Origin of the sequence: Actinoplanes sp. NPDC049802 (assembly GCF_040656595.1) — a bacterium.
Lineage (GTDB): Bacteria > Actinomycetota > Actinomycetes > Mycobacteriales > Micromonosporaceae > Actinoplanes.
Genome location: NZ_JBFAMR010000003.1, coordinates 31521 through 261381 on the forward strand (window position 1 = coordinate 31521; position 229861 = coordinate 261381).

Sequence of the window (229861 nt, forward strand, 5' to 3'; positions counted from 1 at the left end):
GTCATGATCGACTGCACCGAGCGGCAGCAACGGCGAGCGGCTCACCACGCCGCAGGCGAGGGCCAGGAGAGCATGACGAAGCCAGCACAGTCATGATCGACTGCACCGAGCGGCAGCAACGGCGAGCGGCTCACCACGCCGCAGGCGAGGGCCAGGAGAGCATGACGAAGCCAGCACAGTCATGACCGGTCCTCGGTGTACGGCTTCAAGAACTCCCGCTCCGCGTCGGACAGCCGCCGCGGATGGCCCTTGACCAGGTTGTACGGCACGCACACGGATTTCGCGCGGCTGGCCAGCACCCCGTCGTCGAACAGCTCGTAGGACACCGTGAACGCCGCCGCCCGCAACTCGGAGATCCACATCTCGATGCGGACCGGGTCACCGAAGTCGATGGGCCGCACGTAGTCGATCTCGTGGCGGGCGATCACGATGCCCTCCTCGAAGGAGCCCAGGCCGTGCGCCTTGGCCCCGACGAAGAACATCGCCACCCGCGCCTCCTCGTAGAGGGTGAGGAAGCGAGCGTTGTTGACGTGCCCGTACGCGTCCATGTCGGACCAGCGCACGGGCACGTCATAAGTGAAACGCATCAGCCGACCGGATCAGTCACGGGTAAGCTTGCGGTAGGTCACCCGGTGCGGCCGGGCCGCCTCGGCGCCCAGCCGTTCGATCTTGTTCTTCTCGTACGCCTCGAAGTTGCCCTCGAACCAGAACCACTTGTCCGGGTCCTCGTCGGTGCCCTCCCACGCCAGCATGTGGGTGGTGACCCGGTCCAGGAACATCCGGTCGTGGGAGATGACCACGGCGCAACCGGGGAACTCGAGCAGCGCGTTCTCCAGGCTGGAGAGCGTCTCCACGTCCAGGTCGTTGGTCGGCTCGTCGAGCAGGATCACGTTGCCGCCGATCTTCAGCGTCATCGCGAGGTTGAGCCGGTTCCGCTCGCCGCCGGACAGCACCTTGACCGGTTTCTGCTGGTCCGGGCCCTTGAAGCCGAAGGCGGCGACGTAGGCGCGGGACGGCATCTCGACCTTGCCGACCATCATGTAGTCGAGACCGTCGGAGACGACCTCCCAGACGGTCTTGCTGCCGTCCAGGCCGGCCCGGTTCTGGTCGACGTAGGACAGCTTGACCGTCTCGCCGACCCGCACCGAGCCGGCGTCCGGCTGCTCCAGCCCGACGATGGTCTTGAACAGGGTGGTCTTGCCGACGCCGTTCGGGCCGATGATGCCGACGATGCCGTTACGTGGCAGCGAGAACGACAGGTGGTCGATCAGCACACGGCCGTCGAAGCCCTTGACCAGGTCCTGTGCCTCGATGACGGTGCTGCCCAGACGCGGGCCCGGCGGGATCTGGATCTCCTCGAAGTCCAGTTTCCGGGTCTTCTCCGCCTCGGTGGCCATCTCCTCGTACCGCTCGAGACGGGCCTTGCTCTTGGTCTGCCGGGCCTTGGCGTTGGACCGGACCCACTCGAGCTCCTCGGTGAGGCGCTTCTGCAGCTTCTGGTCCTTGCGGCCCTGCACCGCGAGACGGGCGGCCTTCTTGTCCAGGTAGGTGGAGTAGTTGCCCTCGTACGGGTACGCGCGGCCGCGGTCCAGCTCGAGGATCCAGGTGGCCACGTTGTCCAGGAAGTACCGGTCGTGGGTGATCGCGATGACCGTGCCGGCGTACTTGGACAGGTGCTGCTCCAGCCAGTTCACACTCTCGGCGTCGAGGTGGTTGGTCGGCTCGTCGAGCAGCAGCAGGTCGGGCGCTTCGAGCAGCAGCTTGCACAGCGCCACCCGGCGGCGCTCACCACCGGAGAGCTGGGTGACGTCGGCGTCCGGCGGCGGGCAGCGCAGCGCGTCCATCGCCAGCTCGAGCTGGGCGTCGATGTCCCACGCGTTGGAGTGGTCCAGCTCCTCCTGGAGCTTGCCCATCTCCTCCATCAGCTCGTCGGTGTAGTCCGTCGCCATCTGCTCGGCGATCTTGTTGAACCGCTCGAGCTTGGCCTTGGTCTCGGCGACCGCTTCCTCGATGTTGCCGAGGACGGTCTTCTCCTCGTTGAGCGGCGGCTCCTGCGCGAGCATGCCGACGGTGTAACCGGGCATGAGCCGGGCCTCGCCGTTGCTCGGCGTGTCCAGGCCCGCCATGATTTTCAGCAGACTGGACTTACCGGCGCCGTTCGGGCCGACCACACCGATCTTGACGCCTGGCAGGAAGTTCAGCGTCACGTTGTCGAGCACGACCTTGTCGCCGTGCGCCTTGCGCGCCTTTTCCAGGACGTAGATGAACTGGGCCACGGGGTGCCCTACCTCCGAGATCGTGATTGTCAGGCTTTCAGTCCGCTCATGGGCGGCGGGTGCGGTGGTTGGATGGCGGTGCCGGGATCAAAGGACAATCTTTCCACCTGCCCCCGCGCGGCGAACGACAACCCCGGGGCTGTCACTCCGCGACGACCTTCTGCTCCTCGACCCGGCCGTCCACGTGCGTGATCACCAGACGGTCGCCGTTGACCGTGAAGGTCGAGCCGTCGGCGGCCACCGCCTGGAACTCGCGGCCCGTCCCGTCGTGTGTGACGCCGGTCAGGAACAGCGCCGTCTTGTTCTCCACCCATTTGGCCTCACCGCCACCCTTGTTGGCGTGGTAGTAGAGGTTGGCCTGCCGGTCCTGGCAGATCCACACGACCGTACGGCTCTCGGTCCGGACCCGCAGCACCTGGCGCAACTCGCCGTCGGCGCCCGCCTTCTGCCCCATCACCTGCGTCTCCGGGCGGCACAACTGCTCGACCGGCAGCAGGACCGACCCCTGCGTGACCGGCTCCGGCTCGCGATCCCGCGACAGCAGATACCCGGTGACCAGGCCGCCTACCGTGAGCACCGCCGTGGTGATCACCACAGGTAGGAACAACGGCCGCGGTCGCTGGGAATGATCATCGAGCGGGGTCACGGGCACAGGATGACACCCGGTCCCCTGCGGGTCCATCACGCATCGGTCCAGGCGGCCGTGCGGAGGTGGTGAGAAAGCGGGAGCTTACACACAGTAGGCTCACGATGGGAACAGAAACCACTCGGAGGTGTACTCAGCGTGGCCCAACGAAGTTCCTTCGTCGTCGTCGCCAACCGTCTGCCCGTGGACGAGGTAACTACGCCGGACGGTGAGAAGCAGTGGCGGCCCAGTCCGGGCGGCCTGGTCACAGCCCTGCACCCGGTCCTCATGGAGCATCGCGGCACCTGGATCGGCTGGGCCGGCGGGACAGGCGAAGCGCCTGAGCCGTTCGACCTGGAGGGCATCCACATCCACCCGGTTCCACTCAGCGACGAGGAACTGGAACGCTATTACGAGGGCCAGTCGAACGCGACGATCTGGCCGCTCTACCACGACGCGGTGGAGACACCCGTCTACAAACGGCGCTGGCGGGAGACGTACCGGGTGGTCAATCACCGGTTCGCGCAGGCCGCCGCGGAGGTCGCCGAGGAGGGCGCCACCGTCTGGGTGCAGGACTACCAGTTGCAGCTGGTTCCGTCCATGCTCCGGGAGATGCGCCCGGACCTGCGGATCGGGTTCTTCCTGCACATCCCGTTCCCGCCGATCGAGCTGTTCATGCAGATGCCGTTCCGGGCCGAGATCCTGCGCGGCCTGCTCGGCGCCGACCTGGTCGGCTTCCAGCAGCGGCTGGCCGCGCAGAACTTCGTCCGGCTGGCCCGGCACCTGCTCGGCCTGCGCTACACCGGCCAGTCGATCCAGGTGGACGGGCGCGAGGTCAAAGCCGGCGCCTTCCCGATCAGCATCGACACCGCCGACATGGAGCGGCTCGCCGCCGATCCGGCGGTGCAGGCGCGGGCCAAACAGATCCGCGCCGAACTGGGCGATCCGAAGACGATCGTGCTCGGCGTCGACCGGCTGGACTACACCAAGGGCATCGAGCTGCGTCTCAAGGCGTTCCGCGAGTTGCTCGCCGACGGCAAGCTCAACGTCGGTGACGCGGTGATGGTGCAGGTCGCCACGCCGAGCCGGGAACGGGTCGAGCACTACCAGACGCTGCGGGTTCGGGTCGAGCGCGAGGTCGGCCGGATCAACGGCGAGTTCGGCCGGGTCGGCACGCCGGCCGTGCACTACCTGCACCAGTCGGTCAGCAAGCAGGAGCTGGCCGCGATGTACGCGGCGGCCGACGTGATGATGGTGACCCCGCTGCGCGACGGCATGAATCTCGTCGCCAAGGAGTACGTGGCCTGCCGCGGCGACACCGGTGGCGCGCTGGTGCTCAGCGAGTTCGCGGGGGCGGCCACCGAGCTGCGCCAGGCGTTCCTGTGCAACCCGCACGACCCGGACGGGGTGAAGGACACGCTGCTGCGTGCGGTCGGCGCCGAACAGCCGGAGCTCAAACGCCGGATGCGGGTCATGCAGCGCCATCTGCGGACCCATGACGTGGCCCGGTGGGCCAAGTCGTTCCTCGACGAGCTCGGCGTCGGGGAGCAGAAGACAGAGGAGTGAGATCGGGCGCCGGGCCGTTTCGGCCCGGCGTCCCTTTCCCGGTACGGGTGACGCGCGCTGTCCGCCGGCGACTGCCGTTCAGCCGGCGACTGCCGTTCAGCCGGCGACTGCCGTTCAGCCGGCGGCTGCCGTTCAGCCGGCGGCCGGGGTGAAGCCTTCCGCCACCGCCACGACCTCGCCGATCACGACCACCGCCGGCGGGCGGATCCCGGCGGCCGTGGTCTCCCCGGCCACCGCGCCGAGCGTGCTGGTCAGGGACCTCTGGTGGGCCGTCGATCCCTCCTGCACGACCGCGACCGGGGTCTGCGCCGAGCGTCCCTCGGCGATCAACCGCTCCGCGATCCTCGGCAGGTTCTTCAGGCCCATCATCACCACCACGGTGCCGCGCATCCGGGCCAGCGCCGCCCAGTCGACGAGCGTGTCCGGGTGATCCGGCGGGATGTGCCCGGAGATGACGGTGAACTCGTGCGCCACCCCGCGGTGGGTGACCGGGATACCGGCCAGCGCGGGCGCGGCGATCGAGCTGGTCACACCGGGAACCACCTGCACCGGCACGCCGGCCAGGGCACAGGCGAGGGCCTCCTCGCCGCCGCGGCCGAAGACGAAGTTGTCGCCGCCCTTGAGCCGGACCACGAACCTTCCCTGGGAGGCCCGGTCGACCAGGATCCGGTTGATCTCCTCCTGGGCGGCCTGCGGACCGTACGGGATCTTGGCGGCGTCGATCAGCTCCACCTCAGGGCGCAGCTCGCCGAGGAGCACGCCGGGGACCAGCCGGTCGGCGACCACCACGTCCGCGGCGGCCAGCAGGCGGCGTCCCTTCACGGTGATCAGCTCCGGGTCGCCCGGGCCCGCGCCGACCAGGGCCACACCCTTGAGCTCCGGGGTGGCCGGCGGGGTCGCCTCCAGGACGGTGGCCACCATGTCGCGCACCGCCATGGCGCGGCGACGGTCGCCGCCGTCGGTCACCGCCACGGTCACCTGGCCGTGCCGGGTGACGGCCGGGGTCCAGGCGGTGGCTGCTTCGCGGTCGTCCGCCCGTACGCAGAAGATCCGTTGCTCCTCGGCCGCCAGGCTGACCCGGGCCGCCGCCTCCGGATCGTCGATCGCGACATGGACCAGCCACGCGCCCTCGACGTCGCCGGGCGCGAAGCGCCGCGGTGTCCAGACGGCCCGGCCGGCGTCGACGTGTCCCCGCAGCGTGGGGGTCAGCTCCGGCGCCACGATCTCGACCCGGGCGCCCGCCGCGATGAGCGCCGGCACCCGGCGGGTGGCGACCGTGCCCCCGCCGACCACCAGCACGCGGCGGCCCTCCAGCCGCAGGCCCAACGGATAGATGCTCACTTCTCGGACACTCCCGCGGAATCGAACGTCGCCACCTCGTGCAGCACGCGCACGGCGGCCGACACGACGGGCAGGGCGAGCACCGCGCCGCTGCCCTCGCCCAGGCGCATGCCCAGGTCGAGAAGCGGTTCCAGGCCGAGGTGCGCGAGCGCCACGGTGGCGCCCGGCTCGGCGGAGCGGTGCCCGGCGACCATCGCGGCCACCGAGTCCGGGGCGAAGGCCGCCGCCGCGACCGCGGCCGACGCAGCGATCACACCGTCGACGATGACCGGCACACGGCGCGCGGCGGCGCCCAGGATGAACCCGGTCAGCGCGGCGTGCTCCAGGCCGCCGACCGCGGCGAGGACACCCAGCGGGTCGGCGGGGTCGGGCGTGTGCCGCTGGAGGGCGGCCGCCACCACCGAGATCTTGTGGGAATACGTCTCGTCGTCGACGCCGGTGCCCCGCCCGGTCGCCGCCGCGGCCGACGTGCCGGTGAACGCGGCGATGAGCGCGGCGGCCGGCGTCGTGTTGGCGATGCCCATGTCACCGGTGAGCAGCGCGCGGGCGCCCTGGTCGACGAGCGTCCCGGCGACCTGGATGCCGACTTCGACGGCGGCCAGCGCCTCCTCGCGGGTCAGCGCCGGCCCGGTCGTCATGTCCCGGGTGCCGCGCCGCACGTTCGCGTCCAGCAGGGTCGGCCCGCCGTGCAGCGGGATGGCGACACCGACGTCGATCACCATGACGTCCGCGCCGACCTGCCGGGCGAACGCGTTGACCACCGCCCCACCGGCGACGAAGTTCGCCACCATCTGCGCGGTGACCTCCTGCGGCCACGGTGTCACCCGCTGGGCGTGCACCCCGTGGTCACCGGCGAAGACCGCGACGGTCGCCGGCGCCGGCAGCGGCGGCGGGCACACACCGGCCAGGCCGGCCAGGCGCACCGACAACTCCTCCAGCAAGCCCAGCGACCCGGCCGGCTTGGTCAGCCGCGCCTGCAACTCGCGGGCGGCGGTCATCGCCCCGTCATCGGCGGGCCGGATGGCCTTCAGGGTCGTCTCCAGCGTCACAGTCGCTCCTCGATCACGTCGGTCAGAGTGTGCACGAATCCGTCAGTGGTGGCAGTGTCGCGCACCGCGATCCGGAGCCAGTCGAGGCCCAGTCCCGGGAAGGTGTCGCCACGGCGCACCGCGTAGCCACGTCGGCGCAGCTCAGTACGTATCTGATCGGCGGCGGGGAGGCGTACCGGAACGAAAGCGGAGGCCGGGTCGCCGGGAACCGTGACGCTCGGCACTCGCCGCAACCGTTCCACCAGATGGGCACGCTCGGCGGCGAGCGCCGCCGCGATCTCCCGCTCGGCCGCGACAGCGACCGGCGAGGCGCAGGCGGTCGCCGCGGCCAGCGCCGGCGTGGAGACCGCCCACAACGGCTGCGCGGCGGCCAGACGCCGCAGCAGATCGGCCGGCCCGAGCAGGTAGCCGATGCGCAGCCCGGCCAGGCCCCAGGTCTTGGTGAGGCTGCGCAGCACCACCAGGCCGGGCAGGTCGCCGCGGTCGGCCAGTGACTCCGGCTCGCCCGGCACGCCCGGCCGGAAGGTGGTGTCGGCGAACGCCTCGTCGACCACCAGCACCCGGCCCGGACGGGCCAGTTTCGCCACGTCCGCGGCCCCGTGCAGGACCGAGGTGGGGTTGGTCGGGTTGCCGACGAAGACCAGGTCGGAGTCCTCCGGAACCAGGCCCGGGTCGAGCCGGAAGCCGTCCGGCTCACGCAGGATCACCCGCTCCACCCGGTGACCGGCGTTGCGCAGCGCCGCCTCCGGCTCGGTGAACTGCGGATGCACCACCACCGGCCGCCGGGCCCCGCGCAACGCCTGCGCCAGCAGCACGAAGCCCTGGGCGGCGCCCGCCGTGAGCAGCACCTCGCCCGGGTCCCGGCGGTGCCGGGCCGCGACGGCCGCGGTGGCCTTCCGCTCGTCCGGGTACGCCGACAGTGTGCCCAGCGACTCGGCGATCGGCCCGGCCAGCCAGCCGGGCATGGTCTGATGCCGCACGTTGACCGCGAGATCGATCAGGCCCGCCCCCACCTCGACGTCGCCGTGATGATCGAGATCGAACGTCATGGGGCCAGCATGCCTGACGGCCTTCGAGGCCACACTTCGGCCGTTCCGGGCGAACATGAGGCCGTTTGTCTTACCTTCGAAGAGTGACGAGCCGACGCCTAACCGTAGCCGGAAGAGTCGCCCTCCTGATCCGGGCCGGCCTCATCGCGGGCCTGGTCCTCGCCGGGCTCTCCTACCCCTTCGCCGCGCTGGCCGGGATGGGGGTCAAAGCCGGCTCCGAAGCCCTGGAGAACATGCCCGAACAGCTCACCGAGGCGCCCCCGGCCCAGACCACCTACGTCTACGCGGCCGACGGCAAGACGCTGCTCACCATGTTCTACGAGGAACACCGCAAGCACACGGCGCTCGCCGACATGTCGCCATACATGATCAAGGCGATCGTGGCATCCGAGGACGCCCGCTTCTACGAGCACAACGGCGTCGACCCGAAAGGTGTGGCCCGCGCGTTCGTCGCCAACCAGAAGGCCGGCGGCGTCTCCCAGGGCGCGTCCACGCTCACCATGCAATACGTCCGGATGGCGCTGCGGGACAGCGCCAAGACGCCCAGCGAGGCGCTCGAGGCCACCGAACAGACCGCCACCCGCAAACTGCGTGAGATGCGCCTCGCCGTCGAGGTCGAACAACGGCTCAGCAAGGACGAGATCCTCGAGCGGTATCTGAACGCCGCCTACTACGGCCACCGCGCCTACGGCATCTTCGCCGCCTCCCAGGTCTTCTTCTCCAAGGCGCCACGCGACCTCAGCCTCACCGAGGCGGCCCTGCTCGCCGGGCTCGTCAAGGCGCCCTCCGCCTACGATCCGGCCACCAAGGACCGGCGCGCCGCCCTGGAACGCCGCAACTACGTCATCGATCAGATGCTCAAGATGAACGCGATCACCGCCGAGCAGGCCGCCACCGCCCACCGAACGAAGATCAAACTCAAGCTGAGCACCCCGCCCAACGACTGCGTCTCCGTGTCCCCGAAACACAACGACTGGGGCTTCTTCTGCGACTACTTCAAGAGCTGGTGGCGGGAACAACCGGCCTTCGGCCGCACCCCCCAGGAACGCGAGGCCGAGCTGCGCCGCGGCGGCTACCGGGTGGTCACCTCCATCGACCCCAAGATCCAGCGGTACGCGATGCGCCACGTCCTGGAGAAGGAAGGACGCCGCAGCCCCTTCGCCCACGGGCAGGTCGTCGTCCAGCCCGGCACCGGCCGGGTGCTGAGCATGGCCGTCAACCGGACCTACTCCCTCGACCAGGAGAAGAACGGCCGGCACAGCGACCGGCGGCAGGACGACGACGTGAAAGGCAACTACCCCAACACGGTCAACCCGCTGCTCGGCGGCGGTGACATGGCCGGTTACCAGGCCGGATCCACCTTCAAGATCTTCACCATGCTGGCCGCCCTGGAAGCCGGGCTGCCGCTGTCCACCTCCTTCTACTCGCCGCAACGGTTCGTCTCCCGTTACATCACCGCGCCCGGGCCGGCCACCTGCGGCATCCACTGGTGCCCGAAGAACTCCAGCGAATCGATGACCGGCACACAGAACATGTGGAGCGGATTCGGCAAATCGGTCAACACCTACTTCGTGCAGCTGGAACAACGCGTCGGCGCGGACAAGGCGGTACGCATGGCGGAACGTCTCGGGCTGCGCTGGCGGACCGCCGTCGACAAGAGACTCGCCACCAAGGAACACGCCTCCGGTTGGGGCGCCTTCACCCTCGGTGTCAGCGACGCCACCCCGGTCGAGATCGCGAACGTCTTCGCCACCCTGGCCGCGGAAGGCCGCTACTGCGAGCCGCTGCCGGTGATCAGCATCCGCGACCCCGACGGCTCCCACGCCGTCCACGGCGAACGGCTGATCGCCGAGCCCCGCTGCCACCAGGCCGTCAAGACCAACGTGGCCCGCGCGGCCACCGATGCGGCCCGCTGTGTGACCGGCTACGGGGCGGCCCGCGGCGGCTGCGGCTGGGGCACCTCCGAGATGGTGTACGGCGTCCTGCAACGCCCGGTCGCCGGCAAGAGCGGCACGACCGACGGCAACAAGACCGCCTGGTTCAGCGGCTACACCCCCCAGCTGGCGGCATCGGCCTTCGTCGCGGACCCGGACAACCCGGAGCATCTGGTCGGCTCGGGCCGCTCGACGATGTCGAAATACACGGTTGCCCAGACGCTGCGGGACGCCCTCGAGGACGAACCCGAACTCAGATTCACACCCCCGTCCGACAAGCTCGTCTGGTGGTGACCCGCGGCGTGGTGCGTGACACCCATCGCCGGCGGCGTTCACCAGACGGCCGGGCGCCGGTCGCCGGTCGACGTTCACCCGGCGGTCGCCGGTCGTGTTCACCCGACGGCCCGCGTCGTCAGTCGAGGGCCGGGACGGCTGGTCGGGGAGCGTGAGCCGGGTGGCGGCGGGGTGGGCGCCAAGCCGGGTCGCGACCGGCCAGACCGACCGCCTGGGCGAGCAGGTCCTCCTCCGGATCGACCGGAACGCGGGGGCCGAACCGGTCAGGACTGCCCTCGGCGGGGCCTTGACCGAGGAACTCGATCAAGTGCTCCAGGGTGCGCGGGTCGGCCGCATAGTCCTGGCCGGTGGCGCGAGCCAGATCCCAACCATGCATGACCAGCTCATTCATCGCGACGGCACCCATCGCGGTGGCGGGCAACGTGACGCCACCCGCCTGGGCTGTGCCGCTCCAGGCGGCCGGATCCTTCCAAGCGATGGACAGCTCGGCCAGCAGCACCGGGAGGCGGCTGCGCCAGTGGCGTGACAGATGTGCGGCGGACGGCTCAGGTGGTGGGCCGTCGACGCCCGGCCCACCCGAACGTTTCCGGGCGGTCAGGGTGAAGGCGTGCGCCAGACCCATCAGATGATCGAGCAGCGCGGCCACCGGCCAGCCCGGGCAGGGCGTCGGCGCGGTCAGGTCACGGTCGTCGACGCCCAACAGCAGGGCTCGGATCTGACGAACCGGCGGGTCGAAATCCAGCGGCACACGATCGGCCACGATCCACCTCCTTCGGTTCTCGTAGCCTCACGGTACGAGGGGGGTGCGACAACTTCGCAGGCTGTGATCCGGCCTTTCGCACGCTGGGTCGCTTCCTGCGGCGAAACCCGTACCGCCGCCGCTCCGACCGCCGCGGACGGGCCGGGCTCAACCGCCTCGGCCGGGCGGCGGCACGTGCCACCGCCCGGAGGACCCACTCTCCGGGCGGGAACTCGCCACTACCGGCCCCGCTGCCGCCAGGCGCCCGCCGAGGCTCGCCGGAACCAGCCGCCACAACCCACGCCCGGCAGACGGCCGCCGAAGGCCGGCCGCCGCAACCTGCTCCGCCGGATGACCGTTGCGGCCGGCAGGAACAGTCTTGTCAGGACCGCTCGGGGAAATCGGGGGCGGGGTGGTCGTCCGGGTGTGAACTGCCCGGGCCCGGCGGCATCCCGTGGTCCGGGCCCGGCATGTCGGGGCCGGATGATCTGCCGTTGCCCGGGTGGCCCGCCGGCGGCAGCACCTGTCCCTGCAGCACGATCGGGCTGGAGGACGGGGGCATGCCCTGGCCGGGCGGGAAAGCGGGGCCGGGACTGGTCGGCATCCCCTGACCGGGAATGCCGGGGCGAGGCCCGAACCCACCCGGGGCGGACGGGCCGGGGCCGGAAGGGCCGGGCCCCGAACGCCCCGGTCCGCCGGGAACCCCAGTGCCGGCGTGGTCCGGTCCGGGACCGCGGAGGCCGGGATGTCCCGGCCCCGAAACACCCTGGCCGGGCACGTCAGAGCCGGGGAACTCCGGACCGAACATGCCCGGGCCGGGGAAGTCCTGTCCCGGCCTGCCCGGACCGGGGAAGTCCTGTACCGGCCTGCCCGGGCCAGGGAGGTCTCGGCCGAACCCGTCCGGGCCGGCGAAATCCGGGCCCGGCCTGCCCGGTCCCGGGAAGTCACGACCGAACATCTCCGGGCCCGTGTTGCCGTGGCCGGGCAGGCCCGGGGCGGGGAAGTCCTGGCCGAACACGTCCGGGCCGCCGTTGCCGTGGCCCGGGCCGTACATCTCCGCCGTGGAACCGGCCTGACCCGCACCGGAAGCGTTGTGAGATGGGTGCATCATGCTTTGCGGCGCACCCGCCGGAAGCGGGCCCGGGGCGGTCAGCACGACCGTTTCCGGGGCGCCTTGGGCGGGCGGGCCGCTCGGGCCCGCTCCGGGCGGAGAACCCTGGACCGGCGGAAGGCCGGCGCCGGCCGGCACCATGCCCGGGTGACCGGCGGGAGACATTCCCGGCGGGCCGGACGGAACACCCGAGGGCATGCCGTGCGAGGAGCCGATCGTCATACCCTGCGGCGGGCCGGACGGCACCCCGGGCGGTGGGGCAACGGGCTGGCCCGGCGACGCGGCGCCTTGCGGGCCGGCGTGCGCGGCGGCGACGAGACGGCGGGCGATCTCCGGGGCGGCGGCCCAGTGCAGGCCCAACTGGGAGGCGTGCACCTGGCGCCAGACGAAGCCTTCCGGGTTGCCGCCGGACCAGGTCCAGGCCGGGTTCGCGCCGGACCGCGGGGCGACGACCGCGCGGTGCTGCTTGTAACCGGTGATCCGGGCGCCCGCGGGGGCCAGCACCGACGTGCCGGGGGCGGTCGCCTCGCGGTAGCCGGCGACGGTCTGCTCCCCGGTGGTGGCGGTGGCGTCGAGGACCCCGCACATGGGGCGCCCGTCGAGTTCCCGGCCGAGCCACGGCAGGGCGACACCCTCGGCCACCACCGGCCAGCCGTCGCGGGCGAACTGGGCGACCGCCGAGCAGAGGCGGCGATTGGCGGAGAGCTCTTCCGCGTACCCCTCCGGGAGGCCCGCGCCCACCACCAGGCCGCGCGTGCCCGGAGGCAGCGCCTCGTCGCGCAGCGGGTCGACGACCGCGACGTCGGCGCCGGCGGCGGTGAGCAACTCCACAGTCTCGACATAGGTGTAAGGGGCGCCCTGGCCGCCGGCCAGGGCGATCAGGGGCCGCTGATCGAACTGGACGTCCCCGGCTGCCTCGGCCGGGGACCACAGTGGGCCCGGTATCGGCGGCGCGGACGCGGCCAGCGCCATCAGCCGGTCCATGTCGAGGGCGCTCGACACCGCCTCGCCGAGGCGGCGCACGGCGCGGCCTGCCTCGACGGTCCGGTGCGCGACCGGGACGAGCCCGTGCGACCGGGCGGGCAACACGTTGGGAAGGTCACCGCGGTGCAAGGCGCCGAGCACCGGCATGCCGATGTCGTCCATCGCGCTGCGCAGCATCTGCTCGTGCCGTTCGGAGGCGACCCGGTTCAGGATGACGCCGCCCAGATGCACCATCTCGTCGAACATCCGGAAGCCGTGCACGAGGGCAGCCAGCGAATGACCCATCGCGGCGACGTCCACCACGAGCACGACCGGGGCGCGCAGGGCGGCCGCGACCGATGCGGTGCCGTCGACCTCCGGCTGGCCGGTGAGGCTGTCGAACAGGCCCATCGCGCCCTCGATGACGGTGACCTGGGCACCCGACGCGCCGTGCGCGAAGAGAGGCGCGACACGCTGCGCGCCGACCAGACGTGGGTCGAGGTTGCGGCCGGGCCGTCCGGCCGCCAATCCGAGGTACGCCGCATCGGTGTGATCCGGGCCGACCTTGAAGCCCGCGGTCGGGATGCCCCGTCCGCTGAGCGCGGCGAGCAGTCCCACGGCGATCGCCGTCTTGCCGTGGCCGGACGACGGCGCGCTCACGACCAGACGAGGCTGGGCGGTGATCAATGTCTCCCCCGAGGATTCCGCAGGCTGCCGCCACATCTCGTCGACTGCCGGATCTCGCAGACTACCTGGCTGCGGCAGGGTCCACCGCCTCGCCGGGTAGCCTCAGGGGGTGTACCGGTTCCTGCTGACCCCCCGCTGGCTGGCCGCGGCCGCGCTCACCGTCGTCGCCTCGATGGTGATGGTCGTGCTCGGCAACTGGCAGTTGCACCGGTATCAGGAACGCACTGCCATCAACGAGCGGATCGACGCGGCGAACGCCGTCGATCCCGTCGCATTGACGTCGGTCCTTGCCGCGCCGACCGCCGCGGGCACACCGGGCGCGGCCCCCGGAGAGGCGCTGGCCTGGACAAAGGTGACCCTCAGCGGCCGCTACGACCCGGCCAACGAGATCCAGGCGCGGGGTCGCACGGTGGGCAGCAAGGTCGGTTTCGAGATCCTCACGCCGCTCGTCCTGGAGGACGGCACGGCGGTTCTGGTGGACCGCGGCTGGGTGCCGGCGCCGCCGGGCGGTGCGCTCGCCGCACCTGAGGTCCCGGCCGCCCCGACCGGGCAGGTGACGGTCGTCGGGCAGATTCACCTGTCGGAAAGCCGACCCGCGCCGGTTGACCGCCGGGACGGCCGCCTGGACACCCGGCGGATCAACGTGCCGCGCCTCGCCACCGAGCTTCCCTTCCCGGTGTACGGGGCGTATGTCCTTCTGACGGAGCAGACCCCGGCCGCCGATCCGGCGTTCGTCGCGATCCCGATCCCGCACGAGGACTCCTGGCAGAACGGTGGTTACGCCGTCCAGTGGTGGATCTTCGCCGGGATGGTCTACGTCCTGTTCGGCTGGCAGGCCCGCCGCGAGGCCCAGGAGTCGGTGGGTGGTTCCGGTGGCCCGGCAGGCGCCCGGCCCGCGAAGAAGACCCACCGGCCCCGCGACCGGGTCGAAGAAGCCGACCAGCGGGCCGCCTCACGCGACCGGGTCGAAGAAGCCGACCAGCGGGCCGCCTCACGCGACCGGGTCGAAGAAGCCGACCAGCGGGCCGCTTCGCGGGCCACGACCGCGACCGCGGACCGGCCGGAGAGCGACTAGCGTCCCGGCCGCGCCCGGAACGCCGGCGAATCGCCGGATCGAGGTAGGAGGGTGACAGGCACCCCGAGCGCCGCCTCGCGGCGATCGGGGAGGGCGAATAGGCTGACGGCATGACCTTCCCGCCTGGTGATCCGTGGGGCGCGCCCGCTCCCTCGCCGGAGCCGGAGAGTCCGGCGCTTCCGGCACCCACCGGCCCGGTCATCGTGGAGATCGCTGAGATTCACGTCACGTCGACGCTGGTCCGGACGCCGGTGGGTGATCTGCCGCTCGCCGGTTCCCGATGGCATGTCACCGATCACTGGCTTTCCCAGCGGCGTACACCGATGTGGGCGAAGGTCGCGGCTTTCGTCGCGATCTGCCCGACCGGCGGCCTCAGCCTGCTGCTCCTGCTGGTCAAGGAGACGGTTCCGAAGGGCACGGTGCACGTCACCGTGACCAGCGGCGCCCATCAGTATGTGGCCCGCGTCCCGGTCGGTCGCGAAGGCGACGTGGCGTCGATCAACCAGCAGGTCAACTACGTCCGCAGCCTGGCGGCGATCTAGGACCGGGCCCACCCGTCCCGGTGGCGGCGACCCGTGCCGGCCCCCGCGATGTCGGCCCCGCGAATCTCGCCTTTCGCTGACACGAACCCGGCAGCCCTCGAACCCGGCAGCCCACGAGAACCCGACAGGGCACGAACCCGGCAGGGCACGAACCCGGCAGGCCGTTGTCGCAGTCGCCGTGAGTCTCAGACGCCGGTGGCGGCGGCTCCGGGGTGCAGTGCCCGCACCATGTCGATGGTGTCGGCTTCGGCGGCGGTCTTGTCGTCGCGGTAGCGGAGTACCCGGGCGAATCGCAGGGCGACCCCGCCCGGGTAGCGGGGTGACGTCTGAACGCCGTCGAAGGCGATCTCCACGACCTGTTCCGGCCGGACCCGGACCACCCAGCCGTCGTCGGAGACGGCCAATTCCTTGAATCGCTCGGTCTGCCAGCGCAGCAGCTCGTCGGTGAGCCCCTTGAACGTCTTGCCGAGCATCACGAACCCGCCGGTCTCCGGGTCACGCGCTCCGAGGTGCAGGTTGGAGAGCCGGCCGCGCCGGCGGCCGCTGCCCCACTCGACGGCGAGGACGACCAGGTCGAGGGTGTGGCGTGGTTTCACCTTGACCCAGGCGGCGCCCCGGCGGCCCACGTCGTAGGGCGCGTCAGGTGCCTTGATCACGACGCCTTCCTGCCCGGCGGCGAGGGCGGCGGCGAACGCGGCGGCGGCCTGTTCCCCGGTCCGGGCTTCGGTGCGGCCGACGATGAGGGGGTCCGGCAGCGTGTCGGCCAGGGCCGCCCATCTCACCCGGCCGGGTTGGTCTAGCAGGTCGGCGCCGTCGAGGTGCAGCAGATCGAAGAAGTACGGCCGGAGACCGCTCGCCGGGGCGCCCCGCGTCGCCGCGCGGCTCGACGTCTCCTGGAACGGGCGGGGCCGCCCGGTCTCGTCGAGCGCCATGGCCTCGCCGTCGAGAATCGCCTCGCGCAGCGGCAGCTCACGAACCGCGGCGACCACCTCGGGCAGCCGGGCGGTGATGTCGTCGAGGCTGCGGGTGTAGACGGCCACCTCTTCGCCGGATCGGTGCACCTGGATGCGGATGCCGTCGAGTTTCGTGTCGACCACTGCCGGGGCGCCGGTGGCGACGAGGGCGGCCGCAACGTCGGGCGCGCTGCTGGCCAGCATCGGGCTGAGCGGGGTGCCGACCCGCAGCTGTATCCCGGCGAGCGCGGCCGCGCCACCGCCGAGCGCGGCCGCGGCCACCGTCTTGATGTCGCCGCAGAGCAGCAGGGCCCGGCGGACCGCGGTGGCGGGCACCTCGGCCGCCAGGGCGACCGCCTCGGCCAGCAGCCCGGTCTGAGCGCCCTGGCGCAGCTCACCGCTGAACAGGCCGACGAGCAGCCGCTGCTCCTCGCCTGTGGCGGCGGCGAAGAGGGCGCCGAGCAGTTGCTTGCGGCGGGCCTGCGAACCGGCCCCGGCGACGGTCGAGATCTCCTGGATCGCGGCGTCGACCCCGGCGACGGTGAGGGTCGCCTCCGCGGCGGCGGGTGGCCGCTCACGCAGCGACGCATAACCCACACCGGTCTGCCGCTGCCGCAGCTCACCTGCCAGGTAGGCGGCCCCGGCGACGATCTCGCCCGGGTCCAGGCGCCGCAGCGCCCCGGCAACCAGCTCGATCTTGGCTTTCCGTCCCGATGTCGCGGTGACGGCCGCCGAGGTGGCCGCTATGTCGATGAACCGCACGATTCCCATCCTGACAGCCGGTCACGTCTTTCGTGTCCCCTCACGCACGGGGATGCTTCGCCGACGCCTTTGCGCCGGACACGCGGGCCGACGCGCCAGACCTCCGGCCGGCGCCGGGAGGCTCCCGGCCCGCTCACCGGCGCCCGGCCCGCGGGTGGGTGCTTCGCCCGAACATCCGGGAGGGGCCGCGACGACGGCGTGGCGGTAGGACGGAGTCTGGACTGTCATGCGGCCCTGGGCTCCTCGATGCGGAAGCCGCGGGCGCGGACCGCGTCGGCGACCCGGGCCAGCTCGAAGTCGAGCGTGCACAGCACCCGGGAGAGGTCGTCGAGGTGATCGGTGAGAGTGGCGTCGTCCCACCCGGAGACGTCGACGTCTCCGAGCGCGTGGGCGGCGGCGCGGAGCCGGGCGATCGACTCGATCCGCTCCCGGGTGCGGAGACGGTCGAGCGGGGCGCGCGACCCGGAGGTCACCCGGGTGGCGCGGCCGGCCAGCGCGGCCGACATGCATTGCGCGGCGGAGAGCCGCTGGGCGGTCGGAACGGGCCGCGTGGCCGACGTGGGTTGTGCGGCCGGAATGCTCGGTGCAGGCGATGCAGTCGAACGCATGTTCGAATCCTAACAGGATTGATCGCCTCCGCCACCCGGTGATCCACCCTGTGGACAACCGGGTCTCACCTGGCCATGGCGTGCCGGAACAGGGTGTCGGCCTCGGCCGGCTCGGCCCGCGCCGCGACGAAGCCATCCGGTCTGACCAGGTAGAACAGCCCCGGCCGCAGCACGGTGGCGGGTGCCGGGGCAAAGATGTGCACCGGCACGCCCAGGTCGGGCGCGTCAGCCGCGGTGACCCCGCCGTACGCGTGAATCTGCCAGCAGGCGGCGCGCAGAGCCGCATGGTTGCCGTCGGCCCACGGCAACCGCCGGCCGACCACCGGATCCCGGCGACGGCCGGTGGACGCACCCGGGTCGAGGCGATAGTGGATCCGGATCTGAGACACGTACTGAAAGAGCCGTGACCCACCGGAGGAACCGGGCAGCGCGCGCACCGCGACCGGCGCGACCAGCGGCACGGCGATCCGCCGCAGGACGCGCAGCGGCATCCGGTTGGAGGTGACGGCCCCGAAGACCCGGTCGGTGGTGGCGACGAGTTTCCGGGCGACCGGGCGGCGTTCGGCCTCGTAGCGGTCCAGCCAGCCGTCCTTGCGGGTACCGCGCAGCACGTCGGCGAGTTTGAAGGCGAGGTTGTGGGCGTCCTGCAGCCCCGTGTTCATGCCCTGGCCGCCGACCGGCGAATGCACGTGGGCGGCGTCTCCGGCCAGCAGGAACGGCCCGTCCCGGAAGGCGGCGGCGACCCGATGATGCACCCGGTACGTGGCGAACCAGCGGGACCGCCCGTAGGTGACCCCGAACGTCCGCCGCATCCGGGCGCGCGCGTCCTCCTCGTCCAGCGTGCCGTCACCGTCCTCGTCGCGGACCAGGCCGATCAACCGCCAGCTGCCCTCGCCGCGCATCGGGAAGGCGAGCAGGAAATCGTCCCGGTACGGGCGGACGTTGATCGCGTCCGGCTGGAGCCCTGCGGCGCCTGTCGCATCGAGCACGAAGAACCGGTGCGGGTTGGTGACACCCTCGAAGTCGATCCGCCGCGCCTTCCGGACGATCGAGTTGGCGCCGTCGCAGCCGACACAGAACCGGGCCCGGACGGTGTGGTTGCCGACCTTGGCCTCCACACCGTCCTCGGTCTGCACGACGGCGGTGACCGGCGACTCCCAGAGCACCTCACCGCCGAGCTTCTGCAGATTCTCGTAGAGGATCTCCTCGTTACGGCTCTGCTCGAGCACCTCGATGTACGGAAAAGGAGTGACCGTCCCGCCGAGGGGCCCGAGCGGGATCCGCCCGAAACTGCGCGCACCGAAACCGGGCGAGAGCGCCTCCGCCCGGTGTGCGGCCTCCAGCACCTGATCGCCGATGCCGAGCTGGTCGTAGATCTCCAGACTGCGCGCCTGCACCACCAGTGCCCGGGACTCGATCGTCGGGCCGTCCTTGCCGTCCGCGACGATCACCTGAACCCCGAGCCTGGTCAGCCAGTTGGCGAGCATCAGCCCGGTGGGGCCGGCGCCAACCACCAGGACCTCGCACGACAGCTCGGCCATCAGCCACCCCGATCTACCTCGTCATGGTCTCCGCGACGTTCTTGAGCAGCAGCGCCTCGGCGGCGCAGACACGCTCGAACTCGCCGAGGTGCAGGCTCTCGTCCGGCCCGTGCGCGCTCGAGTACGGGTCCTCCACACCGGTCACCAGGATCGCGGCGTCTGGGAACAGCTCCTGGAAGGTGGCGATGAACGGGATCGACCCGCCGATGCCCATGTCGACCGGCTCGGTGCCGTCCCACGCGGCACGGAAGGCGGCGCGGGCCGCGTCATACACCGGGCCGGTCGCGTCGATCACGCACGGCTGGCCGTCGCTCTCCAGCGTGACCTCGAGCTGAGCGCCCCAGGGAACGTTCTTCTCCAGGTGGGCGCGCACCGCGTCGTACGCCGACCGAGGGTCCTCGCCCGGCGCCAGCCGGACGCTGATCTTCGCCTTCGCGGTGGGCTGGAGCGCGTTCGCCGCCTCGAGCGTGCCGGGAGCGTCGATGCCGAGCACGGAGATGGACGGCTTCGTCCAGATGCGGTCGGTGATCGTGCCGCGGCCGATCAGGTCGACGCCGTCGAGGATGCCAGCCTCGTGCCGGAACCGGTCCGCCGGATAGTCGACGCTCGCGCCCTCCCTGCCCACCAGACCGGACACCGCCACCTCGCCGTCGTCGTCGTGCAGCGTCGACAGCAGACGGGACAGGGTGATCAGCGCGTCCGGCACAGGACCGCCGAACATGCCACTGTGCACGGCGTTCTTCAGCACCCTGACCTCGGCGAACATGTTGACCAGGCCGCGCAGCGACGTGGTCAGCGCGGGACGGCCGACCTCCCAGTTACCGGAATCGGCGATCACGATGACATCGGACCGCAGCTCCTCCAGATGCTCCTGGATGATCGTGTCCAGGGAGTCGGAGCCGTACTCCTCCTCGCCCTCGACGAAGACGACCACACCCACCGGCAGCCGGTCACCGAACGCGCGCAACGCCGCGACGTGGGCCATCACGCCCGCCTTGTCGTCGGCGGCGCCGCGGCCGTAGAGCCGCCCGTCCCGCTCGACCGGCTCGAACGGATCACTGGTCCACAACGCGGGGTCACCGGCGGGCTGAACGTCGTGGTGGGCATAGAGCAGTACGGTGGGCGCGCCCGCCGGCGCCGCCTTCCGCCCGATCACGGCGGGCTGGCCGCCGTGCCGGACGATCTCGGTGTCGAGCCCGCACCCGCGCAGCAACTCGGCGACCGCCACGGCGGAACGCTCGACATGCGAGTGGTCGAAACCCTCGAAGGCGATGCCCGGGATACGCACCAGCCGCTCCAGGTCAGCGCGGACACCAGGCATCTCGCGCCGGATCGCGGCGCGCAGATCGGATTCACTCAGGCTCATGCCGCCGATCGTAAGCCGGATGTCTGACATCCTCCGGCCCACCCGGATCGGCGGCGTGCGGATCATGCGTCCGGCGTACCCTCACCGCCGTTGTCCCCGCGCCCTCGCCGGGCCGCGTCGCTGGCCCAGTTGTACGCCTTCCCGGCGGCCGATCCGGCCAGATCGGCGGCACCGCCGCCGAACCGCCGCACCAGGCCGACCAGCGGATCCTGCGAGTTGGCAAAATCCTCACGGTACGCCTTGGCGGCGGCCTTCACATCCTCCGACACCGACGCGTTGCCGTCGTCGTCACGGCGCGGGTAGTCGCCGCCGAGAATCCGCGAATACTCCCCCGAGTCGACCCATTTCCGTAGCTCAGAAGCACGGGCGACGGGAACCGGATGACTGTTCCACGCGGTCAGGCCGATCTTGTGAACGCTGTCGCGCAGATCGCCGCCGCCCTCGTACTCCGCGGCCTGCTCCAGGAACGCGGCCGTGTCGATCTGCGACAGGTCCCCGCCGCCGGCCAGTTTCATCAGCAGCCGCAGCGAGGCGGACGGGTCCTGACCGGCGAGCAGGCCGGCCCGGTCGGCGGAAAGCTCCGCCTTGCGCCACCACTCCAGCATCGCCGCGATGATCCCGCGCAACGCGATCGCGCCCACCGGCAGCCAGCTCAGATTGGCCGCCCAACTGGTCAGGATCGTCATGATGGTCTTGTAGACGGCGTGCCCGCTGCGCACGTGGCCCAGCTCGTGCCCGAGCAGGGCACGCAACTCGTCGTCGTCGAGCTTCTCCACAGCGCCCGTGGTCAGCGCGATGAACGGCCGGTCCAGACCGATCGCCTGACCGTTGATCCGCGAATCCTGCGTCACATACAGCTCCGGCAGGTTCGGTACGTCGAGCGCCGCCGCCGCCTCGGTGAAACGCTGGTAGACCCGCGGGTACTGCCGGTGGTCGACACGGATCGCCCCGGCCAGGAACATGAGACGGAACCCGCGCTCGTTCCACATGCCGAAGAACGTCTTCACCACGTCGTCGAAGCCGCGCAGCTCACGCAGAGCGGAGAGCGCGCCCTTGTCGGCCGGATGCTCCCAGGCACGCGAGCTGATCCCGGTCAGGGTCACACGGCGTCGCACCGGCCGGTTCTCGTCCTCGGTCGTCATAGGTCTCACCCCGTCCTCGCCGCTGCCGCGGCGCAGGGCCGCGCTTCCGGGCCCAACGTACGCCCGCGACGCAACGCGTGTCCCGTGCCCGCGACCCGGAGAAGACCCGGAGAACGCTCCTCAGGGAGCGCCCGGAGGGATGAACGGCAACCCGGGCGGCGCACCCTTCTCGAGCAGTCGCCACAGCGCCCCGGTGTCCAGGTTCTCCTCCACGAGGTCACCGAGGACGTCCAGCGCGCGCTCCCGGACCGCGGCGAACCGGGTGTCCGGTGCGACCGTGAAACCGTGCCGGCCGGCCTGCCGCGCCACCTCGGTCAGGAACCGGCGGCGGAACCCGTCCGACTCGAACGCGCCGTGCCAGTGCGTGCCGTACACGTTGCCGGCGACCGCACCCTCCGGACGGCCGTCCTGGTAGCGCAACAGCGGATCGGGGGCGCCCGCGGAGACGTACCCGTGATGGATCTCGTAGCCGCGCACCGGCGCACCCAGACCGCTTCCCACCGGTCTGGACAGGGTCTTGCGAGCCGCGAACGTGATGCCGACCGGCAGCAGGCCCAGGCCCGGCACCGTTCCGTGGCCGCTCTCCACCTCGTCGTGGATGGTCTCGGCCAGCATCTGGAAACCGCCGCAGATGCCGAGCAGCGGACGGCCCGCGGCGGCGTGGCCCCTGATCGCGTCGGCCAGGCCCGTCTCCCGAAGCCACGCGAGGTCGCTCACGGTCGCCTTCGAACCGGGCAGCACGACCAGGTCGGCGTCGGCGATCTCACCCGGCTCGATCGTCAACCGCACCTGTACGCCCGGTTCGGCGGCGAGTGCCTCCGCGTCGGTCGCGTTCGAGATCCGCGGCAGGCGGATCACCGCGACACGCAGCCACTCGGTCCCGCGCGGCGCTCCGGGGCGGCCCAGGATCCTGCCGTACGCGAGAGAGTCCTCGGCGTCTAGCCAGACGTCCAGGTGAAACGGCAGGACGCCGTGCACCGGGCGCCCGGTCGCCGCGGTGATCATGTCGAGGCCCGGGCGCAGGAGGCCGAGATCACCGCGGAACTTGTTGATCACGAAGCCGGCGACCAGCTCCTGATCCTCGGGCGCGAGCAGGGCCAGCGTGCCGAAGAACGCGGCGAACACGCCGCCCCGGTCGATGTCGCCGACCACCACCGTCGGCAGCCCGAAACGGCGGGCCAGGCCCATGTTGACGAAATCACCGTCGCGAAGATTGATCTCCGTGGGGCTTCCTGCGCCTTCACAGATCAGTACGTCGTACTCGGAGCGCAATTCGGAGAACGCCGCGAAGGCGGTCTCGGCCAGGCGTGGGCGCAACGTGCGGTAGTTACCTGCGGTGACCGTGTCGACCGCCTCACCCAGCAGGACGACCTGACTGGAGCGGTCGCTGCCCGGCTTCAACAGGACCGGGTTGAAGCGCAGGTCGGGGGCTATGCCACAGGCGGCGGCCTGCATGGCCTGGGCTCGGCCCAGTTCGCCGCCGCGGCCGTCGGCGGTGAGCACCACGGCGGAGTTGTTCGACATGTTCTGGGATTTGAACGGGGCTACGCGTACGCCGTTGCGGTGCAGCCAGCGGCAGATTCCGGCGGTGAGGATGCTCTTGCCGGCGTCGGAGGTGGTGCCGGCCACCAGGAGGGCGCCGGTCATCGGAGGAGGCTCCGGTGTCGGGGGGTCGGCGGTGGTTCCGGCCCTTCGGGCCCCGCCCCGCCCCCGCCGCCACCACCGGCCGTGATCAATCCTCGTGCCGCCGCCAGAGCCGCCGCCATCCCCAGCGCCACCAGGCCCACGGCCCCCGAGATCCGCGCGGCCCGCCGCAGATGCCCAGCCGAGGGCCGCGGCCCGTCTCCCAGGAACGGCCGCACCTCAGTGCGTCCGAAATAGACGTTTCGCCCACCGAGCCGAACCCCGAGCGCCCCGGCCATGGCGGATTCGCATTGTCCCGCGTTGGGTGACGGATGATCCCTTCGGTCGCGCCGCCACACCCGCAGGGTCTCCCGGACGGATCCGCCCGCGACCGGCGCCACGATCGCCGTGACGACCCCGGTGATCCTCGATGGCGCCAGGTTGAGCAGGTCGTCCAGCCGCGCGGACGGCGTCCCGAATCGCGCATACCGCTCGGATCGATGCCCGACCATGGCGTCGAGGGTGTTGGCCGCCCGATATCCGAGGAGCCCTGCCGGGCCGAGCAGCGCCCCCCAGAGGAGGGGGGCGACGACGGCGTCGGATGTGTTCTCGGCGACGGATTCCACGGTGGCGCGGGCGAGTTCCGGTTCGTCGAGCGTTGACGGGTCCCGCCCGCACAGGTGCCCGAGCCGTTCTCGTGCCGCCGCGAGATCCCCGGCTTCGAGGTGTCCGGCCATGGTCCGGGCTTCGCGCCGGAGGGTGCGTCCTCCGAGCACCGTCCATGTGGCCGCCGCGGTGACGGCGGCCCGGGCGACGGGCCGGTCGCGGGTCGCTCGTGCGGCGGCGAGCCCGGCGAGGACGGGCACACCGACGGCGATGGCGGTGTACGCCGCCCCCGCGCGCCGGTGCGGCCGGTAGAGCCGTTGTTCGAGGGCTCCGGCGGCGGTGCCGTAGCCGGCTACCGGGTGCAGTCGACGTGGGTCGCCGAGCGCCGCGTCGAGGAGGTATCCGGCGATGAGGCCGGCCGCGTCGGCGGTCCGTCGTGCTGTCACTCTCAGCGGCCGAACGGGGTGAGGTCGTATGCCCAGACGGCGAGCGCGGGTGGTTCGTAGTTGTCGGGGTAGGGCACTGGTTCGAGTTCTCCCCAGGCGATGGAGCCTGGTGCCCGGTCTTCGAGGAATTCGGCGACGATGCCCCGGAGATCTTCGGTGACCTGGTAGGCGTCGGCGAACGGGAGGTCGCTGGGTTTGCGGGTGCCGGCGGAGCAGCGGAGCTGCCCGGCGACGGTGTCGTGCCAGACGTAGAAGGTGGCGGTGCCCCGGTGGCCGGTGCCGGCCACCTGGTCCCGTAGTAGGGCCGCGGTCTCCTCGAATGCGGTGACGACCTCGTCCGCGGACAGGCCCAGGCGTTCGTGGGGTGGCGCGCCGAACCAGTTGGTGTTGGTGTCTTCGGCCGTCTGGTCCTCCGGCGATAGCACCATCTGCTCGGTCACGATGGCGCGGATGTCCTTCAGCAGCACGGGTTCAGTCTGCCCCGTTGTCGGGTCCGGGGCCTAGCCGGGCCGCTCCGACTGGTGGCCTGTTGCGCCGGCACGATCGGCCTATCCCGATCGACGGAATCGGTGGGTGTCTACCGAGCGGATTGTTGTACCCGTTCGGGTGACGTCCGCAGACCGCGTTTTCAGTGGCGCCTCGCGGTGGCCCGGCCGGGTGACGTTCCCGGCCGGGCCACCGGGCGCCGCGCGCCCCGGAGATCCGCAGGGTGATCGATTTCCGGGTGGCGGCGGTGGGAAAGGTCTCAGGCGGCGACGGGTTCGCGCCGGTTGTCGCGGTGGACGCGGCGGGTCTCCGGGTCGTCGGGCTCGTCGCCGGGCTCGGCGGTCTGGTCGGTGATGCCGGCGACGACTTCGAGGAAGGTGGGTCCTTCGTCGTCGGGGTCGCGCTCGGGCAGTCCGTCGCCGAAGGTCACGGGAATCTCGTCGTCGGGGAGTGTTTCGGAGGGGCGGCCGCCGATGATGGCGTCGGTGTCGGGTCCTTCGATGGTGCTGTTGGCGGGGACGGGTTTGCTGCGGTAGAAGCGGGAGCGGCCGCGGGCGAGGTCGTGGCCGATGGCGAAGGCCTCGACCTCGTATGAGACGCGGTTGTTGTTGTCGTCGTCGACCCAGTCGCGGGTGTAGATGCGGCCGAAGACGACGACGGGGTCGCCGACGGTGATGGAGGAGGCGACGCCTTCGGCGAGGCGGCGCCAGGCGGTGACCCGTACCCGGAGGCTGTTGCCGTCGGTCCAGCGGCCGGTTTCCCGGTCGTAGCGGCGGGCGGTGGAGGCGAGCCGGAAGTGGGTGACGAGTTTGTTGTCGTCGCCGACGCGCCGCCATTCGGGTGCGGTGAGCACGTTGCCGACGACGACGATGTTGGTTTCGAACACGGCGTTCTCTCCCTGGTGGGGTGCGGTGTGTTTCGGTCGTCGCCGAGTTTGGCGGGGGTGCCGGGGTGGGCGGGTTCGTGGCTGTGGACGGCGGCGGATTGTGGATGGCGGGCCGGGGTGGGTGCGATTTTGATATGGCGCGCCGGGTGGTACTCATGGGTAACCTGTGGGCGTGGAGACCGATGTCCTCGGATGGCCGTATGAGCGGCACACCATCGAGTTGGGCAGTGACGATGAGGGTCCGGTGGTGGCCACGCTGGTGCGCCGCCGGGCGGAGTCGCCGACGCGGCGGGCGGTGCTGCATGTCCATGGGTTCGTGGACTATTTCTTCCAGACGCATCTGGCGGATTTCTTCGTCGAGCGGGGCTGGGATTTCTACGCGCTGGACCTGCGGAAGTACGGGCGGAGTCTGTTGCCGCATCAGACGCCGAACTTCGCCCGGAGCATGACGGACTACTTTCCGGAGCTGGATGAGGCGGCGCGGATCATCCGGGAGCAGGACGGTCATGATCAGCTGTTGGTGAGCGCGCATTCGACGGGTGGTCTGATCACGTCGTTGTGGGCGCACTGCCGTCGTCAGCGGGGGACGATCGACGGTCTGTTTCTGAACAGTCCGTTCTTCGATTTCAATCTGCCGTGGCTGGTGCGGCGGCCGTTGATGTCGGCGGTGCTGGCGGTGACGGGCCGTCGGCCGTACCGGAAGTTGCCGATGGCCTCGCTGGGCTTGTATGGCAAGAGTCTGCATGCGGACCATCACGGCGAGTGGAGCTATGACCTGGAGTGGAAGCCGATTCTGGGTTTCCCGGTGCGGTTGGGCTGGCTGGAGGCGATTCGCCGGGGTCAGCGCAAGCTGCGGTCGGGTCTGGCGATCGATGTGCCTGTTCTGGTGGCGTGTTCGACGCGGACGTTCCGGGGCAGGCAGTGGCATGACGATGTGCGGGTGACCGATTCGGTGCTGGATGTGGAGCACATCGCCCGGTGGGCTCCGGGTCTGGGCCGGCAGGTGACGATCGCCCGGTTCGACGGCGGCATGCATGATTTGACGTTGTCCGGCAAGCAGGTGCGGGCCGAGGTGTTCCGCGAGTTGGGACGCTGGGTGGACGCGTTTCTGCCGGCTCCGGGGACGCCGGAGGCGGATATTCCGCCCGCGCCGGAGGATCAAGCGGGCATAGCTACCGTTCTCGAGGCGGCGGAGGCGGCGGTGGAGGAGGGCTCCGTCGAAGAGGCGGACGACAAGTCCGGCACGACCGCCTAGTATGTGCTGGCCAGCGCTCGTAGCTCAGCGGATAGAGCAACGGACTTCTAATCCGTGGGTCGCAGGTTCGAATCCTGCCGGGCGCGCTTGTCTTCCCTCTACCAGGGCGGTTGACTTCTCCGAGGGGTCACACCCTCCGGGTGCGGTCCGCCGAGCGGGTCGCATTCGGTGACCGGCGGACAGCGTCCGCCGTCGGACGCCCATCACTGTCCGCTCGGATGCTCGGACAGCCACTCGTGATACCGGTGCCGAAGAGCGTCGCGTTCGGTCGCGGACGGCAGGATCACGTCCATGCCACCGTCGTAAGGGTGGTATAGCCATCGCAGGTCAGGATCGGCGATCACGACGTTGGCGACGACTTCGTCGACGACGTGACGCAGCAATGTGTCCAGGCAGCCCGGCGTCCAGCGCTCCCGGCTGACGTGCAGGTGCATCCAGCTCTCAAGATCTGGCTCGTCGTCCATGCAGACGCTTGTCCAATACACGGCGTCCGGGTGTACGGCGAGGGTCTGCGGCGACCGGCTCTCGTACGAATCACGGGAGTCGGAGTAGCTGACGGTGACCACGAGTATCGCCGAGTCGTTCGCCAGGTCGGCCAGGACGGTGTTGTGCCTCGCCAGCACGATCTTGTATTGGGCTTCGGTCTCCGGGTAGCGCTTGGATCGCGGCAGGCTGTGGAACCGTACCCAGCGGTCCGGGATGCTTCGGAGTTCATAGGGCAGCTTCGAGCGACCCGGCCACCGCTCATCCCACAACGCCGACAGCAGGACCGGGTCGACGGCGCATGTGGGCTCCCCGTCGTCAGAGGTCCGCATGATCAACCCACTCGATCGTGGCGGACAGATCGCTGTGCGGGTCGACCTGCGCGGCCTCGATCAACGCGGCTTCTCCCGCTGCGTCCACGACGTCCGGCCACGGCATGCCGAGGTTCAGGGGCTGGTCGAGTCGCTCGTGGCTGTTCCAGTAGGTGTTGCCGGCGGGATCACCGAGGTGTTCGAACACCTCGGCCGCGGACAGTTGGCCGTAGCGGTCCAACGACCGCACGGCGGCGGTCAATGGTGGCAGGACTTCGCCGCCGATCGACATCAGCCCGGTCTTCGCATCCTCAGCGATGCCGGTCGACTCGTCGTCCAGCGATCCGATCAGCCGCGTGATCTCGTCCGTCACGAGGCGCAGTCTGCCCCACCCTGTTCACCGTCTTCCAGCGATATCGGGCCGAACCCACGGGGCCGGGCCGTCACCGGCGTCTTGTCGCCGGCATCGTTGCCACCACCCTGGGATGATGTTGATCCGGGCTGAGGTCGCTGTCGTCTCGGAGTCTCTCGACGGCTGAACATGATCGTCGGCGATGCGCCTCTTCTCCTCCCGGTTCAGTAGATCGCCGGGCACCGGTTGACGTGTTGATCTATCTTCACTGTCGCGGTCGACGCGGTTTCGCGGGCTGTTCCGGGTAAGGGTGAGGCAGGAGTTCTGATCTCGTTGTTCGTCTTCGGCGTTCTTCTCGCCGCGGTCGCTTTGTTCGCACTGGCCACCGTGGTGTTCGGTAAGGCTGATCGGGTGCGCCGTGGGGCGTGGGCCACGTTCGCCGTCGGGTTGTTCCTGTCGTTGGCGTTCGTCGTGGGGTCGTGCGTCTCGGTGGTGCCGACACGGAACGTGGGCATCGTCACGAGCTGGGGTAAGCCGACGGGCCGGACGACGGGTGCCGGCTTGCAGTGGACGGCGCCGTGGCAGGACATCGACGAGTGGGACGCGTCGGGTCAGACGTATGCGCATTTGGGTGATCACTGTGTGTGGGTGACGATCGCGGCGCAGCGGCGGGCGTGTATTCCGGTGCAGATCGAGTGGTCGGCGAAGTCGGAGAAGGCGCCGGAGAATTGGGCGGCCTACCGTGAGGTGGGCGACAAGACCCGGTTCGAGGTGTTCGTGGAGCGCCGGGTGAATCCGCAGATCAACGGGTCTTTGACGTCGATCTTCGCGGCGTTCGATCCGCTGGGTTCGGTGGATGTGACGAGTGGGGATGCTCCGGCGCCGGATTTGAACAAGACGTACAAGGAGCCGTTGGTCAAGGCCCTGAACACCGCGTTGGGTGACGAGATCGTGGTGAAGTCGGTGGCGTTCGAGTCGCCGCGGTATGACGAGCCGACGACGCAGGCGATCGCCGCGTACGGTCAGAAGATTCTGGAGGCCCGGAATCTGGAGATCGACAAGGCGAACGCGAAGACCCGGGCGGAGATCACCCGGACGGATGCGAGCGTCGATCAGGTGGCGCGTTGTCTGCAGATCGCGGAGAAGCTGGGCAAGGAGCCGGGTCTGTGCATGGGTGGTTCGGTGTCGCTGACCCGCCCGGTCCAGGCGGACTGAGCGGGCCGCGAAACCATCGCGAGGATCGGGAGCGGGCCGGGTTCGTGTCAGCCGGTGGCGAGCGCTTCGGTCGGCGCCAGGCGGGCGGCGCGGACGGCGGGGTAGAGGCCGGCGACGGCGCCGATGACGAGGGTGGCGCCGAGCCCGCCGGCGACCGCCCACGGCGGCACCATGGTGGGCCAGTTCTGGGCGCCGGCGTAGACGGTGGTGACCACGTAGCCGCCGCCGACGCCGCCGACGCCGCCGAGCAGTGCGAGCAGCAGCGCTTCGGAGACGAACTGGGTGCGGATCTGCCCGCGGGTGGCGCCGAGGGAGCGGCGCAGCCCGATCTCGGCACGGCGTTCCAGCACCGAGATGACCATGGTGTTGGCGACGCCGATGCCGCCGACGAGCAGGGCGACGGCGCCGAGCCCGAGGAGCAGGGCGGTGAAGCTGGCGTTGGCGGCCCGTTTCGCGGTGAGCACGTCGGAGGGGCGGGAGACGTCGACCTCGTCGGGGTTCTCCGGGTTGGCGGTTCGCCCGAGGACCGCTTTGACCGCTTCGACCTGGGATTCGACGGCCCGGGTGTAGACGGTGGTGAAGTGCCCGTCGAAGCCGAGGTACGCCTTGGCGGCGTCCCAGCCGATGAGGACGGCGTTGTCGAGTTCGGGGGCGAGGGCGACGGCGCCGAGGACGCCGATCACGGTGTACCAACGCCCGTCGATGTAGACGGTGGGGATGTCGCCGAGGCGGCGTGCCGCGCCGGCGCCGAGCACGACGGCCGGGTATCTGGCGGTTGCCGCGTTGAGCCAGGTGCCGTCGGCCATGTTCGCGCCGACCGTCTCGAGCAGGTCGAGTTGCGCGGCGACGACGGACAGGCCGCCGGTCTCCTGTTCGGGGATCCGGTCGCTGCGGTAGACGGATGTGTCGCTGACGCTTCCGGTGGCGGTGGCGGAGAGGACCGGCCCCACCCTTTTGATCATGGAGAGGGAGTCGTCGGGCAGGGTGGCTTCGTCGCCCATCATGGTCTGGCCGGGTGAGACGCGCAGCATGTTGGTGCCGAGGGCGGCGAGTTTGCGGTCCAGGTCGGCCTGGCTGGACGAGGAGATGCCGACGACGGCGACCATCGCGGCGATGCCGATGGCGATGCCGAGAGCGGAGAGCACCGCACGCAGCGGCCGGGAGCGGAGGCCGTAGCCGCCGAGGCGCAGCAGGTCGGAGGGGCGGAGCCGGGCCGGGCGCGGGACGGCCATCTCAGATCACCCGCCCGTCGCGCATCGGCACCTGCCGGGGCAGGGAGCCGGCGATGTCGTGGTCGTGGGTGATGACCAGGACGGTGGTTCCGGCCGTGTTGAGTTCCCGCAGCAGGTCCATGACGCCGTGGCCGGAGGCGGTGTCCAGGTTGCCGGTGGGTTCGTCGGCGAGGAGCACTGCGGGGTCGCCGGCGACGGCACGGGCGACGGCGACCCGCTGTCGTTCGCCACCGGACAGTTGGTGGGGACGGTGCCCGAGCCGGTCACCGAGACCGACCCGGACGAGGGCGGCTTTCGCCCGCCGCTCGCGTTCTCTTTTCGGCAGGCCGGTGTAGAGCAGGCCGTCGGCGACGTTGGTGACCGCGTCGCGGCCGGTGGCGAGGTGGAACGACTGGAAGACGAAGCCGATCCGGCCGGCCCGCAGGGCGGAGAGCTGCCGGTCGGTGAGGCCGGCCACGTCGTGTCCGTCGATGCGTACGGTGCCGGCGGTGGGCCGGTCGAGGGTGCCGATGAGGTGGAGCATGGTGGATTTGCCGGAGCCGGACGGGCCGACGATGGCGATCAGCTCACCGTGTTCGACGGTGAGGTCGACACTGCGGAGCGCGTGGACTCCGCCGGGGTAGCTCTTGGTGACGTCGGTCAGTTCGATGATCGGGCTCATGCGGGGACGCCCACTTTCATGCCCGCGGTGAGGCCGTCGCTGGTGATCTCGACGCGGCCGTCGGCGAACAGGCCGGTCTCGACCGCGACGATGCGTGTGGTGGCGCCCTCGACGATCTGCAACCCATATCCGCCTTCGGCGAGCGCGAGCAGGGCGTTGACCGGCACGGTCAGGACGTTCTCGCGCTGAGAGGCGACGAACTGTACGCCCACCGAAGCCTCTTCCAGGCCGTGTGGGGTCGTGCCGAACCCGATCGTCACGGTGAGCGTGGTGGTGTCGTCCTCGCCGGGGTTGGAGGCCTCGTCGATGACGGTGGCCACGTTGATGATCTTTCCGGTGACCGTCTTGCCGTCGGGCAGGGTCACGTCGACCTCGGCGCCTTTCTTGGCGAGCCGCTGGTCGCTCATCTCCAGATCGACCGTGGCGACCCGGCCGGTGCCGGTGGTGGAGAGCAGTTGGGTGCCGGGCTGCGCGCCGGCGCCGAGGTCGACGGACCGGTCGGCGACCCGGATGGGGCCGGTGGCGTAGACGATCCGGCCCAGCTCGACGGTTCCGGTCTCGTCCGTGCCGAGGTCCTCCTGCCATTGCTGGACCGCGTCCGCCGTCGCCGAGGTGTACTCGTCGTCCACGGTGAAGCCGCGGTGGCCGAGCGCCCACAGGTTCTTCTCGAACAGTTCGACGTCCGGGCCGTCGAGTCCGGGGGAAAGGGTGCGGTAGGCGGGCAGTGCGCCGTACAGCAGCACCACCGGATCGTTGTCGATCTTGTAGAGCGGTTTGCCCCGTTTGATGGTCGCGCCCTCGGTGGGCAGCCAGGTGACCGTGCCGGACAGCCGGGTCCTGAGCGCGGCGGTGTCGCCGTAGCCGAGCGAGCCGTCGTGGCGTTCCTTGTCGACGAGCGTCGTCCGGGTGATCTCCCCGGTCGGTGTGGTCGGCGCGCCGCCTGCCCGCGCGCTGTCGCCCTCGTTCTCCGGCAGGCCGCCGACCAGCAGGAAGGCGGTCGCACCACCGGCGGCCAGGGTTCCGATGACGGCGATCATCGACCTTCTCATGTCGTCTCGCCCGGCTTGTTCTCGTTCGTGACCGGTCCCCCGCGCTGGTACTGCGCGCAGGCCTTGTCAGCGGCGTCGAAGAGAGGCTCGCCGGGGCCGGTGCCGAGTTTGCCGCGTTCGATGGCGATCTCGCCGTTCGCGTTCGGGTCGGGGAAGCCGGTCACGCCGTTGTCACGCATGCACTGGGCGTACTTTCTGTCCCGCTCGATGTCCTCGGCCGATCGCTGCGGCGGCTCACCGCCGTTGGGCAGGTACTTCTTGCAGACCTTGTCGGCCTTGTCCATGGTGTCCTTGTCGACGCCCTGCGGGACGGCGACCTCCATCCGGCCGTCCGCCTTCGGGTCCGGGAACCACTCCAGACCCTGCTCCCGCATGCATTCGGCGTATTTGAGCGACGCGTCCGGGTCGGGACCGCTGTCGGTGCCGGTGCTGGTCACGGTGCCGGGCTTGCCGCCGCCCGCGGTGGCCACTCCCGGATCCTTCTCTCCACCGGCCGTGCATCCCGCTGTCGTCACCGCCAGCAGGACGCCGATCGCGAGCACCGTCCTGTTCCTCATCTCGTCTCCTCTGCCGGCGGCCGGTCGGCCGCCACACATCGGAGTAGAGCGGCGAGCGTGTATCCCGGCCGTCACGGAAAACGATGACGCCGAGTTGACAGCCGCCCGGTTCAAGATGGAAGGCATGCGGATCCTGGTGGTGGAAGACGAGCCCCTGCTCGCCGACGCGGTGGCTCAGGGTCTGCGGAGGGAGGCCCACGCGGTCGACGTCGTCCACGACGGTGGATCCGCACTGGAACGGATCGACGTCAACGACTACGACGTGGTGGTGCTCGACCGGGACGTGCCGGTCGTGCACGGCGACAAGGTGTGCATGGTCCTCGCCGAGCGCAAGGCCGGCATCCGGGTGCTGATGCTGACCGCCGCCGCCGGGATCGACGACCGGGTGTCCGGGCTGGCCCTCGGCGCCGACGACTATCTGCCGAAGCCGTTCGCCTTCCGGGAGCTGTCGGCGCGGGTCGCGGCGCTCGGGCGGCGGGCTCGTCCGGCCGCGCCGCCGGTGCTGCGCCGGGCCGGTATCAGCCTCGACCCGTACCGCCGGGAGGTTCATCGCGACGGCCGGTACGTGCCGTTGTCCCGCAAGGAGTTCGCCGTGCTGGCCGAGCTGCTGCGCGCCGACGGCACCGCGGTGTCCGCCGAGACGCTGCTGGAGAAGGCGTGGGACGAGAACGCCGACCCGTTCACCCACGCCGTACGCATGACGATCCTCAAACTGCGCCGCAAACTGGGCGATCCGCCGGTGGTGCTGACCGAGCCGGGAGTGGGGTACAGGATCCGATGAGACTCACCGTGCGCGGCCGTCTCACCCTCGTCTACGGCGGCCTGTTCGTGGCTGCCGGGCTGGTGCTGCTGGCGGTCATCTACATCCTGATCGACCGGCGGGCGCCCCTGCTGTTCGAGCGTGACTTCGCCGGGGAGCAGGTCGGGGCGGAGGCGGGGGTGGGCGCCGTGCCGGGCGACGCGGTCGTACGGCAGACCGTCGAGGGCTTTCAGGCCGGCACCCTTTACACCCTGCTCACCCAGGGAGCGATCGCCCTGGTCGTGGTGAGCGCGGCGACGATCGCGCTGGGCTGGCTGATCGCCGGCCGGATGCTGCACCCGCTGCACACCATCACCGAGACGGCCCGGCGTATAGCCGAGTCCCCGATCGCCGACCGTGGCCTGCACGAGCGGATCGCCTTGGCGGGTCCGAACGACGAGCTGAAGCAGCTGGCCGACACGTTCGACCTGATGCTGTCCCGGCTGGACCGGTCCCTCGACGGGCAGCGCCGGTTCATCGCGAACGCCTCTCACGAGCTGCGCACCCCGCTCACCCTGAACCGGACCCTGCTCGAGGTGGCGCTGGAACCGGAGACCGTCTCCCCCGAGGTGCGGCAGCTCGGCGTCACCCTGCTGGCCGTCAACGAACGGCACGGCCGGCTCATCGACGGGCTGCTGCTGCTGGCCCGCTCCGAACGCGAGGTGACCGAGCGTTCCTACGTGGATCTGGCCGACATCGTCGACCACGTGGCCGTGTCGGACGCCGTCAAGGTGATCGCCGAGCCCGGCGAGGCCGCCGTTCTCGGCGACCCGGTGCTCCTGGAACGCCTCGTGCAGAACCTGGTGGAGAACGGCGTCCGGCACAACGTGCCGGAGAACGGCTGGGTGCGGGTGTCCACCCGCACCCGCACCGACGGATGGGTGGAGCTGCGGGTCTCCAACTCGGGCCCGGTGGTGCCCCGTTACGAGGTGCCCGGCCTCTTCCAGCCGTTCCACCGCTACAACCGGGACCGTCTTGCCGGGTCCGGCGCCGGCCTGGGCCTCTCCATCGTGCAGTCGGTCGTGAACGCCCATCTCGGCCGGATCCACGCCGACGCCCGCGAGGAGGGTGGCCTGCTCGTCACGGTCCTTCTCCCGCGGGCCCGCTGACCGGCTCCGGGACCGGGGCCCCGGCCGACGCGGCGGACCGCCGGGCCAGCCCCACCACACCCCAGCCCATGATCAGCGCCGCGGCGGCCACGGCGACCAGCCCGGCCGCCCCGAACCGCACGCCCTCGTCGAAGAGGACCACCCCGGCGAACGCGGCGACCAGCGGATTGGTCACGCTCACCGTGGCCAGCGGCGCGGCCAGCCCGGCCCCGCGATAGGACAGCTGCCCGATCACGTAGCCGGTGACCGCGAACGCCCCGACCAGCGTCGCCGCTGTCACCGACACCGCGCCGGGCCCGCCCGTCGTGAAGGCCGCCAGCACCGCTTTGGACAGCACCGACGCGATCCCGAAGGCCGCCCCGGCCGCCGCGGCCAGCAGCACCGCCCGCAGCCGTGGACCGGATCGCCAGCCGGCGAACGAGCAGACGAACACGACCCCGGCGGTGATCGTCGCGACCGCTTCGACCGACGAGTCGGTGAGCAGTGGCGGCGCCTCCGACTCGACCGACAGCGCCAGGATGAGGGCCAGCCCGGCCACCGTGAGGGCCGCTTCCAGCCAGGCCGCCCGGCTGAGCCGGGTGTGATAGCGGATCACCTCGATGGGCAGCGCGAACAGCAGCGTGAGCGTGCCGAGGGCCTGCACCACGGCGACGGTGCCGAAATTCAGCGCCAGCAGGTGCAGGGCCACCCCGGCGCCGGTGAGCAGCAGTGCGACCGCCCACCGGGACCAGCCGCGATGCCCGCGCTCGGCCAGTCTCTCCTGCGCCACCGCGGCGACCGCGTAACTGGCCGCGGACAGCAGGGAGAACACGACGGCCCACCCCAGCGATCCCATCGCCCCACCTCGATGCCGCGGCCACCCGAGAACGGTTCCTCCATCGACGATACCGAGCGGCCACCGCACCGGATCGCCCCGAAACGGCGGAATCCACCCGAACCCCCGGCGTTGTCCACAGGGCGGCGAGAACCTGCCGCCACGAACCTTCCGGTACGAGGTGACGGCTGCCTGATCCTGGTCGGCCGGCCGTGGGTTCGCGCCGGTCCGGCCCGCCCGGCGGTGATCCGGGCCGGTTCCGGCGTCGCCTCGTTGAAACCGGACTGAACCACACCCGGAGCCCGTCCGTAACAGTTACGGGGTTGACCGGTAGATGGGACTCCAAGCACACCGCACCGGGCCCGGCATGCCGGGAGACTAGGCTGGATGCCTCGAACTGGGCTTCGGCGTGGCGGCCCGGGCGCCCAACCGAAACATGGAACGGAAGATGATGATCGACCAGCCCAAGGTGCGTGTCCTGCTTCTCGAGAGCATCCACCCCGACGCCGTTTCCCGGCTCGAGGAGGACGGTTTCCAGGTCGAGTCCCTGCGCAACGCGCTCGACGAGGTCGAGCTGATCGACCGCATCTCCGGAGTTCAGCTGCTCGGTGTCCGCTCCAAGAGCCAGGTGACGGCGAAGGTGCTCGAGGCGGCCGACAGCCTGGTCGCGATCGGCGCGTTCTGCATCGGCACGGACCAGATCGACCTGGCGGCGGCGACCGCCGGTGGCGTCGCGGTCTTCAACGCCCCGTTCTCGAACACTCGTTCCGTGGTGGAGCTGGCGATCGCCGAGATCATCGCGCTGACCCGGCGGCTCACCGAGAAGAACACGCTGATGCACTCCGGCGTCTGGGACAAGTCGGCGGACGGCGCCCACGAGATCCGCGGCCGCCGCCTCGGCATCGTCGGCTACGGCAACATCGGCACCCAGCTGTCGGTGCTCGCGGAGAACCTGGGCATGTCGGTCTCCTTCTACGACACCGCCGACAAGCTGGCGCTGAGCAACGCGCACCGCTGCGCGAGCATGGACGAGCTGTTGGAGTCCAGCGACATCGTCACCCTGCACGTGGACGGCCGGCCCGGCAACGCCGGCTTCTTCGGCGCCGAACAGTTCGCCAAGATGCGCCCGGGCGGGCTGTTCCTCAACCTGTCCCGCGGCATCGTGGTCGACCATCTGGCGCTGCGTGACGCGCTGAAGAGCGGCCACCTGGCCGGCGCCGCGGTCGACGTGTTCCCGCAGGAGCCGAAGGGGCGTGGCGACGAGTTCCTGTCGGAGTTGCGTGGCCTGCCGAACGTGATTCTCACCCCGCACATCGGCGGTTCGACCGAGGAGGCGCAGTCCGACATCGGCGGCTTCGTGGCGAACAAGCTGGCCAAGTTCGTGACCGAGGGCAACACCACCCTGAGTGTGAACCTGCCCGGCGTCACCCTGCCCGAGCTGCCCGGCATGCACCGCATCGTGCACATGCACAAGAACACGCCCGGTGTGCTGGCGCAGGTGAACCGGATTCTCGCCGAGCACGGGGTGAACGTCGAGGGCCAGATGCTCAGCACCCGTGGCGAGTTCGGTTACCTCATCACCGACATCGCCCTCGGCTACAGCGACGAGGTTCTCGACCAGCTGCGCTCCATGGAGCAGACCGTCCGTCTGCGGGTCCTCAACTGACGATGCGGGACCGCCTGACCCGGGAAGGTCAGGCGGTCTCGACCGTCAGCAGGGTGACCGGCGCGACGGCGTCCACGTCGTAGCGGTCGCCGCTGGCCCAGCCTTTCGGAGTGAGCGTGGACCCGGGTGCCACGTCTTTCAGCGTCCGCGAGCCGGCCGTCACCGTTCCCGCGCCCCCGCCGACCTTGATCCGCACCGGGCTGCCGCTGGGCGCCCGCAGGATCAGCTCCTCGATCCCGCCGGTGATCTTCATGGGTACCGTGCCGGAGGCGTCGGCCAGCGTCATCTCGGCGCGCCGGGTGCCGCCGACGAGTTCGATGCCGCGGATCCGTCCCTCGCTGAGGTTGACGATCCGCTCGGCCGAGTAGCCGGAGAACCGGATGGTCCACCGCACCTTCGCGGACAGCACGACCTCCACCTCGCCTCCGGTGCCGGCCGTGTCCCGGGCCACGTCCACTCGCAGGCGGTCGTCACGGAATTCGGCGCTGGGCCGGATGCCGGCTCCCTCGGGCGCGCTGATCCGGTACATGTCGGAGCCCAGGTCGGCGATGCTCAACCGGACCCGGTCGGTGGCGGCCAGCATCTCGAACGTGGCGAGGGTCCGGGCTTCCAGGGGGCCGGTCACCACCCGCTGGTCGTCGCCTCCGAGCTGCAGCATGTCGCTGATCTGGTTGTTCTCGCCGGTGTAGTAGACGACGCCGGTGAGCGCCACGACGGCCAGCGCCACCACACCCAAAAACGTCATGCCGGCGGTGACGAGCCGGGACTGCCGGGGCCGGGTGGCCGCGGCCGGCGCCGCGGGGGCGTCGCCCCACACGACCGGCTGGTCCGCGCCGGGGGCCCGCTGATCACGCGCCCCACTCCAGAACGACTCCCCGGCCGGGCTCCCGATCGGCCCCCACACGGGCTCGGGGGACGGCCCCGGCGCCGCACCGGGCGAGGACGGCGAGACGGCGGCGGACGGCGGCGTCTCGACCGGAGCGGCCGGGAACAGCGGCGCACCGGTGGACGACAACCCGTCCATCCCGGACGGCGCCGGATCCGCCGTCCACTCTATGGGCGGTTCCCCGGAGTCCTCCGCCGGCCGGGACCGGCCCCTCCGGCGCAGCGGCGGCCGGTCCGGAATCGGCAGTGCCCCCGCAGCCGCGGCGAGCGTTCCCATGACGCCGCCGGCGGGTGGAACGACCGGCTGGTTCGCGGTGCCGTCCTCACCGGGCGCACGCCCCGTTCGGGATCGCCCGATCGGCCCGTCACTGAATCCGAACGACGTGCGCCCGGGCCCGGCCGGTGACGCCGGCCCGAAGGCCGGTGGCGACGACACGGAACGCGACGGGCCGGACGACGGGTCAGACGGCGACGGGCCGGACGACAGGACGGGCGGCGACAGGTCGGACAGCGGCAGGTCAGACGACGACGGGCCGGACAGCGGCAGGTCAGACGACGACGGGCCGGACGGCGAACCGCCGAACCACGAGACCGGCTGCCCCTCCGGTTCGAGCGCCGGTTTCTTGGGCCGCCGCAATGGCAGCCCGGAAGCCGTACGCTCCTCCCCCTCCCCGGCTCCGGCCGAGTCGGGCGATGAGCCGACGGCGGCGGTACGGTCCACGCGATTCCTCCCTGCAGCGCACCCTCGGGTGTGTCCCCCGATGGAAGTACGTATGGAATCGCCTATCGGATGAGTGACAGCAATGTTTACCGTGGGTCAGATCGCAGGAGTCCTCGTCTGGTGGCGATGGCGACCGCCTCCAGTTGGCTGTGTGCGCCGAGTTTGGCGAGCACGGCTTTCTGATATCCGCGGCAGGTGTGCACGCTGATGCCCAGCCGGCGGGCCGCCGAGCGAGCGTCCAAACCGGCCGCCATCAGCTGCAACACCTCGTTCTCCCGGACTGTGAGCCCGCCGTTGGCGACGGCGCCGCGCGTGGCGGTGGCCGGGTCGGTGCTGCGCAGCAGCCGGGCGAGGATGTCGGTGGAGACGGTCATGCTGCCCCGGTGGGCGGTGCGCAACGCGTTCAGCACGTCACCGAGCGCACCGTTCTTGGAGAGGAATCCGGCCGCTCCGGCGGTCGTGGCTCGCCGTACGAGGCTCTGCTCCTCGCTCGCAGTGAGGATCACCACACGTGAATCGGGTTGCCGGACCCGGATGAGCTCGGCGATGGCGATCCCGTCGGCATCGGACAGTTCCGGATCGAGCACGATCACATCGGGTCGCAACTCGGCCGCGAGACGTATCGCCTCGGCCCCGGTTCTGGCGTGCCCCACCCAGCGCAGATCGGGCTGACCTGCCAAGGCATGCCCGAGCAGCTCGGCGAAGGTCTGGTGGCCATCGACGACGAGCACAGTGATCGCCCCGCCGCTGTCCATACGTCACCTTCCTCAGTCCGCCCCGTCGGGCTCCGCGCAGTCTAAGGATTACCCGATGGACATCCCGACCTACCAACAGGCTGCCCCCCGGTACGGCCGACGCCCGGTTGCCTCCGAGCGGTCCGGATGCCCCGTCGTTCGGCCGACTCACCCCCTCGCTTTGGGGCTTGCCGCCGTACCGCCCGGCAAGCAGAGTTCTGGATCATGTTCGACATCCAGCTCTTCGGCCCGCTAGAGGTCCGGACCCGGGGCATCGTCCTGTCCGGGGACGACTTCGGCGGCGCCCGGCCTCGTCACCTGCTCGCCCTGCTGGCGCTGCGGGGCGGCTGGTCGCTTGTGGAGCTGGCCGGCACGCTGGGCGTCACCACGGCTACGGTCAAGTCCGATCTGGCGGTGTTGCGGGACAGGTTGGAGCCGGGCGTCCGGGACCGTGACTCGGTGGTCGTCGGCCGCCGCGGGGTGTTCCGTCTGGACCCTGATCGGGTGCATGTCGACGCCGCCACCTTCGATCAGTTGCTCGCCGTTGCGGCCGGCCGTCCGCAGGCCCGGGCCGCCCGCCCGCTGGCCGCCGCCGGTGTGCTGGCCTCGCGCCCGCTGCTGGAGGACGAGGACGCGCCCTGGGCCGCCGAGGCCCGCGCCGAGTACCGCGCCAAGATGATCATGGCGAGCGCCCCGCAGCCGATCCGGTAGGACCAGCAGAATCACAGGGTGCTGCCCACCACCCTGACGCCGGTGCCGCTGGCCCCGGAGATCTCACTGTTCCTGGTGAACCGCCCGGTCGGCCTGTTCGATCTGACCGGCGGCGAGTTCCACAGCGATCAGCCTCCCCCGTTCTGGGCGTTCGCCTGGGCCGGGGGCCAGGCGCTGGCCCGTTTCCTGCTGGATCACCCGGAGGAGGTGTACGGCCGCCGCGTTCTCGATGTGGCCACCGGTTCCGGGGTGGCCGCGATCGCCGCCGCCTACTGCGGTGCCGCCGCGGTCGCCTGCACCGACATCGACCCGGCGGCCGTGGAGGCCGCCCACCGCAACGCGTCGGCGAACGGCCTGTCCCTGGTGGGCCACCTCGACGATCCGCAGGTGGTGCTGGCCGGGGACGTCTTCTACAGCCCCACGGTCACGCCGAAGATGGTCGGCTCGCTGCGCACGGCCCGGCGTGCCGGCGCGACGGTGCTGGTCGGCGACCCGGGTCGCGGCTTCTTCCCGGGTCATCTGTTCGATCTGGTCACCGAGTACGCCGTACCGGTCCCCGCCGCCCTGGAGGACACCGAGTCCTTGACGACCGGAGTCTGGCGGCTCAAATGAGGCCCGAAAAGATGTAGGCTACATGCATCTTCCCTCCGGAGGTGCCGTGCACGAAGAATCCACCCGCCTCGCCGACGAGATCGCCCGCTTGGTCCGGATGGGCCCGCGATTCCGAGGCATGCTCAGACCCGGGGATCTCGGCGCCGAGTTCTCCGCGCTGATGCTGTTGCCGCCGTTGCTCGCGATGGGCCCGATGCGGGTCACCGATCTCGCCGAGTTCAAGCAGGCCGATCCCTCGACGATCAGCCGCCAGGCCGCCCAGTTGGTGAAGGCCGGCCTGGCCCGCCGGGAGGCGGATCCGGCGGACGGCCGCGCCTCGCGGCTGGCCGTCACCGAGGCCGGTGTGCAGGCCTGTGCGCGGGTCCGTGAGGCCCGCGCGGCCATGCTCGAGCGGGCGCTGGCCGACTGGCCCGCCGAGCGGATCGCCGCCTTCACCGACCTGTTCGCGGAGTTCAACCACGCGGTCGAGGCGCTGCTGCGCACCGACCCGACAACACCCCCACGGGAGCCTGCGTGACTCACGCCGAACCGGTGGAGTTCACCCACCGCCAGATCCTCACGGTCCTCGGCGGGCTGATGATGGGCATGTTCCTCGCCGCGCTCGATCAGACGATCATGGCGACGGCGACCCGGACCATCGCCGACGACCTGCGGGGCTTCGACCTGCAGGCGTGGGCCACCACCGCCTTCCTGATCACCTCGACGATCTCCACACCGCTGTACGGCAAGCTCTCCGACATCTACGGCCGCCGCCCGTTCTTCTTGCTCGCGATCGGCATCTTCGTCGTCGGCTCGTTCCTGTGCGGCCTCTCCGGCGACATGTGGCAGCTGGCCGCCTTCCGGGCCATCCAGGGCCTCGGCGCCGGCGGCCTGATGTCGCTCTCGCTGTCGATCATCGGCGACATCGTCCCGCCTCGCGAACGCGCCAAGTACCAGGGCTTCTTCCTGGCCGTCTTCGGCACCGCGAGCGTGCTGGGCCCGATCCTGGGCGGCTTCTTCGCGGGCGCCGACACCATCCTCGGCACCGACGGCTGGCGCTGGGTGTTCTACATCAACGTGCCGGTCGGCCTGGCCGCCATGGCGGTCGTCGCGCGGGTGCTGCACCTGCCGCACCACCGGGTCGAGCACCGGATCGACTGGCCCGGCGCGCTCACCCTGATCATCGGCCTGGTGCCGCTGCTGACCGTCGCCGAGCAGGGCCGGGACTGGGGCTGGGACTCCGGGCGCTCGATCCTCTGCTACGTGATCGGCGCGGTCGGCCTGACCGGCTTCGTGCTCGCCGAGCGGGCGTACAAGGACGAGGCCCTGCTGCCCCTGGCCCTGCTGGGCAAGCGCACGGTCGCGGTCGGCGTCACCGCCAGCACCATCCTGGGCATGGCCATGTTCGGCGGCCTGATGACCGTTCCGCTCTACCTCCAGATCGTGAAGGGCTCGTCGGCCACGCTGGCCGGCCTGCAGATGATCCCGTTCGTCGTCGGCATCATGGGTGGCTCGATCATCTCCGGCCAGCTGATCTCGAAGACCGGCCGCTACCGGATCTTCCCGATCGTCGGCAGCGTGTTCATGGTGATCTCGCTGTTCCTGTTCTCGCTGATCGGCGCGGACACCCCGCTCTGGCGGACCATGCTGGTCATGGTGCTGATGGGCCTCGGCCTGGGCAGCAACATGCAGCCGATGATCACCGCCGTGCAGAACGCGGTCTCCCCCCGCGAGATCGGCACCGCCACCGGTGCGGTCACCTTCTTCCGCTCGATGGGCGGCACGCTGGGCACCGCGATCTTCCTGTCGGTGCTGTTCAACGTGCTGCCCGGCAACATCCGCGACGCCTACGCCTCGGCGCGGGTGACGCCCGAGTTCCAGCAGGCGCTGGCCGCCGATCCGGCGCAGGCCGAGCTGCTGAAGACCGCGACGGGCGGTGCCGGGCTGGCCGACACCTCGTTCCTGAACCAGCTGACCGACGTGATCGCCCACCCCTTCAAGGTCGGCTTCGCCGAGAGCGTGCACGTCGTCTACCTGATCGCGTTCTTCGTGATGCTCCTCGGCCTGATCGTGGTGTTCTTCCTCCCGGAACTGCCACTGTCGCAGCGCTCCGCGCAGCAGGCCCGAGCCGAGGACGCGCTCCAGGCCACCGGCGACGGTCCCGCCTAAATCCAAGATCAAATCCCGGGGGTACGGGCGACAAGCACCCGCCCGCACCCCCGGCCTCCACCGCCTTCTCAGGCAGGCGCAGTAGCGTGACCACATGGCTGTTGTGAAGATCAACGCGATCGAGGTCCCCGAAGGCGCCGGCCCCGAACTGGAGAAGCGGTTCGCCGCCCGGCACGGCGCGGTCGAGAACTCCCCCGGATTCCTCGGCTTCGAACTGCTGCGCCCCGTCTCCGGCGAGAACCGCTACTTCGTCTACACCCGCTGGGAGTCCGAGGAAGCCTTCCAGAACTGGGCGAACGGCGACGCCAAGGCCGCACACGCCGGCGAGCGCTCCCGCCCGGTGGCCACCGGCGCCTCCCTCCTGGAATTCGAGGTAGTCCAGCACGTCGAGAAAAGCTGAGCTGGGCTGGCTGGCTTCGCTTCGCTCCGCGGCAAAAAGCCTTGTTCACCGGTGTCGAGGCAGCTTTTTGCGGAGGACGTCGAGTACACCGCCGTAGGGGTGAGGCGGGCCGTTTCCTGGGTGGGTCGGGTGGACGACCACGCGATCCGGGTGCGGATTGGTGCCGTTGCGCGGGGAACGGTGGGAGGTTCACTCCCGGACTGGCGGCGCGCTCCGCGGGTGGGTGGGGTGCCGGTGGGCCGTTCCTTGGCGCGTGACGGTTGTCAGGCCCGGTTGCGGGCTGCGGCTGCGGCGACCAGGCGGCCGGCGACGGTGGATCGGTCCAGGCCGAGACGCTGGGCGCTCTCCTGGAGGACGGCGTAGGCCTCCTGCACGCCGCAGCCGCGCTGCGCGATGATCACACCGACCGCGCGGTCCACCTCGGCGCCCTCGGTGAGCGCTTCGCGCCGGTGCAGCTCGCCGAGCAGCACCTCGGCCTGCCCGGCCAGCGCCATGGCGGTGACCAGCACCTCCGGGTTCACCTCGCCGGCCCGGTCCGGGTAGACGCTGAGCGCTCCGACCGCGGTGCGCCGCACGTCGAGCGGGACCGCCGCGACGGCGGGCAGCCCGTCGGCCCGGGCCGCGGCGTGCAGTTGCGGCCATCGTCCGTCGGCCGGCAGGTCCGCGGAGGTCACCACGGAACGCGTGCGGGCCGCCTCGAGTCCCGGTCCGGCGCTTCCCGCGTACTGGAGATGATCGAAGGTCTCGCCCGCGGTGCCGGAGGCGGCCCCGGTGAGTGGCCCGCCCTCGCCGATCAGCGCGACCGAGCAGCGGACCACGCCGGGCAGCGCCCCGGCCGCGAAGGCGGCGAGCCGGTCGAGCGCCTGGGTGAGCGAGTCGGCGGAGAGCAACCGCACGGTCACCTCGTGCAGCAGCCCGGCCAGCTCGACCGGATGCGGGCCGTGGGACGGCGTGCCGGAGAACGGTGACGAGCGCCGGGCGATACCCCGGCGCGCCGGCGTGAGCATGCGGTCAGCGGGGGTACGCCGGGTCAGCCGGGCGCCACGCTGCGCGGCCGGGACACGTCGTTTGGGGGCAGACACCCGAGGGATATTGCCACGTCTATCCGCAAACATGTGCCACGAGGTGCCCCTAATGGGGGGTGTTGCCGGATTAAACGGTCTCGTCGGAACGACGATGTTCGAGAAACGAGTCAGGAGCCGCCTCGGGGTCGTCCTCACGTTCGTCGGATTCGGCCAGCACCGCTTCGGCCTGGGCCCGCGGGTCGGCGCTGCCCGTCGTCGTCTCTTCCGGAAGCAGGTTCGCGGCGCGCCGCCCGATGCGTTCGTCGGTCATGTGCGGGCGGATACCCGCAGCGGGGCCCGGAAAACCGCGACGCCCTCCCGGTGGGACCGGGAGGGCGGACGCGGAGGCCGGTGTGCAGGTCGCCTCGCGGCGAGTGGCTCAACACGGCTCCAGCCGAACCGGTCGGACCCCACATGCGTGGGGACGACCGCTCGCGGTATTCCGTGCAGGCGATGGGTGAGGCCCGGGGACACTGGGCACACCGGCATCCGTTCACAACCGTCGGCACCGGCACCTGATTCCGTAAGGGTATGTGACCTGGATTACACCGGCGGTGTTTGGCCGGGGCGGGCCCGGGTAGTCCTCCCGCCGTGACCGATGACATCCGAGAGCTGGACGCCTTCCTGGACGCCGCCTACGACGCCCAGGAGCGGCTGACCAGCGGAGACCTGCAACGGCGGGCGATCGCCGCGGACCTTCCGGCGGCCGCGCTGACCCGGATCGACGCCCTGCCCGAGGGCGAGTACGCCCAGGACGAGGCCGCCGAGGCCCTGCGCGCCATCCACGTCTGATCCACCTCAGCCCTCGGCCTTCTCCTTGGCGATCGAGTACGCGAGCTGCAGGAAGTCCGAGACGGCCGTGGCGGTCAGCGCGGTGGCCGCCAGCCGGGTCAGCCGGGGCGCCAGCACCAGCCCGCCGGTCAGCCCGGTGGCCACCCAGACGGCCAGGCAGAACGGACAGGTGATCAGCTCACCGATCCCGTGCCGTACCGAGCCGCCCTCGTCCCGTACCTCCTCGTTGAGCTCGGCCGCGCCGGCCGGCTCGGCGTACCGGGTGAACGGGGCACGCAGCGGGCTGGTCACCGAGTCCTTGGCGACCAGCCGGCTGAGCTTGTGGGTGGCGATGGAGAGCAGCGCCACGTCGGCCATGGCGGGCCGCTCCGGCACCGGGCGGCCGCTGAGCTTGACGGCCGCCGCCAGGAACCCGGTCATCGCCCCGAAGGCGCCCATCGCCACCACGTAGCCGTCCAGCGGCCGGTGTTCGTGCGGCGCGTACCGCTGAGCGATCCGGGTCATCCGATCGCGCAGAACCGTCATCAGAAGTCCTGCGTGAGCCGGCCCGGGTCGACCTCCCGGCCCGGGTAGCGGGCCATGTACTCGGTCTCCAGCTCGGCGGTTCGCTTGAAGTGGTTCTCCAGCGCCGCGTCCGGGCCGTGCCGCAGGGTCTGCAACCTCGTCCGGTAGAGGCTGGCCAGCTCCCGGAAAAGGTCGTCGTCGGCCAGGCCCGCCGGGTCGATACCGGTGTCGAAGGTCACCGTCGCCCCGTCCTCGAACCGTGCTTCCATCATCATCCGTCTCCGTTCGCATCGTGATCCCTCGCCGGACGGGTTCCCGGGCGGGCGTTCACCAAACCCGCCGGTACGCTCGGGGCATGAAAGGGCTGTGGACTCCGGCGTGGATGGCCCGGCATCTGCTCGCGCTCGTCCTGACCGTGGGCTGCCTGGCCCTCGGCTGGTGGCAGTACAGCCGCGCCGCCGACGGCAACTCGATCAGCTGGGGCTACATGTTCCAGTGGCCGGTCTTCGGTGGCTTCGTCGTCTTCATCTGGATCCGGGAGATTCAGGTGGCCCGCCGCAAGGCCTCCGGTGAGCCGCCGATCGCCGTCGAGGAGCCGCCGGCCGCGCCGAGCACCCCTGGTTCCCCGGTCGTTCCGGGCCGCCCGGTCCGGGTCGGCGCCCGCCCGGCGGCGCCGGTCGAGGTGGCCGATCCGGAGCTGGACGCCTACAACGACTACCTGGCCTGGCTCGCCGCGAACCCGGGCGCCCGCCCCGCCGACTACCCCGGCCGCATTCCCCAGTAGAGATCGATGAAGGAGTCACCCGCCGTGCAGGGAGCCCTCACCCGTTACCGGATCATCGCCTGGATCGTCGGCGTGGTCCTGATCACCCTCGTCGTGGTCGGCATGCCGCTCAAGTACGGCCCGGCCGAAAACCCGATCGTGGTCGAGACGGTGGGCCCGTTCCACGGCTTCCTCTACATGGTCTATCTGGTCTGCAGCTTCGACCTGGCCCGCCGTGCGAAGTGGCCGTTCAGCCGGATGGTCCTCGTCATGCTGGCCGGCACCATCCCGTTCTTCTCGTTCTGGGCCGAGCGTCAGGTGACTCGTCACTGGGTTCCGGCGCCCGAGCCCGCCCTGAGCGAATAGTCCGTTCATCGCGCCGAAATAACGCTGAGCGGCGATCAAATAACAGCCCGTTATCGGGATTAATCGCGCATGCCCGGCTATTGGTAAATTTCACTCGCTCAGGCCTTGATTTCTTTTCTTCCGTCGATAGGTTAATGCGGTTGGTCCGGTCCGCAGCCACAAACCCTCGGGTGGCGCCGGCCAACGCCGCCGAATGACGCGCGGCGATCCGGTGTCCCTCACCCCAGGGCGCCGGCCGTCGCGAACCGGGCCGGGACTCACGCGGACAGGGCCTCTCTTCCAGCCCTCGCTTCCCGCCGACCCGGTGGGCGGCCAAGCGGAAGAAAGGCCCCTGACCAGTGCCACACCCCCGAACCCGGCTCCGGGCGCTCGTGGTCGCGCTGACGGCGTTCGCGATCACCACGTCCGGAGGGACGGCCGCACACGCCGCCCCGTCCGCGAACGAGCTGAAGAAGAAGATCGACGCAGCGTCGGCGAAGCTCGAGGACGTCACCGAGTCGTACAACAAGATGCGGCTCGACCTGAAGAAGACGAAGGCCGACGCCGCGAAGCTGGAGGCCTCGCTCAAGCCCGCTCAGGCGGCGCTGGCCGAGGCCACCGACAAGGTGCAGACCATCGCCGCCACCACGTACATCCAGGGCCGTGTCGGCCCGATGACCGTGCTGGTGAGTGGCGATCAGAGCCACCTGCTGGAACGGATGACGTTCCTGGAGCAGATCACCCGGTCGAACCAGCTGGACATCGACACGTTCACGGAGACCACTCAGGGCTTCGCCGACCGCAAGGCGGCCCTGGCGTCGACCCAGGCCAAGCAGACCGCACAGGTCAAAGAGCTGGCGGCGCGCAAGGAGAAGATCGAGGACGACCTCCAGGACCTGTACGACATGCGCGAGGCCGCCTTCGGCAGCGCCACTGAGGACAGCGGCTCCTACACCGGCAAGATCCCGGACATCCCGGGTTCGGCCGGCAAGGCGGTCACGTTCGCGTTCAACCAGATCGGCAAGCCGTACGGCTACGGCGACGCCGGCCCGAACTCGTACGACTGCTCGGGTCTCACCTCGGCGGCCTGGGCGGCGGCGGGCAAGTCCCTGCCGCACAACGCCGCCGCGCAGTACAGCGCCACCGCCCGGATCAGCCGATCCGACCTGGAACCCGGCGATCTGGTGTTCTACCGCAGCAACGGCCACGTCGCGATCTACGTGGGCGGCGGGAAGATCATCGACGCGCCGTCCGCCGGCCGGGACGTGCTGCACCGCTCGATCGACATCATGAGCCCGAACGGCTACGGCCGCGTCAAGTAGCACCGCACGACGGCGAAGGCCGGTGCCCCCTCCACGGGGGCACCGGCCTTCGATCGTTTCAGGGGACCGCGGTGGTCAGGCGGCCTGCAGGCCCTCGGCCCGGGCCAGTTCGCGCAGCCGGCCGAGCGCCTGGATCTCCAGTTGGCGGATCCGCTCGCGGCTGAGCGAGAAGCGGGACGCCACCTCGGTCAGGGAGTGCTCGCGGCCGTCCTCCAGGCCGTACCGCGCCCGCATGATGCCGGCCGACCGGTCGTCCAGGTGGTTCAGCAGGCCCTCGATGCGCTGCCGCTCGAGCGCGTTGAGGACGATCTCCTCGGGGCTCGGGGCGTCGCTGTCGGCCACCAGGTCGCCGAGGTTGGTGTCGCCGTCGTCGCCGACCGGGGTGTCCAGGGAGACGGTGTCCTGCGCCCAGCGGGTGAGCTCGTTGACCCGCTCCACGGTCACGCCCAGGGCTGCCGCGATCTGCTCGGGCTCCGGGTCGCCGCCCAGCTCACGGACGAGCTGACGGGTCACGTTGCGCATCCGGTTGACGTCCTCGACCAGATGCACGGGGAGACGGACGGTCCGCTCCTGCTGGGCGATGGCCCGGCTGATCGCCTGGCGCACCCACCACGTCGCGTACGTCGAGAATTTGTAGCCGCGCACGTAGTCGAACTTCTCGACGGCGCGGACCAGGCCGGTGTTGCCCTCCTGGATCAGGTCGAGCATCGGCATGCCGGAACGCACATAGCGGCGGGCGATGGAGACGACCAGCCGAAGGTTGGCCCGGATGAACAGGTCTTTCGCGCGTTGGCCCTCGGTGACGAGGCGCTCCAGCTCTTCCCGGCTGACACCGCGACGGTCCTCGCCCGTTTCGAGCAGGTGCCCGGCGTAAAGGCCCGCCTCGATCGCCTTGGAGAGTTCGACCTCTCGTTCGGCATCCAACAACGGCGTCCGGGAGATCTCGTGCAGGTAGACTCCGACGAGGTCGCGCTCTTCGGCGACCTGATCGGTACGCATCACGGTGCTCTTCTCCACGTTGCCCACGGTCCCCTCATTGCCGTCACTAACCCTGTTACGGGCATTACCTGCGTCCATCAGCCCTCTCCCGTAACGTCCGCAGCTCGTGCATTGCGGTTGCTGACACATCTACACAACAAATTGCTGGCCGCGCTCATTTCCGGTTGGTGGGTCGAAAGTGTCACGAATGCCTGGGTGATAGCTGAGAGCCCAGTGCGCGGAACCTGAGTGCGGCATCCTCACGGCCACCGTGCAGACGTTCGGATACCCTTCGCGCGTTCCTCATAACACCATCGGCCTCTCATCGTCACAGCGACGGGCATCACCCTGGGCTTCGCGATGCTCGTCACCCCCGAGTACGGGTTTCACGCCCGCGGGGTTCATGTGCACTGTCGGCCGGGTCAAGACGGGCCTGAAACAAACGGCCCTACGAAAGATCCGGGTTCTCCGGGGCCCGACGGGACCACCGGTCACAATGCGCCTCACCACGCCACAGTTCACTCGCCCACACGGGTGACGCTCGGCGAGCGCGAAACATTCCCAGGTCGGGGGCAGGTCGGCCGGCGAGTGAGGAAAAGCACACGCCCGACGGTGTGACAAGCTGCTCCCCATGACGGTGACGCGTACGGCTCTGGTGACCGGCGGCACAGGCGGGCTGGGGTCCGCCACCATCACGGCGTTCCTGGCCGACGGCTGGCGCGTGGTGGCGCCGGTCCGTCCCGGGACGGCCGGCCGCCTGCCGTCGGGCGTGATCGGCGTCGAGGCGGACCTCACCGTCGAGGCGGACGCACGGCAGGCCGCCGCGGTGGCAGCCGGGGACCCGGAGGCGCCGCTGCGGGCGGTGGTGAACACCGTCGGCGGGTACGCGGGCGGCGGCCTGATCGCCGGCACCCCGGTCGAGGAGTTCGAGGGCATGCTCACGGTCAACCTGCGGCCCACCTACCTGACCACGGCGGCGGCCCTGCCGCATCTGGTCGCGGCCGGCGGCGGCTCGGTGGTGTGCGTCTCGTCACGGGCCGCGGTGTCCCCGTTCCCGGGCGCGGCCGGTTACGTGACCGCCAAGGCCGCCGTGCTGGCCTTCGCCGGGGCGGTCGCCGTCGAGTACCGCAAACAGAACGTCCGCTGCAACACGGTGCTGCCCAGCGTCATCGACACCCCGGCCAACCGGGCCGCCCAGCCGGACGCCGACCACGGTCGCTGGGTCAGCCCCGCGGAGATCGCCGCGGTGATCCTCTTCCTGGCCTCGGACGCGTCCGCCCCGGCCAGTGGCGGGCAGATCCCCGTCTACGGTCAGGCCTGATCGAGCCCGATCTCGGTGCGCAGCGCCTTGAGGACCTGCTCGGGCGTGCCGTTGGCGTCGATCACGACGAACCTCGGGTACTCCGGCAGCGACAGGTAGGCGTCGGTCGCGGCCTGGAGGTACTCGATCGACTCGTGGTCGTAGCCGCGGCGCTCGACCCGTTCCTGCGCCACCTCCGGATCGACGGCCAGGAAGAACGTCACGTCCGGGCGCGGGAAGAGCCGGTAGGCCAACCGGGCGAACCGCTCGGCGGACGGGCGGGCGCCGTGTGCCCGGAGACTGGCGAACTGACAGACCGCGTAACGGTCCATCACCGCGATCTCCCGGCGCAGGGCGCGGCGCAGCAGGGTACGGGCGATGGCCAGCCAGCGCAGCGCCGACTCGACGGCGAGCGTGCCGCGGCGGCCGAACAGGTCCTCGGCGTCAGCGCGCCCGAGGAGTACCGCGATCCGGCCGAACCAGTGCCGGCCCCCGGCGTTCTGCCGGTAGGCGGCCGGGTGCCCGGCCGCGAGCAGGCCGGCGGCCAGCGCACGGGCCTGCGTGGTCTTACCGGAGCCGTCTATACCGACCAGCGCGATGGTGCGCGGCGGCCGTGCGGCGCCGCGGGCGGGAAGCGCCGCCGGCGTGGACTGCGCGGGGAGAGCCATACCGACCCACGGTAGCCGGGTGCCGCACGTTCTGTTCCACACCGCGAGACCGGCCCGGTCCCTCAGAATGTTCGCAAGGGTTCAAGGTGCCGCGACTCCGGGTAGTCGTTCACCCATTGGGAACGTACAGGAGGTCGCCATGCCACACCGTGTGGACGAGGGTTTGGCCATCACCCTCAAGCGCGTCGCCTCGACGCTCAAGAGCGCGGACATACCCTTCGCCCTGGGCGGGAGCTTCGCGGTGTACGCCAGAGGCGGCTATTCCAGTGATCACGACGTCGATTTCCTGATCCGTGAACAGGACAAGGACCGGGCGTTGCAGGAGCTGTCCGCGGTCGGCTGCCGTACCGAGCAGCCTCCGGAGGACTGGCTGGTCAAGGTGTACGACGAGGGGCGGATGGTGGATCTCATCTTCCGCCCGGTGGAGTCGCCGGTGGACGACGAGACGTTGCACGACACCGATCAGATCTCCGTCGAGGCGATCTACATGCCGGTGCTCTCCGCGACCCGGCTCATGGTGCACAAGCTGCTCAGCTACAGCCAGCACTACTGCGACTTCGCGACCGGGCTGCCGGTCGCCCGCTCGCTGCGGGAGCAGATCGACTGGGAACGGGTCCGCAAGGAGACCCTCGACTCGCCGTACGCCGAGGCGTTTCTGGTGCTTCTCGACCGGCTGGACGTCGTCGCGTTCCCCGGTGAGCGCGAATTTAGGGTGGGGGGATGAGATGACGATGCAGATCGACCTCGAAGCGGAGATCCAGCGTCTGCTCACCGAGCACGACCGGGTCGCCGAGCAGGGGATCACCGTGCACCGCCGGGAGAACGGTGTGGTGCTCTGCGGGGAGGTGGAGAGCGCGAACCGGCGCGACGAGATCTGCCGGCAGGTGACCTCGCACTTCCCCGAGGTCGAGATCACCTGTGACATCGGCATCACCCGCGCGCAGGCGCCGAGCGAGGTGGAGGAGATTTCATGATCCGGATCGCCGCGGTAGGCGACGTTCACGTGGACAAGGACGTGCTGGGCCGCTACCGGCCCGCCCTCGAGCAACTGCCCGGCCGGGCCGACGCCCTGCTCGTCGCCGGCGACCTGACCCGGCACGGGACGGTCGACGAGGCGAGGTGTTTCGCCACCGAGTTCGGTGGGCTGGGCGTGCCGGTGGTCGCGGTGCTCGGCAACCACGACCACCAGAGCGACCAGGAGAAGCTGGTCACCGAGGTGCTGACCGACGCCGGGATCACGGTTCTGGAGTGTGCCGCCACGGTGCTGGAGATCCGTGGGCACCGGCTCGGCATCGCCGGCGCGAAGGGTTTCGGCGGGGGGTTCGCCGGGGCCTGCGCCAGCAACTTCGGCGAACGGGAGATGAAGTCGTTCGTCGGCGCCACCGAGGAGATCTCGGCCCGGCTCGGTGAGGCGCTGCGGTCGGTCCGGTGTGACGCGCTGGTGGCGCTGACCCACTACTCGCCGGTGCCGGACACCCTGGTCGGCGAGCCGCTGGAGATCTACCCGTTCCTGGGCTGCTACCAGCTCGGTCAGGCCGTCGACTCGGCGCCGACCGCGCTGGCCCTGCACGGGCACGCCCACCACGGATCGGAGCGCGGCCGTACCCCCGGCGGCGTGCCGGTCCGCAACGTCGCCCACCCGGTCATCAAGCAGGCGTACAACGTGTATCAGCTGTTGTCCGAATCGGTGGACGCGAAACTCGTGCCCGCCTGATATCAGGTTTCCGATTTCGGCGGTCCGGGTAATCGACCGGACATGGACCTACTGCTCTGGATTCTCGCCGTAATCCTCGTGGTCGCCGGCATCCTCGCGCTGTTCCGGCGGCAGATCCTGTGGGGCGTTGTGCTGATCATCGTCGGTCTCCTGGTGGGTCCCGGCGGCGTCAGCATCTTCACCTGATCACCTCGTCATCCCCCCTACCGTCGACCTGAACCGGGGTCGCCGCGGCTTTGTCCGAAACGGATACGGCCCCGGTGACCCCGGTTCTCTTTGGTGCGCCCCCGCACACCGGGTGCGATGTACGGCCGCTGATTTCTGACTCAATCCCGGCGTGGCCGACGTCCATCACTTCACCTACGGCGTGTTCAATCCGATAGCCGCGTACCTGCTGGCGTTCCTCGGCTCCTTCCTCGGACTTCTCTGCACCGCACGGGCCCGGGACGCGCGCAACCGTGGCCGGCGCAACCGATGGCTGGTGATCGCGGCGTTCGCGATCGGCGGCGGCGGGATCTGGCTCATGCACTTCTCGGCGATGCTCGGTTTCGACGTGCCCGAGAGCCCGGTCCGCTACGACCTGTCGATGACCCTGCTGAGCCTGGCCTTCGCGGTGCTGACGGTCGGCATCGGCCTGCTCGTGGTCGGGCACGGCGCGCGCAGCGCCGGCAAGACGGTGGCGGCCGGGACACTCACCGGCACCGGCGTGATCGCCATGCACTACACCGGCATGGAGGGCATCCGGCTCTCCGCCACCGTCCACTACTCGCCGCTGCTGGTGGTCGCCTCGGCCCTGATCGCGATCGCGGCCAGCACAGTCGCGCTGTGGTTCGCCGTCTCGGTACGCGGCTGGGCCAAGGTCACCGGAGCGGCCGCGGTGATGGCCGTCGCGGTCTGCGGCATGCACTACACCGGCATGGCGGCCATGCAGATCGAGTTGCGGCCGGGCGCTCCGGCGGCCGGCGGGATCCGCCCGCTCACCATGCTGGTGCCGATCATCCTGATCACCACGGCCACCATCGTCGGCGTGGCGCTGAGCGCTCTCCAGGCGATGACCGAGGAGGAGTTCACCGACGGGGCCGGCACCCCGAAGCGGGGTGTGCACGCCGAGTCCCCGCAGCCGTGGTCGCTCAAGCAGGCGTCGATGGGCGCCGTGCGGCTCACCCCGGCGGCGCGTGCCGTCGTCGGCAACCGGACCGCCGGCGCCGCCCGTCCCTCTCCCGGGCCACGGCCGTCACCCCGGCCCACCGCGCCGCCGTCGCCGGCCGTGCCACCGGCCACATCCGGCAGCTGATCGACGCCCGTCGCCGCCCCTGATCCGGTATATCTGAACGGCATGGCGCCAAGGATGCTGCTCTCGATGCCACTGCACGCCATCACGGAGGTGTACGGAGAAGCCGGCTTGCGGGACCGTTTCGCCCTGGAACTGGAGTCCTTCCCGACCGAAGACCGCAAGACGCTCACCGAGGCGCTGGAACTGGCCTCCGACCTGCACGCGTCCGACCGCCGCGTCCGCGAGCCGTACCTGAACCATCTGCTGCGGGTGGTCATCCGGATCATCCGCTACTACGGGGTGCGGGACGTCGACGTGCTGGTCGCGGCGCTGCTGCACGACGCCGTCGAGGACCATCCGGCCGAGCTGGGCGGTGTCGAGCCGGGCGCCTCGCATGCCGAGCTCACCGCGGCCGCCCTGACCGAGCTGTCCCGCCGCTTCAATCCGCGGGTCGCCGAGCTGGTCGAGTCGGTCACCAACCCGGAGTACGACCCGGATCGGGACAAGCACGAGCAGTACCGTGCCCACGTGGCGGAGAACCTGGAGCGCGATCCGTGGGCGCGGGTCATCAAGATCTCCGACTTCACCGACAACGGGGTCGGCGTGATCCACACCACGATGGACAAGGCGTACCGGTCGGCCACGAAGTACCGGCCGCTCGTGCCCACGCTGCGTGAGCTGGTGGGACGCCCGGACACGCCGCTCTCCACGCAAGCCAAGGAGCACATCCTGGATCAGCTGGATCTGGCCGAGGAACGATTCGCGGCCATCCTGGACGAGTGAGGACGGGGCCCGACCTATGGTGGGGCCATGCCTACTGACGCCTGGTGGCGGGACGCGGTCATCTACCAGATCTATCCCCGGTCGTTCGCCGACGCCGACGGTGACGGCATGGGTGACCTGCCCGGCATCACGGCGCGCCTGCCGGAGCTGCGGCGGCTCGGCGTCGACGCGATCTGGCTGTCCCCGTTCTATCCCAGCCCGCAGCACGACGCCGGCTACGACGTGGCCGACTACCGTGGCGTCGACCCGCGCTTCGGCTCGCTCGGCGACGCCGACAAGCTGATCGACACCGCGCACGAGCTCGGTCTGCGGGTGATCGTGGATCTGGTGCCGAACCACACGTCCAGCGAGCACGCCTGGTTCCGGGCCGCCGTGGCCGCCGGGCCGGGCAGCCCGGAGCGGGCGCGTTACATCTTCCGGGACGGTGCGGAGCCGCCCAACTCGTGGCAGAGCGTCTTCGGCGGCCCGGCCTGGGAGCGGTTGCCGGACGGGCAGTGGTATCTGCATCTGTTCGACGTCTCGCAGCCCGACCTCAACTGGGACCACCCGGAGGTGCGCGCCGAGTTCCTGGACATCCTGCGGTTCTGGCTGGACCGGGGTGTGGACGGGTTCCGGGTGGACGTGGCCCACGGCCTGATCAAGGACGCCGAGCTGTCCGACTGGACCGCGCCGTCGGTGATCCTCGGCGGGCTGGAGCCGGCCGGTCCGCCGCCGCCGATGTGGGACCAGGAGGGCGTGCACGAGATCTACCGGCAGTGGCGGGCCGTCCTGGACGAGTACCCGGGCGGCCGCATCCTGGTCGCCGAGGCGTGGGTGCAGCCGGAGGAGCGGCTGGCCCGTTACGTGCGGCCGGACGAGATGCATCAGGCGTTCAACTTCCCCTACCTGGAGGCGCCCTGGTCCCCGGACGAGCTGCGCGAGATCATCGACGCGTCGCTGGCCGCCAACGACGCCGTCGGCGCGACCACCACCTGGGTGCTCTCCAACCACGACGTGGTGCGGCACGCGTCCCGGCTGGGCTTCCCGCCCGGTGAGGGCCGTAAGCCCGGCATCGGCGCCGGCGACCCGCAGCCGGACATCGGGCTGGGCCTGCGCCGGGCCCGGGCGGCCACCCTGCTGATGCTGGCGCTGCCCGGTTCGGCCTACCTCTACCAGGGCGAGGAGCTGGGGTTGCCGGAGCACACCACGCTGCCGGACGAGGTGCGCCAGGATCCGGCGTGGGAGCGGTCCGGGCACGCCGAGCGGGGCCGGGACGGCTGCCGGGTGCCGATCCCGTGGGAGGCGGACGCCCCGTCCTTCGGGTTCGGCCCGGGTGACGCGAGCTGGCTGCCGCAGCCTGCGATCTGGGCGGAGTACGCCCTGGACCGCCAGGTGGACGTGCCCGGCTCGACCTACGAGCTGTACCGGTCGGCGCTGCGGGTGCGGCGTGCCCACGAACTGGGCTCCGGCGAGCTGGCGTGGCTGGCGGCCGATCCGGCGGCGCTGGCGTTCCGCAACGGCGACGTCGTGGTGGTCACCAACTTCGGTGCCGGGCCGGTGGCGCTACCGGGTGGGGCCCGGATCCTGCTGAGCAGCGAGCCGCTGGACGCCGACGGCCTCGTCCCCACCGACGTGACCGTCTGGGCGATGCTCTGAGGCGACGGCCAGCAGGGTGGTGTGCGTCTCGGCCATGTCCTTCGCCACCGTCCTGCTGGCCAGCCAGTACATGATCCCGGTCGGGATGAAGAAGAACTGGAAGGCGGCCAGCCCGACCGCGTAGTTCAGCGGTGGCGGGAAGGCGCCGGCGAGGTTCGCGAAGGCGACCGCCACCAGCACGTTGCCGCCCGCCCGGCCGGCCCCGTTGATCAGGTTGCCGAGGCTGTAGACGGTGCCCCGGTGCTGCGGCGGGTTCACGTCGGCGATCATGGCGAACCAGTTCGGTGAGTTCGCCGAGGTCAGCATCACCGCCACCACGGCCACGGCGAGGCAGATGCCGACGGTCGGTTCGGTCAGCACGTTGGTCAGCACGCCACCGATCACCGCGCCGGTGCCCGCGCCGTCCGGAACGGTGATCTTCATGGGCACGAAGAACAGCACCACATAGAGGGGTACGGCGGCGAGCACCCCGAACGACGCGACGAGCGCCCGGCCCCGGGGCGTACGCCGTTGCAGCCGGTCGCCGGCCAGCCCGCCGAGGATCGACAGCGCCGCCCCGAGCTGGAAGACGGTCGCGAAGACGCTGCCGATGAGCACCGCGGTGCCGGCGGTGTAGCCCTGGTCCTCGGCCCGGGCCCGGAACAGCACCGGCAGCCACACCATCGAGCCGAACGCGATCTGCGCCGTGCCGCCCTGGAGGATCAGCCAGACGTTGGTCCGCCGTTTCAGGATGACCGGCAGATCCTCGTGGTGGATGCGCTCCTCGTAGTCGACGCCGGCCAGTTCGGGCTGGCTGTCGCCGCGGGGCACGCTGTAGGTGAACAGGTAGGCCAGCATGGCGGCCACCCCGGCGGCGGCCGCGAACAGGAACGGGCGCCGCCAGTCGGTGTGGCCCAGGATGCCGCCGACCAGGGTGCCGGCCAGCGTGCCGACGCCCTGTGACAGGCCCCAGAAGCTCATCACGAGGCCCCGGCGGCGTGGCGAGATGAGGTCGCTGACCACCGAGAAGCTGACCGAGGCGACGCCGCCGAGCCCGAACGCGGCGACCACCTGGGAGGCCAGGAACTGCCCGTAGTCGCCGGCCAGCCCGGACCAGGCGGTCCCGGCCACCCAGATGACGGTGCCGGCGATCAGCACCGGCTTGCGGTCGGTGCGGTCGCCGACGTACGCGAAGATGATGGCCGCGACCGCACTGATCAGGAACATGACCGTGGTGGCCAGCGCGATGTGGCCCTCGCTCACCCCGAGGTCGGCGCCGATGCTGCCGTAGAGCGGGGGGACCAGGCCGATCGCCACGTTGTCCAGCGCGGCCAGGATCACGAAGACCACCACGCTGTACGCGCGGTGCACGCTCCCGCCCCTGCTCATCACCCGGTAGAGGCTATCCGCTGGGCCGGGGCCGGGCCTGCCGCACACCCTCGTCGCCGCCGGGCGCGGGCGGCCGGCGTGGTCCGGGCCGGACGCGAGGAGGCGGCGCCACCCCTGGGCGGCGCCGCCTCCTCCTCACCCGGTGATGGTCAGTTGCCGATGTCGGCCTGCGGTCCGGCGTACTTCGCCAGCAGCGCGGGAACGTCCGCCGCGGCGTCGAGGGTGTACGGGTAGAAGCTCTTCGGGTCGAAGGCCGAGCCGTTGGTCTGCTGCTTGCCCGAGGAGTTCTTGACGATGCTGCCCGACTGCTTGAGCTGGGCGGCCGACGTGTCGTTGTAGTACGGGTTCACGACGTTGTCGAAGTAGCTGTTCTCCAGAACCATCCTGGTGCCACCGCGCGACAGGTTGCCGTACGAGGTGATGTTCTGCATGTGGTTGTTGTAGAGATGTGCGTAGAGAACGTTGTCGGTGCTGGGGTTGCGCTGCACGGTGTTCTTGATCCAGTTGTGGTGGATCGTCATCCGGGACGTCACGTTCTCGGTCCAGCCGATGCCGAACGCCTTGTTGCCGGTGTCCAGCACGTTCCAGGACACGGTCAGGTAGGTGGTGTCCTTACGGCTGTCGATCATGCCGTCGTTCATCCGGGTGATCTTGCAGTGGTCGATCCAGATGTGGTCCGCGGTGTCCATCTGGATGCCGTCGTAGTCGTAGGTCTTGTCGTCCGGGTCGTCCTCGGTCATCTGGGTGTCCCGGATGGTGAGGTTCCGGATGATGACGTTCTTGACTCCGGCGCCGAGGAAGAAGCCGCCGCCGACGATCTCGCCGGTGGTGCCGACGCCCACGATGGTCTTGTTCGACTGCACCTTGAGCTCGGTGCCCTTGGGCGTGATCGTGATGGCGCCGGCCACCTTGATCACGTACGGCTGGGTCGCGGTGACGTACTTGGTCAGGTCCGCCAGGGTCTTGACGGTGACCGTCGTGCCCGCCGCGCCGCCGGTGGTGCCGCCGCCGGTGGACGCGAACCCGTCCGGGGTGGACGCCCAGGTGCGGCCGGACGCGGTGGGCGTGGGCGTGGCGGTCCCGCTGACCGGGGTGAACGAGAACTGCTTGTTCGAGTTGGCGGTGCAGGTCTCCTGGATGATCGACGCGCCGTTCGCGGTCGAGGCGCCCTGGTCGGAGACGCACAGACCGTTGCCCACGTTGACGATCTGGTACGTGTCGGTGCCCGACGCGACCAGCTTCCACTGCTGGTTGGTCTGCGAGCCGACACAGCCCCACTGCTGGAGCCGGGTGCCCGAGGTCGTCGTGGCGGCGGGCACGTCGATGCACTTGCCGCTATTGATGTTCTGAATCAGGAAGTTGCTGCCCGAGGCGACCAGCTTGAACTGCTGCCACGCCGAGTCGGCGGTGCAACTCCACTGCTGGAGCAGCGCGCCGCTGTCCGTGGAGGCGGCCGGCACGTCGATGCACTTGCCGCTCTTCTTGACGATCAGCTGGTAGGTGCCGCCCGCGGCTGGGGCGGCCGCCGCGTTCGACGGCATGATCGACCAGCCGACGACGGCGGCCGGAACAGTGATAACCATGGCGAGGAGCGCGGCGCGCTTCTTGGAAAGAGACATGATCATCCCACCGGGTTCCAGTTGTCGGTGCCCGCGAGGTACCTCTGCGGGGTGTAGCCGGCCGCCGTCGACGTGCTCATCTGCGGGCGGTTGCTGTTCGTGCCGGCGCCGGAGCCGGTGTTCGCGTACTCGAAGAACCGGGCGTTCTTCCACGAGTTCGAGGACATGTCGATCCACGGCTGGGCGGTCTTGATGGTGGCGCTCAGGCTGGACTCGCGGAACAGCACCTGCGCGGTCGGGCCCCACGGGCGGCCGAGCTGCGTCACGTTGTTCGCCGCGCCGGTCACCGTGGCCTTGTAGAAGAGGAAGCCGTAGGCGTTGGCCGCGTCCGTCCTGGCCGCGGTGATCGGGCCGCCGCTGGTCCGCTTCTGGTAGATCTTCGTGCCGTTGAACACCGCGGTGCCGGAACCGAAGATGAAGTCGACGGTGCCCTCGACGTAACCGCCCTTGACGTAGGAGCGGCCGCTGTTGACCAGCAGGGTGTCCTGCGCGCCGAGGAACCGGACGTTGTCGAAGACGAGCTTGTCGGCGTTCAGGTTCGCGGCCACCGCCTGCGAGCCTTCGCCGTAGTCGTTGGAGATCGTCAGGTTGGTGGCGCTGAACTCCTTGCCGTTGGCGAAGAGCGTGGCGCTGCCCGACGTGCCGTAACCGCCGGCGTTGCTGCGGTTGTTGACGATCACCACGTCGTCGCTGGAGTCGCCGCCGCCCTTGAGCGTGACGTACGGCTTGTTCGACGGGATGGTCACGATCTCCCGGTAGGTACCCGGCTTGATGGTGATCGTCTGACGGCTGGTGTTGCCGGCGGCGACCGCGTCGATCGCGGCCTGAACCGTCCTGTACCTGCCGGTGCCGTCGGCCGCCACGGTGAACGCGCCGGTGGTGGCCGTCGCGGTCGGCGCGGTGGTGGCGCCGCCGGACACCGGGGTGAAGGTGAACTGCTTGTTGGAGTTGGCGGTGCAGGTCTCCTGGATGATCGACGCGCCCGAGGCGGTCGACGCGCCCTGGTCGGAGACGCACAGACCGTTGCCGACGTTGATGATCTGGTACGTGCCGGTGCCCGAGGCGGCGAACCTCCACTGCTGGTTGGTCTGGCCGCTCGCGCAGCCCCACTGCTGCAGCCGCTGACCCGACGTGGTCGAGGCGCCGGGCACGTCGACACACTTACCGCTGTTCACGTTCTGGAGCAGGAAGTTCGAACCGGCGGCCACCAGCTTGAACTGCTGCCACGCCGCACCCGCCGAACAACCCCACTGCTGCAACAGCGCACCGTTGTCCTTCGACGCCGACGGCACGTCGATGCACATGCCGCTCTTCTTCACGGCCAGCGTGTAGGTGTTACCGGCGGCCGGAGCGGTCGCCGCGCTCGACGGCATGATCGACCAACTGATGAGCCCGGTCGGCACGACCAGTGCGGCCGCGACGCCGAGCAGTGCCCGTTTGCGGGACTTTCTCTCTGCCACTGCGGTCCTTCCTAACGTGCGGGGATGACGGCCGGTCGGGGAGGCCGGCCGGTGTTCCTGTGCACGTAGATGCCGCGTCGGCAGAGCGACAACAAAAATCTCGAATCTTTTCCGGGTACGCCGGACCGGCGCCGGAAACGGGTCCGGCTCCCACGGTTCCCCGGATGGGCCGGGAACCGTGGGAGCCGGGTCGGGGCAGGTCAGCGGGTGCGGTCGAGAACCGCCTGCTGGGCTGCCGCGTACTGTTCACGGATCAACGGGACGCTGTCGTCCTCGTACACCGCTGGGGTTGCCGCCGACCACGCGGGCGGAACGTCGCCGCCCAGAGCGACCCACGCGGCCTGGCGAGCCGCGCCGTCGGCGACGTACTCGCCGGGCGGCGGCACGACGACCGGCCGGCCGAAGAGCGCCGGCGCGATGCGGCGGACCGCCTCGCTGCGCGCCCCGCCACCGACCAGGACGATCCGGTCGGCCACGCCGCCGGTCGCGACCAGCGCGTCCAGACCGTCGGCGAGGGCGCAGAGCATCCCCTCGACGGCGGCCCGGGCCAGATGCGCCGGGGTCGACGTCTTGAGGGTGAGCCCGTGGATCGCGCCGGTGGCGTCCGGCCGGTTCGGGGTCCGCTCACCCTCCAGGTAGGGCACCAGGACCAGCCCGTCGGCTCCGGCCGGAGCCGACAGGGCGAGCCGGGACAGCTCGTCGTGGTCGACGTTCAGCAGTTTGGCGGCCGCGTCGAGGACCCGGGCCGCGTTGAGCGTCACCACGATCGGCAGGAACCGCCCGGTGGTGTCGGCGAACCCGGCCACCGTGCCGGTCGGGTCGTTCGGCGCCACCTCGGAGGAGGCGAAGACCGTGCCGGACGTGCCGATCGACACGATCACGTCGCCGGGCAGCGCGCCGGTGCCGAGGGCGGCCGCCGCGTTGTCCCCGGCGCCCGGGCCCAGCGGCGCGCCGTTGGGCAGGTGACCGGCGATCCCGGTCGGGCCGAGCACCTCGGGCACCCGCAGCGACCGGCCGAACCCGAGTTCCAGCAGGTCGTGGCGGTACTCGCCGGTCCGGGCCGACCAGTAGAGGGTGCCGCTGGCGTCGCTGCGGTCGGTGTACAGACCGGCTTTTCCGCCCAGCTTCCAGGTGAGCCAGTCGTGCGGCAGGCAGACCGTCTGGACACGGGCGGCGTTCTCCGGCTCGTTGCGGGCCAGCCAGCGCAGCTTGGTCAGGGTGAAGCTGGCGACCGGCACGATGCCGACCGCGTCCGCCCACTTGTCCCCGCCGCCGAGCTCCTCGATCAGGTCGGCGGCCGCACCGGCGCTGCGGGTGTCGTTCCACAGCAGCGCCGGCCGGACCACCTCGCCGTTCTCGTCCAGCACGACCATGCCGTGCTGCTGCCCGGCGACCGAGGCGGCGGCCACGTCGTCCAGGCCGCCGGCCTCCTCGATCGCCTGCTGGAGCGCGGCCCACCAGGCGTCCGGGTGCACCTCGGTGCCGTCCGGGTGCGCCGCCCGGCCCTGCCGGACCAGCTCGCCGGTCTCGGCGTCGCGGATCACGACCTTGCAGGACTGGGTGGAGCTGTCGATTCCGGCTACCAGCGCCATGACTGAACCTCCCGCGGCATGCCCGGCCGCCACTCGGTGCGATCGTTCATGCCTACCGGGCCCCGAGCAGGTGCTCGATGGCGAGCTGGTTCAGCTTGACGAAGTGGTAGCCCTGCGCGCCCGCCGCGTCGGGGTCGAAGTCCTCGAACGCGCTGCGGTCGGCGAGCAGCTCGGTGTAGCTCTCGCCCTGGTTGAGGGTCGGCTTGCCCAGCTCGGCGACCTTGGCGGCGGCGAGCGCCTCCTGGACCTCCGGGTCGGCGCGGAACGCCTTGGCCCGCTCCTTGAGCAGCAGGTACATCCGGATGTTGGCGCGGGCCGACTCCCAGACGCCGGTGAAGTCCTCGGTGCGGGACGGCTTGTAGTCGAAGTGCCGCGGGCCGTCGTAGGCGGGGGCGCCGTCGACACCACCGTTCTCCAGCAGGTCGACCAGGGAGAACGCGCTCAGCAGGTCGCCGTGGCCGAAGACCAGGTCCTGGTCGTACTTCGGGCCGTGCTGCCCGTTCAGGTCGATGTGGAACAGCTTGCCGTGCCACAGCGCCTGGGCGATGCCCTGGGTGAAGTTGAGCCCGGCCATCTGCTCGTGGCCCACCTCGGGGTTGATGCCGAACAGCTCGGGCCGGTCGAGCTCCTGGGTGAACGCGATGGCGTGGCCGGCGGTCGGGAGCAGGATGTCGCCACGGGGCTCGTTCGGCTTCGGCTCGATGGCGAAGCGCAAGCCGTAACCACGGTCCTCGGAGTACTGCGCGAGCAGGTTGAGGGCTTCACGGTAGCGGTCGAGGGCGGCCTGCACGTCCTTGGCCGAGTCGTACTCGGAACCCTCACGGCCGCCCCAGAGGACGAGCGTCTTGGCACCCAGCTCGGCGCCGAGGTCCATCTGGCGCAGCACCTTGCGCAGCGCGTAACGGCGGACCGAGCGGTCGTTGCTGGTGAAGCCGCCGTCCTTGAACACCGGGTGGGTGAACAGGTTGGTGGTGATCATCGGGACGATCAGGCCGGTCTCGTCGAGCGCCTTCTTGAAGCCCGCGATGATGCCGTCGCGGGTCTGGGCGTCGGCGCCGAACGGCACCAGGTCGTCGTCGTGGAACGTGATGCCGTAGGCACCCACCTCAGCGAGCTTGTGCACCGCCTCGACCGGGTCGAGCGCGGGCCGGGTCGCGTCGCCGAACGGGTCGCGGGCCTGCCAGCCGACGGTCCAGAGACCGAAGGAGAACTTGTCGTCACGTGTGGCCTGAACGGACACGGGTTACCTCCCCGAAATTGTTTAGTGGTTGAATTATTTGGCCGCGGTATGGCACTGTCAAGGGCGTGTTGAGCCCCTCCACGACACCGGTTCGCCAAGCCAGCGTGCGGGCCCATAATCTCGCGCTGGTGCTGCGAACTGTGGCGAACAGCGCAAATCGGCCATCCCGAGCGGCGGTGGCCGCGGCCACCGGGCTCACCCGCGCGACCGTTTCCGCCCTTGTCGACGATCTGGTGGCGGGCGGCCTGCTGGTCGAGGTCGACCCTCCGCCGCGGACCGGCGCGGGCCGTCCCGCCCTCGGGCTCGCCCTCACCTCGACCGGTCCCGCCGCGCTCGGGCTGGAGATCAACGTCGACTATCTGGCCGCCTGCGTGGTCGACCTGACCGGCACGGTGCGCCAGCGATTCGCCGAGCACGCCGACCAGCGCCTCACCGACCCCGCACGGTCGCTGGCCGCCCTGGGCGCGCTGGCCGCCCGTGCCCGGCTCGCCGCCGAGTCCGACGGGCTGACCGTCGCCGGCGCGGCGCTCGCCGTGCCCGGCCTGGTCGCCGGTGACGGACTGGTCCGCGTGGCGCCCAACCTGGGCTGGCAGAACATCGACGCGATCGCCGCGCTGCACCGGGTGCCGGAGCTGGCCGGCCTGCCGATCACCGTGGACAACGAGGCCAACCTGGCCGCCCTCGGCGAACTACGGGTGGCCGGCGGCGACCCGGCTGTGAACCGTTCTCAACCCGGCATCGAGCCGGGAGGTTCCGGGCCGTCCGGCGGCGCCGGTGCCGTTCGGCCCGGCCACGTCGAAAGAAGCTCATTCCTCTACATCTCCGGCGAGATCGGCATCGGCGCCGGGCTGGTCCTCGACGGCGAGCTCTACCGGGGCGTGCGCGGCTGGAGCGGCGAGATCGGGCACGTCACCGTCTACCCCGACGGTCGGCCGTGCCGCTGCGGCTCACGGGGCTGCCTGGAGCAGTACGCCGGACAGGAGGCCCTGGAGGCCGGTGAGCCACTCGCCGCGGCGGCGCTCGGGATCGCCCTCTCGGCGGTGGTCAACCTGCTCGATGTGCCGGTGATCGTGCTCGGTGGGGCGTACGCCCCGATCTTCGAGAGTCTGCGGGAGGGCATCGAGGCCGAGCTGCGGCAGCGGGTCCTCACCTCGGGCCTGGCGCCGGTCGAGCTGCGCCCGGCGGCGCTCGGCGCCGACGCGGCCATGCGCGGCGCGGCGGACGCGATCATCCGGGCGGTCCGGGAGGATCCCGCGGCCTGGCTCCGCCGGCTCTCCTAGCGGTGGCGCGAAAGAGCGGCCGCCCTCGCCGGGACGGCCGCTCCTCTGCGGTGAGACCTGGTGTTACTTGACTCCGGTACGGCTGCCGATCGCCTGCGCGAAGATGCTGGTGATCTTGGTGGGGTCCTCGGCGGGGAACACGCCGCTGCCCTTCACCGCGTCGCTGATCTCCGTGAGCTCGTCCAGGTTGACGTCCGGGCCGACGGCGATGAGCACCAGCCGGATCGGGGTCTTCGGGTCCTGAGCCTTCTTGAGGGCGGCCAGCAGCTGCGGCCGGGTGATGCCGTCCGGGTTCTGGTTCGCGCCGTCGGTGAAGAGGATGACGGAGTTGGACTTGCCCTCCGCGTAATTCGCCTTCACGTGGTTGTAGGCGTCCAGGATCGTGTCGTAGAGACCGGTGTCGCCGTTGGTCGGGTCCAGCCGGCCGATCGAGTTCTGCAGCTCGTCACGCGAGGTGGCCAGCGACTTGATCGGCACCAGCTGCTCCCACGGCCTCGTGCCCTGCAGCCGGGTGGAGAAGCGCCACACGCCCACCGACCACTTGTTGCTGAACAGCGACAGACCCACCGTCGCCGCGGCCTGGGTGACCTCGGCGCGGGACTTGCCACCGGCGGTCGGCACCGGGTCGGCCATCGAGCCGGACACGTCGAAGACGGTGAGGGCCTGGCCGGGCTTGGTGAGGGCGATCCAGCTGCCGACCACCTGGCTCAGCTCGGCACCGGTGACGCCGCCCGCGGCGGCGCCACCGTCCGCGGACCTGCCGGTGCCGGCGGTGACCGCCGGCGAGGCTTGCGGGGCGCCCATCGGGGCTTTGAAGGCCGCGCCGTAGGTGCCGTCCGGTGCCCGCAGCCCGGCCGCCGCCAGCGCGTCCTTGGCGTCGGCGGCGACGAGCTGCGCACGCAGCCCCTCGGCGGCGGCCGATTTCTGCGGGTCCACCACCTGCGGCATGATCGTGTACGGGTAGTCGAGCGGCGCCGGCGCCGGGTCGAGGTAGATGGCGCTGAGCGGCACGGCCGGGCGCTCCGCGTTGTACGCGACCACGTCCTCCTCGGAGAGCGGCGCGATGGCCACCGAGTCGGGGTTGGTGAGGTCCGCCGCCGACTTCGGGAACTTCGCCAGCAGCTCATCACGCAGCTTGAACTTGTTCTGCGAGACGGCGGTCAGCGCCCGGGTCTTGGCCTGCACCGCGGCGGGCGACGCCGTTCCGGTCGCCTGGTTCATCGCCACGAGACTGGTCAGGCCGGACGCGTCCACGGTCGGGTCCATGATCCCGACCGAGAGCGGCTCGTCGGCGCTGAAGTTCTCGACCAGCTGGGTCCAGCCGATCTTTCGGTCCGGCCAGCCCAGCTTCTTGGCGATCGGCTCCGGCGCGGCGAGCACGAGGGGGCTCTGCGCGACCGAGGTGATCTTGCTCGGCAGGAAGCCGGCGGCCTCCTGCTGCAGGCGCATCAGCCAGGCGGACGAGTCGGGGAGCCAGACGTCCGGGACCTGGACCGCGTCCGGAGCGGGGTCCAGACCCGGGAGCGGCGCGGCGTGGTCGCGGGAGACGGCGCCCGCGATGGTCGACGCGACCTCCTCGGTGACGGTCACCCGCACGCAGGCGCCGTCCACCTCGGCGCCCGCGGCGCTCCACTCCTTGGCGACCTGGTCGACGGCTGGGGCGATCTCAGGGGTGGCGGCAACGGTGAGATCGACTGCACCGGTGCACTCGGAGTCGGCGACCTGCTGATAGCCGATCCACGTCCCGGCGATTACGACGACTATCGCCATCGCACCTCCGACGACGCCTGCTCCCTTGGAGTTGAAGTTTCTACGATGGCGACCAGACACGCGCTCAATAGTGCGCATGTCCGAAGCTGAATGCCATATACGTTCGGACGAAAATTACTCAGATTGGCGCTTCCCGATCTAGAAACCACGGAACGTGATGATGCCGTTCCGATGGGTGCCGGGATCGACGCGCAGCGTGCCGGTTTTGTCCCATGGAGTCACCGACACGCCGCAATGCCTGATGTAACTTATGACCTGATCAATCCGGGATTCCAGCGAAGCAGGCAAGTGGGCGTCGGTTCACCGGTCGGTTCACCTTGGACACCGGGAATTCCGGAGTCCGGATCGATGCGGAAAACGGTCACGTTCTGTGAACGTTGATTGGTTACGTAGAGGTGATCACCGAGCAGAATCATGTGCCGCGGCCACACCCCTTCGGTGGGCACCTCGGCGATCAGCGTGGCCTCTTCCCCGTCCCAGGCGAAAACCGAAACGGTGTCCGGTCCCCGGTTCGCCACATAGACGAACCTGCCGTCCCGGCCCATCGTGATCTCCGACGGATAGACCGGCCCGGGTGACGTGCTCGTCGCCGTCTCGCCCCGCGCCTCGAGCGTGGGCCCACCCGCCGGGCGGTACCAGGCGAGAGTCCCGGTCAACTCGCCGACCACCAGCAGAGCGCCGTCGGCCGAGTGGACCATGTGCCGCGGCCCGGTGCCCGGCTTCGCCTCCACGGCCGGATCCGGCAGGGCGAGCCGGCCCGAATTCGGATCCAGCCGGGACCGCCACACCCGGTCCGAGCCCAGGTCGGAGATCAGCACGTCGGCGCCGTTGCGCTCCGGCACCACCTGGTGCGCGTGCGGTCCGGCCTGACGCTCCGCGTCCGGACCGCCACCGGTCAAGGTGAGCAGGTCGGCGCGCTCTCCGGGAGCGCCTTCGGCGTCCAGCGGATGTACGGACACCGAGCCGCTCGCGTAGTTCGCCACCACCAGGTGCCGGCCGTCCGCGGTGACCGCCAGGTGACAGGGGTCCGAACCGCCGGTCGGACGGACCGCCAGCGGGGCCAGCGAGCAGTCCGGCGCCACCGTGAAGGCCGAGACGGTGCCCTGGTCGAGCTCGTTCACGGCGTACAGGACCGGGAGTGTGGGGTGCTGTGCCAGGAAGGAGGGCGACGGGGTGCGCGCGGCCAGCCCGAGCCGGGTCAGATCCCCGGTCGCCGGGTCACGGCGCAGCAGCGTGATGCCGTCACCCTCGCCTCCCTTGTCACCGGTGTAGCACCCGACGAAGACGTATTCATCGCTGGAACCCATACCCCGATCCCACCACAGAATCGTGGGATCGCACGGCAGCACACCGCCGCCGGTGGCGCGGACCCCCGTTTGTCGCCCGCGCCGCCGACGGCGGTGTCCCGGTGCCGACCCGCAGGTCAGCCGTTCAGCATGTCGTAGACGTCGGCCGGGGCGGCCACCCCGTCGGCCGGCGCGGCCGGCACCGCCGCCGTGCCGTACTGGTCGTAGACGACCTCGTAGGTGGCGGCCCCGGCCTTGCCCGCCGCCGGGATCCTCACCAGCGCCCGGGTGATCCGGCCCTCGGCGTCCAGGGCCATCTCCAGGGGCACGGCCTTGGCCTTCTCGCCGAGCGCGGCCAGAGTGTCCGCCTCGACGATCTCGGCCTCGGTGGACTGGGTCAGGTCGGTGGTGCCGGCGTAGGCGCCCTCGCCCGTCTCCTTGAGGTCCGCGGCGGCCCGCAGCAGGTCGCTGACGTAGCCGGGGTCGGTCTCACCCTGGTAGGTGAAGTCCTCCCCGGAGTCGGCGGAGAGCTTCTTCTGGTCGAGCTTCATCCACTTCTTCGGCAGCTTCGGCAGACCGGAGTCCGCCCCCGCGCCCTTGAAGGCGATCTTGGTCCAGGCCTGGTCGTCGATGACCAGGAACTTCATGCTCAGGGTGATGCTCGTGTCCGGGATCTTCTCCACGGCCTCGGTGGTGAGAGCCTTGCGGGGCGCGTCCAGCACACCGGAGAGCGGCTGGAGGCCGCCCTTGATGGCGTAGTGGAACGCCGGCGTCTCGGCGGTCGGAACACCGTCGGCCAGGGTGGTGGCCGCGGAGACCTGCGCGACCGTCTCCTCGACGGCCTCGCCCACGCCGCAGCCGGTCAGCGTCACGCCGACGATCAACAGGGTGCTCGCTGTCCTGGTGAGAACGTTCATCGCTTCGTCTTTCCTCGAACGTGCGGGGTTGATGGGACGAAGCCTCCGCAAGACGGCTGCCGATGCGCTGCGGCTATGCTGCTGCCGGCTGCGGTTCCGCTGCCGTGGAGGGAAACTGCTGCTCAACAGGGGGGTGCTGGGGTGACGATCCACCCGGCGACCGACCCGCTGCGCTTCGAGATCCTGGGCGCCGTCCGCGCGCTCCGGAACGGCACGCCGCTCGATCTGGGGCCGGCGAAGCAGCGCGCGGTCCTCGCCGTCCTGCTGCTGAGCCCCGGCAAGCCGGTGCCGGTGCACCGCATCGTGGACGCGGTCTGGGGCGACGACCCCCCGGAGAACGGCACCAACGTGGTGCAGAAGTACGTGGCCGGACTGCGCCGCGTCCTCGACCCGGACCGAACGCCCCGCACCCCCGGCGAGCTGATCTCCCTGACCGACGGTGGGTACGTGCTGCGCGTCAGCGTCCTGGACACCGAGGACTTCCGGTCCGGGATGGCCCGGGCCGAGGCGGAACGGCGCGGCGGTGACCTCGAGGAGGCCGCCCGCCGGGCCCGCGCCGCCCTCGACCTGTGGCGGGGCGACCCGCTCAGCGGTCTCACCGGCGGCGTCTTCGACGCGGCCCGCATCCGGCTCAGCGAGGAACGGGCCAGCGCCTGGGAGCTGTGGGCCGAGATCGAGCTGTCCCGCGGCGGCTTCGCCGGACTGGTCTCCGAACTGTCCCGGCTGGTGAGCGAGTTCCCGCTGCGCGAGGGCCTGCGGGCCCAGCTGATGATCGCGTTGTACCGCAGCGGGCGGCAGGCCGAGGCGCTGGCCGTGTTCCGCGACGCCCGGGAGTTCTTCCTGGACGAGCTGGGCGCCGAACCCGGCGAACGGCTCCAGGAGACACACCGGCGGATCCTGCGCAACGAGCCGTTCTACGCCGAGCCGGTCGACCCGTGGGCGGACAAGGCCGAGCCCACCCCGCCGCCGCCGTCGCCGGTCCCGCCACCACCGCCACCGCCACCACCGGATCCGGTCTCGCCGCAGCCGTACCAGCCGTCTGTCATCCCTCATCAGCCGATGAGCCCGGTGTGGCCGCCGCCCGCCATGCTGCCGGGGGATCTGCTGTCCGCGCGCCGCACCGGCATCAACGTGATCGAGGCGGTGGTGGCCGGGATCCTGCCGGTGGTGACCTGCGGGCTCGCCAGCTGGGTCTACTTCGCCTACGCGGCGTTCCAGCGGCGCACCCTGCGGGACGTCCTCACGGCGGTGTTCTACGCGACCGCGGTCCTCACCATGCTCATCCTGCTGGGCATCGACCCGAGCGACGTGGACTCCGAGACCACCACCGCGGCCGAGGACGCCGGATTCTCGCTGATGTTCCTGCTCTTCCCGGTCGCCGCGATACACGGCGCGATCCTCGCCTGCCACCCCGGCGACACCCGGAGCGCCCGCACCCGGCGGCAGCTCGCCCGGCAGTTCGCCGCGGTCCACCCCGACGGCGCCCGCCAGGCCGGGATCGGGCGACCCGACCTGCTGCGCTCCTTCGACGACGGCGGGCTGGTCGACATCAACCACGCGCCCGCGCAGGAGATCGCCCGGCTGCGCGGCATCAGCCCGATCGAGGCGCACCGGATCGCCCTCGACCGGTACGAGCACGGGCCTTACCGCAGCCCCGAAGACCTGGGCCACCGCGGCCTGCTGACCGACCGGGCACTGCGCCGGCTCCGGCCCTGGCTGATCTGTGTGCCGCCGGGGCAGGTCGCCCTGCCCCCGACGGTCCGTTAGATCCAGCGGCGCCGGCCGCTAGCGGCGGCCGGCCGCCGTCAACTGGCGGCGGGCCACGTACTCCACCAGCTCGATCAGCACGTTACGGGCGGCCACCTGGTCACGGGCGTCGAAGAGGACCACCGGGACGCCCGGGTCCAGGTCGAGCGCGCGGGCCACCGCCTCCGGCGCGAACCGGTGCTGCTCGTCGAAGCAGTTCACCGCCACCACGAACGGGGTGCCGCGCTGCTCGAAGTAGTCGATCGACGGGAAGCAGTCGGCCAGCCGCCGGGTGTCGGCCAGCACCACGGCGCCGAGCGCCCCCTGGGACAGCTCGTCCCACAGGAACCAGAACCGGTCCTGACCGGGCGTGCCGAACAGGTAGAGCTGGAGGTCATCGGTGATGGTGATCCGGCCGAAGTCCATGGTGACCGTGGTGGTGGTCTTGCCCTCCACACCGGAGACGTCGTCCGCACCCTCCGCCCCGGTGAGGATCTCCTCGGTCTGCAGCGGGCGGATCTCGCTGACCGAGCCGACCATGGTGGTCTTGCCGGCGCCGAAGCCGCCGGCGATCAGGATCTTGAGTGCGACGGGAATGCGCGACGAGCCGTTGCGGTCAGAGCGCACGGAGTCCATTGACAACCGCCTTGAGTACGTCGACGTCATGCGGCTGCGACGCAGCCGGGGGTTCGTACAGCGAGATGAGGCCCGCTGAGCGTAGATCACCGAGCAGCACCCGGACCACGCCGAGCGCCAGGTCGAGCTGGGAAGCCAGCTCGACCACGGAGATCGGCTCCCAGGCCGCGGCCACGATGGCGTGATGCTCCGGCTGCAGATGCTGACCGGGTGGCATGTCGGGCACGGTCGCCACGACGAATGCCACCAGGTCGAAATCACAGTCGGCCGGGGCGACGCGTCCCTGGGTCATCGCATAGGGACGCACCACCGGACCCGCGTCGTTGTCCAGCCAGTCGTGAGTCACACGCGGCCGCTCAGAGGACGTCGGACGGCGTCAGGACCGACCGCTCCGGGGCGGCCATCGTCTGGCCCACCCGGGTCACCAGCATCGCCATCTCGTAGGCGATCAGGCCGAGGTCGGCGTCGGCGGAGGCCAGCACGGCCAGGCAGGCGCCCTGCCCCGCGGCCGTGACGAAGAGGAAGGCCTCCTCCATCTCCACCACCGTCTGCCGGACCTGACCGGCACGGAAATGCCGGCTCGCTCCCTTGGCCAAGCTCTGGAACCCGGCCGCCATGGCCGACAGGTGTTCGGCGTCCTCGCGGCTCATCGCCGCGGAGGCTCCGAGCATCAGCCCGTCGGCCGACAGCACCACCGCCTGCTGCGCGGTTGGCACCCGCTCGACCAGATCGTCGAGGAGCCAGGTGAGATTCGCGCTCTGCTTCGTCTGTGCCACTTATGCGTCCTTCTCCAGCAAGGGGTTCTCCCCGGGACCTTCGGCGTGATCGCCGTGCACGCCGGCCTCCGACCCGGATGGTGCGTTGTCCCCGGCCGCGGGGACGGCCGGGAGATTGACGGTAGCCGCATCGCCGGGCGTCGCATCGCTGGGAGCCTCGGCGTGTTCGGCGGCAGATTCGACGCGGGCCGCGTCGACGCGGCCCCGGGCGGTGCCGAGCTGCAATGCGCTCATGAGCGTACGGACCTGCTCGGGGCTGCGAGCCGGCGCCGTGGACGGCGGATCCTCGGCCGGTTGCCGGCGCAACTGCGGCGCCAGGCTCGCCTGCCGGACCCGGCGGGGCAGGCCGTCCTCGCCCACGTCGGACGGCGCCGGCGAGACCTGCGCGATCGGCAGCGCCATCGTGGTCTCCGCATCGTCGGCGGCCGGCGCCCCGAGCTCCGGCATCCCGGGCGTGTCGAGCTCCGGCGCACCGGGCGCCTGGAGTTCCGGTGCCCCCGGCGTGTCGAGCTCCGGGGCGCTGAGTGAATCGAGTTCCGGCGTCCCGGGCGTGTCGACGGCCGGTGACGCCGAGTTGCGGGGCACCGACCGGGGCGCGGTCGGCAGGCCGGCGGCCAGCTCGTCCAGCACCGACAGGTCGATCGTCTGGTCCGCCACGTCGGTCGGCGGGGTGACGGGCGGCGGGGTGGCCGATTTCCGGGTACGTCTGCGCTGCACCAGGCCCTCGGCGCTCAGCTCGGACGCGACCGTGCTCGGGGCCGGCCCGGTGAACTCGGCGCCCTCCGGGTGGTGACCGTTCACCGAGGCGCCGTCCCGGGACGGCGCGTCCTCCAAGGCGGCCCGGCGGCCGGACGTGGTGATCTGCTTCAGCTCGCCGCTGCCCTGCCACTGGAGCGCCGCGAGCGACCGGGACGGGTCCTCGGCGCCGGTGCCGACCAGAGGGCCGGTGGTGGAGCCACCGGGCGAACGGCCGCCGGACGGTCCGCCGGTCACCAGATCACCCGGGATCAGCGCCACGGCGGTCACCCCGCCGTACGCCGACGCGCGCAGCGAGACCCGGATGCCGTGCCGGTGGGCGAGCTGCGCCACCACGAACAGGCCGAGCCGGGCGCTGTCCGCCGGGTCGAACTCCGGCGGCTCGGCAAGGCGGCGGTTGGTCTGTTCCAGCGCCTCGGCGGACATGCCCAGGCCCCGGTCCTCGATCTCGACGGCGTACCCGTTCGGCAGCACCTGGCCGACGACCTGGACCCGGGTGTGCGGCGGGGAGTAGGAGGTGGCGTTCTCGATCAGCTCGGCGAGCAGGTGGATCACGTCGCCGACCGCCCGTCCGACCAGTGCGGACGTGACGATCGAGCGGATGTCGACCCGCTTGTAGTCCTCCACCTCACTGATCGCGCCACGGACCACGTCGATCACCGGAACCGGGTTGCGCCAGCCCCGGCCGGGGGCCGCACCGGCCAGGATGACCAGGTCCTCGGCGTGCCGCCGCATCCGGGTGGCGAGGTGGTCGACCCGGTAGAGGTCCTCCAGCTCCTGCGGGTCGGTCTCCCGGCGTTCCATCCGGTCGAGCAGCGACAGCTGGCGGTGCAGCAGGGTCTGCGAGCGCCGGGCGATGTTGAGGAACACCTCGTTGATGCCGCGCCGGACGTTCGCCTCGTCGACCGCGGACTGCACGGCCGTACGCTGAACGTCGTTGAACGCGTGCCCGAGCTGGCCGATCTCGTCGCGCCCGTACTCCAGCGGCGGCGTCTCCACCTCGACGTCGACGGTCTCGCCGCGCTGCAATCGCCGGACCACCGAGGGCAGGCGCTCGGAGGCGAGTTCGAGAGCGTCCCGGCGCAGCCGGATCAGGCGGCTGACGATGGACCGGCCGAGCCGTACCGAGACGTAGATGGACAGGCCCAGCGCGATCAGGCCGAGAAGGGCGGTGACCACCATCTTGCCGATGATGTCGATGGCGAGCGGGGTGGCGTCCGCGGCCACGTCGTCGACCACCCGGGTGGTGAAGTCGCGCATTTCCTGGGCCACGTAGTCGTACTCGGCCTGCCAGGTGACGCCACTCACCGGGGGCGGGCCGCCGGCGTAACGCTCGGCGAGCAGCGCGTGGGTCAGCTCGTCCAGTTTGACGAAGCTGGGGTGGGTGATCAGCCGGGAGTAGTCGCCCTTGGCCCGCTCGGGCATGTCCGCGACACCGGCGTTGATCAGGTAGCGGGAGGTCCCGACGTACAGGATCAGGGTTTCCCGGGTCTTGGCGTCGATCCGCCCCTGGGCGTTCGAGCCGGCCAGCAGGGCGTCGATCCGGCTCAGGTACTCCAGGCCGCGGAAGGCGCTGATCAGTCCACGGACCTCGCGGTCGACCCGCTCGTGGAAGAAGACGGCCGCCGACCGGGAGACCTCGAACGCGGCGTCGATGATCCGGTCGAAGTCCTGGGCGGTGTAGAAGTAGCTGGTCTTCCGGTCGTCGACCTCCTGGCGGATCTCGCCGAGTTTGTCCAGCTCGCCGAGGAGGGCGTCGACGCGGGTGGTGACCTCCTCGCCGGCGTCGGCCTCGGCGGCGGCCGAGCGCAGTTCGGTGACGATCCGGTCGGTCATCACCCGTTCCTGGGCCAGTTCGGGTTTGGCGGGACGGGTGGTGGCCTGGTAGATGGCGGAGTAGTGGCGCTCGCGCTGCAACTGGCCGATCAGCCGCATCCCGGGGTCGCCGAGCTTGAGGACCGTCTCGCGGGCGTCGAGCAGATGACTGGCGGGCCCGGCCGTCACCGCGGTCGCGAAGATCCAGAGGGCCAGCACCGCGGACAGCGGCACGGCGACCATAGCGATGATCTTCGAACGGATCGACCAGTTACGGCTTCTCATCAGGCTCCGCCCGAGGGGTTCGGCAAGGCAACGACCAGCGCGCCACCCGGGCGCCGGCCGTTCGTCAGGGGATCGGCCGGCAGAGTCATGGCTCGCGCTTGCGGAAGAATACGTAATGACGTCCGTCTCAGCTAGTTCCCGGAACCGCCGGGCCGGCCGTCTTCCTCCTGTTTGTCCAGCCAGAACGGCTCCCGATCTTTTTCGCTAGATCGTCGGCCTTACGACAGTGCGGGCCCGATTCCGTCCCGCGCATCCCTTATTCGGCACAGTGGGATTGGCGCGTGGTACGGGATGGGAATACATGCGCTGGAAGAAGGAGGAACCTGATGTCCGCCATCGCCACCATCGTCCTGATCGTCGTCGTCCTACTGGTGCTGGCCGCGCTCGTGGTCGGTGTCCAGGTCGCGCGCCGCCGACGGCTGCGGCAGACCTTCGGCCCCGAGTACGACCGGATGGTCGCCGACACCGGCAACCGCTCGGAGGCGGAGAAGGAGCTGCTCGAGCGCACCAAGCGGCACGCGCGTCTCGAACTCAAGCCCCTGTCCCCCGAGTCCCGTACGAAGTACGCCGCCGCCTGGGAAGAGGTCCAGATCCGTTTCGTGGACAGTCCGAAGGAGGCGGTCGCGACCGCCGACGAGCTGGTCACGCGCCTGATCGCCGAGCGGGGCTACCCGACCGGCGACTACGACGAGCGGCTCGCCGACCTGTCCGTGGAACACGCCGCCACCCTGCAGCACTACCGCTCGGCCCACGAGATCAGCGTCCGCAGCCGGGACGACCAGGCCGAGACCGAGGACCTGCGGCAGGCCCTGGTCCACTACCGCGCCCTCTTCGCCGACCTGCTCGGTGAGGACCCGGTCCGGCACGCCACCCCCGCGCCGCGGCCGGCCGCCGACGACGTGAACCGCGCCGACCCCACCCCCGAACCCGACGCCACCAGCCGCTGAGGAGTCCCCACGATGCGTTTCTTCTCCAACGAGGCGAACGAGACCGACGAGACCGACAAGACCGGCGAGACCGGCGAGGCCGGCGAGGCCCGGGAGCACGACAGCGGGACCGGCACCGCCGCCCGGCCGGTGCCCCAGCAGCGGGCCGGCTCGCCGTGGCAGCACGACCCGGCCGGGCCGGCCGGCCCGGACCGGCAGCCCGTGGCGGTGGGCTCCTCCGCGGTCGGCGACGACCCGGATCGCACCGACCGGATCCCCACCACCGGCGGTCCGGGGGCGGACGCCGACCGTACCGTCGCTTTGCCCGACGGGCGGGAACGAGACGGCCTGGACGGTGACGCCGGGGCGGCGCCCGCGGTCAAGGCCGACGCCGCGGAGGCGAAGGCGGACGCCGCGGTGGCGAAGGCGGACGCCGCGGTGGCGAAGGCCGACGCGGCCGAGGTCGAGGCCGGCGCCCACGAGGACCACGACCGCACGGGTGACGCCCGCAAGGACGACGCCCCGGCGGTGGACACCGCGCTCGAGGACCGGGGCACCTTCGACGACCCGCACCTGACGCGGGAGATCCGGTCCGGTGTGGACGACGAGCCGCGGCACACCGCGGACGACCCGGCCGGCATCGTGCCGGCGCCGGCCGCGGCCACCGCTTCCAGCGGCCCGGTGGCGTTCTTCCCGGGCGGTGACGTCGAGTCGCTGCGCGAGCGGTGGCGTGACATCCAGCTGCGTTTCGTCGACGACCCGAAGGCTGCCACCGGCGAGGCGGCCGGGCTGGTGGACGAGGCGGTCGACAAGCTGACCGCGGCGCTGCGGGACCATCGCGGCTCGCTGTCCACCGGCACCGACGACACCGAGTCGCTGCGTGTCGAGCTGCGGGGTTACCGCGACATCCTGGACCGCCTGCTGGGGATCTGAGCCCGGGCGCCGATGAGGGGGAGCCGTGCACGGCTCCCCCTCATCGGGTCGACGGCTCCGGATCGGGACTGCCGGCGACCGGCTCGGAGACCTCGGGCGACGACGGCGACGGGGGCGCCGGTTCGTCGCTGGGCGGCGGGCCGGACGGTGAGAGCGACGGAGCGAGCGACGGTGAGAGCGACGGCGATGCCGAGGGCGAGACCGGCGACGGCGACGGCGCCTGCCGCACCGGATCGCGGGTCGCGGCCTTGGTCTTCCGCTTGGCGGGCGCCGCCGGACTGTGCGGCGTCAGCGGATGGGTGGACATCGGGTCGACGGCCGGATCGCCCGCGCCGGAGCCACCGAAGTCCATGTCGACGCCGGGGAACTGCTCGTTGACCGGGGCCGGCCGCTGGCCGGGGGCGAGATCGACCGCCCCGAGCTGCGCGCCCAGCCACAGGGCCGGGCCCAGGCCCACCGCCACGATCGCCCCGAAGAGTGCCAACGGACCTCGTTCCATGACGGCCCCTCCCCCGCGTCCCAGACGATCGTCGCGCCTCGCTCCGGCACCTGCTACCCGATTCGGACGTCGGCCAAGCGAACAATCGCCGAGGTTATTGTGACCCAAAGTGACGTAACGATTGCTGATTCGTCGGACAGGCGACTCGGGTCAGCGGGTTCGCGCCAGGAAGGTGACCGCCTCGTCCCAGGCGGCCCAGCCGCCGGGCAGCTCGTCGGCGTCCAGGGACGGTTTCAGGGTCAGGCCGCCGCCGTCCCGCAGGCCGAGCATCCAGCCTTTGCGCCGTCCGGGTAGGACGGTCACCCCGGCGACGTCGGCGAACGGCACGAAACGGCGCTCCGCGGACGTCTCGGCGGCGGCCGGCACCCCGTCGGCCGCGATCCGGGTCAACCGGCGTTTCGCCTCGGCGCCGCGGCCGCGCGGCAGGCCCGGGACCAGCAGCAGGCCCAGATCGGTGACGAGCAGGTCGGTGCGGGCGCCGTCCGCCGACAGGTTGACCAGTCCGCCGAGCACCCGGGCGCGCGCCGCGGCCCGCTCGTCCGGCGGGGCGGCCAGATCGACGCCGGCCTCGGTCAGATAGGCACGGACCGCCTCGGTGGTCTCCGGGTCGGCGGCCGCCGCGGCCAGCTCGGCGAGGTTCAGGTTGGTGCCGTCGACGGCGATCACCTCGGCCGCGCCGGTCCAGCTGTGCCGCCAGCGGGCCACCCCGCTGCGCAGGGCGGCCAGGGCCAGCATGAGCCCGAGCAGATCGACGATCCGGGCGGTGATCTCCTCCGGTGGCGCGTCCGGGAAGACGGCGCCGGCGGCGGCCCGCAGCCGGCCGTCCGCGACGAGGGTGAGCAGGTGCGCGGCATCCGGCACGGGCGCGTCCGAGGCGCGTGAGATCGCCGCGAGCGCGGCTTCCGCTTCGCGTTCCATCTCCGTGGTACGGGCGACACTGAGGCATTCGTCCCAGCTCACCACGCTGCGCCCGCGTGGCGGGAAGGCCACCGCCTGGAGCGCCCGGCCCAGCGCCGGCAGGTCCGGCACCAGCTCCTCGTCCGGGTCCCCGGCCTTCTCCGGCGGCTCGTCCCCGCCCGGCTCACCGGTGGCCTCCGGTGCCGGTGGGTCCTCCGGCGACGAGGGGGCCGAACCTGAGACCGAGGCCTGCCCCGGAGCCGAAACCGGAGCGGCCGGCGTGGAAGGGGACGGCGCGAGCGCGGCCACTCGTTCGGTGAGCGGCGGGTGGGTGTCCCACGGCCCGCTCGGCTCGGGTGCGGTGGCCCGCAGCATGGTCATCTCGGTGGAGCGGGCGGCCAGCACCCGCAGCAGCCCGCCGAACACGTCGTCCGGCACGTAGCCGGCCTGCCAGCCGGGTCCGACGTACTCGGCGTGGAACAGCCGCTGCATCCCGGCGAGGGCGGGCAGGTCGCGCAGCGCGGCCACGGTGTCGGCGACGCCCGCGTGCTCGGCCGCGATCCGGTCGGCGGCCAGCTCCTGGGCGCGGCTGAACGGCGCGTCGATCCGCCGGTAGAACCCGGCGTAGGCGCGCAGGACCACTCCGGCCGGGTCGCGCCGGGAGATCCGCGGCACCATCCGGCCGACCGCGATCCGGCCGCGGTAGGCGAGCGGCGCCCACCGGCCGAGCCCCGGCGAGCCGTGTGCCAGCTCGTGCGCGACGACGGCTCTGAGCCGGCCGGGCGGCAGTGCCTGGAGCAGCGGCAGTCCCAGGTACAGGTCGCGGCGCCCGCCGAGCAGGCCGAGCATCCGGGTGTGCTCGCCGAGGACGGCGGTGGCGTCGGCGACGACGGTGACCCCGTCCGGTGGGGTGACACCGGCGGCCGCGGCGGCGCCGTCGACGAGTTCCCACAGCCTGGGGGCCTGTTCGCGGGTGACGGCCACCCCGGCCGGGGTGCGGCGGCGGGTGTGCAGGGCACGCCAGGTGGCGTAGCCGAGCGCGCCGACGGTGGCGATGCTCAGCGGCGCGCCGGCCCGCAGCGCGACGGCGCTGGGCAGCACCGACAGCACCGCCCAGAGGATCAGCAGCACGACCGCGAGCTGTAGGCCCGCGACGGCGAAGAATCCGGCCAGCGCGACGGCCGACCGGGCCGCCCCCGATGGCGTATTCCTACTCAAGTCGCACTCCTCCCGCCGGTCGGCCACCCAGCGTAGGGCCAAAACCGTACGTAACCGTTTCGTGTCCGGGCAGCGGGATATACGAACGGCATGGCTGACCTCGATCAGACACTGGCCGTCGCCCTGAAGGGGTACGCGTGGCTGCCGGATCTCCGCCGCAGGGCGGGCGGCGGCCCGGCACGGACCCGGGTTCTGGGCAGACCGGCCGTCGGTATCTGCGGCCCGTCCGCGGCGCAGTTCTTCTACGGTCCCGGCAACCTGGAGCGGCACTCGGCGCTGCCGGAGCTCGTGACGCAGACCCTGTTCGGCGCCGGCGGGGTGCAGACCCTGGACGGCGCGGCGCACCGGCACCGGAAGGCGCTGTTCACGTCACTGCTGATGGACGACGGGATCGACCGTCTGGCCGAGTTGGCCGGGGAGACGTTCGACTCGGCCGCCGAGCGGTGGCGGGGCGGTCCGCCGGTGCGGTTGTTCGACGAGTCGGCGCGGATCATCGCGTCGGCGGTGGCGCGCTGGTGCGGCGTACCCCTGGACGGGCGTGAGCGAAACGCCCTGGCCAGGCATTGTCTGTCGATGGTCGACGGGTTCGCGACGGTCGGTCCGCGCACCGCGCGGGCGTTCGCCGCCCGCCGCCTGGAGGAGCACCGGCTTTCGAAGATCATTTCTTCGGTACGGGCTGAGCCGCGCTCAGCGACCCCCCTGTCCGCCGTGGCGCACCACGTCGAGGACGGCGCCGAGCTGGATCCGCGGGTGGCCGCGGTGGAGCTGCTGAACATCATCCGCCCGACGATCGCGGTGGCCTGGCTGGTGGCGTTCGCGGCGCACGCCATGGACATGTGGCCGCGTCACCAGGCCCGGATCCGTTCCGGCGACGACGAGTACACCGAGGCGTTCGTGCACGAGGTGCGGCGGTTCTACCCGTTCACCCCGTTCCTCGGCGGCCGGGCGGTCCGGGACGGCTTCTTCCAGGGCGAGCCGATCCCGGCCGGGACGCTGGTGCTGCTCGACGTCTACGGGCAGAACCACGATCCGGAGGTGTGGCCGGAGCCGTACGCGTTCTCGCCGGAGCGGTTCCTGGGCCGCGACATCGGCGACTTCGACCTGATCGCGCAGGGTGGCGGGGATCCGCGGACCGGGCACCGCTGCCCGGGCGAGCGGCTCACCGTGGCGCTGCTCGGCACGATGGTGCGGCGGCTCGCGGAGCTGGACCACTACCTGCCGCCGCAGGACACCGGGATCGACCTGTCCCGGGTCCCGGCGCTGCCCCGGGACCGGATCCAGCTGGTCGTCCCGGAGCACGCGGTGACCCACCCGCTCAGTGCCAGTCGATCTCGGGCGCTCGATGGAAGTTGATGCCGGCGGCGGTCCAGCGGGGCCCGAAGGCGGCCAGCCGCTCCCGGAACGACGCCCAGTCCCGGCTGCCGCGCGGTGACCAGGCCACCTCGGCCACCGCGGGCAGCCGGGGGAAGGTGAGATAACGCACGTCGTCGACGCTGCGCAGGGTTTCCGACCAGAGCGGCGCCTCGACGCCGAGGATCGCCTCCTCGCCGACGCCCGGGAGCCGCTCGGCCGGGTCCCAGTCGTAGGCCCGCTCGACCGTCAGGTACCCGGCCCAGTCCAGCCCGAGTGGGGTGCCGGCGTCGTACTTCATGTCGAGGTAGGTGCGGTCGGCCGGGGAGACGATGACGCGCCGCCCGGACGCCGCGGCCCGGGCCACCGCCTCGTCGGACTCCTCGATCCGCCAGAACTGGACGATCGCCGTCTCCGGCAGGTCGACGGCGGCGATCTCGTGCCAGCCGATGACGTTCTTGCCGTGGGCGGCCGGGATCGGCAGCACCCGCTCCAGGAAGGCGCGGTAGTCGCCGGGCGGCGTGGCCATGCACTCGTCGCCGCCGATGTGCAGGTAGGGGCCGGGGGTCAGGTCGGCGACCGTCTTCAGCACGGCCTCGACGAACGCGTACGTCTCCTCCTTGCCCGCCACCAGGGAGCTGTAGCCGACCTCGGCGTCGGTGCGCGGCGCGACCGGCTGCCCGTCGGCGGCGAGCTCGGGGTAGGCGACCTGCACCGCGTTCACGTGGCCGGGCATGTCGATCTCGGGCACCACGGTGACGAACCGCTCGGCCGCGTAGGCGACCAGGCCGGTGTACTCGGCGCAGGTCAAGAAGCCCGGTCCGGCCCCGTCCACGCCGGTGCCCGGGCCGCCGCCGACCTCGGTGAGCCGGGGCCAGCCGGGGATCTCCAGGCGCCAGCCCTGGTCGTCGGTGAGGTGCAGGTGCAGATGATTGATCTTGAACTGGACGAGCAGGTCGACGTGTGCCCTCACCTCGTCCGGGGTGAAGAAGTGCCGGGCCAGATCCAGCATGGCGCCGCGGTACGCGTACCGCGGACGGTCCTCGACGACGCCGCCGGGCAGCACCGGGCCGAGCTGGCGCAGCGTCTGGACGCCCCAGAAGACGCCCGCCGGGGTCCCGCCGGCGAGGGTGACGCCGTCGGTGGTGATCTCCAGCCGGTAACCCTCGGCGGGCAGCTCCGGGTCCAGGCTCAGGCGGATCGCGCCGTCCGGGGACAGCGGCAGCCCGAGGTGGGCCGCGACGTTCTCCAACCCCGGCGGCGCGCTGACGGCCGTACCGGAAACGATCGGAAACGTCGCGTCCGTGACGGGCCGCACCGAGGCCGGCCGAGGGATAACATCGCCGAGTTGCACCGTCCGCTCGCTCACTCTGAAGATTGTAAACAGTTTCTCCATGACGATCACCACACGCTTCGCCACCACGGGTGACGAGCAGTCGCTGCACGAGCTGGCCGCTCACACCTTCGGCCTGGCGTGCCCGCCCGGCACGGCGCCGGCCGACATCGACGCGTTCGTCGCGGCGCACCTGTCGGTGGAGTGCTTCGCCCGCTATCTGGCCGACCCGGACCGGACCCTGCTGGTGGTGTCCGCCGGTGATCATCCGGTGGGCTATTCGATGCTGGTCCGCGGCCCGATCGCCGACCCGGACGTGGCGGCCGTCGTGGACGCGTCGACAAGCATCGAGCTGAGCAAGTTCTACGTGGCGCCGGAGCGGCACGGCGGCGGCACGGCGGCCGAGCTGATGACCGGCACCCTGGCCGCCGCCGCGAAGACCGGCGCCGCGACCTGCTGGCTCGGCGTCAACCAGCAGAACGCGCGGGCCGCCCGGTTCTACGCCAAACACGGCTTCGAGATCGTCGGGGTGAAACGCTTCCGGGTGGGCTCCGAGTGGCACGACGACCACATCCGGCAACGGGACCTATCCTCCGTCCATGGCTGAGGTGCGTGCGGCGACCGACTCGGACGTGGCGGCGATCCGCGACATCTGCACGCGGGGCTACCGGACCACCTACCCGGACCTGCTGTCGCAAGAGTTCATCGAGCGGATGCTCGCCGAGTTCTACCACGCCGAGCGGGTGGCCAAGGAGATCGCGGCCGCGCCGCCGGGCTGGCTCGGCTACCAGGTGGCCGAGGAGGACGGCCGGGTGGTCGGTGCGGCCGGCGGCGGGCTCACCGCGCCCGGCGTGGGTGAGCTTTTCGTGCTCTACCTGGACCCGGACGAGCGCGGCCGGGGCCTCGGCACGCTGCTGCTGGACCGGATCACCACCCAGTTGCGGGAGCTGGGCGCCACCGAGATGTGGGTGGCCGCGCTGGAGGGCAACGAGCTCGGCATCCCGTTCTACGAGGCGCGCGGGTTCCACAAGCGGGAGCGGCGCCGCACGTACGGCTCCACCGAGGCCGACAACGCCTGGTCCTGGCGCTTCTCCCGGCCCATCTGAAAATTTTGTGAACCCGTTTCGGACCTGCGGGCATCAACGGGTGTGACCGACCTACGCTCGCAAGCGATGCAGATCGCCGACGACGTGCTGATCCGGGAATCGGTGCGGGAGCCGGAACAATTCGGGCCGCTCTTCGACCGGCATGCCGAGGCGATCCATCGCTACCTGGCCCGCCGGATCGGAGCGCACGCCGATGACCTGCTCGCCGAGACCTTCCTGATCGCCTTCCGCAGGCGCGAGTCCTACCAGCCGCTCGGGCTGGAGGTCCGGGCCTGGCTCTACGGCATCGCCACCAACGTGCTGCACCACCATGTCCGGCAGGAGGAGCGGCGTTACCGGGCGCTGGCCCGCGCCGCCGCCGAAGAGCCGCGCACGCACGCCGACGACTCGGTGGACGACCGGGTGGACGCCACGGCCCTGCGCGCCGACCTCGCCGCGGCGCTGGCGAAACTCAAGGCCCGTGATCGCGACGCGCTGCTGCTCCTGGCCTATGCACAACTTTCGTACGCGGAGATCGCCGCGACTTTGGACATCCCGGTGGGGACGGTCCGCTCCCGGATCAACCGGGCCCGCAAGGTGACCCGCGCCGCCCTCGGCTCCCTCGCCTCGGAGGTGGAGAAATGAACGACATCGAGCTGATCGACGAGTACGGCCCGGCCGCGACCGAGCTCTCCGATGAAGCGTGGCGCGCTGCCCGTACCCGACTGGTCTCGGAGATCGAGGGGCCGGTGGCCGCACCCGCGCGCAATCGCCGGTGGGGTCTGCTCCCTCGCATCGCGATCGTCGGCCTGGCCGGCATCGCCGCCGTGGCGGCGGCCGTGGCCGTCCTGCCCGGACCGCACCCGAGCTTCCGCTCGCCGGACGTCACCGCCCAGCAGCCGCGGGCCCGGCTCTCCTTCGGGCCGGTCCGCCTGGTGTCGGTGTCCGCCCCGCAATTCCCGTTCGGCCTGCCGGGCCTCGGCGAGCCGTCGTTCACCGCGGATCCCGGCGGCCCCGTCATGGGTGTCTTCGGGGACACGGTGAACGACTCCGTGGTTCTCGTCCCGGAACCGTCCGCACCGCAGGGCGGCGCCAACGGGGAGCGGACGATCGAGGTGGACGACCGGCCGGCCACGATCCTCTCGATCCCGGACGGCTCGGGCACGACCGCCTCGGTCCAGCTCACCTGGGAACGCCGCGCCGGTCAGTGGGTGACGATCGTCGGCAACGGAAGGTACGCCTCCGAGGAGGAGGTCCTGCGCCTGGCCCGCACGGTGGTCGACCAGCCGAGGCCGGTGAAGTTCAAGGTCACCCTGGGCCTGGCGCCGGAGGGCTGGACGCTCGGCGGGTTCAAGAGCGACGAGAGCAGCATCGCGATCCAGTCCTACCAAGAGCGCGGCAGTGACCGTGAGGTGCACGTGGTCTGGTATTCGGCACCGCAGGACCTCGGTGAGGCCGAGGGCTTCGAGGCGCGGAGCGAAGTCACGGTCGCCGGCCGGCCCGCCACGCTGACTCGGGCCACCGAGCGCTGGATTCTGGACGGTACTTTTCCCGACGGATCCGCATACCACTTGATGGTGCCGCGCGACTTCACCGAAGCCCAGGTTATCGAGCTGGGAGAATCACTGCGAGTGCACTGACCGCGACCAAAACAATCCGCCGGAAACAGCAGAATCCGCTAGAGGCGAACTCTAGTTGATCTTGCGCATTCATCGCAACTCCCGACCCTTCCGAGGGCCATGATCCATCCCACAGCAGAGGACACACGAGTTATATCGGATGCCCCTGTCGGGGCCACTACAGCCACTGCTACATTCCCATGGCTGGATTCAGGACCGATTAACGGAACTGCGTCATGCAACCATTTTGGGATGGCTGCAACGCTGCAACGCTGCAGCCATCAGTGTCCTCTACCCCAAGAAGGAGTCCTCGTGAGGACGGGAGAAATCGTACCTCTGCGCGCTCGCGTAGCGCGCATCGCGATGGCCGGCGTCGCCGGCCTGAGCATGCTCGCCATGGCGCCCACGGCCGCGCAGGCCGCGGACGCCGGCGATGGCAACCTCGCCTGCAACGTCGGTGAGATCTGCCTGAAGAAGAACTGGGACACCAAGTACACCACCGCCATCAAGCACTTCTGGTACAGCCAGCGGCACGACGACTTCAGCTGGGGCGGTGGCGGCAGCGGCACCGTGCAGTACGCCGCCTCGATGTGGGTCAGCCGTGACACCAGCTGCACGATCTACGTCGTGGACGGTTACGGCGGCGAGACGAAGATGGACACCGGCTCCAGCTACGCGCGTCTCTACCTCTGGAACGACGGCAACTACGCGCACTCGCGTTGCAGCGTCCACCAGCGGTGGGGCACGTGATCTGAAGAAATCCGCTGCGGGAACGCTTTCCGGCGTTCCCGCAGCGCCTTCCCTGTCATTGAGTGATTACGAGGATTCCAGAAGTGAAAAAAGCCCGCTGGAGTTCGGCCATTGTTCTGGCCATGGCCCTAGGCGCCTGCTCGGATTCCACCGATTCCAGCCAGTCGACCGAATCCGCCGCCTCCTCGAATGAGGGCGGTCGCCCCGCAGCCGTTTCAGGAAAGAGTTTCGACCTCATCCAGGGCGAAAAAATCGACCTCCTGGAATACGCGGTGCGGAAGTTGACCGGCAGCTGCTTGAAGGACGCCGGCTATCCCCAGATGGCGAATGTGGGAGTGCAGCGCCAGAACGGCACGGAAATGATGTTCGTTCTCGACGGCGGGCGGTTCCGCGGCTTCACCAGCGAGAAGCAGGCCCGGGAGCGCGGCTTCGGGAGCGTCTACCCGGCGGAGCCCGCACGTCTCGTCAGCTACGACAAGAACTTCGACAAGAAGTTGGAGGAGTGCACGGACGAGGCGAACGAGAAGCTCGGAGAGGACTCCCGCAAGACCATCGAGGCCTACAACGAGGTCGCCAACCAGGTCGCCGGCGAATTCGCCGTATTCCTGCGCAAACGTGTTCCGTCCGACATTCCGGCGCTCGCCGACTGCCTGGAGAAGGAGGGGTTCCCGCTGCGCGACCGGGAGGCCTTCCTGAAGATGTGGGACGTCAAGCACTTCGGAATCAAGCTCGGCGCCAACAAGAAGATCGACCAGTGGGCGCCGAGCCCGGCCAAGGGCGGTGTGCAGATCGGCCCGCCGGTGGCTGAGCGCCCCTACACGCCCAGCCCTCAGGAAGCCGAGCTGGCCGCGGCCTGGTACCGCTGCGACGCGGCGTCGGGCCGGGTGGAGAAACTCCTCAAGGACGCGAACGCCACAGCGGCGGAGATCACCGCTCGCAACGAGGACAAGCTGGCGGAGCTCAACCCCAAGATCGAGGACCTGGCCAAGAAGGCCGCGGATCTGGTCGGCTCGGCATGATGGGGTCCCGGCGAGCGCGTGTCGCGGCCATCACGGTGAGCTGCGCCTTCGTGTTGGTCGGCGGATCCATCGTGCTCGGCCCCAATCTGCGGTCCCCGCAGCAGGCGGCGGCGGAGGCGGCGCCTCCGTCGCCGTCGCTGGTCACCACGAAGGCCGAGGTGCGGGTCCTGGCGGAGGACGTCACTCTGCGGGGACAGATCCTTCCCGGCCCCAGCGTCCCGCTGGCCGCGCCGGCCGGGCTCATCGGCGCGGACGCCGTGGTCACCCGGGTGCGCATCCGTAAGGGCGACGTGCTCGGCGAGGGCCAGGCCATCGCCGAGGTCGCCGACCAGCCGCTGATGACGCTCAAACTGCCGTTCCCGCTCTATCGGGACATCGCCGGAGGCGCCAAGGGCCGGGACGTGACCGAGGTGCAACGGGCGCTGCGGCGGCTCGGCTACGACGTCCGGCTCACCGGCATCTTCGACGCCGTGACACAGGCGGCGTTCAGCCGTTGGTACGACGACGAGGGCTACACCGCCCCGCGCGGCGACCAGGCTCCGCTGGCCGAGGCCAAGCAGAACGTCGCCGCCACCAGAGCCGCGTACCGCGAGGCTGTCGCCGCCAAGCTGGGCGTTGCCGCGGCAAAGAAGGCGCTGACCGACGCCCTGGAGACGCTGGCCGAGGCGAAGCAGACCGCGGGCCCGCGTCTGCTGCGCTCCTACCTGGTGCGCCTGGCCCGGTCCGGTCAGAAGATCACCACAGTACGGATCAAGACCGGTTCCGTGCTGTCCTCGCCGGACCGGGCGGTCGTCGCCGAACTCGACGGATCCGCCCCGCAGGTGGTCCTCACTGTCTCCACCGAGCAGGTCGGCCTGCTGGCCGTCGGGCAGCGGGCCACCGTGCTGGACGAGACGTCGGGCTCCGAGACGACAGCGACCGTCAAGTCCATCGGCGCCGAGGTCGTCGAGGACCCGGCATCCGGCAGCACCGGCTTCCCGGTTCGCCTGACCTTCACCGGCACGGCCATCAACGCACCGAACCGCAGCGTCCGGGTCGACGTGACAGCGTCAGAGGACCGGGAGCCCAAGCTGGCGGTGCCGGTGACCGCGGTCTACTCCCGGCCCGACGGCTCACTCTTCGTCACCGTGGTGACCGAGGACGGCACCGAGGACGTCACGGTTCGCGACGGGCAGAGCGGCGGCGGCTGGGTGGCGATCGAGGCCGAGCCGGCCGGAGCCGTGGCGGAGGGCACCCAGGTCGTGGTGGGTAGTGACTGACCCGGTACTGAGCCTGACCGGGGTGTCCCGGACCTACAACGACGGGCACCCCGTCATGGCGTTGCGCCCGACCGATCTGGGCCTGGCCCAGGGAGACCACGTCACCATCTCCGGGCCCTCCGGCGCGGGGAAGTCGACCCTGCTGAACATCCTCGGCCTGCTGGACGCCCCGACCGAGGGCAGCTACCGCATCAACGGGGTCGAGACACGCACGCTCGGGGAGGCCACCCGCGGCGCCGTACGCGGTCAGATCTTCGGATTCGTCTTCCAGGCCTTCCATCTGCTGGCCGGGCGCAGCGCGCTGGAGAACGTGGAGTTGGGAATGCTGTACGGCCCGCACTCGCCGCGCCGGCGTCGGCAACTCGCCCGCACCGCGCTGGAACGGATGCGTCTGGGTCATCGTGCGCACGCCGACCCTCGCCAACTGTCCGGCGGTGAGAAGCAACGGGTCGCCGTGGCTCGCGCGATCGCCTGCGAGCCACGGGTGCTCTTCTGCGACGAGCCGACCGGCAACCTCGACTCCGAGAACACCGCAGGCGTGCTGGATCTCCTGGACGAACTGCACCGGGACGGCCTCACCGTGGTCGTGGTCACCCATGATCACGAGATTGCCGCCCGCGGCCGCCGCCGCCTGCGGGTCGTCGACGGCGTGGTGAGCGCGTGGTGAGCAACGACCGCCAGGCCCGCGCACTGCTGGGCATCGAACCTCCCCGGTTCCGGCTGCGCGACACGGTCCGGGAGTCGTCGCTCTCGATGTGGCGGCATCCGGGCCGTTCCCTGCTGACCGCCGTTGGCACGGTGCTGGGGGCCGCCGCCTTCGTCGCCACCCTCGGCATCAGCTCCACCATGGGGCAGCTCGTCAGCGAGTCGTTCGACGTCCGCCGGGCGACGGAGGTACGGGTGGTCGCGACGGACGCCGACGGGCCGGCCGGCTGGCAGTCGCCCGAACGCCTGCGGGCACTGCGTGATCTCAACGGGGTGACCGCGGCCGGCCGCCGGCTGGTCGTCGGGGAGACACCGGTCCGGCGCACCATGGGCGGTGAGCCGGAATCCGTCAAGATCCTGGGCGCCGACGGTGGCGCACTCGCCGCCATGGAGCCGCGCGTGGTCTCCGGCCGGTTGTACGACGACTTCCACGAACGCCGCGCCTCCCCGGTCGCGCTGCTGCCGCTCCCACTGGCCGAGCGGCTCGACATCACCCGGACCGGCGTCGCCGTCTTCATCGGCGATCGCGCCTACACCGTCATCGGCATCTTCGACGACGTGGCCCGGCGGCCGGAGGCGCTGCTCTCCGTGGTGATCCCGACCAGCCTCGCCACCGAGATGGTGGGTGAGGGCGGGGAGGGCGAACAGGACGTGCTCATCGCCACCGTCCCGGGCGCGGCCCAACTGATCGGCCGGCAGGCACCGCTGGCGCTGTGGCCGGAGGAGCCGTCGGCGGTGCGATCGATCGCCCCGCCGGATCCCCGGACGCTGCGGCGCGAGGTGGAGGGCAACGTGACTCGGTCCAGCCTGTGGGTCAGCCTGATCGCTCTGATCATCGGCGGGATCTCGATCGCGAACGCGGCGGTCGCCGGGATCGGCGCCAGGGTGCCCGAGATCGGGCTGCGCCGGGCCATCGGTGGCCGGCCCGCGCACATCTTCCTGCAACTGTTGTCGGAGACGACCGTGCTCGGGGCGGTGGGTGGTCTGGTGGGGGTCATGCTGGGCGCCTGCGTCACGTCACTGACCGCGCTGTTCAACGGTTGGACGCCGGTGCTGGACTGGCGCGCCGCCCTGCTCGCCGCAGCGGGGAGCGCGGCCTGCGGGCTGTTGGCGGGTCTGTGGCCGGCCGCCCGCGCCATGCGGATCACCCCGGTGGCGGCTCTCCAGCGCTGACGGGAAGTCCATGCTCGCGACGTGGCGGAGACGACCTCCGCCACGTCGCGACATTTCTATAAGCACATACTTAATTGTCTCGGAGAATTGTCAGACCCTGCCGCTAGGTTCCTCAGTGCGGACCGGCGCCACGGGGGCGTCGGTCCGTCCACAGTGCTCAGCCTGCGTGCCGCAACAGGTTCTGCCCCGTCCGGCGGACCTGTTCCTGCAGCTCCGCCGGTGACTCCACGGTGAAAGGCGCGTTCAGCACGCCGAGCACCATCACCGGCCAGCCCAGATCGTCGATGTTCATCCGCAGACGGCAGCCGCCCTCCGGCAGTTCCTCCACCTCACCCCAGTTGCCGACGAAGCCGCGAATCGTGGCCACGTCGGTCCGCACCACGACCGACACGCGGTACCGATTGGGGATGGTCCGCATCCGGGTGCGCAGCCACTCCACCGGGTCGCCGCCGGGCAGCTCCCGCGGCCGGAATCGGGCGCCGGTCGGCTGCGGGGCCGTCAGCCGGTCCACCCGGAAACTGCGCCAGTCGCCGCGCTCCAGGTCCCAGGCGATCAGATACCACCGCCGGCCCAGCGAGACGAGGCGGTGCGGCTCCACGTGGCGGCGGGCGGCCTCGCCCTCCCGGGGTGTGTAGTCGAAACGCAGCCGCTCCTCGCCCCGGCAGGCCATCGCGAGGGTGGTCAGGGTGAGCGCGTCGAGGACCGGGCCGCCGCCGAACACACCGGGGGTGGTGACCGCCTGGAGCGCGTCGATGCGGCGCCTCAGCCGGGGCGGGAGCAGCTGGATCACCTTCGCCAGCGCCCGTACCGAAGTCTCCTCGAAACCGGCCACCGAGCCGGCGGCGGCGCTGCGCAGCCCGACCGCGATGGCGACCGCCTCCTCGTCGTCGAGCAGCAGGGGCGGCATGGCCGCCCCGGCCTGCAACTGGTAGCCGCCGGCCACTCCACGTGAGGCGTCCACCGGATAGCCCAGCTCGCGCAGCCGGTCGACGTCGCGGCGCAGCGTGCGGGCGCTGACCTCGAGCCGTTCGGCGAGCTCCGAGCCGGGCCAGTAGCGATGGGTCTGCAGCAGCGACAGGAGCCGCAGCATCCGTGCACTCGTATTCGCCATGGCACCAGACTCCATCGGATTGCGGTCAGGAAGTGGCCGCAGTGAACTCTACCGTCGAGGCATGATTGAGACGCGAGAGCTGACGAAGCACTTCAAGGAAGTCCGCGCGGTCGACGGCGTCAATCTGACGGTGGCGCGGGGCGAACTGGTCGCGATGCTCGGGCCGAACGGCGCCGGCAAGTCGACCACCCTGCGGATGCTCACCACCCTCATCCCCCCGACCAGCGGCAGCGCCGAGGTCGCCGGCTTCGACGTGGTGCGCCGGCAGCGTGAGGTGCGGCTCCGGATCGGGTACATCGGCCAGGGCAACGGCGCCGGGCACAGCCAGCGCGGCCGGGACGAGCTGATCAGCCAGGGCCGGGCGTACGGGATGGGCGTCCGTGCCGCCCGGGCCCGCGCCGACGAGCTCATCGAGTCGCTCGGTCTCGCCGAGGTGGCGAACCGCACCGTCTCCACCCTCTCCGGCGGCCAGCGGCGCCGGCTGGACATCGCGATGGGCCTCATCCACGCGCCCGAGCTGCTCTTCCTCGACGAGCCGTCCACCGGGCTGGACCCGCAGAACCGGGCCAACCTCCAGGAGCACATCGTGCGGCTGCGCGCCGAGCACGGCACGACGATCGTGCTGACCACCCACTACCTGGAGGAGGCCGACTCGATGGCCGAACGGGTCATCGTGATCGACCACGGCCGGATCATCGCCGACGACACGCCCCGGCAGCTCAAGGCCAAGCACGTCGGCGACCGGGTGATCCTGGGCTTCGCGTGCGCCGCCGAGGCGGGCGAGGCGGCCCGCTCCACCGGCGGCGAGCAGCACGGCGCCCAGGTGCGGATCACCAGCGACGAGGGCCCGCGCCTGGCCGCCCGGCTGGCGTCCCTCGGCCCGATCTCGATCGAGGTCATCCGGCCCACCCTGGACGACGTCTTCCTCACCCTCACCGGCCGCAGCCTGCGCGAGGACGCCAGCGCGCCGGAGTCCGAACTCGTGGAGGCCTGATCATGACTTCGCTCGTCGGCGACACCCGCGTCGTCTTCAGCCGGGAGCTGCGGCCGGTCGTCCGCGACCCGTTCTCGGTGATCTTCTCGATGATCCAGCCGCTGTTCTTCCTCGGCCTCTTCGCGCCGCTGCTGCCCGACTCACCGGACGGCGGCTCGTCGCTGCAGTGGTTCGTGCCCGGGATCATCGTGATGTCGTGCCTCTTCGGCTCCTCGATGACCGGCTCCAACCTGCTCTACGAGATGCAGACCGGCTCGCACGAGCGGATGCTCGTCACCCCGCTGCGGCGGCCCGCGCTGCTGATCGGGCGGGCGCTCAAGGAGATCGTGCCGATGATCGCGCAGGCCGCCCTGATCGTGGCCGTCTGCATTCCGTTCGGCTTCGAGCTGCATCTCGGCGGGGCGCTGCTCGGGGTGCTCATCCTGGCCGGCTTCTGCGTCGGGCTGGGCGCGCTGTCGTACACCCTGGCACTCGCCTCCAAGAGCAAGGAGTGGCTGTTCTGGACGGTCCAGCAGACCCTGCTCTTCCCGCTGCTCCTGCTGGCCGGCGTGCTGCTCCCGATCGAGGCCGGGCCGGGCTGGTTGCAGGCCCTCTCCAAGGCCAACCCGATGACGTACGTGGTGAACGCCGAACGGGCGCTGTTCAGCGGCGACGTCCTGTCCCGCAGCACGGTCGAGGGGCTGGTCGCGGCCGTGCTGGTGTGCCTGCTCGGCCTGGCCGTCGGGGTCCGCGCCATGCAGCGCTCCGACTGAGAGCCGCCTGCCACCCTCCGGACAGCGCCGATCCGGCCCGGCCCGCTACCTTTTCCACGCAGCCGAACGCATGCGGGAAGGTGGCGGGCCGATGCTCGGTCGGGGCGGCGACTCAGCCGGGCGGCGACGCCTGCTCCGGAGACCGGTGGTGCGGCCACCCCGTCTCGGGGATCTGCCGCACGCGATCGGCCGTCTCCTGGACAGCATCGCCCGGCCGGTTCCGGTGACCGGCCCCGCCCCACGGGCCGGCAACCCGGACGCGGTGGTCGACTGCGCGGTCTACACCGGCGGGCTGCGGCACGGCGGCGCGGCCCCGATCCCCTATCCGGAGGCGGCCCGGCAGGCCCGGCGCCGCCGCGGCGCCTTCCTCTGGCTCGGCCTGCACGAGCCGGACCTGGCCACGATGGGCCCGGTGGCCGAGGTGTTCGGCCTGCACGAGTTGCTCGTCGAGCAGGCCGTGTCGGGCGGGCACCGGCCGGGCGTGCAGACCCTCGGCGACGTGACCCGGCTGGTCCTGCGTACCGCGCGCTATGTCGAGCACGATCAGCTGACCGAGACGTCCGAGGTGGTGGAGACCGGCGACGTGACCATCCTGATCGGGTCCTGGTTCGCGATCACCGTGCGGCACGGCCCGGTCGGCCCCCTCTGGGCGGTGCGCAAGGAGCTGGAGTCCCGTCCCGACGTGCTGCGCCAGGGCCCGTGGTCGGTGGCGTACGCGGTGGGCAGCCGGATGGTCGACAGCTACCTGGACGTGGCCGAGCACGTCGAACGGGATCTGGAGCGCATCGAGGAGGAGACCTTCGCGTCGGTGCGCACCTCCGAGTTCGCCCACATCTACCAGCTGAAACGGGAGATGGTGGAGTTCAAGCGGGCGGTGCTGCCGCTGGGCGACCCGCTGGCCCGGCTGCTGGACTCGCAGGCTCTGCCGACCGGGCTGCGACCGTACCTGGAGGACGTCCGGGGACGGCTGGCCCGGGCCGCGGACCGGGTGGCCGGCTTCGACGACCTGGTGAACTCGATCCTCCAGGCCCGGCTGGCGCAGGTGTCGGTCGATCAGAACCACGACATGCGCAAGATCGCCGCGTGGGCCGCGATCGCCGCGGTGCCGACCGTGATCGCCGGGATCTTCGGGATGAACTTCGAGGTGCTGCCGGGGACCGGTTCGCCGTACGGCTTCTACGCCGCGATCGGGTCCATGCTGTTGATCGGCGGTGGCGTCTACCACCGTCTCAAGAAGTCCGGCTGGCTGTGATCAACGCCATCACTCACAGTCACAGAGATGAAAATCACAAGGCTTGGCGCGGCCCGGGTCGGGTTCGAATCCCGCCGCAACGACCCCCAACATGGTGTGGTCATTCCGCCTAAAGGGGCGTGTCAACCACCGATACGGCTAGTTCCCGCACCGGATGGTCGGCGAAGCTTGGGCATCCCGCCCTAGCCCACAAATACGGCGAGTTACTAGTTTTCTGACTGCGTCGATCTTTGGGGGGATATCAGAGTGACGGCAACCCACGCCGCACCGCATGACACCGGGCCGGAACCGACGGGCAGACGCGGCATCTTCTCAGCCCTCCGGGGCCACGTCGACCTGTTCCTGAACGCCGGCTCGCTCATGGCGACGACGCTCATCACCTCGGTCTTCGGGTTCGCGTACTGGTGGGTTGCGGCTCACCTCGCCCCGCAGGCCGCGGTCGGCCAGGCCTCCGCCGCCGTGTCGGCGATGACGCTGATCGGCACCATCGGCATGTTCGGCATGGGCACCATGCTCATCTCCGAGTTGCCCAGCATCACCCGGGGCAAGTGGGATCTGATCTCCACCTGCCTGCTCACGGCCGGATCGGCGGCCACCGTCGGCGGCCTGATCTACGTGCTCGTGGCGAACCTCTGGATCCCCAGCCTCCAGGAAGCGCTCGGCGGCGGGTTCGGCACCGTGCTGCTGGTCGTCGGCATCGCGCTGAACTCCATGACACTGGTTCTCGACGAGGCCATGGTCGGTCTCCTCCAGGGCCCGCTCCAGTTGATGCGCAACGCCTGGTTCTCGCTGCTCAAGCTGGTGCTGCTCGGCGTGGTCGCGGTGATCCCGGGCCTCGCGCTGACCGGCCCGGTGCTGCTGCTCACCTGGGTGGCCGGCATCGTGGCGTCGACCGCGATCCTGTTCCGGGTGCTGCGCCGGCGCGGCATGATCGACTCGCTCCACCCGCGGCCCTCGCTGATGCGCGGCCGTGGCCGGGCGACGTTCGACCACAACCTGCTCAACCTGGCCACCTACCTGCCCCGGGCCGCGCTGCCGCTGATCGTCACGGCGACCCTGTCCGCCGAGGCGAACGCGGCCTTCTACACCGCGTTCATGGTGCTGTCCTTCATGGCCATGGTTCCCGGCAACGTGGCGCTCACCCTCTTCGCGGTGACCGCCGGCGACAAGGGCGCGCTGCGCAGCAAGGTGCGGGTCGGCCTGCTGATCTGCCTGGGTGGCGGGTTCCCGGCGTCGCTGGTCGTGCTGTTCCTGGCCGAGCCGATCATGGGCCTGTTCGGCGCGGAGTACGCGAAGACCGCCGGCCAGGCGCTGGCCATCCTGGCCCTGACCTACGTCCCGTTCGTCTTCCACCACTTCTTCCTGGCCATCTCCCGCGTGCAGGGCAAACTGCGCGGCGCGGGAATCTTCTCGGTCTTCGCAGGCCTGGCCGAGTTGCTGGCCGCCTGGTGGGCCGGCACCCACGGCGACCTGAACGACCTGGTCACCGCCGTGGCGATCGTGATGGCGATCGAAACGGTGCTGGTCGCCCCGACCGTGCTGAAGGTCGTCTTCGCCCCGGTCGTCGACATGTCCGCGGTAGCAGAGGGAGTAAACGTCATGTCCACCACCAGCCTGACCCTGCGCGAGCGCGCATGGCTGCCGCTGGAGTACATCCGCACCGTCGGCCCGCTCACCGGGGTCGACGCCGAGCGGGTGCGCGACGCGCTGATCGGCCTGCACACCGCCGACCCGACGCACCGGGCCGTCTCCCGCCTGGACCGTTCCGGCGCCAACTGGCAGCACATGGACGGCCCCTCGTTCGCCCGGTACGTGCAGGACGCGGTCACCGACCTCGGCCCCGGCCCGGTGGACTTCGACGACATGACCCGGCAGCTCCAGTCCGAGCAGCGCGCCCACCACCCGGTGCGGATCCTGGTCGGCGGCGGCTACTTCGCGCTGAAGGTGGCGCACGCGTACGGCGACGCCGGCCCGGTGAACACGCTGGTCCGGGAGATCGTGCTGGCCGCGTACGAGCAGCGGGCGGCCCGCATCGCCCCCGCCAAGCGGCACAAGACCGCACTGCCGAAGGCCTGGTGGAAGCAGTTCGGCCTGAAGCCGGGCCGCTGGAAGGAAGGCCTGAGCTTCGCCCGCCCGCCGCACATCGAGGAGGGCCCGACCCGTGCGTGGCAGGCCGCCCTCACCGTGCGGACCGCGCGCTCGGCGTCGGTGCTCGGTCAGATGCGCACGTGGCGCGACCAGCACGCCCCCGGCGTCACCACCTCGGCGATCACCTTCGCGGCGTTCACCGCGGCGCTCATCGAGCTCGGTCTCAAGCCCGACCTGCGGGGCGGCACGTTCCTCGCGGACGCCCGCCGCTACCTGGACAAGGGCGTCAGCATCGACAGCAACTTCTGCATGGGCCCGTTCCTGACTCCGGCCAGCCTCACCGACCCGATGGCGATCCACACGACGCTGAAGGCGGAGCTGGCCACCGGCCGGATCCTGACCATGATGCTGCTGCGCGAGGGCAAGATCATGCTGACCGGGGCGCCCGGCATGCCGGACCCGTACCCGGCCGAGGTGGCGATCGAGCCGCAGCCGCGACTGACGTTCAGCAACCAGGGCCGGCACGACATGCTCAGCGACCTGCCGTGGGCCGTCGAGCCGGCGGGCCGGGTCAACCAGAGCGTACCCACGCTCAACGGCCCCGAGGGCATCACCCTGACCACCAGCGAGATGAACGGCGTCCTGCACCTGGAGGCGACGTTCCACGGCACCACCTACGACCCGGCGGTCATCGACCGAGCCCTGTACCTGGTCTGCAGCGACCCGGCCGGGCTCATCATGGCGAACCGCTGATCAAACAGGGCGTCCGGCCGGTGTGCCCCCCGGATCGGCCGGGCGCCCACTTCTTCCGGCAACCGATTTCGGTACGCCGTGAGCAATGCGATGCCCGGCCGGATTCGATCCGGCCGGGCATCGCATTTCTGTTCCATTAGTGACGTGTACCACTGCCGGCCACCGGCGATTCCGCCGCCCGGAACTTCGGGCTCCGCCCTGGTCACCACCGGGGGCGTGGTGACCAGGGCCGCCCTGACCCGGACCGACGCGCCCCGGAGCGCCGAGGCCGTCCTGATCCGGCCCGCCCGGGTGACGGTGCCCGGGGCCGCCCGGACCGTCGTGGCCACCCGGCCGGCCGTCTGACAAATCGGACAATATTGGAGTCGGCTCCCCAGCGCGCGACTTCAAGTGCGTTTCATAGCGAAAAACCGGAAACGGTACAAAATGTTTAGAACTGGCTCGGCCGAAAAGATGATGTTGGCCTTGGGAGGCTGAATCGCGGTGCCGCCGGGTAAACCGACCGCATGACGCAGAACAGGGAAACCGCGCCCGAAGATCTCGGCGCACCGGTCTCGTACCTGGTTCTCACCGACGGCACACCGGTCTACGACCGGTCCGGGGACCCGGTCGGCACGGTCGATCACGTGCTCGCCGACGAGCGCGAGGACGTCTTCCACGGTCTGCTGATCGCGACCCCGGTCGGCCCGCGTTTCGCCGGCGGGGACCAGGTCGACGGACTCTTCGAGCACGGCGTGATCGTCGCCGAGCCGGCCGTCCGGCTCGCCGAACCGAGCGCCGACACACCCGCCGGCATGGCCGAGAGCCACGCCACCGGTCTGCGCCGCGCCTGGGACTGGCTGATCCAGCCCAAGTGACGCGCCAGCGCCGAGCTGTACCGGCGATCTCAGCCCGGCGGTGGCGTCACGGGCGTGCCCGGGCAGCGGATCGCCGGCTGCCCCGGGCGGCGCACGTAGGCGTACCCCTCAATGACCCCATCGCAGTAGGCAGGAACCCATCGACATGCCGCCGCCGAACCCGGCGAGAAGGACCAGCTCGCCGTCGCGCAGCGACCCGTTGCGGGAGGCGTCGTCGAGGGTGACCGGGAGCGAGGCGCTGCCCACGTTGCCGTACCACGGCAGGGTGAGGTGGGTGTGCGCGTTCCGGAAGCCGGCCGACTCGACCAACTCCTGCAGCATGATGCCGTTGGCCTGGTGCGGGACGAAGTGATCGACGTCCTCGGCCTTGAGCTCGTTGCGGCGCAGCAGCGCGTCGAGCGCCGGCGGGACCGCGGTGGCGACGAAGTCACGGACCCCGCGGCCGTCCATCCGGAAGTAGTGGTCGCCGTCGGCGACCGTCTGCGCGGAGGCCGGCAGGCGGCTGCCACCGCCCTTCACGTAGATCAGATCGTTGGCGTCGCCGCGGGACGTCAGCTCGAGGTCGATGATGCCGTGGCCCTCGGGCACCCGGCCGACCACCGCGGCGCCGGCGCCGTCACCGAAGAGCACGGAGGTCCGCCGGTCGCCGAAGTCGAGGATGCGCGAGTAGATGTCCGACGCGATGACCAGCACCAGCGCGCCGGGGTTGGTGGCGATCAGCCCGTTCGCCACGCCGAGGGCGAAGATGAAGCCCGCGCAGACCGCGTTGACGTCCATGCACGCGGCACTGGTGGCGCCGATCGCGTGCTGCACCAGATTGGACGTCGGCGGCTGTGGGGAGTCGCCGGTCGAGGTGGACAGAACGATGTAGTCGATTTCGGCCGCGGCGACCCCGGCCCGTTCGAGGGCCGCGCGGGCCGCGTGCGCCGCGAGGTCGGAGGCGGCCTCGTCCGGGGCGGCGAACCGGCGCGCCTCGATCATGGTCTTCCGGGACACCCACTCCGGATCCGCGTCGGGCACCAGTGACAGTAGGTCCACATTGGTTACGACCCTTTTCGGTAGATAGGAGCCGGTCCCGAGAATCCCTACTGCCACGCTTCTCCCCCAGGTCTTGCCATCAGCGCTTTTTCACGTTTCACGTTCCCGCCCTGCAAACCCTATCCATGCGGGGCGGGAACGTGCGGACCGAACCGTTGACGGTTCGGCTGATAAATGCCGGACAGTCCGTCAGGCGGTCATCGGCCACGAGTCGGGCTACTGGCGCCCACGGTCCCGGTAGGTCCATGAGGCATCACCCAGCGTGCCGCGACCGGTGGAGCGGTTCGGCGGTTGCTGACCGGCGGGCGGCCCACCGAACGGAACCGCGGCCGGCGCGGCCGGCGCGGCGGCGCGGTTCTCGATGCGCCGGCGAAGGTACTCCGCCGCGTCACGATCCTCCTCTGTGGGGGCGGAGACCAGGGCGTAGGCCATACCGACGATGGCGAAGACGACCGCCCCGCCGACCGGGACGAGCAGGTTGGCGGCGGTGGCGCCCTCGACGGAGCCGAACGCCGTGCCCTTCGGCGTCACGGACATGGCGAGCATGCCGGTGAAGTGCATGCCGTTGACCGCGACACCCATCAGCAGGGCCGAGCCGAAGATGGCGATCGGCTTGCTGACGACCAGGGTGAGCCAGAGCGCGACGGTCGCGGCGACCACGGCGATGGCGATCGAGGCGACCACCTCGCGGCCGGAGTAGTGGATCTCACCACGCAGCCGCATGGCGGCCATGCCGGTGTAGTGCATCGCGCCGACACCGAGACCGGCGAGGACACCGCCGATCAGGATCCGGGTCCGCGGCGCGGATCTGCCGAGCAAGGCGATCGCCAGGCCGACGCCGACCGACGCGAGGGCGATGATCGCGCTCGCCACGGTCAGGCCGATGTCGTAACGGATCGGCGTGCCGTCCACATCGAAGCCGAGCATCGCCACGAAGTGCATGCTCCAGATGCCGGTGGCACCGATGGCCACCGCTGCCAGGGCCAACCACCAGAAACGCTCACCGTTGCTGCGCGACGAGCGGAGACGCACCGCGCTGGTGAGTCCGAGTAGTGACCCGAGCACGGAGAGGATGTAACTGACCGTGGGGGTTAGCGCCCCGTACTCGAAGTGATGGATCTGCGCCATCTCGCGCTGTTCCTCTCGTTCACGAATCCGCCGGGCTGAATCCTGCCCTCACCCCCGCCATGGGCGTGACTGATTGTGACGCAGGTTGCGTTACGAGAGAACGAGCAGCGTGTCTCGATTTGGATCTACTGACGTATTTGAGCGGTCCAAATTCGGGATATACCGGTACAGACGTACCGGACAGCGATCACAAACAGGCAAAGGCACCTATATAACGTTAAGTAACAATCATTGAGCGCCAGTGCTATCCGACTCGAGACAGCAGGACCAACGCCTCCGCACGCTGAGAATGCAGAATCTGCACGGTGTCCTCGGTGCACGTGCCCGGCGTCTCATCCATCACGCAGAGGGTTCCGACGACGTGGCCCCCGGCCGAGTGCAACGGCACGCTGGCATACGACCGGACACCGCTGACCGAGAACAGCGGGGAGGTCGCGTACTCCTCGTCGGCGGTGCTGTCGCCGATCAGCACCGGGACGTCCTCGGCCACCACGATGGTGTCCGGTGACCACTCGACCGGCACCCCGCCGGCCTCCCGGACCCAGCGCGGCATGCCGTGCGAGCCGGCCACCACCACACTGTCGTTGAGCACCAGCGTGATCGCCGCCGCCGGCACCCCGGTCAGCTCGGTGAGCCGTTCGGCGAAGGCGTCCAGGGAGCCGGCCCCGGACGGGCGGTGCAGGAAGTCCGAGACGGCCAGCAGCCGCTCCACATCGACCAGTTGATGCGCGGCGTCGTGGTGCTCGGGATGTTCCCCGGCGCTGCGGGCGGCCAGCAGCTCGTTCGCCGCCTCGACGACATGCTTCGGGCGCACCGGTTTGGAGATGGTCACGTCGCACAGCCCGCGGGCGGCCGCCGGCGCGGCGGCGGACAACATGATCAACGGAATTCCGGCGGTGGCCGGCTCCTCGCGCAAGCGGCCGGCCACGTCGAGGCCGCTCATCCCGGGCATGTGGTGATCCAGGATGATCAGATCCGGCCCGGCCTCGGTGATCAGATCGAGGGCCGCCGGACCGTTGGGCGCGGTCCGCACGCTGTGACCCTCGTTGCTCAGCACGGTGGCGAGCAGTTGGGCGATGTCGGTGTCGTCCTCCGCGAGCACGATCGACGCCATGCCAGTCTCCCTCGCTCGGTCGGCGGGTCGCCCGACTGTAACCCGCGCGGCCTGGGTCAGGGCCGTGAACAGGGAATACAGCCACGATCACGGCGGACGTAGGGTGAGCTGATGCGGGAACGTCTGACGAATTGGGCCGGCAACATCACCTTCGGGGCGCGGCGGCTGCGGTGCCCGGGTTCGATGGACGAGCTACGGGCGGTGATCGCCGAGGGCGGCCGGCTGCGGGTGCTCGGCAGCGGGCACTCGTTCAACCGGCTCGCCGACACCGACGGGCAACTGGTCTCGCTGGCCGGCCTGCCCCGGATGACGGAGATCGCGCCGGACCGCCGCAGCGTGCGGATCGACGGCGGTGTCCGCTACGGCGAACTGGCCGCCCACCTCGCCGCCGAGGGCCTGGCCGTGCACAACATGGCGTCGTTGCCGCACATCTCGGTGGCCGGCGCGGTGGCCACCGCGACCCACGGCTCCGGCGTGCGCAACGGCAACCTGGCGACGGCCGTCTCCGGGCTGGAGATCCTCCGTGCCGACGGCTCGCTGTCCGTCCTGGACCGCGCCCACCCGGACTTCGCCGGCGCCGTGGTCGGCCTCGGCGCGCTGGGCGTGGTCACCGCCCTCACCCTGGACGTCGTGCCCGCCTTCGAGCTGCGGCAGTACGTCTACGAGAACCTGCCCGCCGCCGCCCTGGACGAGCATCTCGGCGAGATCCTGGCGGCGGGCTACAGCGTCAGCCTGTTCACCCACTGGACCGGCGAGGACATCGACCAGGTGTGGCTGAAACGGGCCGAGCCGTTGGCGGGCGACCTGTTCGGCGCCCGCCCGGCCGACGGGCCGCGCCATCCGGTGCCCGGCATGCCGGCCGGGAACTGCACCGGGCAGGGTGGCGTCCCCGGCCCGTGGCATGAGCGGCTGCCGCACTTCCGGATGGAGTTCACCCCGAGCAGCGGCGAGGAGCTCCAGTCCGAGTGGCACGTGCCGCGGGCGGCCGCCCGGGCCGCGATCGAGGCGGTGGCCGGTCTGCGGGAGCGGGTCGCGGCCGTCCTCCAGGTCTGCGAGATCCGGACGATCGCCGCCGACGACCTGTGGCTGAGCCCCAACCACGAGCGGGACAGCCTGGCCCTGCACTTCACCTGGATCGCCGACACGGACGCGGTGCTGCCGGTGGTGGCGGACCTGGAGAAGGCCCTGTCCCCCCACGGCGCCCGTCCGCACTGGGGCAAGATCTTCACGACGGCCCCGTCCGAGGTGCGCGCCGCCTACCCGCGTTTCGGCGACTTCGCGGCGCTGGTGGGCCGCTTCGATCCGCGGGGGACGTTCCGCAACCCCTGGCTGGACGCCCTGCTGGATTAGGGCTTCGCCTTCCTTCGACGGTACGCGCGACCCCGCCCCGTCCCTTCCGGGCAGTTCCGCCCGGCCACGCGATCTCGCTGCCACTCCGGCCCGTGCCGCGCCCGCCGGGCTGAGATCGGGCTACCCGCAGCCGCAACCGGCCGCCACCGGAGCGGTCAGGTCGTCGACCGGGCGGCTGGCGCGGCCGTCCGGGCCGTCGGTGGGGAAGCCCTCCCGGACCCAGTACTCGTAGCCGCCGATCATCTCCTTGACCGCGTAACCCAGCTTGGCGAACTCGAGCGCCGCCCGGGTCGCGCCGTTGCAGCCGGGGCCCCAGCAGTAGGTGACCACCGCGCTGCCCGGGGGGACCAGTGCGGCGGCGCGGGCCGCGATCTCCCGGGTCGGCAGGTGGACGGCGCCGGGGATGTGGCCCTGGTCCCAGGACTCGGTGCCGCGGGAGTCGATCACCACGAGGCCGGGGGCGCCGGCCTCCAGGTCGTGGTGGACGTCGCTCACGTCGGTCTCGAAGCGGAGCCGGTTCTGGAAGTGCTCGATCGCGCTGGTCATGGCATCGATCGTGCCGTCCGCGAGAGGCCCGGCCCAGTGGCGTGCACGACGCCGGCCGCTAAGATCCCGCCATGCGTACGGTGGCGGCTCTGGCGTTCGACGGGATGTCGGTCTTCGAACTGGGCATCGTCAGTGAGGTCTTCGGGTTGCCCCGGCCGGAGTTCGACCGGCCGTGGTACGAGTTGACCATCTGCGCCGAGAAGCCCGGCCCGGTTCGGGTCGTCGGCGGCGCGACCCTGCACACCGAGCACGGACTGGACGTGTTCGCGGCCGCCTCGACGGTGATCGTGCCGGGGGTGCCCGGCGTCCGGTCGGTCACGTCGCCGGAGCTGATCGCCGCGCTGCGGGCCGCCCACGCCGGGGGCGCGCGGATCATGTCCATCTGTTCGGGCGCCTTCGCTCTGGCCGCCGCCGGGCTGCTGGACGGCCGCCGGGCCACCACCCACTGGCGGTACGCGGACGCCCTCCGGGAGCGCCACCCGGCCGTGGAGGTTGACGCCGACGTCCTCTACATCGACGACGGCGACGTGCTGACCAGCGCGGGCAGCGCCGCCGGCCTGGATCTGTGCCTGCACGTGGTCCGCCTCGATCACGGCCCGTCGATCGCCAACGCGGTGGCCCGCCGCCTGGTCGTCCAGCCGCACCGGGACGGCGGCCAGGCCCAGTTCGTGGAGACGCCGGTGGCGGCCGACCCGGAGGACGCCCGGGTGGCCCGCAGCATGGACTGGGCCCTGGGCAACCTGACCGAGCCGATCACGGTGGCGACGCTGGCCCGGCACGCGCACATGTCGGAGCGCACCTACCTGCGGCATTTCGCCCGGGCCACCGGCACCACGCCGATCCGCTGGCTGATCGACCGGCGGGTGCACGCCAGCCTGCCGCTGCTGGAGACGACCCGGACGCCGATCGAGGCGGTCGCCACGGCGGTCGGCTTCGAGACCGCCGTGACCTACCGCCACCATTTCGGCCAGGCCATGCGCACCTCACCCTCCGCCTACCGCCGGGCCTTCCAGCAAGCGTGTTGATTTCGGCCCCGCACCGCACCCGAAACCCACACACCCAGCGTGTTGAATTCAGCCCCGCACCGCACCCGAAATCAACACGCGGTTACCGCCACGCCGCCGGCGGGGAGGACGGTCGGGCCGACCCGGGCCGGGGTGGTCCCGTGGTTGAACAGGAAGACCCGTTCGCCCCGGCGAACCGCCTCCACCTGGGCGGGCAGATCGGGCAGCACCGGCTCGACACCGGCGTCGGCGGTCACCCGCCGCAACAGCCCGGTCAGGGCGTCGTCGCCGAGGGCGGTGGACAGGTACCAGGCGCTGCCCCGCCCGTACCGGTGGCGGGTGACGGCGGGCGCACCGGCCAGGGGGCCGTCCGCGTAGCGGCTGATCGTCTCGGCGCCGGCCGTCTCGACCCGCTCGATCCAGCGGCTCACCGGCGTGCCGTCGTCCAGGGCGAAGGTCGTGCCGGCGGGTTGCGGATGCCATTCGACGACCCGTACGCCGAGAATGTCGCGGAACGCACCCGGATAACCGCCGAGCCGGATCCGGGTGTCGGGTTCGGCGATCCCGCTGAGGTAGGTCACCACCAGGTGCCCGCCGGACGCGACGAAGTCGCGGAAGGCGGCCGCCGCCTCGTCCGAGACGAGGTAGAGGTGCGGCGCCACGACGACCCGGTAGCCGCCGAGGTCGGTGGAGACTCCCGGGAACACGAAGTCGGTCTGGATCTTCGCGTGGAACAGCGCCCGGTGTGCCTGCCGGACCGCCCCGGGGTAGTCGATGTCCGCGGACGGCAGGGCCGGCGCCTGCAGTGCCCACCAGGACGGCGCGTCCCAGGTGAGGGCCACCTGGGCGGCGGGCGGGGCGGCCGAGGCGACCGGCGCCAGGTTTTCGAGGGTCCGCCCGAGCCGGACCGCCTCGCGGAAGACCGGGCTGTCCGGGCCGGCGTGCGGGACCAGGGCCGAGTGGAACAGTTCCGCTCCGCCGCGCGGCTGCCGCCATTGGAAGTACATGGCCCCGCGGGAGCCCCGGGCCACGTAGCCGAGACTGTGCCGGGTGAGCCGGCCGGGTTCCTTGGCGTGCATCCGGCCGCGTGTGTAGATGAGGTTGGGCGCGGTCTCCATGAGCAGCCAGGATCCGCCGCCCCAGCCGCGGGCCAGGTCCCCGGCGAAGGCTGTCTCCTCCTCGGCGCCCGGTCCGGCGTCGTCCGGGTAGTGGTCGACCGCCACCACGTCCACCTCGGCGGCCCAGCGGGCGTGGTCGACGCTCACCCAGCCGCCCTGCACGAAGTTGGTGGTGACGGGCACGTCCGGGTTGGCGGCGCGCAGCAGGTCGCGCTGTTCCACGTACGCCCCGAGCAGTTCGTCGGAGAGGAACCGGCGGTAGTCGAGCACCTGGGCCGGGTTCGGCAGGTACTGGGTGGCGCGCGGCGGCATGATCTGTGCCCAGTCGGAGTAGCGCTGGCTCCAGAACGCCGTGGTCCAGGCCTCGTTGAGGGTGTCGAGGTCGCCGTGCTTCTTCTCCAGCCAGGTCCGGAAGGCGGCGGCCGTGGTGTCGCAGCGGCAGTCGGTGCCGTACTCGTTGTGCACGTGCCACATGGCCAGCGCCGGGTGGTGGGCGTACCGCTCGGCCATCCGCCGCGCGATGTCGCGGGCCGCGGCGCGGTAGGGGGGCGCCGACACGCAGTAGGTGTCGCGGCTGCCGTGGGTGAGCCGGACCCCGTCTGCGGTCACCGGCATGGCCTCCGGGTGGGCCAGCGTGAACCAGGGCGGCGGCGACGCGGTCGGGGTGGCGAGCGCGACCCGGATGCCGCCGTCGTGCAGCCGGTCGAGCACCCGGTCGAGCCAGCCGAATTCGTAGCGGCCCGGCTCGGGCTCCAGGTTCGACCAGGCGAAGACGCCGACCGTGGCGATGTTGACCCCGGCCTGCCGCATCAGCGTGACGTCCTCCGCCTGGACCTGCTCCGGCCACTGCTCCGGGTTGTAGTCGCCGCCGAAGAAGAGCATCGCACCACCCTTGACATTAGTTTGTCCTCTAAACAAAGTATTCACTCGTGAAGAGCCAAGTCAATCCGTCCTTCCGCGACGACACGTGCACCGAGGACTGGGAACGCGCGCTGATCAGCGGCAACGGCAGGCAGGGCGCGCTCTGCTACGGCTCCCCGGCCGCGTTGCGATTCACCCTCGCCCACGAGGACCTCTTCCAGCCGGTCACCGAGCCGCTTCCGGCGCCTCCCACCGCCGCCGCCCTGCCACGGCTGCGCGAGCTTCTCGACACCGGCCGCTTCGGGGACGCGGCGCGAGCCGTCTGCGACCTCGCCGTTCAAGATCATCCGGGGTACGCCGGGACGCGCTGGATCGACCCACTGATCGGCGCCGCCACGATCACGTTCACCCCCGACCGCCCCGGCGACGGCTGGAGCCGGGGCACCGACTTCACCACCGGCGTGGTCCGGCAGGAGTGGTCCGGGGTGGTGGCCGACGCGTTCGTCTCCCGGGCGGCGGACGTGCTGGCGGTGCGGGTCACCGGCGCCGGCGGGACGGTCCGGATCGCCCCGGTCGACGGGACGCCGGAGAGCCCCGTCGCGTTCACCGTCGACCACCGCGACGACGATCTGGTGCTCACCGGACGGTTCACCGGCGACCTGTGGGACGGGGCGCCGGACGGCTGGACCGTGGCGGTGCGCGTACGGCGTACCCCCGGATCGGTCTTGATCGTGGCCCGGGTGACGCCCGGCCTGCGCCCGCCCGCCGAGGCCCTCGCCGCGCTGCCCGAGGGCGGCTTCGGCGAACTGCTCGAGGAGCACGCCGAGATCCACCGTGACCTGTTCGGCCGGGTCCGTCTGGATCTGGGCGGGCATCCGGCGCAGCGGCTCTTCGACGCCGGCCGGTACGCGATCATCAGCAGCACCGGCGCCCGCCCGCCCACGCTCCAGGGCGTCTGGAGCGGTACCTGGTCGCCGCCGTGGCGCAGCGGCTGGACCATCGACGGCAATCTCCAGGCCGCCCTGCTGGCGGTCCACTCCACCGGCGTGCCCGAGTTGATGCCGCCGCTGTTCGACCTGCTCGACACGCTGCGCGACGACTTCCGGGAGAACGCGCGCCGTCTCTACGGCCTGCCCGGCCTGTACGCCCCCGCCCACCTCGGCACGCACGGCCGGCAGAACCATTTCGGGCCGGTCTGGTGCCTCACGTTCTGGACCGCCGGCGCCGCCTGGCTGGCCCGCCTCTACCTGGAGCACTGGCAGCACACCGGCGACCGCGAGTTCCTGGCCACCCGGGCGCTGCCGTTCCTGCGCGAGGTCGCCGAGTTCCATCTGGGGTTCGCCGAGATCGTCGACGGGCGGGCCCGGTTCAGCCCGTCCTACTCGCCGGAGAACGATCCCGGACACGGTCGTCATCAGGCGTCGGTGGACGCCACCCTGGACGTGCAGGCGGTGTCCGGCCTGCTCCGCGGCCTGCTGGCGATCACCGAGACGCTGGGCGTGCGGGATCCGGACGAGGGCCGGTGGCGCGGTCTGCTCGCCGCGCTGCCGCCGTACCGGGTCAACGACGCCGGGGAGCTGGCCGAATGGATCGATCCCCGTTTTCCGGACAACCACGAGCACCGGCACTGCAGCCACCTGTTCCCGTTCTTCTACGGCGGCGACCCTGCGTTCGAGGAGGATCCGGCGCTGCGCGCCGCCGCGGTGCGGGCCGTGCGGTCCCGGTTGCGGTGGTGGCTGAGCGAGGCCTCCGACGAGATGGGGTACGGGCTCGCGCTGCTCGGTGTCGCGGCGGCACACCTGGGGCTGGGCGAGGAGGCGTACGCGGCCCTGGAACGGATCTCGGAGGCGTACTGGCGGCCCAACCTGGTGCCCACCCACAACCGGGACCACATGTTCAACGTCGACCTGGCTGGCGGTCTCCCGGCGCTGGTGGTGGCGATGCTCCTGCGCAGCCGCGACGCCGGCCCGGACGGTGTGGCCCACATCGGCCTGCTCCCCGCGCTGCCGTCCGCCTGGCCGTCCGGCAGCGTTCGCGGCCTGGTCGCCCGCGGCCCGGTCACGGTCGACCTGACCTGGTCGCCCGCCGGCCTGGAAGCCGTCCTGACCTCGCCGGCCGACCGCACCGTCGAGCTCACCCACCCGAGCGGCTCGCTCGTCGTGCGGTTGTCCGCCGGGGCACCGGCCACAGTGCACCTTCCTTGATCAGGTTCGGCCGTTCGGGCGTTTGCAACGTGAGAACGGCTCCGTATCATCGTCGGATGCCGATCATCGGGATCGGACTGTCGATCGATAGGGAATCAACGTGAGCGTTTCCCGGCGCGGCCTCACCGCGCTCGCCATCACCGCCGCCGCCGTCGCGGCCGGAACGGCGATGGCGACCCCCGCGTACGCCGCCGGAGTCCACGGCACGGCGAAGGTATCCGGCGCCTCCGTGGTCTTCGTCTCCGCGACCGGCAAGGCCAACATGATCTTCTTCACCCGTTCCGGGCGGACCGTCACCATCGACAGCCGGGACGGCTGGGCGATCCGGGCGGGCGCCGGCTGCAAGGCCGTCAGTGGCGACAAGACCAAGGTCAGGTGCACCACCAAGAAGACCACGAAGTCACTCAAGGTCACCTTCAGCGCCAAGGACGACTACGTCTACAACCAGACCTCGCTGCCGCTGACCGCCTCCGGCGGCGCGGGCAGCGACCACCTGCAGAGCAAGGGCGCCGCCGACCTGTTGTCCGGCGGCGACGGCGACGACTTCCTGATGGGCGGCAACGGCGCGAACCGGCTGTACGGCGGGCCCGGCGCCGACCACCTGTCCGGCGGCTCCGGCGCCGACCGGTTGTGGGGCGGACCCGGCAACGACGGGCTGCAGGGCCTCGGCGGCAACGACGTCCTGTCCGACGAGTCCGGCTCGAACTACTTCGACGGCGGCCCCGGTAACGACATCCTCTTCGGCGGCTCCGGCCCCGACACCATGCGTGGCCGCGCCGGAAACGACACCGCCCACGGCGGGGCCGGTGTCGACCACCTGTTCGGCGACGAGGGTGACGACCGGCTCTACTCGACGCCGTCGAGCGCCGACTCGTTCCGCGAGCGCGTGTACGGCGGCGGCAACGTCACCGCGTCGCCGGGCGACATCTGCACGGCGGCGGAGACGGTGATCGGCTGCGAGACGCTCGTCTGACCCGGCGGCAGGTGCCGCTGTCCCGGTTCGGCCGGGACAGCGGCACGTGCCGTCTCAGCCCTTGACGGCGCCGATGATCACGCCCTTGGTGAAGTGGCGCTGGACGAACGGGTAGACGACCAGGGCCGGCAGGATCGTCACGACCACGACGGCCATCTTGATCGCCAGGCTGGGCGGCACCGACGAGCCGAGCCCCGGGATGGCGATCGCCGCTCCCGAGGTGGACGGCGAGTGCCCGGCCAGGATGAACTGCTGGAGCACCCGCTGGACCGGCTGGAGATCGTTGCGGTCGATGTAGAGGATCGCGTTGAAGAACGCGTTCCAGTAGCCGACGGCGTAGAACAGGCCGACCACGGCGGTGACCGCCTTGGAGAGCGGGAGCACGATCCGCCACAGGATGCGCAGTTCCCCGGCGCCGTCGATGCGGGCGCTGTCGTACAGCTCGCCGGGGATGCTCATGAAGAAGGCCCGCAGCACCACCAGGTTGAAGGCGCTGATCGCGGTGGGCAGGATCAGGGCGAGCAGGTTGTCCTTCAGGCCGAGGCCGGTGACGACCAGGTAGCTCGGGATCATGCCCGGGTAGATCAGGAACGTCAGCAGGAAGTAGAACAGGATCGACCGGTGCCCGAGGGTGCCGGGCCGGGACAGACCGTAGGCGGCGAAGATCGTGACGATCAGGCTGAGCGCCGTGCCGACGATCGTGACGAACGTGCTGACCAGGATCGCGTCGGTCACCTGCCCGCCGGAGAAGATCACCACGTACGCCGACGGGTTGAACTCACGCGGGATGAAGACGTAGCCGCCGGCCTCGTTGATCGTCTTCTCGGACGAGAGGCTGGTGATGACGACCGTCCAGAGCGGCACCAGCACGATCGCCAGCACCACGGCGATGACGGTGCCCTTGCCGAACTGGCCGACCAGCGTGGGCTTCTCCTCCCACGCCGGGCGGAGCGACTTGCGACGGGGCCGGATCGCGGTTTCTGCGCTCATGATTTCGAGTAGATCCCTTGCTCGCCGAACCTGTGTGCCAGCTTGTTGGCGCCCACGATCAGGAGGATCCCGATCAGCGCCTTGAACAGCCCGGCTGCCGCGCCGACGCCCCACTGCTGGACCGCGATGCCCTGGTAGTAGACGTAGGTGTCGACCACCTCGGCGGCTTCCCGCCCGACCATCTCCCGTTGCAGCACGAACTGCTCGAATCCCACGTTGAGCGCGTCACCCAGGCGCAGGATCAGCAGCAGGATGATGACCGACCGCAGACCGGGCAGGGTGATGTGCCACATCCGCCGCCACCGGTTGGCGCCGTCGGCCGCGGCCGCCTCGTACAGCGAGGTGTCGATGGCCGCGAGCGCCGCCAGGAAGACGATCATGCCCCAGCCGGCGTCCTTCCAGACCGCCTGCGAGGTGATCAGGAACATGAACGTGTCCGGGTTGGTCATCATGTCCGGCGGCGTGTAACCGGCCTGGCGCAGCGTCTGCGCGAGCAGGCCGGCGCCACCGATCATCATCTGGAACAGCGAGACCACCAGCACCCAGCTGAAGAAGTGCGGCAGGTAGACGACGCTCTGCACCAGCGACCGGACACGCGGCGACATGATGCTGTTCAGCAGGATCGCCAGGAAGATCGGGATCGGGAAGTAGAACACCAGCTGGAACGCGGTGATCGACAGGGTGTTGACCACCGAGTCCCAGAACGCCGGGTTCTTGAACAGGTACTCGAAGTTCCCGAACCCGATCCACTCGCTGTAGAGGAAGGCCTCGAACGGGTCGTCCCCGACGAACGGGTTGTAGTCCTGGAAGGCGATGACGTTGCCGAGCGCCGGAATGTAGTGGAAGACCAGCAGCAACAGCATCGCCGGGAGGCACATGAGCAGCAGCGGCCAGTCCCGCCGCAGCCGCTGCCCGAAGGACAGCCGCTGCTGCGAGACCGACTTGGCCCTCTTCTTCGCCCGCTTCGCCGCGACCTGCGACTCGGAGGCGACCGGTGGCGCGCTCATGCCGGCCGATTCGCTCACAAGCTCGCTCATCGCCCGTTGTCAGCCAGGACCTTGGCGTAGAAGTCGCGTCCGGCGTCCCCACCGGCGGCCCGCCACTCGGAGACGATCTTGTCGAGCTCGCTCACCGGGGTACGGCCACGCATGATGTCGGTGATCTTGTCCTCGGTCGGCTGCGCGAGGGCCGCCAGCTGGGTCGGCGTCTCCACCTTGATGCCGTCCCAGGGGTTCTTCTCCAGGTACTTCGTGGCGTCGTTGCCCCAGTTCACGAAGTCGGCAGCGTAGGTCGGGATGTCCGGGCCGCCGACCACGACCGGGGGACGCCCGCCGAGGAAGATGAACTGGTTCGCGAACTCCTTGACCCACAGGTCGTTGGTGACCGGGGTGCCACTGGCGTCCCGCTTGAAGTGGGTGCCCTCGACCCCGAAGTTCTGCAGCTCCCACTCCTTGGTGCCGAACGGCGCCGCGGTGTAGTTGAGCACGCGCAGCAGCTCCTGGGTGCGCTCCTGGCCCAGGCCCTTCTTGATGAAGGTCCAGATGATCCCCGAGCGGGTCTGCCAGCGGACCGGCGGAGTGCCCTTGTCCGCGCCGAACACCTTCACGGCCTGCATGTTGAACTTCGGGTTGACCTGGACGGCCGGGCGCCACGTCTCCTTCCAGGAGCCGCCGCCGGTGCCGTACATGAACATCTTGCCGCCCTTGAAGAGGGCCTGGGTGTCGCCGCCCTTGCTGGAGGCCACGTCCGGGTGGACCAGCTTCTCGGCGTAGATCTTGGCCATGAACTCGACGGCCCGCTTGTACTCCGGCAGCTCCATCCGGTGCACGACCTTGCCGTCGGCGGCCTTCAGCCAGCCGTTCTCCGAGCCGCCGGCGCCGCAGATCTGCTGCACCTCGAGCCAGATGTCGCCGAACGCCCATTCGCCCTTGTCGGCGTTGGTGAACTTCTTGCCGAACTCGTAGAGCTCGTCCAGCGTGGTGGGCGCCGCGATGCCGCGCTCGTCGGCGACGTCCTTGCGGTAGAACAGCACCGACGGGAACGGCGCGTCGGTCGGGAACGGCACACCCATCAGCTTGCCGCCCCACACCGAGTCCTGCCAGGCGCGGGTGTCCAGGCCGGCGAGCAGCGGGTAGGCGTTGACCTTGTCGCCCGCCAGGTACGGCGTGAGGTCCTCGAACAGGGCGTGCACACCGTCGCTGAACCGGGCCAGCTTGTTGATCTCCCAGCCCGGGATGCAGGTCAGGTCCGGCACGTCGCGGGCGCCCAGCATGGTGTTGAGCTTGTCGCCGTACGTGTTGCCGTCCTGGATGCTGAAGTTGATGGTGCCGCCCATGTCGGCGCCGACCGCCTCGACCAGCTTGTTGGCGGTCGGCGGCGCGGGGCCCCACCAGGGGGTGGTGGCGGTGACCGGCTTGCCGCTGGTGATCGCCTTGTCGGCGACCGCGTCGGCCAGCGAGGTCGGGTACTTCATGTAACCGTCGGCCATCGGCCGGATGCCCTTGACGTCCGGCGGGACCAGGGTGGACTCCTTGAAGGTGGGGACCACGCCGGCAGCCTGCTCGGCGGTGGTCGCCGAACCCTTCGCGCTCGGATCCTTGCTGCAGCCCGCGAGCGTCCCGCCGCCGGCCAGCGACGCCGCGCCGAGGCCGACCAGCCCCAGGAAGTTCCGCCTGTTCGTCGAGGCGCCCTCAAGTGATCTCCGCACGGCGCACCACCCTTCCGTTATGGGTTTAGTTTGGTTAGCGTCTAAACTAAGTACACCGAAGACAAGCTAACCGACGCGGTGTCCGCACGACAAGAACCAAATGGGAGCGCGCCCACGCGGCGGGCACCGATCAGGGGAGACGACGAACCGCGGTGATGCGGCAAGATGACCAGGCGGACAGCACGCGCCCGGCTGAGAGCGGAGCTTGATTTGACTTCCTCCCCGCCCTGATGGACGGGGATTCCCTTCGGCCTTGCGGCCGAACCGGCTTACGCCGGACGCCTCGCGGTGTGGGGTTCCTGCTTCACAGCCGACCGCAGAAGGGAGGACCCTTGCTGTCTGACATCAGCTCCACAGGCTTCGCCGGGGTTGTGCCCGGCTACGGCTTGTCCAGCCGCAAGGATGTTCTTGGCCGCGTTGACGTCCCGGTCGTGCCGGGTGCGGCAGGCGGGGCACGTCCAGTGCCGGGTGGCCAGGTCCAGCTTGGGCAGCAGGTGCCCACAGTTCGAGCAGATCTTCGAGCTGGGATACCAGCGATCGATGACGACCAGGGTCCGTCCGGCGCGGGCGGCCTTGTATTGCAGCATCGCGCGGAACTCGGCCCAGCCCGCGTCGGAGATCGACTTGTTCAGCCCGGCTTTCGCGGCGGCCCCGTTGGGGGCGTACGTGCCGTCACGGCGCGGGACGGGTTTCGGCCGGCGGGTCATGTTCGCGACGGCGAGGTCTTCGACCACGATGGTGTCGGCAGCATGGATCAGCATGGTGCTGGTCTTGTGCAGAAAGTCGCGGCGGGCGTTACGCACTTTGCGGTGCGCGACCGCCACCCGGATTCTCGCCTTGCGCCGGTTCGCCGAGCCTTTCTCGCAGCGGGCCAGCCTGCGCTGGTAGCGGGCCAGGTTACGGGCTTTGCGTTGCAGGTGGCGGGGGTTGGCGATCCGGTCACCGTCGCTGGTCACGGCGAAGTCGGTGAGGCCGAGGTCGATACCGATCTCGCGGCCGATCTGCGGCAGCGGGGCGGGCTGGTCGACGTCCATGGCGAAGCTGACGAACCAGCGGCCGTCGGATTCCCGGGAGACGATCACCATGGTCGGGTCCAGCGTGGCGAAGTCCACCTCGGGGAACGACCACGCGACCCGCAGACCGCCGCCGGTTTTCGCGACCCGCAGCTCGCCGTCCTTGATCCGGAACGCCGACCGGGTGTAGTGCGCCGTCTGGCGGCCGGTGCGGGACTTGAACCGCGGATAGCGGGCGCGTTTGGCGAAGAAGCCGGCGAACGCGGTGTGCTGGTGGCGCAGCGTCTGCTGCAACGGCACCGAGGACACCTCGGACAGGAACGCCAGCTCTTCGGTCTTCTTCCAGCCGGTCAGCGCCGCGTCGGTCTGCTGGTAGGTGGTGCGCTCGCCGCGCTGGGAGAACGCCGCCCGCCGGTCGGCGAGGGTCTTGTTCCAGACCAGGCGCACACACCCGAAGGTGCGGTTCAACACCGCAGCCTGTTCCGGGGTCGGGTAGGCCCGACACTTGTACGCCGTACGCATGTTCGACAGCTTACCGAGAGGATGTCATGAGTCAAGTGTACGCGGGTTTGCTTCCAGACTGCGTCCGCAGACCGTCCCGGCTGCGCCGGGCCGCTCCTGACGGAGCCGCCATTCCTCCCCGCCCTGAAGGACGGGGCATCCTGGCGGACTTCCGGTGAAGACCACCCGGGCCGACCCACAACCGGCCGACTTCACCGACGTACGCGCCACCAACCTGGCCGTGGTGTTGCGGCACCTGCGCGCCCACGGGCCGAGTTCGCGCGCTGCGATCGCCGCGTCGACCGGGCTCAACAAGGCCACCGTGTCCAGCCTGACCGGTGACCTGATCCAGCAGCGGCTGCTGCGCGAGACGGGCCTGAGCGGCAACCGCATCGGCCGTCCGGGGACGGCGCTGGCGCTCGACGGCTCGGCGTACGCGGCGATCGGCCTCCAGGTCGCCGCCGACCGGCTCACCGCGCTGGCCGTCGACTTCGCCGGCGACCAGCTGCTGCTCTGGCACCGGGCGTTCGACGGCGAGCCGGCCACCACCGGGGCGGGCCGCGCGGTCAGCGCGATCGCCGCGCTGGCCCAGCGCGCCGCGACCCGGGTGCGCCAGCAGGGCCGTCAGGTGCTCGGCCTGACCGTGGCGGTGCCCGGCCTGGTCGAGGCGGGCGGCACGGTCCGGCTGTCGCCGTCACTCGGCTGGTCCGACGTGGATCTGCGCGGTCTGCTCTCCGGCTCGCTGCGCCAGCCGGGGCTGGACGTCGCGGTGGCCAACCACGCCGGCCTGGCCGCGGTCGCCGAGTTGCGCTACGGCGGGCACCAGGTCGAGCTCGACCTCACCTATGTCACCGGAGCGGCCGGGGTCGAGGCCGGCATCGTGGTCGACGGCCGCCTGCTGCACGGCTCCCGCGGCTTCACCGGCCAGATCGGCCGTTTCGCGCTCGGCGCGGCCGGCTCGCCCACCCTCCAGGACCTGGCCGGCGTCGAGCCGCTGGTCCGGCGTGCGCTGCCCGGCTTCGACCCGGAGTCGCTGACCGACCTGGCCCCCGCCGTGGAACAGGTGGCCACGCTGGCCCGCTCCGGCGACCCGGCCACGCTGGCCGCCCTGGCCGACACCGGCCGCCATCTCGGGCAGGGTCTGGCGCTCGTGGCGAACCTGGTGAATCCCGAGGTCATCGTGCTCGGTGACCACTACGCGGCGCTGGCCGAGTGGCTGATCCCGGCGGCCGAGGCCGAACTGGCCCGCAACACTCTGGCGCCGGGCGCGGGCGGGGTCCGGCTGACCGCCTCCACTCTGGGCCTGCACGCCGCCGCCCTGGGTGGCGCGGTGTCCCATCTGGACCGGGTGGACACCGGCAGCCTGCCACCGAAGCCCTGATCCGATCCGCCCGGAAGCGGCCCCGGGCGGATCGGACGTAACAATCGATGACCAAACATGCCCCGCGCGCCTTGACCGAGGCGTAACTGTGGTGCGAGCCTCAGGGAACTCCGTCCGAAACATTCGCGAAACCACTCGCGGAGGCTTCTTTCGCCGCGCAGTCGAAGCGCTTCGACGACCGGCTTGGCCCGAAGGAACACGTTGTGACCGAATCCCCCTCTCGCATCGTCTTTCGCGACCCGCAGCAGAAGCTCGCCGCGCGGGTGTCCGACCTTCTGGGGCGGCTCGACCTGGCGGAGAAGATCGCCCTACTGCACCAGCACCAGGCCGCCGTGCCCCGGCTCGGCGTCGCCTCCTTCCGTACCGGGACCGAGGCGCTGCACGGCGTCGCCTGGCTCGGCGTGGCCACCGCCTTCCCCCAGGCGGTCGGTCTCGCCAGCAGCTGGAACCCGGACCTGCTGCGCCGCGTCGGCGCCGCCGTCGGCACCGAGGTCCGCGCCATGCACCACCGCGATCCGGAGAACGTCGGACTCAACGTCTGGGCGCCGGTGGTCAACCTGCTGCGCGACCCCCGCTGGGGACGCAACGAGGAGGGGTACGCCGAGGACCCCTGGCTCACCGGGGTGCTGAGCACCGCGTACTCGAACGGGCTGCGCGGCGACGACCCCCGCTGGCTGCGCACCGCCCCCACACTCAAGCATTTCCTGGCCTACAACAACGAGACCGACCGCTGCCTGACCTCCAGCAACCTGCCGCCACGGGTGCTGCACGAGTATGAACTGCCCGCCTTCCGCCCGGCCCTCGCCGCGGGCGCCGCGGTCGCCGTGATGGCCTCCTACAACCTCATCAACGGGCGGCCCACCCACCTCAGCCCGCTCATCAACGACGTGCTGCGCGGCTGGGCCGAGGACGACGTGATGGTCGTCGGCGACGCGTACGCGGTACAGAACCTCGCCGGCGACCAGAACCTGTTCGAGGACCATCCGGCCGGGTTCGCGGCCGCGCTGCGCTCCGGCATCGACTGCGTGACCGAACCCGGGCCGCTGTCCGAGGAGTCGTTCACCACGGCCCTGCGGCGGGGCCTGATCACCGAGTCCGATGTCGACGACGCGGTCCGGCACATCCTTTCGGTACGCGTACGGCTCGGCGAGTTCAACCCGGAGGAGGACCCGTACCGGGAGACCGGCCCCGAGGTGATCGACTGCCCGGAGCACCGCGCCCTGGCCCGGGAGGCGGCCCGCGCCTCGGTGGTGCTGCTCGCCAACGACGGGCTGCTCCCCCTCGACCCGGCGGCCACCGGACGGATCGCGGTGATCGGCCCACTCGGCGACACCACCCTCGACGACTGGTACAGCGGCACCCCGCCGTACCGCCGGACCCTGCGCGACGCCCTGGCCGAGCGGGCCGGCGCGGACGCCGTGGTCTTCCACGAGGGCGCCGACCGGGTGGCGCTGCGCTGCGCGGCCGGCCTGCTGTCGGCGGACCCGGAGGGCGGCCCGCTCCGGATCGGCGGCGACGAGGACACCGGCCTGTTCGACGTGCTCGACTGGGGCGAGGAGACGTTCTCGCTGCGCGCCGTCGTCAACGGCCGCAGCGTCGGCGCCGACGGGCTCGGCCCCGAACCGCACCTGCTGATCAACGACCGGCCCGGCCCGAACGGGTGGGAGGTCCGGGAGACGTTCCGCCTCGAGCCGGCCGGCGACGGTGTGGCGCTGTTCCACGTGCAGAGCGGACGGTACCTGCTGGCCGGCGAGGACGGTCTGGTCCGGACCGCCGCCGCCCGGGCTCAGGACGCCACCGTCTTCACCGTCGACCTGCTCGTCGACGGGGTCGCGGCGGCCGCCACGGTGGCCGCGGGGGCCGACGTGGTGGTGCTGGGGCTCGGCAACCATCCGCTGGTCGCCGGCCGGGAGACCGCCGACCGCCGGGACCTGGCCCTGCCCGGCACCCAGGACGATCTCCTGCGCGCCGTCCAGGCCGCCAACCCGCGGACGGTGCTGGCTTTGAGCAGCAGTTACCCGTACGCGATCGGTCATGCTCTTGATCTGTTGCCGGCGATCGTGTGGTCGGCGCACGGCGGCCAGGAACACGGGGCCGCCCTCGCCGACGTGCTCTTCGGCAGCGACCCGTCGGGCACCGTCGTCGACCCCGCCGGCCGGCTCACCCAGACCTGGTACACCGACGCCGGTGACCTGCCGGACCTGCTCGACTACGACATCATCGCCACCGACGCCACCTACCTCTACTACCGGGGCACGCCGCTGTTCCCGTTCGGGCACGGGCTGTCGTACACGTCGTTCCGCTACGAGAACCTGCGCGTCAGCGCTGCGGCGATCGGCCTGGAGGGCGAGGTGACGGTCACCGTCGACGTGGTCAACATCGGTCACCGCCCCGGTGTCGAGACGGTCCAGCTCTACACCCGGCAGCAGCGTTCCCGGGTCAAGCAGCCCCTGCGCCGCCTGCGCGGCCACCGGCAGGTGAGCCTGAAACCCGGCGAACGGTCCACGGTGGAGTTCACACTGCCCGCCGCCGAGCTGGCGTTCTGGGACGTGACCCGCTCCCGCTGGGTGATCGAGGAAGCCACCCACACCATCGCGGTGGGCCGGTCCAGCACCGACTGGCGCCTGACCACGACCCTGCGCGTCGACGGCGAACGCATCCCGGCCCGCTCACCCTTCTCGCCACTCCATCTGATCGACAACGATGGGTACGCGGAAACGACTCCCGTCGCGGTGCCGGACCACCCCGGCGAGGCCCTGCGTGGCGACCGCTCCGGCGCGTGGGCGGTCTTCGACCAGGTCGACTTCGGAGCCGGCGCCTCCCGGGTCCGCGCCGTCCTCTCCACTCCCGGCGAGATCGTCCTCCGCCTCGACGATCCGCTCTCCGGCCCGATCCTGGCCACCCTCGGCACGCCTGCCGCGACCCCGGTCCCCCCGGCCACCGGCGTCCACGACCTGTTCGTCCTCTACTCGACCCCGGACACCACGGTCACCACCATCACCTTCGACCGCTGACCCGTCGACGCGGGTGTGTCGGTTCCACAGACGGCAACACGCTTTGGTCGATCTCGCCCGGCCGGTCGTGGGCGCTGTCTCCGAGCACCCGGGACAACACCACGACCAGCCAGGACCACACAACTGGCGCTGAGCGCTGCCCCGGAGCACCCCAGACAGCGCCCACAACCAGCCAGGACCACACAACTGGCGCTGAGCGCTGCCCCGGAGCACCCCAGACAGCGCCCACAACCAGCCAGGACCACTCGGCTGGCGCTGAGCGCTGACCCTGCTGGCCAATTCGCCCGCCCCGCCCACCCGCCTGCACGCCCGCCGGGCGGGCGGGCGGGCGAGGGCGCACAGCGCACCGACGGTGCGCCCCGAGCACCGTTGTGACACTCGTGAGCGACTGCGCAGGGCCCTGCGTGGTCGCCGAATCGCTCGGCCCCGTCTGCCCGCCGGGCGGGCACACACAGCGCACCGACGGTACGCCCCGCCGCCCCGGACCCCGGCACCCCGGCACCCTGTCGTCCGGCGGTCGGAGGACCGGCGTGCAGGGCGATGTGTGCTCGGAGAACACGACACCCGTAGCGGGTGTGAGAACACCCGTTGCGGGTGTCACGTCTGCCGAACACAGACAGCCGAAATCCGTGTCCCGCCTCCCCGGACGGGGACTCGTCCCCGCGTCCGCTGCCAGCCGGTGAACGTGGCGGTGGTTCCGAGTGGCGGCTGGCCGATGCCACGCGCTGGAGTCCAGGGGACACCGTCAGCAGCGATCGCCGAGGAGCCATCACCAGCCGGCCGGGTCGCTTCGCCGGCCTTGCCCAGCGACGAGCACACCGTCCACGCAACGCCGTCCACATGCGCAACCACCGCAACGGACGGATCTTCACCGGTCGCCGGTCGCCGATCACCGGTCGCCGATCACCGGTCGCCGTCGCCGTCGCCGTCGCCGTCGCCGGTCATCGAATCCCTGATCCAGGTCCGGTTTCCGCTACCCGGCACCCGCGTCGTGCGGCCTGGCAAAGCGGGGCCGGACCGGACATGCGCTGGTAGCGAGCCTCTATTGATAAGCCGGCAGGGTCAGGGCTGCCTCAACGCGCGTGAGACAGCCCTGACCCTGCCGGCAGAATCGCTCGCCCTCGCCCCGCCCGCGCCGGCCAGGTGGGCGCGCCCAGCGCACCGATCGTGTGCCCGGACCACCGCTACGACACCCGTGAACGACCACGCAGAGCCCTATGTGCACGCCGGCCGGCACGGACGGAGCGGGAAGGGCACGGAGAACAATTGGCCATCAGCATCAGCGCTGCCTCGGAGTGCTCCGAATACCGGTTCTCGTCGACTCCCACATTCACATTCTTCTCTAACGCCGGCCGGCGGCCGGCGTTTTCGGCGCCGGGCGGCACGACGGTGGCCCGACCATCGCGCCGCCCGGCGGTCTCTCACCCGGCGAGCGTTCCGTTCACCGCGGTTCCGGTACGGGTGACCTGGTACGTGACGGTCTCCCCGCTCCAGAAGTAGAACCTCAGGTCCACGGTGGCGCCGTCGGTGACCTCGGCGAAGAAGTCCGGGGTCAGCTTGATCACGCCGGCCGTGTGGTCGGGCGAGAAGGCCCGGTCGAACTCCTTGTACGGCGTCCAGCCGTGCGGGCCGGCGTTGCTGCCGTCCGCGTAGGTGGCCGTCATGGTGGCGAGCCGGTCACCGTGGAACGTGGTGGGGATCGCGAACGCCGTCGTCTCCCCCGTCGCCGCGGCCAGTCGCGGGGTGTCGAAGCTGACCACGTCGAGTCGCCACGGGACACCGCGGGAGAACCGCAGGGACAGCGACGCCTTCACCCCGTACCCCTCGGTCCTGGTCAGTCGCTGGAGCAACCCGGCGGTGAGGGTGAGCTGGTCGCCGGAGACCTGGTAGTCGGGGCCGCGGCGCAGTGTGGTCTCGCCGAGCCGGACGTGGGTGAAGCCGAGGCCGTTGAGGTTGAGGGTGACGGTCTGCGCCGTGACCGGCGCGGAGCGCCGCACGAACACCAGGTCGCTCGCCGCGGTGCCGGATCGGGTGCGCCAGCTCGACGAGATCTGGCCGAACAACTCGGCGTCGCGCCACACCCCGGCCGTACGGTCGAAGTGCTGGCCGTTGTCCCAGAGCATCGTGGTGACCCCGGAGACGCGGGCCTGCTGTCCGAAGAGCTCGAAGAACTTGAGTTTCTCGCCCTGTTCGATGGTGCCGGTGTGGCGGTCGAAGCCGAGCAGGCCGTATTCGCCGAGGATGACCGGGATGCCCTTGCTGATCAGGCTGTCGCGGAGCCGTTGGAAGGTGCCGAGCAGATCCTGCTGCGCGGTCGCGTCGAAGCGGTAGCCGCCGGCCACGTTGACGCTGAACGGCCAGTATCCGTAGTAGTGCACGGTGGCGATCAGGTTCGGGTCGTTCAGCGCGGTGAACTCGGCGGCCAGCGCGTCGAGGCGGCCCTGATCGGCGTTGGTGTGCAGGGTCGGCAGGACCAGGAAACGCTCGGCGTTGCCGCCGCCGGTGCCGCGCACGATCCGGTGGAAGGACGTGTTCAGCTCGGCGAGCAGCGCGTAGTTCTCGGCGTCGCCGGAGCTGCCCCAGAACTGCGGCTCGTTGACGCTCTCCAGGACCAGCTTCGGCGAGGCGTCCCGGAAGGCGCCGGCCACCTGCGTCCAGATCGCGTTGTAGCGGGCCAGCACGTTGTCGTGGTCGGTGGGCATGGTGGCGATCCACTGCCACGAGTCGTGATGAATATTGATCATCACGTAGAAGCCCTCGTCGAGCGCCCAGCCCACCACCTCCCGTACGCGGTCCAGGTAGGCGGGATCGATGGTGTAGTCCGGCGCCGGGCCCTGGTGCCGGCCCCAGGTGACCGGGACGCGGATGCTCTTGAAGCCCTGAGCGCGGATGTTCTTCAGCAGCTCACGGGTGACGCGCGGGTTGCCCCACGAGGTTTCGTCGGCTCCGGTGGCGTCGAGGGTGTTGCCGAGGTTCCAGCCGGGCTGCATGGCTTTCGTGATCGTGGCCGCGGTGGGCGCCGCCTGAGCAGGGCTCGCCCACGTCATCCCGCCGAGGATCAGGACGAGCGCGAGCAGCCTGCCGAGTAGTCGCGTCATGACGCTCCTAGCTTCTTGGCTTCGTAGCGAGGACGGCGGGAGGGTTGGGAGCGCTCCCGCTCTGATCTCGGCAGACTATGTATGGACTCCAAACTATGTCAATCGATGCGCGCACATGACTGCGGACCACCCGGGGCGAGCGGGGGATGCGCTCCTCGCCCAGCGGTGGCCCGCAGACTCGCCGGAGACGCCCCGCCGCGTCGTCGAAGGGGGTCCCGGTGGCAAGGCGTCAACAAGACGCCAATCGCACGGAGGCTAGTACTCGGTGTATTCCACAGAAAGGACGACTCACGGAATCATGCACTTTCATCTACCGATTACCGCGGCTTCCGCAAGAAATGCCAACCAGAACTCCAGCGGGGCTGCCCAGCGCTGCTACCTGCAACTTTTGCAAGTTGCACATGATCATTCAATAACATCCCTCCAATCTGGAATTGGCACGTTGAATCTTCGGCAACGCATTGTCGTGACCCTATTGCTCTTCGTACTCTGACGGTCAACTGCAATCGACCTTCGTAAGTACGATGCAGCGGGCCGGCTGTCACGGGGCCCGGAGGGAGCAGCCATGCTTGTCAAAGTGCTCGACCAGATCACCGACGACGACATGCACAAAGCCGCCTGGGAGCTCTACGAGCGCGCTCTCGGTGAGATGCGGTCGTTGGCAGTGCAGCGTCACCTCATGTACCAGTCGGAGTTCGACGACGTCATGTCGGACCCAAGAGTGGAGAAATACGTCTGCTTCGACGAAGAGGGCAACCTCTGCGGCCTCGCAACGTTCAGCAACGATCTCTACGCGATGCCGCTGATCTCCCCGGAGTACTTCGAACGGCAGTGGCCGGAGCTGTACCGGCAACGCCGAATCTGGTACGCCGGGTTCGTCGCGGTTGATCGCGCTTCCCGCTCATCCCGGACACTGCTGGAGCTCATGGAGGCGATGTTCAACACCGCCGCCGCTCAGAACGGCATCATCGCCCTCGACTTCTGCCGGTACAACGACGTCAAGCGCAACATGGGCCGCGCCACCGAGCGGATTCTGAACCGGTTCGCGGGCGGCACGATGCGTGCCAAACGCATGGACGAGGAGCAGTTCTGGGCTTATGAGTTCCCAGCGGCCGCATGATCCGGTCACCTCGGTCAAGCCATAGGCTCCCTCCACATCGCCCAGAGCGGCGGTCCGTCGGGTAGCTCGATCACGGACCGGACCTGGTATCCGTGCCGGAGGTAGAGGTCACGGTTCCGGGAGTCATTCGCCTCCAGGTAGGCGGGTATCCCGGCTCGATCCAACCTGGCGTGGTGCCGGTCGAGCAGGGCGCTACCGACGCCCCGGTTCTGCCGACTCGGCCGCACGGCCAGGAAGGCAAGATAGTGGTGCGGCTCCAGCGGATGGTCGGCGTCGAGCGCGGCGTCCAGTTGGTGAACCCGGTCGGTCGCCTCCTCCGCGGCCTCCTTCACCCGCCGGTCATAGTCGGCCGGCGGAGGGATCATCGAGGTCAGCGGGAACCAGAGAGCGACGCCGTCCATCCGCCCGGTCTCGTCGGCGGTGCCGTACACCTCGCCGTACTGCACCGCGTGTTCGACGAAGATCTCGAAGTAGCGGGGGGCGTTTCTGCGGCGTGCCATCGGATCCGGGTGGAGCCAACGCGCGACTGGACCGTCCCACATGGCGTCCGCCACGAGCTCGGTGATCTCTGCGGTGTCCAGCGGTGAAACGTGCCGGACCACGAGTTCCTGAATGGCATAGGTCATGACCGTTTCCCTACCTGATCGACTGCATGTGACTGTTGCCGCCGGCGAGCGCGTGGGAGTGCGGCCGGTTGAGGTCCGGTAGATCGAGAACGGACCGTCCAGCGCCACCGCGCCCGATCATGGCGTAGGAGTGCGGGCGCCACCGGCGCATCATCAGTGCCCAGAAGATTCCGAGCACCGCGCAGATGAGATAGGCGACCGGGAAGATCCACCGGAACGGCGACCCCTCGGGCACCTGCAGGATGTCCCCCAGTCCGATGACGGTGGCATCGAGGACGACGCTGAGGAGGAAGAACGCGAGGATCGGCGCGACCATCGAGCGCCAGACGTTCTCCCGGCCCGGATTTCGCAGGAAGAACGCGACCACCGCCGCCGATGCGCTCCACATCAGGATCAGCACACCGAGCCCGCCGACCGTGGTCAGCCAGGCGAACAGGTACACCAGCGGATCCGCCCCGAGGAACGAGTAGAGGATGATCACGCCGAGCGCGAGGATGCTCTGCGCGACCGAGCCGACCACCGGCGCACCGGTCCGCGGATGCGTGTATCCCCACATGCTCGGTAGCACTCCTTCCCGGCCGAGAGCGAACTGGTAGCGCGCTACCGCGGCATGGAAGGCGAGCAGCGCCGCGAAGATGCTGGTCATGAAGAGCAGATAGCCGATGCTGACCAGAATCTCCGGCACGTGTGGCGCCACCAGTGTGAAGACCAGGTCGGTCTTCTCCTCCTGGGCGACCGCCACGATGCGCCCCGGTCCGGTGCTGACCGACATGGCCCAGGCAGAGGCGCCGAGGAGCAGGCCGGCCACGATCACTGAGAAGTGGGTGGCCCGGGCCACCGTCCGTTTCGGGTCCTTCGCCTCCTCGGAGAGAACCACGGTTGCTTCGAAGCCGACGAATCCAGCGATGGCCAGCACCATCATGGCCGCCACCTCGGGGGTGAGCAGCTGGACCGGATCGAGGGTGGCGAAGCTGACCTCACCGCCGGCCGGGTTGGCCACCATGATCAGGTCGTAGACCAGAACCACGGCGATCTCTGCGGCGAGCAGCACGCCGAGGACCTTGCCGCTGAGATCGACCCAGAGGATGCCGAGCACCGCGACGAGCGCCCATGCGACCAGGGCGCAGACCACCCAGGACGCTTGCAGGCCGAACGCCTCCAGCACCCCTGAGGCAACCACGCCGAAGAGCCCGAATAGACCGATCTGCATCATGGCGTAGGCGGGTAGAGCCACGAATGCCGCGGACACTCCCAGCTCACGCCCGAAACCGTGGCTGATGTAGGAGTAGAAGGCCCCGGAGTTCACGATGTGCCGGCTCATCGCCACGAAACCGACCGTGAAGATCGACAGGATCGCCGCCACCACCAGGTAGACCACCGGAGCCGCCGTCTGCCCGATCACCGCGTAGACCGTCGAGATACCACCGATGACCACGGTCAGCGGAGCCGCGCCCGCCACACCGAAGAAGACGACCGAAGGCACACCAAGCCGGTTACTGGCGAGCGCACGCGAGATCAGGTCCGGTTCGGATGCCCGTCTGCGTTCCATCAACACCCGTTCGGCCCACATGTCGGCGTTGTCACGCCGGCGTTGATGGCGGCCGGCCGGACTCACCGCCGGCCGACCGTGAGGGCGGAGCCCACCGAGGACTCGGTGCACTCCACGATCTCGCGGAGATCGCTGGGGAGAGAAGCGATCATGCTCGGCAAGGCGTGATAGATGTGCGGGTAGTTCTCGAAGCCGTACATGACATGGCGGGTGAGTCCGGTCGCCACCACGAGGCCGACCAGCATGCGGTCGGGGAGGTTGAGATCCAGCCCGCGGACCAGCATGTTGGCGACCCGCGTCGAGGCCCAGGCCGCGGCGTTGCGCTGGCGGGCGGTGTTGGGCATGTAGAGGGTTTGCGTACTGCCGAGCATCCGGCGCCGAGTCACGAGCTCGACCGCACCGACCCGCATGAGCCGCTCCGCCACGCGCAGCCCGGCGTCTTGTGAGAGGAAAGCGAGCCAGGTGCGCATGTCACGGTATTGTGGCTGAGCATTGAGCAGGTCCAGAATGTCGTGATTCAGCGCGTCTCGAGGCGGTCGCCGGTCCAGCACGAGCAGATCCCCGTCATTGACGCCGATGCGGCCTTCGAGCACCAGCTCCGCCAGTAAAGCGGCAGCCAGCCCCAGGCCGGTCGCGCGAGGATGCAGGCGCGATCGCCCCGTTCGATCCTCGTGTGCGATCAGGTAATACTGGTCAGCCAACACTCCGCCCACGCCCCTTAGACGCAAGTTCCAATGATCTTTTACCTATGTAGGAAACAAGACAGAACTCGATGTCCGGAGCATCATGTACCCAACACCAAGGTCAATACAAGAAGTACTAGACTTCTTATTCAGGCCCCGCTGCCGAGGCCCTCTTTATTGATCTTTCGATTAAAGCGATCATGAATGGGTTACTGGATCGTGAGGAAGCGGTCGTAATATCGACTCCATCAGGACCGTAGGGAGTCCCAGGTGTCCGATATCGAGGGTCCGACGCTGCGTCGCCGCCGGCTGGGGGCGGAGCTGAAACGATGCCGGGAGGCCGCGGGCCTCACTCAGCAGGATGTGTCGCGCCACTTCGAGTGGCATTCGGCCAAGGTGACCCGCATCGAGACCGCCCGGGTGGCGGTCACTCCGCGGGACGTGCGTGACCTGCTCACTCTCTACAACGTGCGCGATCAGGACTATCGCGAGGCGCTGGTGGAGCTGGCCCGGCAGTCGCGGGAGCGGACCTGGTGGACCGACTACCGGGACATCATGCGGCCGGGGAACTTCGTGGGCCTGGAGGCCGCGGCCTCGGCGATGCGGGCCTGGGAGCCGGTGCTCGTGCCCGGTCTGCTGCAGACTCCCGCGTACATGCGGTCACTGATGAGAAGCGGACGCCCGACCGATCCCGAGGAGCACATCGACCGGCGGATCACGCTGCGGCTCACCCGTCAGGGGCGGTTGACCAGCGAGCGTCCGCTGGAGTTGTCGGCGTTCATGGATGAGGGCGTCCTGCACCGGATGATCGGCGGCGCCGAGGTCATGGAGGAGCAGCTCCGCCATTTAATCGAGATAGCTAAATTGCCGAATGTTTTCCTGCAGATACTGCCCTTCAGCGCTGGTGGGCACCCGTTCCTGAGCGGGCCGGCGGCGTTATTGGAGTTCCGGGAGACCACCCATTTGGATGTTGTTTATATGGAAGGTCTTGCGGGAGACTTGTACGAGGAACAACCAGACATGGTTGACTGGTATCGGCAGGAGTTCGAGCGATTGAGCGTCATGGCGCTCGACCATCGCACGACCATCAAGATGATCGAGAGTCTGCTCGTCGCTTAGCACTCCCGACGAACGATCACATCGAAGGGAGGTGCTTGAGTTGCTTGCGCACCAAATCGACGGGGCCGTCTGGAAGAAGGGCAGCCGTAGTAACGGTACCGGCGGCAGCAACTGCGTCGAGGTCGCATTCCTCGACGGGGGAATTGCCGTCCGTGACAGCAAGGACCGGATGGGACCGGCCCTCATGTTCACACCAGCGGAGTGGACCGCCTTCGTGGACTCTGCCAAGGACGGCGAATTCGACATCGTTTCGTGAGAGCCTACCGATAGGTGCGTGGCGATGGAAGACCTGCGCCAAGGTCGACTTTCGCGATCTGCACCTTGAGGGATGCCGCGGCGACCCGCCCTCGCGGGCGCCGCGGCATCGGCGCAGCCCTGCCACTTTCCGTGGCAGGGCCATCACTATTCTCGGAGCATTCCGCGGGCAATTCCGAAGGATTCTCCGATTGATGATGAAGATCGGCCAGAATCGCTGACACCGGGTTGATCGCACACCACCGAGCGTGAGCGGCGGATCAGGCCGCCTGCGCGAACGCCGAACGCCGCCACTGCCCGGCCCGCTCCGGGGCGGCCACGGCGGCACGGGCCGTGGCGTTCGCGGCCTCCCGCACCAGGCTGTCCCGGCTCCGGCGGGCCAACTGGACGTCGTGCCAGGCCGCCCGCTCGGCCGCCACCGCCTCCCGGTAGACCCGCGCCAGATGCGCCGCCGACGCCCGGGACACCGCCACCTCCTGCTCCACCGGGTGCAGCCAGGCGTCCCAGCCGCCACCACCGGTCAGCGCGTCCACCACGGCGGTGGCCGGCAACTCGCCCCGGTCGGCCGCGGTGCGGACGGCGTCGTGCAGGAATCGCTCGCGGCACGCGTACTCCGAAGGGCTTTGCGGGGTCCAGGGCGCGCCGAAGGCCGCCGTCGCCCGGCAGCGGGTCCAGCGCGCGTCGGCGGCCTGCCACGCCGCGAAGGCCGCGTCCATCCGGTCGGCGGCCGTCTGCCAGTGCCCCTGCCAGCGGTCGACCGCCTCGCCGGCCTGTGTCGCCGCCACCCGCACCTCCCCGGCGAACCGGACCGCGTGCGCCACCTCGGCCGCCCGCCGTGCCCGCCGCGCTTCCCGGCGCTGCCGCCACCCGCACACGAACGCGGCCGTCTCCACCAGCACGAATCCCGGATTGCGCACCCCGTCGGGACTGGCCAGGACGATCAGAGCGGGCAGGGCGAGCAGCATCAGGACGGCCCAGACGGCGATCGGGGCGGGCTCGGCCAGCAGCATTTCGGCAAGGAGGTTCACAGGGTTCCGTTCGGTTCGGCGTACGGCGGGCGGGCAAGAAGGGTCAGGGGGCATCCGGGCAGGTGGCGTGACGGCGGTGATCTGGCCGGAAACGATCAAAGGACGGTGGAGCGCACGGCGAGCCGTCCGCCGAGGCGTACACCGCGGGCCGCGAGAGGACGCGGGGCACTGATCGCGGAGATCAATCGCCGGGAAGGTGGACCGGCCGACGGCCGCCGCGTCTCAGATCGCGGGAGGGGCGCGCGGGCCGAAGATCCCGGCGGCGTGCTGCGTGGCCAGCGTGCCGGTCCGGTCCGGCAGGCGGCGGGCCGGGCATCCTTCAGCGGTACGCCGTACGAGCCCCGCCTCGGCGCAAGAGGCGTCTACGTCTGAGGGCGACGCGAACCCGGTCCCCGCGCTCGGATGCGCGTCGGGGGCTTGACCGGCGGCGGAGTCGAGGTCCGCACCGATACCGGTCGCCGGAGCCGGCGGGGCGGTGTGAACCGCGTGGTGGGATGAGGCGCCCGCGAACCCGCCGGCCCCGAGGCCGACCGCCGCGACGAGCGTGAGCAACAGCGGCAGCAGGAAGGACGACAGCCGGCGCAGCGCGCCGCGACCCATCGTCTCCATGCCCAGAAAAGTACCTGGATATACCGTTAAGTCCGTTTCGGCACGCCAGTCCCGCGGCCGCCAGGCCCCCGTCAGGGTGAGCGGATGGCGGCGAAGGGGCGGCAGGACCTGAGCCGGCACCGCGGGAGCGCCCTGTTCCACGCGGTCCGCCCGCTTGAACCCGATCGGAGGTTCGCTCACGTCGGCCCGGGTCCGGCCGATGGACTGGATCGACCGGATGCCGTCCGGTGCTGTCAGCGACGGGAGCCCTCATGCCGAAGCGATCATTCGGTGATCCGGCCCTGGTCGCGCTGGTGGCGCTCGGTGTGCTGCTGGTGCCCTGGTTCCTGCGTCTCGGCGAGCAACGAGCCACGTCGTGGGCGCTGCAGACCGGGCTCGACGTGGCGAACACGTACTTCGCCTGGCGCCTGGCCGGCCAGCCGGGGTTGCCGGCGGCCGGTCGCCGGTTCTGGCGGGCCGTGACGATCGCGTGTGCCTGCTCCATGGCCGGTGACGGCTATCAGACCGCCCTGGTGCTGGCCGACCCGTCGCTCACCACGATCAGCAGCGTGCAGACGGCGCTGGTGGTCTGCGGCATGTCGGTGGCGGTGGGGGCGATGTTGCGGCATCCGCTCGGCGGCGCCGGGCGGCAGCGGCTGCGGCTCTGGTTCGACGCGGCCACGGTGCTCACCGGCGTGGCGGTCTTCCTGTGGTACTTCGTGCTGGCGACGGATCTGAGCGGGCGGCGAACCGCCGACCGCTGGGGCGCCGCGGCGACGGCCGTGGTGATGTTGCTGATCACGTTCGGGCTGCTCAAGCTGATCATGAGTGGCACCGCCCCGTTCACCCGGTCGGCCGGGGTGGCGGCCAGCCTCGGGGTGGCCGGCACCGCGTTCGCCGCGCCGATCACCTCGGGCCTGATCGGCGACCCGGGTCCCGGCGGCATGATGGTCGTGCAGCTGCTCCCGTGTGTGATCACCTCGGCGAGCCTGCGTCTGCAGCAGCTGCGCGGGGCACGTCTCACCGAGAATCGGCCGGCCGGTCCGGGGGCCCGGCCGAGCCGGCTGCCCTATCTGGCGGTGGTCGCCACCCAGGTGCTGCTGGTGGCGTCGCTCGCGGTGGGCACGGTCGACCTGCGGGTGTGGGGGGTGGCGATCGGCGCGGTGGCGATCACGGCGCTCGTGCTGGGGCGGCAGGTGGCGGCGCTGCGGGACAACGAGCGGCTGCTCACCGAGCTGGATGGGCAGGCGGAGCGGTTCCGCGCGCTGGTCCAGCACACCTCGGATCTGACACTGGTGCTGGACTACGACGGGACGATCGGGTACGCCAGTCCGGCCGCGCTGCGCGTGCTCGGCCTGACACCGGAGGAGCTGGTGGGCACGTCGCTGCACGAGCGCACCCACACCGACGACGTGCCGGTGGTGGCCGACCTGGCCCGGAAGCTGGCCGACGAGCCGGGAACCGGGATCACCACCCAGGTGCGGTGGCGGCACGCCGACTCGTCGTACCGGTGGCTGGACGTGATCACCACCGATCTGACGCACAACCCGAACGTCGGCGGCGTGGTGCTGAACGCGCGGGACGCCACCGAGGCCCGGGCGCTGCACGACGAGTTGCAGCGGCAGGTCACCCACGACGCGCTGACCGGGCTGGGGAACCGGGTGCTGCTGCGCCGGCGGCTGGCCGAGCCGGCCGAGTCGGTGAGCATCCTGCTGATCGATCTGGACGGGTTCAAGGAGATCAACGACCGGCACGGGCACCACACCGGCGACCAGGTGCTGCAGGAGGTCGCGGGGCGGCTCACCGGGCTGCTGGGCGCCGGTGAGCTGGCCGCACGGCTGGGTGGGGACGAGTTCGCGGTGCTGCTGCCGGGGATCCCGGCGGCCGAGGCGGCACGGCTGGCCGAGCGGATCACGGTGCTCCTGGCCGAGCCGATGCCGATCGGCGGCCTGCTGCTCACCGTGGGCGCCAGTGTGGGCGTCTCGGCCGGCACCCCGGGCGACGGCCTGCTGCGGCAGGCCGACGCCGCGATGTACGAGCACAAGCGCGCCCGCAAGGAGCAGTCTCAGGGGGCGGTCCAGCCGGCCGGCAGGTAGCCGATGCGTACGCGCTGCGGATGGTCGCCGACCGGCACCGAGGCGACGGCCTGTCCGGTGGCGAAGCTGATCGCGGTGACCCGGTCGGCGCCGGCTTCGGAGATCACGCAGTCACGGCCGTCGGCGCTCACCGTGGCCCAGTACGGCTTGCTCGCGGTGACGAGCGGCCCCGGGGTGAGCGTGGCCCGGTCGACGACGGTGGCGTAGTCGTCCATGGTTCCGGCGACGCAGAGTCTGGCGCCGTCCCGGCTGATCGACAGGCCGTGGTGGCGGGAGTCGTTGACCCAGGTGGTGCGGTCGGGGTCGGTGGCCGGGTTCTGCGGCAGGTCCTTGATCCGGGTGATCCGGTCGGTGGCCACGTCGTACTCGACGAGGCCGGCGAAGAACGACACCTGGAAGTAGAGCTTCGACTCGTCCGGGGTGAACACGGCGGGACGGACCGCGTCGGAGAGGTCCTTGCGGCCGGCGGCGTCCAGGCGGGTGCGCATGTCGATGGTGCGGACCACCTTGAAGGTGGCGGTGTCGGCGACGGTGATCTTCCGGTCGCCCTTGGTGAAGTCCAGCCAGGGGTCGTCGAGGGCGGTGTTGACCTCGCCGATCGACATGTTCCACAGGTGCCGGCCGCCGCCGGTGTAGACGTTCTCGTGCGGTTTGTCGCCGGTCGCGAAGGAGCCGAGCTGCCGACCGGTGACGATGTCGAGCACGTGGACGGTGTTGCCGGTGGAGGCGGAGACGGCGACCGAGCGGCCGTCCGGGGAGACCGCCATGTGGTCGGAGCGGAAGCCGCTGACCGGGAACCGCCAGCGCAGCTTCCCGGTGGCCAGGTCGATCGAGACCACGTCGGCGAAGCTGGGCCGGGAGATGACCAGGGCGTCGCCGGCCGGGGTGGTGTACATGTCGTCGGCGAGCTGGTCGTGTCCCTCCCCCGGTCCCTGCTGGATGCCGAGGTAGAAGGCCAGCCGGATCGGGTTGAGGTAGATCTCGGCGAGCCGCTGGGCGCGGTCCGGGACCACGTTGAGCCGGCCGATGCGGGTGTAGGCGCCGCCGGCTTCGATCACGTCGACGGTGCCGTCCCAGTTGTTGCCGACGAACATCACCTGGCGCGGGGCGGGCGCGGCGGCCGCCTGCCCGGGCGCGACGGCCGCGCCGGCGGCGAGCACGAGGCCGAGAGCGAGGGGTACGAGATGAGCCTTCATGTGATTCCCATCGATATCGTGGCCTGTTACTTTGCGGTAACACCATGGGAACAAGAGGAAGACTCACATCGATAGGTTGTGAGGACCAATGCGGACGCCCCCGGTTGTCGCCCGTACACAACCCGGCCCTCTCGCCACGCTGGTGCACGGGCTGGCCGAGGACGCCCAACTGGTCGACGACGTGGTGGCCGCCGCCCGGGCGCAGTCGCCGGAGGCCGCCCGGCTGCCCAAGGCGGAGAGCCGCCGCTACGTCGCCGCGCTGATCCGGGCCGGATGCGCCACCTTCCTGCGGCCCGGCGAGCCGGACGGCGGCGACTTCGCCGAGGCGGCCCGGTTCGGGGCGGAGGGCGCGGCGCTCGGCGTACCGATGGCGGCTCTGCTCTCCGGGGTGCACGCCGGCCGCAGCCGGATCCTGGAGATCGCGATCGCCCGCGGCCGGGCCGCCGGCCTGCCCGACGACGTGCTGCTGCAGGGGCTGCTGCGCCTCGACCGGTACGGCAACGCGCTGGAACGGCACGTCCTGGACGGCTACCGGACCGCGGAACGGCAGCTCGACAGCGACCGGCGGGCCGCCCGCGTCCGGGTGCTGCGCCACCTGCTGCTCGGCGAGGACAGCGACGGTGTGGATCCGGCGCGGTTCGGGCTCACCCCCGGCGGCCGGTACCACTGCGCCGTGTCGGACCTGGCCGAGCCGGCCCGGGTGCGGGAACTGGAGCGCGGGTTCGCCCGGTGCGGCGGGATCCTCGGCCCGGTGCGGGGCCGGCTGTGCGGGCTCACCCCGCGGCTTCCCGATCTGACCGCGGTCGCGCCGGCCGTACTGGTGACGACTCCGCCCGTACCGCTGGAGAAGGCGACGGAGGCGCACCGCCTCGCCCGCCTGGCGCTGCACGCGGCTCGCGATCGCGGGGTGACCGGGCCGCACGAGGTGACCGGGCTGGCCGCGGAGACGGCGCTGGCGGCGCAGCCGATGCTGGCCGGCTTTCTGCGGCACGGGCTGCTCGCGGCGCTGGATCCGGCCGACGAGTTCCATCGGGAACTGGCCGGCACGGCGCTGTCCTTTCTGGATCACGGGCAGCGGCTGGACCTCACGGCGAGCGCCCTGCACCTGCATCCGAACACGGTCCGTTACCGGCTGCGGCGGCTGCGGGAGCTGACCGGCTTCGGCGAGCGACTCACCGTGCTGGAGACCGTCCGCTGGTGGTGGGCGCTGCACACGTGGCGGGGCCCGGTGTGATGGGCGGTCACACCGGGCCGGGTCACGCTCTGGCGCTCAGTTCACCATCTGCGGTAGTCGGTCTGGGTCTGTGGGTTGAACTGCCACGTCCGCTCCCGTTCCGCACGATCGATGCGGCGGTCGCTGACCTCCAGGACGTCGAAGCCCTTCTGGATGTCGTTGGAGTAGATGTAGCCGTTGTACCAGTAGGCCGACCAGGAACCGCCGACGATCAGCCGGTCGAGGCTGAGCGGGCCGCGCTCCCAGTAGGCGATCTCCACCGGCTTGCGGGAGTTGGTGAAGTCCCAGATCGAGATGCCACCCTGATACCACGCCTGGACCATGATGTCGCGGCCCTTGACCGGGATCAGCGAGCCGTTGTGGGCCACGCAGTTCTCGGTCGGAGCGTTGTCCCGCGGGATCTTGAAGTAGCTGCGGAACTCGAGCTTCAGGTTCTTTCCCTTGCCCGTGATGTCGTAGATCGCATTCGCGCCCTTGTTCGCGCCGATGGACGGCAGACACTCCGCGCCGCCACCGCCGCCGAGCTCGTCGGTGAAGACGACCTTGGTGGCGTCGTTGTCGAACGTCGCCGAGTGCCAGAACGCGAAGTTCTCCGCGTCACGCGCCGTGGTGATCACCTTGGGCGACGCCGGACGGGAGATGTCGAGCAGGACGCCGTCACCCATGCAGGCGCCGGCCGCGATGTCCTTGGCCGGGTAGGCGGTGATGTCGTGGCAGCCGGTCGTCCGGCGGCTGTCGGCGTCACCCGGGAAGCCACCGTCCGGGAAGAGCACCGGCGCGGCGATCAGGCTCGCCGCCTGCGGCTTCTTCAACGGCACCTTGATGATCGAGATCTTGTCGTGCGGCAGCGCGCAGTTCGGCAGGTCGACGACGTCCAGGTTGTACGAGGAGACGTAGACGTAGACCGAACGGTCGTGCCCCTTGCCCGGAACGAGCGTCAGGGTGTGTGAGCCACAGTCGGTCTTGACCGCCGTGACGTACTCGGGATTACGCGGGTCGCTGATGTCGAAGACCTTGACGCCTTCCCAGCGCGGCACAGTGGACGGTTCCGAGCTGGGCACCGGGGCGCTCTCGCACGAGTCGTCACTGCGGATCGAGTCGGTGGCGAGGAACAGCAGATCGCCCCAGACCGAGATGTCGTTCTGCGAGCCCGGGCAGAGCAGCTGGGTGATCGCCACCGGGGCGCTCGGCTTGCTGATGTCGTAGACGGTGAAGCCGTTGTAGTTGCCGGCGTACGCGTACTTCCCCTGGAAGGCCAGGTCGCTGTTCAGCGCGTTCTCCGGCGCGAACGGGCCCTGCTTGGGCACGTTGGCGATCTGCTTGATGTTGGGGCTGCTGACGATCTGGTCCACGCCCGGGATCACGGCTGGGTCGGCCTGAGCCGGCGCCACCAGGAACAATGTGGACAGGATGGCCGCGGCCCCGATACAGGACAGGCGCTTGAGCCGCCCTTGTGGGGCAGGATGCTTCATGAAGCTCCCTCCATGACGTACGGCGAGTTGTGTCGCCCGTACGATCTGTGACAGCGATGTCGGTCGTTACGATAACCGTCGCGGCACGCTCGTGGGGGCCGCCTGCCGGAAAGGAAAAACATGCAACAGCGCCGCGCATGGGCCCTGACCGCCGCAACTCTGGTCCTTCTCGGCACGGTGGGCGCCGTGCTGGCCGCGCGGTCGTCCGGATCGGACGAACCGGTGAGCGCGCCGTCCGCCTCGTCGTCACCGATCCGCGTCGTGGTGCCGGGCAAACCCGGGGAGTCCGCGAAGGTGACCGACTCCGATCACGTGCAGCCGCCCGCCGCCTCCACCTACAACAAGGCCGACGTCTCGTACGCGCAGATGATGATCGTCCACCACGCGCAGGCCCTGCAGATGGCCGATCTGGTGCCCGACCGGGCCACGGATCAGGGCGTGAAGAACATCGCGAGCCGGATCACGGCGGCGCAGGGCCCGGAGATCGCGGTGCTGCGGACCTGGCTGGCCGACCGGGGGCAGCCCGAGTCCGATCCGGCCCACGATCACGCCACGATGCCCGGCATGCAGTCCGCGGCGGCTCTCAGCGAACTGGCCGCGGCCCGGGGCGCCGACTTCGACCGGCGGTTCGTGACGATGATGACCGCACATCACCAGGGCGCCACGAAGATGGTGGGCGACCTGCTGCGTACCGGGTCGGAGGAGCGGCTCGCCAAGATGGCGAAGGAGACCGCGATCGAGCAGAGCGTCGAGATCCAGCGGATGGCCGACCTGGGCGTGCTCTGAGTCAGGCGCCCGGCAGCGCCGCCTTGATCTGGGCCGCGCCGGCGGCCAGGGTGCTGAAGGCGGAGCGGCTGATGTCGTCGTCCTTGCGCAGTTCGGCGAGCTTCTTGGCGAACTCGTCGATCTTGCGGGACGCCTCCTTGGGCTTGCCCCGCTCCAGCCGCCTCGCGGCGTCCCGCAGACGGCGGTTCAGTGCGTCGGCGCCGTCGTCGTCGATCTGGTCCTGGTCCTCCAGCGAGTCGACCACGGCCCGCAGCGCGGCGATCATCTGGCCCGGCCGGGCCGGGCGCACCGTCACGACGGCCGTCGACACGGTCGCCGGCGGGGTGGTCGTGGCCTCCTCGGCGGGATCCCCCGTGGGTTCGGCGGACGCCGTCGAGGTCGTCACCGCCGGGGGCGCGGCCACCGGCGGCGGGGGTGCTTCGTCGTCGCCGGAGAAGAGCCGGACCACGAGCGCCAGCAACACGACCGCGGCGGCCGCGGCGGCGAGCAGCACGGTCCGGTGGTGGTTGGCGGCCCGGTAGACGCCGCGCTGCTCCACCACCGGCATCACGGCCGTCGGCTGGTGGAGGTCATGAGGATCCGGCACGGCGGCCATCATGCCAGGAGCTTCGTCGGAGGTGGACCGGGCCGGTGCGGCGCGGGTGGGCGGGCACGAGGCGGGTACGGTGAGATCGATCACTTCGCCGCTCCAGCACGCCGGAACCGGATCCCGGCGATCCGTGTCGATGGATTCCGGCGCCGGCACGAACGGTCAGACGACGGGCCTGCGGGGCACCCGCGGCGTACGGGGCGGGCGAATGGGCAGATGAGGGCGGCGGGCGGTCGGTCGCCGCAGGCGGCGCGGTCGCGGTTCCGGGGACGCCACCACGACGACGTACGCCCGGTGCGGTTCGGTGGTACTGGCCACTGGTACGGATCACCTCCTGGGAAGGTGTCCACTATCCGCCCGCACAGCGGCCGAATCCGGGCCGTTCAGGCTTTCTTAAAGATCATCTGCGAAAGAGGTAAGCAACCACCGCAAGACCGCCGGCCGGTCGCCGATTACCCTCCTGGGGACCTCTCATAGATGGAGAAGCCGCGCCACCATGTCGTTCCGCACTCTCGGCGTTCTCGCCGCCGTCTCGTCGTTACTGGCCGCGGCTGGATGCGGCAGTCCCGCCGCCCCGTCAGGCGCGCTCTCCGTCGCTCACCCGGAGTCGTCGTCGACGTCCACCGGGTCCCCGGCGACGCCCGCCTTCACCACGGGCGACCCCACGGAGAGCACAAGCACACCGGTCCGGCCGAACATCGTCTTCGTGCTGGTCGACGACCTGTCGATGAACCTCGTGCAGTACATGCCCAACGTGCGGAAGCTCCAACGGGACGGCACCACGTTCACCAACTACACGGTCACCGACTCGCTGTGCTGCCCGTCGCGTGCCTCGATCCTGAAGGGTCAGTACCCGCACAACACCGGCATCGTCAAGAACCACGGATCGGACGGCGGGTTCAACCTCTTCCACAGCCGGGGCAGCGAGAAATCCACGTTCGCCACCGACCTCCAGACGGCCGGGTACCGTACCGCGTTCCTCGGCAAGTACCTCAACGAGTACTTCCCGAAGAAGACCATGGGAACCGGCAAGCCGTACGTGCCGCCGGGCTGGGATCAGTGGTTCGGCGGCGGCAACGCGTACGACAACTTCGGCTATGACCTGAACGAGAACGGTCAGATCAAGAGGTACGGCAACAAGCCGCAGGACTACCTGACCGACGTGATCGCGGGCAAGGCGGCGAACTTCATCAGCACCACGGCCGCGACCGGGCAGCCGTTCATGGTCGAGGTGTCCACCTACGCGCCGCACAGCCCGTACACTCCGGCGCCGCGGGACGCGCAGTCGTTCCCCGGCCTGAAGGCGCCCCGGACCGCGGCCTGGGACCGGATCCCGGAGAACTCGGCCTGGCTGTCCACCAAGCCCAAGCTCACCAAGGAGCAGAAGCTCCGGCTGGACGTGGAGTTCCGCAAGCGGGTGCAGTCCGTGCAGTCGGTGGACCGGATGGTCGGCGCGCTGCGCAACACCCTGGCCCGGTCCGGAGTGGCCGACCGGACCGTGGTGATCTTCAGCTCCGACAACGGCTACCACACGGGCGAGTACACGCTGCCCTCCGGCAAGCAGACCGCCTTCGAAACCGACGTCAACGTGCCGCTGATCGTCGCCGGTCACGGGGTCGGCGCCGGCCGCAGCGTCGACGCGATGGTGGCCAACATCGACCTGCGGCCCACCTTCGCCGACCTGGCCGGTGTGGCGGCGCCCGCCGACTGCGACGGCCGCAGCTTCGAACCGATGCTGAACGGCGAGATCCCGGCGGACTGGCCGCGGTCCACGGTGATCGAGCACCACGACCCCGCCACCGATCCGAAAGACCCCGACTACCAGCAGGACAGCGCCAACATCCCGCCGTCCTACGACGCGCTGCGCACACCCACGTTCACCTACATCGAGTACGTGGACGGCAGCCGCGAGTACTTCGACCGCAAGACCGACCCGTACATGCTGCGCAACATCGTCGGCACGCTGGAGCCGGAACGGCTCGCCGAACTGAGCACCGCGCTGCGCGGCATGACCACCTGCGTGGGCGCCGACGCCTGCGGCCGGGCCGCCCGGGCGATCAGCTGAGCCCCTCCGGCCAGACGAACGGACGCCCGGTCGGCGCCTGGTTCGGCACGATCGGGTAGACGCTGGAGTGCGCCTGCCACGACGGCTGCGGGCGGGGCCGGGAGTCGGCGAGGACCCGGGCCAGCGCCTGGAGCATGTCCTGCAGAGCGACGTGCAGGCGGCCGTCGGCGACGATGCCGGTGCCGTCGATCGAGGCCATCTCCAGCGGGATGCGGACACACGCCGGCCGCAACAGCCGGGCGCCCGCGTGGTCGAGCACCGACTCCAGGCCGGCCCGGGCGCCGTCGTCCAGGCCGGGCCGCACCACGGACAGCCAGGCGGCCGGTTTGCCGCCCAGGTCGCCGCCGTCGACCAGCCAGTCGAGCAGGTTCTTCAGACTGCCGGGCAGGGAGCCCGCGTACTCCGGGGTGCAGAACAGCACGGCGTCGGCGGCGTCGACCATGGAACGCAGCTCGGCGACCGGGCCCATGGGCGCCTCGCCGGGGACGAAGGCGGGCAGGTCGCGCAAGTCCTCGTACAGGGTGGTGGCGATCTCCGGCGGCGCGAACCGGGCCGCCGTCCGCAGCGCCGCGGTGTGCAGGGAACCCTCCCGGGTGCTTCCCGGAATCAACAGGACACGGGTCATGCCGCGACGATACGGCGCGCGGGGCCCCGGCCCGGACGCCCGAAAGGGTTGTGAGTCGTGAAAAGCACTGAGGCCCCACCTGAATCAGGTGGGGCCTCAGTCCGGTCGTGCGCCGCGTAGGACTCGAACCTACAACCCGCGGATTAAGAGTCCGCTGCTCTGCCAGTTGAGCTAGCAGCGCCTTTCGACGGGAGGAAGACTAACACACCTCCGGGGAGCCCCCGGTCGCCCGGGGGGTGGCCGCGGGCGCCGGGGAGCGCCCGCGGCCGTGGGGAACGGGTCAGGTCGCGGTGCAGGTCAGCGACGGCCAGGCCCAGTTGCCGCCGTGCTGGACGGTGAAGCCGAAGGTGTTGCCGCTGCCGTTCGGCCGGGCGGTCATCACGTTGCCGGTGGAGTCCCAGCTGACCGTGGCGTTCCAGGTCGCGATGATCTTCTGCGGGGAGCGGACGGTGACGGTGACCGTCCAGTTGTTCGTCCCACTGACCGCCACCTGGCCGTTGAAGCGGTCACTCCACTTCTGGCCCTCGGAGTAGGTGGCGGTGCAGGCGCCACCGCCGGGCGGGGTGGTCGGCGGGGTGGTCGGCGGCGTGCCACCGGAGGGCGCCACGGCCCGGCCGGTGGTGGGCGAGATCATCCCGGCGCACAGGCCACGGGCGCGCAGGTCGGCGGCGATCTGCGGGACGGCGGCGAGGGTGGCGGCGTACTGGTCGTGCATCAGGATGATCTGGCCGTTGGTGAGGGTGCCGGCCCGCTGCACGATCTGGGCCGTGGTGGCGCCGTTCCAGTCCTGGGAGTCGACGTCCCAGAGGATCGTGCGCATGCCCAGGGCGGAGGCGGCGGACTCCAGGGTGGCGTTCGTCTCGCCGTACGGCGGCCGGAACAGCACCGGGGTGCCGCCGCCGGCGGACTGGATGGCGCTCTGCGTGCGGGACAGCTCCGAGGTCATCTGCGCCTGGGACAGGGTGAGCATGTGCGGGTGGGTGTAGCTGTGGTTGGCGACCCACATGCCGGCGTCCACCTGGGCCCGGACCAGGGCGGGGTTGGCCGCCGCGTTCTGGCCGGTGTTGAACATGGTGGCGCGCAGCCCGTTCTGCCGCAGCGCGTTGAGCAGGTTGGTGGTGTTGCCGGCGTTCGGCCCGTCGTCGTAGGTGAGCCCGACGTAGCCGTTGCGGCAGTCGGTGGCCGGTGTGGTGGTGGGCGGCGTGGTCGGGGTCGTCGGCCCGGCCGCGTTGAGGGCGTCGAGCGTCGACGTGTACGCCGCCTTCTTGTTGCCGCTGCCGTCGAAGAGCAGCGGGGTGTCGCTCGCCCGCCAGGAGTCGCTGTCCCGGACGCCCCAGACCGTCACGCCGGTGCATCGCGCCACCGCCAGGCAGGCGCCCACCACGGTCCGGTACTTGTTGGCCTGGTCGGTGCCGGAACCCTGGATGTCCAGCTCGGTGATCTGCACGTCGACGCCGAGGGCGGCGAAGCTCGACACGGTGGTGGAGAAGTTGGCGGGCACCGGGTTGCCGCTGTTGAAGTGCGCCTGCAGGCCCACGCAGTCGATCGGCACGCCGCGGGACTTGAAGTCACGGACCATGTTGTAGACGGCCTGCGTCTTGGCGTGGCTCCAGTTGTCGATGTTGTAGTCGTTGTAGCAGAGCTTGGCCCCGGAGTCGGCGGCCCGGGCGGCGCGGAAGGCGGCCTCGATCCAGTCGTTGCCGGTGCGCTGGAGGTTGGAGTCGCGCCGGGCGCCGTCGCCGTTGTCGGAGAACGCCTCGTTCACCACGTCCCAGGCGTAGATCTTGCCCCGGTAGTAGGTGGCGACCTGGGTGACGTGGTTGAGCATGGCGTTGCGCAGCGCGGTGCCGCTCATGCTCTGCATCCAGCCGGGCTGCTGGGAGTGCCAGGCGAGGGTGTGCCCGCGCACCCGCTTGCCGTTGCTGCGGGCCCAGTTCACGATCCGGTCGGCGTTCGCGTAGCTGAACTGGTTCTGGTTCGGCTCGGTCGCGTCGATCTTCATCTCGTTCTCGGCGGTGATCATGTCGAACTCGCGGTTCGCGATCGTCGTGTACGCCGAGTCGGACAGCTTGCCGGCGGCGATCGCGGTGCCGAAGTAGCGACCGCTCTGCGCGGCCGCGGCGCCCAGGGTGGTGGCGGCCTCGGCGGCGGGGGCCAGTACGACGGCGCCGGCCGCGGCGAGCACGCCGGCCACTCCGCAGAGCACGGCTCTGAGCTTGCGCATGGGGGATCCACCTTCAGGTCGGGAACGGAAGGGATCGACGGCCGTCGCTGATTCATTGTTCGGAGCCATCCGGGTCACGTCAACCGTTAAATGCCGGTAAATTTCCGAAACTTTCGGAGGCTGGGAGCAGTAGTTAGGCGTCGGATCACGCTTGAGCAGGCCGCAACTATCGAGCTCTTCCCGGAAACCCGGCCCGGGGGCACGAAAAAGCCCCAACCGATCAGGCTGGGGCTTCGTGTGCGTGGAGAGTGCGTCGCGTAGGACTCGAACCTACAACCCGCGGATTAAGAGTCCGCTGCTCTGCCAGTTGAGCTAGCGACGCTCGCCGTACAACGGGGAAAACGTTAGCACGGCCTCGGAAGATCCTTGAAATCGGCCACAAGCCACCTGAAGGGGGACCCGCGACTTGCGTCCATGCGTCAGGATGTCAGCGCTGAGAACTCCAGAACGGGGCCCGACGATGGTTCACCTCCGCCGCTCCCTGGCGGCGATCACGGCGATCGGCCTGATCGCCACCCTCGCCGCCTGTGGCGACGAAGACGCCAAACCGGCTTTCGCCGAACCCGCCACCACCGCGAGCGCCTCCGCCGCGCCGGTGACCGAGAACACCACCGCGGCCGGTGGCCCGGTCACCCTGAGCATCACGCCTGCCGCCGACAAGAAGAACGTGCCGGTGAGCACGGAGATCGGGCTCGAGGTCAGCGGCGGCGAGGTCACCTCGGTCACGCTGACCGACGCCAAGGGCAAGGCCGTCGCGGGCAAGCTGCGCGAGGACGGCTCGGCCTGGGTGCCCGCCAAACCCCTCAAGGCCAAGCAGCGGTACGCCGCCAAGGTCGTCGCCACCGGAAGTGACGGGCAGACCACCACGGCCGACACCACCTTCACCACGATGGGCGCGCCGGCCCGGGAGACGGGCACCGGGCTCTACCTGTTCGACGGCAACACCTACGGCGTGGCGATGCCGGTGGTCGTCGAGTTCAACCCGGGCATCAAGAAGGCCGACCGCGCCGCCGTGCAGAAGCGGATGTTCGTGGAGACCTCGCCGGCGCAGCCGGGCACCTGGTCGTGGACGTCGACCGGCACCCAGGCCTACTACCGGGCGCCCGACTACTGGCAGACCGGCACCGAGCTCACCGTGCGGATCGCGGTCGGCGGGCTGCCCACCGGCGGTGGCCGCTACGGCGACCAGGACCGTTCGGCCAAGGTCAAGATCGGCCGCAAGTTCGAGATGAAGGTCGACAACGCCTCGAAGAAGATGACCGTGCTCCGGGACGGCCAGGTCGTCAAGACCATCCCGGTGAGCCTCGGCAAGAAGAGCACGCCGTCGTCCAGCGGCCACATGGTGGTCATGGAGAAGAAGGCGGCGACCGTCTTCGACACCACCGACACCGACGGCGCCGACGGCTACCGCACCAACATCCAGTACGCGCAGCGCCTCACCTGGAGCGGGCAGTACATCCACTCGGCCCCGTGGTCGACCGGCGCACAGGGCCGGACGAACGTGTCCCACGGGTGCGTCAACGTGTCCCCGTCGAACGCCCGCTGGCTGTTCGACAAGAGCCTGATCGGCGACCCGGTCACGGTGAAGGGCACCGGCGACGAGCTGGAATACGGCAACGGCTGGACGCCGTGGGACGTGAGCTGGGAGAAGTTCAAAGAGGGCAGCGCCCTGTAGCCACCCGTGTGGTTTCTTCTCACCACCGGGGTACATCGATGGCGTTGCACCGGTCACGGCACGAAACCGGGATTGGTGCAACGCTTGATCCCGGGGCACTATTGGGCGCCGGGGAGAACGACGCCGTGAGGGGACCATGGAAATGGATGTGAATCGGTCAGCCGAGCGGACCGTTCCGGCCGGCCGCACCGGCCGTGGCCGGTTACGCCTGGCCCTGGCCGCGATGCTCGCCGGCACCCTGCTGCTGACCGCCGCGTGCAGCGGCGGCAAGGACGAGCCCTCCTGGCAGGGCGGCGGAAACGGGGCCGCCGGAGCGTCGCAGGGCGCTTCCCCCGGGCCCACCCTGAGCACCGTCGCGGTGACCTCTCCCGAGCCGGACGCGAAGAGTGTCGAGCTGTGGTCCGAGGTGAAGTACGACAGCGAGGACCCGGCCAACACCGAGGTCAAGGTCACCAACGCCAAGGGCAAGGAGATCGAGGGCACCCTCGTCAAGGACGAGGGCGTGTGGCGTCCCACCGAGGCGCTGGCCTGGGGCACGAAGTACACCGTGACCCTCACCACCCCGGCCGCCGACGGCAAGAACAACACCGCCACCAGTTCCTTCACCACGATGAAGGAGCCGGCGAACCTGGTTCGGGTGACCAGCTTCATGGGTGACGGGCAGACCGTCGGCGTCGGCATGCCGCTGATCATGAAGTTCGGGCGGGCCATCCCGGAGAAGTACCGGGGCGAGGTCGAGCGCCGGATGAAGGTCACCGCCTCCCCCGCGCAGGAGGGCACCTGGCGCTGGATCAGCTCCACCGAGGTGCACTACCGCCCCAAGACGTATTGGAAGGCCGGCTCCAAGGTCTTCTACAGCGTCCAGCTCAAGGGCGTGAAACTCGGCGACGGGTGGTATGGGCGGTCCGACCTCACGGTGGACCTGAAGATCGGCCGGGAGATGATCCTGACGGTCTCCAACAAGACCAAGAAGATGACCGTCAAGCAGGACGGCAAGGTCATCAAGACGATCCCGGTGAGCCTGGGCAAGCCGAGCACCCCCTCCTCCAGCGGGACCATGGTGATCATGGACAAGGCGGCGCACACCGTCTTCGACACCACCGACGAGGACCCGGTGAACGGTTACAAGACACCGATCGACTGGGCGCAGCGGATCACCTACAGCGGCCAGTTCATCCACGCCGCCCCGTGGTCGGAGGGTGTGCAGGGTCGCCGCAACGTGTCGCACGGCTGTGTCAACGTCTCCGAGGCGCTCGGCGAGTGGCTGTTCAAGCGCACCATGATGGGTGACGTGATCACGGTCTCCGGCACCGAGGAGAAGCTGAAGAACGGCAACGGCTGGACCGACTGGAACATGAGCTACGCCGAGTACAAGAAGGGCAGCTACCTCAACTGAGACACCAGCGTGTGGGTTTCGGGCGCGGATCGCACCCGAAACCAACACGCTGTTCTGCTAGCCGGGCGGGAACGCTCCGGTCACCGCCGCCTTCCTGGTCCCGGCGCCGGCGACCGCGCCGTAGTTGTCGCCGCCCGGGTCCCGTTCGCCCTCGTGCAGGTACTGCGCCGCGAAGACGTAGCTGCCCGGGGCCAGGGTGCCGCCCGGCTTGAGCGTGAAGCGGTAGTACAGCACGTCCTTCTCCCCGGTCACGGCCATGGAGATCATCGACTCCGGGATCGACGTCCACTTCCCGGCCTCCCGGACGCCGCCGGTCCGGGCCACGCCGATCACCACGTCCAGCTCGGTCACCGGTTCGGTGGTGGTGAGGGTGACGTTGCCCTGCGCCCAGGTACCGACCGAATGCCCGTCGATCACGGCGCTGGAGCTGAGGAAGCCGTCGACCGGTTTCCACACCGGGGCCACCGGCGTCGTACCGGAGCCGGCGGGGGCGCCACGCTCCACCTTGCGGGTGGGGCCGGCCGACTTCTCCCGCGAGGTACGGCTGGGCGACGGGGACGGGGACGGCGGGGACGCGCCCTCGGTGGCGGCCGGCGCGGGGACGGGCCGGTCGCCGGCCAGCTTGATCCCGGTGAACCCGACCACGATGGTCGCCACCACCGACGCCGCGGCGGCCACCGGGCGCAGCGAGAACGCCCACCGGTCGCGGACCGGCTCGGCACGGCGCCGGGCGATCCGGTTCAGCATCGCGGTCCGGTCCGGGGTGTGCCGCTCGGCCTCCCGGCGCAGCGCCGCGCCCAGCTCGGGCTGGAGGAGGCGCTCAGCCATGGTGGCCTCCCATCGTCAGCGGCATCCCGCGCAGGAAGCCGCTCAACTGGGCGGCGCCCCGCGAGGTGTGACTCTTCACCGCGCCGACCGAGATGCCGAGGATGGTGGCGACCTCCCGTTCCGGCACGTCGAACGCGTACCGGAGGATGACGCACTCGCGACGCCGTTGCGGAAGGCGCTGCAGCGCCGCTCGCACGTCGAGGACCGCGGGGGTGTCGCTCTCGGCCCGGTCGCGGCGCAGCAGACCGAGCCGCAGCAGACCGGACCGCTCCCGGCTCTGCTTCTTGATCCACTGACGGGCCAGGTTGGTCACGATGCCGCGAGCGTACGCGACCGGGCTGTCCGCCGCCTGGACACGCTCCCAGTGCCGCCACACCTCCACGAACGCGTCGGCCGCCAGGTCATCGGCGGCCTGCGAGTCGCCGGTCACCAGATAGGCGAGCCGGGACAGGTCGGTGTGATGGTCGTCGAAGAATTGCCGGAAGGCGTGTTCGGCACGGGGGTCGGACAAGTGACCGTTCCTGACCGTCAGGGGATACGGGGCGACATCCGGAGCGACCGAGATCAACCGATCGACACGGAGTAGGCGGTGGTGTCCAGGCGGCCGCTGCCGGTGAAGATCTCGGTGCCGGACTGGACGCTCGACAGGTACTTGGTCTTGGCGAGCCAGCCCCGCGACACCAGGTCGTTCGTGAAGTCGGTCAGATTCAGGTCGGCCGCGGACGTGTTCGACGTCCGGACGAAGGAGTAGACCTCCCAGCCGATGTTGCCGCGGTACAGGTCCCAGGTGGTGCCGGCGATCGTGACGGTCGCCTGCTTGGTGCCGACCGGGCCCGCCCCACCGGAGCGGTACAGCCACACCATGACCTCGTCGGTCGGGTTGTTCTGCCAGTCCGGTTGGGCCATGTCGTGCAGCCACAGGTCGTAGGCGACGTTCATCACGTTGCTGGTCGTCTGGGTGACCTTGAAGTTCCAGTTGGCCCGGACCGCCTTGCCGGCGCTCAGCCGGACCGGCAGCCCGGTTCCGGAGGGCACCTTCCAGCCCCAGTGCCAGCCGAGGACCGAGCTGGCGTACGACTTGACCTTGGTGTTGTCGCCGGCCCACGTCCAGCTGGTCCCCCAGCTCAGGCTGTCACCGCTCAGGCCGTTCTCCCACACACACTGCGAGCCGGTGCCGTCGGCCTTGCCCCAGACGTTGTTGTTCACCCAGTACTTGCCGCGTACCAGGGCCGCGTAGTCGGTGCAGTTCTCGGCGCCCTTCGTGGTGGTGGCCGTCGGCGTGGCGGTCGCGGTGGCGGTCCTGGTCGCCGTTGCGGCCGGGGTGGCCGTCGCCGTCCGGGTGGCCGTCGCGGTCGCCGTGGGGCTCGCCGTGGCGGTCCTCGAAGCCGACCGGGACGGCGTCGCCGACGTGGTCGCCGCGACACCGCCGCAGGTCACGCCGTTGACCGTGAACGTGCCGGGGACCGCGTTGCCACCGCTCCAGGCGCCGTTGAAACCGAGCGCCACCTGGCCGCCGGGGGCGACCGACCTGTTCCAGCCGGCGTCGGTCACGGTCACCGCGGTTCCGCTCTGCGTCCAGGTGCCGTTCCAGCCGCCCGCCAGCTTCTGCCCGGACGGGAAGGTGAACCCGAGCTTCCAGCCATCGTAGGTCGTACCCCCGGTGTTCTTGATCTTGATCTCGCCGTTGAAGCCGGTGTTCCACTGGCTGGCGACGGTGTAGGTGACCGAGCAGGCGGCGGCCTCCGCGGCGTCGGCGTTCAGAACGCCGACGACGGCGGCCGCGCTGCCGAGGGTCAGCACCGAGAGCGGTACGACGATGCGCTTGGCGAGCATGAGGGGGACTCCTGGGGGACGACGAATGATCCACACCCCTGTGGTCCGGCGAGCCCGAAAGGTTGCGCGCTCCCACGAGAAATCTTCCGGTGTCCCGAAAAAGGCGGAAAACGAAGAAGGCCCCGTCTCGCGACGAGGCCTTTCGCATGGGGTGATCGACGGGATTCGAACCCGCGACACCCGGGACCACAACCCGGTGCTCTACCGACTGAGCTACGACCACCATGCCTGACTACTGCATTGGCCGCGTAACGTTCCCGCGGCGCTGGACAATCATAGCCACACGCCCCGGGAGGCCGTCGAGCGGGTTACCTACAGCCCGGCGGCGACGGCCTTGGCCGCCTCCACGTCCGGGCCCGGCAGCGGGACGAAGATGGTGCGGCGGTAGTACTCCAGCTCGCGGATGCTCTCCCGGATGTCGGCGAGTGCCCGGTGGGAGAGGCCCTTGGCGGGCTGACCGAAATACACCCGCGGGTACCACCGGCGGCACAGCTCCTTGATCGAGGAGACGTCGATCATCCGGTAGTGCAGGTGGGCGTCGAGCGCCGGCATGTCCCGCGCCAGGAAGCCGCGGTCGGTGGCGATCGAGTTGCCGCAGAGCGGCGCGGTCCGCGGGTTCGGCACGTACTCCTTGATGTACGCCAGCACCGCCTCCTCCGCCTCGGCCATGGTGATGGCCGAACGACGGACCTCGTCGGTCAGCCCGGACTTGGCATGCATGTCGCGCACCACCGGGGGCATCGCGTCCAGCGCCGCGTCGTCGGCGTGGATGACCAGATCGACGCCCTCACCCAACACGTTCAGCTCCGGATCGGTGACCAGCGCCGCGACCTCGATGAGCTTGTCCTTGCCCAGGTCGAGACCGGTCATCTCACAGTCGATCCACACCAGAAGATCCGCCACGCCGACAGCCTACGCCGGGCGGCGAGCCGCCGTTCGGGGCCGCACCTCATGAACGGGCCGTTTGTCCGGTTTGCTGCCCGGACTTCCCACTTAGCCGGTTGCGGGGTAAAGTGAACTTAACGGACGAAGCCCCCCTTCGGTTACTCCGTTCCCCCCGGTAAAGGGCCCTCCGTGTCGGCAGCACGGAGGGCCCTTTCATGCCCAGCGCACGTCGTGCGCCTCCCCCGGCGCCGCGAAGTCGAGAACCCGCGCCGCCTCCGCCTCCACCGCCGCCCGGTCCGCCGGCGCCAGCGGCCGGAACGGCTCCACCGTCACCGTCCCGCCCAGACGAGACCACGTCGCCGCCACGAAACCGTCGACCAGAACGGTCGGGCGCACGATGGACCACCCCGGCGTCACCGACGGCCGGTCACCCGGGTGGATGATCCGCGCTCGGTCGGCATGCCCCAGCACCGCGTTGTCGAACTCCGGCAGGAACACCACCGGCGCCGCGTCGTCCGGGCCGGCGATCGGGGCGTCCGGCAGGTCGAACAACTCGGCTCCCGCCTCGTCCCGGAAAACCCGCAGCCGCGGCCGCAACTCCCTCAGAACCGCCGCCAGCCGGGTCAGCCCCGACCACACCTGCAGATCCTTCGCCGACGCCGGGCCGAACGCCGCCAGATAACGCCACACCAGCGTCTCCACGGCCGGACCGCCCGCGAGCGGGCGCCCCAGATAGTCGTCCGCCGGCACACACGCCACCCGGCCCCGATACCCCCACGTCCCGGCCGGCGGCGGATGCAACAGCGCCAGCCGCAAATGCGCCACCAGGGTCAACTCGCCCAACTCCGCCGCCGGGAACCGGACCGCCAGCCGCCGGGCGATCTCCGGCCGGGTCAGCGGTCCCTCCGCGAGAACCTCCCGCGCCGCCGCGGCGAACGCCACCGGATCATCGACCCGGCTCGCGCGCCCCGCCATCCGGTCCAGCATCGGCTGCAACGTCGGCCGCAGCCAGCCGAAGTCGTCGCCGGTGCTCAGATGCTGGGTGCCCCGCAACGTGGCGCCACGCACCACGGTCCGGTCCAGCAGCAGAGCGGTCAGATCGTCCCGCCGGAAACTCGAGGACCGCGCCCACAGGCCCAGGTAAGGCGAGTCCGACTCCTGGCCCTGCACGGCCACGAGATGCCGGACGATGTCGGCGGCCGGGCGGGGGCGGCGCTCGGCCAGCAACTGTCGTCGCAGGTAGGTCCGGTTCAGCACGCGCGTGGGGAGAACTCGCATGGGTACGACGCTAGGCCGCGAAGCGGTCACATTCCGGCCGCTATTGCTACGAAAGAGCGGGCCGTCCCGCCTGGGATGGCCCGCTCCATGCTGTCCAGCCGAATCACCCGTGGTCGGCGCTCTTCCCGGTCGGCGCGGCCTCGCCAGCCGGGGCGCTCCTCTCACTCGGCGCGGCCTCGCCGGCCGGGGCGCTCCTCTCACTCGGCGCGGCCTCGCCAGCCGGGGCGCTCCTCTCACTCGGCGCGGCCTCGCCAGCCGGGGCGCTCTTCCTGGTCGGGGTCGCCGCTTCGTCGGCTGGGCGGGTGCGTCCCGCCACGGTCCTGCGACGGGGTCGCCGTTCCGAACTACCGGCCAGCAGCTCGGCGGCCTCCTCGCGGTAGCTCGGCGCCCGATCCCCGGCCGCCTTCGGCGCCGGTTTCGCATTCTCGCTGGTCCCGCTCTCGGCGGCGTGGTCCCCGCTCGTCCGGTCTTTCGCGGGTACGGGCTGAGCCGTCCCCTCCTCGGCTCGCACCCCGGTCCGGGCCGCCACAGACTCGGCCGCCCGGAGCCACGACGCGGGAGTCCGCCGCACGGCGGGAGCCGGCCGGGCCGCCGCGGGCTTCCCTCCACTGATACGGCTCTGCGCCCGCGCCAGCGGATTGTCGTCGCCACCCTTCGCGGTGGCACCCTTCGCCCGCGGCCTGGCAGACGCCGGGTCCCCGGCTCCGGGCGTGCCGTCGGCGAGTTTCCGCTCCTTCCCGGGCTCAGCGGCAGTGTCCTCGACGGGCTTGGCCGGGGCGGCATCCGCCACACTCTCGGGAACAGGGACGGGCGAGGCCTTTGCGGACCGGGAACCACCGGCCGCCCGCCCCGGCCGCTCCGCGATGCCGCGGGTCGGCACGGGGGCCGGCTTTCCGCTGAGCTTCTCCGCTCCGGACTCCACCGTGTGCATCGAGGTCCGTCGCGGCTTCCCGGCCGGAGCGGGCGCCCGTTTCCGGGTGGGCGCGCTGGGCGGCTCCGTCACCGTCGACGTTGCGCCCGCCTTCCCACCGGACGTGCCCTCGGAGGATGCCGTCTCCTCCATGCCGGGCACCCGCGCCTGCCCGGCCACCGCGGACACACCCTCGGACGACACCGTCCCCTCAATGCCGGGCACCCGAGTCCGCCCCGCCACCCCGGACATACCCTCAATGCCGGGCACCCGAGTCCGCCCCGCCGCCCCGGACACGCCCTCGGACGACACCGTCCCCTCCGCGCCGGCGGCCCGGGTCTGCGCGGCCCTCTCAAGTACCGGGGTTCCGGCCTCGGCCGCGTGGATCGAGGTGCGCTGGTCGGCGCTCGCCGGGGCCGGCAGGGGCCGGTCATCCGTGGCGGTTCCGGGCGGCGCCGGGACGATCGATCGTTTCTCCGGCATGCTCGTCGCCGTAGTGGCCGTCTCCGAGCCGCCCCTGTCCGCCTGGGCGGCGACTTCGTGCGACGACGGCAGCGCATCGCCGGAGTCGCCGGCTCCACCCGGCGAAGGTGCGCCGGTGGTCGGCGTGTGGGGTTCGGGCGCGATTCGCACCTGAACTCCACACGCGGGAACCGGGTCGGTCGCGCGAGGCTGTGCGGTCGGGTGCGAGCCGGCCGGTGTGTTGACCAGGGGCCATTCCGGAGGCAGGCCGGAACCGGTGGCCTCGATCCGGGCGGTCACCTCGCCGGCAGCGGCCTCCGAGTCCGGTGCCGGGCTGACGTCCGGCGCCTGCGACAGCGGAGCCTCTCGGACATCGGACGGCTTCGCGGAGGAACGGCCTCCTGACGGGGTTCGGTCTCCGGAGGGCTCGGCTGTGGGAGTGGGCTTCGGTGTGCAGGGCCCGCCCATGCGGGTCAGGCTGTTCGCGGTCCAGTCGGTTGCGGCGGGGCCGGTGCGCAGAGCCACCCTCGTCATCGACGGCTGCGACGGCCGGGAGTCCGGGGATCGCCCGCCGGGGTGGGCCGCCGTTCCGCCGTCCTCCGGGGCGGACGAAGGGGTGCCGTCCGGGCGTACATCCTCGGGGTCGGCGGCGGGGACCGTCGTCGCCGGCCCGGCCGCGCCGGGGTTTTCGGCTTTCGTCTCCGCACGCCGGGCCGAAGGCTTCGGCCGGTTCGCGTCGCCGGACGACGTGGTCTCCGGCACCTGCCGGCGGGCCGTGGTGATCGTGTCTTCCGCCGGGGTCGTGCCGGTGGTCTGCTCCTTCAGAGCCGGAACGTCGCCCGCCTGTTCAGCGGGCTCCTTCACGGCGATCGACCGGGCGGCCTCCGCGGCGACATCCCCGGCCGCCACCTGAGCCACCGGTTCCTTCGCGGCGACCGCCTCCGGGGCCGGTACATCGCCCGCCTGCTCAGCGGGTTCCTCCGTCACGTCGGCACGTTCCTTCGCGGCAACCGGCGGCCGGACCAGGGAGTTCGGGGCGGCATTCCCCGCCGCGGCCTGTCCCGTCTGCTCCTCCGCCGTGGGCGGCGCCTGGGCGGCCGGGTCGGCTGCGACGTCCGGGGGCGTCTGCTGTGTGGGTGTCCGGCCGGGCTGTGGGGTGGCGCCGGGTTCGGTGGTGTCGCTGCGGCGCGGGGAGGCGATGGGGATCGTCGCTCCCGGCATGTTGGTTCGGCCGCCCTGTGCGGGGGTGAACTTGCCGGCGTTGCGGCGGGCCGCCTCGGCCAGCCGGGCAGCGGCGCGGAGCTCGGTTTGGCGTGCCCGTTCGGGGGCGGTGGCCGCGACCCAGGCACCGACGGCGGTGGCCTGGAACTCGGGCAGCTCGGTGCCGGCCGGTGAGTTGCGGCGGTCGCCGCGCCGGGCGGGAACCGGGCCGGGCTGCAGCCCGGCGAGCGCGGGCGTGTCGCCGAGCAGGCTCAACGGCTGGCCGGGTGCCGGGGTGCGCCCACCGGGAGCCGGAGTGGCCGGACCGGAACCACCGGGCCGATCAGCGCCTCCACCAGGAGTGACCGGGCAGTCGCCGCCGGTGGCGGGAGACGCCGGGCCGAGGCCGGCGCCTGCCGCCCGGCCGAGGGTGGCGCTGCTGGAGACCGCGAGGCCGGCCGTGCCGGCGGAAGCCACCGAACCGGGAACGGAACCGGCGGAAGCCACCAGACCAGGAACGGCACCCGCGGAAGCCACCAGACCAGGAACGGCACCCGCGGAAGCCACCGAACCGGGAACCGCACCCGCGGAAGCCACCGGACCAGGAACGGAACCCGCGGAAGCCACCGAACCGGGAACGGAACCCGCGGAAGCCACCGGACCGGGAACCGTGCCGGTAAGCGAGGCGGAACCGGCACCGGTTGCGGAGATCTGACCGGAGGCGACGGCCGCCGGGCCGCCGGAGGACGGCCCCGCAGAGGACGGCCCGCCGGAGGACGGCCCGGCGGCGACCAGGTTCGGGGTGGGGCCGTCGAGTACGGGCGGGAAGCCGGTGATCTCGGGGCGGGTGCCGGTGATGGCGGGCGGGAACGGGCCGGCCGGGCGGGTCGGCGGCCAGGCGAACTGCGGCAGTGCGGGCGGGCGGCTGGGACGGAAGTCGGCGAGCGTACGCGGCCGGTGTGCCCCACCACGCAGGCCGGAGTGGTATGCGGCGCCGCCGGGAAGGGGAAGGGGCGCCCCGATGGCGTGCATGAGTTCCGGGACCTGGCTGGGTTCGACGACGTAGACGATCTCGCGGCGGCGGCCCGGCCAGGCGAGGGCGATGACGCCGGCCATGACGAGCAGGGTGCCGAGGGTGAGCAGGGCCCAGGTGCTGGTGTTGAGCCAGCCGGGGCGGACTTCGGCGATGGCGGCGAGCCGGACCACGGGGGCGCCGGTGGCGTTCATCAGGACCAGGCTGTACGGGCGGTCGCTCAACTCGGCGGGGGTGAGGGCGATCTGGCCGGATCCGCTGGTGGTCCAGAACGTCTGCCGGGCGGGGGTTCCGGCGGGGGCGCGGCGGCCGCCGGACCGGACGGTGGTGACGGGCAGGACTCCGGTGCCGATGTCGACGGCGTCGACCCGGCTGTACGGGACTCCGGCGAGGTATCGGGCGACGTCGTCGGACGGTGCGAGGCCGAGGAAGGCCGGGCCGTCGGTGGTGACCACGGAGAGCCGCAGTTGGGTGGCGGCCATGCGGGCGAACGGGGCGTCGTCGCGCAGCAGCCGGTCGATGTCGGGGACGACGACCGCGTACCCGGGCACGGTGAGGCGTTGGAGTTCGCCGCTGAAGGCGCCTCCCGGGTCGCGGTGCTGCATGACGGCCCACAGTCCGCCGCCGGCCAGCAGCGCGGGCAGTCCGATGGTCAGTAACAGCATGCCGAGGATCGTGCGGAACACCCGCATCTGTCTCTCCCCCTTCCCGGGCCGTACTGCGAGGACGATACAGATGCAAATAACCCCAAAGTGGTCAAACAGGATGCGAGTCCCCGATAGATACGAAGCGAGGCCCGGCCCATTCGGGCCAGGCCTCACCCACGCGCCGGAATCAGGAGATCTCGGCGGTCATGGTCAGCGTCGTCTGATCGATCTCGGTGGTACGCGCGGTGAACCTGAACTGCCACTCCCCCTCGTACGGCAGATTGATGTCGCCGATGGCGTGGAAATCGGTGATCCGCAACAGCGGGATCTCGAGGTTCTCCAGTCCCTTCGCCGGCAGGGACGCGGTCGCCTTCCACTCGACGACCGGCAACGGCTTGCTGTCCGGCGTGTACGCGTACAGATGAATCGAGTTGTTGCCGGTCTTGGCCGGGAAGATCGAAACCTGGAGTGACATCTTCTCCGCGGTGAGCGTCTGGTCCACGGTCGTGCTGACCGGACCGGTCTCGACGGCCTGGGCGGTCCGCGGGGGAGGCTCCTGCACCAGCAGCGACGTGACACCGAGCACCACCGCGGTGATCGCCAGCTCGGCCACCACGATCCGGCGCAGCGGCCCGGGCCTCTCGGTGGCGGCCTGCGACCTGACCAGCTTGCGGGAGAAGGCGGCGACGGCCAGCACCACGGCGGCGAGGCCGACCTTGGCCAGGATCATCCGGCCGTAGGTGCTGTTGATCAGCCCATCCAGGGTGGACACCTCGATGAGTGCCTGGACCACCCCGGCGAAGATCAGCGCGCCGACCGCGGCGGCCGCCCAGCGGGACCAGATCGGCAGGATCGCGCCGAGCTCGCGGGCGCTGGCCCGGGGCAGCAGGAAGACGCAGAGCATCACCAGACCGCCCAGCCAGACCGCCATGGCCGCCAGGTGCAGCGCGTCGATCACCACCGACACCCCGGCCACCGGCGAGGCGGCCGGGTGGCCGGTCAGCGGCCAGGTCGCCAGCGCCGCCACCCCGAGGACGCCGAGGATCGCCAGGTCGAGCCGTGACTCGCCGCCTGCCGGGCCGGTCAGCAGCGGCCGCAGCAGGAACGCGGCCGCCACGATCACGCCCAGCCGGACCAGCATGACCGCACCGAACGTGCTGCCCAGCACGTCACGCAGATCGTCGACGGTCACCTCGAAGAGGCCGGTGCCCAACGTGTACGGCGCCTGCAGCCACAATCCGAGCAGGGTGCTGCCGGCCACCAACCCGATGCCGGTCCAGATCACCCGGCCCGGTCCACGCCGGTCCAGCCGGTGCGGCCACAACAGAGCGAGCACGAGGACCGGGCCGATCAGGAGTACGAGTCCCACGTACCCCAGATATTTGGCGATCGGGATGAGCACGCGGACCACCGGATCGACCTCGGCGTCAGCCGCCTGGTCCGCCGTCGGCGGGGTGGAGGCCGCGCCCACCGAATAGGTGACAGTGCCCGCGACCGGGTGGCTGTCCGCGGACGTGACCCGGTAGCTGACCAGGTACGTGCCGCGACCGCCACCGGAACGCAGCGGGATCGTCACCTGCATGCCGCTGACCGTCGGCGGGCCCTGGTCGGCGCGGGAGCCGTCCGGAGCGAGCACCTGGATCTTGCCGGTGATGAGCTGCACCGACTCACTGAACGTGAGTGTCACGCGGTTCGGCGCATCCGGAACCACCGATCCGTTGGCCGGGTCGCTGCCGACCAGGGCCGCGTGGGCACTCGCCGGCGCGGCGGCCAGCAGCGGCCCGAACAATCCGATCAGTAGCCCGGCCAGCACGGCGAGCACCCGGCGTCGGTCAACGGTCATGACTGGCATGCATGCATGGTTCCAGATCCGCCCCGGGGACGGCGGAGCGCGTACCATGACGCCTCGTGACGGTTGGTGATGCGGAGACGGACGAGACGACCGCGCTGGCCCTGGCCGCCCGTGACGGCGACCCGGCGGCGCAGGCCGCGTTCGTACGCGCCACCCAGGCCGAGGTCTGGCGATTCACCGCGGCGCTGGTCGATCCGGGCGTGGCCGACGACCTGACCCAGGAGACGTTCCTGCGGGCCTTCCGCGCGCTGGACACGTTCGCCGGCCGGTCCGGAGTCCGCACCTGGCTGCTCGGCATCGCCCGGCGCACCTGCGCCGACCACCTGCGTTCGGTGGTCCGGCGGCGCAGGCTCGACGCCCGGCTGGCCGCACAGGCCGCCACCGATCTGCCCGCGCCCGACCCGGCACACCGGCTCAGCAGCGCCGACCTGCTCGGCCGGCTCAGCGAGGAACGCCGCACCGCGTTCCTGCTCACCCAGGTGCTGGGGTTGTCGTACGCGGAGGCCGCCGAGGTCGAGTCGGTCCCGGTCGGCACGATCCGTTCCCGGGTGGCGCGCGCCCGCGACGAGTTGATCACCGCGGTGGCGCGGGCCCGGGCCAGCTGAGCCTTCTACGCTTCCTGTGAAGAAGCTGCGGATCGTGATCTCGGGGAACCGAAGCGCCGCGGAATCCGACCAACCGGATGTGACCATGGAAACCACCCGGCAGATCCGCATGACCGTCGCCTGGCCGTGGATCTCCACGGCGGCCCGGCTCGTCCTGGCCGCCGTCTGGCTCGTCGCCGGCTCGCTGAAGATCGGTGACCTCGCCGCCTCGGCCCGCGCGGTTCACGCCTACGACCTCATGTCGTACGACACCGCGAAGATCGTCGGCGCGGTGCAGCCGTTCCTGGAGATCGCCCTCGGGCTGCTCCTGTTGATCGGCCTCGCCACCCGGCTCACCGGCGCGATCTCCGCGGCGCTGATGGCGATCTTCATCGCGGGCATCGTGTCAGCCTGGGCGCGAGGGCTGCGCATCGACTGCGGCTGCTTCAGCTCCGGCGGTGACCTGGGTGTCGGCGAGAGCACCGCGTACAGCGTCGACATCCTGCGTGACCTGGCGTTCCTGGCACTCTCCGGGATCCTGGTGTGGCGTCCCCGCACCCGGTTCTCACTCGACGGCGTACTCATGGGGAAACAATGAACGATCTCGCGAGCGAATCATTCAGCTCAGTCATCAACTCATCGCGACACCGGAGCGCGGCGGAGGTGGCGCGATGAGCAAGGGCAGCAAGGAGCGTTCGGCCAGGGCGCGGCAGATCGTCGCCGAGCAGAAGGCGGCCGAACGGCGCCGTACCGTGACGCTGTGGACCTCGGTCGCCGTGGTCCTGATTCTCTTCGTGGCCGGCCTGTTCGGCTACACCGTCCTCTCCGGGCAGGACGACGGAAAGGTCACCACCCCCAGCGTCGCCGTCGACGAGGGCACCGCCTTCGCCACCGGCACCGGCCCGGTGACCGTCGACGTCTACGAGGACTTCATCTGCCCGACCTGCCGCAACTTCGAGACCGCCACCGGGCCGACGCTGAAGCGGCTCGCCAGCGACGGCAAGATCACGCTACGGTTCCATCCGGTCGCCATCCTGGACGACTACTCCAACGGCACCCAGTACTCGACCCGCTCCGCCGCCGCGTCCGCCGCCGCGGCAGAGGAGGGCAAGTTCATCGAGTTCCACGACGTCCTCTACGCCAACCAGCCGCCGGAGGGCTCCAGTGGCCTCAGCGACGCCAAGATGATCGAGCTGGCCGCCACCGTGGGCCTGACCAGTGACACTTTCAAGAACGCGGTGAACGAGGGAACGTACAAGGCATGGGCTGCCCAGGCCACCGAGACCTTCTCCCAGCGTGGCTTCAACGGCACCCCGACGATCACCGTCGACGGCCAGGTCGTCACCGGGCCGGACAAAACCGTGCCCAACACCGCACTGATCACCGAAACCATCGAGAAGGCCGCCGGGTGAGACGGCTCCTCGGTTACGTCCTGGCAGTGGCCGGCGCGGTCCTCGCGCCGGCCACTCCGGCGTTCGCCCACGCCGGTGACACCACCGAGGTCAGCTCCTACCGGGTCACCGTCACCGGGCTCAGCAATCCGATGGACGGCCTCCGGGTCCGGGTCGTCGAGGGCGGCGCCCGCCTCGAACTCAGCAACGACACCGGCCGGGCCGTCGAGATCCTCGGCTACTCCGGCGAGCCCTACCTGGAGGTCCGGCCGGACGGCACCTATCAGAACACCGGGTCGCCGGCCGCGTACCTCAACGAGACCCGCGACGGCGCCACCGCGGTCCCCGCGACCGCCGACCCCACCGCGGCGCCCACCTGGCGCAAGATCTCCGGCGACACCACGGTTCGCTGGCACGACCAGCGCACCCAGTGGACCGAGAGCACTCTGCCACCCGGGGTCCGTGACGACCGGCCGCACCGGCTGCGCGAGTGGACGGTCCCGCTCCGCGACCAGGTGCGGACCTTCGACATCCAGGGCACCCTCGACTACGAGCCACCACCGCCCGCCTGGGCCTGGTGGGGCGGCGCGGCTCTGATCGGCCTCGCCGTCACCCTCGTCGCCGCGCGGTGGCCGGGCTCGGTGCGGGCCCTCGCCCTGATCGCGGGCCTTCCCACCCTGGGGTACGCGGTAGCGCGCGCTCTGGACGGCGGGGGCTGGTCCGGCGTGCCGATCGTCGCGGGCCTGCTCGCCTGCGCGGCCGCCGTCCGTCACCCACCGTTCTACCTGGCGCTCTCCGGTTTCGTGCTGGCCGCCTTCGCCGGTTTCGGTGCCGCCGACGTCTTCTTCGCCGCGGTCCTGCCGGCTGCCGGACCCGGCTGGGCGGCGCGGGCCGCGGTGGCGATCGCCATCGGCGCGGGCGCCGGGCTGGCGCTCACCGGAGTGCTCCGGATGCGCGCCGCCGTCCCCGCGCCCACGACCACGGCCGCCTGATCAGACGCCGGCGATGTCGTCCACGTTCACGTTCACGGCCAGCACGTTCAGGCCGTAACCCTGCAGGGCCGCGGTCACCGCCTGCTGGACGGCCGCGGTCACCTCGGCCACCACCCGGCCGGCCTCCAGGACCAGCACCACGGTGACCGTCACATCGCTGCCGCTGACCTTCGCCGAGACGCCGCGGCTCGCGTCGCCCACCTGGTCGAGACCCACCCTGTCCAGCACGTTGTTGAAGAACCGGGCCACGTCACCACCCAGGTCCGCGACACCCGGCACGGCCTTCGCGGCCGCAACAGTGATCTTCTCGACGACCTCGCTGGAGACGGTGGTGGTGCCCGCCTGCGTGGTGCCGTCCGTAGCCTCGCTCATCTGCCCTGATCTCCATTTCGACGTCGGTGCCGGGAGCGTACTCACGATCACCGCCGCTCGGCCATACCGAAGGGGTGCACGAGGCTGATACTCGGTGCGCAGAACACGCTGCCGAATGCCGTTGTTTCCGTTCTCAAGATGTGCACGGAGTACCGGAAAACAGCAACCGGAATGGGCTTTGAGAACGGATTCCCAGGCCGTTTGGATTGGCATGTCCAGCGACTGTCACGCATTGCTTCGAATTGCTAACTTACGGTCATGTCCCACTACGGCGACGAACTCACCCTCAGGCTCTCCGGCATCGCCGACACGAGCATGCTCGACAATGACGAGACACTCACCCGGTTCATGCGTGACCTGGTCGATCGGATCGACATGACGGTCATCGCCGGGCCCCTGGTCGCCACCGAGACCGGCCCGCCCGAAAAAGCCGGGAAATCCGCCGTGGTGATCCTCGCCGAATCCCACGCCGCCATCCACACCTACCCGCACCTGCGCGAGATCCTCATCAACGTCTTCTCCTGCAAACCGTTCCACGAAGAAGACGTGCTCGACGAATTCCACCGCCTCGTCGGGGACTTCGAGATCACCGAGCACTCGCTCACCCGTCGCGGTGAGGAATGGCCCCGCGACCTCGCCGCCGCACGCCGGCTGTGGAGCGGTCGACGGGTGCCCGGCTAGAACGGCACTATCGTCGGGTCCATGACTGACAACGTGCGTCTCAGCGCCGGCGACGCCGCGCCCGACTTCACCCTCCCCACCGACACCGGCGACAGCCTCGCCCTCAAGGACCTGCGCGGGCGCAAAGTCGTGCTGTACGCCTACCCGGCCGCCATGACGCCCGGCTGCACCAAGCAGGCCTGCGACTTCCGCGACTCCCTGGCATCGCTCCAGGCCGCCGGATACGAGGTCGTCGGCATCTCCCCCGACAAGCCGGCCAAACTCGCCAAATTCCGCGAGCACGACGCCATCACGTTCCCGCTGGTCGCCGACGAGGACAAGAGCACCCTCACGGCGTACGGGGCGTACGGCGAGAAGCAGCTCTACGGAAAGACGGTCACCGGCGTCATCCGCTCCACCTTCGTCATCGACGAGAACGGTGTCATCGAGCGGGCCCTCTACAACGTCAAGGCCACCGGTCACGTCGCCAAGCTCCGCCGCGACCTGGGCCTCGACTGATCCCAGCCACCGGAAACACCCAGCCAAACCCCGCAGGTCCGGGCCGCCTCCGCCGATCAGGAGGGCAATCGCCGAAACGGCACGGCGGTCCGGATTCTCACGGCGGCCGTCATGCGGTACCAACCCGCAAGGCGGCCGCCGTGCACGCTTCCACCGGGTTGCCGAACTTCCGGGGACCGAGGCCGGCGCGCGGTTCCCGCTCCTTTTCGGGTACGTGGAGCGGTTCGGCCATCCGGGACGCTCAGATCGGTGGTGAGCGAGAGGCCACGGGTGCGGCCGACCGATTACACTCTTCACAACGCTTTGCCTTGAGGGGCAAATCGGGCGGAAGTGGCGAAATAGGCAGACGCGCTGGGTTTAGGTCCCAGTACTCGAAAGGGTGTAGGGGTTCAAGTCCCCTCTTCCGCACCGTGATCGGATCCACTCCGACGCGGCTCAGGCCCGGTCTTTCGACCGGGCCTGAGCCCTTGTAGGGGACTCCCCGGGGACGTCAGCAGTTGCTGGGCGCGGCGGCCAGGTCGACGAGCGGCTGGGTGGGCTCGATCGAGGCGGCACCGGAGTCGGCGACCGTGGACTCCGGCAGCGGGGCGGCCGGGCCCGAGGTCGACACCGCCGGGGACGGGGTCGCGGAGGACGTCTTGGCGATGGGGGACTTCTTGGCCGCCTTCGTGGGGGCGGTCGTCTTCCCTGCCACCGTGGCGGAGCCGCCGGTCATGCGTACGCCGGTTCTCTGCACGGTTCCGGGGCTCATGCTGATGCCGGTGAGGGTGGCCGTGTTCCCGTACACATCGGTGATTTTGATCTTGAATGGGCCGGCGCCGGCGCCCGCGTCGATGAGCCAGTAGTTGAAGTCGGTGCGGTGGGCGGTCTTGAAGCCGCCGCCGCTGGAGACCTTGACGGAGGAGAGCAGGTTGGCGTGGTTGTCGATGCGGGCCGCGAACCAGTACCGCGACGCGCCCTCCTTGATCCGCACGCTGATCGGCGCGGGAGTGGAGGGGTTGGCGACCAGCTTGTACTTGATCGGGATGATGCCGTCGATCTCGTTGCCGATCTTCTTGAACGCGGTACGGCTCAGATCGAGGTGCCCGGGGGCGCATTCGGGGCAGGAGTCGAAGACCTTGACGCGAACCTTGCCCTTCGGGCCGGTGACGTCGAGGTAGGCGCCGCAGGCGGCTCCTTCCGAGTACTGGCCGGGGCCGAGGGCGACGTAGAGGTCGTCGGCGGGCACCTCGAAGGAGCAGTTTCCGCTGGTGGCGGCCAGGTCGTAGAAGGTGGCCTTGCCGGTCTTGGCGGTGGTGCCCGGTGGCGCGGCGCAGGCCGATCCGCCGTTGGTGAGGAGCATGGCGACGCCCAGGACGCCGGCGAGGACGGCGGCACCGCCGGCGGCGAGCCATCGGACGGTGAATTTGGATCGGTGAGCGCTCACGACCAGGCATCCTGGTCGCCACTGCGGGGTGGGGGCAAATCTCCTAAGACTCTTCTAAGGCGGGCTCATCCACGAGGGTGACGGTGTCACCGGTACGGAGGGTGCCGGTCCGCCCCGCGCCGAGGTCGGGGACGAGGTTGACGGCGAAGTGGAGTTCGGTGCCGAAGCGCCGGTATCGGCCGAGGACGTGCAGCGGTTGCCGGCCGGTCTCGCCGGTCTCCTGGTCGATGGTGGTGACACGGCAGCGGGCGCACGGTTTGCCGACGCGGTAGGTGTGCTCGCCGATGCGCAGGCGCCGACCGGTCCAGTCGTCCTCGGCCCAGGCGGGCGCGCCGGTGATGACGATGTTGGGCCGGAAGCGGTGGATCGGGACGGGTTCGCCGCCGTCCTCGAGGAGCCGGTCGTTGAGGGCGTCGAGGGAGGCGGTGCCGGCCAGGAGGAGCGGGTAGCCGTCGGCGAGGTTGACGCTGTCACCGTCGGCGCTGCGGGTGGTGGGGTCGTCCTGCCAGACGAGGCGGGCGTCGCGGCCGAGGAATTCGGCGACCCAGGTGGTGGCGGCGAGGCGGGCCGGGACGGCGTCCTGGTCACGGAAGACGCGTACCCGGATTCCGCTCTCCGCCGTCGGTTCCGGGATGTCGATGTCGGGCATGCCGGGGGCGCTGAGGTGGAGTCCTCCGGCGCGCGGGCGGGCGGTCAGGCGGGTCAGCAGGGTGGTGTCGCGCTGGGTGACACCGACGCCTTCGGCGTCGACGATCATCCATCTCCGGTCGCCCGCGAGGCCCCACGGTTCGACCCGCGCCTCGTCGTGGTCGAGGCGGTGGCAGCCCTTGACGGGGTACGTGTGGAGCGAGGCGATCCGCATGTCGCCAGCCTGCCACAGGCGATCACGGCGTTCGGGGTTCCCCGAGTCCCCTAGATCAACTAAGCTCACGCCTTCAAGCTGATCAATTTCAGCCCGCTCGGGCTCGCATCATCTTAACGGGAGACTCTCATGACTCAGACGACCGCGGCTCCGGCCCAGAAACAGGTCGGTATCGCGTACGTGCTCTGGTTCTTCTTCGGAGCTCTGGGTGTGCACAAGTTCTACCTGGGCAAGATCGGCATGGGCATCGCCTACATCTTCACCGTGGGTTTCCTGGGCATCGGCCTGCTGATCGACCTGTTCACCCTGCCGAAGCAGGTGCGGGCGGCGAACGGCGTGGCCTGACCACCGACAGCCCGGACGGGCCGGATCCTCTCGGGGGTCCGGCCCGTCCGGTGTCTCGGCGGGTGTTCGGGACGTGGGCCGGGCGGCGTGTCATCGGGCGTGGCCGGCCGGGATGGGACAGCGCTCCGCCGGCTGCCAGATCTGGTAGCCGGCGGAGCGCCACCGTTTCCGCCAGTGGCAGGTCGAGCGGGCCAGTACCGAGTTGCGGGTGTCCTTGGAACGAAACACGTAGGCAGCGCCCGGGTCGGCCCACACCGCGGTCCGGTAGGGCGGGTAGCGGTCCAGTCCCGGGCTGAGGCCGCTGCCGGGATCACCGAACAGGACGGCGCAGGTGATCTCCTCCCGGCTGAGGAACGTCAGCCGGTTGCATTCGAGATAGCCGCTGTAGACATGGGTTATGCCCTCGCGCCGCAAGGTGTCGATCAACTGGCGGCGGACGGCCTCGCTGGGGCCGTGAGCGGCGCCCCGGTACGCCTGTGCGGTGCCGAGGACGAGCGTGACCGCCACGAGCAGCAGCGCCGCGGATCTCAGCATGCCACCGGCTCTGGAGCGCAGGTCCCACAGCGGGGCCACCACAGCCGGGGTCGCGATGAGGACGCCGATGATGTAGCGAATGTTGCCGGCCGGAGCGACGCCCGGCGTGGGGCTGGTGGCGAAGGCCAGGACGGTCAGGCCGGCCGCGGTCAGCATCGCCAGCCTGCCCCGGATCCGCGCCGCGTGCTCGACGGGCGTGGCGTGCCGCAGCCGCCGGACACAGGTGGCGAGGCTGACGGCCCACAGCGCGACGAGGGCGATCCCCCACAGCGTGGAGACGGGGTCGTCGGTCGGGGGGATCCAGCTTCCCGAATAGCCGAAGAACCACGCCGGCGGGGATTGCGGGTGCGCCAGCGCGGAGCCTCCGGTGACGTAGGACAGGCTGGTCGTCACCGTGTTGGTCACCTGGGCGGCGAGTCCCGGCGACTCCTGGCCGTTCAGCCCGGTGCCACCGTTCAGATACATGTCGACCACGCTGACCACGCCGCTGTCCCGCCACGGATGGCTGAGATCGTGCAGCAGCCACGGCATGGCGCCCGTGATCAGCCCGGCGCCGAGGGCCCACGGCCAGCCGGGCGGGGAGGCCGTTCTCCGGCGGAGAGCCATCCAGATGAGCACCGCCGAAGTGGCCACGAACGGGGCGACCAGCACGGTGCTCCACAACCCCAGCGTGGCGGTGGCGCCCCAGGCGGCCAGCCGCCACCGCTGCCCGGCCGCACCGCCCGGCGTCTCCGACAGCCGGTGGCCGAGGATGAGCAGCAGCGTGCCGGCCAGCAGTGTTTCGGGGACCGCGCCGTGTGCCACGAGCTGATGCCCGTACAACTCTCGTGACCCGAGCGCCAGCAACCCCACCGACACCAGGGCCACCGAGGTGCCGTACAGGCGGCGAGCCAGCACGAACATCGAGACGAGAAACAGCAGGTACAGCAGGAGCATCGCGAGGCGGAGCCCGGCCAGCGACGGGCCGGACACCCGGAACACGGCCGCGGCGAGATAGGCCTCTGCTGTTCCCATGTAGGACTGGCCGTACATGAAGCCCGGGAAATGGCGGCCCTCGGCGATGTGCATCGCCATCAGTCCCATGGTGGCTTCGTCACTGTTGCTGGCCGGCCATTCCAGGACGACCAGACCGAGGCGGACGGCGGCGGCGGCGAGAAGCAGGAGCGCCAACGACGGCATCCAGCGAACGCCGGGCCGAAGATCCTGGGCGGAGCGGTCGGCGGGCTTGTCGGCACCGATGGTCGAGCCTGACGACTTCGGGTCGCGCTCTTCATCGACATCAGCACTCACGCCTCACCATACGTTCCTAATTGGACAACGGATGCCCCGTTCGCTTCCGGGCCTGATTCCGCGTTGTCGAGCCGCCGGCGGGCCCGGGCCAGGACGGCGCCGTCCGCCGAGCCCGCGTCGCCGACGCCCCATCGAGTAACCGGTGGGAAAGGTCGGCAGTTGGTTCGGCAAGGATGCCTGGTGTTCTGAAAGATTTTATGCATAAGCTGCTTCCGTGAATGACGGAGCGATCAAGTCGGCCGGGCGGGTGCTGGATCTGTTCCAGGGCGCGCGCCTGACGCCCACCCAGCGGCGGATCGCGCACTGCCTGGTGGAGCACGCCGCGAAGGTGGCGTATCTGTCCGCCGCCGAGGTCGCCGAGCTGGCCGGGGTGAGCCAGCCGTCGGTGACCCGGTTCGCGATGGCGCTGGGCTATTCGGGTTATCCGGCGTTGCGGCGAGAGCTGCGGGAGCTGACCGCCGACGAGCCGGGCCGGCCGGCCGAGCAGAACGCGATGCAACGGGCCGTGCACGCGGAGACCGACCATCTGCGGCGGCTCGGCGAGCAACTGGGGGACCTCGGCGAGGTGCGGCGGGCGGCCGGCCTGCTGATCGGCAGTCGCCCGCTCCCGGTGCTGGGCCTGCGGGCCGCGGCACCCCTGGCGGCGTACTTCGGGTATTTCGCGGCGAAGGTGTTCCCGGGCGTACGGGTGCTGGACGAGGGTGGGACGAGCCTGCTGGACCGGCTCGATCAGGCCCGCGCGGACGGCGCCGGTGCGATGCTGGCCATGGTGCTTCCCCGCTATCCGCGCGAGTCGGTGGAGGCCGTCCGCGAAGCGAGGACGGCCGGCCTCTCGGTGGTCGCGATCACCGACTCGGCGGTCAGCCCGGTCGCCGAGCACGCCGACGTCGTGCTGCCCGCCGCGGTGGGCACACAACTCGTCTTCGACCTGCACACCGGCCCGATGGCGATGGCCATGGTGCTGTTGCAGGCGATGTGTGACGCGGTCCCCGAACCGGTGCAGCGACGGCTCGAGGAGTTCGAGGCGACAGCCGCGCGCCGGCACGTTTTCCTGGCCTGAGGGAGGAGACTTCGATGTCCGAGATCCGGGCGCCGCGCGGTACGGCGTACACCGCCATGGGGTGGCCTCAGGAGGCCGCCAAGCGCATGTTGATGAACAACCTGGACCCGGACGTGGCCGAGAGGCCCCAGGATCTCGTGGTCTACGGCGGCACCGGACGGGCCGCGCGGGACTGGCCGTCGTTCCACGCGATCGTGCGCGAGCTGGACACGTTGCGCGGTGACGAGACGCTGCTGGTGCAGTCCGGCAAGCCGGTCGGGGTGCTGCGGACGCACGAGTGGGCGCCGCGGGTGCTGATCGCGAACTCGAACCTGGTCGGCGACTGGGCGACCTGGCCGGAGTTCCGCCGCCTGGAGCAGCTCGGCCTGACCATGTACGGGCAGATGACCGCCGGTTCGTGGATCTACATCGGGACGCAAGGAATCCTGCAGGGCACGTACGAGACGTTCGCCGCGGTGGCGGCGAAGCGGTTCGGCGCCGACCTGGCCGGGACGCTGACGCTGACCGGCGGCTGCGGCGGCATGGGCGGGGCGCAGCCGCTGGCCGTGACGATGAACGGTGGCGTCTGCCTGATCGTCGACGTGGACCGCACCCGGTTGCAGCGCCGGGTCGACACCCGCTATCTGGACGTCGTCGCTGGAGATCTGGACGAGGCCGTGTCGATGGCGCTCGCGGCCAAGGCGGAGCGCCGGGCGCTGTCGGTCGGTGTGGTCGGCAACGCCGCCGAGATCTTCCCGGCGCTGCTGCAGACCGGTGTCGCGATCGACATCGTGACCGATCAGACCAGCGCGCACGACCCGCTCAGCTATCTGCCGATCGGTGTCGGGCTGGACGACATGGCCGAGTACGCGCGAACCAAGCCGGACGAGTTCACCGACCGGTCCCGGGAGAGCATGGCCCGGCACGTCGAGGCGATGGTCGGTTTCCAGGACGCGGGCGCCGAGGTGTTCGACTACGGCAACTCCATCCGCGGTGAGGCGAAACTGGCCGGCTACCAGCGGGCCTTCGACTTCCCCGGGTTCGTGCCGGCCTACATCCGGCCGCTGTTCGCCGAGGGCAAAGGGCCGTTCCGGTGGGCGGCGCTGTCCGGGGATCCGGCCGACATCGCGGCCACCGACCGGGCCGTACTGGACCTGTTCCCGGAGAACGAGCCGCTGGCACGGTGGATCCGGATGGCCGGCGAACGGGTCGCCTTCCAAGGGTTGCCGGCACGGATCTGCTGGCTGGGGTACGGCGAACGCGACAAGGCCGGCGTGCGGTTCAACGACATGGTCGGGCGCGGCGAGGTCAGCGCGCCGATCGTGATCGGGCGGGACCACCTGGACTCGGGATCGGTGGCGTCGCCGTACCGGGAGACCGAGGCGATGCTCGACGGCTCCGACGCGATCGCCGACTGGCCGCTGCTCAACGCGCTGGTCAACACCGCGTCCGGGGCCAGCTGGGTGTCCATCCACCACGGCGGCGGAGTCGGGATCGGGCGCAGCATCCACGCCGGGCAGGTGTGTGTCGCGGACGGGACGGCGCTGGCCGGGCAGAAGATCGAACGGGTGCTGACGAACGACCCGGCCACGGGGGTGCTGCGGCACGTCGACGCCGGCTACGAGTCGGGATGCGCGGACGACCTGAAGATCCCGATGAAACCATGAGCGAGCCTGCGAGCGAATCAGTCAGCTCAGGGTTGAACTCATGGCGACGCCGGAGCGAAGCGGAGGCGGCGACATGAGCGAGCTTGCGAGCGAATCAGCCAGCTCAGGATCGAGATCATGAGTGAGTTCCGGAAGTTGTGGGCGGAGATCGCGCCGGTGGGGCGGGCGGCAGGCGGCGGCTATCTGCGGCTCGCTCTGACCGAGCCGGAGCTGACCCTGCGCGACTGGTTCCGCGGTCAGGCCGCCCGGCGGGACATGACGGTCACCGAGGACGGCAACGGGAACCTGTTCGCGTGGCGTGCCGAGCCGTGGGCGCCGGGAACGGTGCTGACCGGGTCGCATTTCGACTCGGTTCCGTACGGCGGCGGTTACGACGGCCCGCTGGGGATCGTGAGCGCGTTCCTCGCGGTGGACGAGATCCCGCCGGACCGGAGAGTGGTGGTCGCGGCTTTCGCCGAGGAGGAGGGCGGGCGCTTCGGCGTACCGTGTCTGGGGTCTCGTCTGCTGACCGGCGCGATCACGCCGGAGAAGGCCGCGGCGCTGCGGGATCGCGACGGGGTGAGCTTCGCGGACGCGCTGGGAGCGCCGCCGGCCGGCGCCGAGCCGCGGATCGCAAACCTGACGGCGGCCGTCGAGCTGCACATCGAGCAGGGCCGGGCGCTGACCGTCCCGGTCGGCGTGGCGAGCGCGATCTGGCCGCACGGTCGCTGGCGGATGGACTTCAGCGGGGTCGGCGACCATGCCGGCACCACTCTGATGGGCGACCGGCGCGATCCGATGCTGACGTTCGCGTTCACCGTGCTGGCCGCCGACCGGGAGGCCAGGCTGGCCGGGGCGCACGCCACGATGGGGCGGGTGCAGGTCGAGCCGAACGCCACCAACGCCATCCCGTCGCTGGTCCGCGGCTGGCTGGACGCGCGGGCCGCGGACACCGGCACCCTCGACCGTCTGGTCGGTTCGGTGGTGCGGGAGGCGACCGAGCGGGCCGGGCGCGACGGCACCGCCGTCGAGGTGACCGCCGAGTCGGTGACCGGGGAGGTCGCCTTCGACGCCGGGCTGGCCGCCCGGCTGAGCGGCCTGCTGGGTGGCGCGCCGATCCTGCCGACCGGGGCGGGCCACGATGCCGGGGTGCTGTCCGCACGGGTGCCGACGGCCATGCTGTTCGTCCGCAACCCGACCGGGGTGTCGCACTCCCCTGCCGAGCACGCCTCCGACGCCGACTGTGAGGCCGGTGTCGAGGCGCTGGCCACGATCCTGGCGGCGCTGACATGAGCGAGCTTGCGAGCGAATCATCAAGCTCAGGTGTGAATTCATGGCGACGCCGGAGCGCAGCGGAGGTGGCGGCATGAGCGAGCTTGCGAGCGAATCATCAAGCTCAGGTGTGAATTCATGGCGACGCCGGAGCGCAGCGGAGGTGGCGGCATGAGCGAGCTTGCGAGCGAATCATCAAGCTCAGGTGTGAATTCATGGCGACGCCGGAGCGCAGCGGAGGTGGCGGCATGAACGTTTATCACGCCCGGTACGCCTGGCTGGGTGACCGGGTCGCCGAGGAGGTGCGGATCGAGGTGGCGGACGGCCGGTTCGCGGCGGTCACACCGGACTCGCCTGCCGTCGGCGAGCGCCTGCCCGGCCTGGTGCTGCCCGGTTTCGCGAACGCTCACTCGCATGCCTTCCATCGGGTTCTGCGCGGGCGTACGCACAGCGGGTGTGGCAGTTTCTGGACGTGGCGCGAGCAGATGTACGCGGTCGCCGGCGCCCTCGACCCGGACGGCTGTCTGGCGCTGGCGCGGGCCGTCTACGCCGAGATGGCGCTGGCCGGGATCACCTGCGTGGGCGAGTTCCACTACCTGCATCACGCGCCGGGCGGAGCCCGCTACACCGATCCGAACGCGATGGGCGTGGCCCTGATCCGGGCCGCCGAGGAGGCCGGCATCCGGATCACCCTGCTGGACACGCTGTACCTGACGTCGCGGGTCGACGGGGCGCCGTTGCGGGGCGTGCAGGAGCGGTTCGGTGACGGCGACGCGGAGAGCTGGGCCGAGCGGGTGGCCGGGCTCTCCGCCGCGCCGCACGCCCGGATCGGTGCGGCGATCCATTCGGTACGCGCGGTGCCCGCCGACCAGCTGGCCCTGCTGGCCGGGCGTGCCCCGTTGCACGTGCACCTCTCCGAACAGCGGGCCGAGAACGAGCAGTGCCGGGCCGTGCACGGGTGCACCCCGACCGAGCTGCTGGATCGGCACGGCGTCCTCGGACCGGGCACCACCGCGGTGCACGCCACCCATCTGACCGACGGTGACGTCGAACTGCTCGCCGACCGGGGTGCCGGGGTGTGCCTGTGCCCGACCACCGAACGGGATCTGGCCGACGGCATCGGCCCGGCCCGGGCGCTCGCCGACGCGGGCGTGCCGTTGAGCCTGGGCAGCGACAGCAATGCGGTGATCGACCCGTTCGAGGAGATCCGTGGGCTGGAGATGAACGAGCGGTTGTCCTCGGAGAGCCGCGGGCACTTCCCGGCCGCCGAGCTGGTCGCCGCGGCGGCCCGGCACGCGGCGCTGGGCTGGGACGACGCCGGGACGATCGCGCCCGGGCAGCGGGCCGACCTGGTGGCGGTCGGCCTGGACAGTGTGCGGACCGTGGGCTCCCGGCCCGATCAGGCGATCTTCGCGGCCACCGCGGCCGACGTCACGCACGTCATCTCGGGTGGCCGCCGGATCGTCTCCGAGGGCCGCCACACCCTGGTCGACGTGCCCCGCGAACTCGCGAAGGTGCTTTCATGAGCCTTCTGGTCACGAATATCGGTGAGCTGTTCACCAACGATCCCGGGCTGGGGATCGTGCACGACGTCGCCGTGGTGGTGGAGGACGACCGGATCGCCTGGATCGGGCCCGCGTCGACCGCTCCGGCCGCCGACTCGGTGCTGGACGCGGACGGGGCGGCCGTGCTGCCCGGGTTCGTCGACAGCCACGCGCACCTGATCTTCGCGGGTGACCGGGCGGCCGAGTTCGGGGCGCGGATGGCCGGGGCGGCGTACACCGGCGGCGGCATCCGGACCACGGTCGCCGCCACCCGCGCCGCGAGCGACGACGAGCTGCGCCGCAACGCGCGGCGCCTGGTGGGCGAGGCGCTGCGGCAGGGCACCACCACGATCGAGATCAAATCGGGGTACGGGCTGAGCGTCGCCGACGAGGAACGATCCCTTCGGGTGGCCGCCGAGATCGTCGAGGAGACCACGTTCCTCGGCGCGCACGTGGTGCCGGCCGAGTACGCGGACCGCCCCGGCGACTATGTGGATCTGGTGTGCGGGGACATGTTGGCGGCGGCTTCCCCGTACGCGAAATGGGTCGACGTGTTCTGTGAGCGCGGCGCCTTCGACGCTGATCAGGCCCGCGCGATCCTGGAGGCCGGAGCGAAGCGCGGCCTGGGTCTGCGGCTGCACGCCAACCAGCTGGGCCCCGGGCCGGGGGTGCGGCTGGCGGTGGAGCTGGGGGCGGCCAGCGCCGACCACTGCACCCATCTGGACGGCGCCGACGTGGATGCGCTCGCCTCCTCGGACACGGTGGCCACGCTGCTGCCGGGGGCGGAGTTCTCCACCCGGTCGCGGTATCCGGACGCGCGCCGGCTGCTGGACGCCGGTGCCACGGTCGCACTGGCCACCGACTGCAACCCGGGTTCGTCGTACACGTCGTCCATGCCGTTCTGCATCGCCCTCGCCGTACGGGAGATGCGGTTGACACCGAGCGAAGCGGTCGCGGCGGCGACCGTGGGTGGCGCGACCGCCCTGCGCCGCGCCGACCTGGGCCGGGTCTCGATCGGCGCCCGCGCCGACCTGATCGTCCTGGACGCCCCCTCGCACCTGCACCTGGCCTACCGGCCGGGTGTCCCCCTGATCCGAGCCGTTCTGCGCAACGGAGTGCCGCATTAACGCCACCCCACGGACGAATCCGGGGGTTCCACGGAGGTTTCCGATGATCGTGACCGTTCAGTCAACCGGGGTCTCGGCCGCCGACGTCGTGGCCGTGGCCCGCACCGACACCCGGGTCGAGATCTCCCCTGAGGCGATCGCGGCGATGGCCGCGAGCCGGGCCATCGTCGACGGCATCGAGGCGTCCGGACGGCCCGTCTACGGCGTGTCGACCGGGTTCGGCGCGCTCGCCAGCACGTCGATCGACCCGTCCCGCCGGGCCGAGCTGCAACACGCGCTGATCCGTTCGCACGCCGCCGGGATCGGCGCGCCGATGCCGCGTGAGGTGGTGCGCGCCATGATGTTGTTGCGGGTGCGTTCGCTGGCGCTGGGCCGTTCCGGGGTCCGGCCGGTGCTCGCCCAGGGTCTCGTGGATCTGCTGAACCACGACATCACGCCGTGGGTGCCGGAGCACGGTTCGCTCGGCGCCTCCGGTGATCTGGCGCCGCTCGCGCACTGTGCGCTGGTGCTGCTCGGCGAGGGCTGGGTGGTCGGCAAGGACGGTTCCCGGGTCGCCGGGTCGGAGGCGCTGCGCGCCGCCGGGCTGCAGCCGCTCGATCTGGCCGCCAAGGAGGGCCTGGCGCTGATCAACGGCACCGACGGCATGCTCGGCATGCTGCTGCTGGCGATCGCCGACGCCCGCCACCTGTTCACCATGGCGGACGTGACGGCGGCGCTGGCCATCGAGGCGATGCTCGGCTCGGACCGGCCGTTCCTGCCCGAGTTGCACGAGATCCGGCCGCATCCCGGGCAGGCCGCGTCGGCCGCGAACATCCACCGGCTGCTGCAGGGTTCGGCGATCATGGACTCGCACCGGGACGACCTGGCGCACGCCGTACAGGACGCGTACTCGATGCGGTGTGCCCCGCAGGTGGCCGGCGCGGCACGGGACACCCTCGACTTCGTCGTCACCACCTGCGGGCGGGAGCTGGTTTCGGTGGTGGACAACCCGGTGGTACTGCCGGACGGGCGGGTCGAGTCGACCGGCAACTTCCACGGGGCGCCGCTCGGGTTCGCCGCCGACTATCTGGCCATCGCGGCCGCCGAAGTGGGGGCGATCGCCGAACGCCGGGTGGACCGGCTGCTCGACGTGACCCGCTCCCGTGACCTGCCGCCGTTCCTGTCGCCGGACGCGGGCGTCAACTCCGGTCTGATGATCGCCCAGTACACGGCGGCCGGAATCGTGGCGGAGAACCGCCGTCTCGCCGCGCCGGCGTCGGTGGACTCGCTGCCGACCAGCGGCATGCAGGAGGACCACGTGTCGATGGGCTGGTCGGCGGCCAAGAAGCTGCGGACCGTACTGGACAACCTGACCAGCCTGCTCGCCGTGGAGTTGCTGTCCGCGGTCCGTGGCCTGCAGTTGCGGGAGCCGCTGACGCCGTCCCCGGCCGGGCGGGCGGCGGTGACCGCGGTGCGGCCGTTCGCCGGGACGCCCGGACCGGACGTGTTCCTGGCCCCGGTCCTGGAGCAGGCCCGCACGGTGGTGGCCGGGCCGGCGCTGCGCGCGGAGATCGAGGCGACGGTGGGCCGGCTCGACTGAACCCCACCGTGTTGGTTTCGGGTGCGAGGCGAACCCGAACCCAACACACCGCCCGTGGGGATTCCGGGTGCGGCGCGCACCCGAACCCAACACGCCGCCCGTGGGGATTTCGGGTGCGAGGCGAACCCGAAACCAACACACCGCCCGTGGGGATTTCGGGTGCGAGGCGAACCCGAACCCAACACACCGCCCGTGGGGATTTCGGGTGCGATGCGAACCCGAAACCAACACGGTTCTAGCGGGGCAGTTCCTTGGCGATCACCTTGGAGAGCTCGCGGAACGCCTTGCCGCGGTGGCTGATGGCGTCCTTCTCGGCCGGGCTGAGCTCGGCGTTCGTCCGGTCCTTGCCGTCGCCCACGAAGATCGGGTCGTAGCCGAAGCCGCCGTCGCCGCGCGGAGAGCGCAGCAGCCGGCCGGCCTGCCGGCCCTCGACCAGGTGCTCGCGCCCGTTCGGCAGCACCAGGGCCGCCGCGCACACGAAAGCGGCGCCCCGGTTCTCGTCGGCCACGTCGCTGATCTGGGCCAGCACCAGGTCCAGGTTGGCCCGGTCGTCGCCGTGCCCGCCGGACCAGCGGGCGCTGAACACGCCGGGCATGCCGTTGAGCGCGGTCACCGCCAGGCCGGAGTCGTCGGCGACGGTGGCCAGCCCGGTGCGTTTCGCGCCCTCCCGGGCCTTGATCAGCGCGTTCTCGCCGAAGGTGAGGCCGGTCTCCGGCACGTCCGGGTAGCCCGGGAAGTCACCGAGGCCGACCAGCTCGATCTGCGCCACGCCGAGGGCCGCGTCGAGGATGCGCTGCAACTCGACGAGCTTCTTCTTGTTCGCGGTGGCCAGAAGCAACCGGGCGCCGCTCATGCCGGCACTCCGCCAAGCTCGATGATGAACTCCCTCCGGCCGCTCATGCGAGCGCCTTCTGCTGCGCGGCGGCCAGCTCGGCGCACCCCAGCACGCCGAGGTCGAGCATCGCGTCCAACTGGGCCCTGCGGAACACGCCGTTCTCCCCCGTTCCCTGCACCTCGACGAAGTCGCCCGTGCCGGTGCACACCACGTTCATGTCGACCTCGGCGGTGACGTCCTCGTCGTAGTTCAGATCCAGCCGGGCCTCGCCGTCGATGATGCCGACGCTGACCGCCTGGATCGAGGTGTGCAGCACCTTCTCGATCTTCCCGGCCAGCGCCTTGCGGTCGGCCAGCCAGGAGACGGCGTCGTGCAGCGCCACGTAGGCGCCGGTGATCGCGGCGGTGCGGGTGCCGCCGTCGGCCTGGAGCACGTCACAGTCGAGAACGATCGAGTTCTCCCCCAGCGCTTTCAGGTCGATGCAGGCCCGCAGGCTGCGCCCGATCAGGCGGGAGATCTCCTGGGTACGCCCACCGACCTTGCCCTTGACGCTCTCCCGGTCGCCGCGGGTGTTCGTGGCCCGGGGCAACATCGCGTACTCCGCGGTCACCCAGCCGAGCCCGGAGCCCTTGCGCCAGCGGGGCACCCCCTCGGTGACGCTCGCGGTGCACAGCACCCGGGTGTTGCCGAACTCCACCAGCACCGAACCTTCGGGGTGGATGCTCCATCGCCGGGACAGGGTCACCGGCCGCAGCTGATCGGCCGCTCGGCCGTCGGGTCGCGCCATGCCCCCAACCCTATGCGTAGCGGGCCGCGCCGGCTTCGTCCGCCCCGGACTCCCGGGTGGCCACGGCGCGCCGGGGCGACGGAAGGTACCCCAGGGACGGCACCGCGGGCCGGATCAGCGCCGGCGCCGCCACCGGTACGGGCGCCGGTACGGGTGTCACCTCGTGCGCCCGCAGGAACCCGGCGACCGCTTTGGGCCAGCCGTACCGTTCGGCCTGTTCGCGGGCGTCGCCGCGGCGCTCGATCCGGGGGCGCTCCATCAGCCGGCTGACCGCGTCGGAGAACGCCTCGGCGGTGCCCGGGACCGCGATCCCGCCGCCGCCGACCACCTCGGGCAGGGCGCTCTGCTCGTTCACCACCACCGGTGTGCCGCAGGCCATCGCCTCGAGCGCGGCCAGGCCGAACGTCTCCACCGGGCCGGGTGACAGCGCCACGTCGGCGCTGGCCAGCAGGGCGGCCACGGCCGCACGCTCGGAGATGTGGCCGGCGAACCGAACAGGCAGCCGGGCCGCCCGGTACGCCAGAGCGGTCCGCCGTGTCCCGTCCCCGGCGATCACCAGCACCGCCGGCACCTTGCCGTTGCGCAGCGAGGCCACCGTGTCGACGGCCAGCTCGGGTCGTTTCGCCGCGGACAGCCGGCTGCAGTAGACCAGCAGCAGCTCGTCCGGCCGGGCGTAGCGGGACCGCACCCCGACATCCATCTTGCTGGGGTGGAACAGTTTGAGGTCGACGCCGAGCGGCACCTCCACCAGGTTCGGCACGTCGAGGCGGCGGAACTCGGCGGCGGCGAACGAGGTGGTGCAGACGATCGTGTCGAACGCCTCGGCGGTGCGCCGGTTGAGCCGGTCGGCGAGGGTGTCGCGTTTCGGCATGCCCCAGACGCCGAGCAGACCGGCCAGGCTCTCGTGGGACACCATCATCGACCGGACGCCGCGCTGGCGGGCCCAGTCGCCGGTCCAGCGGAGGGTGGTGCGGTCGGAGACCTCGATCCGGTCGGGCTCCAGGCTGTCCAGGAGTTTGACCAGCTCACGACGGCCGGCCAGGACGCGGTAGCCGCCGGTGCGGGGCAGCGGGGCGCTGGGCAGCGTGATGACGCGGCCCTGCTTGGTCATCCGGTCGGAGTAACGGCGTCCCGGGATGAGGAGGACGGCCTCATGCCCGGCGGCCTGGTAGCCGCGGCCCAACTGTCGCAGAGACGTCCGCAGACCGCCGGTGTGTACCGTGACGAAGTTGGCCAGGCGAACGATGCGCATGCAACAACTCCAAGGTCACGTGCTCTCCGGTCCTTACCCCCCGTTCCGGCCTAGAGATCGTATCTGGCGCCGGGACGAACGACTTCGACCGGTCCCGCATAGGCCGCCGTCGCCGCTTCCACAATAGAGGCCTCGCTCGCCCACGCCGGGACCAGATGCGTCAACAGGAGCTTGCCGACATCGGCCTTGGTCGCTGCCTCACCCGCTTCGCCGCCGGTCAGGTGCAGGTCAGGCGGGTTGGTCACGCCGTCCTGATAACTGGCCTCGCAGAGGAACAGGTCGGCGCCGGCGGCCAGGCGCAGCAGCGGCTCGCAGGGCGCGGTGTCCGCCGAGTAGGCCAGGACCCGGCCGTTGTGCTCGACGCGGACCCCGTACGTCTCGATGGGGTGATTGACCCGGTCGACGGTGACCGTGAGGGGCCCGATCGGGAAGGTGCCCGGCTGGAGGCCGTAGAAGGTGTAGACGTCGTCGACCGGCTCGCCCTCGGTGCTGTAGGCGGCGGCGATCCGCTCGGCGGCGCCCATCGGCGCATACACCGGCAGGGCAGGCAGCGGGCCGGCCGGATCGTAGCGGCGCACCACCACGTAGGTGCACGCGTCGAGCATGTGATCGCAGTGCAGGTGGGTGAGGAGAATGGCGTCGATGCGCCGCATGTCGGAATACCGCTGGAGGGCGGAGAGCGCACCCGAACCGAAGTCGATCAGGAGCCGGAACCCTTCGGCCTCGACGAGATAGGCCGAACACGCCGACTCGGGGCCGGGGAAACTGCCGGCACAACCGAGAACGGTCAGTCGCATCCGGGTCCCTCGGGTTCACACCGGGTCGGCTCCGTAATCGCCGTCCACGCCCGCACCGACCGGTCCGCGCCGGACTTGTCAGACCAGTCAATCACGGTGCGAAGCGTACGCCCCGACCAGCGCCGCGCGTTAACAACTGATCGATTTGTCGCTAAATCGACAACGCACGTCACAGCGCCTTCGACCAGGCTCATCACCTTTGCACCGTCACGTCCGGTGATCTCCCGGCGTTGCTCAGTGTGAACGCCGAAGAAGGTCGTCGGACGGAGGCGGTATGACCGCGCTGGAGCAGTCCCGTACCACCCGCGTCATGGTGCCGCCGACGGCACCCCTGCGGCCGTGGCCGGAGGAGCCGGCCGTCTTCCGCTTCCCGGCCCCGGAGGATCCGCCGCCCGGCGCCGCCCGGCTCTTCGCGGTCGCGCTCTACGGCACCGCGCTCGGGATCTGCGGAGTCGGCGTCGGCCTCTACGCCGTGATCGCCGTCTTCGGCGGGGCGCCGGCCTGGTACCTGCCGACGCTGGCCGTGCTCACCATGCTGAGCGTCGCGCCGGTGGTGGCCGCCTTCCTCGCCATCCACCAGCGCGCACTGCCCTGGATCCTGCTGCTCGCCGCGGCCCCGCTGATGCTGGCCGACGTGATCGTGGCGCTGTCCTACTGAGAGGTCACGCCCACAGCTGACCCTCGAGGGCCTCCTCGGCCTCGTTCAGCGTGCCGCCGTACGCCCCGGTCGACAGGTATTTCCAGCCGGCGTCCGGCACCACGAAGGCGACGTCGGCCCGCCTGCCCTCGCGAACCGCCTCATGCGCCACGGCCAGCGCCGCGTGCAGCACCGCGCCGGTGGAGAAGCCCGCGAAGATCCCCTCCACCTCGATCAACTGCCGGGTACGCAGGACCGCGTCCCGGGTGCCGACCGAGAAACGGCGGGTCAGCACCGAGGCGTCGTACAGCTCGGGGACGTAGCCCTCGTCGATGTTGCGCAGCCCGTAGACCAGCTCGCCGTACCGTGGCTCGGCCGCGATGATCTGAACGCCCTCGACCTTCTCCTTGAGGAACCGGCCGGTGCCCATCAGGGTGCCGGTGGTGCCCAGGCCGGCCACGAAATGCGTGATCGTGGGCAGGTCGTGCAGCAACTCGGGGCCGGTGGTCTCGTAGTGGGCGCGAGCGTTCGCCGGGTTGCCGTACTGGAACAGCATCTTCCAGTCCGGGTGCTCGGCGGCGATCTGCTTGGCGGTCGCCACGGCCTGGTTGGAGCCACCCGCGGCCGGCGAGAAGATGATCTCCGCGCCATACATCCGGAGCAGTTGGGTCCGCTCGGCCGACACGTTCTCCGGCATCACGCAGACCAGCCGGTAACCCCGCAGCTTCGCCACCATGGCCAGGGCGATGCCGGTGTTGCCGCTGGTCGGCTCCAGGATGGTGTCGCCGGGGCGCAGATGCCCGGACTCCTCGGCCTCACGCACCATGAAGAGCGCGGCACGGTCCTTGATGCTGCCGGTCGGGTTGCGGTCCTCCAGCTTGGCCCAGAGACGCACCGGCGGCGCCCCTGAGGACACCGCCGGGGAGAGGCGGGGCAGGCCGACGAGCGGCGTGCCCCCGCACGCGTCCAGCAGGCTCTCGTAGCGAGCCATACGTGAGGCTCCGGTTACTTGCCCAGCAGGGCGGCGGCCGCGGCGAAGCCGAGCGCGCCACCGGCGACGGCCGGGAGGATGGTGATCGAGTCGCCGTCCTTGAGCTTCGCGTCGAGCGCGCCGAGGAAGCGGACGTCCTCGTCGTTGACGTAGATGTTCACGAACCGGTGCAGGCCGCCCTCGGCGGTGATCAGCCGGCCCTTGAGGCCGCTGTGCTTGGCGTCCAGGTCGTCGATCAGCTCGACGAGGGTGTCACCGGCACCCTCGACGATCTTGGCGCCGCCGGTGTAGCTGCGCAGGATGGTGGGGACGCGAACTTCGATAGCCATGGCTGGAATCTCCTAGAGAAGTCGAACTGGTCGGGCGGAACGGGTCGGTCGGGTCGCCTTACCGGCAGCGACACTCGTAGAAGACCGACGCCGGGCTTTGCCCGAACATGTACGACTGCACAGCTGTGGAAATCACGCCTTCACCGTCGCATCCACGATGTTGACCTCTTCCTCGGTCACCACACCGTCCACGATACGGAACGAGCGGATCTCCTCGGAATCCGGCTCGCGGGTCGAAACCAGGAGATAATGCGCGTTCGGCTCGCCGGCGAACGAGATGTCGGTCCGCGACGGGAAAGCCTCCGTCGCGGTGTGCGAGTGGTAGATGACCACCGGCTCCTCGTCGCGGTCGTCCATCTCGCGCCACACCCGCAGGTGCTCCATCGAGTCGAACTCGTAGAACGTCATCGACCGCGCGGCGTTGTCCATCGGGATGTGCCGGGTGGGCACGTCACTGCCGATCGCGCCCGCGATGACGCCACAGGCCTCGTCCGGGTGGTCCCGGCGGGCGTGGGCGACGATCGCGTCGATGATCGTTCGGTCGATGGTCAGCACGCAGTTCACACTACCGTGAGATTTCCCGTGCCCCAGCGTGGCGGTTCACACACTCACTTGATCCCCGGAAGCGCGTTCAGCAGCGATTCCTGGAGATAGCCGAGGTAGGCGTACACCGACAGCTGAAACACCCGGCTGGAGCCGGGATCCTCCAGGACCGCGTTGTCGAGCTCCTCGCCGAGATCGGTGTCGGCCTGGATCTCCAGCCGCGTGCCCATGGCCAGGCGGGCGTCGTTGATCGCCCGCAGCCAGGCCTCGGCAGCCTCACCGTCCAGCCGGACCTCGCCCTCACCCTCGTCGGGCAGAGCCGCGAGGATCGCGCCGGCCTGGTCGATCTTGCTGGTCTTGAGATCGCCCTCGGTGTAGAGGCGGAACTCCTGCGAGTCCTCCGGGCGGTCGGGATAGATGTCCGGGAAGAGGCGGGACACCACCGGATCGGTGTGATCCATCCCGTCGGTCAGCAGGCCGACCACCTCGGCGGCCACCTTCCGCAGGACCCGCACCTCGTCGTGCGCGAACGTGGCGACACAATGGCCACCGCTGCGTCGGAACATCTTCTTCCCCACCCGTTTGTCGGGACCGCCGAACGGTCAACTTCGGTCGACCGTGGCCCAGAGACCGTATCCGTGCAGTTGGTTGGCGTCCATCTCCATGCGCTCACGCGCACCTGTCGAGACCACCGCCTTGCCTTTCGTGTGCACGTCCATCATCAGCCTCTCGGCCTTTTCCTTGCTGTATCCGAAGAGCTTCTGGAAGACCCAGGTCACATATGACATGAGGTTGACCGGGTCGTCCCAGACGATGGTCACCCACGGCCGGTCCTCGGCCGGTACTTCCTCGATCTCCGGCGTCTCGACGGGAGCAACCTGAGGCAACGCCATGCCCCCATGTTGCCACCGGATTCGGCGAACCGGTGAACCGGAGCATCGAACCGCAGGTCAACAGCCGCGTCGAGCCCCACGGGAGACGCCCGGGCCGGTAGCGCAATAGGGTGGTGACCGTGGAGAGCATCACGCCGGCCCTGATGACCGATCACTACGAGCTGACCATGGTCAGCGCCGCGCTGCGGGACGGCACCGCCGACCGCCACTGCGTCTTCGAGGTGTTCGCCCGCAGGCTGCCCACCGGCCGCCGCTACGGCGTGGTCGCGGGCACCGGCCGGCTGATCGAGATGATCCGCGACTTCCGCTTCGACCCCGCCGAGATCGATTTCCTGCGCTCCGCCGGAATCGTCGACGAGGCCAGCGCGAAATGGCTCTCGGAATACCACTTCAAAGGCGAGATCGAGGGGTACGCGGAGGGCGAGCTGTTCTTCCCCGGCTCCCCGATCCTGACCGTTTCCGGCAGCTTCGCCGAGTGTGTGGTGCTGGAGACCCTCATCCTCTCGGTGCTCAACCACGACAGCGCCATCGCGGCCGCCGCGGCCCGGATGGTCACCGCGGCCCGCGGGCGCCCGATCATCGAGATGGGGTCGCGGCGCACCCACGAGCACGCCGCGGTGGCCGCCGCCCGCGCCGCCTACCTGGCCGGGTTCGCGTCCACCTCCAACCTCGCGGCCGGCCGGGCCTACCGGATACCCACCACCGGCACCTCGGCGCACGCGTTCACGCTGCTGCACGACGACGAGCCGGCCGCGTTCGGGTCACAGGTGGCCGCGCTGGGCAAGAACACGACGTTGCTCGTCGACACGTACGACATCAGCCAGGGCATCCGGAACGCGATCGCGATCGCCGGGCCGGATCTGCGGGCCATCCGCATCGACTCGGGTGACCTGTCCGTTCTGGCCCAGCAGTCCCGGGAGCTGCTCGACTCGCTCGGCGCCACCGAGACCAAGATCATCGTCTCCGGCGACATGGACGAGTACTCGATCGCCACCCTCGCCGCCGAGCCAGTCGACATGTACGGCGCCGGCACCGCGGTGGTCACCGGCTCCGGAGCGCCCACCGCCGGCCTGGTCTACAAGCTGGTCGAGGTCGAGGGCCGCCCGGTCGTCAAACGCTCCGAGAACAAGGCGACCGTCGGCGGCCGCAAGACCGCGATCCGCCGGCACAAGCCCACCGGCACCGCCACCGAGGAGATCGTCTTCTCCCAGGGGGTGCCCGACCACCAGCCCAACGACCGGCTGCTGCAACGCACCTGGGTCGCCGACGGCGAGGTGCTCGACGCGCCCACCCTCCAGGAGTCCCGCGACCACCTCCGGCAGAACCTGATCTCCATCCCGTGGGAGGGCCTCAAACTGTCCGCGGGCGACCCCGCGATCCCGGTCGTCATCGTTCCCACCGCCTAGGGGGCAACCATGTCACGCGCATTGATCATCGTGGACGTGCAGAACGACTTCTGCGAAGGCGGCTCGCTCGCGGTCGGCGGCGGCGCCGCGGTCGCCAAGGGCATCTCACTGGTACTCGAAAAGGCCGGCGACCGGTGGGACCACGTGGTCGCCACCAAGGACTACCACGTCGACCCGGGCGCCCACTTCAGCGACCACCCCGACTTCGTCGACACCTGGCCGGCACACTGCGTGGTCGGCACCCACGGCTCCGAGTTCCACCCCGAGCTGGTCACCGACCGGATCGAGGCGGTCTTCCACAAGGGCGCCCACCAGGCGGCCTACTCCGGCTTCGAGGGGCAGACCGCCGACGGCGAAACCCTCGCCGGCTGGCTGCGGGGCCGGGGAGTCACCGAGGTCGAGGTCGTGGGCATCGCGACAGACCATTGCGTACGGGCGACCGCGCTCGACGCCGCGGCGGAGGGCTTCGCCACCACCGTGCTGCTGGAACTCACCGCCGGGGTGGCCCGCGGCACGACCGACGCCGCCCTCGACCAGTTCCGCGCCGCCTCGATCGCCATGACCGGCAAGCCCGTCGTCGACGCCTGACATCCGCCCACTCACCGGCAGCCGACTGGCCCGCGGAGTGGCCGAGAATCGGGGACGGCGTTGACGCCTGACATCCGCCCGCTCACCGAAACCGACTGGCCCGCGGTGTGGCCGATCATCGAGGACGTGATCCGGGCCGAGGAGACGTTCCCGTACGACCCGGCCATGAGCGAGACCGTGGCCCGCGGCATGTGGATCGAGCGGCCGCCGGGCCTCACCGTGGTGGCCGTCCTCGACGGCGCCGTGGCAGGCACCGCCAAGATGGGCGCCAACCGGCCCGGACCGGGATCACACGTGTCCACCGCCAGCTTCATGGTCGCGGCCGGGTCCCGTGGACACGGCGTGGGGACGGCGCTGTGCCGCTTCGCCCTTGACTGGGCCCGGCGGCAGGGGTTCGCGAGCATGCAGTTCAACGCCGTGGTCGAGACCAACTCGGCCGCCGTCACGATGTACGAGCGGGAGGGCTTCCAGATCGTCGGCACCGTCCCCCGGTCGTTCCGGCACCCGGCCCACGGCCCGGTCGGCCTGCACGTCATGTACCGGGAGTTCGACCGCGGCTGAGGCGTACACCGTCTTGTGGTCCTCGGAACGTGCGCGGCCGCGCGGTTCCTCTCAGTACCGCTACGGCGGATCACCACCCTGAGCAGTCCGGGCAAATGCAGTGATCGGAACGAAGACGGGCCCACCCGAATGTCAGAGGCGCTTGAGCAGCTCAGCCTTCTTCGCCGCGAACTCCTCGTCCGTGAGGATGCCGGCGTCGCGCAGCGAGGCAAGCTTCTCGATCTGCCCAACGACATCTGGCTGAGCCGCAGCCACGGCTGGCGTCCCCTGCGCGCCTCGCTGGATCACCGAGGAGGCGAGGTCCAAGATTTTCTCGGTCACGCCGGGCTGCTCCGGAGGCTCGGCCCGCGTGGCGGCCTCGGTGACGACCTGCCGGCCCTGGAGCAATACGGAGAAGACCGTGAACAGCTTCTCCGGCAACTCAAGAACGGACTGGTTGCCGTCGGCCCAGTTCAGGCGGACAACGCGCGGGGGCTTCATGGCAGCTCCGAGGCTTGCACCCACAGCCTCGCCGATCCTCCCGGGCAAAGCAACCGTAGCGGCAGCCCGGCCCATGGCGCCGAGGACGCCTTCCTTGCCCGGAAGTTCCTCCCACTCAAGCACGGTCTCTGGGTTGAGCTTGTACCGCTTGAAGGGGTTGTACGGGTGCGGGACGATTAGTCCGCCTTGGCCGGAGTCAACACCGGCGCCCGCCAAGTGGCCACCTACCACGCGTCCCTGAGTCACGCGCGAACCGTAGATCAACACTTTGACCCAGACAATCATCGTACGGATGGATCGATCTCACCTGTCGAGTCAAAACGCTGGAAGCCACCAACCGCCGTAGCAGGGTTAGGCGGGCCCGCACCAGTCGCCGCCCAGCTTCACGCGAGCGAGGGTGGTGCCCGGCGACCTCGCCCAGCCACCGTAGCCGCGTGGCGCCGCGCCGCCGCGATCCCGCCCCGGCGCGGGACGACGCCCAGTTCCGGCTCGACTTCAGCCGACCGGCACGATAGGCCCACGTCGATACCATGGGCGAATGTTGCGACGGGGCAGCCGGTACCGGCTCTCATACCTGTACGGCGGAATCGGCCTGCTCCTGCTCGTGGCCGCGTTCGTGCTGCTCTACCCGGTGCGCCACGTCGACGGCTTCGCCACCGAACTGCGGATCAGCGTCGGCGCCAACCTGCTCGATTTGACCCTCGCCGTCCTCGTGCTCCAGCCACTCATCCTCTACCTGAGCCGCAACTCGGTCCGCTGGCGCAACCGTCTCAATTACTGGGAAGTGATCCGCCGCATCGAGCGCGCCGACGAGCAGGTGGACCTGTGGAAACACTGGACCGGACTGCTGGAGCCGCCCTACCTGTCCCGGTTCACCGAGACGGTCCACGCGGCCCTCGACCGGCAGGTCCGCTTCCGGATCATGCTCACCGACCCGTCGTCACCCGACGCGGCGGTCCGCGCCCGGCAGGTGACCCCGACCGACGCGATCGCGGCGATCCGGCAGAACATCGCCCTTCTCGACGAGTTGTGCGCCGCCCTCCCGGACCGGCACCGCGCCCGCTTCGAGGTCCGGATCAGCCCCAACGGCCCGGCGCACGCCTTCTACCGGGTCGACGACTGGCTGACGTACGGCATCTTCCGCGACCGCCGGGTGAGCGAGAGCTCCCAGCGCGAGGTACGCGTCCGTGGCGACCTGGGCGAACTGGCCCTGGAAGCCTTCGACAACCGCTGGAACGGCTCCGGCCTCCAGAGCATCGCCGACCACTACCGGATGCGCCTGCGCCTCAAGGTCCACGACACCACGACCGAACACGCCCTCAAATACGTCCTCCACGACGGCGAACACTGGGTCAACGTCAACCCGGCGGCCCTCCAGGAGGCCTTCCATCCCGACCACGAAGCCGACACGACCTCCAACGGCCCGGCTCGCTACGTCCTGGCCGCCGCCACCCCGGAGACCCGCGACCGGGTGGACGCCCTCTACGCCGCCAAGTACGGCCCCGATCAGGGTCCGGTCCTCCTCCGCCTGGCCGCCCGCTGACCACCCGCCCCGACCCTTCGCGGCCCCCGATCTTGCCCAGCGGGAGTGTCCGCTACGGCCAGTGATCCACTCCGGCTGGCTGTCAGCCCTGACATAGATGGCCAAATCGCTCGCCCTGCCTGGTGGGCGCGCACAACGCACCGACCGTGTGCCCCGGCCACCGCCACAACACCCGCAAGTGACCACGCACGCCCACCGTGCGTACCGAATCACGGAAACCCCACCCGCCCGCCCGACGGACCCACACAACACACAACCGTGCGCCCGGCCACCGCCACAACACCCGCAAGCAACCACGCACGCCCACCGTGCGTGCTGTCCGGCGCATCCGGGCCTCGGGAGGGTGCGGGAGAAGCAAACGGCCAGCAGGGTCAGCGCTATCTCAACGTGCGTGAGACAAGCGTGAGACATCACCCAGCGCCAGCCGGCGGTCCCAGAGCGGACCCCGCTGGCCGTATGTGCCCTCTCGACACCGTCAAGTCAGCACCCACGACCAGCCTGACGATCCCAGAGCGGTCCCGGCTGGTCGTGGGTGCTGACTCGAACGCTTCGAGAGAACACCCACGACCAGCCATACAAGATCGACTACAGCGCTGGGCGGCCCATCAACGCGAGGACGATGTCTACCAAAAGGGATAACCCTGTGGCCGCTGGCAAATGGCCGCGCCACGCGGACCCAGCGGGGAAGGACCGCCTACGCAGGACCGGCCGGGAGACCGCCGCGGACGGGCACGGGCCCGGCGACCGGCACCGAGCAGGTGACGGGTGCCGCGACGGACGCCGGGCTCGCCGAGCCGGCGGAGGCCGGAAAATCCGCAGACGACGCCGGGTCGGCGCCGGGAGCGAAACCCTCGGAAGCCGCAGACGACGCCGGGTCGGCGGCGGATGGGAGATTTCCGGAGGCTGTGGACGACGCCGGGTCGGCGCCGGGAGCGAAACCCCCGGAAGCCGCAGACGACGCCGGGTCGGCGGCGGATGGGAGATTTCCGGAGGCTGTGGACGACGCCGGGACGGTGGCGGGCTGGGATGGGGGCCTGCGGCGGCGGAACTCGATGGGCAGGACCAGGAGCGCGACCAGGACGCCGACCGTGCCGACCGCGATGAAGCCCCAGGCCGGCCCCCGGTGGTCGATGGCCAGGCCAGCCAGCGGGGCGCCGAGAGCGACGCCGACGGTCAGGGCCGAGTTGTGCATGCCCATGGCCTCGCCCCGGGCGGCGGCCGGGATCATCCGGCTGATGGCGTCGGAGCTGGCGGTGATGGTGGGGGCGCAGAGGGCGCCGGCCGGGATCAGGAGGAGGGCCAGCAGCCACCAGTGGTCGCCGCCCAGGCCGACCGGGATGGTCAGGACGGCCATCGGGGTGAAGATCACCAGGGTGGGGAGGCCGCGTCGGACGGTGCCGTAGAGGAATCCGCCGACCAGGGAGAAGAAGGCCCACAGGGAGAGGACCAGGCCGGCCCACTCGACCTCGCCGGAGGCGCGGAGCGTGGCGACCACGGCGACGTCGGTGCCGGAGAGCACCAGGGTGGCCGCCATGGTGACTGCCAGGACGGCGATGAACCGGGGCTTGAGCCAACTGCGCCGGGGCGGCCGCTCGCCACTCGCCACGGGCGCCTCGTGGGCGGCCCGGACCGGCGGGTTGAGCAGCCACAGGCCGACACCGGCCAGCAGGATGCCGACGGCCAGGGAGATCATCGCGGCTTCCGAGCCGGCGGTCGTCACGATCAGCACGCCGAGCGCGGGCCCGGCCATGAAGGACAGCTCGGTGGTCATCGAGTCGAGGGCGAACGCGGGCAGCCGGTGTGACTCGGGGGTGAGCGCCGCGATCGCCTGCCGGGCCACCGAGAAGGCGGGCAGTGCCAGGAAACCGCCCACCGCGGCGACGGGCAGCAACACCGAATACGGCAGCGCCTGCGCGACGAGCCAGTAGATCACCTCGGCGACCGTGGTGAGGAGCAGGATCGGCCGCAACCCCCAGCGGTCGATGAGCCGCCCGATGATCGGTGCCCCGATCGAGCCGCCGATCGTCGCCGCGGCGCCGACCAGGCCGGCCGCCACGTATTTCATGCCGAGGCCCTGGACGACGTGCAGCGTGAGCACGACCGTCCCGGCGGCGATCGGCACGCGGGCCAGCGTGGCGACGACCAGCAGGGACGTGATCTTCGGTAGTGCGAGTGTTTCGCGGTAAGGCGTGAGCAACATGTCGATCCTGACCTCCGCCGCCCATCCTGCCGTGGGGGTACGACACAAATCCAACGCGTTACCGGTCCCCGGTGGGCCCCTGTGACGAGCGCCGCAGAAACGGCGAACGGCCCGCACTCCGGGGAGTGCGGGCCGTTCGCGACGCCGGGCGATCAGTGATCGCGGTCGGTGCTCACGTCTTCCTTGTAGGTCGCACCGCCGTCGGACTCGGCGGTGAGCGGCCGGGCGCCACCCTCCGGCGGGCCGGCGAGGGAGTGACCGGCGGCCAGCTCCGGGTACTTCAGATCGAAGGCGGGCCGCTCGGAGCGGATCCGCGGCATGCGGTCGAAGTTGCGCAGCGGCGGCGGGCTCGAGGTGGCCCACTCGAGCGAGTTGCCGTGGCCCCACGGGTCGTCGGCATTCACGACCTTGCCGACCTTGTAGGACCTCCACACGTTGTAGATGAACGGCAGGGTCGACAGGCCGAGGATGAACGAGCCCACGGTGGAGAACGTGTTGAGGAACGTGAAGCCGTCCTCCGGCAGGTAGTCGGCGTACCGCCGGGGCATGCCCTTGGTGCCGAGCCAGTGCTGCACCAGGAACGTGCCGTGGAAGCCGATCATCGTGAGCCAGAAGTGGATCTTCGCGAGGCGTTCGTCGAGCATCCGGCCGAACATCTTCGGGAACCAGAAATAGATGCCGGAGAAGACCGCGAACACGATGGTGCCGAAGAGCACGTAGTGGAAGTGGGCGATCACGAAGTACGAGTCGGAGACGTGGAAGTCGATCGGCGGCGAGGCGAGCAGCACGCCGGAGAGCCCTCCGAAGAGGAACGTCACCATGAAGCCGACCGCGAAGAGCATCGGCGCCTCGAAGCTGATCTGGCCGCGCCACATGGTGCCGATCCAGACGAAGAACTTCATGCCGGTCGGGACCGCGATCAGGAAGCTCAGGAACGAGAAGAACGGCAGCAGCACCTGACCGGTGGCGAACATGTGGTGCGCCCACACGCTCATCGACAGTGCGCCGATCAGCAGGGTCGCCGCGACGAGTCCCTTGTAGCCGAAGACCGGCTTGCGGCTGAACACCGGGATGACCTCGGTGATGATGCCGAAGAACGGGAGCGCGATGATGTACACCTCGGGGTGGCCGAAGAACCAGAAGAGGTGCTGCCAGAGCATCGGGCCGCCGGTCTCCACATCGAAGACGTGGGCGCCGAGGACGCGGTCGGCGGCGAGCGCGAAGAGGGCGGCCGCCAGGAACGGGAACACCATGACCGCGAGCAGCGCGGTGACGAGCATGTTCCACGTCATGATCGGCATCCGGAACATGGTCATGCCCGGTGCGCGCAGGGTCAGGATCGTGGTGATCAGGTTGACCGAGCCGAGGATCGTGCCCAGACCCGAGATGGCCAGGCCGACCACCCACATGTTGCCGCCGACCCCGGGCGAGTGCAGCGAGTTGCTCAGCGGTGTGTAGGCGAACCAGCCGAAGTCGGCCGCGCCGCCCGGGGTGAGGAACCCGCCGATGGTGATCAGGCCGCCGAACAGGTACAGCCAGTAGGCGAAGGCGTTCAGCCGCGGGAACGACACGTCCGGCGCGCCGATCTGGATCGGCACGACGTAGTTGCCGAACGCGAACACGATCGGCGTCGCGAAGAACAGCAGCATGATCGTGCCGTGCATGGTGAACAACTGGTTGAACTGCTCCGGCGAGAGCACCTGCATGCCCGGCCGGGCCAGCTCGGCGCGCATCAGCAGGGCCATCAGGCCACCCAGCAGGAAGAACACGAAGGCCGTGATCATGTACATGATCCCGATCTGCTTCGCGTCCGTCGTGCGCAGGATCCGAGCAAACGCCGAACCCTTGACCTGCCGCCGCACCGGATATGGTCGGGTCGCGATCGGCGACGGCGCAACGGTCGTCACGAATTGCCTCCGTTGTCTCGTTCGTCCCTCTCGGGATATCCCGATGATCGGGCCTACTCCGGTGGCAGAATAGTCCCTCACCTACTTTCGGCCTTCGCGGGGTGACCAAATAGCACTACCGCCGGCCGCTCCGTCAGACCTCGGGCACCAGCGCCCGATAGTGATCAGTGAAGATGCGGACGCCGCGACGGCGCAGCATCGGATCGCGCAGCGCGGGCGGCACGTCCCGGGTGCGGTCCCGCTCACGGGTCCGTTCGCGCACGTCGGAGCACCGTGGGCGGCGGCGGAACTCGAAGGTCCGGAGGGCCCTGGGGATGTCGCCCTCGGCGGATCGCAGCTCCTGCCCCAGCACGTAACCGTCCTCGAAGGACATCGCGGCGCCCTGGGCCAGGGTGGGGGCGGTGGCGTGCGCCGCGTCACCGACCAGCACGACCGGCCCCTTCGACCAGGCCGGCAGGACCACCTCGTCGGTCCGGGCGACCTGTACCTTCTCGATCTTGTCGAGGATGGCCGGGACGGGCCCGGCGTAACCCTCGAAGAGCTCGCGCAGCCGGGCCACCGGGTCCTCGGGATCGGGACTGTCCGGCGCGGTCTCGTCGGCGTAGCAGTAGAGCCGGCGCCCGCCCATCGGCATGGCCACGAACTGCGACCGCCGGCCGAGCACCGCCGTCCAGTCGGTGAGCGGTGGGCCGCCGCCGACCACGGCCCGGTAGACGATCTGGCCGGTCGGCACGGCCGGCCCGCCCAGGCCGGACCGGTCCCGGATCATCGAGCGCCGGCCGTCGGCGCCGACGACCAGGTCGTACTCGGAGATGCCGCCGTTGGAGAACTCGACCTTGGCGGCGCCGTCCACGACCTGGAGGTCGCACACCTCGGTCTCGAACCGCACCTCGCCGCCGACCCCGGTGAGCAGCACCTGCTGGAGGTCGGCGCGGGAGAGCGCACGTGACTCGCCGACACCGGCCCAGAGCCCGGCGACGTCCATCTCGAACAGTCGGCGGCCGCGCTGGTCGAGGAAGACCTGGCGGAAGATCAGATCGCCGAGCGGACGTAACGGAACGTCCAGCCCGAGCAGGCGCAACGCGCGGGAGGCATTGCCTGGGAGATAGATGCCGGCGCCGGGGACGACGGTGGCGGGCAGAGCCTCCACCACCTCCGGGCGAAAGCCGGCGACTCGCAACCCACGGGCCGCGGCCAGGCCGGCGATACCGGCGCCCACCACGAGGATGCGCAAGCTCATCGCACCAACGCCTTCTTGTCGATGGATACGCGTCGGAGCCAGAACACTACCGGCAGCAACCGGGCACGGGAAACACCCTCGGCGCGACGTCAGTCCGATTTACACAGAACCTGAGGTTGTGCACAGGGTGGTGTCAGAACGGCCGGGCCCTCTGCCCGGTCCGCCCGGTCCGGGCCCTCCACCGCCGCCAGAACCGCGAACGCGCGGCCGGCGCGGGCCAGGGCCGCGGCCCGGCGATGGCGGTAGAGGCGGTGTAGCGACGACGTGTGCATGCCGAGAGCAAACCACCGGGGTACGACAGTTTCGCCCGCCGATCGAGTTACACCGGTGTATTTCAGGGGACGTGAGGGCAGAGAATCCGAACATGACGGACCGCCTCGACGAGTACCGGCGCAAGCGCGACGCCCGTCGCACTCCCGAGCCGGTGCCCCGGTCCCGCCCGGAGCCCAGCGGGCGGCGCCGCTTCGTCATCCAGCAGCACCACGCCCGCAGCCTGCACTGGGACGTCCGGCTGGAACGTGACGGGGTGCTGGTGTCCTTCGCCGTGCCGCGCGGTCTCCCCCGCGACCGGGCCCGTAACAACCTGGCAAAACACACCGAGGACCATCCGCTGGAGTACCTGGACTTCGCCGGTGAGATCCCGACGGGACAGTACGGCGGCGGCCGGATGACGATCTTCGACCGGGGCACCTACGAGGCGGACAAGTGGCGCGACGACGAGATCGGCGTCACCTTCCACGGTGAGCGCACGAACGGACGATACGTGTTCTTCCAGACCGGCGGCCGGGACTGGATGGTCCGCCGGATGGATCCGGCCGAGCCGGGCTGGGAACCGATGCCCGAGGACCTGCGACCGATGTCGACCACCCCGGCCGGCGGGCTTCCACCCGACGACCAGGACTGGGGGTATGAGATGGCGTGGGGCGGGCGCCGCGTCCTCGCGTACGTCTCCGGGGGGAGAGTGCGTCTCGTGGAAGCCGGCGGCGACGATGTGACCTCGTGGTTTCCGGAGATCCGGCCGTTGGGCCCGGCGCTCGCACCGGTGGAGGCGGTGCTGGACGGTGAGATCGTCACGTTCGACGGCGCCCGGCCCGATCCGGGTCTGCTGACGCGGCGCGAGGCGCCGAAGGACTCCGCGGCGGCACGGCGGGCGGCCGATCGCACACCCGCGCACCTGCTGCTGTACGACCTGTTGTGGCTGGAGGGGCACGCCACGGTGGAGGTGGTTCGGTACGCCGAACGCCGCGAACTGCTGGAGGGTCTGTCTCTGGCCGGCGACCACTGGCAGACGCCGCCGTACTTCGCGGGCGGTGGCGAGTTCGTGCTGGAGGCGGCCCGCGATCAGGGGTTGACGGGAATCGTGGCGAAACGACTGGACTCCACCTATCTGCCCGGTCATCGCAGCCGGTTGTGGCGGCACATCCGCGCCGGATGAGGAGAGGGCCACCCCGGTCGAGACCCTCGGTACGGGCGACGCCAGAATGCGTGCGCCCAGTTCCGTAATGGCCGGCCCGCGCCGGCCGATGAGTGGGTATCTCCGGGCGGACCAGCGGAAAGGCCCTTCGTCAAGATGCACCCCGACCTGTCCCCGTCCCCGCCGGTGATCCCGGAGGTGAGCGCCGAGCTGTGGAAGTCCGCGGTGGGGGTGCTCGACGCCAACTGGGTGGGTGATCACACGGTGCCGTCGCGGACGCTGTACCCGCATCAGTGGAGCTGGGACACCGCGTTCGCGGCGATCGGGCTGGCCTACGTGAACCAGCCGCGGGCCTGGCAGGATCTGCGCAGTCTCTTCGCGGCCCAGTGGCCGGACGGCCGGGTGCCGCACATCGCCTTCGACCCGGACACCCCGGAGGACGCCTACTTCCCGGGTCCCCGGTTCTGGAACGTGCCCGCCTACGCCGGGCGGCCGGCTCGCAGCAGCACCGGGCTGGTCCAGCCGCCGGTGCACGCGCTCGCCGCCTGGGAGGTCTACCGGCACGCGGCCGCGCACGGCGCGGACGCCGTCCAGCAGGCCCGGACCGAGCTGGACCGGCTCTACCCACGGCTGGTGGCGCAGCAGGAGTATCTGGGCGACCGCCGGGATGTCGGTGGCGCCGGGCTGGCGTCCATCGTGCACCCGTGGGAGTCCGGATTGGACAACAGCCCGGCCTGGGACGAGTCGCTGGCCGCCGTGCCCGCCGACCTCGGTCTGCTGGACGCGCATCCCCGGCGGGACCTCACGGTCTCCGACGCGGCCCACCGCCCGACCGACACCGATTACGCCCGGTACGTCGGCCTGGTGCTGAACTACCAGGCCGAGGACTATTCGGACACCGGTCTGGCGGACCGGCATCCGTTCGTCGTCGAGTGCCCCGGCTTCAACGCCGTCCTGGGCACCGCCGAGCTGGCTCTCGCGCAGATCGCCGGGGTGCTGGGCCGTTCCGCCGAGGCGCGGCGGCACCGGGACCGGGCGGCGGGCATCACGGCGGCCATCGAGCGGCGGCTGTGGAACCCGCGGACGCGGACGTTCCACGCGCGCGACGTCCGGACCGGGCGGCTCAGCCCGGCGCGCTGCGTCACCGGACTGCTGCCGCTCATGCTGCCCGACCTGGCGCCGGATCAGGTCGACGGGACACTGGCCGAGATGCGGTCGGCGCGGTTCGGGTTGCCGGCGCCCAGCTACGACCGGACCGGGCCGGACTTCGACACCCGGCGCTACTGGCGCGGCCCGGTCTGGATCAACGTGAACTGGCTGCTGCGCCGGGGCCTGCTGGTGCACGGGCAGCGGGACGAGGCGGAGCAGCTGCGCCGTCGCCTGGTTCGACTGGTGCACCGCAACGGGCACTTCGAGTACTTCCACCCGGACGAGGGCGGTGGCCTCGGCACCTCCGCCTTCAGCTGGACCGCCGCCCTCTGTCTCGATCTGCTGGCCGACCGGTCCGCGCCGGCCTACGCCAGAGACTCCTAGAAGATCACCACCGAGCGGAGTACGTCGCCGGTGTGCATCTTCGCGAAGGCCTGCTCGACCTCGTCCAGCGCGATCTCCTCGGTCACGAAGGCGTCCAGGTCGAGCCGGCCCTGCCGGTAGAGCTCGGTGAGCATCGGGAAGTCGCGGGTGGGCAGGCAGTCGCCGTACCAGCTGGACTTGAGGGCGCCGCCGCGGCCGAAGACGTCGAGCAGCGGCAGCTCGATGGTCATCTCCGGGGTGGGCACACCGACCAGCACCACGGTCCCGGCCAGGTCGCGGGCGTAGAAGGCCTGCCGGTACGTCTCCGGGCGGCCCACCGCCTCGACCACCACGTCGGCGCCGTGACCGCCGGTCAGCGCGCGAACCGCCTCGACCACGTCGGCCTCGCGGGCGTTGATCGTGTGGGTGGCGCCGAAGCCGCGGGCCCACTCCAGTTTCCGGTCGTCGGTGTCGATCGCGATGATCGTGGTGGCGCCGGCCAGTGCGGCCCCGGCGACCGCGCCGTCGCCGACCCCGCCGCAGCCGATGACAGCTACCGAGTCGCCGCGGGTCACGCCGCCGGTGTTGATGGCCGCCCCGATGCCGGCCATCACGCCGCAGCCGAGCAGGCCGACCGCGGCGGCGCGGGCCGACGGGTCCACCTTCGTGCACTGGCCGGCGTGCACCAGTGTCTTCTCGACGAACGCGCCGATGCCCAGGGCCGGGGACAGCTCGGTGCCGTCCTCCAGGGTCATCCTCTGGGCCGCGTTGTGGGTGGCGAAGCAATACCACGGCTTGCCCCGGCGGCAGGCCCGGCAGTCACCGCAGACGGCACGCCAGTTGAGCACCACGAAATCGCCGGGGGCCACGTCGGTGACCCCGTCGCCGACCGCCTCGACGACGCCGGCCGCCTCGTGACCGAGCAGGAACGGGAACTCGTCGTTGATCCCGCCCTCGCGATAGTGCAGGTCGGTGTGGCAGACCCCACAGGCCTGCACTTTCACGACCGCCTCACCCGGTCCTGGGTCGGGCACCACGATGGTGGTCACCTCGACCGGCTTGCCCTTCTCCCGGGCGATCACGCCCCGCACCCGCTGGCTCATGTCCCGCACACCTCCGCCTGACCGGTCCGATCAGGACAGCCTTCCAGATCTCACCGGGAAACGGGGCGGGATCGCACCTCGACCGGGCTCTCCAGCAGCGCCTCGGCGACCTTCGCGAGCTGGCGGGCCTGCGCCGGGGTGAGCCGGTCGAAGATCAGTTGCTGGACCGCCTCGGCGTGCCCGGGCGCCGACTCCACCACCTTCTCCCAGCCCGTCTCGGTGAGCACGGCGATCTGGACGCGCCCGTCTTCGGCGTCCCGTTCCCTCCGGACCCAGCCCTTCTCCTCCAGCCGGGCCACCACATGGGAGAGCCGGGACAGGGAGGCGCAGGCCCGTCTCGCCAGCTTGCTCATCGCCAGGCGACGGTCGGGACGCTCGGAGAGGGTCATCAGAACGAGATAGCCCATGTGGGTCAGACCGGCGTCGCGCTGCAGCTGAGCCTCGATCGCCGCCGGGACCCGGACGAGCACCTCGACCACCTGACGCCAGGCTTGCTGCTGCTCATCGGTCAACCAGCGAGGCTCGTCCATGCTGGCAGGTTAGTGGTGATCGACCACTACGGTGGTGATCGGACGGCCGAGATCCACGCCAAGGCGTTACGGATCGGCCCCGGATTCGATCGACTTACGTTGACCGAGCCGGGTACGCTGTCCGGGGACTTTCACCCCGACACGACGCCGGAACCGGCTGGCTGGGGGGCCTCGGCCGGTTCCGGCGTCGTGTGCCTACGGGTTCCTCATGCGGTGGGCGGCTCGTCCTCGCCCGCCTCCTCGGCCGCGTCGGCCTCCTCCTTGGTCTTGTGCACCGCGCCGTCGGCGTGCTCCGGCGGGCCGTAAACCGTGTAGAGGACCAGCGGGTTCGGGCCCTCGTTGAGGAAGTTGTGCTTCTTTCCGGCGGGCACCACCACCAGGTCACCCTGCTCGACCTTGCGGGTCTGGCCGCCGACGACGGCTTTGCCGACACCGCTCACGAACGTGAGGATCTGGTCCACCTCGTGGATCTCCTCGCCGATCTCGCCGCCCGGCGGAACGGTCATGATCACGAGCTGGGTGTGCTTCCCGGTCCAGAGCACACGGCGGAAATCGGGGCTCTGCTCAGCGACAGTGGCAATCGTGAAGTGCTCCATGCCCCGGACCTTACCCGGGTCAGCTCCTGCGCAACCGGCCCGGAAGGACCGGCGCCGGACGGCCGATGAGGTAGCCCTGCACGTAGTCGACGCCCAGCTCCCGCAGCATCCGCAGAGTGGCCTCGTCCTGCACGAACTCGGCGACCGTGTGGATCCCGTACGCCTGACAGACCTGCACCAGCGCCCGCACCAGCACCTGGTCCTGCGGGTTGTCGACCAGGTCCACCACGTACTCCCCGTCGATCTTGACGAGGTCGATCGGGAAGAGCCGCAGGTAGCGGAACGAGGCATAGCCGGAGCCGAAGTCGTCCAGCGCCAGACCGCAGCCCAGGTCACGGACCCGGTCGGCGAACCGGCGGGCCTCGCTCAGGTTGCCGATCAGCGCGGTCTCGGTGATCTCGAAGGTGAGCTGCGCCGGATCCACCCGGTAGCGCTCCAGCAGTTTCTCCACCTCGGTGGTCAGCCGTGGGTCGCCCACCGACCGCCCGGACAGGTTCACCTGCAGGCACAGGCCGGGCTGCTCGGCGGCGAGGCGCATGGCCCGCTCCACCACCCACAGGTCGATGTCGAAGACCGCGTCGAGACGTTCCGCGGCGTCCAGCACCTGGATCGGCGACTGCGGGCCGTCGCTCTCGTCGAGCACCCGCAGCAGCAGTTCGTGCCGGGTCACCTTGTTGCTCTGCAACTCGAGGATCGGCTGCGAGTAGAGCGTGAACCGGTCGGTGCCGAGCGCGTCGGCGACCCGGGAACGGTAGGAGCCCTGCCGGTCGCGGACCGGGACCGGGTGCGCCACCAGGGTCAGCGGGCGTTCCGCCTCCCGGGACTGCCGCCACGCCTGCTCGGCGTCGATCAGCAGACCGTGGCTGCCGGCCTCGGCGTCGCGTTCGAAACGCACCAGGCCGCCCCAGACGCAGACCGATCCGCGCAGGCCGTCGACCAGCACACGGGCCTGCTCCCGGGCGGACCGCCAGGTGGTCCGGGCGAACAGCACCGCGATCTCGTTGGGGCCGACCCGCCCGAGCAGGTGCTCCGGGGCGACCTGCTCCTCGAACAGCCGGGCGATGCGGTGCAGCAGATCGGCGTTGTGCTCCGGGCGTACCCCATCGGTTTCTTCGGCCTGGACCCGGAGCACCAGGAGCGCGCCCCCGGCGACGCGCAGCGCGCGGTCTATCTCGTCGGCGAACCGCGCCCGGGTGAGCAGGCCGGTGGCCGGATCCGGCTCGACGAGCGAGGCCTGGACGGTCTCCCCGCGGCGGGTGAGGCGGGCCGACTCGCGGCGGGCGCGCTCGCGGGCCGAGACGTCGCGGACCGTGCCGCGGATGCCGCGCACCGTGCCGTCCGGCCCGGCCATCGGCTCGAGGATGCAGTCGACGTCGAACCAGCCGCCGTCGGTGCGCATCAGCCGGACCGTGATCTGCACGGTGTTCTGACTGGTCCAGGCTTCGGTGATGGCGCCGAGGGCCTTGGCGTGGTCGTCACGGTGGACGTGACGGGCGAGGATCTGGCGGGTCATCCCCTTCTCGGTGGGGGCGCGGCCGACCATCGCGGAGAGCGCGGCGGACCAGACGATCTGGTCACCGGCCGCGGTGTAGGTGAACCACGCGGCCCGGTCGTCGGCGGGCTGCCGGGGCTCCGGCAGGGTGTGCGGCGGCGCGGGCGTCCAGAGCTCCCGTTCTTCGGGCACCGTCATATGCCGCCACCTCCCCCCTTGCGCACGGCTGTTCCCGTAGCCACCAAGACCCCTCACCTATTACGACCTGTCACCGGGCCGAAGTAACAGTGGACGCAAGCGTCAAAGTTTTGACTAATCCGCAGGCAAGGCCAGGAGCAGGGAATTATCGCCCATCCAGAGGAACGAAACAACCGAATGGATGACCTCGTTACCCTACAATTCCACCGAAAAAGCTTTGCCCACTCCATGACAGACAGTCACTACGTGTACTTGCTGTAGAACCTTCCGCATTTCCCTACCCGAATCCCGGCGTCCACATGCACTCAACGCGACGACGATCACGCGGTGCGTGACGAATCAGTCGCCGTCGACCGTGGTGATCTCCAGCTCACTGATCCGTTGCCAGACCGGACGCATCGCCACCTCCGGCTCGCGCGCGAAGACACTGCCACGGATGCGGACGAACACGCAATTCCCCACCCGCTCCAGCACGGACTGGCGCCGCATGTCGCTCTCCCACTGCTCCGGCCCGCGGTAGGTGCCGCCGTCGCACTCGATCGCCAGGCGCCGCCCGTCCGGCGAGTTCAGCACGAAGTCGATCCGGTAGTCCCCGATCCGGAACTGCGGGATCGGCCGATAACCCCGGCCGACCAGAAGCTTCAGCACATCCCGTTCGAAATCGCTCTCGCAGTGCACGGCCGGATCGGCCACCGCGGCCTCCGAGGGCAGATCGATGGCGTACGCGAGAAGCCGCGCCCGGGCATCATCGGCGAGCAGCGCGCCCGGCCGCACCGAGTGGAAGATCCAGAGCTGGTCCCGGGCCCGGGACGCCGCCACGTTGATCCGCCGGTGGTAGTCCCGCTTGGTGAACGCCGCGATCCGGGGGTCCCGCTCCGACACCACGGTCGAGACCAGCACCACGTCCCGCTCGTCGCCCTGGAACGTGTACGCGTCACCGACCCGCAGCCGGCGCGCCTGGATCTCGTCCTCGCCGATCGCCTCACGCAACTGCTCCAGCAGGTACGCGGCCTGCCCACTGCTGGAGAGCAGGCTGACCACGCCGAGGGTGCGGCCGTCGTACCGCGGATCGGCGACGATCTTGGTGACCCGTTCGACCAGCGCCGCGGCCTCCTCCACGTTCACGTCGCCGAATCCGGGCAGCGGCCTGCGCACACCGGTCTCGCAGAACACCGTCTGGATCGGCGGCAGCGCGGGACGGTCCGCCCGCAACGGCCGGATCTTGCCGTCGTAGTAGTTCCGCGACGAGAACTCGATGATCTGCGGGACACAGCGGAAGTGCTCGGTCAGCAGGATCCGCTCCGGCGACCGGCGGACCGCGTGGTCGTACAGGGAGGACTCGGGGTCGAAATGCTCGGCCGACGGCACCCCGCCCAGATGCCGGCGGATCAGGCCGGAGACCGAACCGACGAACCCCAGCTGCGGGCCGATCTGCTGATCGTCGCCGACCACCACGGCCCGTTCGGCGAGCGTCAGCACCGGCAGCGAGAACAGATCCGCCTGGGACGCCTCGTCGACGATCACCACGTCGAACCGGGCGCCGCCGGCGAACTGCTCGATCGCCCGGTCCACCGACATGACCCAGACCGGCACCGCCGACACCGCCGACTCCATGGCCCGCTGCGCGTGCGCCTGCCAGGCCGCGGCGCCCCGCCCGGTACCCTTGCCGATCTTGCGCAGCGCGGTGACCCAGTCGGCCAGCGCGGCCCGGCGCCGGTCGTCCAGCGCCCGGGACACCTCCAGCCACGCCGACGCCACCACCAGCTCGGCCGTCAGACCGCGGATCCGGGAACGGGCCCGCTCCACCCGGCGCGACAGCACCGCCGGATCCACCTCACCGACCACCCCGTCGAACCAGGTCTGGGCACGCCGCCACTCCCACGCCGCAAGTACCGCCTGCCCGGAGACCACCGGATGCTCACCCCCGGCGATCATCGCGGCCCACTCCGGCGCGGCCACGGCCAACCGGTGGTACGCCGCGTCGAACCGCATCACGTCCGGCTGCGACAACACCAGCCGGCGCACCTCGGCGACCGCCTCGTCCCAGCCGTCCAGGGTCCGCCACGCCTCGGCCAGCTCCGGCCACGCCGCCACCCGCTCGGCGACCGCCCTCTCCACGGCCCGCGACTTCTCCAGGCCGAACACCTGGGCCGCCGTCTCCAAGGCGTCGGCCACCCCGGCCAGGCGGGTGGCGTCCACCACCAGCTCGCGCTGCGGCATCAGCGGCGCGATCCGCCGGGCCAGCGGCGGCCAGCGGTTCAGATCGAAGTCGAGCGACTGGTTCGCCTCGGCGAGCAGCCCACCCGCCCAGACCTCCGGATCGCCCCAGCCGCCCGGCGGCTCCGGCACCTGCAACCGCCGCACCCACTCCGACCAGGCGTCACCCAGGCGGCGGCGGGACTGCTCACGGCGTACCGAAGAGGTAGCCAGATCGACGTCGGCCACCGTGCGCAGCGGCTCGCCGTCCACCCGGACCTCATCGGCCAGCCGGAACAGGCCGGGCTGCAACAGACGGCTCAGACCCTTGCCCGCGGCGAACCGCTGACGGATCTCGGCCAGCCGGGAGAGCAGCAGTTTCGGCTCGGCCAGAATCGGCTCCGGCACCGCGATCCGGTGGCCGGTCACCTCCCGGGCCAGAACCGCCAACTCGGCGAAGAGCGACTCGGTCGTCACCACCTGGTCGTTCCACAGGGTGCGCCAGTGCGGGTCGTCCAGCAGCCGGCCCAGCCGGTCGGTCCAGGTGCCCTCACGGCGCTTCAGCCAGGACACCGCCTCGCGCAGATCGGCCAGGAGGTCCGTCATGCCGGTTCGGCGCTCGTCGCGTACCGCCGCCAGATCGACGCCCTGATCCGCCAGGAGTGACATGCGCTCCTCGGTCTCCGCGGCCTTCGCCCGCGCCGCCGCCGCGGACGCGGCGTCCGGCAGATCCGAGATCTCCGGAAGCGGCCGCATCGCGGCCGCGCGATCCTCCGCCGTCAACCGGGCCGCCAACTTCAGCAGGGTGGCGAACTCCTCGATGGTCAGCGGCGGCGGACCGGGCAGCGGATCCGGGATGCCGCCGTGCGCGGCGGCGCGCTCACGCAACCACGCACCCACCTCGGCGGGCATCAGGGCAACCCCACCGATCTGGTACGTCTGAGCCTCGCTCTCCGCGATCAGGCGCAACCCGGCCATGGCCGTCGCCAGTTCGCGCTCCGCCTCCTCCAGGCTGCGGGTCAGCCGGTCCACCCGGCGGGCCTCGGCCTCCTTGTCCAGGGTCGCGGCCCGGTCGGACAGCTCCCGGGCCGCCAGCTGCAACTGCACCAGCTGGTCCGTGGTGCGCCCGAGCACCGCCAGGCAGAGCGGCTGCACCTCCTCCGGCAGGCCGTCGCGGAGCACCCGCAGCGGCTCCTCCTTCTGCGCGACCACCAGCACCCGCTTGCCGTTCGCCATCAGATGACAGATCAGATTGCGGATGGTGTGCGTCTTTCCGGTGCCCGGCGGGCCCTGCACCGCCACGTTCCGATGGTGGGCCAGACGGCGCGCGATCGACTCCTGCGCCTCGTTCGTCGGCAGCGGCATCAGCAGCCGCTCCCCCACCCGCTCCCAGGTCTCCGGGCGGTCGTCCGGCATCAGCAGACGGCTCGGCTCGTGCGCCACCACCGCGGCGAGCGCACCCACCCGGTGCATGTCGCCGCCGGACAGCCCGTCACGCAGACTCTCCAGGAAACCGCGCAGATGACGCTGCCGGGGCCGGGCGAACAACACCGCCACGTCCCGGATGAACGCCTCCCGGTCCGGTCGCCCGTCCGGCCCGTCCACGATCACCCGGTCGAACCCGAGGCGGGACAGCGCCCGCTCGAACAGCTCCCGGCGATCCACGTCGTTCCACAGGTCGACCTCGACCGTGCCGCCCGGGCCGGTCAGCGCGGCCAACTGCGCCAGGTGGCGGTCGTCCAGCCCGGCCAGGGCCTCCACCTGGAGACGGGACGGGCCGGCCGGGGCGACGGAGATCACGGCGCGGTCCGCGTCGTACTCGATCAGAACCGGGGTGGCCACCAGCGGATAACGGACCCGGGCCCCGTCGATCGTGGTCTCCACGATGCCGTGGCCCCAGACCAGCTCGGTGGTGGCGGTCGCCATGTCCAGCTGGTGCATCCGGTCGAAGAGGCGACGGTGCAGGTCACGGGTCTGCTCGGCGGCCGCCGTGAGCAGCGACCAGGGCCGCCACACCTCGTCCCGCCAGGTCTCGAAATCGTCCCCGGCCTCCTCGGCGGTCGGCTCCGCGCCGGCCACCACCTCACCACGCAGCCGGCGGCGCAACCCGGCCGGCACCGCCACCGGGGCGGGCAACTCGGGACGGCCGACACGCAGCCACGAGGCGCCGTCGGCGCCCGGGCCGGCCTGACACCCGGGATGCCGCGGCAGCGCGTGCAGCCAGTGCGCGTCGCTCGGCACGGTGCGCGCCGGACGGTCCATCTGGACCCGGACGGCGAGCAGATAGTCGGCGACCGCAACGGCCCGATCCCGGATCGTGGAGGGCGATTCGCGCTGCTCGGCCATCCCCAGGAGTCTAGGGCCCGGGCTCGATCCTTTGACTTCCTCCCGCCCTATGGACGGGGGATTCCCTTCGGCCTTGCGGCCGAACCGGCTTACGCCGGACGCCTCGCGGTGTGGGGTTCCTGCTTCACGGCCGACCGCAGAAGGGAGGACCCTTGCTGTCTCATATCAGCTCCACAGGCTTCGCCGGGGTTGTGCCCGGCTACGGCTCGTCCAGCCGCAAGGATGTTCTTGGACGCGTTGATGTCCCGGTCGTGGCGGGTGCGGCAGGCCGGGCACGTCCAGTGCCGGGTGGCCAGGTCCAGCTTGGGCAGCAGGTGCCCACAGTGCGAGCAGGTCTTCGAGCTGGGATACCAGCGGTCGATGACGACCAGGGTCCGGCCGGTGCGGGCCGCCTTGTATTGCAGCATCTCGCGGAACTCGGCCCAGCCCGCGTCGGAGATCGACTTGTTCAGCCCGGCTTTCGCGGCGGCCCCGTTGGGGGCGTATGTGCCGTCACGGCGTGGGACGGGTTTCGGCCGGCGGGTCAGGTTCGCGACGGCGAGGTCTTCGACCACGATGGTGTCGGCTTGCCTGATCAGGGTGGTGCTGGTCTTGTGCAGGAAGTCGCGGCGGGCGTTACGCACTTTGCGGTACGCGACCGCGACTCTGGTCTTGGCCTTGCGCCGGTTCGCGGAGCCTTTCTGGCAGCGGGCCAGCCGCCGTTGGTGGCGGGCCAGGTTGCGGGCTTTGCGTTGCAGGTGGCGGGGGTTGGCTATCCGATCACCGTCGCTGGTGACCGCGAAGTCTTTGACGCCGAGGTCGATACCGATCTCGTGGCCGGTGGCCGGCAGTGGGGTGGGCTGGTCGACGTCCATGGCGAAGCTGACGTACCAGCGGCCGTCGGGTTCCCGGGAGATGATCACCATGGTCGGGTCCAGGGTGGCGAAGTCGACGTCGGGGAACGACCACGCGACCCGCAGACCGCCGTCGGTTTTCGCGACCCGAAGCTCGCCGTCCTTGATCCGGAACGCCGACCGGGTGTAGTGCGCCGTCTGGCGGCCGGTGCGGGACTTGAACCGCGGGTAGCGGGCGCGTTTGGCGAAGAAGCCGGCGAACGCGGTGTGCTGGTGGCGCAGCGTCTGCTGCAACGGCACCGACGACACCTCGGACAGGAACGCCAGCTCCTCGGTCTTCTTCCAGGCGGTCAGCGCCGCGTCGGTCTGCTGGTACGAGGTCTTCTCGCCGCGCTGGGAGAACGCCGCCCGCCTTTCGGCGAGGGTCTTGTTCCAGACCAGGCGCACACACCCGAAGGTGCGGTGGAACACCGCAGCCTGTTCGGGAGTCGGGTAGACCCGGCACTTGTACGCCGTACGCATATCGACAGCTTACCGAGAGGATGTCATGAGTCAAGTGTACGCGGGCTTGCTTCCGGACCGTTTCCTCAGACCGTCCCGGCTTCACCGGGCCGCTCCTGACGGAACCGCCAATCCTCCCCGCCCTGAAGGACGCGGCATCCTGGCGGACCTCCGGTGGAAATCAGCCTGTTTCGGGGCGGCGCGCAGGCATAAGGAACCGCTAAGGTACGCGCGCTGATCTTGCATCGAAGCTCTTGGGGACATACGTGAATCAGGAATGGGCGGAGTTGGACGGCAACGGTCACTACTGGCCGGCGCAGCCGCCGGTGATTCCGCCGCCGTTCTACGCCATGCCGGACGACCCGCTGGTCAGCCCGAACTACGAGGGCTGGTGGGCGCGGGCCGGCGCGCTGGCGAAGAAGATCTGGAAACCGGCGCTGAAACTGAACGCGGTCGCGCTCGTGCCGTTGCTGGCCCTGACCGTGCCACCCAACGTCCTGCTGAACATCGAGCTGCGGAAGGCCGAGACGGCGGCGCTCGACCAGACCGAAGCCCCGGACCTCTCCATCCTGACCGGGATGATGGAGGCCGTCGTCTGGCTCCTCGCCGCCTCCATGGTCGCCGCGGTGGTGTCCGCGGTGGTCACCTCGGCCACCGTCCGGCTCGTCGTCCTCGCCGCCACCGGGCAGCCGGTCAGCCTGCGGGAGGCGCTCCGCACCGCGCTGCGCCGTGGCCCCGCGGTGATCGGCTGGCAGATCCTCGGAGGCCTCCTCAGCGCCCTCGCCTTCCTCGCCTGCTTCCTGCCGATCCTGTACGTCGGGGCGGCGCTCATGATCCTGCCGGTGGTGGTCACCATCGAACGGGGTGTCGGCATCGGGCGCAGCTTCTCCCTCTTCCACGCCGACATCGGCGCCAGCCTGGCGCGGGTCGGCAGCATCTTCGCGGTCACCATCGGCGCCTCGCTGGCACTCGCCGGGATCGGATCCGCGCTGGAACTGACCGTCGGCGGCACGCCCGGTGCCGTGGTGTCCAGCCTGTGGAGCGGGCTGTACTACCTGGTCGCCGGCATCTACCTCACGCCGTTGATGGTCACCGCCTATGCGGACATGCGGGCGCGGCGGGAGCCGTTCTCGACCGCCTATCTCACGCCGGAGGCGGAGCGTCCCGCCGCCTGATCCCCGGGGCTCCCCACTGCGGCGCGCCCGCCCCGGCCCTTCCTCCGAGATTGTCCGCTCCGGCCCTTCCGCCGAGGCCTGTCCGATCAGCGCCCAGTGATCATGAGAAAGCCGCATGCGGCGCTCCTTGTGGAGGAACGCCGCATGCGGCTTCTTTCGCTCGCGGTCAGGGGAACTGCATACGGCGCGGGCGCGGGATCACCGGCGGCGGCAGCGGCAGGTCGTCGAGATGGCTCCAGTTCAGGGCGCCGTTGTCGGTGGACTTGATCTCGCCGAGGCAGGCGCGGAGCAGGCCCAGGTTGGGTGCGCCCGCGTAACCGGCGATGACCACCTCGGGTTTCGGCTCGATGCCCCCGATCGCCGCGCAGATCTTGGCGACCTCCCGCTCGTCGACGGCGTCGAGCGGGAGCGGGGTCTCGACCGGCGAGCGGCGCCACGGCGGGCCGAAACGGCGCAACAGCTCGCGGGCGAGACGCCCGAACGAGCGGCCCACCTCGGCGTCCCGCATGGAGATCCGGGCGGATTGGCCGTAACACCACGGCACCACCACATGACCGTTGATCAGAACCAGCTGGTAGACCGAGCGCGGCACGCTGATGATCTCCGCGCCGGGCAGAGTGCCCAGGAACAGGACCAGCTCCTCATAGGGAAGAGGCCAGCGCGGGTTCGCGAGCACACGCTCCATGGTCTGCGTCATGGCTGGGTGAGCGTGCACCTCGCGGTCGATCGCCGTGCTCAAGGCCTCCGGCACCCGGGTCCACAGCTCGTCGGCAACCTTGTCGCCGAACTGTTCGATCAGCCAATCACTCGGACCGACGAGAACGTCTGGACGCATTCCCCACCACCACCGTCCGTGATGCCGACGTCACTGCTGGCTAGAAGAGTTGCACTTCCAATGATCGACTGGAAGGGGCAACGGCGAGATCACAAAAACAACCATGAATGAAATCCAGCATGTTGATCAACGCTTTGCCACAACGACGGAGCGGCAGCGCGGCGAGCCGCGAAACGTGCAACTTGCGCGTTGAAGGACACGCGCAAGTTGCACGTGTGTTTCGCTATTCGCCAGTACCTGACAGTGAACCCGAGAGTTATTTCCAAGTGGTGACACCGAGGCAAACAACGTTTCACCAAGCTTGATCAAATACCGCGCGACCTGCGGTGGCCCGAGTTGATCGATCATCCGGCACCGGAAGGCGGCGTCGGTCCCGGCGGTGAAATGCGTTGCAGTACGCGCGTCCCTTTTCAAGTTCACCTCGCATCGGCGGCCACCCGGCCGGGCCACCCCCGACCGCGCTCGGCGCCACCGCCAAGCAACTGTCGGATAGCCGTCAGTTCGCGCATGAAGCGAGCGGGCGGACGGGAAACGCTCTCCCGCACGGTGCTGGTCACGCCGGGCCGATCCGGCACCGCGCGTCCGGCCGGGGCCCGCGCCGACCGGACCACGCCTGTCGTCTTGCTCACAGTGAACCGCCGCCTCTCCGCCTTTCGCAGCACAGCCACGGGCGTTCCGCCGATTCCCTTGCACCGCCCTCACCAGGAGAAACGTTGCAGCGCTTTCCGGCGGCACCCCCGGGCGGCCGGTCGCCACGCTTTCTTGGCGATTCCAAACCGCTATTCAACAATTCGCTCGATCGACTTCACCCTCACCCAGCAGGCAAGATCCCGGCTTACCCGAGAGTAGATTCGAGACACCCAGAAAAATTGCGGCGGAAAATAACCATTCTGCCGACCGGTTCGTAATGCCGGAGCAGCGGTCAGGGATCAGCCCGCAGCCTGCCAAAGGTTATGGCAGGCTGCGGTACAGACAAACACCGGCAGGCGACCTTTCACCGGCCGGCACCGGCGCCACTGTGACCTAACCTCCCCGGCGCCGGCCGGCGAACACCGGCTAATCGGCTGGGCTCACCCGGACCGCATAGGCGGCGATGACGGCGCGACCGGTCGCGGAATCCGCACCCACCGTCTCGTCGGCCGCGGCCGCCACCGCGGAGGAGAGCCTGCTCCGGGCGGCGCGCAACGTCGCCAGGATCGCCCGCGCCGTGTCGGCGGCCGGCCGGCGGCGGATGCCCTCACCGAGATCGAGCCCCATCAGGTCACCGCCCGGCCCGATCGTCACGGTCACCAGTCCGTCAGGGCTGCGGGCCGTCTCGGAGAGCCGTGCCAGGCGGGCGGAGAGGGCCCGCGTCCTCTCCGCCCGCTCGTCGATGGCGCACCGCCACTCGTCGATCCAGCGCTCGGCGTCGGACAGATCCCGGCCGTCGAACATGACACCCCCTCATCCAGAGTGATGACTTCGCGGCAGACGGTAGCGGGATCGGCGGAAGCGCGGAGACGGCCTGTGGATAACCGCGGTTCCGCCGGGGGCGGGCGATACCGTGCCGGGGTGGGTTCCGAGACGCTCGTCAGCCCGGCCGAGGAGGCCGCCGCCGTCATCTCCGCCGTCCTGAGCGATCTGCTCAGCGGCGGCCATCGCGGGGTCGTCGTCGACTCCCCACCCGGAGCCGGCAAGTCGACGCTGGTGGTCCGCGCGGCCGGCGAGCTCGCCGCGACCGGCGCGCCACTGATGATCGTGGCGCAGACCAACGAGCAGGTCGACGACCTGATCGACCGGCTCGCCACCCGGTCGCCGGAGATCGGGGTGGGCCGGCTGTCCGCGGTCGACTACGAGCCGACCCCCCGGGTGCGGGCTCATCCGCGCTGCCGGGTGGCGGCCAAGGTGGCCGATCTCGGCTCGCCGCCGGTGACCATCGGCACGGCGGCGAAATGGGCGACCGTGACCGAGGGCCGGTGGCCGTGGGCGATCGTCGACGAGGCCTACCAGATGCGCTCGGACGCGTTGTTGCGGGTCGCGCCGCGGTTCGAGCGCGCCCTGTTCGTCGGTGACCCGGGCCAGCTGGACCCGTTCTCGACCGTCGAGGTGGACCGTTGGATCGGCCTCTCGTGGGATCCGATGCAGAGCGCGGTCACCGTGCTGCTGCGGCACAATCCGGAGCTTCCGGTGCACCGGCTGCCGGTCTCCTGGCGGCTGCCCGCGTCGGCGGCGCCGGTCGTGGCGCGGGCCTTCTACCCGTTCACCGGGTTCCGGTCGGGGACCGGGCCGGGCGACCGGGCGCTCACCTTCGAGCAGCCCGCGGAGGACCCGTTCGACACGGTGCTCGACACCGCGGCGGCGACCGGCTGGGGGCTGCACGAGTTGCCGGAGCGCTTCACCGTGCGTACGGATGCGGAGGCCGCCGCGGCCTGTGCCGGGCTGGCCGCACGGGCCCTGACCCGCGGGGGGATCGCCGTCTCCGAGTCCGGGAGCGGGCCGCTCACCCCGGAGCGGATCGCGATCGGCGCCGCCCACCGGGACCAGGTGGCGGTGATCCGCTCCCTGCTGCCACCCGAGGCCGCCGAGGTCACCGTGGACACGGCGAACCGGCTGCAGGGCCGGGAGTACGACCTGACCGTGGTGCTGCACCCGCTCTCCGGGCGGCGCGACGCCACCGCCTTCCACCTGGAGTCGGGGCGGCTGTGCGTGCTGACCTCACGGCACCGGCACGCCTGCGTGCTGGTGGCCCGGGCCGGGATCGCCGAGTTGCTCGACGCGCACCCGTCGACCGAGCCGGTCCACCTCAACGTGCCGGTCAAGTTTCCGGACGGCTGGGAGGCGAATCAGGCGATGCTCGCCCATTTGTACCGAACGTAACCCAACGGTAACCGTCGATACGTCTACCGTGGGGGCATGGCGTTCGACGGGGCCTATCTCCCGATCCTGCGACCCCGGCGGGGCGAGCTCACCGCGCTGGCGCACCTCACCGCGGAGGAGGCCGGCCGGGTCACCCCGATCGTCGAGCTGGAGCCGGACAGCGGTCTCCTCACCATGCTTCGGGAGCTGCGGCCGCGTACCGGGACGATGGCCGTCGACTTCGGACAGCTGCCCGAGATCGACGCCCCGGAACTCTTCGCCGGGCGGATGGCCGGACTCGGCCTGACCCTCATCCCGGTGCTGCGGCCGGACGAGAGCGGCCCCCGCCTGGCCGCGCACGGCCGGGCCGCGCGGATGCACCGGCGCCGGGCCGTACTGCGGCTGCGGCCGCACGCCGACGCGGGCAACCCGGCCGAGGCCGACGCCGTCACCGAGCGGCTGCTGCGCGCCTCCACCCTCGACCCGGACGACGTGGACCTGCTCATCGACCTGGCCGAGACGGCCTGCTCGGCACACGCCACCGAGGTCGAGGACCGCGCCCGCCGGGTGCTGCGCTGGGCCCGGGCGACACCGTGGCGTTCGATCAGCGTGGCCTCCGGCGCCATGCCACCCAACCTCGACGACCTGCCGACCGACCGGCCGGTGGCGGTGGGCCGGCTGGACGCCCGGATCTGGGCGCGGCTCGGCGAGCCCGGCGTGGGGTACGCGGACTACGGCGTGACCTCCCCGGTCCGGCGGCACGGCGTCCAGCATCACCGGCAGTTGCCGACCCTGCGCTACACCACCGAGTCGGACTGGTGGATCTACCGCTGGGCCCGGCGCGGCGGCCGCAGCGACGACCGGTGCCACGACCTCTGCCGCACGCTGGTGACCTCACCACAGTGGCCGGCGGCGGGCGCCCGCTTCTCCTGGGGCGACGCCGAGATCGCCAGACGGGCCCGGACCGCGCGGGGCGCCGGCAGCTCGGCCAGCTGGATCGCGTGGAGCACGTCTCATCACATCGCGCACGTTCTGCGGGCTCTGCCGGGGCCCTGAAAATGTCGTACGGTTGTTCTAATGTCGCTCACGGCTGCCCTCGCGTACGCCCGGCACGGCATCCCCGTCCTGCCGGTGCACACGCCTGACCGGGGTGGCGTCTGTTCCTGTCATCGAGGAGCGCGATGCGACAGTTCCGGCAAGCACCCACGGCTGCGGCACGGCCTCAGCGAGGCCTCGACCGATCCGCGCCAGATCCGGTTGTGGTGGACGTTCTGGCCGCGCGCCAACGTGGGCCTACGGACCGGCGTGGTGATGGACGTGGCCGACGTCGACTCGGCCGACGGCTGGCACGGGCTGCGCCATCTCCTCGGCGGCGACGTCCCCGCCGGGCCGCAGGTGCGCACCGGCGGTGGCGGCCGCCATCTGTGGTTCCGCCCGACCGGCTACGGCAACCGGGTCCGGCTGCTGCCCGGCCTCGACTGGCGCGGGGCCGGCGGCTACGTTCTGGCCCCGCCGTCGAGGCACGCCGGTGGCGGCGACTACCGCTGGATCCAACGGCCGGTGGCGGCCCTGCCCCTCGGCCCGCCGGCGCTGCTGGCGCTGATCGCGGGCCCGCCCCCACCCGTCCGGGAGGAGCGCCCGCTCGCACATCCCGGCCGCTATGCGGAGGCGGCCCTGGAGTCGGAGGCCGACCGCGTCGCCCACGCCCCGGTCGGTGCGAGGAACGACACACTCAACCGGGCCGCCTTCGCGCTCGGCCGGCTGGTCGGGGCCGGACTGCTGGACGAGCCGACGGTGCGCTGGGAGCTGACCGCGGCCGCACGGCACGCCGGGCTCGGCTGGCCGGAGATCCGGAGCACGCTGCGGTCCGGCCTGACCGCCGGGCGGCGGCAGCCGTTCGAGCACGATCCCTCACACGCGGCCTGACCGGTGGGATCACCCGGATAACGGGGTCGGGTCGTCCGTTCGGCCGAGTCGAAACGGATGATCGGGTCAGGTCTCGACGGGCCTCCCCGCTCCTCCCGCCGGTAGCCTGGCAGCGAACCGGCCGGGGGGCGATGGTGCTTCAGTGGGACCTGATCGGCGATGCCGAGCGCAGCGTGCTCGCCGATCCGCTACGCCTCAGGTCGGTTCGACGGCTCATCGGCGGCCCCGTTCCCGACGAGGCTTTCGACCGGGTGGCGATGCTGGTTCGCAAGCTGGTCGACGCACCGATGGGCGTCGTCTGCCTGGTCGATCTGGACCGTCAGGTGCTCGCCGGCCAGGTCGGCGTTCCCGACCCGCTGGCCACGATCCGCGAGATGCCGCTCACCCACTCGTTCAGCCGTCACGTCGTCGTGGCCGGGGAGATGCAGGTCATCACGGATGTCCGTGCCGACCCGCGGATGAAGGACAACCCGGCGATCGCCGAACTGGGCGCCATCGCGTATGCGGGAGCGCCGATCACCGACCCCGACGGGCTCATCGTCGGCACCCTGTGCGCCGTCGACCTGGAGCCACGCGTCTGGACCGCCAGTGAGATCGCCCTGCTCAGCGAGCTCGCCGCGGTCTGCTCCTCGGAGGTGTGCCTGCGCATCGCCCGGGCCGCCGCGGAGGAGGCCCGGCTGGCGGCCGAGTCGGCGCACCACCAACTGGAGCTGCTCGCCGAGCTGACCGAGTCACTGGCCGCCACGATGGACGTCGACGAGGCCATGCGCCGGCTCGGCGGGATCGTCACGACCCGGCTCGCCGACTGGTGCGTCGTGGCGGTCGCCGACGACCCGGGCGGTCCGGCATCCGTCGCGGCCACCCACCGCGACCCGGACCGGGCCGCCGACATGGAGCGGCTCGCCGAGTTGGTCGTCTCCTCCCGGGCCGACCTGCGCTCGATGCTGCTCGCCGTCCGGCGCGGTGGCCGGCCGGTCCGCACCGGCGACGGCGCGGCCGAGCTGCGAGGCCGGATCAGGGACGCCGAGCTGGCCGAGATCACCCTCCGGGCCGGCTTCGGGGCGTCCGTCATCGTGCCGATCACGTCACCGGTGCGGCACCGGGCGCTCGGTGCGGTGCTGTTGGTCAAGCGGCCTGAGCGAAACAGTCTCACCGCCGCCGAGGAGTGGACCGCCGCGGAGATCGGCCGCCGGGCCGGGCTCGCCGTGGAGAACAGCAGGCTCTACCGGGAGCAACGGCACGTCGCCGAGGTGCTCCAGCGCAGCCTGCTCACCGAGCTGCCGGACATTCCCGGCATCGGGCTGCACGCCCGCTACCTGCCGGCGCAGGACGGCGCGGCCGTCGGCGGCGACTGGTACGACGCCTTCGCCCAACCGGACGGCAGCGTCGTCGTCGCGGTCGGCGACGTCTCCGGGCACGACATCGAGGCCGCCGCGACCATGGGGCAACTGCGCAACCTGGTGCGGGGGGATGCGTATGGGCGGGACGAGGAGCCCGGCGCCCTGCTCACCGCGCTCGACAACGCGCTGCACGGCCTGCGGGTGCCGGCGTCCGCGACAATGGTGCTGGCCCGGGTTCGCAAGGCGGCGACCGGCTACTCGATCAGTTTCGGCAACGCCGGCCATCCACCGCCGCTGCTGCTCCTGCCGGACGGCTCCGTCCAGGCCTGGTGGGTGCCGCCGGAGCCGTTGCTCGGCCTGCCACCGCGCGAGCCACGCACCTCCAACCACCGGTATGTGCCACCCGGCTCGACCCTGCTCCTCTACACCGACGGCCTCGTCGAGGACCGCGATCAGCTCCTCGACGACGGGATCGACCGGCTCTCCGCGGTTCTCCGCGCGCATGCCGACCGGCCCGGCGACGAGTTGTGCGCTCGCCTTCTGGAGGTCGCACCGCACCGCAGCGACGACATCGCCCTCCTGCTGGTCCGTCTCGGTTGACCGGGGGTCAGCGGCTCTCCCTTTCCGGGGTACGGGGCGACTGTCCGGCGGGCACACTCGCGCCGTCTTGTGCGGCATCGATGTCGGCGGGCTCAGCGTTGTCGGCGGGTTCCACGGGCACGGTCGGCTGCGCAGGAGTGGTGAGCTGCTCCCGGACGGTGAGTTTCTCCCCGTCGGCTGACACCGCGAGGGCGGCGGGCACGGCGGGCACGGCGTTGTCAGTAAGCACGGCGGGCTCGGCGTTGTCAGTAAGCACGGCGGGCTCGGCGTTGTCAGTGAGCACAGCGGGCTCGGCGGGTGGGGTGGCGTCCGGAGGGCCGCCGTGGGTCCATGGGGTTTCGGCGGGGTCGGGAAGGGCGCCGCCGGGGCGGTAGGCCTCGCTCAAGGTGGTCAGGATCAGTCGTTCACCCACGGCGGGCACGGAGCCCGGCTCGGCCACCAGTTTGCGGCCCATGCCGCCGGAGAGCTCCAGGAGGACGTCGTGGCCTTCCGGGGCGGCCGGGGTCACCGAGATGACCCGCGCCTTCTGGGACGGGCGGGCCGGCGAGGTCAGGGAGGTGCCGGGTTCGACGCGGACCGGCTCCGTGGTGTGGACCATGATGCGCGGGCGGAGGACCGGGCGTTTGCCGCTGTCGTCGACGCGGTCGGCTTTGGCGAGGGTGACCACTCCGGCGAAGGCGGCACCGGTGAGGCGGTGTTCGGCCAGGACCAGCGGGTCGTCGAAAGCGCGCTGGACCGCGTAGCGGGTGGCGGCGTTCTCGAGACGCTGCAGGCGGGCGGCGGCGGCCACCGCCCCGTCGCGGCGGGGCTGGGGTGGGCCGCCTTCGGCCAGGTGCTGGGTGAAGGCGGTGAAGGCGTCCCGGTCGGTGTCCCAGCGCAGCGACACGCGGTCGCCGGCGGGCATGCGGCGGAGCAGTGCCAGGGCGCGCCACATCCGTTCCCAGGTGGGGAGCAGCAGGTCGCGGAGCACCTCGGGGAGTTCGGCGGCGGAGCGTCCGATGAGCGGGGCCAGGACCCGGTTGTCGAAGTCGGGGTCGGTGGCGGGGCCGGCGACGGGACCGTTCTCGGCTTCGCGGGCGGCGGCGGCGCCGGATTCGATCCAGGCCAGCTGGACGCCGAACTGGGCGTCCTCGGCGCCGCTCTGTCCGGTCGCCCAGTGCAGGCCGAGCGCCTGCACCGCGTTGACCAGCAGCGACGAGCCGGGCACCTCGGCCGTGTTGGTGAAGAAGGTGAGCCACCGCCCGAGCAGCGGGACGGTGGCCGGGACCGGGTTCTCGCCATCGACGGTACGGAAGCGGGTGGACCGCCCGAAGAGCCGCAGGAAGTCGATGCCGCCCGGGTTGGGCACCCAGATCTGCGGTGCGTCGACGTAACGCTGCCGGACGTCCTTGCCCCGGTCGACGGGCACGTCCTCGGTCAGGTCGGTGAACGAGTCGAGGTAGGGGACGAGCACCTCGGCGAGTTCGGCGGCGAAGGCGAACCGGTCGTCCCGGTTCCGCGGTTGGGCCACGGTCAGCAGCCGGGGTCGCTGCGGGTCGGTGCCGACCAGTGCGGCGAGGGGCGCGTTCGCCTCTCCCGCCATGGCCAGCGGGATCAGGATCAGCGGATGCTCGTGTACGTGCAGGTGGCGCACGGTCGCAATGGGTTGCGCCCGCCCTTGCGCGACGGCCTGCGCTCGCGCGAGCGCGGTCAGCGTGCTCACCTGATCACCCCGGCCGAAACCGGGAGCTTCACCTGCGAAGGTGAGAACGCGACCGGCGAGGACGAAGCCTCCGGGGATGCCGGCGAAGACCGGTCCGGGGTCAAGGAAGGACCTCGGCGCGCAGCCGGAGGGCGGCTCGCAGCATCGCCGCGGCCTCGGCCTGTTCCTCGGTGGGCTCCTGTGCCCCGGTGGCGAGCGCCAGCACCTCGTCGACGGTTTCGATGCCGCCGAGGGACTCGCGGACGGTACGGCCGAGCGCCGCCGTGCTGCCGGCCGCCTCGCTGCGGCAGAAGACGGAGAGTTCGCAGGCGGAGAGGCATTCCGGCGCGTACCGGGCTTCGATGTGGCCGAGCGCCGTGATCAGCCGCTGCGGGTCGAGGGTGAGGTCGAAGCTGAGGTCCGGGGGCAACGCCGCGGCGAGCGCGTCGACGGAGGCGAGCCGGGACAGTTGGCGGCGCAGGGTGGAGAGCTGTTTGCGCACGTCGAGCACGACGGCGGTGGGCCGGAGTGAGAAGTTCTCCGGGCAGACGAGGACGACGTCGTGGCTGACCAGCGACGGGTCCTGGCCGAGGCGTTCCAGCAGGGCGCGCAGGGCGAGCACGTAGACGGCGGCCTGCACGGCCGCCCCGGAGACCTTGGCGCTCTCCGCCTGGCCGTCGATGATCGCGAAGGACTTGATCTCGACGACCTGAAGGCGGCCCTGGTGGGCGTACGCGATCAGGTCCGGCTCGAGGTAGACGGTCTGCCCGGCCACGTCGAGGGTGAGCAGTGGATGGTCGATGAGGGCGGCCGAGGCGCCGGCGAGGAGTTCGGCGGTCCGGTCGTGCCGTGAGCCGAGGGTGTCGTCGCTGTCAGCGCCCAGGTCCTGGTATCCGACGCCGAGGTCGACTTCGAGGACGGACCGCAGCAGGGCGCAGTCGTCGGCTTTGAGCATGGCTTCGAAGGCGTTGCCGCGGGACAGGGCGAACCGGCTCTGGCCGAAGCTGCCGGGGTAGCCGACACGTTCGGCGAGTTTGATCTTGTCGATGCCGGCCGCGTCGAGGACGGCCCGGCGGTTGCAGCCGGGGTTGCCGGTGAGCGCGGCGATGGTCCGCGCGTTGTGACGCTTCGGCCGCCCGGAGCCGCGCAGCTGGTCAAGACGTGACATCGGATCCGTTCCTGAAGATCGGAAACTCGACTCTAGAACGTCGAAATCGAAGCGGCAATTCACCCACGGGAGGTGAATGAATCGCACATATCAGACAGGTGGTCGGGAGCGCGCTACGTTCGGGGCATGCCGAAGGCCATCTGGAACGACGAAGTGATCGCCGAGAGCGACGACACGGTGGTGCTCGAGGGCAACTACTACTTCCCCCTCGCCAGTGTCCGTGAGGATGTGCTCGTCCCGTCGGAAACCCACACCGTCTGCCCCTGGAAGGGCAAGGCGTCCTACTACTCGCTCCGGGCGGACGGCCAGGTCGCGGCGGACGCCGCCTGGTTCTACCCGGACCCGAAACCGGACGCCTCGGCGGTCCGTGACCGGGTGGCGTTCCGCAAGGACGTCCGCGTCGAGGCCTGAACAACCCCGGAGGCCCGCTCACGTGATTCGCGGGTGGGCCTCCTCGATCCTCGTGACCTCCAGATAATCGAGCATGTCGCGCTGCTCCTCCGGCCCCAGCGCGGAGAACGCGGCGTACGCCTCGGCCCGGGCATGCGTGGTCTCCGCCGCCAGCAGCGCGATGATCGCCGACCAGGCCAGGGAGACGCGGTCGAAGAGCCGCGCCCGGCGCAGGGACGTGAGCCGGGACAGCATCGCCACCTTGGTCGCCGCGTCGTCGTCGAGGGCGACCCGGTCGCAGAGCTCGAAGAGGGCCCTCCCCCGGTAGGGGTGCTCGGACTCGATCATCCGGGCCAGTTCGGCGTTGCTCATCCGGTCGACCGCCGGCGCCGGCCCGCGCCGCGGCAGAGACGCGCCGGGGTCACCGTGCACGGCTGTCCCGTCCGCTCTCGAATCCGTTGCCCGGCGCCTGGTGCGGCAGCGTGGGGGTGTGGTCAAAGGTCGGGAAGTCCGGCGCCGGCATCACCGGCTCCTCGACGTCGGCCGCCGGCTCGTCCGGTCGCGGCTCGTCACCGGACCGCACGGGGGCCTCATCGAAACCCAGCACTTTGCCCTCCGTTACCTGATTACTGCGGTGTTGCCCCATGAGATCACGGCCGCGCCAGCCCCGCGAGCACCCACCGTGGTGACTCCCAACGCTCACCCGACCCGGCGACCGCCGTAACCTTCAGGCAACGCATCGATGGCCACGAGCGGCTCGCGGAGGAGGACACCGTGCACGAGGAACAGGATGACGGCGACCCGGCGGAGTGGCGCTCCGTGATGATCGACCTCTCCGGTTCCTCCCTCGCGGACCTGGTCGCGCGGGCCGGACAGGACGACTCGGCCCTCGCCCGAGCGTTACGCCGGGTCACCGAGGACGGCCGGTCCGGCGAGCCGATCGCCGGGTTCAACTCCGCGCTCTGAGCAGCGGTCCGCCCATGACCGTACAACGCTTCCGGCTCAGCGACGCCGCCCTCACCGCGCTCGGCGCCGGGCGTCCCTCCGGGGACACGCTCGGCGTGCTTCGCCGCGCCGAGTTCAGCCGCCACCTGCTTCTCCTCCGCGAGGTGCGGCGCGCGCTTCCGTCAACCCCTGTCTGGTACGCGAGAATCGCGGCCGGCGACACAAGTTCCGCCCGGGACTGGATCGCCGACCCGATGACCGGCCTGTGGGCCGCCGAGGCGCTGCTCCGGGGCCCGTCCGCGATGCCCGCTCCGGCCCCACGCGGCCGTCCGCTCACCGCCTCGTGCGACGGCCTGACCCTGTCGGTACGCCTGGAGGACGCCGACCCGGCCCGCACCCACCTGGGTCTGGTCCCGTCCACCCCGCTCACCCCCGGCGAACTGGCGCACTGGCGCTTCTGTCTGGAGCACGCCTGGACGCTCCTGGTCCGGGAGCACCGCCCGGCCGCCGTCACGCTGGCCGGAGTGCTCCGGGTGATCGTCCCGGTGGAGCCGGATCCGGCCGCCGAGGGAATCAGCGCCACGTCGGCGGAGGCGTTCGGGGCGGTCGCCATGTCGGCCCCACCGGACCCGGTCGCCTTGGCCGTGGGTCTGCTGCACGAGACCCAGCACAGCGTCCTGAACGCCGTCCACCTGCTCTTCGACCTGGTCCACCCGGCAAGAGCCGGCCAGACGGAAGCTGGCTCCCCGGACGGACGGTCCACGGACCGGCAATCCGAGGACCCGCGATCCGAGGACGCACGGACCGGGGACGCACGGACCGAGGACGCACGGACCGAGGACGCACGGACCGAGGACGCACGGACCGGGGACGCACGGACCGCTGAGGGACGGTCCACGGACGGGGCGCTGCCGGGAGAGTCGCACTACTCGCCGTGGCGGAATGATCCGCGGCCGGCTCTCGGGGTGCTGCACGGGGCCTATGCCTATCTGGCCGTCACCCGGTTCTGGCGGGCTCGGGCGGGCCGGGCCGCCGAGTTCGAGTTCGCCCGCTGGCGGGCCGCCGTCGCCGGGGCGGCGTCCGGGCTGCTGGACGGCGGTGAGCTGACCTCCGCCGGGGCCCGGTTCGTGACGGCCCTGCTCGGGGAGGTGCGGCCGTGGCTGGGCGAACCGGTGGATCCCGAGGTGGAGCGCCTGGCCGTCCTCGCCGGCACCGATCACCGGCTGCGCTGGCGGCTGCGGAACCTGACGGTGGAGCCGTCCGGCACGGCCCGGCTCGTGGCGGCCTGGCGGTCCGGGCGGCCCGCGCCGGAGGTGGCCTCGGTTCCGGTGCCGGGCGGGGGCCGGGCGCTGGAGAACAGTTCCCGGTTGCGCTTGGTGAAGGCGCTGCTGAAGGGTGAGTGGGCAGCTCAGCCCGGCGGTCGCGGCAATGGCTCGGACGACGCCTGCGTGCGGGGTGCCGACGACAGCGCACGAGCGGCGTACGAGAAAGATCTTGAAGTTGATCGTGGGGACGACTCGGCCTGGGCGGGCCTCGCCCTGGTCTCCCCGCACCCGGCCGTGCGCGCCCGGCCCGAGGTGGTGCGTGCCGTGGCGCGGGCGGTCCCGGAGGCGAGGATCGCGGATCTCGCCGACTGGTTCGGATGGACCGGCGACGGAGGAACCAGCACAGAGACGGCCGGGAGACCAGGCAACGAAGAGACCCGCACAGAGACGGCCGGGAGACCAGGCAACAGAGAGACCCGCACAGAGACGGCCGGGAGACCAGGCAACGAAGAGACCCGCACAGAGACGGCCGGGAGACCGGGCGACGAAGGGAGCGGCACGGAGGCGAGCGGGAAACCCGGCCGCGGATGACTCAACCACGCCCGGCCGGGACCGATGTGTCTCGCCGGAGGTGGAACGTGGGTCGCAACGCTCTGTGGGACCGGTTTCGGGCCGTCGTCGACGACTCGGTGGTGCTCGCGTCGCTGGTTCTGCTGGCCTGGCCGGCGGTGGATCCCGTCCAGCCTGGCGGGCTGACCGGCCGTGTCGTGCCGCTGCTGGCGACGATCTGTCTGGGTCTGGCCGTGCTGCTGCTGGACACCCGGCGCGGCCTGCTGCGGTACGCCACGGTGGCGTTCGCGCTGGCCACGATGGGCATCCGGCATCTGGCCGGGGATCTTCATCCGGGCGCGATCTGGCTGGTGCTGATGGTCGCCGGGGCCGGGCTGCTGCGGCAGTTCCTCAGCCACCGGAGCGACCCGGACCGGAACCGGCAGCAGACCCTGCTCGCCCAGCAGTCGTTCCGGGATCCGCTGACCGGCCTCGGCAACCGGCGGATGTTCGTCGAGTACGCCGAGGAGGTGCTGGCCGAGCCGGCCCGCACCAAGACCGCGGTGATCGTGGTCGACCTGGACGGCATGAAGGACGTGAACGACATGTTCGGGCACGCGGCCGGCGACGATCTGCTGCGTGCCGCGGCGGAGCGGCTGTCGGTGAACGTGCGCGCCAACGACACCGTGGCCCGTCTCGACGGTGACGAGTTCGTGGTGCTGCTGCCCGGTCTGGAGGACGAGCACGCCGCGGTCGCGGTGGCGGAGCGTGTCCTCACCGAGTTGCACCGCCCGCTGCAGATGGGTGAGATCGGGCTGAGCATCCGGGCCAGCGCCGGCGTGGCGATCACCGACGGCGGCGACGGGCTGGACGGTGTGCTGCGCCGTGCCGACCAGGCCCTGATCCGGGCCAAGCGGGACGGCGGCGGGGTGGCCCGCCGGTTCGATCCGGTGTTGTTCGCGAAGGCCGAGCAGCGGCGCCTGGCCGAGCAGGATCTGATGCGCGGGCTGGAGGCCGGCGAGTTCGAGGTGTACTACCAGCCGATCGTGGACCTGAACGCCGGTGGCATGACCGTCGGTGTGGAGGCCCTGGTCCGCTGGCGGCATCCGAAGAAGGGTCTGGTCCCGCCGGCGCTCTTCCTGGAACTGGCCGAGCAGTTGGGGCAGGTGCCCCGGCTGGGCGGCTGGGTCCTGGAGGAGGCCTGCCGGCAGGCGCTGACCTGGCAGGACCGGTTCCCCGGCTTCGAGCTGAACGTCAACCTGTCCGCGTCGCAGCTCACCAACCCCCGTCTCGTGGACGAGGTACGTGAGGTGCTGGTCCGGACCGGCCTGCCGCCGCAGGACCTGGTGCTGGAGCTGACCGAGTCGGTGGCGCTCACCGACCTGGTCGAGTCGGCCCGGGTGCTCGGCGCGCTCAAGGAGCTCGGTGTGCGGATCGCGCTGGACGACTTCGGCACCGGTTTCTCGTCGCTCAGCCACCTCAGCGCGCTGCCGGTGGACGTCGTCAAGATCGACCGCTCGTTCGTGCAGGCGATGCCGGAGACCGGTGGGGCTTCGGTGGCGGAGGCGGTGCTGCACATCGCCCGTACCTTCAACCTGTCCCCGGTGGCCGAGGGCGTGGAGGATGCCGGGCAGGCGGAACGGCTGCGTGAGCTGGCCTGTGGCCGGGCCCAGGGTTACCACTTCGCCCGGCCGATGCCGGCCGTCGAGGTGACGAACCTGCTCGACAAGCAGTCGGCGGAGGTCCTATAGCGGCGGCAGGTCGATCTCCGTCTCCACGGCTTGACCGGCGGCGGTCACCCGGAACACCGGGTGGCCGTCGCTGTACGCCTTGGCGAACGAGTCGATCGCCTGCTGCCGGGCCGCGTCGTCGCCGCCGGTGAGCGCCAGGTTCCACGAGCAGGCCACGGTGTCCGGGTGATCCGGTCCGCGGACCGCCCGGGACCGGCGCAGCGTGTCGGCGGCCAGCTCCCGGGCCTGTTGTGCCTCGCCCACCGCGACGAGATCGGCGGCCAGCCCGTTGGCGCAGCTCAGCGCGAACGGATGGTCGGCGCCGACACTGCGCCGCAGACCGCCGAGGACCTCCTCGTCGATGGTCCGCGCCTCGGGGTGCCGGCCCGCCGTCCGGACCACGCCGGCCAGTCCGGCGGAGGCGGCCAGCGTGAACGGATGCTCGTCGCCGAGCACCGCGTGGTATCGGATCACGGCGCGTTCCAGCAGCTCGTGGGCGTGGTCGAGGTCGCCGTCGGCGCGGGCGCAGTGTGCCGCCGACACCGCGGCGGCCAGCGTGTCGACGCTCAGTTCCCCGAACCGCTGCCGGCAGGCCGCGAGGTTCCTCTCGGCCAGCGCACGCGCCGACGGGTCGCCACGGCGGCGGGCGGCCATCGCGGCGAACCGGCCCGCCCAGAGCGCGAAGAGGTGGTCCTCCGGGAGGCCGGCGGCCCGGCCGGCCAGTACGTCGGCGGCGCCGGCGTAGTCGCCGAGGCCGAACAGGTCGTAGGCCAGCGCGGCCCGGGACGCCACGATCTCCGGATGCCCGTCCACGAAGATCGCCTGCCGGTGCCGCAGCACCTGCTCGTCCAGCGCCCGGGCGCCCCGGAAGTCGCCGAGCAGCCGCAGGTCGGCAGCGAGATTGTTGGCGCAGCGCAGCGCGGTCGGGTAGCTCTCCCCGAACAGGCGCCTGTACCGCACCAGGTTGTCGGCGTCGAGTTGCCGGGCCTGGCCGAAGTGGCCCTGGATCCGCAGGTCGCCGCCGACGCTGTTGGCGGTGGACAGGGTCGCCTCGTCGTCGGCGCCGACCGCCTCCCGCTGGGTGCGCAGGGTCTGCAGGTTCAGGTTCCGCGCGTCCGCCGTACGGCCGACCGCCCGCAGCGCGTTGGCCAGGTGGAAGGCGGCCAGCAGGGTCTGCTCGGCGGACTCGCCCAGCGCGTCGCGCCAGCGGGCCATCGCCGAGGCGGCCAGGTCGCGGCTGGAGTCGTAGTCGCCGCGGGCGAAGTGGTACCGGATGCAGTTGATCACCAGCTGGCGGACCTCCTCGGCGTCGCCGCCGAGCAGGTCGGAGTGGATCAGGTGCGGGGCCAGTTCGGCGTACCGGTACCAGCCGGCCGGGTCGTCGGGGTCGCCCGGGTCGGCGGCCGCCAGCATGCCCCGGACCGTACGCTGCAGTGCCGCGTGCCGTTCCGAGCTGAGCTCCTGCCCGAACATGCCCCGGATCAGCGGGTGCACGGTGAGCCGCTCCCCCGCCGGGTCCAGGTCGGCCAGGCCGTACCGGCTGATCCGGCGCATCGCGGCGCGCAGCCGGCGCTCGACGCGGAGGGTGCGGGCCAACTCCGGTTCCAGCGGCAGGGTGCGGGCCGCCCACAGCAGCCGCCACGCGATCGGCGCGCTGGCCAGGAAGGTGCACAGCTCCAGCAGCATCCGGTCGGCCGGGGCGGCGGCGCCGAGCGCCTCGGCGGCCAGTCCCCAGGCGACCCGGACCGGGGTGGGGAAGGCCAGCTCGGCGGCGCGGCGCTCGTGGTCGGCCAGGTAGGCGTCGGCGGCCCGGCCGGTGGCCTCGCGGACGGCGGACGCCAGGTCGAGGGCCATCGGCACGTCGTCGAGCCGGGCGGCGATCCGGTCGGCGTCGGCGGGGGACAACTCCGGGGCGCGGGACCGCAGCAGGTCCACACTGTCCGCCCGGGAGAACACCGGCACCGGCAGGGCCTGCGCCACCTCGGCGGTCCAGCGCGGGTTGCGGCTGGTGACCAGCACGTGCCCGGCGCCGCTGGGAAGGTACGGCGTGATGTCCTCGGGCCGGTTGGCGTTCTCGAAGACGACCAGCCAGTTGCGGTAGGGCTCGCCACGGCTCAGCGCGTCGCGGACCGCCCCGAGCGTACGGTTCAGATCACGCGCCTCCGGCACTCCCAGCACCTGGGCCAGTCCGGCCAGCGACGCCCGGGTGCCGGCGTTCTGCTCGGCGGGGATCCACCAGATGAGGTCGTAGGCTTCGGCGTGACGGTGGGCATACTCGACGGCGAGCTGGGTACGCCCGGTGCCGCCGAGTTGATGCTCCGGGCTCGGCAGCAGCACCACCGGACCGTTGCCGAGCAGGCCGCGCACGCGGGTCAGCAGGTCGTCACGGCCCACGAAGCGGGGGTTGCGCGGCGGCAGGCCACCACGGATCGGCATGTCGATTACCGTACGTGGAACCATGGCCACAGCAAAGGAGGCCCGGTGACGGAGGAGAACGGCACGACCACTCTGACGCTCGACGGTGAGATCGACATACTCACCGTGGAGCGGGTTCGGGTGGCTCTGGGCGAGGCCGTGGAGGCGCGCCCCCGGCGGATCGTGGTGGACATGTCCGGCGTGTCGTTCATCGACTCGACCGGGCTGGGCGCGCTGATCTCCGGGTTCCAGCGCGCCCGCGACAGCGGCATCGGGTTCAGCCTGTCCCACCCGTCCACTCAGGTCCGGCAGGTCCTGGTCCTGAGCGGACTGCTCGAGGTGGTGCCGGTGACGCCGTGACGGCTCGCGGTGGGATCCGCCCCAAGCGCTGGGAGGCCGGGTTACGCTGAGTGGTCCCGCAGCCTCCACCACAGCAGGGGTACGACGGCGAGCGCGGCCGCCGTGCGCGCTCAGTTCCGGGCGAAAACGTCCGATGGAGGGTTGAGCGCTCTTTCCCTCCGCCGCTGAGGTACGCATGGATCAGACCTTCCGTCCGCTGCTCGACGCCCTGAAGCAGATCGGCGTGGACCCCGCCGCGGTCGACCGGGCCGCCGCGGAGGCTCAGCGCAGCGGCCGGTCGGTGCGCGCGGTTCTGATCAACGACCAGGTGGTCACCGAGGAGCAGCTCACCGCGGCGGCCGCCGCGGCGTTCGGGATCAACACGCTGGATCTGGTCGGGTTCACCCCGGAGCCGGCGGCGCTCAAACGGATCCCGCTGCCGGTGGTGCTGCGGCACCGGGTGCTCGGCCTGTCGATCAACGACAACGAGCTGGTGGTCGGGGTCACCGACCCGGCCGACGTGGTGGCGCTGGACGACGTACGGGCGGCCACCGGCATGACGATCCGCCCGGTGGTGGTGGCGCGCAGCGAGGTGCGCCGGATCATCGAACGGTTGCAGCGTGAGGGCGCCGACCTGGCCGATCTGGCCGACGACGGGCAGGACGACCAGGCCGGGATGGCCGCGCACGCCACCAGCGCCGACGACGCCCCGATCGTCCGGTACGTGAACAGCCTGATCGAGCAGGCCGTCATGAACCGTGCCTCCGACCTGCATCTGGAGCCGACCGAGGACGACATGCGGGTCCGCTACCGGATCGACGGCGTGCTGCACGAGGTGGATCTGGTGCCCCGTGGCGTCATGTCGGCGCTGATCTCCCGCATCAAGATCATGTCCGGCGTCGACATCACCGAGAAGCGGGTGCCGCAGAACGGCCGGATCACCGCCCTGATCCGGGACCGTACCGTCGATCTGCGTACCGCCACCCTGCCGACGGTGTGGGGCGAGAAGATCGTGCTGCGTGTCCTGGACACCGGCGGCATCGACCTGGACCTGGCGAAACTCGGCTTCACCCAGCACAACCTGGAGCGCTTCTCCGCGTCGTTCAGCAAGCCACACGGGATGGTGCTGGTCACCGGCCCGACCGGCTCCGGCAAGTCGACCACCCTGTACGCCACCCTCGGCAAGATCAGCCGGCCGGAGATCAACGTGATCACGGTCGAGGACCCGGTCGAGTACCGGCTGCGCGGCATCAACCAGGTGCAGGTCAACGCCAAGGCCGGGCTGACCTTCGCGGCGGTGCTGCCGGCGATCCTGCGTACCGACCCGGACGTGGTGCTGATCGGTGAGATCCGGGACGGCAACACCGCGCAGATCGCCGTCGAGGCCGCGCTCACCGGTCACCTGCTGCTCTCCACCCTGCACACCAACGACGCCCCGGGCGCGGTCACCCGGCTCACCGAGATGGGCATCGAGCCGTTCCTGGTGGGCTCGTCCCTGGACTGTGTGCTGGCCCAGCGTCTGGCCCGGCGGATCTGCGACTGGTGCAAGGAGCCCTACACGCCGACCGAGGAGGAGATCATCGGCGCCAACTGGCCGCTGCGGGACCTGGCCGTCCCCGAGGTGCTGTACAAGCCGGTGGGCTGCCGGAACTGCGCGAACACCGGTTACAAGGGCCGGATCGCGGTGCACGAGGTGATGCCGGTGAGCCCGGAGATCGAGTCGCTGTGCATCCGGCGGGCCCCGGCCGGCGAGATCCGCGAGGTCGCCATCGCCCAGGGCATGTACGACCTGCGTGCCGACGGCCTGGCCAAGGCGGTCGGCGGCCTGACCTCGATCCGCGAGGTCTCCCGGGTGGCCGTCTGAGCGGTTGCGGACCTGTACCCGCACCGCACCCGAACGTCCCTAAACCGGATTCCCCCGGTGCCGAATCAACAGGCGTCGGAAACACCGAGCAAGATCCGGGGGAACAGATGGACACGCTCCAGCACGAGGCACGGCCGGGTGCCGCCGCCTCCACGGACGGCCTGGACGTGCTCGACCAGCTGCTCATCACCCTGGTCGAGGCGAAGGGCTCCGACCTGCACCTGACCGTCGGCTCCCCGCCGATGATGCGGGTGAACGGCTCGCTGCGGCCGGTGCCCGGTTACGGCAAGCTCAACACCGCCGACACCGAGCTGCTGGCCCGCGCGGCGGTCACCCCGGCCCAGTGGGAGACCTTCCTGCACGAGCAGGAGATGGACTTCGCGCACAGCATCGTCGGCGTCTCCCGGTTCCGCGGCAACCTGTACCGCCAGCGGACCTCGTGCGGCGCGGTCTTCCGGGCCATCCCGCACAAGATCAAACCGCTGGACGAGCTGGGCATGCCGGAGTCGGTGGGCCGTTTCGCGCACCTGCCCCGCGGTCTGGTGCTGGTGACCGGCCCGACCGGTTCCGGCAAGACCACCACCCTGGCGTCGCTGCTCGACCTGGCCAACCGCAGCCGGGCCGACCACATCATCACGATCGAGGACCCGATCGAGTTCCTGCACCCGCACAAGCGGAGCGTGGTGAACCAGCGGGAGGTCGGCTCCGACACCGGCACCTTCGCCAGCGCGCTCAAGCACGCCCTGCGCCAGGACCCCGACATCATCCTGGTCGGCGAGCTCCGTGACCTGGAGACCACCTCGACGGCGCTGACCGCCGCCGAGACCGGTCACCTGGTGATGGCGACCCTGCACACGCAGAGCGCCACCCAGACCATCGACCGCGTCATCGACATCTTCCCTCCGCATCAGCAGCTGCAGATCCGCGCCCAGCTGGCGGCCAGCCTCCAGGGCGTGATCACGCAGGCGCTGGCGCCGACCGCCGACGGGAAGGGGCGCCAGGTCATCTGCGAGATCCTGACCTGCACGCCGGCGATCCGGAGCCTGATCCGGGAGGGCAAGACGCACCAGATCCCGTCGTTCATGCAGGCCGGCGGCAGCGAGGGCATGCTCGCCTTCGACCAGCACCTGGGTGAGAAGGTCCGGGAGGGCGTGGTCAGCATGCAGGCCGCGCTGGAGATCTGCCATTCCGGCGAGGAGCTCAAGCGCCTCGTGGGACGGTCGTGATCCGATGCCGTCCACCAAGACTTTCCAGTACGAGGCGATCGACGCCACCGGCAAGAAGGCCAAGGGCACCATCGAGGCGCCCAACGAGGCCGCCGCCACCCACATGCTGCGCCAGCGCGGCGAGGTGCCGCTCGGCGTCACCGAGGCCGGCCAGGGCCTCCAGATGGAGCTCAAGATCCCCGGCCTGGGCGGCGGCGTCAAGCTGAAGGACCTCGCCGTGTTCGCACGGCAGTTCGCCACGATGACCGCGTCCGGCATGTCGCTGCTGCGGTCACTGTCGATCCTCGAGGAGCAGACCTCCGCGCCGCCGTTGAAGAAGGCGATCGCCGAGGTGCGCACCGACGTGGCCGGCGGCGCCGGGCTCTCGGCGTCGATGGCGAAGCACGACCGGGTCTTCCCGCGCCTGATGATCGCCATGATCCGGGCCGGCGAGACCGGCGGCATGATCGACCAGGCGCTCGAGCAGATCGCCGAGAGCCTGGAGAAGGACACCGCGCTCCGCGGCAAGATCAAGGGCGCGCTGACCTATCCGGCGATCGTGCTGGGCTTCACCTTCCTCATGATCGCCGGGGTCCTGATCTTCATCGTTCCGGTCTTCGAGGCGATGTTCGAGAACCTCGGTGGCGAGCTGCCGGCGATCACCCAGTTCCTGGTCACCACCAGCCACAACATGGGCTGGATCGGGCCGATCGTGCTGGGCACGATGATCAGCTCGAGCGTCGCCTACAAGCGCCAGATGCGCGCCAGCGAGGAGTTCCGTCTCAAGGTCGACAGGATCAAGATGCGAATGCCGGTCTTCGGGCCGCTCCTGCAGAAGCTGGCGATGAGCCGCTTCTCCCGCAACCTGGGCCTTCTCCTGAACGTCGGTGTTCCGGTCATGCAGGCGCTGGCGGTGGTCGGCGAGACCACCGGCAACGAAGTCATCAACCTCGCGATGAAGGACGTCCAGTCGGCCGTCCGGGACGGCAACACGATGTCTTCGGCGCTACGGCATCACCCGATCTTCCCGGCGATGGTCACCCAGATGATCGAAGTCGGGGAGGAGAGCGGTCAGATCAGTCAGATGCTCGACAAGGTTGCCGACTTCTACGACCGAGAGGTCGACGCCGCCGCCGAGTCACTGACCGCCTCCATCGAACCCATCATGGTGCTCGTCATGGGCACCGTGGTCGGCGGCATGGTCATCTGCCTTTACCTGCCGATGTTCACGATCTACCAGAACATCCAGAGCTGACGCCCCGCGACGAGGCAATCGCCGATCCCCGGCCGACTCCCGACGGCCGGAAGCACCACCCGGGCGCCCGAGCCCGGTCTTCCCCACCCCACCCCAACGCCCATGGAGGCACCCCGAATGCAGGACATCATCGACCGACTCCGCGCCGGCAAGAAGAACGACGAAGGCTTCACCCTGATCGAGCTGCTGGTCGTGGTGGTCATCATCGGTGTGCTGGTCGCGATCGCCGTGCCGGTGTACCTGAACTACCGCCAGGGCGCGGCCGACAAGGCGGCTCAGTCGGACGTCCGAGGCGCGATCAGCGCGGTCGAGCAGTTCTACACCGCCAACAGCAACACCTACCCGAAGGAAGTCAACTCCGGCACCGAAGACAGCGGCAAACCGCTGGACCTCGGGCTGGCCTCGGGAACGGCCACGCAGGCGGGCAAGATCACCGTCTCCGACGGCACCCTGCTCGGCTACGTGCCGGCGACCGACAGTTCCGGTTCCTACAAGATCTGCGCCCGCAACACCGGTGGCACAGAGAAGAAGTGGTTCCTCTACGACAGCAAGACCGGTGGCTCCGTGACCGAGATGAACGGCGGCCTCACCACGCTGGCGACCTGCTCAGGCTCCTGATGGAAGCTCCGGGTGACGCCGTCGGCGGCGTCACCCGGAGCCCCGCACCGACGAACCCGAGGAGGAACCGCTGTGCCCCAGTCCCCGCTGATCGGCATCGTGGCCCTCCTCGGACTCGCCGTCGGCTCCTTCCTGAACGTCGTGATCCACCGGGTGCCCCGCGGCGAGTCGCTGGTGCGGCCCGGGTCGCACTGCCCCGAGTGCGGCAACCCGGTCCGGGCCCGGCACAACGTGCCGGTGCTCGGCTGGATCGTGCTGCGCGGCCGGTGCGCCGACTGCGGCGCCCGGATCAGCGCCCGCTACCCGCTGGTCGAGGCCGGCACAGCCGCCCTCTTCGCGGCGGTCGCGGCCCGTTTCGGCTGGTCCTGGGAGTTGCCCGCCTACCTCTATCTGGCCGCCGTCGCGATCGCCCTGGCGATGATCGACCTGGACGTGATGCGGCTGCCCGACAAGATCGTCCTTCCCTCGTACGGCGTGGCCGCCGCCCTGCTGGTGCCGGTCTCGCTGGCCGCCGGCTCCCCGGCGGACCTGATCCGCGGCGCCCTCGCCGCGGGCCTGCTCTACCTGCTCTACCGGGTGCTGGCGTTCTGGGGCATGGGCGGCGGCGACGTGAAGCTGGCCCCGCTGCTCGGCTTCCACCTCGGCTGGCTCGGCTGGAGCGCGGTCGCGGTCGGCGCGTTCGCCGCGTTCCTGCTCGGCGGTCTGGCCGGCGGTGTCCTGCTGGCCCTCAAGCTGGTCAGCCGCAAGACCCGGGTGCCGTTCGGGCCGTACATGCTGGCCGGCGCCTTCCTGGCGGTGTTCGCCGCGGCGCCGCTCGCCGACTGGTACACCACCCTGCTGTTCCCCACCGCCTGACCGTTCACGGAAGGAAGACCGATGGCTCGCGCAACGCCGATCGGGCTCGACATCGGCTCGTCCTCCATCCGGGCCGTCGAGGTCCGGCGCAGCAAGGACGACTACACCCTGCTCAACTTCGGCCAGTTCCCGCTGGAGCCGGGCACCGTCGCGGCCGGCGTGGTGCAGAACCCGGGCGCGGTCACCGCCGCGCTCAAGCAGCTCTGGGCCGCCTGCCGGTTCGGCAGCAAGCGGGTCAGCCTCGCGGTCACCAACCCGCAGCTGGTGGTCCGTGAGACGTCGATCGCGAACCTTCCGGCCGGACAGCGGCGCCAGGCGTTGCCCTTCCAGGTCAAGGAGCAGCTGCCGCTGGCGGTCGAGCGCTCGCTGCTCGACTTCTACCCGCTGGAGCAGGCCGGGGACAACCCGACCGTACGCGGACTGCTGATCGCCATGCCCAAGGAGGCCGTGCTCACCCTGGTCCAGGCGGTCCAGAAGGCCGGCCTGAAGGTCACCGGCGTCGACCTCGCCTCGTTCGCCATGCTGCGCGCCGCCTCCCGGCTGGACGCCCAGGTGGAGGCGATCGTCGACATCGGCGCCAACATCACCAGCGTGGTGGTGCACGCTGACGGCGAGCCGCTGTTCGTGCGTACCCTGCCGCGGGGTGGCGCCGAGATCACCGAGGGCATCGCCACCCGCCTCGGCCTGGACATCGCCGAGGCCGAGGCGCTCAAGTGCCGGTACGGCCTGCACGGCAACGGCGACCCGGACACGGTGGCCGCCCTGGTCGACGCGGTCCGCCCGCTCTCCAGCGAGCTGCGCAGCTCGTTCACCTACCTGGCCTCCGGCGAGCGGCAGAAGCAGGTCACCCGGATCTCGCTGTGCGGTGGCAGTTCGCTCATGCCGGGGCTCGCCGAGCACCTGCAGGAGCAGCTCGGTGTCGCGGTCATGTACGCGGACAGCGCGGCCCGGCTGCGTGACACCCGCAAGGCGCGCGAGCGCGGGTTCGACAGTTTCGTGCCGTCGGCGGCGGTGTCGATCGGCCTCACCCTCGGAGCGGCCTGATGAGCACCACCGCGTTGATGCCCGTGGACCCGACTGTCTCACCGCGGCAGGCGGCCCGGGTCCTCAGCATCCGCGCCGACCTGCTGCCGCCGGAGATCCGGGACGGCCGCCGGGCCCGGCGCACCCGCTCGCTGGTCATCCTGCTGGTGCTGGTCACGCTGGCCGGCCTGGGCACCTGGTACTGGCAGGCCGGGCTCGCCAAGCAGACCGCTGACGAGCAGTACAACGACACCTTCCAGGCCCTCACCAAGGTCCGGGCGGCGCAGAAGACCGACGAGCTCAGGGATCTGGTCGAGTACCAGGAGGGCGGCAAGGCCCTCGACACCGAGCTGGCCTCGATGCTCGCCGGCGATCTCTCCTGGACCAACATGCTCAACCTGCTCCGGGACAAGGCCGGGGACGACGTGAAGATCTCCGAGATCAGCGGCGGCCTGGTCAAGGGAGACGGTGAGGAGGCGGCCTCCAGCACCGTCGGCAACCTGACCATCACCGGCACCACCAAGGACAAGCGCCTGGTCGCCGACTACGTGAACCGGCTCGGCGGCCTCAAGCACGTGGCGAACCCGTTCGTCACCAGCGTGACGAAGCAGGACCAGGGCACGGTGACCTTCACCGTGTCGGTCTCCGTCACCAGGAAGGCCCTCTGCGGCCGGTTCACCTCCGACTGCCCGAGCGAAGGCAAGTGATGAACGCACGCCGCATCGACCAGATCTGGCTCTTCGGCGGCCTCGCCCTGACCCTTCTGCTCGTGGCGGGCGGCTGGTTCCTGATGATCAAGCCGCAGTACGCCACCCGGGACAGCGTGCAGACCGACACCGCCGACACGCTGGTCCAGCTGACCACGGAACGGAAGAAGCTGGCCGAGCTCAAGGCTCAGCTCAAGAAGGTCGACGATTACAAGGCCACCCTGGCCGAGGCACAGAAGGCGCTGCCGTACGGGGGGAACACCAACAAGATCCCCGAGTTCTTGAAGCAGCTCCAGACGCTGGGCGTCAAGTACGGCGTCGACGCCAGCGGATACAGCGCCTCCGCGCCCGAGGTGTCCACCACCACGCCGTCGGTGAGTCGACTGCCGATCACCCTGAACATCGAGGGCGCCGACGTTGACAAGATCATCAAGTTCGTCGAGCACCTGCAGACCGTGCAGCCGCGCGCCGTACTGATCGAGAACGCCAAGCTCAGCGGCGGTGAGCAGGGATGGGAACTCAACCTTTCCCTGACCGCCTTCATCACCTCGACCAAGACGATCTCCGTTGAGTCCTGATCCAGCCGGTCGGGGCCCTCGATCCGCTCCGGGTCGGGCCTTGACCGCTACCGGGCCGCAACGGCCGAAACCCTTTATCGCCGGCCGCTCGCGCCGAACAGCCAGTCGTCCCCGAGGAGGAGCACCCGATGAACCAGAACCTGATCGTGGTCGCCGACGACGACAGCGACGTCCGCGACATGCTCTCCGTGACCCTGGAGGAGGCCGGTTACCGGGCCCTCGGCGCGAAGGACGGCAACACGGCGGCCCGCATCCTCACCGTCGCCAAGCCGGTCGGCCTGATCACCGATGTGCGCATGCCGGCCATGAACGGCATGGAGCTGTGCCAGCTGGCCCGGGGCAACCCGGCGATCCGGAACATGGCGATCCTCATGGTCTCCGGCAACAACCACTCGTACGACGTGAACGCGGGCCTCAGCGCCGGCGCCGACGGCTACCTACCGAAGCCGGTCTCGCCGCGCCTGCTGGTGTCCGAGTTACAGACGCTGATCAGCCGCCGCCACCTCGGCGCGACGGTCTGAGGAGATCCGGGTGGCGGCCCGTGATTTCTGTGTGATTCCTATGTATTCGCCCCAGCGGCTCGCATTGCCGGGAAACGACGGATATCGTTACGCCCGGCCCGTGCCGTTCCCCCCGTAGCGGCACGGGCCCTCCCGGTTACTCCCGCCGTGTCGCTTTCAGCCGGACTTCGTAACCGTCATCCAGATGCCATTCAGCACAATCCGCGCTTTCC

202 protein-coding genes, 5 tRNA genes and 3 pseudogenes are annotated in these 229861 nt (G+C 70.8%); 103 read left to right on the plus strand and 107 right to left on the minus strand.

Features of this window, described 5'->3' with window-relative positions; translation table 11 throughout:
* Positions 1–179: 179 nt before the first annotated feature.
* The 3 genes from AB0I88_RS02815 to AB0I88_RS02825 all read right to left on the minus strand — a co-directional run bounded on the left by AB0I88_RS02815 (position 180) and on the right by AB0I88_RS02825 (position 2922).
* Entirely contained in the window at positions 180–587 is a 408-nt protein-coding gene (locus AB0I88_RS02815) for a thioesterase family protein (protein ID WP_361017594.1), read from the minus strand.
* Positions 588–599: 12 nt separating this feature from the next.
* The gene (ettA, locus tag AB0I88_RS02820) at positions 600–2276 is read right to left on the minus strand and encodes an energy-dependent translational throttle protein EttA (RefSeq protein WP_361017595.1); all 1677 of its coding nucleotides are present in this window, start codon (positions 2274–2276) and stop codon (positions 600–602) included.
* Between the two features lie 142 nt (positions 2277–2418).
* Entirely contained in the window at positions 2419–2922 is a 504-nt protein-coding gene (locus tag AB0I88_RS02825) for a hypothetical protein (RefSeq protein WP_361017597.1), read from the minus strand.
* Positions 2923–3060: 138 nt separating this feature from the next.
* Between AB0I88_RS02825 and AB0I88_RS02830 the strand changes: the two genes are divergently transcribed.
* Positions 3061–4467 (plus strand): trehalose-6-phosphate synthase, encoded by a 1407-nt coding sequence (locus AB0I88_RS02830; RefSeq protein ID WP_361017599.1) that lies wholly within the window; start codon positions 3061–3063, stop codon positions 4465–4467.
* Between the two features lie 132 nt (positions 4468–4599).
* Here AB0I88_RS02830 and cobA read toward each other — a convergent pair whose 3' ends face one another.
* The 3 genes from cobA to cobC are packed head-to-tail and all read right to left on the minus strand — an operon-like array spanning position 4600 to position 7963.
* Positions 4600–5808, minus strand: coding sequence for a uroporphyrinogen-III C-methyltransferase (gene cobA, locus AB0I88_RS02835; RefSeq protein WP_361017601.1), 1209 nt, complete (start codon positions 5806–5808; stop codon positions 4600–4602).
* Positions 5805–6857, minus strand: coding sequence for a nicotinate-nucleotide--dimethylbenzimidazole phosphoribosyltransferase (gene cobT / locus AB0I88_RS02840; protein WP_361017602.1), 1053 nt, complete (start codon positions 6855–6857; stop codon positions 5805–5807). Before cobT ends, cobA begins: the two co-directional genes overlap by 4 nt.
* Positions 6854–7963: an Rv2231c family pyridoxal phosphate-dependent protein CobC gene (gene cobC, locus AB0I88_RS02845; protein WP_361017604.1), complete on the minus strand. Its 1110-nt coding sequence runs from the start codon at positions 7961–7963 to the stop codon at positions 6854–6856. Before cobC ends, cobT begins: the two co-directional genes overlap by 4 nt.
* 26 nt (positions 7964–7989) lie before the next feature.
* Between cobC and AB0I88_RS02850 the strand changes: the two genes are divergently transcribed.
* On the plus strand, positions 7990–10134 hold the full coding sequence (locus AB0I88_RS02850; protein ID WP_361017606.1) for a transglycosylase domain-containing protein: 2145 nt from the start codon (positions 7990–7992) through the stop codon (positions 10132–10134).
* Positions 10135–10252: 118 nt separating this feature from the next.
* Here the strand turns inward: AB0I88_RS02850 and AB0I88_RS02855 are convergent, their stop codons facing one another.
* Positions 10253–10894, minus strand: a complete 642-nt coding sequence (locus AB0I88_RS02855; protein ID WP_361017608.1) for a TIGR03086 family metal-binding protein — start codon at positions 10892–10894, stop codon at positions 10253–10255.
* A gap of 361 nt (positions 10895–11255) precedes the next feature.
* Positions 11256–13607: a cobyrinate a,c-diamide synthase gene (locus AB0I88_RS02860; protein ID WP_361017610.1), complete on the minus strand. Its 2352-nt coding sequence runs from the start codon at positions 13605–13607 to the stop codon at positions 11256–11258.
* A gap of 136 nt (positions 13608–13743) precedes the next feature.
* On the opposite strand from AB0I88_RS02860, the gene AB0I88_RS02865 reads away from it, so the two are divergent.
* Positions 13744–14709 (plus strand): SURF1 family protein, encoded by a 966-nt coding sequence (locus tag AB0I88_RS02865; protein WP_361017612.1) that lies wholly within the window; start codon positions 13744–13746, stop codon positions 14707–14709.
* 110 nt (positions 14710–14819) lie between these two features.
* On the plus strand, positions 14820–15251 hold the full coding sequence (locus AB0I88_RS02870; protein WP_361017614.1) for a hypothetical protein: 432 nt from the start codon (positions 14820–14822) through the stop codon (positions 15249–15251).
* 185 nt (positions 15252–15436) lie between these two features.
* Here the strand turns inward: AB0I88_RS02870 and AB0I88_RS02875 are convergent, their stop codons facing one another.
* From AB0I88_RS02875 to AB0I88_RS02915, 9 genes are all read right to left on the minus strand, one after another.
* Positions 15437–16975: an ATP-dependent DNA ligase gene (locus AB0I88_RS02875; RefSeq protein WP_361017615.1), complete on the minus strand. Its 1539-nt coding sequence runs from the start codon at positions 16973–16975 to the stop codon at positions 15437–15439.
* Positions 16976–17190: 215 nt separating this feature from the next.
* Complete coding sequence (locus AB0I88_RS02880; RefSeq protein ID WP_361017969.1) at positions 17191–17379, minus strand: hypothetical protein; 189 nt, start codon at positions 17377–17379, stop codon at positions 17191–17193.
* Positions 17380–17639: 260 nt separating this feature from the next.
* Positions 17640–19115: an FAD-dependent monooxygenase gene (locus AB0I88_RS02885; RefSeq protein WP_361017617.1), complete on the minus strand. Its 1476-nt coding sequence runs from the start codon at positions 19113–19115 to the stop codon at positions 17640–17642.
* Positions 19116–19128: 13 nt separating this feature from the next.
* Positions 19129–20475: a dipeptidase gene (locus AB0I88_RS02890; protein ID WP_361017971.1), complete on the minus strand. Its 1347-nt coding sequence runs from the start codon at positions 20473–20475 to the stop codon at positions 19129–19131.
* 68 nt (positions 20476–20543) lie between these two features.
* Positions 20544–21623 carry a M48 family metallopeptidase gene (locus AB0I88_RS02895; RefSeq protein ID WP_361017619.1) on the minus strand — a complete coding sequence of 360 codons (1080 nt, stop codon included), beginning with the start codon at positions 21621–21623 and terminating at the stop codon, positions 20544–20546.
* Between the two features lie 120 nt (positions 21624–21743).
* Positions 21744–23270, minus strand: coding sequence for a cobyric acid synthase (locus AB0I88_RS02900; RefSeq protein ID WP_361017621.1), 1527 nt, complete (start codon positions 23268–23270; stop codon positions 21744–21746).
* Positions 23267–24298 (minus strand): cobalamin biosynthesis protein, encoded by a 1032-nt coding sequence (locus AB0I88_RS02905; RefSeq protein WP_361017622.1) that lies wholly within the window; start codon positions 24296–24298, stop codon positions 23267–23269. The genes AB0I88_RS02900 and AB0I88_RS02905 overlap by 4 nt, the downstream gene beginning before the upstream one ends.
* Before the next feature lie 2 nt (positions 24299–24300).
* Complete coding sequence (locus AB0I88_RS02910) at positions 24301–24765, minus strand: hypothetical protein (RefSeq protein ID WP_361017624.1); 465 nt, start codon at positions 24763–24765, stop codon at positions 24301–24303.
* A 278-nt stretch (positions 24766–25043) separates the two neighbouring features.
* Positions 25044–25670: a single-stranded DNA-binding protein gene (locus AB0I88_RS02915; RefSeq protein WP_361017626.1), complete on the minus strand. Its 627-nt coding sequence runs from the start codon at positions 25668–25670 to the stop codon at positions 25044–25046.
* A 172-nt stretch (positions 25671–25842) separates the two neighbouring features.
* Here AB0I88_RS02915 and AB0I88_RS02920 point away from each other — a divergent pair, with 172 nt between their 5' ends.
* Positions 25843–26925 carry an alpha/beta hydrolase gene (locus AB0I88_RS02920; RefSeq protein ID WP_361017627.1) on the plus strand — a complete coding sequence of 361 codons (1083 nt, stop codon included), beginning with the start codon at positions 25843–25845 and terminating at the stop codon, positions 26923–26925.
* A 13-nt stretch (positions 26926–26938) separates the two neighbouring features.
* Positions 26939–27011: transfer RNA gene (locus AB0I88_RS02925), tRNA-Arg, on the plus strand.
* 117 nt (positions 27012–27128) lie between these two features.
* Here AB0I88_RS02925 and AB0I88_RS02930 read toward each other — a convergent pair.
* Positions 27129–27740: a hypothetical protein gene (locus AB0I88_RS02930; protein ID WP_361017628.1), complete on the minus strand. Its 612-nt coding sequence runs from the start codon at positions 27738–27740 to the stop codon at positions 27129–27131.
* A complete protein-coding gene (locus tag AB0I88_RS02935) occupies positions 27727–28092 on the minus strand; it encodes a hypothetical protein (RefSeq protein WP_361017629.1) in 366 nt (121 codons plus the stop codon). The genes AB0I88_RS02930 and AB0I88_RS02935 overlap by 14 nt, the downstream gene beginning before the upstream one ends.
* A gap of 312 nt (positions 28093–28404) precedes the next feature.
* On the opposite strand from AB0I88_RS02935, the gene AB0I88_RS02940 reads away from it, so the two are divergent.
* Entirely contained in the window at positions 28405–29286 is an 882-nt protein-coding gene (locus tag AB0I88_RS02940) for an SPFH domain-containing protein (protein WP_361017631.1), read from the plus strand.
* A gap of 47 nt (positions 29287–29333) precedes the next feature.
* On the opposite strand, the gene AB0I88_RS02945 is transcribed toward AB0I88_RS02940, so the two are convergent.
* Genes AB0I88_RS02945 through AB0I88_RS02960 form a run of 4 tightly spaced genes read right to left on the minus strand, consistent with a single transcriptional unit; the run spans position 29334 to position 32785 of the window.
* Positions 29334–30518, minus strand: a complete 1185-nt coding sequence (locus tag AB0I88_RS02945) for an ABC transporter permease (protein WP_361017633.1) — start codon at positions 30516–30518, stop codon at positions 29334–29336.
* A 1-nt stretch (position 30519) separates the two neighbouring features.
* Entirely contained in the window at positions 30520–31170 is a 651-nt protein-coding gene (locus tag AB0I88_RS02950; RefSeq protein WP_361017972.1) for an ABC transporter ATP-binding protein, read from the minus strand.
* A gap of 5 nt (positions 31171–31175) precedes the next feature.
* Positions 31176–32228: a peptidoglycan-binding protein gene (locus tag AB0I88_RS02955; RefSeq protein ID WP_361017635.1), complete on the minus strand. Its 1053-nt coding sequence runs from the start codon at positions 32226–32228 to the stop codon at positions 31176–31178.
* Entirely contained in the window at positions 32225–32785 is a 561-nt protein-coding gene (locus AB0I88_RS02960) for a hypothetical protein (RefSeq protein WP_361017637.1), read from the minus strand. The genes AB0I88_RS02955 and AB0I88_RS02960 overlap by 4 nt, the downstream gene beginning before the upstream one ends.
* A gap of 124 nt (positions 32786–32909) precedes the next feature.
* Between AB0I88_RS02960 and AB0I88_RS02965 the strand changes: the two genes are divergently transcribed.
* Together AB0I88_RS02965 and AB0I88_RS02970 are read left to right on the plus strand one after the other, a co-directional pair.
* Positions 32910–33566: a response regulator transcription factor gene (locus AB0I88_RS02965; protein WP_361017639.1), complete on the plus strand. Its 657-nt coding sequence runs from the start codon at positions 32910–32912 to the stop codon at positions 33564–33566.
* On the plus strand, positions 33563–34693 hold the full coding sequence (locus tag AB0I88_RS02970) for an ATP-binding protein (RefSeq protein WP_361017640.1): 1131 nt from the start codon (positions 33563–33565) through the stop codon (positions 34691–34693). Before AB0I88_RS02965 ends, AB0I88_RS02970 begins: the two co-directional genes overlap by 4 nt.
* Here the strand turns inward: AB0I88_RS02970 and AB0I88_RS02975 are convergent.
* Positions 34665–35528 (minus strand): DMT family transporter, encoded by an 864-nt coding sequence (locus AB0I88_RS02975; protein ID WP_361017642.1) that lies wholly within the window; start codon positions 35526–35528, stop codon positions 34665–34667. The two genes, AB0I88_RS02970 and AB0I88_RS02975, sit on opposite strands and share 29 nt — an antisense overlap.
* A gap of 415 nt (positions 35529–35943) precedes the next feature.
* Between AB0I88_RS02975 and serA the strand changes: the two genes are divergently transcribed.
* Positions 35944–37173, plus strand: a complete 1230-nt coding sequence (gene serA / locus AB0I88_RS02980; RefSeq protein ID WP_361017644.1) for a phosphoglycerate dehydrogenase — start codon at positions 35944–35946, stop codon at positions 37171–37173.
* Between the two features lie 28 nt (positions 37174–37201).
* On the opposite strand, the gene AB0I88_RS02985 is transcribed toward serA, so the two are convergent.
* On the minus strand, positions 37202–38779 hold the full coding sequence (locus tag AB0I88_RS02985; RefSeq protein ID WP_361017645.1) for a hypothetical protein: 1578 nt from the start codon (positions 38777–38779) through the stop codon (positions 37202–37204).
* A gap of 86 nt (positions 38780–38865) precedes the next feature.
* Positions 38866–39534 (minus strand): response regulator transcription factor, encoded by a 669-nt coding sequence (locus AB0I88_RS02990; protein ID WP_361017647.1) that lies wholly within the window; start codon positions 39532–39534, stop codon positions 38866–38868.
* A 204-nt stretch (positions 39535–39738) separates the two neighbouring features.
* Here AB0I88_RS02990 and AB0I88_RS02995 point away from each other — a divergent pair, with 204 nt between their 5' ends.
* The 5 genes from AB0I88_RS02995 (at position 39739) to mhuD (ending at position 43384) form a co-directional block, all read left to right on the plus strand.
* Complete coding sequence (locus AB0I88_RS02995; RefSeq protein WP_361017648.1) at positions 39739–40224, plus strand: hypothetical protein; 486 nt, start codon at positions 39739–39741, stop codon at positions 40222–40224.
* A gap of 18 nt (positions 40225–40242) precedes the next feature.
* Positions 40243–40836, plus strand: coding sequence for a 50S ribosomal protein L11 methyltransferase (locus AB0I88_RS03000; RefSeq protein WP_361017650.1), 594 nt, complete (start codon positions 40243–40245; stop codon positions 40834–40836).
* Positions 40837–40882: 46 nt separating this feature from the next.
* Positions 40883–41353, plus strand: a complete 471-nt coding sequence (locus AB0I88_RS03005; RefSeq protein ID WP_361017651.1) for a MarR family transcriptional regulator — start codon at positions 40883–40885, stop codon at positions 41351–41353.
* On the plus strand, positions 41350–42984 hold the full coding sequence (locus tag AB0I88_RS03010) for an MDR family MFS transporter (protein ID WP_361017653.1): 1635 nt from the start codon (positions 41350–41352) through the stop codon (positions 42982–42984). Before AB0I88_RS03005 ends, AB0I88_RS03010 begins: the two co-directional genes overlap by 4 nt.
* A 94-nt stretch (positions 42985–43078) precedes the next feature.
* Complete coding sequence (gene mhuD, locus AB0I88_RS03015; protein ID WP_361017654.1) at positions 43079–43384, plus strand: mycobilin-forming heme oxygenase MhuD; 306 nt, start codon at positions 43079–43081, stop codon at positions 43382–43384.
* Positions 43385–43647: 263 nt separating this feature from the next.
* On the opposite strand, the gene AB0I88_RS03020 is transcribed toward mhuD, so the two are convergent.
* Both AB0I88_RS03020 and AB0I88_RS03025 read right to left on the minus strand, forming a co-directional pair.
* Positions 43648–44466 carry a GAF and ANTAR domain-containing protein gene (locus AB0I88_RS03020; RefSeq protein WP_361017656.1) on the minus strand — a complete coding sequence of 273 codons (819 nt, stop codon included), beginning with the start codon at positions 44464–44466 and terminating at the stop codon, positions 43648–43650.
* A gap of 70 nt (positions 44467–44536) precedes the next feature.
* Positions 44537–44719 (minus strand): hypothetical protein, encoded by a 183-nt coding sequence (locus AB0I88_RS03025; RefSeq protein ID WP_361017657.1) that lies wholly within the window; start codon positions 44717–44719, stop codon positions 44537–44539.
* A 320-nt stretch (positions 44720–45039) separates the two neighbouring features.
* Between AB0I88_RS03025 and AB0I88_RS03030 the strand changes: the two genes are divergently transcribed.
* The gene (locus tag AB0I88_RS03030) at positions 45040–45240 is read left to right on the plus strand and encodes a hypothetical protein (protein ID WP_361017659.1); all 201 of its coding nucleotides are present in this window, start codon (positions 45040–45042) and stop codon (positions 45238–45240) included.
* A 6-nt stretch (positions 45241–45246) separates the two neighbouring features.
* Here the strand turns inward: AB0I88_RS03030 and AB0I88_RS03035 are convergent, their stop codons facing one another.
* Entirely contained in the window at positions 45247–45765 is a 519-nt protein-coding gene (locus AB0I88_RS03035; protein ID WP_361017660.1) for a DUF1360 domain-containing protein, read from the minus strand.
* A complete protein-coding gene (locus AB0I88_RS03040; RefSeq protein WP_361017974.1) occupies positions 45765–46016 on the minus strand; it encodes a DUF6158 family protein in 252 nt (83 codons plus the stop codon). The genes AB0I88_RS03035 and AB0I88_RS03040 overlap by 1 nt, the downstream gene beginning before the upstream one ends.
* Before the next feature lie 83 nt (positions 46017–46099).
* Between AB0I88_RS03040 and AB0I88_RS03045 the strand changes: the two genes are divergently transcribed.
* The 3 genes from AB0I88_RS03045 (at position 46100) to AB0I88_RS03055 (ending at position 48174) form a co-directional block, all read left to right on the plus strand.
* Positions 46100–46528 carry a hypothetical protein gene (locus AB0I88_RS03045; RefSeq protein ID WP_361017662.1) on the plus strand — a complete coding sequence of 143 codons (429 nt, stop codon included), beginning with the start codon at positions 46100–46102 and terminating at the stop codon, positions 46526–46528.
* A gap of 24 nt (positions 46529–46552) precedes the next feature.
* Entirely contained in the window at positions 46553–46873 is a 321-nt protein-coding gene (locus AB0I88_RS03050; protein ID WP_361017975.1) for a DUF3817 domain-containing protein, read from the plus strand.
* A gap of 338 nt (positions 46874–47211) precedes the next feature.
* Positions 47212–48174 (plus strand): NlpC/P60 family protein, encoded by a 963-nt coding sequence (locus AB0I88_RS03055; protein WP_361017664.1) that lies wholly within the window; start codon positions 47212–47214, stop codon positions 48172–48174.
* Positions 48175–48249: 75 nt separating this feature from the next.
* On the opposite strand, the gene AB0I88_RS03060 is transcribed toward AB0I88_RS03055, so the two are convergent.
* Positions 48250–49251, minus strand: coding sequence for a sigma-70 family RNA polymerase sigma factor (locus tag AB0I88_RS03060; RefSeq protein ID WP_361017665.1), 1002 nt, complete (start codon positions 49249–49251; stop codon positions 48250–48252).
* A 532-nt stretch (positions 49252–49783) separates the two neighbouring features.
* Here AB0I88_RS03060 and AB0I88_RS03065 point away from each other — a divergent pair.
* The gene (locus AB0I88_RS03065; RefSeq protein ID WP_361017667.1) at positions 49784–50473 is read left to right on the plus strand and encodes an SDR family NAD(P)-dependent oxidoreductase; all 690 of its coding nucleotides are present in this window, start codon (positions 49784–49786) and stop codon (positions 50471–50473) included.
* Here the strand turns inward: AB0I88_RS03065 and AB0I88_RS03070 are convergent.
* The gene (locus AB0I88_RS03070; protein ID WP_361017669.1) at positions 50464–51120 is read right to left on the minus strand and encodes a thymidylate kinase; all 657 of its coding nucleotides are present in this window, start codon (positions 51118–51120) and stop codon (positions 50464–50466) included. The two genes, AB0I88_RS03065 and AB0I88_RS03070, sit on opposite strands and share 10 nt — an antisense overlap.
* A gap of 139 nt (positions 51121–51259) precedes the next feature.
* On the opposite strand from AB0I88_RS03070, the gene AB0I88_RS03075 reads away from it, so the two are divergent.
* The 7 genes from AB0I88_RS03075 (at position 51260) to AB0I88_RS03105 (ending at position 56525) form a co-directional block, all read left to right on the plus strand.
* Entirely contained in the window at positions 51260–51844 is a 585-nt protein-coding gene (locus tag AB0I88_RS03075) for a nucleotidyltransferase (protein ID WP_361017671.1), read from the plus strand.
* Position 51845: 1 nt separating this feature from the next.
* Complete coding sequence (locus tag AB0I88_RS03080) at positions 51846–52094, plus strand: hypothetical protein (protein ID WP_361017673.1); 249 nt, start codon at positions 51846–51848, stop codon at positions 52092–52094.
* Positions 52091–52834: a metallophosphoesterase gene (locus tag AB0I88_RS03085; RefSeq protein WP_361017674.1), complete on the plus strand. Its 744-nt coding sequence runs from the start codon at positions 52091–52093 to the stop codon at positions 52832–52834. Before AB0I88_RS03080 ends, AB0I88_RS03085 begins: the two co-directional genes overlap by 4 nt.
* Positions 52835–52876: 42 nt before the next feature.
* Entirely contained in the window at positions 52877–53020 is a 144-nt protein-coding gene (locus AB0I88_RS03090; protein WP_014688232.1) for a GPGG-motif small membrane protein, read from the plus strand.
* A 151-nt stretch (positions 53021–53171) separates the two neighbouring features.
* On the plus strand, positions 53172–54128 hold the full coding sequence (locus tag AB0I88_RS03095; RefSeq protein WP_361017678.1) for an MHYT domain-containing protein: 957 nt from the start codon (positions 53172–53174) through the stop codon (positions 54126–54128).
* Between the two features lie 66 nt (positions 54129–54194).
* Positions 54195–54890 (plus strand): HD domain-containing protein, encoded by a 696-nt coding sequence (locus AB0I88_RS03100; protein ID WP_361017679.1) that lies wholly within the window; start codon positions 54195–54197, stop codon positions 54888–54890.
* Positions 54891–54917: 27 nt separating this feature from the next.
* Positions 54918–56525, plus strand: coding sequence for an alpha-amylase family glycosyl hydrolase (locus tag AB0I88_RS03105; RefSeq protein ID WP_361017680.1), 1608 nt, complete (start codon positions 54918–54920; stop codon positions 56523–56525).
* Here the strand turns inward: AB0I88_RS03105 and AB0I88_RS03110 are convergent.
* The 5 genes from AB0I88_RS03110 to xylA all read right to left on the minus strand — a co-directional run bounded on the left by AB0I88_RS03110 (position 56433) and on the right by xylA (position 63804).
* On the minus strand, positions 56433–57893 hold the full coding sequence (locus tag AB0I88_RS03110; protein WP_361017977.1) for an MFS transporter: 1461 nt from the start codon (positions 57891–57893) through the stop codon (positions 56433–56435). The two genes, AB0I88_RS03105 and AB0I88_RS03110, sit on opposite strands and share 93 nt — an antisense overlap.
* A gap of 149 nt (positions 57894–58042) precedes the next feature.
* The gene (locus AB0I88_RS03115; protein ID WP_361017682.1) at positions 58043–59512 is read right to left on the minus strand and encodes an RICIN domain-containing protein; all 1470 of its coding nucleotides are present in this window, start codon (positions 59510–59512) and stop codon (positions 58043–58045) included.
* Positions 59513–59514: 2 nt separating this feature from the next.
* Positions 59515–60972: a pectinesterase family protein gene (locus tag AB0I88_RS03120; protein ID WP_361017684.1), complete on the minus strand. Its 1458-nt coding sequence runs from the start codon at positions 60970–60972 to the stop codon at positions 59515–59517.
* Positions 60973–61172: 200 nt separating this feature from the next.
* Entirely contained in the window at positions 61173–62564 is a 1392-nt protein-coding gene (xylB, locus tag AB0I88_RS03125; protein WP_361017686.1) for a xylulokinase, read from the minus strand.
* Positions 62565–62616: 52 nt separating this feature from the next.
* Positions 62617–63804, minus strand: a complete 1188-nt coding sequence (gene xylA / locus AB0I88_RS03130; protein ID WP_361017688.1) for a xylose isomerase — start codon at positions 63802–63804, stop codon at positions 62617–62619.
* Positions 63805–63908: 104 nt separating this feature from the next.
* On the opposite strand from xylA, the gene AB0I88_RS03135 reads away from it, so the two are divergent.
* Positions 63909–65084, plus strand: coding sequence for an ROK family transcriptional regulator (locus AB0I88_RS03135; RefSeq protein ID WP_361017689.1), 1176 nt, complete (start codon positions 63909–63911; stop codon positions 65082–65084).
* Between the two features lie 63 nt (positions 65085–65147).
* On the opposite strand, the gene AB0I88_RS03140 is transcribed toward AB0I88_RS03135, so the two are convergent.
* From AB0I88_RS03140 to AB0I88_RS03150, 3 genes are all read right to left on the minus strand, one after another.
* Positions 65148–66854, minus strand: coding sequence for a substrate-binding domain-containing protein (locus AB0I88_RS03140; protein ID WP_361017690.1), 1707 nt, complete (start codon positions 66852–66854; stop codon positions 65148–65150).
* A 248-nt stretch (positions 66855–67102) separates the two neighbouring features.
* Positions 67103–68161: a lactonase family protein gene (locus AB0I88_RS03145; RefSeq protein WP_361017692.1), complete on the minus strand. Its 1059-nt coding sequence runs from the start codon at positions 68159–68161 to the stop codon at positions 67103–67105.
* 116 nt (positions 68162–68277) lie between these two features.
* Positions 68278–69057 carry a hypothetical protein gene (locus AB0I88_RS03150; RefSeq protein WP_361017693.1) on the minus strand — a complete coding sequence of 260 codons (780 nt, stop codon included), beginning with the start codon at positions 69055–69057 and terminating at the stop codon, positions 68278–68280.
* 141 nt (positions 69058–69198) lie between these two features.
* Here AB0I88_RS03150 and AB0I88_RS03155 point away from each other — a divergent pair, with 141 nt between their 5' ends.
* Positions 69199–70824, plus strand: coding sequence for a BTAD domain-containing putative transcriptional regulator (locus AB0I88_RS03155; protein WP_361017696.1), 1626 nt, complete (start codon positions 69199–69201; stop codon positions 70822–70824).
* A gap of 18 nt (positions 70825–70842) precedes the next feature.
* On the opposite strand, the gene AB0I88_RS03160 is transcribed toward AB0I88_RS03155, so the two are convergent.
* From AB0I88_RS03160 to AB0I88_RS03175, 4 genes are all read right to left on the minus strand, one after another.
* Positions 70843–71439 (minus strand): ATP/GTP-binding protein, encoded by a 597-nt coding sequence (locus AB0I88_RS03160; RefSeq protein WP_361017698.1) that lies wholly within the window; start codon positions 71437–71439, stop codon positions 70843–70845.
* Positions 71420–71731 (minus strand): DUF742 domain-containing protein, encoded by a 312-nt coding sequence (locus AB0I88_RS03165; protein WP_361017978.1) that lies wholly within the window; start codon positions 71729–71731, stop codon positions 71420–71422. The genes AB0I88_RS03160 and AB0I88_RS03165 overlap by 20 nt, the downstream gene beginning before the upstream one ends.
* A 64-nt stretch (positions 71732–71795) precedes the next feature.
* Positions 71796–72215, minus strand: coding sequence for a roadblock/LC7 domain-containing protein (locus AB0I88_RS03170; RefSeq protein WP_183224812.1), 420 nt, complete (start codon positions 72213–72215; stop codon positions 71796–71798).
* Positions 72216–75071, minus strand: coding sequence for a nitrate- and nitrite sensing domain-containing protein (locus AB0I88_RS03175; protein ID WP_361017700.1), 2856 nt, complete (start codon positions 75069–75071; stop codon positions 72216–72218).
* Between the two features lie 326 nt (positions 75072–75397).
* Between AB0I88_RS03175 and AB0I88_RS03180 the strand changes: the two genes are divergently transcribed.
* Both AB0I88_RS03180 and AB0I88_RS03185 read left to right on the plus strand, forming a co-directional pair.
* A complete protein-coding gene (locus AB0I88_RS03180) occupies positions 75398–76018 on the plus strand; it encodes a hypothetical protein (RefSeq protein WP_361017702.1) in 621 nt (206 codons plus the stop codon).
* A 12-nt stretch (positions 76019–76030) separates the two neighbouring features.
* Positions 76031–76930: a hypothetical protein gene (locus tag AB0I88_RS03185; protein ID WP_361017704.1), complete on the plus strand. Its 900-nt coding sequence runs from the start codon at positions 76031–76033 to the stop codon at positions 76928–76930.
* Between the two features lie 40 nt (positions 76931–76970).
* Here AB0I88_RS03185 and AB0I88_RS03190 read toward each other — a convergent pair whose 3' ends face one another.
* Both AB0I88_RS03190 and AB0I88_RS03195 read right to left on the minus strand, forming a co-directional pair.
* Positions 76971–77429: a hypothetical protein gene (locus tag AB0I88_RS03190; protein ID WP_361017705.1), complete on the minus strand. Its 459-nt coding sequence runs from the start codon at positions 77427–77429 to the stop codon at positions 76971–76973.
* Positions 77430–77579: 150 nt separating this feature from the next.
* Positions 77580–79544, minus strand: coding sequence for a M48 family metalloprotease (locus AB0I88_RS03195; RefSeq protein ID WP_361017706.1), 1965 nt, complete (start codon positions 79542–79544; stop codon positions 77580–77582).
* A gap of 90 nt (positions 79545–79634) precedes the next feature.
* Between AB0I88_RS03195 and AB0I88_RS03200 the strand changes: the two genes are divergently transcribed.
* Positions 79635–80897, plus strand: coding sequence for a cytochrome P450 (locus AB0I88_RS03200; RefSeq protein ID WP_361017707.1), 1263 nt, complete (start codon positions 79635–79637; stop codon positions 80895–80897).
* On the opposite strand, the gene AB0I88_RS03205 is transcribed toward AB0I88_RS03200, so the two are convergent.
* Positions 80860–82263 carry a beta-N-acetylhexosaminidase gene (locus tag AB0I88_RS03205; protein WP_361017709.1) on the minus strand — a complete coding sequence of 468 codons (1404 nt, stop codon included), beginning with the start codon at positions 82261–82263 and terminating at the stop codon, positions 80860–80862. The genes AB0I88_RS03200 and AB0I88_RS03205 overlap by 38 nt on opposite strands.
* 25 nt (positions 82264–82288) lie before the next feature.
* Between AB0I88_RS03205 and AB0I88_RS03210 the strand changes: the two genes are divergently transcribed.
* From AB0I88_RS03210 to AB0I88_RS03250, 9 genes are all read left to right on the plus strand, one after another.
* Entirely contained in the window at positions 82289–82834 is a 546-nt protein-coding gene (locus tag AB0I88_RS03210; RefSeq protein ID WP_361017711.1) for a GNAT family N-acetyltransferase, read from the plus strand.
* The gene (locus AB0I88_RS03215; protein WP_361017713.1) at positions 82827–83333 is read left to right on the plus strand and encodes a GNAT family N-acetyltransferase; all 507 of its coding nucleotides are present in this window, start codon (positions 82827–82829) and stop codon (positions 83331–83333) included. The genes AB0I88_RS03210 and AB0I88_RS03215 overlap by 8 nt, the downstream gene beginning before the upstream one ends.
* A 66-nt stretch (positions 83334–83399) precedes the next feature.
* Positions 83400–83957 carry an RNA polymerase sigma factor gene (locus AB0I88_RS03220; RefSeq protein ID WP_361017715.1) on the plus strand — a complete coding sequence of 186 codons (558 nt, stop codon included), beginning with the start codon at positions 83400–83402 and terminating at the stop codon, positions 83955–83957.
* Complete coding sequence (locus AB0I88_RS03225; RefSeq protein WP_361017717.1) at positions 83954–84952, plus strand: hypothetical protein; 999 nt, start codon at positions 83954–83956, stop codon at positions 84950–84952. The genes AB0I88_RS03220 and AB0I88_RS03225 overlap by 4 nt, the downstream gene beginning before the upstream one ends.
* Positions 84953–85243: 291 nt before the next feature.
* Positions 85244–85681, plus strand: coding sequence for a hypothetical protein (locus tag AB0I88_RS03230; RefSeq protein ID WP_361017719.1), 438 nt, complete (start codon positions 85244–85246; stop codon positions 85679–85681).
* Positions 85682–85764: 83 nt separating this feature from the next.
* Positions 85765–86700, plus strand: coding sequence for a hypothetical protein (locus AB0I88_RS03235; RefSeq protein WP_361017721.1), 936 nt, complete (start codon positions 85765–85767; stop codon positions 86698–86700).
* 71 nt (positions 86701–86771) lie between these two features.
* Entirely contained in the window at positions 86772–87959 is a 1188-nt protein-coding gene (locus tag AB0I88_RS03240; protein WP_361017723.1) for a peptidoglycan-binding domain-containing protein, read from the plus strand.
* Positions 87952–88626 carry an ABC transporter ATP-binding protein gene (locus tag AB0I88_RS03245; RefSeq protein ID WP_361017724.1) on the plus strand — a complete coding sequence of 225 codons (675 nt, stop codon included), beginning with the start codon at positions 87952–87954 and terminating at the stop codon, positions 88624–88626. Before AB0I88_RS03240 ends, AB0I88_RS03245 begins: the two co-directional genes overlap by 8 nt.
* Positions 88623–89837, plus strand: a complete 1215-nt coding sequence (locus AB0I88_RS03250) for an ABC transporter permease (protein WP_361017726.1) — start codon at positions 88623–88625, stop codon at positions 89835–89837. The genes AB0I88_RS03245 and AB0I88_RS03250 overlap by 4 nt, the downstream gene beginning before the upstream one ends.
* A gap of 157 nt (positions 89838–89994) precedes the next feature.
* Here the strand turns inward: AB0I88_RS03250 and AB0I88_RS03255 are convergent, their stop codons facing one another.
* Complete coding sequence (locus tag AB0I88_RS03255; protein ID WP_361017727.1) at positions 89995–90948, minus strand: YafY family protein; 954 nt, start codon at positions 90946–90948, stop codon at positions 89995–89997.
* A gap of 61 nt (positions 90949–91009) precedes the next feature.
* Here AB0I88_RS03255 and AB0I88_RS03260 point away from each other — a divergent pair, with 61 nt between their 5' ends.
* The 6 genes from AB0I88_RS03260 to AB0I88_RS03285 all read left to right on the plus strand — a co-directional run bounded on the left by AB0I88_RS03260 (position 91010) and on the right by AB0I88_RS03285 (position 97644).
* Complete coding sequence (locus tag AB0I88_RS03260; RefSeq protein WP_361017729.1) at positions 91010–91942, plus strand: ATP-binding cassette domain-containing protein; 933 nt, start codon at positions 91010–91012, stop codon at positions 91940–91942.
* 2 nt (positions 91943–91944) lie between these two features.
* Positions 91945–92694, plus strand: coding sequence for an ABC transporter permease (locus AB0I88_RS03265; RefSeq protein WP_361017731.1), 750 nt, complete (start codon positions 91945–91947; stop codon positions 92692–92694).
* 91 nt (positions 92695–92785) lie between these two features.
* Positions 92786–93946 carry a magnesium and cobalt transport protein CorA gene (locus AB0I88_RS03270; protein ID WP_361017732.1) on the plus strand — a complete coding sequence of 387 codons (1161 nt, stop codon included), beginning with the start codon at positions 92786–92788 and terminating at the stop codon, positions 93944–93946.
* Between the two features lie 246 nt (positions 93947–94192).
* Positions 94193–96787 (plus strand): lipopolysaccharide biosynthesis protein, encoded by a 2595-nt coding sequence (locus tag AB0I88_RS03275; protein WP_361017734.1) that lies wholly within the window; start codon positions 94193–94195, stop codon positions 96785–96787.
* Between the two features lie 144 nt (positions 96788–96931).
* Positions 96932–97132, plus strand: coding sequence for a hypothetical protein (locus tag AB0I88_RS03280; RefSeq protein WP_361017736.1), 201 nt, complete (start codon positions 96932–96934; stop codon positions 97130–97132).
* 161 nt (positions 97133–97293) lie between these two features.
* On the plus strand, positions 97294–97644 hold the full coding sequence (locus tag AB0I88_RS03285) for a PRC-barrel domain-containing protein (protein WP_361017737.1): 351 nt from the start codon (positions 97294–97296) through the stop codon (positions 97642–97644).
* A gap of 108 nt (positions 97645–97752) precedes the next feature.
* Here AB0I88_RS03285 and AB0I88_RS03290 read toward each other — a convergent pair whose 3' ends face one another.
* From AB0I88_RS03290 to AB0I88_RS03300, 3 genes are all read right to left on the minus strand, one after another.
* Positions 97753–98739, minus strand: a complete 987-nt coding sequence (locus AB0I88_RS03290) for a ketoacyl-ACP synthase III (RefSeq protein WP_361017739.1) — start codon at positions 98737–98739, stop codon at positions 97753–97755.
* Between the two features lie 159 nt (positions 98740–98898).
* Entirely contained in the window at positions 98899–99810 is a 912-nt protein-coding gene (locus AB0I88_RS03295) for an MHYT domain-containing protein (RefSeq protein ID WP_361017741.1), read from the minus strand.
* A gap of 244 nt (positions 99811–100054) precedes the next feature.
* Positions 100055–100924: a response regulator gene (locus tag AB0I88_RS03300; RefSeq protein ID WP_361017742.1), complete on the minus strand. Its 870-nt coding sequence runs from the start codon at positions 100922–100924 to the stop codon at positions 100055–100057.
* A gap of 111 nt (positions 100925–101035) precedes the next feature.
* Here AB0I88_RS03300 and AB0I88_RS03305 point away from each other — a divergent pair, with 111 nt between their 5' ends.
* Complete coding sequence (locus AB0I88_RS03305) at positions 101036–102274, plus strand: D-arabinono-1,4-lactone oxidase (RefSeq protein WP_361017744.1); 1239 nt, start codon at positions 101036–101038, stop codon at positions 102272–102274.
* A 120-nt stretch (positions 102275–102394) separates the two neighbouring features.
* On the opposite strand, the gene AB0I88_RS03310 is transcribed toward AB0I88_RS03305, so the two are convergent.
* Positions 102395–102820 (minus strand): rhodanese-like domain-containing protein, encoded by a 426-nt coding sequence (locus AB0I88_RS03310; protein WP_361017746.1) that lies wholly within the window; start codon positions 102818–102820, stop codon positions 102395–102397.
* A 71-nt stretch (positions 102821–102891) separates the two neighbouring features.
* Here AB0I88_RS03310 and ftrA point away from each other — a divergent pair, with 71 nt between their 5' ends.
* On the plus strand, positions 102892–103845 hold the full coding sequence (ftrA, locus tag AB0I88_RS03315; protein ID WP_361017747.1) for a transcriptional regulator FtrA: 954 nt from the start codon (positions 102892–102894) through the stop codon (positions 103843–103845).
* Between the two features lie 71 nt (positions 103846–103916).
* Here the strand turns inward: ftrA and AB0I88_RS03320 are convergent, their stop codons facing one another.
* Positions 103917–105824 carry a beta-galactosidase gene (locus AB0I88_RS03320; RefSeq protein ID WP_361017749.1) on the minus strand — a complete coding sequence of 636 codons (1908 nt, stop codon included), beginning with the start codon at positions 105822–105824 and terminating at the stop codon, positions 103917–103919.
* Between the two features lie 47 nt (positions 105825–105871).
* Here AB0I88_RS03320 and AB0I88_RS03325 point away from each other — a divergent pair, with 47 nt between their 5' ends.
* Both AB0I88_RS03325 and AB0I88_RS03330 read left to right on the plus strand, forming a co-directional pair.
* Complete coding sequence (locus AB0I88_RS03325; protein ID WP_361017751.1) at positions 105872–108007, plus strand: glycoside hydrolase N-terminal domain-containing protein; 2136 nt, start codon at positions 105872–105874, stop codon at positions 108005–108007.
* A gap of 100 nt (positions 108008–108107) precedes the next feature.
* Complete coding sequence (locus tag AB0I88_RS03330; protein WP_361017752.1) at positions 108108–108980, plus strand: calcium-binding protein; 873 nt, start codon at positions 108108–108110, stop codon at positions 108978–108980.
* Positions 108981–109034: 54 nt separating this feature from the next.
* On the opposite strand, the gene AB0I88_RS03335 is transcribed toward AB0I88_RS03330, so the two are convergent.
* The 4 genes from AB0I88_RS03335 to AB0I88_RS03350 form a co-directional block, all read right to left on the minus strand.
* The gene (locus tag AB0I88_RS03335; protein ID WP_361017754.1) at positions 109035–109970 is read right to left on the minus strand and encodes a carbohydrate ABC transporter permease; all 936 of its coding nucleotides are present in this window, start codon (positions 109968–109970) and stop codon (positions 109035–109037) included.
* Complete coding sequence (locus tag AB0I88_RS03340; RefSeq protein WP_361017756.1) at positions 109967–111007, minus strand: ABC transporter permease subunit; 1041 nt, start codon at positions 111005–111007, stop codon at positions 109967–109969. The genes AB0I88_RS03335 and AB0I88_RS03340 overlap by 4 nt, the downstream gene beginning before the upstream one ends.
* Positions 111004–112677 (minus strand): extracellular solute-binding protein, encoded by a 1674-nt coding sequence (locus AB0I88_RS03345; protein ID WP_361017758.1) that lies wholly within the window; start codon positions 112675–112677, stop codon positions 111004–111006. The genes AB0I88_RS03340 and AB0I88_RS03345 overlap by 4 nt, the downstream gene beginning before the upstream one ends.
* 269 nt (positions 112678–112946) lie before the next feature.
* Complete coding sequence (locus tag AB0I88_RS03350) at positions 112947–114212, minus strand: RNA-guided endonuclease TnpB family protein (protein ID WP_361017760.1); 1266 nt, start codon at positions 114210–114212, stop codon at positions 112947–112949.
* 154 nt (positions 114213–114366) lie between these two features.
* On the opposite strand from AB0I88_RS03350, the gene AB0I88_RS03355 reads away from it, so the two are divergent.
* Positions 114367–115572, plus strand: coding sequence for an ROK family transcriptional regulator (locus AB0I88_RS03355; RefSeq protein WP_361017762.1), 1206 nt, complete (start codon positions 114367–114369; stop codon positions 115570–115572).
* A 203-nt stretch (positions 115573–115775) separates the two neighbouring features.
* Complete coding sequence (locus AB0I88_RS03360) at positions 115776–118586, plus strand: glycoside hydrolase family 3 C-terminal domain-containing protein (RefSeq protein WP_361017764.1); 2811 nt, start codon at positions 115776–115778, stop codon at positions 118584–118586.
* A 1421-nt stretch (positions 118587–120007) separates the two neighbouring features.
* On the opposite strand, the gene AB0I88_RS03365 is transcribed toward AB0I88_RS03360, so the two are convergent.
* Positions 120008–121684, minus strand: coding sequence for a cellulase family glycosylhydrolase (locus tag AB0I88_RS03365; RefSeq protein WP_361017766.1), 1677 nt, complete (start codon positions 121682–121684; stop codon positions 120008–120010).
* A gap of 565 nt (positions 121685–122249) precedes the next feature.
* Here AB0I88_RS03365 and AB0I88_RS03370 point away from each other — a divergent pair.
* Positions 122250–122804 carry a hypothetical protein gene (locus AB0I88_RS03370; protein ID WP_361017768.1) on the plus strand — a complete coding sequence of 185 codons (555 nt, stop codon included), beginning with the start codon at positions 122250–122252 and terminating at the stop codon, positions 122802–122804.
* A 14-nt stretch (positions 122805–122818) separates the two neighbouring features.
* On the opposite strand, the gene AB0I88_RS03375 is transcribed toward AB0I88_RS03370, so the two are convergent.
* The 3 genes from AB0I88_RS03375 to AB0I88_RS03385 all read right to left on the minus strand — a co-directional run bounded on the left by AB0I88_RS03375 (position 122819) and on the right by AB0I88_RS03385 (position 125683).
* Positions 122819–123430, minus strand: coding sequence for a GNAT family N-acetyltransferase (locus AB0I88_RS03375; RefSeq protein ID WP_361017770.1), 612 nt, complete (start codon positions 123428–123430; stop codon positions 122819–122821).
* A 10-nt stretch (positions 123431–123440) separates the two neighbouring features.
* Positions 123441–124913 carry an APC family permease gene (locus AB0I88_RS03380; protein ID WP_361017772.1) on the minus strand — a complete coding sequence of 491 codons (1473 nt, stop codon included), beginning with the start codon at positions 124911–124913 and terminating at the stop codon, positions 123441–123443.
* 128 nt (positions 124914–125041) lie between these two features.
* A complete protein-coding gene (locus AB0I88_RS03385) occupies positions 125042–125683 on the minus strand; it encodes a GPP34 family phosphoprotein (protein WP_361017774.1) in 642 nt (213 codons plus the stop codon).
* A gap of 249 nt (positions 125684–125932) precedes the next feature.
* Between AB0I88_RS03385 and AB0I88_RS03390 the strand changes: the two genes are divergently transcribed.
* Both AB0I88_RS03390 and AB0I88_RS03395 read left to right on the plus strand, forming a co-directional pair.
* Positions 125933–126781: a helix-turn-helix transcriptional regulator gene (locus tag AB0I88_RS03390; protein ID WP_361017776.1), complete on the plus strand. Its 849-nt coding sequence runs from the start codon at positions 125933–125935 to the stop codon at positions 126779–126781.
* A 40-nt stretch (positions 126782–126821) separates the two neighbouring features.
* Positions 126822–127037 carry a DUF397 domain-containing protein gene (locus tag AB0I88_RS03395; RefSeq protein WP_361017980.1) on the plus strand — a complete coding sequence of 72 codons (216 nt, stop codon included), beginning with the start codon at positions 126822–126824 and terminating at the stop codon, positions 127035–127037.
* A 259-nt stretch (positions 127038–127296) separates the two neighbouring features.
* Here the strand turns inward: AB0I88_RS03395 and AB0I88_RS03400 are convergent, their stop codons facing one another.
* Together AB0I88_RS03400 and AB0I88_RS03405 are read right to left on the minus strand one after the other, a co-directional pair.
* On the minus strand, positions 127297–128064 hold the full coding sequence (locus AB0I88_RS03400) for a hypothetical protein (RefSeq protein WP_361017778.1): 768 nt from the start codon (positions 128062–128064) through the stop codon (positions 127297–127299).
* A 222-nt stretch (positions 128065–128286) separates the two neighbouring features.
* The gene (locus tag AB0I88_RS03405; protein WP_361017780.1) at positions 128287–128673 is read right to left on the minus strand and encodes a hypothetical protein; all 387 of its coding nucleotides are present in this window, start codon (positions 128671–128673) and stop codon (positions 128287–128289) included.
* A gap of 251 nt (positions 128674–128924) precedes the next feature.
* Here AB0I88_RS03405 and AB0I88_RS03410 point away from each other — a divergent pair, with 251 nt between their 5' ends.
* The gene (locus tag AB0I88_RS03410; RefSeq protein WP_361017782.1) at positions 128925–130748 is read left to right on the plus strand and encodes a diguanylate cyclase; all 1824 of its coding nucleotides are present in this window, start codon (positions 128925–128927) and stop codon (positions 130746–130748) included.
* Here AB0I88_RS03410 and AB0I88_RS03415 read toward each other — a convergent pair.
* Positions 130718–131944 (minus strand): YncE family protein, encoded by a 1227-nt coding sequence (locus tag AB0I88_RS03415; RefSeq protein ID WP_361017784.1) that lies wholly within the window; start codon positions 131942–131944, stop codon positions 130718–130720. The two genes, AB0I88_RS03410 and AB0I88_RS03415, sit on opposite strands and share 31 nt — an antisense overlap.
* Positions 131945–132032: 88 nt before the next feature.
* On the opposite strand from AB0I88_RS03415, the gene AB0I88_RS03420 reads away from it, so the two are divergent.
* Positions 132033–133178, plus strand: coding sequence for a helix-turn-helix domain-containing protein (locus AB0I88_RS03420; protein ID WP_361017786.1), 1146 nt, complete (start codon positions 132033–132035; stop codon positions 133176–133178).
* 41 nt (positions 133179–133219) lie between these two features.
* Here the strand turns inward: AB0I88_RS03420 and AB0I88_RS03425 are convergent, their stop codons facing one another.
* A complete protein-coding gene (locus AB0I88_RS03425; RefSeq protein WP_361017788.1) occupies positions 133220–134650 on the minus strand; it encodes a hypothetical protein in 1431 nt (476 codons plus the stop codon).
* A gap of 120 nt (positions 134651–134770) precedes the next feature.
* Here AB0I88_RS03425 and AB0I88_RS03430 point away from each other — a divergent pair, with 120 nt between their 5' ends.
* A complete protein-coding gene (locus tag AB0I88_RS03430) occupies positions 134771–135436 on the plus strand; it encodes a DUF305 domain-containing protein (protein WP_361017790.1) in 666 nt (221 codons plus the stop codon).
* A gap of 1 nt (position 135437) precedes the next feature.
* On the opposite strand, the gene AB0I88_RS03435 is transcribed toward AB0I88_RS03430, so the two are convergent.
* The gene (locus AB0I88_RS03435) at positions 135438–136022 is read right to left on the minus strand and encodes a hypothetical protein (RefSeq protein WP_361017792.1); all 585 of its coding nucleotides are present in this window, start codon (positions 136020–136022) and stop codon (positions 135438–135440) included.
* 499 nt (positions 136023–136521) lie between these two features.
* Here AB0I88_RS03435 and AB0I88_RS03440 point away from each other — a divergent pair, with 499 nt between their 5' ends.
* Entirely contained in the window at positions 136522–138090 is a 1569-nt protein-coding gene (locus tag AB0I88_RS03440; protein ID WP_361017793.1) for a sulfatase, read from the plus strand.
* On the opposite strand, the gene AB0I88_RS03445 is transcribed toward AB0I88_RS03440, so the two are convergent.
* The 4 genes from AB0I88_RS03445 to AB0I88_RS03460 form a co-directional block, all read right to left on the minus strand.
* Entirely contained in the window at positions 138083–138715 is a 633-nt protein-coding gene (locus tag AB0I88_RS03445; RefSeq protein WP_361017795.1) for an NADPH-dependent FMN reductase, read from the minus strand. The two genes, AB0I88_RS03440 and AB0I88_RS03445, sit on opposite strands and share 8 nt — an antisense overlap.
* Positions 138716–138823: 108 nt before the next feature.
* Positions 138824–138896 (minus strand) — tRNA-Lys (locus AB0I88_RS03450).
* Positions 138897–138995: 99 nt separating this feature from the next.
* Entirely contained in the window at positions 138996–140939 is a 1944-nt protein-coding gene (locus AB0I88_RS03455) for an endo-1,4-beta-xylanase (protein WP_361017796.1), read from the minus strand.
* 249 nt (positions 140940–141188) lie between these two features.
* A tRNA-Lys gene (locus tag AB0I88_RS03460) sits at positions 141189–141261 on the minus strand.
* 138 nt (positions 141262–141399) lie between these two features.
* Here AB0I88_RS03460 and AB0I88_RS03465 point away from each other — a divergent pair.
* Positions 141400–142614 carry an Ig-like domain-containing protein gene (locus tag AB0I88_RS03465; RefSeq protein ID WP_361017798.1) on the plus strand — a complete coding sequence of 405 codons (1215 nt, stop codon included), beginning with the start codon at positions 141400–141402 and terminating at the stop codon, positions 142612–142614.
* Positions 142615–142837: 223 nt separating this feature from the next.
* A complete protein-coding gene (locus AB0I88_RS03470; protein ID WP_361017982.1) occupies positions 142838–144010 on the plus strand; it encodes an Ig-like domain-containing protein in 1173 nt (390 codons plus the stop codon).
* 57 nt (positions 144011–144067) lie between these two features.
* Here the strand turns inward: AB0I88_RS03470 and AB0I88_RS03475 are convergent, their stop codons facing one another.
* The 6 genes from AB0I88_RS03475 to AB0I88_RS03500 all read right to left on the minus strand — a co-directional run bounded on the left by AB0I88_RS03475 (position 144068) and on the right by AB0I88_RS03500 (position 148834).
* A complete protein-coding gene (locus AB0I88_RS03475) occupies positions 144068–144838 on the minus strand; it encodes a hypothetical protein (protein ID WP_361017800.1) in 771 nt (256 codons plus the stop codon).
* Complete coding sequence (locus tag AB0I88_RS03480) at positions 144831–145349, minus strand: SigE family RNA polymerase sigma factor (protein ID WP_361017802.1); 519 nt, start codon at positions 145347–145349, stop codon at positions 144831–144833. Before AB0I88_RS03480 ends, AB0I88_RS03475 begins: the two co-directional genes overlap by 8 nt.
* A gap of 53 nt (positions 145350–145402) precedes the next feature.
* The gene (locus AB0I88_RS03485) at positions 145403–146671 is read right to left on the minus strand and encodes a cellulose binding domain-containing protein (protein WP_361017804.1); all 1269 of its coding nucleotides are present in this window, start codon (positions 146669–146671) and stop codon (positions 145403–145405) included.
* Between the two features lie 147 nt (positions 146672–146818).
* A tRNA-His gene (locus tag AB0I88_RS03490) sits at positions 146819–146894 on the minus strand.
* Positions 146895–146983: 89 nt separating this feature from the next.
* Complete coding sequence (orn, locus tag AB0I88_RS03495) at positions 146984–147574, minus strand: oligoribonuclease (RefSeq protein WP_361017805.1); 591 nt, start codon at positions 147572–147574, stop codon at positions 146984–146986.
* Between the two features lie 195 nt (positions 147575–147769).
* Positions 147770–148834, minus strand: a complete 1065-nt coding sequence (locus AB0I88_RS03500) for a winged helix DNA-binding domain-containing protein (protein ID WP_361017806.1) — start codon at positions 148832–148834, stop codon at positions 147770–147772.
* Between the two features lie 2591 nt (positions 148835–151425).
* On the opposite strand from AB0I88_RS03500, the gene AB0I88_RS03505 reads away from it, so the two are divergent.
* Positions 151426–152121 carry a DUF6764 family protein gene (locus AB0I88_RS03505; RefSeq protein ID WP_361017984.1) on the plus strand — a complete coding sequence of 232 codons (696 nt, stop codon included), beginning with the start codon at positions 151426–151428 and terminating at the stop codon, positions 152119–152121.
* Positions 152122–153273: 1152 nt separating this feature from the next.
* On the opposite strand, the gene AB0I88_RS03510 is transcribed toward AB0I88_RS03505, so the two are convergent.
* Positions 153274–154938 carry a copper resistance protein CopC gene (locus AB0I88_RS03510; RefSeq protein WP_361017808.1) on the minus strand — a complete coding sequence of 555 codons (1665 nt, stop codon included), beginning with the start codon at positions 154936–154938 and terminating at the stop codon, positions 153274–153276.
* Between the two features lie 56 nt (positions 154939–154994).
* Between AB0I88_RS03510 and AB0I88_RS03515 the strand changes: the two genes are divergently transcribed.
* The 4 genes from AB0I88_RS03515 (at position 154995) to AB0I88_RS03530 (ending at position 157905) form a co-directional block, all read left to right on the plus strand.
* A complete protein-coding gene (locus AB0I88_RS03515; protein ID WP_361017810.1) occupies positions 154995–155543 on the plus strand; it encodes a sigma-70 family RNA polymerase sigma factor in 549 nt (182 codons plus the stop codon).
* An 85-nt stretch (positions 155544–155628) separates the two neighbouring features.
* Entirely contained in the window at positions 155629–156120 is a 492-nt protein-coding gene (locus tag AB0I88_RS03520) for a MauE/DoxX family redox-associated membrane protein (protein WP_361017812.1), read from the plus strand.
* 73 nt (positions 156121–156193) lie between these two features.
* Positions 156194–156934 (plus strand): thioredoxin domain-containing protein, encoded by a 741-nt coding sequence (locus AB0I88_RS03525; protein ID WP_361017814.1) that lies wholly within the window; start codon positions 156194–156196, stop codon positions 156932–156934.
* Positions 156931–157905, plus strand: a complete 975-nt coding sequence (locus tag AB0I88_RS03530; RefSeq protein ID WP_361017815.1) for a hypothetical protein — start codon at positions 156931–156933, stop codon at positions 157903–157905. Before AB0I88_RS03525 ends, AB0I88_RS03530 begins: the two co-directional genes overlap by 4 nt.
* Here the strand turns inward: AB0I88_RS03530 and AB0I88_RS03535 are convergent, their stop codons facing one another.
* Positions 157906–158277, minus strand: coding sequence for an Asp23/Gls24 family envelope stress response protein (locus AB0I88_RS03535; protein WP_361017817.1), 372 nt, complete (start codon positions 158275–158277; stop codon positions 157906–157908).
* Between the two features lie 258 nt (positions 158278–158535).
* Between AB0I88_RS03535 and AB0I88_RS03540 the strand changes: the two genes are divergently transcribed.
* The 3 genes from AB0I88_RS03540 (at position 158536) to AB0I88_RS03550 (ending at position 159864) form a co-directional block, all read left to right on the plus strand.
* Positions 158536–158958, plus strand: coding sequence for an S-adenosylmethionine decarboxylase (locus AB0I88_RS03540; RefSeq protein ID WP_361017819.1), 423 nt, complete (start codon positions 158536–158538; stop codon positions 158956–158958).
* A 21-nt stretch (positions 158959–158979) separates the two neighbouring features.
* Positions 158980–159456 (plus strand): thioredoxin-dependent thiol peroxidase, encoded by a 477-nt coding sequence (bcp, locus tag AB0I88_RS03545; protein ID WP_361017820.1) that lies wholly within the window; start codon positions 158980–158982, stop codon positions 159454–159456.
* A 324-nt stretch (positions 159457–159780) separates the two neighbouring features.
* A tRNA-Leu gene (locus tag AB0I88_RS03550) sits at positions 159781–159864 on the plus strand.
* Positions 159865–159946: 82 nt separating this feature from the next.
* Here AB0I88_RS03550 and AB0I88_RS03555 read toward each other — a convergent pair.
* Positions 159947–160882 carry an expansin EXLX1 family cellulose-binding protein gene (locus AB0I88_RS03555; RefSeq protein WP_361017822.1) on the minus strand — a complete coding sequence of 312 codons (936 nt, stop codon included), beginning with the start codon at positions 160880–160882 and terminating at the stop codon, positions 159947–159949.
* A gap of 43 nt (positions 160883–160925) precedes the next feature.
* Positions 160926–161744, minus strand: a complete 819-nt coding sequence (locus AB0I88_RS03560; protein ID WP_361017824.1) for an MOSC N-terminal beta barrel domain-containing protein — start codon at positions 161742–161744, stop codon at positions 160926–160928.
* A 129-nt stretch (positions 161745–161873) separates the two neighbouring features.
* On the opposite strand from AB0I88_RS03560, the gene AB0I88_RS03565 reads away from it, so the two are divergent.
* Positions 161874–162089 (plus strand): NINE protein, encoded by a 216-nt coding sequence (locus AB0I88_RS03565; protein WP_361017826.1) that lies wholly within the window; start codon positions 161874–161876, stop codon positions 162087–162089.
* 90 nt (positions 162090–162179) lie between these two features.
* On the opposite strand, the gene AB0I88_RS03570 is transcribed toward AB0I88_RS03565, so the two are convergent.
* The gene (locus tag AB0I88_RS03570) at positions 162180–163913 is read right to left on the minus strand and encodes a hypothetical protein (RefSeq protein ID WP_361017827.1); all 1734 of its coding nucleotides are present in this window, start codon (positions 163911–163913) and stop codon (positions 162180–162182) included.
* Positions 163914–164127: 214 nt separating this feature from the next.
* On the opposite strand from AB0I88_RS03570, the gene AB0I88_RS03575 reads away from it, so the two are divergent.
* From AB0I88_RS03575 to hutH, 6 genes are all read left to right on the plus strand, one after another.
* Positions 164128–164973, plus strand: a complete 846-nt coding sequence (locus tag AB0I88_RS03575) for a MurR/RpiR family transcriptional regulator (protein ID WP_361017829.1) — start codon at positions 164128–164130, stop codon at positions 164971–164973.
* Positions 164974–164987: 14 nt separating this feature from the next.
* Positions 164988–166619: a urocanate hydratase gene (hutU, locus tag AB0I88_RS03580; RefSeq protein ID WP_361017830.1), complete on the plus strand. Its 1632-nt coding sequence runs from the start codon at positions 164988–164990 to the stop codon at positions 166617–166619.
* Positions 166620–166736: 117 nt separating this feature from the next.
* The gene (locus AB0I88_RS03585; protein WP_361017832.1) at positions 166737–167891 is read left to right on the plus strand and encodes an allantoate amidohydrolase; all 1155 of its coding nucleotides are present in this window, start codon (positions 166737–166739) and stop codon (positions 167889–167891) included.
* Positions 167892–168118: 227 nt separating this feature from the next.
* Positions 168119–169396, plus strand: coding sequence for a formimidoylglutamate deiminase (locus AB0I88_RS03590; RefSeq protein WP_361017834.1), 1278 nt, complete (start codon positions 168119–168121; stop codon positions 169394–169396).
* Positions 169393–170541, plus strand: coding sequence for an imidazolonepropionase (gene hutI / locus AB0I88_RS03595; protein WP_361017835.1), 1149 nt, complete (start codon positions 169393–169395; stop codon positions 170539–170541). The genes AB0I88_RS03590 and hutI overlap by 4 nt, the downstream gene beginning before the upstream one ends.
* A 43-nt stretch (positions 170542–170584) precedes the next feature.
* Entirely contained in the window at positions 170585–172120 is a 1536-nt protein-coding gene (hutH, locus tag AB0I88_RS03600; RefSeq protein WP_361017837.1) for a histidine ammonia-lyase, read from the plus strand.
* Between the two features lie 235 nt (positions 172121–172355).
* Here the strand turns inward: hutH and rdgB are convergent, their stop codons facing one another.
* From rdgB to AB0I88_RS03620, 4 genes are read right to left on the minus strand one after another with little or no spacing between them, the layout of a single operon-like run.
* Positions 172356–172973 carry an RdgB/HAM1 family non-canonical purine NTP pyrophosphatase gene (gene rdgB / locus AB0I88_RS03605; RefSeq protein WP_361017838.1) on the minus strand — a complete coding sequence of 206 codons (618 nt, stop codon included), beginning with the start codon at positions 172971–172973 and terminating at the stop codon, positions 172356–172358.
* 43 nt (positions 172974–173016) lie between these two features.
* Positions 173017–173742 carry a ribonuclease PH gene (gene rph, locus AB0I88_RS03610; RefSeq protein WP_361017839.1) on the minus strand — a complete coding sequence of 242 codons (726 nt, stop codon included), beginning with the start codon at positions 173740–173742 and terminating at the stop codon, positions 173017–173019.
* A 10-nt stretch (positions 173743–173752) separates the two neighbouring features.
* Positions 173753–174994 (minus strand): glycosyltransferase, encoded by a 1242-nt coding sequence (locus tag AB0I88_RS03615; RefSeq protein WP_361017841.1) that lies wholly within the window; start codon positions 174992–174994, stop codon positions 173753–173755.
* A 50-nt stretch (positions 174995–175044) separates the two neighbouring features.
* Positions 175045–175791 (minus strand): MBL fold metallo-hydrolase, encoded by a 747-nt coding sequence (locus AB0I88_RS03620; protein WP_361017843.1) that lies wholly within the window; start codon positions 175789–175791, stop codon positions 175045–175047.
* A gap of 274 nt (positions 175792–176065) precedes the next feature.
* On the opposite strand from AB0I88_RS03620, the gene AB0I88_RS03625 reads away from it, so the two are divergent.
* Positions 176066–176449 (plus strand): hypothetical protein, encoded by a 384-nt coding sequence (locus AB0I88_RS03625; RefSeq protein ID WP_361017845.1) that lies wholly within the window; start codon positions 176066–176068, stop codon positions 176447–176449.
* Between the two features lie 4 nt (positions 176450–176453).
* On the opposite strand, the gene AB0I88_RS03630 is transcribed toward AB0I88_RS03625, so the two are convergent.
* From AB0I88_RS03630 to clpS, 5 genes and pseudogenes are all read right to left on the minus strand, one after another.
* Positions 176454–177419 carry a cysteine synthase gene (locus tag AB0I88_RS03630; RefSeq protein ID WP_361017847.1) on the minus strand — a complete coding sequence of 322 codons (966 nt, stop codon included), beginning with the start codon at positions 177417–177419 and terminating at the stop codon, positions 176454–176456.
* A 14-nt stretch (positions 177420–177433) separates the two neighbouring features.
* Positions 177434–177748 carry a MoaD family protein gene (locus AB0I88_RS03635; RefSeq protein ID WP_361017849.1) on the minus strand — a complete coding sequence of 105 codons (315 nt, stop codon included), beginning with the start codon at positions 177746–177748 and terminating at the stop codon, positions 177434–177436.
* A gap of 58 nt (positions 177749–177806) precedes the next feature.
* A pseudogene (locus tag AB0I88_RS03640) lies at positions 177807–178303 on the minus strand (M67 family metallopeptidase).
* Between the two features lie 53 nt (positions 178304–178356).
* Positions 178357–178857: a DUF2017 domain-containing protein gene (locus AB0I88_RS03645; protein ID WP_361017851.1), complete on the minus strand. Its 501-nt coding sequence runs from the start codon at positions 178855–178857 to the stop codon at positions 178357–178359.
* A gap of 36 nt (positions 178858–178893) precedes the next feature.
* Positions 178894–179184 carry an ATP-dependent Clp protease adapter ClpS gene (clpS, locus tag AB0I88_RS03650; RefSeq protein ID WP_361017853.1) on the minus strand — a complete coding sequence of 97 codons (291 nt, stop codon included), beginning with the start codon at positions 179182–179184 and terminating at the stop codon, positions 178894–178896.
* Positions 179185–179303: 119 nt separating this feature from the next.
* Between clpS and AB0I88_RS03655 the strand changes: the two genes are divergently transcribed.
* The 3 genes from AB0I88_RS03655 to AB0I88_RS03665 are packed head-to-tail and all read left to right on the plus strand — an operon-like array spanning position 179304 to position 181739.
* Positions 179304–180590, plus strand: a complete 1287-nt coding sequence (locus AB0I88_RS03655) for a nicotinate phosphoribosyltransferase (protein ID WP_361017855.1) — start codon at positions 179304–179306, stop codon at positions 180588–180590.
* A 9-nt stretch (positions 180591–180599) separates the two neighbouring features.
* Positions 180600–181178, plus strand: a complete 579-nt coding sequence (locus tag AB0I88_RS03660) for an isochorismatase family protein (RefSeq protein ID WP_361017857.1) — start codon at positions 180600–180602, stop codon at positions 181176–181178.
* 60 nt (positions 181179–181238) lie between these two features.
* Positions 181239–181739: a GNAT family N-acetyltransferase gene (locus AB0I88_RS03665; protein ID WP_361017859.1), complete on the plus strand. Its 501-nt coding sequence runs from the start codon at positions 181239–181241 to the stop codon at positions 181737–181739.
* 132 nt (positions 181740–181871) lie between these two features.
* Here AB0I88_RS03665 and AB0I88_RS03670 read toward each other — a convergent pair whose 3' ends face one another.
* Positions 181872–182504: an SHOCT domain-containing protein gene (locus AB0I88_RS03670; protein WP_361017861.1), complete on the minus strand. Its 633-nt coding sequence runs from the start codon at positions 182502–182504 to the stop codon at positions 181872–181874.
* 253 nt (positions 182505–182757) lie between these two features.
* Between AB0I88_RS03670 and AB0I88_RS03675 the strand changes: the two genes are divergently transcribed.
* Positions 182758–183762 carry a hypothetical protein gene (locus AB0I88_RS03675; RefSeq protein WP_361017863.1) on the plus strand — a complete coding sequence of 335 codons (1005 nt, stop codon included), beginning with the start codon at positions 182758–182760 and terminating at the stop codon, positions 183760–183762.
* A gap of 859 nt (positions 183763–184621) precedes the next feature.
* Here the strand turns inward: AB0I88_RS03675 and AB0I88_RS03680 are convergent.
* From AB0I88_RS03680 to AB0I88_RS03690, 3 genes and pseudogenes are all read right to left on the minus strand, one after another.
* Positions 184622–185962 (minus strand): annotated as a pseudogene (locus tag AB0I88_RS03680) (MFS transporter); the annotation flags it as partial.
* A gap of 152 nt (positions 185963–186114) precedes the next feature.
* Positions 186115–187869, minus strand: coding sequence for a cytochrome c oxidase subunit I (ctaD, locus tag AB0I88_RS03685; protein WP_361017865.1), 1755 nt, complete (start codon positions 187867–187869; stop codon positions 186115–186117).
* 133 nt (positions 187870–188002) lie between these two features.
* Positions 188003–189109 carry an FAD-dependent monooxygenase gene (locus AB0I88_RS03690; protein WP_361017867.1) on the minus strand — a complete coding sequence of 369 codons (1107 nt, stop codon included), beginning with the start codon at positions 189107–189109 and terminating at the stop codon, positions 188003–188005.
* A gap of 364 nt (positions 189110–189473) precedes the next feature.
* Between AB0I88_RS03690 and AB0I88_RS03695 the strand changes: the two genes are divergently transcribed.
* Positions 189474–190544, plus strand: a complete 1071-nt coding sequence (locus AB0I88_RS03695; RefSeq protein ID WP_361017869.1) for a DNA polymerase ligase N-terminal domain-containing protein — start codon at positions 189474–189476, stop codon at positions 190542–190544.
* Positions 190545–190679: 135 nt separating this feature from the next.
* Positions 190680–192056 carry a trehalase family glycosidase gene (locus tag AB0I88_RS03700; protein WP_361017871.1) on the plus strand — a complete coding sequence of 459 codons (1377 nt, stop codon included), beginning with the start codon at positions 190680–190682 and terminating at the stop codon, positions 192054–192056.
* Here AB0I88_RS03700 and AB0I88_RS03705 read toward each other — a convergent pair.
* The 6 genes from AB0I88_RS03705 to AB0I88_RS03730 all read right to left on the minus strand — a co-directional run bounded on the left by AB0I88_RS03705 (position 192053) and on the right by AB0I88_RS03730 (position 201851).
* On the minus strand, positions 192053–193138 hold the full coding sequence (locus tag AB0I88_RS03705; protein ID WP_361017873.1) for an S-(hydroxymethyl)mycothiol dehydrogenase: 1086 nt from the start codon (positions 193136–193138) through the stop codon (positions 192053–192055). The genes AB0I88_RS03700 and AB0I88_RS03705 overlap by 4 nt on opposite strands.
* A gap of 50 nt (positions 193139–193188) precedes the next feature.
* Positions 193189–193668 carry a MarR family transcriptional regulator gene (locus AB0I88_RS03710; RefSeq protein WP_361017875.1) on the minus strand — a complete coding sequence of 160 codons (480 nt, stop codon included), beginning with the start codon at positions 193666–193668 and terminating at the stop codon, positions 193189–193191.
* A gap of 206 nt (positions 193669–193874) precedes the next feature.
* Positions 193875–194264, minus strand: a complete 390-nt coding sequence (locus AB0I88_RS03715; RefSeq protein ID WP_361017877.1) for a cupin domain-containing protein — start codon at positions 194262–194264, stop codon at positions 193875–193877.
* 19 nt (positions 194265–194283) lie between these two features.
* Entirely contained in the window at positions 194284–195954 is a 1671-nt protein-coding gene (locus AB0I88_RS03720) for an EAL domain-containing protein (RefSeq protein WP_361017879.1), read from the minus strand.
* Between the two features lie 339 nt (positions 195955–196293).
* On the minus strand, positions 196294–200496 hold the full coding sequence (locus tag AB0I88_RS03725; protein ID WP_361017881.1) for an AAA domain-containing protein: 4203 nt from the start codon (positions 200494–200496) through the stop codon (positions 196294–196296).
* Between the two features lie 89 nt (positions 200497–200585).
* Entirely contained in the window at positions 200586–201851 is a 1266-nt protein-coding gene (locus AB0I88_RS03730) for an RNA-guided endonuclease TnpB family protein (protein ID WP_361017883.1), read from the minus strand.
* A 245-nt stretch (positions 201852–202096) separates the two neighbouring features.
* Here AB0I88_RS03730 and AB0I88_RS03735 point away from each other — a divergent pair, with 245 nt between their 5' ends.
* Positions 202097–203005, plus strand: coding sequence for a hypothetical protein (locus AB0I88_RS03735; RefSeq protein WP_361017885.1), 909 nt, complete (start codon positions 202097–202099; stop codon positions 203003–203005).
* Positions 203006–203171: 166 nt separating this feature from the next.
* Here the strand turns inward: AB0I88_RS03735 and AB0I88_RS03740 are convergent, their stop codons facing one another.
* Both AB0I88_RS03740 and AB0I88_RS03745 read right to left on the minus strand, forming a co-directional pair.
* Positions 203172–203840: a hypothetical protein gene (locus AB0I88_RS03740; protein ID WP_361017887.1), complete on the minus strand. Its 669-nt coding sequence runs from the start codon at positions 203838–203840 to the stop codon at positions 203172–203174.
* 1056 nt (positions 203841–204896) lie between these two features.
* Positions 204897–205274: a YbaB/EbfC family nucleoid-associated protein gene (locus tag AB0I88_RS03745; protein WP_361017889.1), complete on the minus strand. Its 378-nt coding sequence runs from the start codon at positions 205272–205274 to the stop codon at positions 204897–204899.
* Positions 205275–205391: 117 nt separating this feature from the next.
* Between AB0I88_RS03745 and AB0I88_RS03750 the strand changes: the two genes are divergently transcribed.
* The 4 genes from AB0I88_RS03750 (at position 205392) to AB0I88_RS03765 (ending at position 210541) form a co-directional block, all read left to right on the plus strand.
* Complete coding sequence (locus tag AB0I88_RS03750) at positions 205392–206696, plus strand: AAA family ATPase (protein ID WP_361017891.1); 1305 nt, start codon at positions 205392–205394, stop codon at positions 206694–206696.
* Positions 206697–206732: 36 nt separating this feature from the next.
* Positions 206733–207731, plus strand: a complete 999-nt coding sequence (locus tag AB0I88_RS03755) for a beta family protein (RefSeq protein ID WP_361017893.1) — start codon at positions 206733–206735, stop codon at positions 207729–207731.
* 21 nt (positions 207732–207752) lie between these two features.
* On the plus strand, positions 207753–208601 hold the full coding sequence (locus tag AB0I88_RS03760) for a bifunctional DNA primase/polymerase (RefSeq protein WP_361017895.1): 849 nt from the start codon (positions 207753–207755) through the stop codon (positions 208599–208601).
* 131 nt (positions 208602–208732) lie between these two features.
* Positions 208733–210541, plus strand: a complete 1809-nt coding sequence (locus AB0I88_RS03765; protein WP_361017897.1) for a SpoIIE family protein phosphatase — start codon at positions 208733–208735, stop codon at positions 210539–210541.
* 310 nt (positions 210542–210851) lie between these two features.
* On the opposite strand, the pseudogene AB0I88_RS03770 reads toward AB0I88_RS03765, so the two are convergent.
* Positions 210852–212243 (minus strand): annotated as a pseudogene (locus AB0I88_RS03770) (hypothetical protein); the annotation flags it as partial.
* 100 nt (positions 212244–212343) lie between these two features.
* Entirely contained in the window at positions 212344–213390 is a 1047-nt protein-coding gene (locus AB0I88_RS03775) for a hypothetical protein (RefSeq protein ID WP_361017899.1), read from the minus strand.
* 126 nt (positions 213391–213516) lie between these two features.
* On the opposite strand from AB0I88_RS03775, the gene AB0I88_RS03780 reads away from it, so the two are divergent.
* A complete protein-coding gene (locus tag AB0I88_RS03780; protein ID WP_361017901.1) occupies positions 213517–213801 on the plus strand; it encodes a DUF427 domain-containing protein in 285 nt (94 codons plus the stop codon).
* 18 nt (positions 213802–213819) lie between these two features.
* Here the strand turns inward: AB0I88_RS03780 and AB0I88_RS03785 are convergent, their stop codons facing one another.
* Positions 213820–214152, minus strand: a complete 333-nt coding sequence (locus AB0I88_RS03785; RefSeq protein ID WP_361017903.1) for a hypothetical protein — start codon at positions 214150–214152, stop codon at positions 213820–213822.
* Between the two features lie 49 nt (positions 214153–214201).
* A complete protein-coding gene (locus AB0I88_RS03790; RefSeq protein WP_361017905.1) occupies positions 214202–214387 on the minus strand; it encodes a hypothetical protein in 186 nt (61 codons plus the stop codon).
* Positions 214388–214554: 167 nt separating this feature from the next.
* On the opposite strand from AB0I88_RS03790, the gene fxsA reads away from it, so the two are divergent.
* Genes fxsA through AB0I88_RS03805 form a run of 3 tightly spaced genes read left to right on the plus strand, consistent with a single transcriptional unit; the run spans position 214555 to position 218290 of the window.
* Positions 214555–214746 (plus strand): FxSxx-COOH cyclophane-containing RiPP peptide, encoded by a 192-nt coding sequence (fxsA, locus tag AB0I88_RS03795; RefSeq protein ID WP_361017907.1) that lies wholly within the window; start codon positions 214555–214557, stop codon positions 214744–214746.
* Between the two features lie 14 nt (positions 214747–214760).
* Positions 214761–216581: an HEXXH motif-containing putative peptide modification protein gene (locus AB0I88_RS03800; protein WP_361017909.1), complete on the plus strand. Its 1821-nt coding sequence runs from the start codon at positions 214761–214763 to the stop codon at positions 216579–216581.
* A gap of 47 nt (positions 216582–216628) precedes the next feature.
* A complete protein-coding gene (locus tag AB0I88_RS03805) occupies positions 216629–218290 on the plus strand; it encodes a bifunctional diguanylate cyclase/phosphodiesterase (protein WP_361017911.1) in 1662 nt (553 codons plus the stop codon).
* On the opposite strand, the gene fxsT is transcribed toward AB0I88_RS03805, so the two are convergent.
* Positions 218285–220705 (minus strand): FxSxx-COOH system tetratricopeptide repeat protein, encoded by a 2421-nt coding sequence (gene fxsT / locus AB0I88_RS03810; protein WP_361017913.1) that lies wholly within the window; start codon positions 220703–220705, stop codon positions 218285–218287. The genes AB0I88_RS03805 and fxsT overlap by 6 nt on opposite strands.
* Positions 220706–220750: 45 nt before the next feature.
* On the opposite strand from fxsT, the gene AB0I88_RS03815 reads away from it, so the two are divergent.
* From AB0I88_RS03815 to AB0I88_RS03860, 10 genes are all read left to right on the plus strand, one after another.
* A complete protein-coding gene (locus tag AB0I88_RS03815; protein WP_361017915.1) occupies positions 220751–221044 on the plus strand; it encodes an STAS domain-containing protein in 294 nt (97 codons plus the stop codon).
* A 175-nt stretch (positions 221045–221219) separates the two neighbouring features.
* Positions 221220–222887 carry a GspE/PulE family protein gene (locus tag AB0I88_RS03820; protein ID WP_361017917.1) on the plus strand — a complete coding sequence of 556 codons (1668 nt, stop codon included), beginning with the start codon at positions 221220–221222 and terminating at the stop codon, positions 222885–222887.
* 107 nt (positions 222888–222994) lie between these two features.
* The gene (locus AB0I88_RS03825; protein WP_361017919.1) at positions 222995–224113 is read left to right on the plus strand and encodes a type IV pilus twitching motility protein PilT; all 1119 of its coding nucleotides are present in this window, start codon (positions 222995–222997) and stop codon (positions 224111–224113) included.
* 4 nt (positions 224114–224117) lie between these two features.
* Positions 224118–225347, plus strand: coding sequence for a type II secretion system F family protein (locus tag AB0I88_RS03830; RefSeq protein ID WP_361017921.1), 1230 nt, complete (start codon positions 224118–224120; stop codon positions 225345–225347).
* Between the two features lie 102 nt (positions 225348–225449).
* Positions 225450–225965 carry a prepilin-type N-terminal cleavage/methylation domain-containing protein gene (locus tag AB0I88_RS03835; protein ID WP_361017923.1) on the plus strand — a complete coding sequence of 172 codons (516 nt, stop codon included), beginning with the start codon at positions 225450–225452 and terminating at the stop codon, positions 225963–225965.
* A 72-nt stretch (positions 225966–226037) separates the two neighbouring features.
* Positions 226038–226820, plus strand: coding sequence for a prepilin peptidase (locus AB0I88_RS03840; protein WP_361017925.1), 783 nt, complete (start codon positions 226038–226040; stop codon positions 226818–226820).
* Between the two features lie 21 nt (positions 226821–226841).
* Positions 226842–227864, plus strand: a complete 1023-nt coding sequence (pilM, locus tag AB0I88_RS03845) for a type IV pilus assembly protein PilM (protein ID WP_361017927.1) — start codon at positions 226842–226844, stop codon at positions 227862–227864.
* On the plus strand, positions 227864–228550 hold the full coding sequence (locus AB0I88_RS03850) for a PilN domain-containing protein (RefSeq protein WP_361017929.1): 687 nt from the start codon (positions 227864–227866) through the stop codon (positions 228548–228550). The genes pilM and AB0I88_RS03850 overlap by 1 nt, the downstream gene beginning before the upstream one ends.
* Positions 228550–229128: a type 4a pilus biogenesis protein PilO gene (gene pilO / locus AB0I88_RS03855; RefSeq protein ID WP_361017931.1), complete on the plus strand. Its 579-nt coding sequence runs from the start codon at positions 228550–228552 to the stop codon at positions 229126–229128. The genes AB0I88_RS03850 and pilO overlap by 1 nt, the downstream gene beginning before the upstream one ends.
* Before the next feature lie 128 nt (positions 229129–229256).
* Positions 229257–229649 carry a response regulator gene (locus AB0I88_RS03860; protein ID WP_361017933.1) on the plus strand — a complete coding sequence of 131 codons (393 nt, stop codon included), beginning with the start codon at positions 229257–229259 and terminating at the stop codon, positions 229647–229649.
* The last annotated feature ends 212 nt before the right edge of the window (positions 229650–229861 follow it).

Bases quoted from the DNA above. Each gene is read 5' to 3' on its own strand.
- AB0I88_RS03365 (WP_361017766.1), bottom strand. From the start codon at position 121,684: ATGACGCGACTACTCGGCAGGCTGCTCGCGCTCGTCCTGATCCTCGGC.
- AB0I88_RS02900 (WP_361017621.1), bottom strand. From the start codon at position 23,270: ATGACCGGCGCCCTCCTGGTGGCCGGCACCACCTCCGACGCCGGCAAG.
- AB0I88_RS03200 (WP_361017707.1), top strand. From the start codon at position 79,635: ATGGCTGACCTCGATCAGACACTGGCCGTCGCCCTGAAGGGGTACGCG.
- AB0I88_RS03730 (WP_361017883.1), bottom strand. From the start codon at position 201,851: ATGCGTACGGCGTACAAGTGCCGGGTCTACCCGACTCCCGAACAGGCT.
- AB0I88_RS03370 (WP_361017768.1), top strand. From the start codon at position 122,250: ATGCTTGTCAAAGTGCTCGACCAGATCACCGACGACGACATGCACAAA.
- AB0I88_RS02970 (WP_361017640.1), top strand. From the start codon at position 33,563: ATGAGACTCACCGTGCGCGGCCGTCTCACCCTCGTCTACGGCGGCCTG.
- AB0I88_RS03165 (WP_361017978.1), bottom strand. From the start codon at position 71,731: ATGACCCAGGGACGCGTCGCCCCGGCCGACTGTGATTTCGACCTGGTG.
- AB0I88_RS03625 (WP_361017845.1), top strand. From the start codon at position 176,066: ATGACCGCGCTGGAGCAGTCCCGTACCACCCGCGTCATGGTGCCGCCG.
- AB0I88_RS03700 (WP_361017871.1), top strand. From the start codon at position 190,680: ATGCACCCCGACCTGTCCCCGTCCCCGCCGGTGATCCCGGAGGTGAGC.
- AB0I88_RS03145 (WP_361017692.1), bottom strand. From the start codon at position 68,161: ATGGGTTCCAGCGATGAATACGTCTTCGTCGGGTGCTACACCGGTGAC.
- AB0I88_RS02895 (WP_361017619.1), bottom strand. From the start codon at position 21,623: ATGACGACCGAGGACGAGAACCGGCCGGTGCGACGCCGTGTGACCCTG.
- AB0I88_RS03745 (WP_361017889.1), bottom strand. From the start codon at position 205,274: ATGTTCGACGGCCGGGATCTGTCCGACGCCGAGCGCTGGATCGACGAG.
- AB0I88_RS03210 (WP_361017711.1), top strand. From the start codon at position 82,289: ATGACGATCACCACACGCTTCGCCACCACGGGTGACGAGCAGTCGCTG.
- AB0I88_RS03485 (WP_361017804.1), bottom strand. From the start codon at position 146,671: ATGCTCGCCAAGCGCATCGTCGTACCGCTCTCGGTGCTGACCCTCGGC.
- AB0I88_RS03310 (WP_361017746.1), bottom strand. From the start codon at position 102,820: ATGACCAGCGCGATCGAGCACTTCCAGAACCGGCTCCGCTTCGAGACC.
- AB0I88_RS03060 (WP_361017665.1), bottom strand. From the start codon at position 49,251: ATGGACGCAGGTAATGCCCGTAACAGGGTTAGTGACGGCAATGAGGGG.
- AB0I88_RS03270 (WP_361017732.1), top strand. From the start codon at position 92,786: ATGCTCGGTCGGGGCGGCGACTCAGCCGGGCGGCGACGCCTGCTCCGG.
- AB0I88_RS03425 (WP_361017788.1), bottom strand. From the start codon at position 134,650: ATGAAGCATCCTGCCCCACAAGGGCGGCTCAAGCGCCTGTCCTGTATC.
- AB0I88_RS03075 (WP_361017671.1), top strand. From the start codon at position 51,260: ATGCCACACCGTGTGGACGAGGGTTTGGCCATCACCCTCAAGCGCGTC.
- AB0I88_RS03255 (WP_361017727.1), bottom strand. From the start codon at position 90,948: ATGGCGAATACGAGTGCACGGATGCTGCGGCTCCTGTCGCTGCTGCAG.
- AB0I88_RS03090 (WP_014688232.1), top strand. From the start codon at position 52,877: ATGGACCTACTGCTCTGGATTCTCGCCGTAATCCTCGTGGTCGCCGGC.
- xylB (WP_361017686.1), bottom strand. From the start codon at position 62,564: ATGGCGCTGGTAGCCGGAATCGACAGCTCCACCCAGTCCTGCAAGGTC.
- AB0I88_RS03335 (WP_361017754.1), bottom strand. From the start codon at position 109,970: ATGAGCGCAGAAACCGCGATCCGGCCCCGTCGCAAGTCGCTCCGCCCG.
- AB0I88_RS02960 (WP_361017637.1), bottom strand. From the start codon at position 32,785: ATGAGGAACAGGACGGTGCTCGCGATCGGCGTCCTGCTGGCGGTGACG.
- AB0I88_RS03690 (WP_361017867.1), bottom strand. From the start codon at position 189,109: ATGAGCTTGCGCATCCTCGTGGTGGGCGCCGGTATCGCCGGCCTGGCC.
- AB0I88_RS03830 (WP_361017921.1), top strand. From the start codon at position 224,118: ATGCCGTCCACCAAGACTTTCCAGTACGAGGCGATCGACGCCACCGGC.
- AB0I88_RS03180 (WP_361017702.1), top strand. From the start codon at position 75,398: ATGTCCGCCATCGCCACCATCGTCCTGATCGTCGTCGTCCTACTGGTG.
- AB0I88_RS03540 (WP_361017819.1), top strand. From the start codon at position 158,536: ATGTCCCACTACGGCGACGAACTCACCCTCAGGCTCTCCGGCATCGCC.
- AB0I88_RS03755 (WP_361017893.1), top strand. From the start codon at position 206,733: ATGGCGTTCGACGGGGCCTATCTCCCGATCCTGCGACCCCGGCGGGGC.
- AB0I88_RS03140 (WP_361017690.1), bottom strand. From the start codon at position 66,854: ATGGCGATAGTCGTCGTAATCGCCGGGACGTGGATCGGCTATCAGCAG.
- hutU (WP_361017830.1), top strand. From the start codon at position 164,988: ATGTCCGAGATCCGGGCGCCGCGCGGTACGGCGTACACCGCCATGGGG.
- AB0I88_RS03850 (WP_361017929.1), top strand. From the start codon at position 227,864: ATGAGCACCACCGCGTTGATGCCCGTGGACCCGACTGTCTCACCGCGG.
- AB0I88_RS03590 (WP_361017834.1), top strand. From the start codon at position 168,119: ATGAACGTTTATCACGCCCGGTACGCCTGGCTGGGTGACCGGGTCGCC.
- AB0I88_RS03265 (WP_361017731.1), top strand. From the start codon at position 91,945: ATGACTTCGCTCGTCGGCGACACCCGCGTCGTCTTCAGCCGGGAGCTG.
- AB0I88_RS03565 (WP_361017826.1), top strand. From the start codon at position 161,874: ATGACTCAGACGACCGCGGCTCCGGCCCAGAAACAGGTCGGTATCGCG.
- AB0I88_RS03695 (WP_361017869.1), top strand. From the start codon at position 189,474: ATGACGGACCGCCTCGACGAGTACCGGCGCAAGCGCGACGCCCGTCGC.
- AB0I88_RS02955 (WP_361017635.1), bottom strand. From the start codon at position 32,228: ATGAGAAGGTCGATGATCGCCGTCATCGGAACCCTGGCCGCCGGTGGT.
- AB0I88_RS03320 (WP_361017749.1), bottom strand. From the start codon at position 105,824: ATGCTCTTCTTCGGCGGCGACTACAACCCGGAGCAGTGGCCGGAGCAG.
- AB0I88_RS03025 (WP_361017657.1), bottom strand. From the start codon at position 44,719: ATGACCGACGAACGCATCGGGCGGCGCGCCGCGAACCTGCTTCCGGAA.
- AB0I88_RS03510 (WP_361017808.1), bottom strand. From the start codon at position 154,938: ATGCCAGTCATGACCGTTGACCGACGCCGGGTGCTCGCCGTGCTGGCC.
- AB0I88_RS03375 (WP_361017770.1), bottom strand. From the start codon at position 123,430: ATGACCTATGCCATTCAGGAACTCGTGGTCCGGCACGTTTCACCGCTG.
- AB0I88_RS03100 (WP_361017679.1), top strand. From the start codon at position 54,195: ATGCCACTGCACGCCATCACGGAGGTGTACGGAGAAGCCGGCTTGCGG.
- rph (WP_361017839.1), bottom strand. From the start codon at position 173,742: ATGGCGCGACCCGACGGCCGAGCGGCCGATCAGCTGCGGCCGGTGACC.
- AB0I88_RS02995 (WP_361017648.1), top strand. From the start codon at position 39,739: ATGTTCGACATCCAGCTCTTCGGCCCGCTAGAGGTCCGGACCCGGGGC.
- AB0I88_RS03660 (WP_361017857.1), top strand. From the start codon at position 180,600: ATGTCACGCGCATTGATCATCGTGGACGTGCAGAACGACTTCTGCGAA.
- AB0I88_RS03115 (WP_361017682.1), bottom strand. From the start codon at position 59,512: ATGTCTCTTTCCAAGAAGCGCGCCGCGCTCCTCGCCATGGTTATCACT.
- AB0I88_RS03260 (WP_361017729.1), top strand. From the start codon at position 91,010: ATGATTGAGACGCGAGAGCTGACGAAGCACTTCAAGGAAGTCCGCGCG.
- AB0I88_RS03630 (WP_361017847.1), bottom strand. From the start codon at position 177,419: ATGGCTCGCTACGAGAGCCTGCTGGACGCGTGCGGGGGCACGCCGCTC.
- AB0I88_RS03350 (WP_361017760.1), bottom strand. From the start codon at position 114,212: ATGCGTACGGCGTACAAGTGTCGGGCCTACCCGACCCCGGAACAGGCT.
- AB0I88_RS03080 (WP_361017673.1), top strand. From the start codon at position 51,846: ATGACGATGCAGATCGACCTCGAAGCGGAGATCCAGCGTCTGCTCACC.
- AB0I88_RS03150 (WP_361017693.1), bottom strand. From the start codon at position 69,057: ATGAACGTTCTCACCAGGACAGCGAGCACCCTGTTGATCGTCGGCGTG.
- AB0I88_RS02945 (WP_361017633.1), bottom strand. From the start codon at position 30,518: ATGGCCGTCCCGCGCCCGGCCCGGCTCCGCCCCTCCGACCTGCTGCGC.
- AB0I88_RS03445 (WP_361017795.1), bottom strand. From the start codon at position 138,715: ATGACCCGTGTCCTGTTGATTCCGGGAAGCACCCGGGAGGGTTCCCTG.
- AB0I88_RS03835 (WP_361017923.1), top strand. From the start codon at position 225,450: ATGGAGGCACCCCGAATGCAGGACATCATCGACCGACTCCGCGCCGGC.
- AB0I88_RS03800 (WP_361017909.1), top strand. From the start codon at position 214,761: ATGACCGTACAACGCTTCCGGCTCAGCGACGCCGCCCTCACCGCGCTC.
- AB0I88_RS03035 (WP_361017660.1), bottom strand. From the start codon at position 45,765: ATGACGGTTCTGCGCGATCGGATGACCCGGATCGCTCAGCGGTACGCG.
- AB0I88_RS03475 (WP_361017800.1), bottom strand. From the start codon at position 144,838: ATGGCTGAGCGCCTCCTCCAGCCCGAGCTGGGCGCGGCGCTGCGCCGG.
- AB0I88_RS03715 (WP_361017877.1), bottom strand. From the start codon at position 194,264: ATGGAGCACTTCACGATTGCCACTGTCGCTGAGCAGAGCCCCGATTTC.
- AB0I88_RS02965 (WP_361017639.1), top strand. From the start codon at position 32,910: ATGCGGATCCTGGTGGTGGAAGACGAGCCCCTGCTCGCCGACGCGGTG.
- AB0I88_RS03780 (WP_361017901.1), top strand. From the start codon at position 213,517: ATGCCGAAGGCCATCTGGAACGACGAAGTGATCGCCGAGAGCGACGAC.
- AB0I88_RS02875 (WP_361017615.1), bottom strand. From the start codon at position 16,975: ATGGGAATCGTGCGGTTCATCGACATAGCGGCCACCTCGGCGGCCGTC.
- AB0I88_RS03860 (WP_361017933.1), top strand. From the start codon at position 229,257: ATGAACCAGAACCTGATCGTGGTCGCCGACGACGACAGCGACGTCCGC.
- AB0I88_RS02975 (WP_361017642.1), bottom strand. From the start codon at position 35,528: ATGGGATCGCTGGGGTGGGCCGTCGTGTTCTCCCTGCTGTCCGCGGCC.
- AB0I88_RS03440 (WP_361017793.1), top strand. From the start codon at position 136,522: ATGTCGTTCCGCACTCTCGGCGTTCTCGCCGCCGTCTCGTCGTTACTG.
- AB0I88_RS03760 (WP_361017895.1), top strand. From the start codon at position 207,753: ATGTCGCTCACGGCTGCCCTCGCGTACGCCCGGCACGGCATCCCCGTC.
- bcp (WP_361017820.1), top strand. From the start codon at position 158,980: ATGACTGACAACGTGCGTCTCAGCGCCGGCGACGCCGCGCCCGACTTC.
- hutH (WP_361017837.1), top strand. From the start codon at position 170,585: ATGATCGTGACCGTTCAGTCAACCGGGGTCTCGGCCGCCGACGTCGTG.
- AB0I88_RS03670 (WP_361017861.1), bottom strand. From the start codon at position 182,504: ATGATTGTCTGGGTCAAAGTGTTGATCTACGGTTCGCGCGTGACTCAG.
- AB0I88_RS03740 (WP_361017887.1), bottom strand. From the start codon at position 203,840: ATGCGTCCAGACGTTCTCGTCGGTCCGAGTGATTGGCTGATCGAACAG.
- AB0I88_RS03430 (WP_361017790.1), top strand. From the start codon at position 134,771: ATGCAACAGCGCCGCGCATGGGCCCTGACCGCCGCAACTCTGGTCCTT.
- AB0I88_RS03040 (WP_361017974.1), bottom strand. From the start codon at position 46,016: ATGATGGAAGCACGGTTCGAGGACGGGGCGACGGTGACCTTCGACACC.
- AB0I88_RS03420 (WP_361017786.1), top strand. From the start codon at position 132,033: ATGCGGACGCCCCCGGTTGTCGCCCGTACACAACCCGGCCCTCTCGCC.
- AB0I88_RS03070 (WP_361017669.1), bottom strand. From the start codon at position 51,120: ATGGCTCTCCCCGCGCAGTCCACGCCGGCGGCGCTTCCCGCCCGCGGC.
- AB0I88_RS02885 (WP_361017617.1), bottom strand. From the start codon at position 19,115: ATGGCCGAGCTGTCGTGCGAGGTCCTGGTGGTTGGCGCCGGCCCCACC.
- AB0I88_RS03505 (WP_361017984.1), top strand. From the start codon at position 151,426: ATGTTGGTTCGGCCGCCCTGTGCGGGGGTGAACTTGCCGGCGTTGCGG.
- pilM (WP_361017927.1), top strand. From the start codon at position 226,842: ATGGCTCGCGCAACGCCGATCGGGCTCGACATCGGCTCGTCCTCCATC.
- AB0I88_RS03185 (WP_361017704.1), top strand. From the start codon at position 76,031: ATGCGTTTCTTCTCCAACGAGGCGAACGAGACCGACGAGACCGACAAG.
- AB0I88_RS03725 (WP_361017881.1), bottom strand. From the start codon at position 200,496: ATGGCCGAGCAGCGCGAATCGCCCTCCACGATCCGGGATCGGGCCGTT.
- ftrA (WP_361017747.1), top strand. From the start codon at position 102,892: ATGCGTACGGTGGCGGCTCTGGCGTTCGACGGGATGTCGGTCTTCGAA.
- AB0I88_RS03820 (WP_361017917.1), top strand. From the start codon at position 221,220: ATGGATCAGACCTTCCGTCCGCTGCTCGACGCCCTGAAGCAGATCGGC.
- AB0I88_RS02990 (WP_361017647.1), bottom strand. From the start codon at position 39,534: ATGGACAGCGGCGGGGCGATCACTGTGCTCGTCGTCGATGGCCACCAG.
- AB0I88_RS02930 (WP_361017628.1), bottom strand. From the start codon at position 27,740: ATGCGGACCTCTGACGACGGGGAGCCCACATGCGCCGTCGACCCGGTC.
- AB0I88_RS03635 (WP_361017849.1), bottom strand. From the start codon at position 177,748: ATGGCTATCGAAGTTCGCGTCCCCACCATCCTGCGCAGCTACACCGGC.
- AB0I88_RS03085 (WP_361017674.1), top strand. From the start codon at position 52,091: ATGATCCGGATCGCCGCGGTAGGCGACGTTCACGTGGACAAGGACGTG.
- AB0I88_RS03470 (WP_361017982.1), top strand. From the start codon at position 142,838: ATGCTCGCCGGCACCCTGCTGCTGACCGCCGCGTGCAGCGGCGGCAAG.
- AB0I88_RS03645 (WP_361017851.1), bottom strand. From the start codon at position 178,857: ATGTTCCGACGCAGCGGTGGCCATTGTGTCGCCACGTTCGCGCACGAC.
- AB0I88_RS03295 (WP_361017741.1), bottom strand. From the start codon at position 99,810: ATGGCGCAGATCCATCACTTCGAGTACGGGGCGCTAACCCCCACGGTC.
- clpS (WP_361017853.1), bottom strand. From the start codon at position 179,184: ATGGCGTTGCCTCAGGTTGCTCCCGTCGAGACGCCGGAGATCGAGGAA.
- AB0I88_RS03585 (WP_361017832.1), top strand. From the start codon at position 166,737: ATGAGTGAGTTCCGGAAGTTGTGGGCGGAGATCGCGCCGGTGGGGCGG.
- AB0I88_RS02870 (WP_361017614.1), top strand. From the start codon at position 14,820: ATGACCTTCCCGCCTGGTGATCCGTGGGGCGCGCCCGCTCCCTCGCCG.
- AB0I88_RS03765 (WP_361017897.1), top strand. From the start codon at position 208,733: ATGGTGCTTCAGTGGGACCTGATCGGCGATGCCGAGCGCAGCGTGCTC.
- AB0I88_RS03405 (WP_361017780.1), bottom strand. From the start codon at position 128,673: ATGGAGACGATGGGTCGCGGCGCGCTGCGCCGGCTGTCGTCCTTCCTG.
- AB0I88_RS03340 (WP_361017756.1), bottom strand. From the start codon at position 111,007: ATGAGCGAGCTTGTGAGCGAATCGGCCGGCATGAGCGCGCCACCGGTC.
- AB0I88_RS03410 (WP_361017782.1), top strand. From the start codon at position 128,925: ATGCCGAAGCGATCATTCGGTGATCCGGCCCTGGTCGCGCTGGTGGCG.
- AB0I88_RS03220 (WP_361017715.1), top strand. From the start codon at position 83,400: ATGCAGATCGCCGACGACGTGCTGATCCGGGAATCGGTGCGGGAGCCG.
- AB0I88_RS03300 (WP_361017742.1), bottom strand. From the start codon at position 100,924: ATGGCGTCGATCGTGCTCGCGGAGGACGACACCGACATCGCCCAACTG.
- AB0I88_RS03675 (WP_361017863.1), top strand. From the start codon at position 182,758: ATGTTGCGACGGGGCAGCCGGTACCGGCTCTCATACCTGTACGGCGGA.
- AB0I88_RS03285 (WP_361017737.1), top strand. From the start codon at position 97,294: ATGACGCAGAACAGGGAAACCGCGCCCGAAGATCTCGGCGCACCGGTC.
- AB0I88_RS03225 (WP_361017717.1), top strand. From the start codon at position 83,954: ATGAACGACATCGAGCTGATCGACGAGTACGGCCCGGCCGCGACCGAG.
- AB0I88_RS03305 (WP_361017744.1), top strand. From the start codon at position 101,036: ATGCGGGAACGTCTGACGAATTGGGCCGGCAACATCACCTTCGGGGCG.
- AB0I88_RS03785 (WP_361017903.1), bottom strand. From the start codon at position 214,152: ATGAGCAACGCCGAACTGGCCCGGATGATCGAGTCCGAGCACCCCTAC.
- AB0I88_RS03615 (WP_361017841.1), bottom strand. From the start codon at position 174,994: ATGCGCATCGTTCGCCTGGCCAACTTCGTCACGGTACACACCGGCGGT.
- AB0I88_RS03775 (WP_361017899.1), bottom strand. From the start codon at position 213,390: ATGTCACGTCTTGACCAGCTGCGCGGCTCCGGGCGGCCGAAGCGTCAC.
- AB0I88_RS03705 (WP_361017873.1), bottom strand. From the start codon at position 193,138: ATGAGCCAGCGGGTGCGGGGCGTGATCGCCCGGGAGAAGGGCAAGCCG.
- AB0I88_RS03465 (WP_361017798.1), top strand. From the start codon at position 141,400: ATGGTTCACCTCCGCCGCTCCCTGGCGGCGATCACGGCGATCGGCCTG.
- cobC (WP_361017604.1), bottom strand. From the start codon at position 7,963: ATGTTCGCCCGGAACGGCCGAAGTGTGGCCTCGAAGGCCGTCAGGCAT.
- AB0I88_RS03190 (WP_361017705.1), bottom strand. From the start codon at position 77,429: ATGGAACGAGGTCCGTTGGCACTCTTCGGGGCGATCGTGGCGGTGGGC.
- rdgB (WP_361017838.1), bottom strand. From the start codon at position 172,973: ATGAGCGGCGCCCGGTTGCTTCTGGCCACCGCGAACAAGAAGAAGCTC.
- AB0I88_RS03520 (WP_361017812.1), top strand. From the start codon at position 155,629: ATGGAAACCACCCGGCAGATCCGCATGACCGTCGCCTGGCCGTGGATC.
- AB0I88_RS03560 (WP_361017824.1), bottom strand. From the start codon at position 161,744: ATGCGGATCGCCTCGCTCCACACGTACCCCGTCAAGGGCTGCCACCGC.
- AB0I88_RS03215 (WP_361017713.1), top strand. From the start codon at position 82,827: ATGGCTGAGGTGCGTGCGGCGACCGACTCGGACGTGGCGGCGATCCGC.
- AB0I88_RS03045 (WP_361017662.1), top strand. From the start codon at position 46,100: ATGAAAGGGCTGTGGACTCCGGCGTGGATGGCCCGGCATCTGCTCGCG.
- AB0I88_RS03620 (WP_361017843.1), bottom strand. From the start codon at position 175,791: ATGCGACTGACCGTTCTCGGTTGTGCCGGCAGTTTCCCCGGCCCCGAG.
- AB0I88_RS03525 (WP_361017814.1), top strand. From the start codon at position 156,194: ATGAGCAAGGGCAGCAAGGAGCGTTCGGCCAGGGCGCGGCAGATCGTC.
- AB0I88_RS03535 (WP_361017817.1), bottom strand. From the start codon at position 158,277: ATGAGCGAGGCTACGGACGGCACCACGCAGGCGGGCACCACCACCGTC.
- AB0I88_RS03710 (WP_361017875.1), bottom strand. From the start codon at position 193,668: ATGGACGAGCCTCGCTGGTTGACCGATGAGCAGCAGCAAGCCTGGCGT.
- AB0I88_RS03175 (WP_361017700.1), bottom strand. From the start codon at position 75,071: ATGAGAAGCCGTAACTGGTCGATCCGTTCGAAGATCATCGCTATGGTC.
- AB0I88_RS03455 (WP_361017796.1), bottom strand. From the start codon at position 140,939: ATGCGCAAGCTCAGAGCCGTGCTCTGCGGAGTGGCCGGCGTGCTCGCC.
- pilO (WP_361017931.1), top strand. From the start codon at position 228,550: ATGAACGCACGCCGCATCGACCAGATCTGGCTCTTCGGCGGCCTCGCC.
- fxsT (WP_361017913.1), bottom strand. From the start codon at position 220,705: ATGCCGATCCGTGGTGGCCTGCCGCCGCGCAACCCCCGCTTCGTGGGC.
- AB0I88_RS03065 (WP_361017667.1), top strand. From the start codon at position 49,784: ATGACGGTGACGCGTACGGCTCTGGTGACCGGCGGCACAGGCGGGCTG.
- serA (WP_361017644.1), top strand. From the start codon at position 35,944: ATGGAACGGAAGATGATGATCGACCAGCCCAAGGTGCGTGTCCTGCTT.
- AB0I88_RS03500 (WP_361017806.1), bottom strand. From the start codon at position 148,834: ATGCGAGTTCTCCCCACGCGCGTGCTGAACCGGACCTACCTGCGACGA.
- AB0I88_RS03110 (WP_361017977.1), bottom strand. From the start codon at position 57,893: ATGAGCAGGGGCGGGAGCGTGCACCGCGCGTACAGCGTGGTGGTCTTC.
- AB0I88_RS02815 (WP_361017594.1), bottom strand. From the start codon at position 587: ATGCGTTTCACTTATGACGTGCCCGTGCGCTGGTCCGACATGGACGCG.
- hutI (WP_361017835.1), top strand. From the start codon at position 169,393: ATGAGCCTTCTGGTCACGAATATCGGTGAGCTGTTCACCAACGATCCC.
- mhuD (WP_361017654.1), top strand. From the start codon at position 43,079: ATGGCTGTTGTGAAGATCAACGCGATCGAGGTCCCCGAAGGCGCCGGC.
- AB0I88_RS03415 (WP_361017784.1), bottom strand. From the start codon at position 131,944: ATGAAGGCTCATCTCGTACCCCTCGCTCTCGGCCTCGTGCTCGCCGCC.
- AB0I88_RS03105 (WP_361017680.1), top strand. From the start codon at position 54,918: ATGCCTACTGACGCCTGGTGGCGGGACGCGGTCATCTACCAGATCTAT.
- AB0I88_RS03160 (WP_361017698.1), bottom strand. From the start codon at position 71,439: ATGGACTCCGTGCGCTCTGACCGCAACGGCTCGTCGCGCATTCCCGTC.
- AB0I88_RS03720 (WP_361017879.1), bottom strand. From the start codon at position 195,954: ATGACGGTGCCCGAAGAACGGGAGCTCTGGACGCCCGCGCCGCCGCAC.
- AB0I88_RS03825 (WP_361017919.1), top strand. From the start codon at position 222,995: ATGGACACGCTCCAGCACGAGGCACGGCCGGGTGCCGCCGCCTCCACG.